This is a genomic window from Spirosoma horti, assembly GCF_054776595.1.
Genome location: NZ_BAAHBQ010000001.1, coordinates 228,982 through 459,667, shown reverse-complemented (window position 1 = coordinate 459,667; position 230,686 = coordinate 228,982). Strand labels below are relative to the sequence as shown.

The 230,686-nt window shown below is 51.6% G+C and carries 178 protein-coding genes (1 of these 178 cut by a window edge); 93 read left to right on the top strand and 85 right to left on the bottom strand.

Going from position 1 to position 230,686, the window contains the following annotated elements; genetic code table 11:
• Positions 1-60 precede the first annotated feature (60 nt).
• The 5 genes from ACYVAM_RS01950 to ACYVAM_RS01930 all read right to left on the bottom strand — a co-directional run bounded on the left by ACYVAM_RS01950 (position 61) and on the right by ACYVAM_RS01930 (position 4,690).
• A complete protein-coding gene (locus ACYVAM_RS01950; protein WP_461063369.1) occupies positions 61-1,761 on the bottom strand; it encodes a tetratricopeptide repeat protein in 1,701 nt (566 codons plus the stop codon).
• 92 nt (positions 1,762-1,853) lie between these two features.
• The gene (locus ACYVAM_RS01945; RefSeq protein ID WP_461064207.1) at positions 1,854-2,582 is read right to left on the bottom strand and encodes a carboxypeptidase-like regulatory domain-containing protein; all 729 of its coding nucleotides are present in this window, start codon (positions 2,580-2,582) and stop codon (positions 1,854-1,856) included.
• A 111-nt stretch (positions 2,583-2,693) separates the two neighbouring features.
• Positions 2,694-3,527, bottom strand: coding sequence for a phosphatidate cytidylyltransferase (locus tag ACYVAM_RS01940; protein ID WP_460939418.1), 834 nt, complete (start codon positions 3,525-3,527; stop codon positions 2,694-2,696).
• Positions 3,508-3,726: a putative signal transducing protein gene (locus ACYVAM_RS01935; protein ID WP_460939417.1), complete on the bottom strand. Its 219-nt coding sequence runs from the start codon at positions 3,724-3,726 to the stop codon at positions 3,508-3,510. The genes ACYVAM_RS01940 and ACYVAM_RS01935 overlap by 20 nt, the downstream gene beginning before the upstream one ends.
• A 64-nt stretch (positions 3,727-3,790) precedes the next feature.
• The gene (locus tag ACYVAM_RS01930; RefSeq protein WP_461064205.1) at positions 3,791-4,690 is read right to left on the bottom strand and encodes a lysostaphin resistance A-like protein; all 900 of its coding nucleotides are present in this window, start codon (positions 4,688-4,690) and stop codon (positions 3,791-3,793) included.
• Between the two features lie 245 nt (positions 4,691-4,935).
• Here ACYVAM_RS01930 and dusB point away from each other — a divergent pair, with 245 nt between their 5' ends.
• The 6 genes from dusB to frr all read left to right on the top strand — a co-directional run bounded on the left by dusB (position 4,936) and on the right by frr (position 9,849).
• Positions 4,936-5,925: a tRNA dihydrouridine synthase DusB gene (gene dusB, locus ACYVAM_RS01925; protein WP_461063367.1), complete on the top strand. Its 990-nt coding sequence runs from the start codon at positions 4,936-4,938 to the stop codon at positions 5,923-5,925.
• A gap of 42 nt (positions 5,926-5,967) precedes the next feature.
• Positions 5,968-6,876 (top strand): DMT family transporter, encoded by a 909-nt coding sequence (locus tag ACYVAM_RS01920; RefSeq protein ID WP_461063365.1) that lies wholly within the window; start codon positions 5,968-5,970, stop codon positions 6,874-6,876.
• A 59-nt stretch (positions 6,877-6,935) separates the two neighbouring features.
• Positions 6,936-7,433: an acyl-CoA carboxylase biotin carboxyl carrier protein subunit gene (locus ACYVAM_RS01915; protein ID WP_461063364.1), complete on the top strand. Its 498-nt coding sequence runs from the start codon at positions 6,936-6,938 to the stop codon at positions 7,431-7,433.
• A gap of 16 nt (positions 7,434-7,449) precedes the next feature.
• Positions 7,450-8,403, top strand: a complete 954-nt coding sequence (locus ACYVAM_RS01910) for a sugar phosphate isomerase/epimerase family protein (RefSeq protein WP_461063362.1) — start codon at positions 7,450-7,452, stop codon at positions 8,401-8,403.
• A 60-nt stretch (positions 8,404-8,463) separates the two neighbouring features.
• On the top strand, positions 8,464-9,198 hold the full coding sequence (pyrH, locus tag ACYVAM_RS01905; protein WP_461063360.1) for a UMP kinase: 735 nt from the start codon (positions 8,464-8,466) through the stop codon (positions 9,196-9,198).
• 90 nt (positions 9,199-9,288) lie between these two features.
• Positions 9,289-9,849: a ribosome recycling factor gene (frr, locus tag ACYVAM_RS01900; RefSeq protein WP_461063358.1), complete on the top strand. Its 561-nt coding sequence runs from the start codon at positions 9,289-9,291 to the stop codon at positions 9,847-9,849.
• Between the two features lie 81 nt (positions 9,850-9,930).
• Here frr and ACYVAM_RS01895 read toward each other — a convergent pair whose 3' ends face one another.
• Entirely contained in the window at positions 9,931-10,185 is a 255-nt protein-coding gene (locus ACYVAM_RS01895) for a hypothetical protein (RefSeq protein ID WP_461063356.1), read from the bottom strand.
• Between the two features lie 110 nt (positions 10,186-10,295).
• Between ACYVAM_RS01895 and ACYVAM_RS01890 the strand changes: the two genes are divergently transcribed.
• From ACYVAM_RS01890 to ACYVAM_RS01870, 5 genes are all read left to right on the top strand, one after another.
• Positions 10,296-11,489 carry a glycosyltransferase family 2 protein gene (locus ACYVAM_RS01890; RefSeq protein ID WP_461063354.1) on the top strand — a complete coding sequence of 398 codons (1,194 nt, stop codon included), beginning with the start codon at positions 10,296-10,298 and terminating at the stop codon, positions 11,487-11,489.
• Between the two features lie 200 nt (positions 11,490-11,689).
• Positions 11,690-12,511 carry a TolC family protein gene (locus ACYVAM_RS01885; protein WP_461063352.1) on the top strand — a complete coding sequence of 274 codons (822 nt, stop codon included), beginning with the start codon at positions 11,690-11,692 and terminating at the stop codon, positions 12,509-12,511.
• 9 nt (positions 12,512-12,520) lie between these two features.
• A complete protein-coding gene (locus ACYVAM_RS01880) occupies positions 12,521-14,710 on the top strand; it encodes a GumC family protein (RefSeq protein ID WP_461063350.1) in 2,190 nt (729 codons plus the stop codon).
• Between the two features lie 111 nt (positions 14,711-14,821).
• Positions 14,822-21,607, top strand: a complete 6,786-nt coding sequence (locus ACYVAM_RS01875; protein ID WP_461063348.1) for an amino acid adenylation domain-containing protein — start codon at positions 14,822-14,824, stop codon at positions 21,605-21,607.
• 6 nt (positions 21,608-21,613) lie between these two features.
• Positions 21,614-25,687: a non-ribosomal peptide synthetase gene (locus tag ACYVAM_RS01870; RefSeq protein WP_461063347.1), complete on the top strand. Its 4,074-nt coding sequence runs from the start codon at positions 21,614-21,616 to the stop codon at positions 25,685-25,687.
• A 339-nt stretch (positions 25,688-26,026) separates the two neighbouring features.
• Here ACYVAM_RS01870 and ACYVAM_RS01865 read toward each other — a convergent pair whose 3' ends face one another.
• From ACYVAM_RS01865 to ACYVAM_RS01855, 3 genes are all read right to left on the bottom strand, one after another.
• On the bottom strand, positions 26,027-27,466 hold the full coding sequence (locus tag ACYVAM_RS01865; protein ID WP_461063345.1) for an MOP flippase family protein: 1,440 nt from the start codon (positions 27,464-27,466) through the stop codon (positions 26,027-26,029).
• Positions 27,467-27,520: 54 nt separating this feature from the next.
• Positions 27,521-29,845, bottom strand: a complete 2,325-nt coding sequence (locus ACYVAM_RS01860; RefSeq protein WP_461063344.1) for a T9SS type A sorting domain-containing protein — start codon at positions 29,843-29,845, stop codon at positions 27,521-27,523.
• A 68-nt stretch (positions 29,846-29,913) separates the two neighbouring features.
• Positions 29,914-30,915, bottom strand: a complete 1,002-nt coding sequence (locus ACYVAM_RS01855; protein ID WP_461063343.1) for a T9SS type B sorting domain-containing protein — start codon at positions 30,913-30,915, stop codon at positions 29,914-29,916.
• Positions 30,916-31,049: 134 nt separating this feature from the next.
• Between ACYVAM_RS01855 and ACYVAM_RS01850 the strand changes: the two genes are divergently transcribed.
• The 3 genes from ACYVAM_RS01850 to ACYVAM_RS01840 all read left to right on the top strand — a co-directional run bounded on the left by ACYVAM_RS01850 (position 31,050) and on the right by ACYVAM_RS01840 (position 33,476).
• A complete protein-coding gene (locus tag ACYVAM_RS01850; RefSeq protein ID WP_461063341.1) occupies positions 31,050-31,802 on the top strand; it encodes a 4'-phosphopantetheinyl transferase family protein in 753 nt (250 codons plus the stop codon).
• Between the two features lie 77 nt (positions 31,803-31,879).
• On the top strand, positions 31,880-32,839 hold the full coding sequence (locus tag ACYVAM_RS01845) for a hypothetical protein (RefSeq protein WP_461063339.1): 960 nt from the start codon (positions 31,880-31,882) through the stop codon (positions 32,837-32,839).
• Positions 32,829-33,476, top strand: a complete 648-nt coding sequence (locus ACYVAM_RS01840) for an acyltransferase (RefSeq protein ID WP_461063338.1) — start codon at positions 32,829-32,831, stop codon at positions 33,474-33,476. The genes ACYVAM_RS01845 and ACYVAM_RS01840 overlap by 11 nt, the downstream gene beginning before the upstream one ends.
• Here ACYVAM_RS01840 and ACYVAM_RS01835 read toward each other — a convergent pair.
• The 8 genes from ACYVAM_RS01835 to ACYVAM_RS01800 all read right to left on the bottom strand — a co-directional run bounded on the left by ACYVAM_RS01835 (position 33,473) and on the right by ACYVAM_RS01800 (position 41,379).
• Complete coding sequence (locus ACYVAM_RS01835) at positions 33,473-34,651, bottom strand: glycosyltransferase (RefSeq protein ID WP_461063336.1); 1,179 nt, start codon at positions 34,649-34,651, stop codon at positions 33,473-33,475. The genes ACYVAM_RS01840 and ACYVAM_RS01835 overlap by 4 nt on opposite strands.
• 41 nt (positions 34,652-34,692) lie before the next feature.
• On the bottom strand, positions 34,693-35,844 hold the full coding sequence (locus tag ACYVAM_RS01830) for a glycosyltransferase family 4 protein (protein ID WP_461063334.1): 1,152 nt from the start codon (positions 35,842-35,844) through the stop codon (positions 34,693-34,695).
• On the bottom strand, positions 35,828-37,294 hold the full coding sequence (locus tag ACYVAM_RS01825; protein WP_461063332.1) for an O-antigen ligase family protein: 1,467 nt from the start codon (positions 37,292-37,294) through the stop codon (positions 35,828-35,830). Before ACYVAM_RS01825 ends, ACYVAM_RS01830 begins: the two co-directional genes overlap by 17 nt.
• A 30-nt stretch (positions 37,295-37,324) precedes the next feature.
• Positions 37,325-38,554, bottom strand: coding sequence for a glycosyltransferase family 2 protein (locus ACYVAM_RS01820; RefSeq protein WP_461063330.1), 1,230 nt, complete (start codon positions 38,552-38,554; stop codon positions 37,325-37,327).
• Positions 38,555-38,568: 14 nt separating this feature from the next.
• On the bottom strand, positions 38,569-39,498 hold the full coding sequence (locus ACYVAM_RS01815) for a glycosyltransferase family 2 protein (RefSeq protein WP_461063328.1): 930 nt from the start codon (positions 39,496-39,498) through the stop codon (positions 38,569-38,571).
• On the bottom strand, positions 39,477-40,649 hold the full coding sequence (locus tag ACYVAM_RS01810; RefSeq protein WP_461063326.1) for a sugar transferase: 1,173 nt from the start codon (positions 40,647-40,649) through the stop codon (positions 39,477-39,479). The genes ACYVAM_RS01815 and ACYVAM_RS01810 overlap by 22 nt, the downstream gene beginning before the upstream one ends.
• Positions 40,650-40,659: 10 nt before the next feature.
• Positions 40,660-40,812 (bottom strand): hypothetical protein, encoded by a 153-nt coding sequence (locus ACYVAM_RS01805; protein WP_461063324.1) that lies wholly within the window; start codon positions 40,810-40,812, stop codon positions 40,660-40,662.
• Positions 40,813-40,881: 69 nt separating this feature from the next.
• Positions 40,882-41,379 carry a response regulator gene (locus ACYVAM_RS01800; protein WP_461063322.1) on the bottom strand — a complete coding sequence of 166 codons (498 nt, stop codon included), beginning with the start codon at positions 41,377-41,379 and terminating at the stop codon, positions 40,882-40,884.
• 623 nt (positions 41,380-42,002) lie between these two features.
• Between ACYVAM_RS01800 and ACYVAM_RS01795 the strand changes: the two genes are divergently transcribed.
• Positions 42,003-44,612 carry a hypothetical protein gene (locus tag ACYVAM_RS01795; protein ID WP_461063320.1) on the top strand — a complete coding sequence of 870 codons (2,610 nt, stop codon included), beginning with the start codon at positions 42,003-42,005 and terminating at the stop codon, positions 44,610-44,612.
• Between the two features lie 404 nt (positions 44,613-45,016).
• A complete protein-coding gene (locus ACYVAM_RS01790) occupies positions 45,017-47,485 on the top strand; it encodes an ABC transporter permease (RefSeq protein WP_461063318.1) in 2,469 nt (822 codons plus the stop codon).
• Positions 47,486-47,670: 185 nt separating this feature from the next.
• Here ACYVAM_RS01790 and ACYVAM_RS01785 read toward each other — a convergent pair whose 3' ends face one another.
• A complete protein-coding gene (locus ACYVAM_RS01785) occupies positions 47,671-47,850 on the bottom strand; it encodes a hypothetical protein (protein WP_461063317.1) in 180 nt (59 codons plus the stop codon).
• Positions 47,851-47,888: 38 nt separating this feature from the next.
• Here ACYVAM_RS01785 and ACYVAM_RS01780 point away from each other — a divergent pair, with 38 nt between their 5' ends.
• The gene (locus ACYVAM_RS01780) at positions 47,889-48,977 is read left to right on the top strand and encodes a serine hydrolase domain-containing protein (protein WP_461063315.1); all 1,089 of its coding nucleotides are present in this window, start codon (positions 47,889-47,891) and stop codon (positions 48,975-48,977) included.
• A gap of 261 nt (positions 48,978-49,238) precedes the next feature.
• Here the strand turns inward: ACYVAM_RS01780 and ACYVAM_RS01775 are convergent, their stop codons facing one another.
• The 3 genes from ACYVAM_RS01775 to ACYVAM_RS01765 all read right to left on the bottom strand — a co-directional run bounded on the left by ACYVAM_RS01775 (position 49,239) and on the right by ACYVAM_RS01765 (position 51,503).
• Positions 49,239-50,108: an oxidoreductase gene (locus ACYVAM_RS01775; RefSeq protein ID WP_461063313.1), complete on the bottom strand. Its 870-nt coding sequence runs from the start codon at positions 50,106-50,108 to the stop codon at positions 49,239-49,241.
• Positions 50,109-50,189: 81 nt separating this feature from the next.
• Complete coding sequence (locus tag ACYVAM_RS01770; protein ID WP_461063311.1) at positions 50,190-51,092, bottom strand: helix-turn-helix domain-containing protein; 903 nt, start codon at positions 51,090-51,092, stop codon at positions 50,190-50,192.
• An 81-nt stretch (positions 51,093-51,173) separates the two neighbouring features.
• Positions 51,174-51,503 carry an ArsR/SmtB family transcription factor gene (locus ACYVAM_RS01765; RefSeq protein ID WP_461063309.1) on the bottom strand — a complete coding sequence of 110 codons (330 nt, stop codon included), beginning with the start codon at positions 51,501-51,503 and terminating at the stop codon, positions 51,174-51,176.
• Positions 51,504-51,711: 208 nt separating this feature from the next.
• On the opposite strand from ACYVAM_RS01765, the gene ACYVAM_RS01760 reads away from it, so the two are divergent.
• The 4 genes from ACYVAM_RS01760 (at position 51,712) to ACYVAM_RS01745 (ending at position 58,325) form a co-directional block, all read left to right on the top strand.
• Entirely contained in the window at positions 51,712-52,803 is a 1,092-nt protein-coding gene (locus ACYVAM_RS01760; RefSeq protein ID WP_461063307.1) for an efflux RND transporter periplasmic adaptor subunit, read from the top strand.
• 49 nt (positions 52,804-52,852) lie between these two features.
• Positions 52,853-55,921 carry an efflux RND transporter permease subunit gene (locus tag ACYVAM_RS01755; RefSeq protein ID WP_461063305.1) on the top strand — a complete coding sequence of 1,023 codons (3,069 nt, stop codon included), beginning with the start codon at positions 52,853-52,855 and terminating at the stop codon, positions 55,919-55,921.
• A 67-nt stretch (positions 55,922-55,988) separates the two neighbouring features.
• Positions 55,989-57,332 carry a TolC family protein gene (locus ACYVAM_RS01750; protein ID WP_461063303.1) on the top strand — a complete coding sequence of 448 codons (1,344 nt, stop codon included), beginning with the start codon at positions 55,989-55,991 and terminating at the stop codon, positions 57,330-57,332.
• Positions 57,333-57,476: 144 nt separating this feature from the next.
• The gene (locus tag ACYVAM_RS01745) at positions 57,477-58,325 is read left to right on the top strand and encodes an SMP-30/gluconolactonase/LRE family protein (RefSeq protein WP_461063301.1); all 849 of its coding nucleotides are present in this window, start codon (positions 57,477-57,479) and stop codon (positions 58,323-58,325) included.
• Between the two features lie 125 nt (positions 58,326-58,450).
• On the opposite strand, the gene ACYVAM_RS01740 is transcribed toward ACYVAM_RS01745, so the two are convergent.
• Positions 58,451-59,674 carry a PQQ-dependent sugar dehydrogenase gene (locus ACYVAM_RS01740; protein WP_461063299.1) on the bottom strand — a complete coding sequence of 408 codons (1,224 nt, stop codon included), beginning with the start codon at positions 59,672-59,674 and terminating at the stop codon, positions 58,451-58,453.
• A gap of 432 nt (positions 59,675-60,106) precedes the next feature.
• Between ACYVAM_RS01740 and ACYVAM_RS01735 the strand changes: the two genes are divergently transcribed.
• From ACYVAM_RS01735 to ACYVAM_RS01700, 8 genes are all read left to right on the top strand, one after another.
• A complete protein-coding gene (locus ACYVAM_RS01735) occupies positions 60,107-61,120 on the top strand; it encodes an AraC family transcriptional regulator (protein ID WP_461063297.1) in 1,014 nt (337 codons plus the stop codon).
• Between the two features lie 225 nt (positions 61,121-61,345).
• Positions 61,346-61,996 carry a hypothetical protein gene (locus ACYVAM_RS01730; protein ID WP_461063295.1) on the top strand — a complete coding sequence of 217 codons (651 nt, stop codon included), beginning with the start codon at positions 61,346-61,348 and terminating at the stop codon, positions 61,994-61,996.
• Between the two features lie 396 nt (positions 61,997-62,392).
• Positions 62,393-63,085 carry an aspartate/glutamate racemase family protein gene (locus tag ACYVAM_RS01725; protein WP_461063294.1) on the top strand — a complete coding sequence of 231 codons (693 nt, stop codon included), beginning with the start codon at positions 62,393-62,395 and terminating at the stop codon, positions 63,083-63,085.
• A gap of 45 nt (positions 63,086-63,130) precedes the next feature.
• Positions 63,131-64,258, top strand: coding sequence for an adenylate/guanylate cyclase domain-containing protein (locus ACYVAM_RS01720; RefSeq protein ID WP_461063292.1), 1,128 nt, complete (start codon positions 63,131-63,133; stop codon positions 64,256-64,258).
• A 147-nt stretch (positions 64,259-64,405) separates the two neighbouring features.
• Positions 64,406-65,005 carry a Crp/Fnr family transcriptional regulator gene (locus ACYVAM_RS01715; RefSeq protein ID WP_461063290.1) on the top strand — a complete coding sequence of 200 codons (600 nt, stop codon included), beginning with the start codon at positions 64,406-64,408 and terminating at the stop codon, positions 65,003-65,005.
• A 188-nt stretch (positions 65,006-65,193) separates the two neighbouring features.
• A complete protein-coding gene (locus ACYVAM_RS01710) occupies positions 65,194-66,261 on the top strand; it encodes a medium chain dehydrogenase/reductase family protein (protein ID WP_461063288.1) in 1,068 nt (355 codons plus the stop codon).
• A 13-nt stretch (positions 66,262-66,274) separates the two neighbouring features.
• Positions 66,275-67,198, top strand: coding sequence for a TIGR01777 family oxidoreductase (locus ACYVAM_RS01705; RefSeq protein WP_461063286.1), 924 nt, complete (start codon positions 66,275-66,277; stop codon positions 67,196-67,198).
• A 472-nt stretch (positions 67,199-67,670) separates the two neighbouring features.
• Positions 67,671-69,494 (top strand): glycoside hydrolase family 2 protein, encoded by a 1,824-nt coding sequence (locus tag ACYVAM_RS01700; protein ID WP_461063284.1) that lies wholly within the window; start codon positions 67,671-67,673, stop codon positions 69,492-69,494.
• A 94-nt stretch (positions 69,495-69,588) separates the two neighbouring features.
• On the opposite strand, the gene ACYVAM_RS01695 is transcribed toward ACYVAM_RS01700, so the two are convergent.
• Together ACYVAM_RS01695 and ACYVAM_RS01690 are read right to left on the bottom strand one after the other, a co-directional pair.
• Entirely contained in the window at positions 69,589-69,942 is a 354-nt protein-coding gene (locus ACYVAM_RS01695) for a hypothetical protein (protein ID WP_461063282.1), read from the bottom strand.
• A gap of 85 nt (positions 69,943-70,027) precedes the next feature.
• On the bottom strand, positions 70,028-70,291 hold the full coding sequence (locus ACYVAM_RS01690; protein ID WP_461063280.1) for a hypothetical protein: 264 nt from the start codon (positions 70,289-70,291) through the stop codon (positions 70,028-70,030).
• 308 nt (positions 70,292-70,599) lie between these two features.
• On the opposite strand from ACYVAM_RS01690, the gene ACYVAM_RS01685 reads away from it, so the two are divergent.
• From ACYVAM_RS01685 to ACYVAM_RS01675, 3 genes are read left to right on the top strand one after another with little or no spacing between them, the layout of a single operon-like run.
• Positions 70,600-70,971, top strand: a complete 372-nt coding sequence (locus tag ACYVAM_RS01685; protein WP_461063278.1) for a VOC family protein — start codon at positions 70,600-70,602, stop codon at positions 70,969-70,971.
• On the top strand, positions 70,968-71,402 hold the full coding sequence (locus tag ACYVAM_RS01680; RefSeq protein WP_461063276.1) for an EVE domain-containing protein: 435 nt from the start codon (positions 70,968-70,970) through the stop codon (positions 71,400-71,402). Before ACYVAM_RS01685 ends, ACYVAM_RS01680 begins: the two co-directional genes overlap by 4 nt.
• Complete coding sequence (locus tag ACYVAM_RS01675; RefSeq protein ID WP_461063274.1) at positions 71,395-71,850, top strand: MarR family winged helix-turn-helix transcriptional regulator; 456 nt, start codon at positions 71,395-71,397, stop codon at positions 71,848-71,850. Before ACYVAM_RS01680 ends, ACYVAM_RS01675 begins: the two co-directional genes overlap by 8 nt.
• Positions 71,851-71,878: 28 nt before the next feature.
• On the opposite strand, the gene ACYVAM_RS01670 is transcribed toward ACYVAM_RS01675, so the two are convergent.
• The 3 genes from ACYVAM_RS01670 to ACYVAM_RS01660 are packed head-to-tail and all read right to left on the bottom strand — an operon-like array spanning position 71,879 to position 75,411.
• On the bottom strand, positions 71,879-73,789 hold the full coding sequence (locus ACYVAM_RS01670; protein WP_461063272.1) for a histidine kinase dimerization/phosphoacceptor domain -containing protein: 1,911 nt from the start codon (positions 73,787-73,789) through the stop codon (positions 71,879-71,881).
• Complete coding sequence (locus tag ACYVAM_RS01665; protein ID WP_461063270.1) at positions 73,789-74,586, bottom strand: LytR/AlgR family response regulator transcription factor; 798 nt, start codon at positions 74,584-74,586, stop codon at positions 73,789-73,791. Before ACYVAM_RS01665 ends, ACYVAM_RS01670 begins: the two co-directional genes overlap by 1 nt.
• Positions 74,587-74,589: 3 nt before the next feature.
• Complete coding sequence (locus ACYVAM_RS01660; protein ID WP_461063268.1) at positions 74,590-75,411, bottom strand: hypothetical protein; 822 nt, start codon at positions 75,409-75,411, stop codon at positions 74,590-74,592.
• A gap of 377 nt (positions 75,412-75,788) precedes the next feature.
• Here ACYVAM_RS01660 and ACYVAM_RS01655 point away from each other — a divergent pair, with 377 nt between their 5' ends.
• Positions 75,789-76,859 carry an acyltransferase family protein gene (locus ACYVAM_RS01655; protein WP_461063266.1) on the top strand — a complete coding sequence of 357 codons (1,071 nt, stop codon included), beginning with the start codon at positions 75,789-75,791 and terminating at the stop codon, positions 76,857-76,859.
• Positions 76,860-76,903: 44 nt separating this feature from the next.
• Here the strand turns inward: ACYVAM_RS01655 and ACYVAM_RS01650 are convergent, their stop codons facing one another.
• A complete protein-coding gene (locus ACYVAM_RS01650; RefSeq protein ID WP_461063264.1) occupies positions 76,904-77,581 on the bottom strand; it encodes a hypothetical protein in 678 nt (225 codons plus the stop codon).
• Between the two features lie 435 nt (positions 77,582-78,016).
• Here ACYVAM_RS01650 and ACYVAM_RS01645 point away from each other — a divergent pair, with 435 nt between their 5' ends.
• Entirely contained in the window at positions 78,017-79,006 is a 990-nt protein-coding gene (locus ACYVAM_RS01645; protein WP_461063262.1) for an amidohydrolase family protein, read from the top strand.
• A gap of 92 nt (positions 79,007-79,098) precedes the next feature.
• Here ACYVAM_RS01645 and ACYVAM_RS01640 read toward each other — a convergent pair whose 3' ends face one another.
• Positions 79,099-79,332: a DsbA family protein gene (locus ACYVAM_RS01640; RefSeq protein ID WP_461063260.1), complete on the bottom strand. Its 234-nt coding sequence runs from the start codon at positions 79,330-79,332 to the stop codon at positions 79,099-79,101.
• On the opposite strand from ACYVAM_RS01640, the gene ACYVAM_RS01635 reads away from it, so the two are divergent.
• The gene (locus ACYVAM_RS01635; protein ID WP_461063258.1) at positions 79,307-79,885 is read left to right on the top strand and encodes a TolC family protein; all 579 of its coding nucleotides are present in this window, start codon (positions 79,307-79,309) and stop codon (positions 79,883-79,885) included. The genes ACYVAM_RS01640 and ACYVAM_RS01635 overlap by 26 nt on opposite strands.
• A gap of 148 nt (positions 79,886-80,033) precedes the next feature.
• Positions 80,034-80,957: a ring-cleaving dioxygenase gene (locus ACYVAM_RS01630; protein WP_461064203.1), complete on the top strand. Its 924-nt coding sequence runs from the start codon at positions 80,034-80,036 to the stop codon at positions 80,955-80,957.
• A gap of 122 nt (positions 80,958-81,079) precedes the next feature.
• Here ACYVAM_RS01630 and ACYVAM_RS01625 read toward each other — a convergent pair whose 3' ends face one another.
• From ACYVAM_RS01625 to ACYVAM_RS01595, 7 genes are all read right to left on the bottom strand, one after another.
• Entirely contained in the window at positions 81,080-82,411 is a 1,332-nt protein-coding gene (locus ACYVAM_RS01625) for a DUF2254 domain-containing protein (RefSeq protein WP_461063256.1), read from the bottom strand.
• Positions 82,412-82,472: 61 nt separating this feature from the next.
• Positions 82,473-83,039, bottom strand: coding sequence for a fasciclin domain-containing protein (locus ACYVAM_RS01620; protein ID WP_461063255.1), 567 nt, complete (start codon positions 83,037-83,039; stop codon positions 82,473-82,475).
• A gap of 281 nt (positions 83,040-83,320) precedes the next feature.
• Positions 83,321-85,015 carry a tetratricopeptide repeat protein gene (locus tag ACYVAM_RS01615; protein ID WP_461063253.1) on the bottom strand — a complete coding sequence of 565 codons (1,695 nt, stop codon included), beginning with the start codon at positions 85,013-85,015 and terminating at the stop codon, positions 83,321-83,323.
• Positions 85,016-85,251: 236 nt separating this feature from the next.
• Complete coding sequence (locus tag ACYVAM_RS01610) at positions 85,252-85,470, bottom strand: copper chaperone (protein ID WP_461064202.1); 219 nt, start codon at positions 85,468-85,470, stop codon at positions 85,252-85,254.
• A gap of 193 nt (positions 85,471-85,663) precedes the next feature.
• Entirely contained in the window at positions 85,664-87,172 is a 1,509-nt protein-coding gene (locus ACYVAM_RS01605) for a TolC family protein (protein ID WP_461063251.1), read from the bottom strand.
• Positions 87,150-90,371 carry an efflux RND transporter permease subunit gene (locus ACYVAM_RS01600; protein ID WP_461063249.1) on the bottom strand — a complete coding sequence of 1,074 codons (3,222 nt, stop codon included), beginning with the start codon at positions 90,369-90,371 and terminating at the stop codon, positions 87,150-87,152. The genes ACYVAM_RS01605 and ACYVAM_RS01600 overlap by 23 nt, the downstream gene beginning before the upstream one ends.
• A 63-nt stretch (positions 90,372-90,434) precedes the next feature.
• Complete coding sequence (locus tag ACYVAM_RS01595) at positions 90,435-91,568, bottom strand: efflux RND transporter periplasmic adaptor subunit (RefSeq protein ID WP_461063247.1); 1,134 nt, start codon at positions 91,566-91,568, stop codon at positions 90,435-90,437.
• A 379-nt stretch (positions 91,569-91,947) separates the two neighbouring features.
• Between ACYVAM_RS01595 and ACYVAM_RS01590 the strand changes: the two genes are divergently transcribed.
• Both ACYVAM_RS01590 and nhaD read left to right on the top strand, forming a co-directional pair.
• Positions 91,948-93,342, top strand: a complete 1,395-nt coding sequence (locus ACYVAM_RS01590) for a DUF389 domain-containing protein (protein WP_461063245.1) — start codon at positions 91,948-91,950, stop codon at positions 93,340-93,342.
• Positions 93,343-93,878: 536 nt separating this feature from the next.
• A complete protein-coding gene (nhaD, locus tag ACYVAM_RS01585; protein WP_461063243.1) occupies positions 93,879-95,165 on the top strand; it encodes a sodium:proton antiporter NhaD in 1,287 nt (428 codons plus the stop codon).
• Between the two features lie 266 nt (positions 95,166-95,431).
• On the opposite strand, the gene ACYVAM_RS01580 is transcribed toward nhaD, so the two are convergent.
• From ACYVAM_RS01580 to ACYVAM_RS01555, 6 genes are all read right to left on the bottom strand, one after another.
• Positions 95,432-96,634 (bottom strand): alpha/beta fold hydrolase, encoded by a 1,203-nt coding sequence (locus ACYVAM_RS01580; protein ID WP_461063241.1) that lies wholly within the window; start codon positions 96,632-96,634, stop codon positions 95,432-95,434.
• Between the two features lie 137 nt (positions 96,635-96,771).
• Positions 96,772-97,083 carry an AtuA-related protein gene (locus ACYVAM_RS01575; RefSeq protein WP_461063239.1) on the bottom strand — a complete coding sequence of 104 codons (312 nt, stop codon included), beginning with the start codon at positions 97,081-97,083 and terminating at the stop codon, positions 96,772-96,774.
• The gene (locus ACYVAM_RS01570; protein ID WP_461063237.1) at positions 97,080-98,402 is read right to left on the bottom strand and encodes an acyclic terpene utilization AtuA family protein; all 1,323 of its coding nucleotides are present in this window, start codon (positions 98,400-98,402) and stop codon (positions 97,080-97,082) included. Before ACYVAM_RS01570 ends, ACYVAM_RS01575 begins: the two co-directional genes overlap by 4 nt.
• Positions 98,399-99,694 carry a CitMHS family transporter gene (locus ACYVAM_RS01565; protein WP_461063235.1) on the bottom strand — a complete coding sequence of 432 codons (1,296 nt, stop codon included), beginning with the start codon at positions 99,692-99,694 and terminating at the stop codon, positions 98,399-98,401. The genes ACYVAM_RS01570 and ACYVAM_RS01565 overlap by 4 nt, the downstream gene beginning before the upstream one ends.
• A gap of 75 nt (positions 99,695-99,769) precedes the next feature.
• Positions 99,770-101,395: a carboxylesterase/lipase family protein gene (locus tag ACYVAM_RS01560; protein WP_461063233.1), complete on the bottom strand. Its 1,626-nt coding sequence runs from the start codon at positions 101,393-101,395 to the stop codon at positions 99,770-99,772.
• A gap of 47 nt (positions 101,396-101,442) precedes the next feature.
• Positions 101,443-102,330 carry an alpha/beta hydrolase gene (locus ACYVAM_RS01555; RefSeq protein ID WP_461063231.1) on the bottom strand — a complete coding sequence of 296 codons (888 nt, stop codon included), beginning with the start codon at positions 102,328-102,330 and terminating at the stop codon, positions 101,443-101,445.
• Between the two features lie 250 nt (positions 102,331-102,580).
• Here ACYVAM_RS01555 and ACYVAM_RS01550 point away from each other — a divergent pair, with 250 nt between their 5' ends.
• The 10 genes from ACYVAM_RS01550 to ACYVAM_RS01505 all read left to right on the top strand — a co-directional run bounded on the left by ACYVAM_RS01550 (position 102,581) and on the right by ACYVAM_RS01505 (position 118,597).
• Positions 102,581-103,837 (top strand): hypothetical protein, encoded by a 1,257-nt coding sequence (locus tag ACYVAM_RS01550; protein WP_461063229.1) that lies wholly within the window; start codon positions 102,581-102,583, stop codon positions 103,835-103,837.
• A gap of 113 nt (positions 103,838-103,950) precedes the next feature.
• On the top strand, positions 103,951-104,550 hold the full coding sequence (locus ACYVAM_RS01545; RefSeq protein ID WP_461063227.1) for an RNA polymerase sigma factor: 600 nt from the start codon (positions 103,951-103,953) through the stop codon (positions 104,548-104,550).
• A gap of 109 nt (positions 104,551-104,659) precedes the next feature.
• The gene (locus ACYVAM_RS01540) at positions 104,660-105,775 is read left to right on the top strand and encodes a FecR family protein (RefSeq protein ID WP_461063225.1); all 1,116 of its coding nucleotides are present in this window, start codon (positions 104,660-104,662) and stop codon (positions 105,773-105,775) included.
• 184 nt (positions 105,776-105,959) lie between these two features.
• Positions 105,960-109,415, top strand: coding sequence for a TonB-dependent receptor (locus tag ACYVAM_RS01535; RefSeq protein WP_461063223.1), 3,456 nt, complete (start codon positions 105,960-105,962; stop codon positions 109,413-109,415).
• Between the two features lie 42 nt (positions 109,416-109,457).
• Positions 109,458-111,188 carry a RagB/SusD family nutrient uptake outer membrane protein gene (locus ACYVAM_RS01530; RefSeq protein ID WP_461063221.1) on the top strand — a complete coding sequence of 577 codons (1,731 nt, stop codon included), beginning with the start codon at positions 109,458-109,460 and terminating at the stop codon, positions 111,186-111,188.
• 96 nt (positions 111,189-111,284) lie between these two features.
• The gene (locus ACYVAM_RS01525) at positions 111,285-112,271 is read left to right on the top strand and encodes a hypothetical protein (RefSeq protein ID WP_461063219.1); all 987 of its coding nucleotides are present in this window, start codon (positions 111,285-111,287) and stop codon (positions 112,269-112,271) included.
• A gap of 53 nt (positions 112,272-112,324) precedes the next feature.
• Entirely contained in the window at positions 112,325-114,511 is a 2,187-nt protein-coding gene (locus tag ACYVAM_RS01520; protein ID WP_461063217.1) for an outer membrane protein assembly factor BamB family protein, read from the top strand.
• 109 nt (positions 114,512-114,620) lie between these two features.
• A complete protein-coding gene (locus ACYVAM_RS01515) occupies positions 114,621-116,000 on the top strand; it encodes an enolase C-terminal domain-like protein (protein WP_461063215.1) in 1,380 nt (459 codons plus the stop codon).
• A 124-nt stretch (positions 116,001-116,124) separates the two neighbouring features.
• The gene (locus ACYVAM_RS01510) at positions 116,125-118,029 is read left to right on the top strand and encodes a hypothetical protein (protein WP_461063213.1); all 1,905 of its coding nucleotides are present in this window, start codon (positions 116,125-116,127) and stop codon (positions 118,027-118,029) included.
• A gap of 259 nt (positions 118,030-118,288) precedes the next feature.
• Entirely contained in the window at positions 118,289-118,597 is a 309-nt protein-coding gene (locus ACYVAM_RS01505) for a hypothetical protein (protein ID WP_461063211.1), read from the top strand.
• A 216-nt stretch (positions 118,598-118,813) separates the two neighbouring features.
• On the opposite strand, the gene ACYVAM_RS01500 is transcribed toward ACYVAM_RS01505, so the two are convergent.
• On the bottom strand, positions 118,814-123,193 hold the full coding sequence (locus ACYVAM_RS01500; protein WP_461063209.1) for an Ig-like domain-containing protein: 4,380 nt from the start codon (positions 123,191-123,193) through the stop codon (positions 118,814-118,816).
• A gap of 258 nt (positions 123,194-123,451) precedes the next feature.
• Between ACYVAM_RS01500 and ACYVAM_RS01495 the strand changes: the two genes are divergently transcribed.
• The 9 genes from ACYVAM_RS01495 (at position 123,452) to ACYVAM_RS01455 (ending at position 135,371) form a co-directional block, all read left to right on the top strand.
• A complete protein-coding gene (locus ACYVAM_RS01495; RefSeq protein WP_461063207.1) occupies positions 123,452-124,303 on the top strand; it encodes a UbiA prenyltransferase family protein in 852 nt (283 codons plus the stop codon).
• Positions 124,304-124,435: 132 nt separating this feature from the next.
• The gene (locus ACYVAM_RS01490; RefSeq protein ID WP_461063205.1) at positions 124,436-125,116 is read left to right on the top strand and encodes a sigma-70 family RNA polymerase sigma factor; all 681 of its coding nucleotides are present in this window, start codon (positions 124,436-124,438) and stop codon (positions 125,114-125,116) included.
• A gap of 24 nt (positions 125,117-125,140) precedes the next feature.
• Positions 125,141-126,160: a FecR family protein gene (locus tag ACYVAM_RS01485; RefSeq protein ID WP_461063203.1), complete on the top strand. Its 1,020-nt coding sequence runs from the start codon at positions 125,141-125,143 to the stop codon at positions 126,158-126,160.
• Complete coding sequence (locus ACYVAM_RS01480; RefSeq protein WP_461063201.1) at positions 126,157-129,642, top strand: SusC/RagA family TonB-linked outer membrane protein; 3,486 nt, start codon at positions 126,157-126,159, stop codon at positions 129,640-129,642. Before ACYVAM_RS01485 ends, ACYVAM_RS01480 begins: the two co-directional genes overlap by 4 nt.
• Before the next feature lie 51 nt (positions 129,643-129,693).
• Positions 129,694-131,124, top strand: coding sequence for a RagB/SusD family nutrient uptake outer membrane protein (locus ACYVAM_RS01475; protein ID WP_461063199.1), 1,431 nt, complete (start codon positions 129,694-129,696; stop codon positions 131,122-131,124).
• A gap of 24 nt (positions 131,125-131,148) precedes the next feature.
• The gene (locus ACYVAM_RS01470) at positions 131,149-133,155 is read left to right on the top strand and encodes an FAD-dependent oxidoreductase (protein ID WP_461063197.1); all 2,007 of its coding nucleotides are present in this window, start codon (positions 131,149-131,151) and stop codon (positions 133,153-133,155) included.
• 330 nt (positions 133,156-133,485) lie between these two features.
• The gene (locus ACYVAM_RS01465) at positions 133,486-133,917 is read left to right on the top strand and encodes a MarR family winged helix-turn-helix transcriptional regulator (protein ID WP_461063195.1); all 432 of its coding nucleotides are present in this window, start codon (positions 133,486-133,488) and stop codon (positions 133,915-133,917) included.
• Positions 133,918-133,932: 15 nt separating this feature from the next.
• Positions 133,933-134,370: an organic hydroperoxide resistance protein gene (locus tag ACYVAM_RS01460; protein WP_461063193.1), complete on the top strand. Its 438-nt coding sequence runs from the start codon at positions 133,933-133,935 to the stop codon at positions 134,368-134,370.
• Positions 134,371-134,372: 2 nt separating this feature from the next.
• Positions 134,373-135,371: an NADP-dependent oxidoreductase gene (locus tag ACYVAM_RS01455; RefSeq protein WP_461063191.1), complete on the top strand. Its 999-nt coding sequence runs from the start codon at positions 134,373-134,375 to the stop codon at positions 135,369-135,371.
• A gap of 79 nt (positions 135,372-135,450) precedes the next feature.
• On the opposite strand, the gene ACYVAM_RS01450 is transcribed toward ACYVAM_RS01455, so the two are convergent.
• From ACYVAM_RS01450 to dprA, 3 genes are all read right to left on the bottom strand, one after another.
• Complete coding sequence (locus tag ACYVAM_RS01450; RefSeq protein WP_461064200.1) at positions 135,451-135,573, bottom strand: 30S ribosomal protein THX; 123 nt, start codon at positions 135,571-135,573, stop codon at positions 135,451-135,453.
• A gap of 85 nt (positions 135,574-135,658) precedes the next feature.
• Complete coding sequence (locus ACYVAM_RS01445) at positions 135,659-136,654, bottom strand: glycoside hydrolase family 43 protein (protein WP_461063189.1); 996 nt, start codon at positions 136,652-136,654, stop codon at positions 135,659-135,661.
• Positions 136,655-136,769: 115 nt separating this feature from the next.
• Positions 136,770-137,882: a DNA-processing protein DprA gene (gene dprA, locus ACYVAM_RS01440; RefSeq protein WP_461063187.1), complete on the bottom strand. Its 1,113-nt coding sequence runs from the start codon at positions 137,880-137,882 to the stop codon at positions 136,770-136,772.
• Between the two features lie 246 nt (positions 137,883-138,128).
• Here dprA and ACYVAM_RS01435 point away from each other — a divergent pair, with 246 nt between their 5' ends.
• Positions 138,129-139,607 carry a PhoX family protein gene (locus ACYVAM_RS01435; protein ID WP_461063185.1) on the top strand — a complete coding sequence of 493 codons (1,479 nt, stop codon included), beginning with the start codon at positions 138,129-138,131 and terminating at the stop codon, positions 139,605-139,607.
• 106 nt (positions 139,608-139,713) lie between these two features.
• Positions 139,714-141,540, top strand: coding sequence for a cytochrome c peroxidase (locus tag ACYVAM_RS01430; RefSeq protein WP_461063183.1), 1,827 nt, complete (start codon positions 139,714-139,716; stop codon positions 141,538-141,540).
• Here ACYVAM_RS01430 and ACYVAM_RS01425 read toward each other — a convergent pair.
• Entirely contained in the window at positions 141,524-141,922 is a 399-nt protein-coding gene (locus ACYVAM_RS01425) for a MerR family transcriptional regulator (protein WP_461063181.1), read from the bottom strand. The genes ACYVAM_RS01430 and ACYVAM_RS01425 overlap by 17 nt on opposite strands.
• Positions 141,923-142,071: 149 nt before the next feature.
• On the opposite strand from ACYVAM_RS01425, the gene alaS reads away from it, so the two are divergent.
• Together alaS and murI are read left to right on the top strand one after the other, a co-directional pair.
• The gene (alaS, locus tag ACYVAM_RS01420) at positions 142,072-144,729 is read left to right on the top strand and encodes an alanine--tRNA ligase (protein ID WP_461063179.1); all 2,658 of its coding nucleotides are present in this window, start codon (positions 142,072-142,074) and stop codon (positions 144,727-144,729) included.
• A gap of 192 nt (positions 144,730-144,921) precedes the next feature.
• Positions 144,922-145,749: a glutamate racemase gene (gene murI / locus ACYVAM_RS01415; protein WP_461063177.1), complete on the top strand. Its 828-nt coding sequence runs from the start codon at positions 144,922-144,924 to the stop codon at positions 145,747-145,749.
• Positions 145,750-145,753: 4 nt separating this feature from the next.
• On the opposite strand, the gene ACYVAM_RS01410 is transcribed toward murI, so the two are convergent.
• Positions 145,754-148,159, bottom strand: a complete 2,406-nt coding sequence (locus ACYVAM_RS01410) for a carboxypeptidase regulatory-like domain-containing protein (RefSeq protein ID WP_461063175.1) — start codon at positions 148,157-148,159, stop codon at positions 145,754-145,756.
• Positions 148,160-148,343: 184 nt separating this feature from the next.
• On the opposite strand from ACYVAM_RS01410, the gene ACYVAM_RS01405 reads away from it, so the two are divergent.
• The 4 genes from ACYVAM_RS01405 to ACYVAM_RS01390 all read left to right on the top strand — a co-directional run bounded on the left by ACYVAM_RS01405 (position 148,344) and on the right by ACYVAM_RS01390 (position 152,794).
• Positions 148,344-148,985 (top strand): RNA polymerase sigma-70 factor, encoded by a 642-nt coding sequence (locus tag ACYVAM_RS01405; protein WP_461063173.1) that lies wholly within the window; start codon positions 148,344-148,346, stop codon positions 148,983-148,985.
• Entirely contained in the window at positions 148,964-150,019 is a 1,056-nt protein-coding gene (locus ACYVAM_RS01400) for a FecR family protein (protein WP_461063171.1), read from the top strand. The genes ACYVAM_RS01405 and ACYVAM_RS01400 overlap by 22 nt, the downstream gene beginning before the upstream one ends.
• Positions 150,020-150,069: 50 nt before the next feature.
• On the top strand, positions 150,070-151,929 hold the full coding sequence (locus ACYVAM_RS01395) for an STN and carboxypeptidase regulatory-like domain-containing protein (protein ID WP_461063169.1): 1,860 nt from the start codon (positions 150,070-150,072) through the stop codon (positions 151,927-151,929).
• Positions 151,930-152,074: 145 nt separating this feature from the next.
• A complete protein-coding gene (locus ACYVAM_RS01390; protein WP_461063167.1) occupies positions 152,075-152,794 on the top strand; it encodes a head GIN domain-containing protein in 720 nt (239 codons plus the stop codon).
• A gap of 84 nt (positions 152,795-152,878) precedes the next feature.
• Here ACYVAM_RS01390 and ACYVAM_RS01385 read toward each other — a convergent pair whose 3' ends face one another.
• The 3 genes from ACYVAM_RS01385 to ACYVAM_RS01375 all read right to left on the bottom strand — a co-directional run bounded on the left by ACYVAM_RS01385 (position 152,879) and on the right by ACYVAM_RS01375 (position 155,680).
• A complete protein-coding gene (locus ACYVAM_RS01385; protein ID WP_461063165.1) occupies positions 152,879-153,916 on the bottom strand; it encodes an MlaD family protein in 1,038 nt (345 codons plus the stop codon).
• 124 nt (positions 153,917-154,040) lie between these two features.
• A complete protein-coding gene (locus tag ACYVAM_RS01380; RefSeq protein ID WP_461063163.1) occupies positions 154,041-154,796 on the bottom strand; it encodes an ABC transporter ATP-binding protein in 756 nt (251 codons plus the stop codon).
• A gap of 80 nt (positions 154,797-154,876) precedes the next feature.
• Positions 154,877-155,680, bottom strand: coding sequence for an MlaE family ABC transporter permease (locus ACYVAM_RS01375; RefSeq protein ID WP_461063161.1), 804 nt, complete (start codon positions 155,678-155,680; stop codon positions 154,877-154,879).
• 293 nt (positions 155,681-155,973) lie between these two features.
• On the opposite strand from ACYVAM_RS01375, the gene ACYVAM_RS01370 reads away from it, so the two are divergent.
• Entirely contained in the window at positions 155,974-156,825 is an 852-nt protein-coding gene (locus ACYVAM_RS01370; RefSeq protein ID WP_461063159.1) for a CvfB family protein, read from the top strand.
• Positions 156,826-156,895: 70 nt separating this feature from the next.
• Here ACYVAM_RS01370 and ACYVAM_RS01365 read toward each other — a convergent pair whose 3' ends face one another.
• Positions 156,896-157,726 carry a lytic transglycosylase domain-containing protein gene (locus ACYVAM_RS01365; protein WP_461063157.1) on the bottom strand — a complete coding sequence of 277 codons (831 nt, stop codon included), beginning with the start codon at positions 157,724-157,726 and terminating at the stop codon, positions 156,896-156,898.
• Between the two features lie 326 nt (positions 157,727-158,052).
• On the opposite strand from ACYVAM_RS01365, the gene ACYVAM_RS01360 reads away from it, so the two are divergent.
• Together ACYVAM_RS01360 and ACYVAM_RS01355 are read left to right on the top strand one after the other, a co-directional pair.
• Entirely contained in the window at positions 158,053-159,759 is a 1,707-nt protein-coding gene (locus tag ACYVAM_RS01360; RefSeq protein ID WP_461063155.1) for an IlvD/Edd family dehydratase, read from the top strand.
• Positions 159,760-159,761: 2 nt separating this feature from the next.
• On the top strand, positions 159,762-160,526 hold the full coding sequence (locus tag ACYVAM_RS01355; RefSeq protein ID WP_461063153.1) for an SDR family NAD(P)-dependent oxidoreductase: 765 nt from the start codon (positions 159,762-159,764) through the stop codon (positions 160,524-160,526).
• 82 nt (positions 160,527-160,608) lie between these two features.
• Here the strand turns inward: ACYVAM_RS01355 and ACYVAM_RS01350 are convergent, their stop codons facing one another.
• From ACYVAM_RS01350 to ACYVAM_RS01310, 9 genes are all read right to left on the bottom strand, one after another.
• On the bottom strand, positions 160,609-161,529 hold the full coding sequence (locus tag ACYVAM_RS01350; RefSeq protein ID WP_461063151.1) for an EamA family transporter: 921 nt from the start codon (positions 161,527-161,529) through the stop codon (positions 160,609-160,611).
• A 119-nt stretch (positions 161,530-161,648) separates the two neighbouring features.
• A complete protein-coding gene (locus ACYVAM_RS01345) occupies positions 161,649-163,061 on the bottom strand; it encodes a leucine-rich repeat domain-containing protein (protein WP_461063149.1) in 1,413 nt (470 codons plus the stop codon).
• A gap of 171 nt (positions 163,062-163,232) precedes the next feature.
• Positions 163,233-166,040: a M16 family metallopeptidase gene (locus tag ACYVAM_RS01340; protein WP_461063147.1), complete on the bottom strand. Its 2,808-nt coding sequence runs from the start codon at positions 166,038-166,040 to the stop codon at positions 163,233-163,235.
• A gap of 120 nt (positions 166,041-166,160) precedes the next feature.
• Positions 166,161-166,949 carry a LytR/AlgR family response regulator transcription factor gene (locus tag ACYVAM_RS01335; protein ID WP_461063145.1) on the bottom strand — a complete coding sequence of 263 codons (789 nt, stop codon included), beginning with the start codon at positions 166,947-166,949 and terminating at the stop codon, positions 166,161-166,163.
• Positions 166,950-167,177: 228 nt separating this feature from the next.
• The gene (locus ACYVAM_RS01330) at positions 167,178-168,203 is read right to left on the bottom strand and encodes a sensor histidine kinase (RefSeq protein WP_461063143.1); all 1,026 of its coding nucleotides are present in this window, start codon (positions 168,201-168,203) and stop codon (positions 167,178-167,180) included.
• Entirely contained in the window at positions 168,187-168,876 is a 690-nt protein-coding gene (locus tag ACYVAM_RS01325; protein ID WP_461063142.1) for an ABC transporter ATP-binding protein, read from the bottom strand. The genes ACYVAM_RS01330 and ACYVAM_RS01325 overlap by 17 nt, the downstream gene beginning before the upstream one ends.
• A gap of 100 nt (positions 168,877-168,976) precedes the next feature.
• Positions 168,977-170,227 (bottom strand): ABC transporter permease, encoded by a 1,251-nt coding sequence (locus ACYVAM_RS01320; protein ID WP_461063140.1) that lies wholly within the window; start codon positions 170,225-170,227, stop codon positions 168,977-168,979.
• A 53-nt stretch (positions 170,228-170,280) separates the two neighbouring features.
• Positions 170,281-171,378, bottom strand: coding sequence for an efflux RND transporter periplasmic adaptor subunit (locus ACYVAM_RS01315; protein WP_461063138.1), 1,098 nt, complete (start codon positions 171,376-171,378; stop codon positions 170,281-170,283).
• Between the two features lie 105 nt (positions 171,379-171,483).
• Positions 171,484-172,800: a TolC family protein gene (locus ACYVAM_RS01310; RefSeq protein WP_461063136.1), complete on the bottom strand. Its 1,317-nt coding sequence runs from the start codon at positions 172,798-172,800 to the stop codon at positions 171,484-171,486.
• Positions 172,801-173,033: 233 nt separating this feature from the next.
• Between ACYVAM_RS01310 and ACYVAM_RS01305 the strand changes: the two genes are divergently transcribed.
• Positions 173,034-173,897: a sugar phosphate isomerase/epimerase family protein gene (locus ACYVAM_RS01305; protein WP_461063134.1), complete on the top strand. Its 864-nt coding sequence runs from the start codon at positions 173,034-173,036 to the stop codon at positions 173,895-173,897.
• A gap of 30 nt (positions 173,898-173,927) precedes the next feature.
• On the top strand, positions 173,928-175,271 hold the full coding sequence (locus ACYVAM_RS01300) for a Gfo/Idh/MocA family protein (RefSeq protein ID WP_461063132.1): 1,344 nt from the start codon (positions 173,928-173,930) through the stop codon (positions 175,269-175,271).
• 104 nt (positions 175,272-175,375) lie between these two features.
• On the opposite strand, the gene ACYVAM_RS01295 is transcribed toward ACYVAM_RS01300, so the two are convergent.
• From ACYVAM_RS01295 to ACYVAM_RS01285, 3 genes are all read right to left on the bottom strand, one after another.
• Entirely contained in the window at positions 175,376-175,561 is a 186-nt protein-coding gene (locus ACYVAM_RS01295) for a CsbD family protein (protein WP_461063130.1), read from the bottom strand.
• A 57-nt stretch (positions 175,562-175,618) separates the two neighbouring features.
• Positions 175,619-176,755: a flavin-containing monooxygenase gene (locus ACYVAM_RS01290; protein WP_461063128.1), complete on the bottom strand. Its 1,137-nt coding sequence runs from the start codon at positions 176,753-176,755 to the stop codon at positions 175,619-175,621.
• 149 nt (positions 176,756-176,904) lie between these two features.
• On the bottom strand, positions 176,905-177,354 hold the full coding sequence (locus ACYVAM_RS01285; RefSeq protein WP_461063126.1) for a DUF2147 domain-containing protein: 450 nt from the start codon (positions 177,352-177,354) through the stop codon (positions 176,905-176,907).
• Positions 177,355-177,610: 256 nt separating this feature from the next.
• Between ACYVAM_RS01285 and ACYVAM_RS01280 the strand changes: the two genes are divergently transcribed.
• On the top strand, positions 177,611-178,138 hold the full coding sequence (locus ACYVAM_RS01280; RefSeq protein ID WP_461063124.1) for an acyl-CoA thioesterase: 528 nt from the start codon (positions 177,611-177,613) through the stop codon (positions 178,136-178,138).
• A 77-nt stretch (positions 178,139-178,215) separates the two neighbouring features.
• Positions 178,216-179,487 carry a dicarboxylate/amino acid:cation symporter gene (locus ACYVAM_RS01275; protein ID WP_461063123.1) on the top strand — a complete coding sequence of 424 codons (1,272 nt, stop codon included), beginning with the start codon at positions 178,216-178,218 and terminating at the stop codon, positions 179,485-179,487.
• A 2-nt stretch (positions 179,488-179,489) separates the two neighbouring features.
• Here ACYVAM_RS01275 and ACYVAM_RS01270 read toward each other — a convergent pair whose 3' ends face one another.
• Positions 179,490-180,410 (bottom strand): bestrophin family protein, encoded by a 921-nt coding sequence (locus tag ACYVAM_RS01270; RefSeq protein WP_461063121.1) that lies wholly within the window; start codon positions 180,408-180,410, stop codon positions 179,490-179,492.
• A 194-nt stretch (positions 180,411-180,604) separates the two neighbouring features.
• Here ACYVAM_RS01270 and ACYVAM_RS01265 point away from each other — a divergent pair, with 194 nt between their 5' ends.
• Positions 180,605-181,105, top strand: a complete 501-nt coding sequence (locus tag ACYVAM_RS01265; protein WP_461063119.1) for a hypothetical protein — start codon at positions 180,605-180,607, stop codon at positions 181,103-181,105.
• Positions 181,106-181,295: 190 nt separating this feature from the next.
• Positions 181,296-183,392, top strand: a complete 2,097-nt coding sequence (locus ACYVAM_RS01260) for a M3 family metallopeptidase (protein ID WP_461064198.1) — start codon at positions 181,296-181,298, stop codon at positions 183,390-183,392.
• 69 nt (positions 183,393-183,461) lie between these two features.
• On the opposite strand, the gene ACYVAM_RS01255 is transcribed toward ACYVAM_RS01260, so the two are convergent.
• From ACYVAM_RS01255 to ACYVAM_RS01245, 3 genes are all read right to left on the bottom strand, one after another.
• Positions 183,462-184,382 carry a helix-turn-helix domain-containing protein gene (locus ACYVAM_RS01255; protein ID WP_461063117.1) on the bottom strand — a complete coding sequence of 307 codons (921 nt, stop codon included), beginning with the start codon at positions 184,380-184,382 and terminating at the stop codon, positions 183,462-183,464.
• Between the two features lie 56 nt (positions 184,383-184,438).
• Positions 184,439-185,455: an aldo/keto reductase gene (locus ACYVAM_RS01250; protein ID WP_461063115.1), complete on the bottom strand. Its 1,017-nt coding sequence runs from the start codon at positions 185,453-185,455 to the stop codon at positions 184,439-184,441.
• A 161-nt stretch (positions 185,456-185,616) separates the two neighbouring features.
• Entirely contained in the window at positions 185,617-188,295 is a 2,679-nt protein-coding gene (locus ACYVAM_RS01245) for an MGH1-like glycoside hydrolase domain-containing protein (RefSeq protein WP_461063113.1), read from the bottom strand.
• A gap of 357 nt (positions 188,296-188,652) precedes the next feature.
• Here ACYVAM_RS01245 and ACYVAM_RS01240 point away from each other — a divergent pair, with 357 nt between their 5' ends.
• Complete coding sequence (locus tag ACYVAM_RS01240) at positions 188,653-188,868, top strand: VF530 family protein (protein ID WP_461063111.1); 216 nt, start codon at positions 188,653-188,655, stop codon at positions 188,866-188,868.
• A gap of 183 nt (positions 188,869-189,051) precedes the next feature.
• Here ACYVAM_RS01240 and ACYVAM_RS01235 read toward each other — a convergent pair whose 3' ends face one another.
• The 8 genes from ACYVAM_RS01235 to ACYVAM_RS01200 all read right to left on the bottom strand — a co-directional run bounded on the left by ACYVAM_RS01235 (position 189,052) and on the right by ACYVAM_RS01200 (position 197,396).
• Complete coding sequence (locus ACYVAM_RS01235) at positions 189,052-190,284, bottom strand: TlpA family protein disulfide reductase (protein WP_461063109.1); 1,233 nt, start codon at positions 190,282-190,284, stop codon at positions 189,052-189,054.
• Positions 190,285-190,357: 73 nt separating this feature from the next.
• Positions 190,358-191,536 carry a serine hydrolase domain-containing protein gene (locus ACYVAM_RS01230; protein ID WP_461063107.1) on the bottom strand — a complete coding sequence of 393 codons (1,179 nt, stop codon included), beginning with the start codon at positions 191,534-191,536 and terminating at the stop codon, positions 190,358-190,360.
• A gap of 235 nt (positions 191,537-191,771) precedes the next feature.
• The gene (locus ACYVAM_RS01225) at positions 191,772-192,578 is read right to left on the bottom strand and encodes a helix-turn-helix domain-containing protein (RefSeq protein ID WP_461063105.1); all 807 of its coding nucleotides are present in this window, start codon (positions 192,576-192,578) and stop codon (positions 191,772-191,774) included.
• Positions 192,579-192,652: 74 nt separating this feature from the next.
• On the bottom strand, positions 192,653-193,495 hold the full coding sequence (locus ACYVAM_RS01220; protein WP_461063103.1) for an SDR family oxidoreductase: 843 nt from the start codon (positions 193,493-193,495) through the stop codon (positions 192,653-192,655).
• Between the two features lie 21 nt (positions 193,496-193,516).
• A complete protein-coding gene (locus tag ACYVAM_RS01215) occupies positions 193,517-194,395 on the bottom strand; it encodes an oxidoreductase (RefSeq protein WP_461063101.1) in 879 nt (292 codons plus the stop codon).
• A 121-nt stretch (positions 194,396-194,516) separates the two neighbouring features.
• Positions 194,517-194,993 (bottom strand): VOC family protein, encoded by a 477-nt coding sequence (locus ACYVAM_RS01210; RefSeq protein WP_461063099.1) that lies wholly within the window; start codon positions 194,991-194,993, stop codon positions 194,517-194,519.
• Between the two features lie 146 nt (positions 194,994-195,139).
• Positions 195,140-196,669 carry a hypothetical protein gene (locus ACYVAM_RS01205; RefSeq protein WP_461063097.1) on the bottom strand — a complete coding sequence of 510 codons (1,530 nt, stop codon included), beginning with the start codon at positions 196,667-196,669 and terminating at the stop codon, positions 195,140-195,142.
• A gap of 292 nt (positions 196,670-196,961) precedes the next feature.
• On the bottom strand, positions 196,962-197,396 hold the full coding sequence (locus ACYVAM_RS01200; protein ID WP_461063095.1) for a response regulator: 435 nt from the start codon (positions 197,394-197,396) through the stop codon (positions 196,962-196,964).
• Between the two features lie 331 nt (positions 197,397-197,727).
• On the opposite strand from ACYVAM_RS01200, the gene ACYVAM_RS01195 reads away from it, so the two are divergent.
• From ACYVAM_RS01195 to ACYVAM_RS01185, 3 genes are all read left to right on the top strand, one after another.
• Positions 197,728-198,432, top strand: a complete 705-nt coding sequence (locus ACYVAM_RS01195; protein ID WP_461063093.1) for a DUF421 domain-containing protein — start codon at positions 197,728-197,730, stop codon at positions 198,430-198,432.
• A gap of 212 nt (positions 198,433-198,644) precedes the next feature.
• The gene (locus tag ACYVAM_RS01190; RefSeq protein WP_461063091.1) at positions 198,645-200,447 is read left to right on the top strand and encodes a thiamine pyrophosphate-dependent enzyme; all 1,803 of its coding nucleotides are present in this window, start codon (positions 198,645-198,647) and stop codon (positions 200,445-200,447) included.
• A 112-nt stretch (positions 200,448-200,559) separates the two neighbouring features.
• On the top strand, positions 200,560-201,492 hold the full coding sequence (locus ACYVAM_RS01185) for a sterol desaturase family protein (RefSeq protein ID WP_461063089.1): 933 nt from the start codon (positions 200,560-200,562) through the stop codon (positions 201,490-201,492).
• Between the two features lie 106 nt (positions 201,493-201,598).
• Here the strand turns inward: ACYVAM_RS01185 and treS are convergent, their stop codons facing one another.
• The gene (gene treS, locus ACYVAM_RS01180) at positions 201,599-204,919 is read right to left on the bottom strand and encodes a maltose alpha-D-glucosyltransferase (RefSeq protein ID WP_461063087.1); all 3,321 of its coding nucleotides are present in this window, start codon (positions 204,917-204,919) and stop codon (positions 201,599-201,601) included.
• Between the two features lie 322 nt (positions 204,920-205,241).
• Here treS and ACYVAM_RS01175 point away from each other — a divergent pair, with 322 nt between their 5' ends.
• The 5 genes from ACYVAM_RS01175 to ACYVAM_RS01155 all read left to right on the top strand — a co-directional run bounded on the left by ACYVAM_RS01175 (position 205,242) and on the right by ACYVAM_RS01155 (position 211,158).
• Positions 205,242-207,446, top strand: coding sequence for a bifunctional alpha,alpha-trehalose-phosphate synthase (UDP-forming)/trehalose-phosphatase (locus ACYVAM_RS01175; RefSeq protein WP_461063085.1), 2,205 nt, complete (start codon positions 205,242-205,244; stop codon positions 207,444-207,446).
• A 49-nt stretch (positions 207,447-207,495) separates the two neighbouring features.
• Complete coding sequence (locus ACYVAM_RS01170; protein ID WP_461063083.1) at positions 207,496-208,173, top strand: response regulator transcription factor; 678 nt, start codon at positions 207,496-207,498, stop codon at positions 208,171-208,173.
• On the top strand, positions 208,170-209,552 hold the full coding sequence (locus ACYVAM_RS01165) for a sensor histidine kinase (RefSeq protein ID WP_461063081.1): 1,383 nt from the start codon (positions 208,170-208,172) through the stop codon (positions 209,550-209,552). Before ACYVAM_RS01170 ends, ACYVAM_RS01165 begins: the two co-directional genes overlap by 4 nt.
• 90 nt (positions 209,553-209,642) lie before the next feature.
• Positions 209,643-209,846, top strand: coding sequence for a hypothetical protein (locus ACYVAM_RS01160; RefSeq protein ID WP_461063080.1), 204 nt, complete (start codon positions 209,643-209,645; stop codon positions 209,844-209,846).
• 40 nt (positions 209,847-209,886) lie between these two features.
• Positions 209,887-211,158: a cation:proton antiporter gene (locus tag ACYVAM_RS01155; protein ID WP_461063078.1), complete on the top strand. Its 1,272-nt coding sequence runs from the start codon at positions 209,887-209,889 to the stop codon at positions 211,156-211,158.
• 149 nt (positions 211,159-211,307) lie between these two features.
• Here ACYVAM_RS01155 and ACYVAM_RS01150 read toward each other — a convergent pair whose 3' ends face one another.
• Positions 211,308-212,333 carry a rod shape-determining protein gene (locus tag ACYVAM_RS01150; RefSeq protein WP_461063076.1) on the bottom strand — a complete coding sequence of 342 codons (1,026 nt, stop codon included), beginning with the start codon at positions 212,331-212,333 and terminating at the stop codon, positions 211,308-211,310.
• Positions 212,334-212,646: 313 nt separating this feature from the next.
• On the opposite strand from ACYVAM_RS01150, the gene ACYVAM_RS01145 reads away from it, so the two are divergent.
• Positions 212,647-213,009, top strand: a complete 363-nt coding sequence (locus ACYVAM_RS01145; RefSeq protein ID WP_461063074.1) for a hypothetical protein — start codon at positions 212,647-212,649, stop codon at positions 213,007-213,009.
• Positions 213,010-213,314: 305 nt separating this feature from the next.
• Here ACYVAM_RS01145 and ACYVAM_RS01140 read toward each other — a convergent pair whose 3' ends face one another.
• The 7 genes from ACYVAM_RS01140 to ACYVAM_RS01110 all read right to left on the bottom strand — a co-directional run bounded on the left by ACYVAM_RS01140 (position 213,315) and on the right by ACYVAM_RS01110 (position 222,722).
• Complete coding sequence (locus ACYVAM_RS01140) at positions 213,315-214,703, bottom strand: chloride channel protein (protein ID WP_461063072.1); 1,389 nt, start codon at positions 214,701-214,703, stop codon at positions 213,315-213,317.
• Between the two features lie 96 nt (positions 214,704-214,799).
• Positions 214,800-217,013: a B12-binding domain-containing radical SAM protein gene (locus ACYVAM_RS01135; protein WP_461063070.1), complete on the bottom strand. Its 2,214-nt coding sequence runs from the start codon at positions 217,011-217,013 to the stop codon at positions 214,800-214,802.
• A 108-nt stretch (positions 217,014-217,121) separates the two neighbouring features.
• Positions 217,122-217,724, bottom strand: a complete 603-nt coding sequence (locus ACYVAM_RS01130; protein ID WP_461063068.1) for a hypothetical protein — start codon at positions 217,722-217,724, stop codon at positions 217,122-217,124.
• Positions 217,725-217,840: 116 nt separating this feature from the next.
• Complete coding sequence (locus ACYVAM_RS01125; protein WP_461063066.1) at positions 217,841-218,911, bottom strand: peptidoglycan DD-metalloendopeptidase family protein; 1,071 nt, start codon at positions 218,909-218,911, stop codon at positions 217,841-217,843.
• A 104-nt stretch (positions 218,912-219,015) separates the two neighbouring features.
• Entirely contained in the window at positions 219,016-219,987 is a 972-nt protein-coding gene (gene trxB / locus ACYVAM_RS01120; protein ID WP_461063064.1) for a thioredoxin-disulfide reductase, read from the bottom strand.
• Between the two features lie 207 nt (positions 219,988-220,194).
• Entirely contained in the window at positions 220,195-222,183 is a 1,989-nt protein-coding gene (locus ACYVAM_RS01115) for an OmpA family protein (protein ID WP_461063062.1), read from the bottom strand.
• Positions 222,138-222,722 carry a 7-carboxy-7-deazaguanine synthase QueE gene (locus tag ACYVAM_RS01110; protein WP_461064196.1) on the bottom strand — a complete coding sequence of 195 codons (585 nt, stop codon included), beginning with the start codon at positions 222,720-222,722 and terminating at the stop codon, positions 222,138-222,140. Before ACYVAM_RS01110 ends, ACYVAM_RS01115 begins: the two co-directional genes overlap by 46 nt.
• Positions 222,723-223,695: 973 nt before the next feature.
• On the opposite strand from ACYVAM_RS01110, the gene hisG reads away from it, so the two are divergent.
• The 9 genes from hisG to ACYVAM_RS01065 form a co-directional block, all read left to right on the top strand.
• Positions 223,696-224,556: an ATP phosphoribosyltransferase gene (hisG, locus tag ACYVAM_RS01105; protein ID WP_461063060.1), complete on the top strand. Its 861-nt coding sequence runs from the start codon at positions 223,696-223,698 to the stop codon at positions 224,554-224,556.
• A gap of 82 nt (positions 224,557-224,638) precedes the next feature.
• Positions 224,639-225,928 (top strand): histidinol dehydrogenase, encoded by a 1,290-nt coding sequence (gene hisD / locus ACYVAM_RS01100; RefSeq protein ID WP_461063058.1) that lies wholly within the window; start codon positions 224,639-224,641, stop codon positions 225,926-225,928.
• Positions 225,929-225,964: 36 nt separating this feature from the next.
• Positions 225,965-226,204 (top strand): hypothetical protein, encoded by a 240-nt coding sequence (locus tag ACYVAM_RS01095; protein ID WP_461063056.1) that lies wholly within the window; start codon positions 225,965-225,967, stop codon positions 226,202-226,204.
• 50 nt (positions 226,205-226,254) lie between these two features.
• Complete coding sequence (locus ACYVAM_RS01090; RefSeq protein WP_461063054.1) at positions 226,255-226,575, top strand: type II toxin-antitoxin system VapC family toxin; 321 nt, start codon at positions 226,255-226,257, stop codon at positions 226,573-226,575.
• A gap of 17 nt (positions 226,576-226,592) precedes the next feature.
• A complete protein-coding gene (locus ACYVAM_RS01085; protein WP_461063052.1) occupies positions 226,593-227,777 on the top strand; it encodes an aminotransferase class V-fold PLP-dependent enzyme in 1,185 nt (394 codons plus the stop codon).
• Positions 227,778-227,914: 137 nt separating this feature from the next.
• Positions 227,915-228,541 (top strand): LolA-like protein, encoded by a 627-nt coding sequence (locus ACYVAM_RS01080; protein WP_461063050.1) that lies wholly within the window; start codon positions 227,915-227,917, stop codon positions 228,539-228,541.
• Positions 228,542-228,581: 40 nt separating this feature from the next.
• A complete protein-coding gene (locus ACYVAM_RS01075; protein ID WP_461063048.1) occupies positions 228,582-229,088 on the top strand; it encodes a peptide deformylase in 507 nt (168 codons plus the stop codon).
• A 178-nt stretch (positions 229,089-229,266) separates the two neighbouring features.
• Positions 229,267-230,397: a histidinol-phosphate transaminase gene (gene hisC, locus ACYVAM_RS01070; RefSeq protein ID WP_461063046.1), complete on the top strand. Its 1,131-nt coding sequence runs from the start codon at positions 229,267-229,269 to the stop codon at positions 230,395-230,397.
• 67 nt (positions 230,398-230,464) lie between these two features.
• On the top strand, positions 230,465-230,686 hold the 5' portion of the coding sequence (locus tag ACYVAM_RS01065; protein ID WP_461063044.1) for a hypothetical protein. Its footprint extends 309 nt past the window's final position; the window shows 222 of its 531 coding nt (coding positions 1-222); the start codon lies at positions 230,465-230,467; its stop codon lies off the right edge, out of view.

Genomic DNA, 230,686 nt, shown 5'->3' with positions numbered 1-230,686 from the left:
CATATACGGGCGCAGTCTTGCCCCGACCTCGTGTTATCCGGTAGGGAGGGGACGGCTCAACTAAGCGGGGCTATTTTCGGGAGCGGGCAGACGCTGAACCGAAACGCTGTGAATGTAGGCCGAGAGCGATTCACCTTCGGGTAAGCCAATTTTTTTACGCAAGCGGTAGCGGGATACCCGAAGGCTATCGGACGATATGCCTAGCAAAGTGGCCACGTCGGCCGAATTGATATTCATTTTGAGGAGCGCAATCAGGCGCAGGTCGGTAGGCGTCAAATCGGGAAATTGATGGGCTAGCTGCTCAAAGAAATGCGGGTGGATCTGGTCGAAAATACGACGGAAATCATCCCAGTATTTATCCCGGTCAAAGCGCTGGCCAATCTTCTCGAGCAGTTGGCGAAGTTGCTTTTTCTGATCCCGTTTATCATCTTTCAGAATAGCGGCCAGATCGTCTTTAATCGCTTCAAGTACCTGATTTTTCTGGATAATTTGCAGCGTGTGCGAGGTTAACTCGTTACTTTTCAGCTCCAGCTGGCCTTTTAGATTTTCCTCTTTCAGCTGTTTATTTTTCAGTTCGGCCCGCATCAACTCGTTTTGCGTGCTGAAAATTTGCTGGTTTTGCTGATTCAGCGCCTGTTCGTTTTGAATTTTCAACCGCTGTCGGCTAATGATAACGAAGGCCAGAATCCCAATTAATAACAACACGACGCAGGTAGCTATAATGATAATCAGATCGGCCTGCTTCCGGGCATTCAACTGGGCTATTTCGCTGTCCTTGCGTTCGACGTCGAATAAGGTTTGAAGCAGCGTAATCTGACGATTATTTTCGATTGCATAGATCTCATCCGTTAGGTCCCGACTCAGTTCGATGTACTTATAGGCGCTGTCGGCCTGGTTCATGAGTCGAAACGTTTTGGCAATGTCGCGGAGGGCCGCGCTCAATTGATAGCGTTCGCCCGTTTGCTGCGAGAGATCCAATGCTTGTCGTGATAACGCCATGCCCTGTTTGTAGCGCCCCGTTTTTCGGAAAACATCCCCCAGATTATTGATGATTTCAATCTGGCCGATCTCATCGTGGGTTTGTTGGGCCAGCGCCAGCGCCTGCTGGTAGTACCTATGAGCCGAATCAAAGCGGGCTTCGTCTTCGAAAATACTGCCCAGATTCTCGAAGATTTTCGTCAGGCTAGCCGTATCGTTGGCCATCCGGCTGTGAACCAGCGCCTGTTTCTGATATCGATAGGCCTTTTTAGCGTCCCGCCGTTTCTCGTAAATATGACCAATGTTGGCGTAGGTCTGGGCCAGCCCTTTCGCATTCCCACTTCGCTGATAATAAGCCAGTGCGTCTGTAAATTGGGTCAGCGCTCGTTCTGGCTGTTCATTATAATAATAAACGGTGCCTAGTTCGTTGCGATTGTCGGCCAGCCGCTGCTCATTGTTGCTGTTGCGAAATATTTTCTGGGCCTGAAGCAGGTAGTCGATGGCCTGTACGTAGCTGCCCTGATGGTACAGGAGAGAACCGATTTCCTGAAGATAATCGCCCTGGGCCAACTCGTTATGCTGACTAATCGCTTTATCCAGTTTAGCTTTTATGAGCCGATAAGCCGAATCCGGGTAGTGGGGAGCTAGCTGCTCCCCACCAATCAGTGCCTGCGCCTGACCAATGATCAGGTGGCTGAAGGTAAAAAAAAGTAAGAGATAAAGTAGCTTTTGTCTTCGGTCGAAAAGCCGTATTGACGCAAGTTTCGGCCAATAAGTAGACACGTGACACATTCTTTAAGGATTAGATCAATCCATAAAGATAGGCGTATTGGAAAGGGAGCGCTGTGAAGTTTGTGTTACCAAATGAGGAAAACTCAATTTCCGTCCTGTAGAACATCTTTTCGGGTTAAGTTTTCCCGGGGTGCTTTGTTGAGTTCGCTGCGCCATTCCTTCGTTTTCAGGTCACCCCGTTTGACGGACCGGATAAAGTTGGCCCAGGCAAATGGGTTCGTGAAGGCAAACGTGGGGGTGGCACTTCGACCAATGAGCGATTCGCGCCCAAAAAACTGCTGATTCACAAAGTTCTGGTGGTTGGCGAGCGCACCCATGGGCATGGTCGCTGCCTGTCGCATAATGGCTTCCGGACTGGTATTGCGGGCCAGATTTTCGCGTTCTTTTTCGTCGGGAAGTTTCAGGTTCACGAAGGCTTCCTTAAACAACTCTTCGGTAGCATAGGGGTAAACCTTCACTTCGGCCAGCGTTTTAACATCTTCCTGCAACGCTACGACGGCCGAGTACGTAAGGTCAGTTAACCGACGCGGAATAATGTGGTATTGGGTCCTGAAGCCTACATAACTGAAAATAATACTGTCGCCCGGAAAAACCGGCAACGCAAAATAGCCGTTTGGTGCCGACAGAACGCCTTTTCCAGCTTTTGGAATATAGATGTAAGCACCCGGTAAGGCATCGTTCGATTTACCGCCGGTGATAAAGCCCGTGAACGTGATCTGCTGTTGCTGACCCTGCGCATGGGCGGTCGCAAAGAGGCCCGCAAACGCAGACAATGCCAGAATAAAAACAAATATCGTCAGTGACTTCTTCATAGACAAAGTTACCATACTACAAAGTAAACGAGTAAAAGGCAGGTAATGATTTGTATTACCCGAATTTTAAGAAAGTTTAGGCTTTATGGCCCTATTTTAATGTCGGCCTCTTTAGGCGAACAGCTTCAAAAACGTAATGATAAACGGAGCGGCCAGCAACAAGCCATCGAATCGGTCCAGAAAACCACCGTGCCCGGGAATGCTGCTACCGGAGTCTTTAATGGCAATGCTTCGCTTGAATAATGATTCGACCAGGTCACCATAAGTGCCGGTCACGACAATGATGCCGCCCACGCAATACCACTGCCAGGGGCGTAGTTCAGGTGCCCAGAACGTAAGGCCCAGCGCCACGATGGCTGCCGCTGCCGCTCCACCAATGCTCCCTTCCCACGATTTTTTTGGGGAAACCCGTTCAAAAAGCTTCCGGCGGCCAAATTTGGTACCGGCAAAGTAAGCGCCAATGTCACTCGCCCAAAGCAGAAGCAGGCATCCCGTAATGATCATGGGGTGGAATGTGCCCCCCTGAAGTGCTAAGATGATCAACAGCGCAAATGGCATGGCTACGTAGATAATTCCCAGAAATGTAAACCCGATGTTGGTGAAGGGTTTCATGTCCCGCTTCTTGTAGAGCTTGATCAGGAATATCATGGACGAGGCCGGACAAATGAGGAAGTAATTCCCGGTACCAATCTGATCGGTTTCAACAAAATAGGCCAGCACGCAAATCATGGTGCCTACTACCGTTCCATAGGCGGTCAGGGGTTCAAAGCCATCCAGGCCGAGCAGCCGGTAGAATTCGCGCTGGGTAAGGGCGCTGACGAGGCAGAACAGCAACGCAAATGTCCAGGCGTCGTACCAGATCATGAACAGAATAAACGGAACCCCGGCCACAGCGGCAATGACTCGCTGCTGGAGGTTCGAAAGTTTAGCTAAACGTTGCTTCATTCTCAAGAATTACTTTAGCTAAGATTGCGTCCTGGGCCAATACATGAACCTCGCTTTTTCCTGAGCCAATGGTTGGATAACTGCTACTTTGTTTATTGATAACTACTGCCGATATATCATGTTCGAGCAATAATGCTTTAGCTAGTTCGGCCCTGTGGGGTAGTGGTGTTGAGTAGATTACTTCCCAGGTTTCTGTCATGGTATTTATAAGGCTAAGAGGTAGGGCATGAAAAGCACGAAGGTAACCGGATCGTGTCAGTTCGTCAGCGTTCGCCATGCGTGAGCGCTCGTTCCTGATTACGTTTCTGAAAATAGATTAACAAACCCAGTGTGATGACTCCTGAAACCAATACGCCAGCCAGCGGAATGGCCTCGGGAGTCTCGATGTCGACGGAAACAAGCTTCTTCTGGTGCAGGTAGACCATGAATACAGTAAATCCATTATTGACAAAATGCGCCAGTATAGGCACCCATAAATTGCCCGACCACAGGTACAGATACCCAAACAGGGCCCCGAGCAACATGCGGGGGAAAAAGCCCAGGAACTGGATGTGAATAGCACTGAACAGAGCAGCCGCCAGCCAGATACCGACGTGCGGGTTTTTGGTCCAGATAATCAGATTGCGCTGTAGAATACCCCGAAAAAGGGTTTCCTCGCCAATGGCCGGAATGACGGCAATCACGAGGATCGCCATTAGCAACTGGCCAGTTGTATCGAAGGTCGTCAAGTATTTGGTAATGCCTTCAAGTCCCTTTTCCTTATCCCGAATCCATTGCTCAAGGGGGGCCAGGGTTTCGGGCAGGTGCAGGTTTCGGTTCCAGTCAATAATGAAACTATCGAAGGGCATAAAAGCGATGACAATCAGACCGATCAGGCTGAAGCCTGCTACCATCGAAGCGGGACGTTCGCTGAACTGCTCCCAGGTCCGGCGCTCGATAAAGTACCAGTAGGCAAGGGCAGGTAGCAAAAACGTGCCGAGGTGATTGACTGCCTGGAGCGTCATCAGCTCGTACCAACTACCGGGGGCTGCCGATGGATTGGTCGCTAACCGGGTCAGGTAGTTCTGGGCTTCGGTAAAGCCTATCCCTTTGCTGACTGCCATAATTCCGAAAAGCAGCAGCGTACTAACAACACCGCCGATCAGCACGAAACCGACCAGCATGGTCAGTCCGCCGATGGTGGGTGGCCTTGAAGAAGCGCCTTGGGGCGTATAACTTGGTTGCATAATTTCCTGTAAATTTACAGACTAGTTCGCATAATTCGTGCAAGGGAACCAATTCGGCCTTTGGATTGTGCTAAAACCTATATAAATAGCCTGAGGAACAAGACTGACTCAGGGCGGTGTTCCTGAAAAGATAACCATCTATTACGTCATTAATTTCGGGTTTGAGGCCCCGATACTACCGAATGGTCAATATTGGTACTATACAGCTCCCAGATTTTCCGTTACTGCTCGCTCCAATGGAGGATGTCAGTGACCCACCCTTTCGTGCGGTTTGCAAAGCGAATGGTGCCGATTTAATGTACACTGAATTTATTTCGTCAGAAGGGCTCATTCGCGACGCGGCCAAAAGCGTTCAAAAGCTGGATATCTTCGAGTACGAGCGGCCCATTGGCATTCAGCTATTTGGCTCGGATGTTGACACAATGGGCGAGTGTGCGCGCATTGCGTCGCGGGCCAATCCCGATCTGATCGACATCAACTATGGTTGCCCGGTAAAACAGGTGGCGTGCCGGGGGGCAGGAGCGGCCTTGTTGCAGGATATTCCCAAAATGGTTCGCATGACCGAAGCCGTCGTCAACGCGACACATTTGCCGGTAACCGTAAAAACACGGCTTGGCTGGGACGAAAGCACCAAAAATGTGGGTGACGTAGCCGAGCGCCTGCAGGATATTGGTATTAAGGCGCTGACCATCCATGGCCGCACGCGCGTACAGATGTACAAGGGAGAAGCTGACTGGACACTGATTGGGCGGATCAAAGACAACCCGCGTATCCAGATTCCTATTTTCGGCAATGGTGATATCGATTCCCCCGAAAAAGCGCTGGAGTATAAGAACCGATATGGCGTGGATGGGGTCATGATTGGCCGGGCCAGCATCGGGCATCCCTGGATATTTAACGAAATCAAGCACTTTGTCAAAACGGGTCAGCATTTGCCTCCGCCAACCGTTGCCGACCGGGTGGCTGTCTGTCGGCAGCATCTTGATTTCTCAATCCGCTGGAAGGGTGAAATTGTCGGGCTGTTTGAGATGCGTCGTCACTACGCCAATTATTTCAAAGGATTACCTGATTTCAAACCCTACCGGATGCGCCTAGTCACGATGGATTCGTACAGTGGGGTAAGCGCCATTCTGGACGAAATACAGGAAACCTACCTGGCCGAATTGGTTTGATCCGTACGTATTTACGGGTAGCGTGTCAATCCATTCCTACTTATGACTGTTGACGAACCTGTTGTTTTGCCACAAAAACGCCCGTTGCTGGCTTGGGTGTTGCTATGTGCGCTGGCATTAGTCTGGGGAAGTTCGTTCATCCTCATCAAGCGCAGCCTGGGCGTTTTTCCGCCGGAGCAGGTAGGAGCGGGGCGCCTGGTGTTTGCACTCCTGTTCTTTACGCCATTTTTGGCCCGGCAAAGTCAGCAGGCTGACGTTCGGCTAACCATCCGACACCGATGGGTTGCCCTGCTAGCGTCGGCAATCATCGGCTTTGTGGTTCCGGCCTTCCTTTTTGCCGAAGCGGGTGCCCACCTGAACAGCTCGCTGGCCGGTGCGCTCAATTCCCTCAGCCCTTTGTTTACGCTGATTCTGGGCGCGGTATTTTTTGGGCAAACGCTAAAAATCAAACAGGTAGCCGGAATTTTGCTCGGCTTGGGCGGGTCATTATTGCTGGTATTTTTCAGTGCAACGGGTTCATTTCAGATAAATGGCTACGCCCTTCTGGTCGTGATCGCTACCGTTTGTTATGGCCTGAATACCAACCTGATCGGTCGTTACCTGAGCCACTTGCCAGCGCTGGTTTCTACTGCCTGGCTCTTTGCCTTTGCCGGCCCCATTGCGTTGCTTACCCTGGCACCAACAGACTTTTTTGCCCGTGTTGTCGACGCCCACGCGAACTGGTCACTATGGGCGCTAATCACACTAGGTGTATTTGGATCGGGCCTGATGTCTATTTTCTTCAATCGGGTCATGCAGCTTTCATCGCCTTTGTTTGCTGCCTCCGTTACCTATCTTATCCCAATTGTCGCGCTGATGTGGGGCGTGCTGGATGGCGAAACAATTTATGCGGTGCAGTTTGCTGGTATGGGCGTATGTTTACTGGGCATTTGGCTCGTGAATAAATCGTAGGTTTTTCATAGTATATTGGCCTGCGCCAGACGCTAATCCGGCAAACAATCAAAACGACTATGTACCAGACAACCCTGAACGACCAGCCTCTCACCGTTGATTTTACGGCCGATGGCCCACTTTTTAATAACGAACCGTTTGCGTGGGATCTGGTAAAAATCAGCGACCGTACGTTTCATATACTCCATCAGGATCGGTCGTACACGGCCGAAGTGCTGGAGGTGAACGCAACTGAAAAACGAGTGAGTTTGAAAATAAACGGCCACATTCACCATGTCCAGTTGAAAGACCGCTTTGACCTGTTGCTCGAGAAAATGGGTATGAGCACGACTGCGGGCACCAAAGTCAACGAATTGAAGGCACCTATGCCGGGCCTGATCGTGGGTATCAGCGTTCAGCCAGGCGATGTGATCCATAAAGGCGATAGCCTCCTGATTCTGGAAGCCATGAAAATGGAAAACAACCTGAAAGCACCCGGCGACGGAACCGTGAAAACGATACGGATTGCTAAGGGTGATCGGGTCGAGAAAGGACAGGTATTGGTAGAATTCGTGTGAATACTCTTTTAGGTGTATGGATCAATCGTACTCCCGACGCCGTTTTCTGAAACATACAGCTCTGGCTGCTGGCGCTCTGCCTGTGTTAGCCACTACTGCTCCGGCTCTAGCCAATGGCGGGGAAGCACCGTTACCCGACATTCATATTTTTTCCAAGCATTTGCAGTTTCTGAATTATGCCGATATGGCCGATGCTGCGGCTGAGATGGGCTTCAATGGCGTCGATTTAACCGTTCGCCCAGATGGGCATGTCCGCCCGGAACGCGTTGAGGACGAGTTGCCTAAAGCCGTCGACGCGCTCAGAAAGGTTGGGCTAACGCCCAAGCTGATGACAACCACCGTCGGGAATGCAACCAATGCGACTGATATTCGGGTGCTTAGGGCCGCATCGAAAGCCGGTTTTCAAGTGTACCGGATGAAGTGGTACCCCTACGACGAGAAAAAGTCAATGCCCGATTCGATTCAACTTTATCAGCAGCAACTGCGGGCGTTGGGCGAGGTAAACAAGACGCTTAAGCTGACCGGTTGTTACCAGAACCATGCGGGTTTGCTTGTCGGTTCGTCAGTTTGGGAACTCTGGGAGATTCTGAAACTGGCTGATCCAGCTCATACCGGCGTTCAATACGATATTCGCCATGCAACAGTAGAAGGAGGCCAATCGTGGCCCAATGGGCTTCGTTTGCTTCAGTCGCAGATAAAATCCATTGCCCTTAAAGATTTTCGGTGGACGACTAAAAATGGGGTAGCAACCGTTGAGGATGTTCCGTTCGGCGAGGGTATGGTCGATTTCAAGCGGTACTTTATGCTGCTGAAACAGTATGGTATTCAGGTACCTGTGTCCCTTCATATTGAATACCCATCGGGTGGGGCAGAACACGGTGCCACAAAATTAACGATTCCGTCGAAGGAGCTATTTACCGCCATGAAACGGGATTTAAACCGGCTTCAGGAACGTTGGAAATTGGCCTGATCCTATTTTTCGCACGTCTCTTTGCACCTTTTTCTTATCTTTGCCCGCAAATTTTCCCTCATGACATCGCAAACAAAGTATAAACGCATCCTGCTCAAGCTGAGTGGGGAGGCTCTTGCTGGGCCGAACGGTTACAATATTGACCCGGCTGTACTGGAACAATACAGTCAGGAAATTAAACAAGTAGTAGATTTAGGTGTAGAGGTGGCTATTGTCATTGGCGGAGGCAACATCTTCCGGGGTGTGTCTGGTGAGCGTTCCGGCATCGACCGTGTACAGGGCGATTACATGGGCATGCTGGCCACCGTGATCAATGCGATGGCGCTCCAGAGTTCATTTGAGAAACATGGTATGTACACCCGCGTGATGTCGGCCATTAAAATGGAGCAGGTTTGCGAACCCTACGTACGTCGGCGGGCGGTGCGTCACCTCGAAAAAGGCCGTGTCGTTATTTTTGCCGCCGGTACCGGAAGTCCTTACTTCACGACCGACACAACAGCCAGCTTGCGGGCTATCGAAATTGAAGCCGATGTGGTCCTGAAGGGTACTAAAGTTGATGGTGTTTACACCGCCGACCCGATGAAGGACAAAACCGCCACCCGGTATACCACCATTACCTTCGATGACGTTTACGAAAAGAAACTGAGTGTTATGGACTTAACGGCCTTTACGCTCTGCCAGGAAAACAACCTGCCGATCATTGTTTTTAACATGAACACCAAGGGTAGCCTGCTCCGGTTGGTACAGGGTGATGATGATCAGGGAACGCTCATTACAATGAAATTACCGGAATAAACCAGTTGATGTGCGATTTGCGATTGGCAACGTACGACAAATGCGTCGCCTGAATCGGACTTTGTACATCGTAAATCGTACATTATACTCATGGAAGAAATCGAGTTATTTCTCGACGATGCAAAAGATACGATGGAAAAGGCACTCAAGCACCTGGCCATCGAATTGACCAAAATCCGGGCCGGTAAGGCAAATGTCGGTATGCTCGATGGTATTCAGGTCGAATACTACGGAATGCTGTCTCCCCTGCATACGGTTGCCTCCATCAACACGCCCGACGCCCGTACCATTGTTATCAAGCCATTTGAAAAAAAACTCATTGGTGAAGTCGAAAAGGCCATTCGTAACTCCAACCTTGGTCTTAACCCGAACAACGACGGCGAACAGATACGGCTGAGCATCCCTCCCCTGACCGAAGAACGTCGGCGGGACCTTGTAAAAAAGGTAAAGCAGGAAGTAGAAACGGCCAAAGTCAACGTGCGTAACATCCGGAAAGAAACGAACGACGATATTCGTAAGCTCACCAAAGAAGGTGTATCGGAGGATGCCGTTAAAGTAGGTGAAGAGCGCGTTCAGAAGTTAACCGATGCGTTTATCGCCCGAATCGATGAAACCTTTGTCGCCAAGGAAAAAGATATAATGGTGGTGTAAGAACTTGTTTGCCATTTCTCAACAGCAAGAAAGCCTGCCCTACGTACGTAGGGCAGGCTTTCTTGCTGTTGAGTGTACTACTTAGTTTAAATGCCGAATAGCCGATTTGATATAGTTCTGAGCGGTACGGCTTATGATATCATCATCAACGTTTACAATACGTTCTCCCCGATGTTCGTATGGACATACGTCCCCGGTGAGCAGGTCAAATGTGCCGTAGGGTAGCAGTTCATACTCCTCGTAACCCCAAAATAAGAAATCAGTAGCATCCGCAAGGTTTTCGAACCCCACAGCATACCCGATTTCCTGCTGAGCGAAAACAACGATGTAGCGCATACTACTCTATACGCAGGAATGATGAGTTGGGTTGCGTCGCTTTTGTGACCGGATATAAAATTGGTGGTCAAAAATAGAAAGAAAATACCCGCCCACATCCAGGGTTTATTATGATCATCGTCTATTCTGCCTACCTGATATTGCTGGGAATTGTTGCCCTAAATGTTCTTTACTGGCTTGTCTTCTCTATCGCTGGCCGACTCGGTCGGGCTGACGATGTGACTGTCGATCCGGCAACGTCCGTTTTCAGGAAAATAGGCGTCTTGATTCCAGCGTATAAAGAAGACGCTGTCATTGTCGAATCCGTTACCGAAAATCTCAGGCAAACGTATCCTGCCGATCGCTATGAACTGATCGTCATCGCTGACTCGTTTCAGGCCCAGACGCTGGCCAAACTTGCCACATTACCCATCAAGGTGCTTCAGGTCTCTTTTGAGGTCTCTACGGTAGCCAAAGCCATCAACTCCGCCCTGTCCCGATTACCACTGGAGCAATACGATATTCTGGTGGTATCGGATGCGGACAACCACATGGCACCTGATTTCCTAAGTCGCATAAATCAGGCATTTGCCCAGGGATGGAGAGCCGTTCAGGGCCATCGGGTAGCTAAAAATAGCAACACGAGCGTCGCCATTCTGGATGCCATCAGCGAGGAAATAAACAACCATATTTTCCGAAAAGCGAGTCGCGTACTGGGGCTCTCGTCGGCAACCATTGGCTCGGGGATGGCCTTCGAACCGGGCCTGATGAAAGCCGCCATGGCTACACAACACACCATGGGTGGTTACGATAAAGAGCTGGAAACGAACATCGTACTGAGCGGCCATAAGATCGGTTACCTCGAAGACGCCTTCATATATGACGAAAAGGTAGCCAACCGGGCTGTATTCGAGAACCAGCGTACCCGCTGGATTGCCGCTCAATGGCAGTTCCTTAAATGCTATTTCTGGCAGGGAATCACTGAAATCCTGCGTGGCCGGATTGCCAGTGGGTTTAAAGTATTACAAGCTGTTTTCCTGCCTAAAATCCTTCTTCTGGGTGTATTGGTCGCCAGCCTTCTGGGTGGCTTATTGAGTGGCGATTCGAGCTTATGGAAAGCTCCGCTTACTTTGCTGATTATTCTATGCGGCAGTTTGATTATTTCCGTACCGGCTCACTTATGGAAGCGAATCACGTTCCGTGAGCTGCTGCTTGTTCCGTTGTTATTATTGAGTTTCGTGCGTGCCGTTCTCAACATGCGCAAAGCGTTTAAGCGATTTATGCACACACCACATACGAGTACAACGGGCACGTCCGTGCCTTAGTTGTTTTCATTTTGTGACAATCTGAATATAAAACAGTCAAAATAGTTAAGATACTTAGGTAAATAGGTTAGTAAAGCCGTTAGTCGATCAACTCTATTTAAGGCACCATTTAATAAACAATTGCCTATTTACTGTCTAGTCTCCCTACTTTGTATAACCGCCATCGCCGTGAGATGTATAGACACGTGGCACTGTAAATTATGTTCAGGATAAAGTTTAGTTTTTTCACCGTAACCAGTAAGGCCAGCCTATTTTTACTTGTCGGTCTGTTCACGTTTTCAGTATGTTCCGGCCAGAGCCGGGGAGGTCGTGGACTGGTATCGTTTGGTCCGTCATCAGGTTTAGCCGATGATACATTGTACCTGGATATCAATCAGGATATTGCCGTTCAACTAATGCCCTTTGATGATATCATGAAAGTGGCAGTGTCTCATTCACCACTCATCAAGTACCAGAATGAGGTGTCAAACTCGCTGAGTTCATCGTATGAGGTAGCCAAACGACAGATTTTACAGAATGTCGCTGGTTTTGTGAACTACTCAACAGGTGACCAGTCTATTGTATCCTCCGGCTCAGCCTCCATACCGGGGCGGGATGCGCTCGGGCAGATCTCGAATGGATATCGGGTGGGCGTTGATGTCAGACTACCCTTATATGACCTCTTTGGCCGCAAGCATCAGGTAAAGCAGGCCTATTCAAATTATAAAGCATCGGTTATCCAGCGGGATGTTGTCGAGCTGCAATTAAAGCAAAGCCTGATTGGCATTTATCAGGACATGATCACGACCCAGCAGCTGTTAAAAATCAATCTGATCGATGAACAGGCTTCGTTGACGGCGTTGCGGGTAGCTGAAGTTGAGATTCAGAAAGGGCGCACAACTGCCGATGCGCTGGCTCTGATCACAAGCCGGTACGTGCAGGCGAAAACGGCCTCGGAACAGGTAAAGGGGAGCTTTCTGAAAAATGTTCACTACTTTGAAGCGTTGGTAGGTCTGCCTATTCAGCGGTTAAAACGTAATTAAACGAATAGTATGTCGATCGACGTCTTTTTGCGCTTATTAAAACAGCACATCATTTGGTTTGTCCTTATCCCGTGCATAACGGCAGGTGTCGCGTTTTTTGTCACGCGTGACGAACCCAAAGTGTATAAGTCGCAGGCAACCCTGTATACTGGTTTGGTGTCGCGTTATTCGCTGCTATCGGATAAGCAGAATTCGTTTACGGATCGGTCGGCCAGTGCGTTCGACAATATCCTGACGACGCTCAATTCGCGCGAGACCCTGCTCCAGATCGGAATTGGCCTGCTGAGCGATCACCTGCGACTCCGCCAACCGGATAGCCTTGTGTTGGGCAATGCGGGTTTTCAGAAATTGCATCAGGCTCTGACCCCCGATTGGCAAAACCTGTATTTCATCGCGGGCGATTCAATTTTACTGCATCACACCATCGACAGTCTGGCTAAATCAACGAGCGACAACCCGATAAAAACGTTGTTGCTGAAGTCAGATTCCTATTATTCCATTAACCGGTTAGGCGAAAATATCAAAGCAACGGCCCGGAAGAGTACCAACGACGTGATGTTGATGGAATACGAGTCGGATGATCCGGCTGTATCCCAGCGCACGCTTACCTATGCCATCACTATTCTGAATAGCCGGTATTCGACGCTTAAAACCTCCGAAACGAATTCAGTAGTTGGGTATTACGAGGACAAACTGCAAAAAGCCAAAGAAAAACTTTCGCAGGCGGAGGCCAATCTCCGCGCGTTCAGCGCCAGACACCAGGTGCTGGATTATGATGAGGAAGCCCGTAACGTGGCGTCGTCCCGCGAGGCACTCAATAACGAGTACAATCAGGAGTTGATGCGAAAAAATGCCGCGAAAGCGTCTTTGGAGGCGCTTAACCGGCGCATGGGACAACAGGGCAACATCCGGTCGGCGAACAATGACCTGGCTGAAAAGCAGAAGAAGCTGACCGATGTCGAAAATAAACTGGCCAACGCCCGCGCTTACGGACAGCCCAAAAATGTAATCAATCAGTTGCAGGCAAGCCTTGCTCAGGCGCAGGAGGACCTGAAAATCAGCGCTCAGAAATACGACGCAGCGGCTAATTCGTCGGATGCCATTCCCACACAGACGATGGCCAATGATCGGCTGGCAAAATCACTGGAATATGAAGAGTCATCTGCCCGTCTGGAATTGTATCAAAAGCGGATGTCGGAGTTTCAGGCCAAAACCAATGAATATGGCCCACTCGGTTCGCAACTGCGCGAGTTGAACCGGGATTTAGCCGTTTCGGAAAAAGCCTATCTTGACCTGCTCCAAAACGTCGATCAGTCAAAAACAAAACGGCAGGACGTGTCTATTGGTGGAACGCTCGAAATTATCGATGCTCCGGATTTCCCACTCCAGCCATTGTCGTCCAAGCGGTCGCAACTGATCATGGTTGGGTTGGGCGTTGGTATCTTCATCGCTCTTCTGCTGACGGCGCTGCGTTTTTGGCTGGATAAACGAATTCAGTCGCCCGAGCAAGCCGAAGCTATGGTCGGCATGCCCGTTACTGCCCTGTTTCCAACGGTGAAAAAACCACTCGTTTATTCAAGAACAACCCGGGCGTCGCGAAGCATGTTCGAGCAGCTGTTCAACGCCATTAACATTGAGGTATCTCAAAATACTGCCAAGTCCTATCCTCCCATTATTACCCTGTTCAGCATTCGCTCGAAACAGGGGAAAAGCTGGATTGCCAACGGGTTGACTCAGCTATACGACGTTGCCGATCAAAAAGTAGCGTATTGCTACCCACGGGCCAACGCCAAAGAACAGCGGGAACAACAGAAGAACATTACGTTTTTTCCCTATACCGTTCGCCCTGACTTTATGAATGTGACGGGCATCGACTACCTGATCGATTATAGTGACGGTTTCGATATTACTCAGTACGACCGCATTATTCTTGAAGTGCCCGCTTTAATCAACAACCAGATTCCGTCTTATCTGCTGAAAGGAAGTGCCTTGTCCCTGCTGGTCATCGATGCGAACAGCCCCTGGGCGAGAGCCGAAAAACAATTGCTCAGCATGTACGTACGCGTAACCAATCAACCCATTTTAACGGTATTGAACCGGGTTGAAGGGAACTATGTCGATGTACCACGCCAGGCGGATGCCATGCAAATGCCAATGAGCACAGAGCGTTTTGTACAAACCCAGCGTACGTTTCTATAAGTTGGGTAATACCAATCGGGTAATGGTTAGTGAATAGCGCATCCTACTCGTCTGCCAATCGGTAAGCGAGTAGGATGATCGAATACTACTCAGTCTTAATTCGTTAACGGTATGCGTGTCTTCGTTGATAAAAATGTGAGCCTGGATAGTCTCAGTCCGCAGTTTGTTCATCAGCTTGTCGATCAGGTTGCGCTTGAGAATCCCGACCACCTTGCCGTGGTGTATGGTGATCAGTCTCTGACATACGATCAACTGAATAGCCGGGCGGATAATCTTTGCCAGGCTATTCTGCAGGTGGATGCGGGGGCTAAGCTCATTGGGGTAAGTACGTCACGCAATCTGGACATGGTGATTGGCGTGCTGGCCATATTGAAAGCTGGTAAAGCCTATTTGCCCCTCGATCCGGCTTACCCTGAGCAACGTTTACAGAAAATTGTTGCCGACTCAGGCCTGCGCACAAGTGTGACTACCGTTCAGGATAAAGATTTGTTTGGGCAACTGGGCCTAACGACCATCGCATCCGATACCGAACATTCGTACTCTCCTCAACCCGTTCCTTATCAGGGCAGTCTGGCCTACGTGCTCTATACATCCGGGTCGACTGGAAATCCGAAAGGCGTATGCATGGGGCATGGCCCGCTCATGAATCTGTTGCAGTGGCAGGAAAAGAACTCCGTCGCTGGCCTGGGTATGAAGACGTTGCAACTGGCTCCACTTAGTTTTGACGTTTCGTTTCAGGAAATTTTTGCGACCCTAACAACCGGCGGAACGCTGATGCTGGTAGATGAGACATTGCGGCTCGATCTAAATGCGCTCCTTCAATTTGTTGATAAACAGCAAATTAATAGACTGTTTCTACCCTTCGTCGCGTTGCAGTATCTGGCCGAAGCGGGGGTGAGCCTTCGTCAGTTTCCGAAAAGCCTCCGTGAGGTGATGACGGCTGGTGAACAGTTAAAAATTACTCCGCAGATCGCCCGTTTTTTTTCGGAGTTACCCACCTGCGTACTCTACAACCAATACGGTCCCACAGAATGCCATGTCGTTACGCAGCTTAAGCTGGAAGGCAACCCCGCAAACTGGCCCCATTTGCCGACAATCGGGCGTGTCATTGACAACGTAAGCTTGTATATTGTGGATGAGCAATTGGCTCTTCTGCCCGATGGCGACGTTGGCGAGTTGTGCTTTAGCGGGGCCTGTCTGGCCGAAGGATATTTGAACCAGCCGGCCCTGACGGACGAAAAATTCATCTCATTATCCGCAGCAACACCACCGGAACGGGTTTATCGCACCGGTGATCTGGGTCGTTTCCTGCCCGATGGTACGATCGAGTTCCTGGGCCGTCGGGATGATCAGGTGAAAATCCGGGGGCACCGGGTCGAACTGGGCGAGATTGAAGTCATTCTGAACCATACCACGGGAATCAAGCAGGCCGTCGTGATGGCACGGGAACTGGGCGATGCCCAGAAGCAACTGGTTGCGTATTTGATCGCCAGCCCAGGCCATACGGATACAGCCATTATTCGTTGGGAACTTGAGCAGCGATTACCCGAATACATGATGCCGTCTGCTTTTGTCTGGATGGAGGAGTTTCCGAAAACCAGCAGCGGTAAAGTCGATAAAAAACAACTGCCCGAACCCAGCCGGGACAGGCCCGAACAGACAGCGGCCTACCGAAAGCCTAAAACAAAGCTGGAGCAGGTCGTTGCCGATATATGGAGCAATCTGCTGCGAATCGACAAAATCGGTCTGGATGATAATTTCTTCGAGCTAGGCGGCAATTCGCTGCTGGCCCAGAAAACCGTGGCCGCCCTGAACCAGGCGCACTATAGTCTGCCCGTCACGAAACTGTACCAATACCCAACCATAGCGGGTATTGCGCTCTATTTACAACCCAAGTCGTCAGACCAGGCAAAGCGGCTATTGGGCGATGATGCCTTGTCCAGCCATACCGAGAAAAACCAGTCGTCGGATATCGCGGTCATTGGCATGGCTGGTCGCTTTCCCGGTGCCAATACCATTGATGAACTGTGGAATGTGTTGACGTCGGGTAAAGAAACAACCCGTTTCTTTACCGAAGCCGAACTTGATTCATCGGTGCCGCCCGCGCTTCGGACTGATCCATTGTACGTTAAAGCGCGCGGGGTTATTGACGGAGCCGAACAGTTCGATGCGCAGTTTTTCGGCTTAACGCCCATCACGGCCCAACTGATGGACCCGCAGCAGCGTGTTTTTCTGGAAATAGCCTGGGAAGCCCTCGAACAAACCGGCTATCTGCCTCAGCAATATGCGGGTCGGGTTGGCGTATTTGCCGGAAGCGGGAATAATACCTACTACCTGAACAATATTCTGGGCCATAAAGAACTAATCGAGCAGGTGGGTGCCTTTCAGGTAATGACCCTGAACGAAAAAGATTATATAGCCTCGCGCACGGCTTATCAGCTCAATTTGAAAGGGCCGGCTGTGAGTGTTTACTCGGCCTGTTCGACCTCTTTATTGGCCATCACACAGGCCGTTCAAAGTATTCGTACTGGCCAGTGCGACGTAGCGCTGGCCGGGGGCGCCAGCATTACAACACCGATCAATAGTGGTCATCTATACCAGGAAGGCGTGATGCTGAGCCGGGATGGGCATTGCCGGTCATTCGATGCGGACGCTCAGGGAACCGTTTTTAGCGATGGGGCCGGGGTTGTGCTGTTGAAAAGTCTGGAGGCTGCCCGTCGGGATGGCGATACGATTTATTCGGTTATCAAAGGGGTTGGCGTAAACAACGATGGTGGGGGCAAAGGCAGTTTTTCGGCGCCCAACGCCGATGGGCAGGCAGGAGCCATCGCCATGGCGATTACCGATGCGGCCATTGATCCAGCCACGATTACGTATGTTGAAGCGCACGGAACGGCAACGCCATTGGGCGATCCCATTGAAATAGAGGGGCTTATCCAGGCATTTGGTGAACTGGACCAGAAGCAGTACTGCGCTATTGGCTCCATCAAGAGCAACATGGGTCACCTGACGCAGGCTGCCGGGGTGGCTGGTTTCATCAAAACCACGCTGGCCTTGTACCATCGTCAGATCCCCGCATCGTTAAATTTCGCGAAACCAAATCCGGTTATTGATTTTGCCAATAGCCCGTTTTTCGTCAACACAACCCTTCGTGACTGGACATTGACGGAAAATGAATCGTCGGAAGATGAAGCAAGGCCAGACGGGTCGCATCCACGACGGGCCGGGGTGAGTTCGTTTGGTGTGGGCGGTACGAACGTACACGTTGTACTGGAGGAATTCGAACAGGAAATTTCCGTTTCTGCCGATGGGCAACCCGAGAATGCCGTTGGCCAAATTGCGAACGAGATAACTCCACGGGCGGCACAGCTAATTACGTGGTCGTCGAAGACCGCGGTCAGCCAGAAAGCGTATGCGCATCAACTCGCCGAAAAGCTACAACAGGATGCGTCAATCGAGTTGGCGGATGTCGCGTTTACGCTTCAGACTACCCGCCCTAACTTCAGCCACCGCTCCTTTGTGGTAGCCACATCGAAAGATGAATTAATTGAGAAGTTACGGGCTGAACCTGTCATACAAAAAGCAGATGGAAGCCCTGAAGAGATTGTTTTCTTATTTCCGGGTCAGGGGTCGCAGTACCTCAATATGGGCCGGATGCTCTACGAGCAGGAAATCGTGTTCAGAGAGGCCGTCGATCAGTGCGCCGACCTGTTAGCAGATCAGCTGGAACTGGACATTCGGGAGGTCATGTACCCGGAGACGGCCAATTCGGAAGCCGAACAGCGGCTGAAAAACACGCGATACACCCAGCCTGCTCTGTTCGTTACTGAATACGCCCTCGCGAAACTGTGGATGAGTTGGGGCGTCGAGCCATCCATCTTTTGCGGGCACAGTGTCGGTGAATTTGTGGCGGCCCACCTGGCGGGTGTTTTCTCCCTGCCGGATGCGCTGACACTTATTGCCGCTCGCGGAAAAATGGTGAGCCAGTTGCCGCGTGGCGGGATGCTTTCTGTCCGGAAGGAAGCCGCCCAGGTGGAGGCCATGCTACCCGATACACTATCTATGGCGGCCATCAATAGCTATACGCTTTGTGTGGTAGCCGGGCCTGACGAGCATATCGCTGACTTCTCCCGATTGCTGGAAGACCGCGAGATACCGAATCAGCCGCTGGCAACGAGTCATGCCTTTCATTCCATGATGATGGACCCCATTGTCGATGCGTTTGCGGAGGTCGTGGCGGGTGTTCGGTTGCATCATCCTAAAATGCCAATCGTATCCACCTGCACAGGGAACTGGCTGACCGATGCTGAAGCTATCGACCCACGCTACTGGGCAACGCACCTGCGCTCGACAGTCCGTTTTTCGGAAGCACTCGACACGATTTTTACGGTTGAGAAACCGCTCCTGCTGGAAGTAGGCCCCGGACATGTTACGGCAACACTCGCCCGCCAGCAGGCCGGTAAAAAGCCAATTGCCGTCCTGGCTGGAATACCTAATCAACCTGATTGGGAAAAAGCTAGTCAGTCCATTGTGACGACGCTGGGGCAATTCTTTCTAAATGGTATGGAGCCCAACTGGAAGGCATTTTACGCCGGGCAGACACGTAAGAAAGTAAGCTTGCCAACGTATGCGTTTGCTAAAAAACGGTTTTGGCTCGATCCCGTACCGGTCGAACCAAAACCTGTTGCGGTTCCTCATCAACCAGTACCGACTCCTGAACGGGCGGTTGTTGCCGACGTGAATCCATTGCCATACCCTGCGATTGACCATAAACACACCATTATGAGAAAAGACGCCTTACTCCTGAAAGTAAATCAACTGTTAGAAGATGCTTCCGGTATCGACATGGTCGGCGTGGCACCGACAACCAGTTTTCTGGAAATCGGTTTCGACTCCCTCTTATTGACGCAAGTGGCGCTGAACCTGAAGAAAGAGTTCAGCCTGCCGATCACCTTCCGCCAGCTAACATCGACCTATACAACACCGGAGCAATTAGCTGACTATCTGGATCAAATGATGCCCGCCCAGGTGCAGCAAGCGATTCCGCAACCAGCACCAATACCGGTATCTGCTCCGGCGCCGGCTCCCGTTGGTTTTAATGACATAAATGGCCAGCCTGCTGTTGCCTTTGCGCAAAATGACACGGCCCTAGGATTAATTGCCCAGCAGTTGCAGCTCATGGCGAAGCAGGTGGCACTACTTCAGGGCGGGGCCCCACAGGCATTGACCGTTGCTCAGGTAACCGCGCCGGTTCAGGCACCAGTTCACACGCCAATACCAGCGGTGAACGTAGCGAAAGACCCTGTAGCTGCGGATAGTACCCTGACGCCTGAAGAAAAAGTTGAATTGAAAAAACCGTTCGGAGCGACCGCCCGAATTGAGCGCCAAGCGTCTGCCTTAACGCAGAAGCAACAGGATTTCCTGGCTCAGCTTACGCAACGATACAATCAGAAAACGAAGGCCAGCAAAGCCTATGCCCAGCAGCATCGCAGTTACATGGCCGATCCCCGGGTCGTGTCGGGGTTCCGTCCGCTCACCAAAGAAATCGTTTATCCGCTGGTGGTGAATCGCTCTAAAGGCAGCCATTTGTGGGATATCGACGGGAATGAGTACATCGACGCCCTGAATGGGTTTGGCTCCAACCTGTTTGGTTATCAACCCGATTTCATCAAGGAGGTCTTACACGAACAAATTGAAAGCGGATACGAAGTAGGGCCGCAACATAACCTGGCGGGTGAAGTCAGTCAGCTTATTGCTGAGTTGACCGGCGCGGACCGCGCAGCGCTTTGCAACACGGGTTCCGAAGCCGTTTTGGGCGCTATGCGTATTGCGCGTACGGTAACCGGCCGCTCCCTGATTGTAGCTTTCTCCGGTTCTTACCACGGCATTGTCGATGAGGTATTGGTTCGAGGAACAAAAAAGTTAAAGTCCTTTCCGGCGGCTCCCGGAATCATGCCCGAATCGGTGCAAAACATGCTGATTCTGGATTATGGCACCGAAGAGAGCCTCAGAATCATTCGCGAACGGGCCCACGAACTGGCGGCCGTACTGGTTGAACCTGTACAGAGCCGACGGCCGGAATTTGTACCGATCGAGTTTTTAAAAGAAGTGCGAACCATTACGGCTCAGTCAGGAACCGTCCTGATTTTCGATGAAGTCATAACGGGTTTTCGCACCCATCCGGGCGGTACGCAGGCGTTATTTGGCATCAAGGCCGACCTGGCGTCGTACGGGAAAGTCGTGAGCGCGGGCCTGCCCATCGGTGTCATTGCGGGTAAGCGGGAGTACATGGATGCCCTTGACGGTGGTTTCTGGCAATACGGGGACGCGTCCGTTCCTGAAGTGGGCGTAACCTATTTTGCAGGTACGTTTGTTCGCCATCCGTTGGCCTTGGCTGCGGCAAAAGCGGCTCTGTTGTACATGAAAAAAGCGGGCCCACAGCTACAGGCGGGTCTAACCAGAAAAACCGACCGGCTGGCCAGAGCTATGAATGACGTAATTGCCCAGTGGCAACTTCCAATTTTTGTCGCCAGTTTCGGTTCGTTGTGGAAGATAAAGTTTAAAGATGAATCGGCGTATTCCGAACTGCTGTTCACCCTCATGCGGGAAAAGGGCATTCATATCTGGGATGGCTTCCCCTGTTTCTTAACCGAAGCCCATACCGATGCAGAAATAGACACACTGATCCACCACTTTGCCGAAAGTCTGCGAAGCCTGTTATCGGCTGGGTTTTTTGGCGGTGGTAAAGCGGTTATAGAGCCAAATGACTCAACGTTTGCGGGTAATACGCCACCTGCCCTTGGTGCTCGGCTAGGTCGGGACAGAGATGGAAATCCGGCCTGGTTTGTACCCAATCCAGAGCAACCAGGTAAATTTTTGCAGGTTGAACTAAATTGAGTACGGATGACCGAGAGCACTACAGCCACACAACTTATTGACGTTGACTTCGATCCGTTCGCTGGGCCAAGCATTGGGCGGATTGCCCCCGCCACAGCGCCCCAGATGGAAATATGGGCTGCCTGTCAGTTCGGTGGCAACGACGCCAGCCGGGGTTTCAACGAATCGGTATCACTTCGATTTACGGGTTCAGTCGATACACGTGCTTTTGAAAAAGCCTGGCAGCAACTGATCGCCCGCCATGAATCTCTGCATGCCGGGTTTAGCGCCGACGGAAAGCAGATGTGCGTGTTCGATGATTACGCTGTTGATCTGGTTTTTCTGGATTATTCGAACAGGACCAATGCCGACCAGGAGCGGGCTATGGCTGCCTATGCCGATCAGGATGCGCTGCATGTGTTCGATCTGATCAATGGGCCGTTAATAAAAGCAGGCTTACTCAAGTTATCCGCCACCGCGTATCACTTCACCCTAACCGCGCATCACATTGTTTGCGACGGCTGGTCGCTGGGGATCTTGTTACAGGAGTTGGGTGCGCTTTATTCGGGCTATGCGCAAAATGGATTTCCCACGCTGGCCGACGCTCCCCAGTACAGCCAATACGCTTTCGAACAGCTCCAGTTTTTGGCAAGTGCGGAGCATCGGGCCATTGAAGCATTCTGGCTCGATCAGTACAGGGGGAGTGTGCCTGTAGTTGACTTGCCAACGGATTTTCCCCGGCCTTCCTTGCGCCAGTATGAAAGTGCCCGTCGGGATTACCCGCTGGAGGCTTCCCTGGCACGTGCGGTGAAGCAACTGGGGCAGAAAGAGGGCGCTAGTTTCGTGACGACGCTGATTACTGCCTTTGAGGTTTTCCTGCATCGCCTGACGGGGCAGAATGATCTGGTGGTGGGATTGCCTACGGCCGGGCAGTCGGTGTCGGGTCAGACTGGCCTGATTGGTCATTGCGTAAATCTGTTGCCCCTGCGGAGTTTTCCGCAGGCGAATCAGCGCTTCCGGGATTTTTTACACGTTCGGAAAGAAGAGATTCTCGACGCCTATGAACACCAGCAACTGACATTCAGCAGCCTGCTCAAAAAATTGCCGATCACCCGTGACCCATCTCGGGTGCCAATGGTTCCCGTTATTTTTAACGTCGACATGGGGCTGGACGATGGCGTTAACTTTTCCGGACTTACTTATCAGTTGATCAGCAATCCGCGGAAATATGCAGCCGTGGATTTGTTTTTAAATATCAGTGGCTCGTCTTCCGCACGGGATGCTTCGTTAATTTTTGAATGGGCGTATAACACCCACTTATTCAAAGAAGAAAGTATCGATCGGATGATGGCCGGGTTTGAGCACCTGTTGAACGAGGTCGTTGCCAACCCGTTAGTTCGGCTGGGCGATATCCAGGTAACGAGTTTACCGGGGCCGAGTAAACAGCTTGCCCAGTGGAATGACACGAAAGCTCCTTACCCCAGGCAGGCATCGGTACACCAGTTACTGGCGCAAACCGCAGCAAAATACCCAAACAAAGTTGCTCTGATTTCGAATGGACGCTCCCTTTCCTTTCGTGAGCTGGATGAATCGGCCAATCAGGTAGCGCATGCCATCCAGCAAACCGGTGTTGGTTCGAAGGATGTCATTGGCGTGGTGCTGGACCGGTCACCGGAGCTGATCATCACGTTGCTGGCGATCTTGAAAGCCGGGGCCGCTTATGTGCCCATCGATCCAGCCTATCCGCACGACCGGATTGCCTTCATGCTGACCGACTCATCGGCGAACCTGCTCATTACGTCGAAGAAGTACCTGGGGGCCGGGTCAACGTATCAACTGGATGGCCAACCGACTGTTCAGACCGAGGTGCTGGCTATTGAAACCGTACTGGCTGAACTGGATAAGTATTCGAAAGAAGCACCCACAACGGCTGTAACGGGCGATGATCTGGCCTATATTCTGTACACATCCGGCTCAACGGGGCAACCCAAAGGGGTGCTGATTGAACACCACAACCTGGTCAATCTGCTGTACAGCATGATTACCCTGCCTGGCATCACCAGGGATGATGCGTTACTGGCCGTAACCACCATTTCCTTTGATATCGCCGGGCTCGAATTGTTTCTGCCCCAGTTAGTTGGGGCCACGCTGGTGCTTGCCGATACCGAAACGACAAGGGACGGATGGGCTTTACTGAACGCTATTTCTGAGCATAATATAACGATTATCCAGGCAACCCCGGCAACGTATAAAATGATGTTGCTGGCCGGATGGGAGCAGCGATTCAACCTCAAAATCCTCTGTTGCGGTGAGCCCATGTCGAAAGACCTGGCTCAAAAGCTAACCGCTCGTTGTGCCTCCCTCTGGAACATGTATGGCCCAACCGAAACGACTATTTATTCCACGGGCAAACAGATTCTAGCCAGCGATGAGATCATTACCATTGGTCGTCCGATCCAGAACACCCAGGTCTATATTCTGGATGAACAACGGAAACAGGTGCCGGTAGGCGCTATCGGAGAAATTTATCTGGCTGGCGACGGCGTAGCCCGAGGGTATTTGAAACGGCCGGAACTGACGCAGGAGAAATTCGTAGCAGACCCGTTTGCGGCATCCCCCAACCGGATGATGTACCGCACCGGCGACCTCGGCAAGTTTATGCCCGATGGCGAAATCCATTGTTTGGGTCGCATCGATCACCAGGTGAAAATCAGGGGATACCGGATCGAGCTTGGTGAGATCGAATACGCGTTAATGAGCCATAGCGCCATTAAAGATGCCGTGGTGATGGCTCGGGAAGATCGGCCGGGTGATCAGCGACTAGTGGCCTATGTGGTCACCAAAAAAACTTTGGTGAATGGTGCGTTTCTGGAACAGATACCCGCCTGGCGAACGATGCTTCGGGAGGTGTTACCCGACTACATGATTCCCAGCGATTTCGTTGGTCTGGCTAAGTTACCCATTACGCCCAACGGGAAAATTGACCGGAAAGCCCTGCCCCGACCCGAAGCGGGGCAGGTTGCTCATGAAGTTGTTACGGAGCCAGTTTCTGCCACGGAGAAGCTAATCCACGCCATATGGACGGATGTGCTGGGCGTGGACAAAATCAGCGTCGATCATGATTTCTTCGAGTTGGGGGGACATTCCATGATTGCCGTTCAGATGATGATGCGGCTCGAGAAAGAAACGGGTCGACGGTTGCCCCTGTCCACGTTGCTCGTTTATCCGACAGTCCGGAAACTGGCGAAGTTGTTTCAGACCGATGATCGGCCAATGACCTGGAAGTCGTTGGTGCCCATTAAGCCAGAGGGTAGCAAAACGCCCATTTATATTATTCATGGCATTGGTCTTAACCTGCTGAACTTCAGTGGTCTGGTTAGCTATATGGATGCCGAACAGCCTATTTATGGCTTGCAGGCATTGGGCCTGGATGGTCTTGATGAGCCGCTGGATAATATGGAAGCGATTGCCGCCCATTACCTGACGGAAGTGATGGATCAAAACCCGACGGGGCCTTATGCGATTGCTGGCTATTCATTTGGAGGCTATGTCGCCCTTGAAATGGCTCGCCAGCTCAAGGCGATGGGCAAAGAGGTGAAGTTAGTGGCCATGTTCGACACCAATGCGCAGGAGCCCGATTCGTCCCAAACGGGGCTTCCCCGGCTAATGCGTAAACTATATCGGCAGATGCCTAAGTTAGTGTGGTTCACGAACTCATTGGTTCAGCATCCACTCATGGCGCTTCAGTACCAGCAGCAACACGTGAAGCGAAATGTCAATCGGTTTCTGCAAATGGCTGGTTTTCAGAAGCCTGCTCCAGCGCAAGCCGAGACTCAGCTCGACCATTTAGCGCTGATCATGGAGAAACACGAGATCGCGTTTCATGCCTATACCATGAAACCCTATGATGGCGTGATTGACCTGTTTAAAGCGAAATTCAGAATCTACTTTGTCGATGACAGTAAGTATTTAGGCTGGAAGAAATACGCGCTGAAAGGCGTTCGGGTGCATAATGTGCCGGGCGATCACGAAAAGATGCTGTTGCCGCCCAACGATAGGGTGTTTGCCCAGACCTTACAGCGCGCCCTGGATAATAGTTAAGGGAAGCCCTACGAGGAGTCTGAGGAGTCTGTTTGCACTATAGCTGTCAGATGAAGCTCACGTGGTATCAGCCGGGTCGGTGACCCGGCTGATACCACGATAAATCGCGTAGCGATTGGATGTTTGTAGAAAATAGAAGCGGTGGTTGGTCAAGCGTGCCGTAGGTACGCTTGACCAACCACCGCTTCTATTTTCTACAAACATGTCGTGCCTACGGCACTTAATCCAATAAATAAGTCTAGCTTATATTTGTTACTTACGGTAAGCGGCAAAAAGCCCATATCTACGGTTGTGTAGATATGGGCTTTTCTGCTGATAATCAATCGCTTGAGGTTCAGTCTAAAGTAGCGCCTGTCGGTAGGCTTTGATCTCCGTGAACGAAAGCTTGTAGGCCAGGGTCAGTAAGCCATACGTAGCGCCGCCAAGGCCGACTTCGATGAGCGTATTTACCAGACCCGAATCACCGATGAATAGCTTATACGTATAAATGACGCCAATCATGATGAGGCAGAAAATGACGGGTTTGGCCACATCACGCATAAAATCACCCACGAAATCGCCGATAATGGAATGGGCAATGGCAAAATTAGCGATCATGTTCATGGCCGTCGTCAGTAAAAAAGCAAACGCAATACCCGTCACACCCCAATAATTTCCCATGACATAAACCAGGGGTATCTTAACGATTAATGTGCCCAGGTTGAGGTAGAACAGAAGGTTTGGTTTCCCCTTTGTAAAGACCAGCGTATAGAGCGGATGACTCAGACAGGTGAAGATGCCCACGAAAACGAAAATATGGATCAGGTCGATGGTTTTCTCCCAGCCTGGGCCATAAATCAGGGGGACGACACTGTCGGCCGTAATGAACAACCCGGCCAGGAGCGGTAAGTTGCAATAACTGATGAAGTCCAGAATTTTCAGGTAAGACTTCTTCAGATCGGCCATGTTGTCCTTCATCTTGGCCAGAATCGGATAAGCGACCTGCAAAATGATCGGGTTGAGTTTGGCAATTGGAAAAATCGCGAGCTGGTAGGCAATGGTGTAGTAACCAAGCATCTTAACGCCCAGCATACCCCCAATAAAGATGTTATCGGAATTGAATTGGATAAAGCCCAGAAAGCCATCGCCCATGTTGTACAGGCCAAACCGAAGGTGATCTTTAACTTCTTTTATATTGAACGACCAGGTAGGGCGGAAGAGCGAGAGACCAAACGTAATTTGTAAGGCAGATTTAACGGTCTGCATCACCAGAGAACCAATAATAAGAGACAGTTCGCGATACCCGCTATAGGCCAGCGTCACCGTCACCGCCGAGCCGATTACCGTTCCGGCAATATCGAGCATCGCTACCGATTTGAACCGGAGTTCTTTCTCCAGTAAAAACATGTAAAGCTGCCCGAAATAAGCAATCATGAAGTAGTACGAGGAAAGGTTCAGAACCTTATCCAGCTTCGGCTCGTGGTAGAACGAGATGATGAACGGGGAGGTAAGGTGAATGACAACAAAGATGAAAAAGCCAACCAGCAGATTCAGAAAGTACAGGGTCGATAAAACGTTGCGGTCGCTTTCCTGCTTGTAAATGATGGAATTCGAAAAGCCCAGATTCGAGAAAATCTGAAAGAAGGCAATAATCAGATTGCTAACGCTAACCAGGCCAAAATCGGAAGGATCGAGCAGACGGGCCAGAACGGCTACCTGCAGGAACTGAAACAGTGTAGAAATGGCCGTAGAAACGGTAATCCATTTCCCCCCGTTCATGGCCTTTTGTGTATTACTCATTTACGTATGCGATGGGCTAGTATGGGTATGAAGGGTCGCCATAGGGTTCGTCCCTTACTGATTCAGGATAATCTTTTTGATCAACTTCGCCGGGCCCTGGCGCACTTCCACCAGATACAATCCATGGGCCAGCGTACTCAAATCAAGTTGTTCGCTAAGCACACGACCTGGTTTGGAAAGACTTATTTGTTTACATTTTCGACCCGAATTATCGTAAATGGTCACGTCAATGGGCCGGACATCCCCGTTCTCAAGCGTTAGTTTAACATAATCGGTGGCTGGATTTGGATAGAGCTGTAAGCTACTCAGGCTATTTTTAGCGTCTGGAGTAGCAGCCCGTGTCGGCATCACAAAGACTGGCGTTTCACTGACGTTTACTGAGATTGTACCCGTCTGGCTAATCTGTACGCTTCGATTCATGTCATCACGGCCAATGGCGGGTGTGCAAATCTGGACGGTATCGCCTTGTGCTATTGGTAAATTGTAGGTGCCTGTTCTCCCTTTTTCGTCCGGAATCAGCAGGACATAGGCCGACTGGCCGTCCAGTTCATACCGGTCTACCAGCGGGTCCTTGCTGATGGTTTCTTTATAGTGATAGTCGCCGAGCAGGTTTTTCGCCTGGTAGAGAAAATCAGCGGCTGGTTTACGGGTTTTGCCGATTTCATTCAACAAGCCCATGGAGGCAAACTGAGTCGGATTTTGAATATCGAAGTCGTAGGCCTGGAAATAAAACACCCGGTCGATGCCTACCCGGCTATACAACAAAGATGTTCGAAGGATCCAGTCGGCCTGCGTTTCCAGGACGCTTTTTCGGCCAATGGGAATAGCCCGAAACGGACTGTCCTGGTTGATGTCGTACCCAGCTTCTGTAATCCAGACGGGCATTCCCTGCGCATACTGGCGGGCCAGTTTCACAAAAGTAGCGGCCTGATCGCCCACACCTGCCAGTTCAGGAGCAACGCCCCGGGTAGCCCCGCCGTTCTGCGCCGACATGACATCGTTGGCGTACAAATGCTGGTTGATAACGTCCCAGCAGAGATTGACGGAGCCGTCGGGGCGGTATCCACGAAACTCTTTACACCAGTCGATCATCGCCCGTAAATAATCGGTGGTGGGGGTCGACATACCACCCATCACGACCACAACGGATGGATCGGCGTTCTTCACGCCAACGCCCGGCCCCATAGTGTTTTTATGGCCATCGTAAAACGCCGACAAATTCGCAGCATATTCGCGGGCCGACTGGTAGCCATTCCGGCCTTTCCAGGTTTTATCGGGCTCGTTGTTGCACTCGATGTAGCGAATCAGGCCCAGTCCGATTTTGACCGTGTTGACGCCCGCCCAGGTAACTTCCGGGCTGACGCTAACCAGTGCCGGATTGATCTTTTTGTTGAAGCCATACCGCGCCATATACTGAAATGCGACCCGGGCGTGCTCGATGTACGATGTTGGCAGCGAGCGGTCGCTGCCGTAGCGTGCGGGCGAGTTACTGTAATCGCGGCCATCTTCCGGGTAGGTGTTTTCCATCCACTTCGGCAGGGTTTGCAGGCAGGCCAGCATCTCGACTCCTTCGGCCCCTAGGCGTTCATACATGCCATCGTAGGTCCAGCTTCCGCTAAATGTTGGATTGAAGGTGTAGCTGCCTTGCTGGGCTTCCAGCTTATCCCAGTCGATGTAGTGACGCATCGACGAAAAACTTTTGAGGGCGTTGATGCGGGTCGTTTCAACCTCCCGCAGGGCCGCGCCGGTGGTTGGATCTTCGGCGTCCCACTCGAAGCCGTTGATACCCAGCGTGTGCCGGAACGGATACGAGGCCAGTGGCAAAAGTGCAGGCTCTTTCCCTAGCTGGTAGGTTCCATATAGCTCCAGTTCGGTTGGGTAGAATCCTGACGAATTCAGAACCAGATACCGGGCATTGGTCGTCGCTGTTTTGAGGGCCAGATCAGCAGGATGCTCCGGATCAGGCCCGACCCAGGCCTGGTATTTGTCGCCTGTAAAACGGGCAATGGGAATGCGTTCCCACTTGTCGGTAATAATCGAGAGTGTCATCGGGGTGTCGGTGTTTGTACCGGCCCCGTCATACATCCGAATGCTATCGATCGAAATGCGTTCGCCCGGCAGGAGCGGATAATACGCATCGAAATTGGTCAATATCTTACCCCAGCCGGTATTGACTGTTTCGCCGATATCGCCATCAAACAAGGCATCAAGCCCATTCGTCGTGTTATTTACCTGATACCAGCGTTTATTATCCAGTACTATTTTCGTGGTAGTCTGGTTGGACAGGCCAGTTGCTTTGAGCGCCCGGGCCTGTTGAGGCTGATCCGCAACGGCGAACGTTACCGAAGCAATGGTTAAGATGAGTAGGACTTTGATCATTGGACGGGGAGTAGCAGAGTCTGTCAAGCGGGTGGTGGGTATGTGTTGTATGGCGTGAATCAAGAACCTCAGCGAACGAGTAAAACGTGACCTGTTTGCACATGCTCGCTTTGTTCCTGCGTTGTGGATGCCGTTCGGTAGGCAATTACCCAGGTGTAATCGCCCGAAGCGCAGGGGCTGCCGGCATAGGTACCATCCCACGTCTGGTTTACACTGGTGCTGGCAAAAATGACACTGCCCCAGCGGTCAAATACCTTCAAATTGTAGGAGGAAACTTTGGGTAGAAAAAATGCCAGGTTGTCGTTCAGGCCATCATTATTCGGCGTAAATACATCCGGCACGTAAACCTGATTTGATACACACTCTTCACACTGCCTGACCTGAATATCGTCGATCACCATATCGTTTCCACAGCCATAGTCGCCCTTCGTGTTCACCAGTTTTAGAATGACCGCTTCGGTTGTTTTGGGAGCCTCAAATAACGCCGTGTGCTGACGCCAGACGGGTTGATCGGCCAGGTCTATTGAACCGAGAGGCACGGAGGTGAGTAGGTTGCCGCTTTTTGTTTCGAGGGTAAGCAATAGATTTGGAATGAGTGGGGTGGGGCATATGCCCGTTTTTAGCAGATTAAGCGCCCATAAAGAGAGTTCATACGTTGTTCCGGGACATAGCCCGGATACGGTTTGCTGATAAAAAGCACCGGCCGTATTGGCCCCGTTGACAATCATCATATTGCCGTCAACATCGTCGGGCGTATGATCCGCAGGAACGGCGTACCAGGTATAACTAAAACAGCCTACGTCAATCGTCTCGGTAACGGTATATTGTCCGTCGGCAGGGCAGGTTGGGGGTACATATTGGTAAGGCGTCAACCCAGCCATGGATATGGGCTGGCTAGCGGTACCAAACGTTTGATTAATGAGCAACTGACTCGATGGATTGGCGCAAAGTTGAGCGAAAACAGGTTGGCCGCATGCGTATACAAAGTAGATGATCAAGCCAATCCCGCCGTGTAATGCCTTGAGCCACAGATGGCTAGTTCTATTTAATGTATGGGAATCAAGCAGCATGGTTAGTAATTTAGACCTTAACCACTTAATTTGGTCACCATTTGTATAAACGAATTGCCTTATTGTCAACTGATTACAGATAATGGCTGGAGCCAGCCCTCCAATCAGAACTGGGTAGCTAAATGTGTGTCTTTATGGCTTTCTGTCAAGTTTCCTGCACCGATTCACTGGCTGTTTCCTGGCTTCAATGGCCAGGATTTCCAGGAGCTGATGATGCGGTAGCTGTCTTTCGGTTTCAACTGCCCGAACGAGCCATCATTTCGCCAGCGTGGTTGTCGTTGCTTCAACCAGACGAAATTAGCCGGGCCGAGCGGTACCACCGTACGGAGGACCGGCAGCGATTTATCTATGCCAGAGGCTGGTTGCGCGTATTGACTGGCCGTTACACTGGTCAGGTGCCGAAACAGGTCCGCTTTACGAAAGATGCAAATAATAAACCTGCTTTACTGGGCAATACGGACTGGCACGTGAATGTATCGCACTCCGGTAACTGGATTCTACTGGCGGTTGGGAAGGTGAGTCTTGGGGTCGATGTGGAGCAGATACAGACCAGTTTTTCATTCAACGATATTCTGCCCGCTAGTTTTAGTCAGGCTGAACAGGCGTATGTTAAGGCGGACACCGACAGCCGCCGGCGTTTTTATCAGGTATGGACCCGGAAAGAAGCACTGATCAAGGCAACGGGCAAAGGGATGGATGATGATTTTTCGCAGGTTCCCGCTCTGGATGGGCTGCATCGGACAGAGAGCCGGATTATTGGTGGAACCGGAGACTGGCAAGTTGCTGGTTTTGTCGTTTCGGCCGATTATATGGGGGCCGTTGCGTATCAGGCAACGGTAGAAACACCTAAATTTTACACCCTCGAAAGTGGCTTATTCACTGATTGAGAGTCATAACCTAAGATAGGTAAACGGATTTGTTTACCAGATCGCCCCGTATCGATCAAATCAATGCTTGTGCCTCTATGCAGCGATTAATGCTGAAATTTCTGTACGTAGTAGCCGCGCTGAAATACGCTGGAATCCGACCGGATCTGCGGTACTTCATTCGCGATAATTACTTTGCCCGCTTAAACCAGATTCGGTTCGTTGCCCGGGATTACCTGGCGAAGAAGAAGTACAAAGTCGTTGATTTTCACGGTGAATTCGATCAGGAGTTGCGCTATGTATTGCCCTTTGCGTACTGGCACCACTTGAACGGCACCCTGCTGCAAACCATTTCCAGCAGCAATACCAAGCCGTTCTATTTTTTCAGCGAAAACCATAACGAGAAGTACGAAAAGCGGGTATGGCAGGCTGGCTACGACTATTACGAAGTACCCAACATGACCCACAGCCCGTCGTTCAGCTTCACCAAATGGGCGCGGGTTCCGTTGAAAAGCCATTACAAAAATGAGCAGTTCGTTTATGACAAACCGCTGCTGATCATTGCCAACAAATACAATATCGAATGGGATAAACCGCCCATCAACTTCCTGGATATACCGGCTCTGGATCGAATCGTATCCAAATACAAAGCGCATTATCAGATCGTCTATAATCGCCCGCTTTCCTCCCAGATCGTTGTCGATAACAGTGAGATTATGGATTTGAACGAGCATGCCTGGCTGCGGGAAAATCATCCGGAGGTGCTGTTGATGAACGACCTGCATGAGCGGCACCGCGATCAGGTGGCTAACTTCAATCACCTCCAGTTACTCGTTTATGCTAACTGCGACCGGTTCATTTCGATGCACGGCGGTACGGCTGCACTCGCCAGTTATTTTGAAGGTATCAACATTATTTTGTCTCATCCGGGAGGAGGGATGGAGCATCACTTTAACGAATACGATACCATTTTTCCGGCACTGTCGGGCGCTAAAATCCTGCACGCGAAAAATACGGGCGAAGTGTTTCAGTATTTAGATCAGTATTATGTCGTTTAAGAGCTATATCGATGAGCGGCCAGCGCTCAAGCAGTTTGTTCACTGGCTGCTAATTCCCCATAATCAGGCCAGACCCCGTCGCTGGGTAAGCTGGTTCGTCAATCCGTTTATCCACAAGCAGCATCGCACGTCTATTATTCGGTCCAGCGTCCGGATGGATGTCTTACCCTTCAATACCTTTTTCCTCGGAGCGCATAGCATCATCGACGATTTTGGGGTCATAAACAATGGCGTCGGCCCGGTACAAATTGGCGAGAATACCCTCATCGGTATTGGGGCCGTTGTCATTGGTCCGGTACACATTGGATCGAAGGTGATTATGGCTCAGCACGTTGTGCTTTCGGGTCTGAATCACTCCTACGAGAATGTTCAATTGCCGATTCGGGACCAGCGTGTAACGATGCGGCCTATCGTGATCGAGGATGAATGCTGGATTGGGGCGAATGTGACCATCACGGCGGGCGTCACCGTCGGGCGCCATTCCGTTGTGGCGGGGGGGAGCGTTGTCACACGCGATGTACCGGCTTATACGGTTGTGGGCGGAAACCCGGCTCGGGTTCTCAAGCATTATGATCAGGAAACCGATCAGTGGTTAAAAGGAGCCAGAATAACGCCCACCCTGGTTCCTGCGGCTTAAAGCTGCTCAATAACGGCCTCAAATTCTTCGGCCCGTCTCTTCCACGAGTTAGCTCTGGCCATGCCCACCCGTTCGTTAATACGAGGGGCACTATCGTCGGCCAGGGCCCGCCGGAGCGCCTGTTCAAAGGCTACCGGGCTCCCGGCCATTTCGACAACCCCATCAAAATCGTCGAGAATAGAAAACGGAGTCGACACAACGGGTAAGCCAGCCGCCAGGTATTCATTAATCTTTAGGGGGTAGATTGTGTAGGTGTGTTCATTGCACACGAACGGAATCATCGCGGCTTGCATCTTAGCCAGCAAAGCAGGTAGTTCTGCCGGTTGGTGGGGGGGGATAAACTCAACGTTCGGATACGACGAAAGCCGTTGCTTTATGCTGGCTTCGTTGACCTCGCCTATGAACTGGAACAGCACATCCGGCATGGTCCGAACGCAATGCTCGACCAGCGTGAGATCAATTCGGTTGTCGGCGGTACCCAGGTAGCCGACGATTGGTTTCTGGGGCGGGCGTTCTTCTGCCAATTGACGGGCCTGGTTGAATAAATCGAAGTTAACCCCGTTTTTGACGCAGTACGCGTTGGGCTGCTGCACGGATTTGGATTGGCGCAGGGCTTCGGATGTGGTAATGATCGCGTCGACCTGCTCCAGGTACATGGACTCGTACCGATTCCCGTGGCGGCTGATCCAGGTGGCCGCCGTTATTTCATCAAAGCAATAATAAATCGTGGCCCATTCGTTCAACTGATGCAACATGGGGAGGCCAAAAACAGGATTGAACGCATTGATTACCAGAGGTTTCTTCATGTTCAACTCACCCATGACACGCCGAAGCCCTTTGACCATGCGGCCAACATTCTGCTTGATCAGCACATCGTATGGTTTGTCGGATAACCAGTTGATAGGAAGCATCAAGGGGGGCGTCCAGATAAAGACGTCGCTGCCATTGTCAACGGTTTTTTTTACCAATGGGTTTTTCAGGCGCATCAGTTCCTGAACCGGAACATCCTGACGGCCAATAACGCCCATGGCGAAATCTTTAACCGTGTACTGATAATCGACATAAAGAATTCGATGCCGTACCGATAACTCAGTCATCAATTGAACGACTGCTTTCTGAAAGTCACCTTTCCAGGGAGTCTGTCCAACACAAATGATGCTGTCAAAATTTTCCATTTATTGATCGAAGTGGGTAAGGAGCAAGCTAACGAAAGAATTTAATAAGCCACGGGTACAGCATGCATATTTATGGTCTCTTCGTATACACCAAGTAACTTATTTGCGGCAGCCTGCCAGGAGAACAACGCGGCTCTCGCCAGTCCTTTCGTTCGAAGATCAGCGCGGAGGCCGGGTTGTTGAATGAGGTAACTAAGGTTAAGGGCCATTGCCTCGACCGATGTAGGATCAACCAGTAAAGCGGCATTTCCGGCCACTTCGGGCATGGACGACGTTGACGAGGTCAGAACAGGCGTGCCGCAGGCCATAGCTTCCAGAATGGGTAGGCCGAAACTTTCCCGAAGCGATGGGCACAGGAAAATCGTAGCCGCATTATAGACCAACGGCAGAATGGTATTGGGTATATAGCCGCACAGAATGATATTCTCGGTGAGCACTTGGCCGTCAATTTCTGTCAGGATAGCGTTTAGCGAAGCCGCCGTAAGATTCGATATAACAACCGGCAGCGTAAGCTGGCCCTGTTTCTTCAAGAGTAGCAAGGATTTCAATACACCGTGTACGTTTTTCTTGGGGTCGGTGTTGCCCAGAAAAAAGATAAATTCTTTCGGCAGGTTATACTCGACCCGAACGGCCGCGAGCTGATCGCGGTCATTGATGAGCCGAAACTTGTCGCTTACGCCATTCCAGATGGTGACGACCTGATTTGGGTCCAGCTTCAAATGGTCAATAATTCGTTGCCGTTCAAAATCAGATACGGTGATAATCCGATCACATTTATTAACGATCTGGGGTACGTTCCACCGGCGGTATTGATTCCCGAATCGCTGGTACCAGCTCCCGCGCAGCAACGGCTGGTTTTCCAGGAAAATAATGTCGTGAAGCGTCAATACCAGCGGTACTGGCGCATGAAGAGGGGCTGTATTAGCTGTACAGTGCAGTAAATCAAGGCCATACTGTTTGGCCGCTTTGGGTAATGCATATTGTTCCCAGATAGGGTAGGGCCCTCCGTCTAATTCCACCAACTCGACATTGGGTGAGTCAGGTAGCCCCGTCCGGTCGGTATCGGGTTTCACAAAAATGACGAACTCGTTTTGGTCCGAGGCTGACAGCGCCCGGATTGTTTCCAAAGCTACGATGTCCATACCGTGCTTGTGTGGCCTTAGGAGCCGTTGTGCTTCAATTCCGATCCGCATAGTGTGGTAAGGGCTTAGGGGTATCCCAACGGGTACAGGTGGTGAATAAGACTGAGTTGATGAAAATGATCGTGCTGGTTGGGAATTGGCCCAGAATGGGGTTGGTGTAGCTCACAACGGCTATACCGATAAACTCGGCCAGCAAGGCAATCATCAGGGTACTAAGCGTACGGTCATTCAACTGCCAGATTTTATAAATACCGAGCAGGATAATGCCCGCCAGCATGATCAGATAGAGCGTAAGGCCGACAACGCCCGTCTCGATCCAAAGCTGAACATACCAGCTATCGGTTGGGATCTGGGCTGCAAAATGGTTGGGAGAAAATCGGTTACCAGCCCCCGATGACGTACCAATGCCGGCTCCGAAGGGTCTGCTTTTTAGAAAATTGCGCAGTTTCTGCTGATTTTCCAGCCGAACCAAAAAAGACGCATCTTCGGTTGGGCGAAGGGCCGTACGAATACGAAAGATCTGATAGTTTGAGTCACCGATCGAGGTAAACATCAGGATACCCAGTATGGGTGCCGCAATCATAAACCCCCGAATAATATTCAATGGATTTCGGCTCAGGAAAAGATAGGCCGGAAAGCCTGCCAGCAAAACGAACAGAGCGCCCCGGGTACCTGAAACGGCAAATCCCCAGAACAGAATGAAGGCCAGGACCAGGTACACGATTCGAAGTAGCCAGGATTTTCCTTCGAAGAAGAGAATCAGGCAGACCAGCGTTACGCCCGCCATCTCGGACCCAAACTGACCGGCGTCGGAATAAAAAGAGAAACTCCGGAGTTGGCCCCATAAAATGTGGGTCCGGGCACCACCTTCGGCCAGCCACCGGAGCTCGGCACCTGCCAGACCGATGTACTGCTGTTTAAAGCCCCACAAGGCGGCAAATAGGGACCAGGCTAACCAGGTGATTATGAAAATACGAATGTCTTTCCGGCTAATTGGATTGACCATCACGACAATGGCAATGAAGAACCAGCTAAGGGAAAACGAGCGAACGTTGTAGAACCAGGCCGGCCGGTAGGGCGCTTCCGGGTTGAAATACTCCAGGATGGTGTAGGTGAGCCAAACAATGAGCATCCATAAAAACGGCTGTTTCAACTGTTTCCAGTCCATTCGTTTGCCGTTCAGGAAGGTGCCTAACAGGCTGAGGACCAATAGGCCATCCAGCGCGGTGCCGAGTGGAATGGCGGGTGGGAGAAAACGGGTGAAACCGATCAGGAAGCTGACATGAACGTATAGGAACAAGCCAATTTTAGGCTCAATCAGAACGCCCAGTAATAAGGCTATACCAACGGGTAAACCCACGAACATGGCACCGCCGAGCATGCCATAGGTGCCAACCAGCCAACCGGCCAGCAAAGCCGACAATATGCCAAGCACGTAGATAAGCCAGGGGCTTTCGCGCCATTGCTCAGTTATTGAAAGAGGACGGTTCGTGAGATCCATCAGTATATAAATAGTTGTCTTTACTGAAAATTAGCTAGCTCGCCTTGACTTTTCCCAAACGCCGGACAGGTTGCCATGACAAAAGCGGGCAAATCCGGCCAGCACACACCAGTTCATGAACACAAAATAGAAAGGTACAAACGTCAGCTTGAAACGAGTCTGGCGATTCTCCAGTCCGTAACCAACCGTTGCAATCAGGTAAAAGACCACCTGACAACCGAATAAAAACAACCAGAACGATCGCGTAAACAGGCCTTTGTCCGGCCCGTCAGGCTGCGTGAGCAAAATTCCGTTGAGTAGCAAAAGCAGGGGGAGGCAGAAAGGCGTGACGGCCCACCGCAATACCCGATGCGATACGTACTGAAAACTTAGCCAGCCGTACTTGAAAATATTAAGAAGCTCCACCAGTCGCTTGATTGCCTGAAAGCCACCCGTCGCAATCCGGACCTTCCGCTTCATTTCTTCGGCGACCGAATGCGATGGCCGTTCGAGGGCGTAGGCGTCCGGCACATAATCGACCCGGTAGCCACGCCCGGCAATACGCAGCGAAATGATAAAATCATCCAGCAGCGTATCGGCTTCTACGGGCTCATAAAGTCTTGTCCGAATGGCAAACAATTCACCGGCGGCCCCCACGATCGTATGCAACTGGGCATCGAGCTTTTTCAGGAACGACTCATACCGCCAATAGAGGCCTTCGCCACTCCCGGCTGCGGCTTCTTCACCCTGAAGACTGATTCGTTTTTCGCCGGTTACGGCACCTACCGTCTCGTTGTCGAAGCGTTTGGTCAACCGGCTCACCGCTTCCGGATTCAGTTCTGTATTGGCATCGGTAAAAATTGTGATCGGTGTGTTTACCAGGCGCATCGCCTTGTTCATAGCGGCAATCTTACCCAGACGTTGTGCGCCTGAAAGGATGGTCAGGTTGGGTACGTCGAGCATCCGTTTCTCCAGATATTCGACCGATCCATCCGTGGAGCCTTCCACGACAAACAGAAAATGCAGCTGTTGTGCCGGGTAATCCTGACGTAAACAGTTCTGTAGTTTCTGCGGTAGGTAATCCAACTCATTATAAGCCGGAACGACCATCGTCACGTCGGGCCACTGAGCAGTTGCGACAACCTCTTCCACTGGCTTCGACTGGCCTGCCCCTAGTTTAACCAATACCCAGGCAACCAGGCCGTAGCCCAGATAGGTATAGAAAACCAGGAAGGTGAGCAGACAGAATGTCCAGCCAATCAAATAGTGAAAGAGTGTCATACAAATTTCATACGCTAAACGGGTGATACGCTGGTCGAGCTGAAGTTCCAGAACGTACCCCTCAAAAATGCTTTGGCATGCGTTAACTGGCCGTTAAGTAAGTACGATGCCATGTGCTTGGGCAAAATACAAAAGCCAAAAAACGCGTAAAAAACTACCCGCTGGAAAACAGAGCAATGGCGTCGCATAAACAAAATCCGGTTACGCGTCAGGTAGTAGGTTTTGAGGGGGCTGTGCTGCCCAACAGACATTGACTCTTTATGTAGAATCGACGCAGCAGGTTGATAATAAATAAGATAGCCCGCGTTTCGAATCCGTTGCGACCAGTCCAGCTCTTCGTAGTATAAGAAGAACCGTTCGGCAAAGCGACCAACCTGCTCAACAACCGTTCGACTGATCATCATGGCGCAGCCGTGGGCGAAGTTGGTGGCATGAGGCTCGTCGAACTGGCCAGTATCGACCTGATTAGAGCCAATGGCGGTTGCCGTGCCGGTATACATATTGATGGGGCTGTAGCCCGCATATTGTAGCAGTTGAGGAGATTCGTAGAACCTGATCTTTGGACAAACGACGCCTATTTCAGGATGCCCGGCAAAGGGTTTGAGCAGCTCGTCAAGAATGGTCGGGGATAGTTCGGTATCGTTGTTGACAATGAAGAAGTAATCGCCCTTCGCTTCCTGCATGCCCAGGTTATTACCACCCGTGAAGCCTAAATTGACCTCAGATCGAATGTACCGCAGATGTGGGTACTGGTTAACGTCCACTGTATTGGCAAACGGCTCTACCGATCCATTGTCAACAACAATAATTTCGTAGGTTGGGTAAGTCAGCTCCTTCGCTGAATCCAGAAACTGACGGGTTACTTCAGCCTGGTTGTAGTTGATGGTGATGATCGAGACGAGAGCCGACTCGTCGGTGTCGACTACACGTTCTCTTTTTGCCATAAACTGAATAGTGTCTGCCAGATGATCAATGCATCTGTTTTAAACGAAAATGTAGAAGAATATTCAATGTCGAGTAACGTCCGTTCCTTATCGGACATGGGTCCCTGGCCTTTGCCACGCTTTTTCACCTGCCAAAGACCCGTCAGACCGGCGGGCCCTGCAAATCGCCTGGCAAACTCGTCGGAGGTAAGTTTTTCGGCCTCATACAGAGGGAGAGGGCGATTACCGACTAACGACATATCGCCCACCAGAATATTGAACAATTGGGGAAGTTCATCGATGCTGCTGTTGCGCAGAAAGGTGCCAATGCGTGTAATGCGGGGATCATTGCGGAACTTCATGAATTTCGCCTTGCCCTGGGTTTCCTGCAAATAATGCTTTTCGCAAATGTGGCGATCATGATCAAATAACAATTTCTGGCAGGGAACGCCATCGGCCTCGCACACACTGCACGACAACGATCCATTGCTTGATGAATCTGTTTTGTGGTCTGCTTTGTCGTAGATATTGTTTGAGGCAAGTTGCCCCAGCAGTTGATCCGCTTCTACTTTCATGGTTCGGAACTTATACATGTTGAACACATGAAAATTGGCGCCGGCCCGTTTTGATCGATAAATGACCGGCCCTTTTGAGTCGAGAACAATAACGACCGCAACGACCAGCAGGATGGGCGACAACAGGAACAGAACGGTGAACGAAACGCTAATGTCGAGGAAGCGTTTCCACCAGGGCAGTCTGAACTGAGCCGGAATAGCCATCGGACTGGCGTTATCGAATGTCCGGATCTGATCGCTGAGGGAGAGGTAGTAGCTGATTTTGGTCTGAATTCGGTAATTATCTTCATTGATAGCCAGCAGGTCAGTAACCCCTGCGGCCAGCGTAGCTTGTTCTAAAGGACTTTCGCCCAAACGGGAAACGAGAAGAAAAGGGACTAATCGATAATCTTGTTTGCTTCGAACTAAACTCACCATCGCATCCCCGTTCGTTCTATCCGTAATGATCAGGTCGACCTGTTGATTATCTGTCAGCCATCTTTCCGATTCGATTATCTCCTTAAAGCGCACTATTGAATGACCTGAGCCAACCAGACTGGCAATCCGGTTAGCGATCAGATCGTCATCTATTACCAATAAGACATAGACTATAGACATTTTTTTGTTTTTATACGCAGGTGTTCAGGCCTGCAAAGGGATTGGCCAGATACGCTGGCATTGAGAATAACGGAGAGTAGAAAGTAGGAATAAAGAATTGAGTAGAAAGAGTGAAGTAGTCGAAAAGTCGCTGCTTATCCTGAATCTGGATCGGTTTCTGCATGCTCAATGGCATCGCGTTTGTCGATTCAACGGACTAACGGTCGGAAGCAGTCCTTGCCGTATGGTGAATTTACGATACCGCCAAGTCCCCCAGTAGCATGGAGACGATGCGTGAGCGGTGTGGCCAGGAGGTTTTGTTCTCCGACTTAAGTTGAAGAGACTGGTTATTCTGAGCTTCCTGATTCGATAAATCAGCACGCCGGAGGAGGGCATGCAGTTTGGCTTTTACTTCTAACGGATTGAATGGCTTGGAGAGGAATGCATCGACACCTTGTTCCAGACAATCAATTCGGGTCGTACTGTCCGAAACACTGGATAGGATCATAACCGGCGTTTGTGCCGTCAAGTGGCTCATACGAATCAGTTTTGTTAATTCCAATCCACTAAAGAAAGGCAGATCCAGCTCGGTAAGCACCGTATCGAAACGGTTGCCCTGGATCAATAACCGGGCTGCTTCCTGTCCTGTAGTTGCTACTGTAATCTTAAAATCTTTCGACAGAGTTTGTACAAGTATATCAACAACGTACTGATTTTCGTCTGCGATGAGGATATGGCGTTTCGTCTTCATTTAAAGTATTGATAGGAGTAGAATCTATGGGTTAGATTTGAATTTTTAGACTACGAGACCAGGAAGACGGTTACTTTACGGGCTACAAAAAAAAAGCACCCCAGGGGGTGCTATCTGCCAAATGAATATGAGCGGGTAACTATTTTATTGATCCGTTGGTAGTAAGTGTAATGGATAATCCCTTGAAATATAGTTAGTTATTTGCTTGTCTGGGCTACCGAAAACCAGGCTTGACAGCTTCTCGGAATCGGTTAATTTAGTATACTACGATGATCAAAAATTGATTAAACGGTATGTATATTTTTTGTCAAATAGGTGCTTTAATGTGATTTCAAGGGCCATTTTATAGTTTAGTCTTCGCGGGTTTCTTGTTTATTTTATATATCAAATAATATTAAATTAAATTAAAAAAGTCAAAAATGGCCAAATTGGTAACATGAGGGGCTATGAGTGGGTCTAGCCAAAATAGATGCTTTTTAAAATAATACTAACCCACAGACTTATTTGTAAAGGGCTATCAATAATAATGCCACAGTTAGCGGAGACCTTCGTTCAACAATCAGTCCTGCTAGTTATCCGTTTTGGTACAAAGCCGTATCTTTGGGCTACGTATCCGTTGATTTATGAACCAACCAACCTTTTCTCAACCGCCCCGGCGGTCCGGCTTGCGCCCTCATCTGATCGCCGTGCTGGGTCTGCTAGTGCTGGCCGTTATTTATTTCTCCCCAGTTATGTCGGGCAAAACCCTGTCGATGCATGACGTGCAGGAGGCCTCTGCATCTGCCCGGGAAATCCGGGAGATTGCCAAGGAAACGGGCATAAAGCCGCTCTGGACCGACGCCGTCTTTAGTGGCATGCCTGGCTACATGATTGACTTCAATTATCCTTATATCCTGGTCTATAAGGGAGTCATGGCCGTTGTTAATGTATTGCCCAATACCGCCAGTATTGTCTTTGTGGTCATGTTGAGTATGTACATTCTGCTCATCGTGTTAGGCTGTAACTCCTGGCTCTCGGCGCTTGGAGCGGCTGCCTATGGGCTAGGAACCTTCGGTATCGTTAGTCTCGAAGCAGGACACGTTTCCAAGTTGTTTGCCATGGCGTATGGGGCCGGTATGCTGGCCGGAATCATCCTCGCCCTACGGGGTCGCTATTGGGTTGGAGCGGCTCTGACGGGCTTTTTTATGTGTATGGAACTGGGGGCTAACCACATCCAGATTACCTATTACCTGTTCATGGCTGCCGCTCTGTATGTCGTTATTGAAGGGGTTTCGCTTATCCGTTCAGGCAAAACACGGCAATTACTACTTGGGTTAGCCACCCTGGCCGTCGTGAGTGCCGTGGCTGCCGGTAGTTTCGGAAAGCGGCTGCTCGTACTCAACCAATATACCAAAGAAACGATTCGGGGTAAATCGGAGCTAACGGCTAAAACAACCAACCCTGACGGAAAATCGCCCAGCAGTGAATCCAAAGGAGGGCTGGATAAAGATTACGCCTTTACGTATAGTTATGGCAAAGCGGAGACGCTCACCCTGCTCATTCCAAATGCTTTTGGGGGTGCATCGGGCGGAGGGCTAACCACCGGGTCCGAGTTTTACAAAGCCATGACGAGCCGGGGAGTCGATCCGGCAGCTGCGAAGCAAATGGCTGAACTTGGAGCGCCCACCTATTGGGGTGATCAGCCGATGGTGGGAGGGCCCGCCTATGCTGGGGCTGCTTTGTTGTTCCTGTTCGTGCTGGGCATGTTTGTTGTCCGCGGGTCAATTAAATGGTGGCTGTTGAGCGCAACAGCCCTGATGATCATGCTGGCCTGGGGAAAAAACCTGCTCTTCTTTAATGAATTTCTGTTCGATAACCTGCCTTACCTGAACAAGTTCAGGGCCATGACGATGGCCTTTTGTCTGGCCCAGTTGTTCATCGCGGCCGGGGCAGCGTTGGGAATTCAGCGCATTGTCAGCCAGAAACTCACGCTGGCAGAGTTGAAACAACCGCTGCTGATCAGTTTGGGTCTGACGGCTGGTTTGGCGGCCGTGCTGGCACTGATAAATGGTACGTTTTTCAGTTTCCAGGCGCCCAATGATATTCCATTCTTATCCCGCTATTTTGGTGAAGCAGCCCGGGAGTTCCAGACGGCCCTGATCAGCGACAGACAGAGTATGTTTCGGGCCGATGCCATACGGTCCGTCATTGTGATTTTGCTGGCTGCCGGGTCTATCTGGCTGTTTTTGACCAACAAAATTAAAGGTGGACTTTTCTACCCACTGATACTGGCCATTGTCGTTATTGATTTGTTTGCTGTGGACAAGCGTTTTCTGAACAGCGATGATTTTGTATCGAAAACCCAGGCCAGCGTTCTGTTTGAACCCACCTCGGCCGATCAGCAGATTTTGCAGGACAAATCCCTGGGGTATCGGGTTTTCGACCAGACGGGCTCCTTTATGGAAACCAACCGGACGTCCTATTTCCACCGCTCGATTGGGGGCTACAACACAACGCGGTTACGGCGGTATAACGAACTGATCAATTTCGCTTTTCAGAACAACACACTCAATATTCTGAACATGCTGAATGCGAAATACGTCATTCAGAATGGGCCATCCAACCCGAATGATCCACAGCAGGCACCGGCCGGTCCAATTGCGCTGCCGAATCCTGAAGTAATGGGCGCTGCCTGGTTTGTGGGTACTATTCAGCAGGTTACGAATGCCGACGAAGAAATGGCGGCCATGAAAACGCTGAATCCACGCGATTCAGCGGTTGTCGATAAACGGTTTGCGGCACAACTGGGGAATTTGCCTGCTACACTGGATCATACGGGTAGTACCATTCAACTGACGAGTTACCGTCCGGATAAGTTAATCTATGAAGCGAATGCCGCTCGTGATGGGCTGGCCATTTTCTCGGAAATCTATTACCGGGGTGAGTCCGACTGGCAGGCATTTATCGATGGCAAACCAGCGCCCCATTTGCGGGCTGACTATGTTTTACGGGCCTTACGTATCCCCGCCGGAAAGCATACGGTTGAATTTCGATTTGATCCTCCGCTAGCCCATACGGGCGATACTATCGACCTGATTTGCAATGTATTATTGATTGCGCTCATCGGGTTCGTTATCTTTCATGAAGGGCGCAGCCGAAACCGACAACCAGTGAATGAACCGGAACCTGTATTGCCCGTTGCCCCTGATGAACCCAAGCCAGTCAGCAAACCAACGAAAGCGAAAACCCGCTAATAAGCAATAAACAGCATGCGGCTGATTCCAGCGGGTAACCGCTAAAGCACGGCCGCAACAACTACGTCAATAGTAGTTGTTGCGGCTGTTTCTTTTGGCCAGCGCTCGTGATACACCACTCATCGCCAGGGCACGGTCCTGGATTGTCCAGTTGGGCTGACCCGGCACTTGGGTTTGCAACAACGCGGGTGTATGAATGGTAACGACCCATCCAAAAAATAGTAACCCCCGGCGTTATAGGCTTGAAAATCGCGCTCAAATGCGGACGTTGCCTGTCCATATTTGTCCGAAATCGTACATAGGCTACGGTGCCAATTACCCAAAGAAGCGCGTATGCAGGGATTGAAAGGCATGGTATGAAAATTGAGCCATGCTTATCGGTAAATGGTTAAACGGACCCCTGTATGTTACGAAACTATCTGAAAATAGCTATTCGGAATCTGTCTCGAAGCAAGTCGTTCTCGGCTATCAATACACTAGGCCTCTCCGTAGGCATGACCTGCTGCATGCTGTTGCTACTGTACATTCGCAGCGAGCTTTCCTTTGATAATTATCACGAACATGCTGATAATCTGTACTTGCTGGGGTCAAAGTCGACCATTGGTCAGAATGCAGGCCGGGAGGGAGCGCATGTTTCGGCACCGTATGGACCGGCGCTTAAAGCAGCGTATCCCGAAATCGTCCAGATGGCCCGGTTGTTCGAATCCGATGAAAAATCGCTGTTGCAGGTTCGTGAACCTGGTAAGCCGCTGCTGGCTTTTTACGAGACAAAAGGCTATCAGGTAGACTCTACTTTCTTCGATTTATTTACCTACCAATTTACGGAGGGTAGCCCTAAAACGGCCCTTCGGGATGTGCATTCCGTTGTGCTCTCCGAAGAAGTTGCCCACAAATTATTTGGTAATGCAAGCGCTCTGGATAAGCTTGTTCGCATTGGTGGCGATGCGGGAATGGGAGAGGAGTTTAAAGTAACCGGTGTTTACCGGGATCCGAGTGCCCACTCGCACATCGACGCTCGGTTTTTTATCCCCATTTATGCGGGCGACATGGGGAGTTTTCTGCGGAGTGGCCGACTCGATTTCGCCAACAACAATATGTTCTACACCTACGTGCGGCTTCAGTCAGCGGGTAGCGATGGAGATAAAGCAGGTGATGCCCGGCAACTGGAGAAAAAATTTCCAGCTTTCATCGAAAAATACGCCCGTGCCGATCTGAAACTGGTTGGTTTTGACAGGAGCCTTTTTCTGGTCGCCGTTCCCGACCTGCACCTGTACAGTAATTTTGAATCCGTTGTGACGCCAACCAACAGCATTCTATACCTGTATATCCTAGGTTCCATTGCTCTTTTTACCCTGCTCATTGCCTGCATCAATTTCATGAATCTGTCAACGGCACAGTCGGCCAGACGAGCGGCTGAAGTGGGCGTTCGTAAGGTGATGGGGGCTGAACAAAACGCACTGGTCAGGCAGTTTCTGGGCGAGTCGATGGTACTCACGTTGATGGCGCTGGTCATTGCGCTGGGCCTGGCCGCTGCTTTTCTTTCGTTGTTTAATCAACTCACGGGCAAGGCCTTGTCTTATCGGGAGTTGTTCCAGCCAACAAGTTTACTCGCCTTCGTCGGACTGGCCCTGGTAACGGGCTTGCTGGCCGGGAGCTACCCGGCATTCTACCTGTCGTGGTTCAACCCCGTACAGGTATTGAAAGGACGATTTGCCAACTCACTATCGGCAATAACACTGCGCCGAAGTCTGGTCGTTTTTCAATTTGTCGTGTCGGTTGGACTCGTGCTGGCGTCATTTGTCATTCAGGAACAGATGCGCTTCCTGCGCGACAAACCGCTGGGCTTTACGCAGGATCAGCAGATTGCCATACCGTTTCGCAGTAGTGAATCCCGAGCGGCCTACACGGCTTTTCGCAACGAAATTTTGTCTAACAATCAGGTTGTTGCGGCTGCTGGGACCCAGTTTTATCCCGGTATCGCTAACCTTAGCGATATGGTATTTCACCGCCCTGACCAATCCACGGAGCAGGGCCACGATATCCGAACAAACCGGGTTGATTTCGAGTACCTGCAAACGATGGGCTTCCGGCTGAAGCAGGGCCGACTATTCTCGCGGCAGTTTCCGGGCGATACGGCTAACCGGATTATTGTGAATGAAGCAACGTTACGGCAGTTTCAGATCGCTCCCAACAAAGCCATCGGTCAGCGTCTGAACTTCGACTGGCAGGGTGAAAGCACACCGTTCGAAATTGTCGGTGTGGTCAACGATTTTCATTTTGAGGATCTGCACAAAACCATTGAACCGTATGCATTTATGCTTAGCCCACGGCCCAGCTTCAACTACCTCATTGTGCATGTCAATGCGAGTGAGATGAGCCATGTGCTGAGCTTTATCGAGCAGAAATGGAAACGCATGCGCCCCGACGAGCCCTTTGAGTACACTTTCCTGAACGAGGATTTTCAGAAAAACTACCAGGCCGAAGCCCGAACGGCACGGATTGTCCGAACGTTTACGATCATCTCCATTCTGATCTCCTGTTTAGGCTTATTTGGTCTGGCCACATTTGCTGCTCAGCAACGGACTAAGGAAATAGGCGTCCGCAAAGTACTCGGAGCGTCGGTAGGGGGTATCGTTTTGCTGCTATCGAAAGATTTCCTGAAGCTAGTTCTGATTGCCATCGTCATTGCCTCGCCCCTGGCCTGGTTCGCCATGAATCGTTGGTTACAGGATTTTCAGTATAAAATTGATATTCCGTGGTGGGTTTTTATCGTGGCTGCGGTTCTGGCCGTGGTGATTGCCTTTCTCACCATCTCTTTTCAGAGTATCAAAGCCGCCCTCATGAATCCAGTGAAGTCTTTACGAGCAGAATAAGCGCTACTTCATAGACGGAAATGGTCAATCCATCTATGAAGTAGCATAATTAGTCGATTAATCGATTAAGCAGAACGGAATGGCTTTACATTTGTCGCTATAAGATTAGGTTGGTTAAAGAAGCTTGACTTTGTTGGGCTTCTTTTTTGTACAGTCAACTACGCTTTAAAAAGCACCAGAGGGCCTTACCCACCCAATAGTTTGCTGCCGGACTGCGTTACTCGTTTCATCAGCGCAGCAAACCTGCCAACTGCCTGCCCATGCGTTTGGCCAGAAAGGGATTTACCCGTGAAACCGTCTCCGCAACCCTTTCCAATCGTGAACTCGTCTCCTTTGCGCAAACCATAAAGCCCCGAAAAATACATTTACCGGCCAGGTTTATCGACCACCCAATTGAGTAGCTATGGAAATTGTTAAAAAGGTGTTCCTGACTTTTACTTTTTTTTATCAATTTTCTTATGCGCAATCCATTGCTCCCAAGCTACCCTTACTCGATAGCCTGACGCACAAAATCGAGACGAAAAGCTACCCGAATATTCATGCGGTACTCATCAGCCAAAATGGGGTCACTGTTTACCAAAAGTACGCCAATGGTTATAGCCCGGATAGTTTACACGATTCTCGATCTTCGTTCAAATCAATTGCCAGCTTGCTGACAGGTATTGCCATTGATAAAGGGTTTATTAAGAACACCGCTCAGAAAGTCTACCCTTTTTTTCCTGAATACGCCAGCTTTCAACACTGGGACAGCCAAAAAGCCCAGATGACACTCGACAATTTGCTCTCGATGAAAACCGGCTTCGATTGTGAGGAATTCAACGGGACCAATGATTGCGAAGAAGCCATGACTCAAAGCAAAGACTGGGTTAAGTTTTCGTTGGATCTGCCGCTGACTAAACATCCGGGAACATATTGGTCTTATACGTCTTCTGCACCTATGATTTTAAGCGGTGTTATCGCCAATGCGTCGAAGATGTCTATTGTAGCGTTTGCCGATAAATACCTTTTTAAGCCGCTGGGTATCAATAAGTATCGGTGGACAATGGATTCTGCTCAACATGGTATGACGGCCGGTTCATTTTTTATTCGCCCCGCTGATATGTTGAAAATAGGGCAGCTAGTGGCTAATCAGGGCAAATGGCAGGGCAAACAGATTGTGTCAAAGGAGTGGCTCGATAAGTCTACAAGAGCTGATACGGCCATCCCTAACTTTTCTTTTGTCGGCTCGTCTCGAACCAAACGGGCTCAACCACAACCAACGTACTACGGCTATTACTGGTATCGGGAACGACTGGTCACGGATTCTTTCAGGCACGAGGTCTTGTTTGCTTCAGGGAACGGAGGTCAGTATATAATGCTGATCAATGATTTACACTTAGTCGTAGTCTTTACGGGAGGAAACTATAATTCATGGAAGGCAAAACTTCCGTTTAACGCGTTGACAACATATATCATTCCTAGCTTTGCTACGAGTTCACAGCCCTCCCGATAAGGGGCCGCGTCTGGTTACCTGTCGAACAGACTTAGCCTGTTTTCCACGATGAATCGGCCTTCGGTCTTTTAATGAGCCAAGGAAACAATAACAATCGTATGAACAAATTGAGAGTAAAGAATTAAGTAGTGTCCTTCTCCAGACAATGGCCCGGAGGCTGTCTGAAAAGGCCACTACTTAAATGAATACCCTGTGCTTTATAATCCTGTTCGCGATCAATCCAGGTTTCGCTCAGGGCTAAACTTTTTGCGTAAAATCGGCTTAATGAGCGCTGCCCGTAGTTACTGACTCGGCGAAACCAGTTGCTATAGTCAGGGCTTTCCATTGCGTCATATCAGCCTGCAACGACTTGATCTTCTGAGTGGTCATATCGAAAGCATCCTGACCCAGCAATAAGTGCAGGGGTGGGTTTGGCTCACCGGCTATCTGGATTATGGCCGCTGCGGCCTTCACGGGATCACCCGGCTGGTTTCCTCTGATTTGCTCCTGGTGAACAGCTTCGGATTGCCGGACCAGCCCATAGGCTTCCAGTTGACCGGCGGGAACCAGCAATGAACCGGATGATAAAAACTCCGTTCGGAAATAACCCGGCTCTACGATAGTTACCTTTATCCCAAACGGCGCTACTTCTGCGGCCAGTGATTCTGATAGGCCTTCAACCGCGAATTTGGTGGCGCAGTAAATCCCCCAACCAGGGAAATTGCCTGTTATACCGGCAACTGAGGAGAGGTTGAAAATATGGCCGGACTGTTGGTGGCGTAACTGAGGCATAACCTGCCGGATCACATTCAGTGTTCCAAAGACATTAACCTCGAAATTTGCCCGTGCTTCCCGGTCGGTGAGTTCTTCCAGACTTCCCAGTTGACCATACCCCGCGTTATTGACTACTACGTCGATTCGCCCGAACTGGCGAAGGGTGGCCTGGATAGCCTCACCAACGCTGGTTTCATCTGTCAGATCGACGGCAAGCGGCAGAAAATCGTTGGAATCGTTGCCGACAACACGGCGTAACTCGGCAACCTGACGGGACGTTGCTGCGACCCGATGGCCCTGCCGTACTAATTGACTTACTAATTCAAGTCCCAGGCCTTTGGAGGCACCGGTGATAAACCACACTGATTGATTGTCCATAATTTTGCTCGTTTTACAAGCACAAAGGTAGACTAACCAGTAGGGGCGAGGTAGCCAAATTCAAGCCGGTACTTACCAAATTCAAACACGCCGGAAAGCTGAAGGGGTCAAGCCGGTATGCTTTCTGAAGAAGTAGTTGAAGTGGGCTGGTTCGTCGAAACCCAAGCAATAGCCAACCTCGGCAATGTTCCAGTCGCTATGCCTGAGCAGTGCTCTGGCTTCGCCGGCCAGTCGGTCAGCGATGTGGTCAGTCGTGGTTTTGCCGGTTGTATCGCGCACGCAACGGTTCAGGTGATTGACGTGTACGGCGAGTTGGTGGGCAAAGTCACTCGCCGAGCGAAGGGTAAACCGCCGGGCTGGTGACTCGATGGGAAATTGTCGTTCGAGCAGTTCGAGGAATACCGCCGTCAGACGAGACCGGGCATCGGGGTGTTGGTGCACGACGTCGGAGGGGCGCCGTTTGAGGGCATAATGAATCAGTTCGGATACGTAATTTCGAAGCAGGTCATATTTAAGCACATAGTCTGAATTAATCTCAGCCAGCATTTTTTCGAACAATGCACTCACTTGGTTATCTTCAGCGGCATTCAGCGTAAAGGCTGGTTTACCCCCGGGCTGGAACAAAGGCAGACTCGTGAGGCCAGCGTCGAACTGCCCCCTAAAGAATGCTTCGCGGAAAATGCAGAAGAAACCGGTTGTGTCACCCGATACGGCTTGCCATGTGTAGGGTACTGCAGGGTTGAAAAACACCAGCGTCGGTCCATCGATTTCAATGCTTTTGTCAGCGTAATGGTACCGGTTTTGCCCCCGAATGAGCGTAATTTTATAAAAATCACGCCGGCTGTATTGAATCGGCGCTACAGTGGGTGCCAGGCAATCCTCCAGGCGAAAGACATTTACCTGGCCAATATTGGCCGGTGGCGTATCTGGCAGGCTATTAAATTTATGCCGGTAAAACTCTTCAAGGCTTTCGGTCTGTTGCATCGGGCAAAGTTACCAAATTCAATCAAACTCGTCGTTGTCTATATTGGTTACCCTGGTACTGTTTGATCGGACTCCTATTCCTCATGCCTGTTCAACAGCATCTGTGCTTTTTACGGCTTGCAACACGGATTGTAGAACGCCCGGAAATTTTTTCTCCAACTCATCAGACCGTAGCGAAATCAGGCTTTGCGTACCATAGGGCCGTAGATGAATGAGCCCGGCTTCGCGCAATACCCGGATGTGGTGCGACATAGTCGACTTGGCCACCGGAGTCGGGATGGCGCCACAGGACTGTTCACAGGCAGACTGGGCCAGACATTGCACATAATTCAACCGGACGGGGTCACTGAGCGCGTGGAGCACGCCTGTCAGGGTTATCTGGTCAGCAGTGGGATGTTGGAACTGTTTCATAAGGTAAATCGTCTGATTGCGCCTTCATCACGGCAACCCGTTAATGAAGTAGCTACAGTAGTTGCTAACACAACAATGTGGCCGATGGAAATAATTCACTAGTTTTTTAGAATTGAGAAACCATCTGCGAAGTCATCTTGTTCGACAACCATAAAACAATCATAGTTCGATGATTGTAGAACAATAAAACAATACAACTGCGCATAAAATGAAAACGCTAAACTTTCGAACACAGTCTCTGATTGCAGGCCTGATCGTATTGACAATTGCTTTATTTTTAGTCACCCCCAACTTATTTTCCAACAAGCCAACGGCATCCACAAGCGGTAAGGCGTCTTCGCCAGCCCCGCTGGCCGAAAATAAGGTAGCCAGCGATGCGTTTATCGTAAAACGCGAAATCATCACCGATGAATTACAAACGACGGGAACCATCCAGGCAAATCAGGAGGTCGATCTGGTCAGTGAAGTAGCCCGTAAGCTGGTCCGGGTCTATGCCCGGGAGGGTAGTTCCGTGAGCCAGGGTACGTTGCTCTATAAGCTGGACGATGCCGATCTGCTCGCGAAAAAACGCAGACTGGCGCTGCAGGAAAAATTGGCCCGGCTGGATGAAAAACGGTTCCGCGAACTGCTGGCGACAGAAGCCATCAATCAGCAGGAATATGACAAAGTACTGACTAACCTGAACGTATTGCAGGCTGAAATGGCCATGATTGACGTCGACTTGGTTAAAACGGAAATCCGCGCTCCGTTTGCGGGTAAACTCGGTCTGAAGCGCGTCGACGTTGGCGCTTATGTAACCCCAGCAACGGTATTGAGCTCGATCGATGACATTAGCCGGGTAGAAGTGGCCTTCACGATCCCCGAAAAATACGCATCGGAGGTTCGGCCGGGGCAATCCATTCAATTTACGACCGAAAACAGCAATCGCCCGTTTCTGGCAACGGTTACGGCTACTGAGCCAAAACTGGAAGCCAACACCCGGAGCTTACTGGTCAAGGCCATTAGCGAAAACAAAGGCGGCAAACTGGTGCCCGGCTCGTCGGCCAAGATTGCGTTTGCCCTGCACGTGGCTCAGGATGGTATCCTGGTGCCCACGCAGGCATTGATTCCTACCGTCAAAGGCTATTCCCTATTCAGAATCAAAAACGGCAAAGCCGAGCGCCGGGAGGTGAAAACCGGCAGCCGGACCAAAGGAACCGTGCAGATTCTGGAAGGCTTGTCGATTGGCGATACGGTGTTGACTACCAATTTGCTGCGCCTGGACACGGGTGTACCGGTAACGGCCTCTACTATTGAATAGCTATTCACCTACGTTGTTCTCCTTCTCTTTGTTTTAAAAATACCTCATCATGAGTTTATCGGGAATTAGTATTCAGCGGCCAGTGCTGGCCGGGGTACTCTCTGTATTGATTATACTTTTTGGATTCGTCGGGCTGACCTACCTCGGCATTCGCGAATATCCGGTTACGGATTCGCCAATCGTTACGGTTACCACAACCTATCCGGGTGCCAGCCCCGATGTAATCGCCTATCAGATTACCAAGCCGCTGGAAGAGTCCATTGGCGAAGCCAACGGCATCCGAACTATCTCATCTGTCTCGCGGGAAGCGGCCAGTGTGATCACGGTTGAATTCAATCTCGATGCTGATCTGGAAGCGGCCGCCAACGACGTGCGGGATAAAGTAACCAAAGCCCGGCGTCTGCTGCCCGGTGACGTTGATCCGCCCATAGTAGAAAAAGCAAACAGTGGCGATATTGTCATTTTCATGGCCGTGGAAAGCAAAACCCGCAGCATTCTGGAAGTAAGCAACATAGCCTCTACGGTTATCAAAGAGCGTATGCAGACCATTCCGGGCGTAAAACGGGTCGGTATTGCCGGTGAAAAAAAGTACGCCATGCGGCTACGGATCGACCCGGCAAAACTGGCGGCCTATCAATTGACACCTTCCGACATTGAGCAGGCCCTACGAAAAGAAAACGTAGACCTGCCTTCCGGCCGGATTGAAGGCGATCGAAACGAACTGACGGTCCGGACGCTGGGTCGACTGACCAAAGAGGCCGATTTCAACAACATGATCGTTAAGCAGGCCGGAAGCAGCATCATCCGTTTTCGGGATATTGGCTATGCTGAGTTAGGGGCCGAGAACGAACGGACAGCTATTCTGAATAGCCTCAAGGGGAATTCAGCTACCATCGGTGTTTTTGTGGAACCCCAGCGGGGAGCCAACGCCGTTGCCATCGCCGATGAGTTTTACGAGCGACTTAAAGACCTGCGCAAAGAAATACCGGCCGACTACGAGCTGACCATCGGGAAAGACTTTACCGAGCCGATCCGTGATTCCATTTCTGAAGTGGAAGAAACCCTGTTCGTGGCGTTTGGGCTGGTCATTCTGATCCTGTTTCTTTTTCTGCGTGACTGGCGGTCGACGATCATCCCGGTCGTTGCCATTCCGGTGTCCATCGTGTCGGCTTTCTTTATCATGTACATCGCGGGTTACTCGATCAATATCCTGACACTGTTGGCGCTGGTGCTGGCGATCGGTCTGGTGGTGGATGATGCCATTGTTGTTCTGGAGAATATTTACGCCAAAGTGGAAGAAGGCATGTCGCCCCTGCAGGCTGCCATTAAAGGCTCGTCGGAAATCTACTTCGCCGTTATCTCGACGACCATTACGCTGGCGGCCGTTTTTCTGCCCATTCTGTTCCTGCCGGGCATCACGGGGAAGCTTTTCCAGGAGTTCGCCGTGGTTGTGGCGGGGTCGGTGCTGGTGTCGGCGTTTGTGGCCCTGACATTGTCGCCGATGATGAGCGCGTACCTGCTAAAACGGCACGACAAACCCAACTGGTTGTACCGGAAAACGGAGCCTTACTTCGTAGCCCTGAACCGGGGCTATGAACGGTCGCTGGCCTGGTTCATGCACTACCGATGGGTTGCCTTTCCCGTCCTGATCGTTACGTTCGGCCTCATTTATGTGATTGGGAAGCAACTCCCGTCGGAGCTGGCTCCGCTGGAAGACCGCTCGCAAATCAGTTTGGCCGTCATTGCACCGGAAGGATCATCGTACGAGTACACGGAGAAGTACATGAATGAGATCGCCCGGTTCTCGGTTGACTCGACGCCCGGCTTATTTCAGACGTATTCCATTCTAGCCCTGACGTTTGGGCCACCGGCGCCGGTGAATGTTGCTATCCAGAACACATTCCTTAAAAAAGCCGACCAACGCACCACGACGCAGGCCGACGTCTTTGCGACTTACGCCCGAAATGCCGGAAATTTTCGGGGCGTAACGGTCTTCCCGGTGCAGCCACCAACCATTGGTAGCCGGTTCGGACAGGCTCAGCCCGTTCAGTATGTGTTGCAGGGCACTAACCTGGCGGCTATTACGGACGTGTTGCCGACGTTTATGGACGAAGCGCGGAAAAGCCCCATTCTGCGGTTCGCTGATTCGGATCTGAAGGTAAATAAACCAGAGCTGGTCCTTCAGATAAACCGCGACAAGGCGGCTGAGTTAGGGATCTCCGTTGCCGAGATCGCCCGGGGCCTGCAACTGGCGCTGAGTGGTCAGCGGTACGGCTACTTTATCTACAATGACCGTCAATACGAGGTGATTGGTCAGTTGCAAAAACAGGACCGCGATACGCCGTATGATTTGAAAGCGATGTTTGTGCGGACCCGAACAGGGGATGTCGTTTCGCTCGACAATCTGGTCTCGTTCAGGGAAAGCATTAGTCCGGCGGCCATTTACCGGTACGATCAATCTATTTCGGCGACCGTTTCGGCGGGGTTGGCCCCTGGTTTTACAATCAGTGACGGCGTAGCGGAAATGAACCGCATTGCCGGGAAAGTCCTGCCGCCGACTATCAAAACAGCGCTGGCAGGTGAATCCCGTGATTTCTCCGAGAGCTCATCAAGTTTACTATTTGCGTTTGTGTTCGCGCTGGTGCTGATCTATCTGGTGCTGGCAGCCCAGTTTGAAAGCCTGGTCGATCCGTTCATTATTTTGCTGACCGTCCCGATGGCGATGACCGGTGCCCTGCTGAGTTTGTGGCTGTTTGGCCAGACGCTGAATATTTTCAGTCAGATCGGGATCATTACCCTCATCGGTCTGATCACCAAAAACGGTATCCTGATCGTTGAGTTTGCCAACCAGCAGAAAGAAGCCGGGTTGAGCCCGCTCGAAGCGGCTAAAGTGGCGGCTGCTTCCCGGTTTCGACCCATTCTGATGACCAGCCTCGCGATGATCTTTGGGACGGTTCCAATCGCGCTTACCGTAAATAGTAGAAGCTCACTCGGAACGGTCATCGTCGGCGGCTTATTGTTCGCGGGTCTGCTCACCCTCTACATCATCCCGGCCGTGTATTCTTACTTCTCGCGGGTTCCCCGAAAAAAAGCCGAAGAGCTTGAACTCGTAGCTTAATCCATATAGAACCGCCCTGACAGCGGCCGTTGTCAGGGCGGTTCTTCTTCGATCAACTTTCATTTTTATGAGACACACCAAGTATATTATCACGTCCTTCCTGGCATTTGCTTTTCTGAGTCCAGAATCAGTCAAAGCCCAGGTTCGCCAACTAACGATGGAACATGCCGTTACACTGGCAATCGACAAAAATCGCGATTTGCAGGTAGCCACGCTGGAAACGGCAAAAGCTACTCAAAAAGTGCAGGAAGCACGTGGGTATGCGTTGCCCACGGTAGCCGCTTCGGCGCAGTACCTGTACTATTTCAATAAGCAAGTTTCGTTCCTGCCCGGTAGCTTTGTTGGGTTAGGCGACGATCAGCTAGCCACATTTCGGGTTGGGGGTTCGAACGCGTTCCTGGGTGGCGTGGCCGTATCCCAGCCTTTGTTTCAGACCAGCGTTCGCTCGGGTATTAGAGTGGCCCAGATCGATGGGTTGGCCACGGACCAGGCACTGGCCGATGTTCGGGCCACCGTCGTTACCGACGTCAGAAAAGCGTATCTGGATGTACTGATCACCCAGGAACAACTCCGGTTGCAGCAGCAGAGTATCGCCCGGAATGAGCAGGCGTTGAAAGACGCCCGTTCGCTGCTGGCCCAAGGTCGGGCCTCGCGGGTCGACACGTTACGCGCTTATGTAACACTTGAAAACCTGCGTCCGACGCTCATTCAATTGACAAACCGAATCGGTATCACGAAAACGGTGCTCAAACGTACTGTGGGGTTAGACGAACGGGAAGAGGTTGAACTCCAGGATTCACTGCGTTACGATGACGCCTTATTCGTCTCGCCGAGTACCGACGCCTTTCTCGACGTGGTGCAGGCCCGGCCCGAAGTGCGTCGGTTGGAATTGGTCGAGCAGCTAAACCGGGAACAAATTGTGCTGCAGGCGGCTGAAAAGCAACCGAAATTAGCCGCGATCGGCCTGGTACAGGCCCAGTCACAAGCCAATAATCTTCGGCTGGGTGATTACCGATGGCCCGTAAGCTCCTACGTGGGCTTGCAGCTCAGTGTGCCCATTTTTACTGGTTTTCGAACAAATTCCCGTATTCAGCAGGCGCAGATAACCCGTAGGCAAAGCGAAACGCAGTTAGCCAATCTGAAGGAGATTGTGCGGGCGCAGGTGAAGATAAGTCAGGCGAACGTGCAGGAGGCCCGGCTACGCATCCAAACCCAGCAACAGACGATTTCCGTTGCCGAGTTGGGCTACCGGATCACCCGCGACCGTTGGAAACAGGGCATTGCGTCCCGACTGGACCTGACCGATGCGGAACTTTCGCTTACCCAGGCTAAGTCGAATTACCTCCAGGCCGTGTACGATTATCTCGTTGCCGTAGTCGGGCTAGACAAGGTATTGGGTCGAATCAAGTAAGATAGACCCGGCTAGGATCGGGGCTGCTAATCCGTAGAAAAGGGTCGTTTGCAAACAGCATTAATTGACGGAAAAGAGGTAGATTGCCTGCGTATTTAAGCCTGGTATAGCGCTATTTTTTCATCCCTCAAACCTTGAACACTCATGGCAAGATCATCCCTTATTTTACTGTCTGGTTTATTGGCCAGTCTGACTTTTTCTGTTCAGGCCCAGTCAGTTGACCTAAAACCGATATGGGAAACCGATACGACACTCCGCACCCCCGAAAGTGTTTTAGTTGATCCGGGGAAAAAACTTCTCTACGTAGCCTGCATCAATGGAGGTCCGTCCCTGGAAAACAAAAGTAGCTACATTGCTAAAGTAGGATTCGATGGTAAGGTAATTCAGATGAAATTTACCGATAACCTCAATTCGACCAAAGGAATGGGTATTCTGGGCGATAAACTGTACGTGACGGAAATGACACAGGTCGCCGAAATTGCCCTGACTACGGGTAAAATCCTGAATCGATACCCGATTCAAGACGCTAAATTTCTCAATGATATTGCCATTGATACCCAAAAAGGGATCGTATATATTACCGACTCAAACGACAGTAAAGTATGGGCCCTGACGAATGGGAAAATCAGCCTTGTTTTAGCCGGTGATCCACTCAAAGGGACCAATGGACTCCTGTTTGAAAACAATCAATTACTGATCGGCAACGGTGACGGCACTCTGTTGAGTCTAAATCCCGCAACGAAAAAACTCAGCACGATTGCCAAGGTTTCGGGTGGTATTGATGGGATTGCGGCCCTGGGAAACAAGACCTATATGGTCACCGAGTGGGCCGGCAAAGTTTGGTACATTCATGCCGATGGCAAAACCGAGTTAAAAATGGATACGTCCACGCAGAAAATAAACTCGGCTGACATTGGCTATAATCCAGCGACAAAAATGTTGTTCGTTCCTACCTTTTTCCACAACACGGTCAAGGCGTACTCACTCAAATAAGTTGCTTCTATCAAAAAACATCCGCCTGGCAAATGGGGCCGCTATGAAGCAGAAACCCCCATTTGGCCAGGCGGATGTTTTTTGGGTTGAGCGCCGATTTAAGGACGATCGGTGAGTGATAGACCTTATTTTTTATCGATGCGGTACAACCTCCCCTGGTCAGTAACCGCGTATAAAGCGCCGTCCTTGCCCTGGGTTATGTCCCGAAACCGCTGATATTGATCTGCCAGCAGCCGTTCTTCACCAACTACTTTACCATTTTCGATAATCAACCTCAGAACGTGCATTCCACTTAAGGAGCCAATAAAGAGGTTATTCTTCCATTCGGGGACACGATCACCCGTATAGAACGTCATGCCACTGGGCGAAACGACAGGATCCCAATAATAAACCGGTTGTTCAAGGCCTTCTTTTTGCTGAATGGCGTCGCCTACTTTTTCACCACTATATTCGATCCCATACGTAATGGTTGGCCAACCGTAGTTCTTGCCGGGTTGAATATGGTTTAGTTCATCACCTCCTCGGGGGCCAAATTCAGCTTCCCATAAATCGCCCGTTACCGGATCAAGCGCAAGGCTTTGTACATTCCGATGCCCATAAGAGTACAATTCAGGTCGGGCACCGGTCTGGCCAGCGAATGGATTACCCGCAGCGGGTTTGCCGTCTTTCGTAATCCGAATAACTTTCCCCAAGCCTGAATTGAGCGACTGGGCTTGTGGCCGGGTCACCAGATCCGAACGCTCTCCGGTGCTGATCAGCAGATTGCCGTCCGGGGCAATGAGTATACGTCCGCCATAATGCAGATTCCCTTTGTAAGCAGGTGTGGCCCGATAGATGACCGTTGCACCCTCTATCTTTTTCTCGTCGGCCGACAGTTTGCCTTTGGCAACCGCCGTCAGATTTCCATTGGGGCTTGGTTCCGAAAACACCCAGTATACCATTCGATTCGTGTCGAAAGCAGGATCAACGCGAATGCCTAATAGCCCGCCCTGACCGGACGGATTAACTTTTGGAAGCCCCGTAATGGCATCTCCTACCTTACCCGCCGGGGTGACGATGCGCATCGTCCCTTCCCGCTCGGTAATGAGAAACCGGCCATCGGGTAGGCTCGTGATACCCCAGGGAAATTTTAGGGTTTCGGTCAGGATTTTGCCTTCGTAGCTGGTGGCTGACTTCACCCCCGCAATTCGGGTTTGGCCCGCAAAAGCAGGTTTGTAGCTTGAATTGGGCTCTTTAGTTTCAACGGGGCTCGTCTGACTGGAAGCCGTTGTGTTTTCACTCGTAGTTTGACCACAGGATGGCAATGCCAGCGAGGTACCCGCTATGAATAGCAGAATTTTGGTTTTCATGATCGATTTAGATAACTATTGAAGGCAACTGTTGGATTCGTTTACCAGACAAAAGAGCCTCGTGTACAAAAATACTACTTAGCACCATTACATACCAGGGCTAGCTTTGGCGGAAGAAGCTAGCGACCTCAAACAGCGGTGTTTTATCCTGGAGTCACCCGCTGGTGCAGGCACTATTGACTACCAAGAACAACTTGACATAAGCAGCTTGGGCTATTTTCCTATCTTGTCAGCGATTCAGCCATAAGCTGTTCAATAGTACGGATACCAGGTAGTCCTTCCTGAAATCTGAGCTACAAGTACGTGCTTTACTGACACGCACCCGGGGGAGGCAGGCAATCCAATTAAACCTAACGCTGAAGTAGCTGTTGCCTGATAAACAACGAACTAGTTACCATCTTCTGGTAGCCTTAGATAAATTCATTATTACGAATGCTTCCCGACGCTTCAATTTCTTCCGCTTCAGTAAAAGGGTTACTATACGCCGTCACTAAAAGCGGGGCCAATGCTGAGGCTTTGATCCAGGCAACTGCGTTGGATAGTAGCCAGTTGGAAGATCCTGACGGCCGGGTGCCCATGGCGACCATGCAGCGCCTGTGGGCGCTGGCGATCCAGGTTACCGCCGACCCGCACCTTGACCTGCACATGGCCGAGTACGTACACCACAGCAGCTACGGCGTGCTGGCCTACGTACTCATGCACAGCCCCACACTGGGCGTGGCCATTCACAAGTTGTGCCGCTATGGGGACATCGTTTGCAACGGCACGCGCATCAGCCTGCGCCACCTGGGAGACAGTGTGGAACTGGTCATCGACATAACCAGTCCCGCTATTGTGCACCCTCACTTTGTGATCAACTCCGAGCTATCCATTTACCTGCACATGCTGCGGCTGCTGAGTGGCCAGTCCTTTGCTCCCCAGGCGGTATACCTGGCCTATCCCGCTCCAGCCGACACCCGCGAGCACATGCGTGTTTTCGCGCCTGCCCAGGTGCAGTTTGGCACCCCGTATTCGGCCCTGCGCCTGTCAGCTGCCGTCTTAGCGCTACCCATCCCCTCCGCCGACCCGCAACTACTGGCGCTGCTCGAGCCGCATGCCGCTGCCCTGTTGGCTCGCCTTAACGAGTTACGCGCCCTTCCGGACCGCGTACGCCACGAATTGTTGCGCCTGTTGGTCCAATCCGAACCCACCCTGGACGCTGTGGCCGAAGCGCTGAGCCTCAGCCCCCGCATCCTCCAACGGCAATTGCGTCAGGATGGCCACAGCTACCAGCAACTACTCGACGGGGTACGCCGTGAGCTGGCTGAACGCCACCTGCGCGACCATATCCTGAGTATCAAAGACATCTCTTTTCTATTAGGTTTCGCCGAGCCGAGTGTGTTTGTTCGGGCGTTTCGTCGCTGGACTGGCCAGACACCCGGCACGTTTCGCCGGACGGGGTATTAGCTGTGTTAAGCGTCTGGGTGGTATTGTTGATAAAAGGTACGCGAGGTATGGTGGCTGATTGCAGCGTGGCCATGTGTTTGGCCATCTAGCGACCGAATGAGGTGCATTTTCACGTATTTTTAACGCTTTGCGCGAAAAGTCAATTCAGGTTTCGGAATCGGTCAACAAGTCAGCCACTGGCATTCAATAGATTTGGCATGTACTAACGCCCACTGGGTAAATACTATGTTTTTAGGCCATTTTGGGGTTGGTCTGGCGACCAAGCCCCTACAACCGAGAGTGTCGCTGGGCACCTTGTTTCTGGCGACACAGCTGGCAGATTTACTTTGGCCCACCCTGTTGCTGCTGGGCGTAGAGCGCGTTCAAATCCGTCCCGGTCTGCTGGCTGCTTCGCCCCTTGACTTCGTATATTATCCCTTCTCACACAGTCTGCTGGCGGAAGTGGTATTAGGGGTAGCCCTGGGACTGGCGTACGGCCTGTTCCGGCGTAACTGGCGCGCAGCCCTGCTGGTGGGCCTGCTGGTGCCCAGTCACTGGCTGCTCGACCTGATCATGCACCGGCCCGATCTGCCCCTTTACTTTGGTCAATCCCCGAAAGCAGGACTGGGTTTGTGGGGAAATCTGCCCGCGACGCTGGTATTCGAACTGGGCTCGCTGGCGGTCGGTCTATGGGTGTACCTGCGCCATACCCGGGCGCGTAACCGCACCGGTCGCTTCGCACTCTGGGGCCTGATCGCCTTTTTAGTGCTCGTTTATCTGGGTGGTGCCCTCGGTCCGGCCCCGGCCAGTGTAGCAGCCTTAGCCTGGAGCGCTCAGGTGTTATGGCTGGTGGTAGCCCTTGGCTACTGGGTCGATGCGAATCGGGAGTCGGTATAAGAAAATGCAGGCGGAGCTTGTCCGGTCGTACTTCGGTGAGGACAGTCGCCAGGCGCCAACATCCTGTACGCGACAGATTTCGCTTGAGATTTATTGACGCTAAAAATCGGGTGATTACAGCAGTTGGCTTTTTAGCGAGTTAAAGTCACTATCGATAACGACGTTCGAGGCTTTTTACAATTGGGTATTGGCCAACTGTCGGACCGTAACTGAATCTAAATTTATAACTAACAGCTAACGTTTAGTACTACATTACGGCGGAATTAGGTCCGCGACTATGAAGTTGAGCTATGCACTGCCGATGATTGCTTCTCCGTTATGCGCCAAGTGCACAAAGCCTCGAACGTTGGCTGTTACTTAAAAAAAACTAGGGTTCGATAAACGAATAACTTATTTATGAAGACATTAGGGCTAATTGGCGGGGTTAGCTGGTATGCTACATCCGTTTACTATAAGACGCTTAATCAACTCACCAATCAACGGCTTGGCAGCGCTCATTCGTCGAAACTCCTTCTCTTTTCGGTGGATTTTGAAGAATTCAGTGTACTACAAAGTGTAGGCGACTGGGATGCCGTTGAACAGATGTTATCAGGCATTGCGATACAACTTGAGCATGCGGGAGCAGACTGCATAGTAATGTGCGCCAACACTGTTCACCTGGTTGCTGACACGATTCGGCAAAAAATAAACATTCCGTTGCTGCATAGTGCAGAGGAAACAGCCAGGAAAATCGCTAGCCAAAAAATCAATAAGGTTGCGCTTCTTGGAACAAAATTTACAATGGAACATCCGTTCTTCAAAGATCGTCTTTCTCAGTTGGGCATTGAGACGATTATTCCCGACGAAGCGGATAAGGAATTCATTCATGCATCTATTTTTAACGAGTTGACAAAAGGAGTTTTTAAAGACGAAACAAAAAATAAATACATTGGAATTATTGACAAATTAAAAAGTTACGGAGCAGAGGGAGTGGTATTTGGCAGCGCTGAATTTTCTCTATTGCTTACTCAAATGGATTGTCCTATTCCAATTTTTGACACGATCGCCATTCATTCCGAGGCAGCGGTTGACTTTGCCTTATCCAAATGAGGATAGGGCAACAGCCGTCATGACAAGTCCACCATACCTACCGCTATGCTGTCACTAAAAACCCGAAGAAATGTTGCCCGTGTCATTCCTTTCGGCGCATTGTGGTTCATTTTTAGCCTGATTTATTGCATGCTGGAGAAAGGTATTCTTGGCGATATGGACCGTTATCCATCTACAGGAAATCAGTATAAATTTGCCACAAGCATTTTTGTCATCCCCGCTGCGGGCCTGATGATGGGTCTACTCACCGGAATTCTGGAGATCGGTTATTTCAGTAAGTGGTTTATAAAAAAGAGTTTCACCAGAAAGATTGTATTTAAATCCCTTCTTTACCTGATCATTACTGTCATTTTTCTGTTTGTCTTGGTGCTGAGCAATGCACTTTATACGCATAGTGAGTACTCTTTTAAAAACCTGTTATCACCAGCCTGGGCCTTTTTCAACGACTACGCGGTGGTCGGTCTTATGCTGTACCTTGCGTCAATCATTGTGATTGCCCAATTCTATACTGAATTTAGCCAGAGTATTGGCCCAGGAGCATTAAGTAATTTTTTTTTGGGGAAATACCATCATCCTGTAGAAGAAGAACGGATATTTATGTTCTTGGATATGAAGTCCTCGACGACAATCGCAGAAAATCTCGGCCATATCAAGTACTTCGACCTGTTAAAAGACTATTTCTTCGATCTCTCCGTAGCTGTAATTGATTATGGGGGCACCATCTATCAATATGCTGGGGATGAGATGATCATCTGCTGGAAACTGAAAGAGGGGTTAAAGAAAAATAACAGTATTGAGTGCTTCTTCGCGATGAAACGCGCTCTGGAGAGGCAGGCGGACAAATACAGTAGCAAATTCGGCATTTTGCCGCGGTTCAAAGCCGGGCTGCATTTTGGCAGGGTAACGGCCGGAGAAATCGGATCGCTGAAAAAAGAAATCATCTTCACCGGCGATGTCCTGAATACCTCGGCGAGGATCCAGGGACTTTGCAACCAGTTCGATGCTGAGTTGCTGGTGTCAGAAGACCTGGCTAAAATCCTTCAGCTCCCGGCCACCTACGCCATAAAATCGGTTGGGGAGAGCCTGCTGAAAGGCCGAAGTAAACCCATGGAGCTATTTGCCATTTCAACCTCAACTCTGTCAACCAAATCCGGGAAACCATCGTCGTTGTAGCCGTTGGAAGGCCAACAGGCAGGCTACTGATTAACTAAGTGATGGCCAACCCATTAAGAAAGCAACATGCGTAGACTACCGAGCTTCTTCTCGTTGATCAACTCGATGAACCACCCATGTTAGGATTTTTCTGAACCAACCTAACCTATGAACGATTCCCTCAACCAGGCAGCCCGGCAACTGCGGCAGCATATTCACCAGTTTGTTGCTTTGTCGGAGGAGGAATGGCGTGGCCTGGAGCCACACCTGTCGATCGTCCACCTGAAAAAACACCAATTCATGGCCAAGCAGGGGGTCGTGGCCAATCAGGTTGGCTTTGTCCTGGAAGGCGTATTCCGGCAGTTTTACACCAAAGACGGCGAAGAACGCACCACCTATTTCTTCTCTGACCAGCAGTTGATAGCGGCTTACATTAGCTGCATCACCGCCCGGCCATCGCCGGTCAATATCGAAGCCCTCAGTGACGCTACGTGTCTGGTCTTTCCTTACCCCGTCCTCAAAGCCCTGTTCAGTCAGTATGCGGGCTGGCAGGAATTTGGCCGATTGTTTGCCGAATATGTGATGGTGGCGTTGGAAGAGCGGATGGCGGGCCTGTTGATGCTCAGCCCCGAAGAACGCTATCTGGCCCTGCTGGAAGGCGATCAGCGGCACCTTCTTCAGCGCGTTCCCCAACACTACATTGCCACCTACCTGGGCATCACTCCCGTTAGCATGAGTCGGATTCGTAACCGAATCGTTTCTAAATAAAGGATAGCTGAACCGGTTGCCGGATGATCCGACTACGGGTGAGGCAAGACCCGACCGAACGCGGCCCGACCGAACGCGGCCCGACCGAACGCGGCCCGACCGAACGCGGCCCGACCCGTTCTTATCTTTTGTTATCGTTTTGGCCCGGGGTGGTCCGGTAGCTTTGTTGTACACAAACAGACAAGGCGATGCAACCACTAAAAGAAGCCAATTCGATTCCATTCATTAGCCAGGAGGTCGTGCTACCGGCCCCGGTAGAACCCAGTGGATTCGTCATTCACAACAACGAACTCAGCCAGCCAGCGACGGGCCAGGTGGTCGTCCGGGTAGAAGCCAGTGGCATCTCCTTTGCCGAGCAGGCCATGCGCCGTGACCGCTATCCGGGCCAGCCAGCGTTCCCCTTTGTGCCGGGTTACGATCTGGTCGGCACGGTCGTGGCCATTGGTCCCGACGTGGATGCCTCATGGATGGGCAAACGGGTGGCCGCCCTGACCAAAACCGGGGGCTGGGCCAGCTATTCCCTGCGTGCTGCCAACGAGTTGTTGCTTGTTCCAACTGGGATTGATCCGGCCGAAGCCGAAGCCCTGGTCGTCAATGGGCTCACGGCCTGGCAAATGTTGCATCGGAAAGCCCACATTCGCGCGGGCCAAACCATTGTCGTGCATGGCGCCAACGGGGGTGTCGGCACAACCCTGGTACAACTGGCCCGGCACGCTGGCGTACGGGTCATTGGACTGGCTTCGCGTCGGCACCACGCCACTCTGAAAGAACAGGGCGTTGAGCCCATCGATTATAACGACTCAGACTGGGCCGGGCAGATTCGGCAACTGGCGCCGGATGGGGTCGATGCCGTTTTCGATAATGTGGGTGGTGCCGGTATTACGCAGTCTTTTCGCTTACTCAAACGGGGTGGGACCCTGGTCAGCTACGCCATTGCCTCGGCCATGCTGGGTAAAAAATCGATGCTACTTAACTTCATCGACCTGATCGCCCACCTAACCTGGTGGAACCTGCTGCCCAATGGTCGCAAGGCCTTGTTCTATGACGTCATGGCGGGTCGGGGTAGCCAGGCGTTTCAAACCCGCTCACAGGACGATTTTGCCCAGATCATGAGCCTGCTGGCCAGCGGTGTGCTTACCCCCCGCATTGCCGCCCGTTTTCCCCTCGACCAGATTCGGCAGGCCATGGAACTGGCCGAATCCCGAACGGCCTATGGCAAGGTAATCCTCATTCCCACCCATTCCTCAAATGCCTGAACCAGCTGACGCCATGAAAAACACAACCCAACAAAAACATCATATCCTAATTACCGGTGGCAATGGCCTGATTGGTAAGTCGTTAACACAGGCCTTGCTCAAGGAGGGGCACCGGGTCAGCCACCTGAGTCGTACGCCATCCATCATTGCTGACGTCACGACCTACGGCTGGAACGTTGTGGATCAGCAGATCGATGCGCGTTGCCTGGACGGGGTCGATACGATCATCCATCTGGCGGGTGCGGACATTGCCGGAGAAGCCTGGACACCCGCCCGCAAGCAGGAAATCAGCCGTAGCCGTACCGAATCGATCCGGCTCCTCTACCGATTGATGAGCCAGCGGCCTCATGCCGTCAAGTCGGTCATCTCGGCCTCGGGTATTGCTTTCTACGGGGACCGAGCCGATGAGATCATGACGGAGCAAAGCCCGCCATCTCCCGGTTTTCTGGGCACGGTCTGTCAGGAATGGGAAGATGCCGTGGGCGAAGGGAAAAGCCTGGGACTGCGCGTGGTTACCTTTCGCACGGGGGTCGTACTTACCAACGGGGGCGGAGCATTGGCTTCGTTAGCGCCAATGATCCAGTCGGGCTTTGGCGCGGCTCTGGGTAGCGGTCGCCAGTGGGTTCCCTGGATACACCTGCAGGATGTGGTGGGATTGTATTGTCTGGCCGTTCGGGACAGCTCGCTTACGGGCGTATTCAACCAGACCGCGCCGGGTTTGCTCACCAATCGACACTTTGTAGAATCCCTGGCCGGGCAGTTTCGCAAATCGCTGTGGATGCCGTCCATTCCGGCTTTCATGCTTAAGTTGATGATGGGAGAGCAAAGTGCGTTTGTGCTCAATAGCGCCAGGGCCGTGCCACCCGAACGGCTTCTGCAAGCCTATCGTTATCAGTATCCTACCCTTGATCAAGCCCTAAGCGCCATTTATGGATAACTCGGGGAGGGCTCAGGGGGTACAAGGCCAGAAGAAACGGGACACCGGAACTCGTTGGCCATCTCCCTCGTAAAAACCACGTTTGCCGATTATTTTCCCTTGTATGATTCGATTGCCCTCGTTCGTATTCGTCTTTTTGTTGACCCGTTTTAATCAGTAATGGCGCAGCCGTTGCCAACCGACCGCCATATGGAGCAAGCACTGGCTAGTAGCATCAGTGAATCCACTTCATAATAGAGTAATTAGTAGCAAAATACTATTTTTAAGATACGCAATCTAGAGAATAGTGGTCTTTTTGAGAACGCCAACATCCTACTTTCAGGTCTGTCTTACTAGGTGTTGATGACAGACGAAAAGAAGTTGGGTGAACAGTATCACTGAAATGATTAGATTTCTTTCTTTTCTGTTTTTCGGCGTTGGCTGTCTACTTTTGGTGAACAATAGACCCGCATTCCCCTTGGGCTAGCCTCCTATGCTAAAACACCTTCTCTTCCTTTCTGTCTCACTGACCAGCCTTTTTGTTCCTACTCAAGGCGTTTATGCTCAGATCGCCGACTTGCCAACCCGATGGACAAAAGCTGCCCTAGAAGCCCCACTTCCCCTGGGTGAATACCCGCGCCCCCAGTTGCAGCGTAGCCAGTGGCTCTGCCTCAACGGCACCTGGAATTACCAGGGTGGAAAAGCAGTCTCGTCAGCTAATAATCCCACCAGCGTACTCCCTTTCCCGACCACAACGGAAAAAATACGGGTGCCCTATTGTCCTGAATCGGTGCTGTCGGGCATTAAGCGAAAGCAGGAGATTAACATGTGGTATCAGCGGACCTTTACCCTGCCCGCGGCCTGGTCGGGTAAACACATCTTGCTGCACTTTGAGGCCGTCGATCACCAGGCCACCGTTTTTGTCAATGGCCAGAAAGCGGGCAGCCACGCGGGCGGTTATGATGCCTTCTCGTTCGATATCACCGCTTTACTGACAAAAGGGGCAAACAGCCTGGTGGTAGCCGCTTATGATGCCAACGACGGACGTACGCCTTCGGGAAAAAACGGCCCCCGGGGTGATTATACCTTCTCGTCGGGTATCTGGCAAACGGTCTGGCTGGAACCAGTCAACCCTGACTACATCAAAACCCTACGGCTGCTACCGGACCTAGCAGGCCAGCGGGTGAAACTTGACGTCAAGGCCAGTGGGGCGGCCCGTATTACGGCAGTCGTGCTGGAGGGCAAAAAGGAAGTAGCCCGGGCCGAGGGAACGGCCGGGACCGCTTTCTACATACCCCTTGCCAACCCCAAACCCTGGTCGCCGGACTCTCCTTTTCTGTATGATGTCAAACTGACCCTGACGGCGGCCAACGGGCGCGTATCGGATGAGGTGATGAGCTATGTAGGCATGCGGGACGTTCAATTGGGTAAGGTCAATGGCGTGGTTCGTCCCTTTCTGAATGGGCAGTTTGTCATGCAGCTGGGCCTGCTCGACCAGGGCTACTGGCCCGATGGCATTTTAACGGCGCCCACGGAAGAGGCCCTTAAATTCGACGTGGAGTACACCAAAAAAGCGGGCTATAACCTCATCCGCAAGCACATGAAAACCGAGCCTCAGCGGTTCTATTACTGGGCCGATAAGCTGGGCTTGCTGGTGTGGCAGGATATGCCCGCCATCTGGTATCCGAACGAAGACACCCTGACCACCCGGACCACCTTTCGGAACGAGCTGAAAGCCATCCTGGATGACCACTACAATTCCCCGTCCATTATAGCCTGGGTGCCCTTTAATGAAAATTGGGGCGCTTTCGATGTGGCGAGTATTACGGACTGGGTTAAGCGCTATGATCCGTCCCGGCTGGTCAATGGCAACTCGGGTTTCAATAACAATCCATCTTATCAATCAGCGTACGGCGATCCTAAAAACGGTGATTTTGTGGATACGCACATCTACGTGGGCCCTACCAAGGCCTCGGAGCCTGACGAAAAGCGGGCGGCTTCACTGGGCGAATTTGGAGGGGTGGGTTTGTTTGTACGGGGGCATATGTGGCCGGTCGAGAATAATGCCTATGCCTATGAGCCGACAAAAGCCGCCCTGACCGACCGCTACATTTTCCTGCTTGATCAGGTTGAGCAATTGATGCGCTACCGAGGGTTGAGCGTAGCGATCTACACCCAAACGACGGATGTTGAACACGAAGTCAATGGCCTGCTGACGTATGATCGAGCGGTCGAAAAAATGGAGACGGATCGCATTCGGGCCGTCAATCAGGCGGTCCTACAAGAGGGTTACCTATTGGCTACAAAAAAAGACTAGTTTGTTCGAGGCTTCGTCTACGTTTAGCGCTAAAAACGGGCCTAGTAGACATTAGTCATTCTCATCGTAGAGCTCCGTAAAATTTGTATTATTCTCAGCCAAGTGGTGTAGGAAAGTATTGAGGAATTATTTTGGGGGTTGGTTTAATTCGTTGTAGCATCATCTGAATGTTGGCTAAAACAACCAGCCCACCGAAGAAGATACTGTATACTCGTAGTCCTTGACGATACGCCGAAAATAAATTGGTCCAGGCAATGCTCCCGCACCGGCGGACCGGCTCTACAACCCACCGCTTGGCAACAGAAACGAAGCCTTGAGCTGATTCAGGTCGCGAACCACGCACGAAATTAATGCCCCAACCAGCCAGAGCCTTTCTAAAAACACCCCCAATAAACCCATCACCAAAGCCGGTTTCGAGCCGGTCGCCATACAACAAAATAGCACCCACTAAAACTAGGGGAGCAGGGCCATCGGCCTCGTTGGCCGCGTGTACATGGGCCGCTTATTTCGTGCTTTTCAAGTAGTTGCAACAATCAACCTATGCTCCGTTTTTGCATGTGTTTATTGATGGCCTTGCGCTTCTTGTTGTAGTCGTTCAAAGCAGGGATCATGGCCCAACTGGTGACGGCAACCAAATACGAGTCGAGTATAAAGGCCATGCCAACAATCAGCACCAGTAATAGCAGCATAAAGCGGCCCACCTGTCTGTTTTTGGCTTGTTTGGCTACTAATTGGTTAGCCGATAACCCCTCTAAGGTAAGTTGATCGTAAGGGCAAGAAGTAAGTAAAGTTGTCATCGCTCTCTTGATTTGAGCTCAAATCTATTCATCTTAAAAGCGCACTAAAGCCCAAAATGATAAAAGGACTACAGGGTAGTTAATTGGTGAGAGGCAGTCAATACGGCTTATACTGTCGTAAGACACCACCTACTTCCTCAATAAAAGTAAAAAGGACGGAGCGGATATAAGTACCGCTACCTGTTAGCCCTAATTAGCCGAATTCAGGACGTTTCTTTACTGGGTCATCTCTATAATAACTTCCTGATTTGAACGAAAATGAAAGACACACCGTTAAATTAGTAGTCGTGACTACTAATTTAACGATTATGCACTATCCAACTCAGCTTGGCTTTGTTTCGCTCCAGGTGAGCGACCTGGAGGTCTCTCGTCAGTTCTATACCGACGTGATGCAGTTTCAACCCGCTCCTCAGTCGCCACCCGATGCTTGTGTCTTTGCTACCCAGATCGGAGCCATCTTTACGATTCGTAAATCCCTGGTCGACCTGACTGCAACTCCGAAACTGGGATGGGGCGTAAACCTTTGGTTTGCAATCCCTGAACTGGACGCTTTCCTGGACCGCATTGAGAAAAAAGCTACCCTGATTCGAGGTGTCCAGCCAACGCCTTTTGGGAATACCGCCATTATTGCTGACCCCGATGGCTATTGGCTAACGCTGCAGGAAACCAAACCTTTATGAGCCAAACCAACTATTGGATCGTGGTGGCTAGCCGCGATCACGCCCTGAACGGAGTTGAGCAAGGCATCGTGCAGGCTAATCATGGAAAGCCCGGTCCCCTGCGTCGGATGCAACCCGGCGATGGCGTGGTCATATACGCGCCTAAGCGCATGTATGGACAAGCCGAGCCTTACCAGCGATTTGTCGCCTTGGGCGAGGTGAGTCAGGGCCCGGTGTTCCAGGCGGATGTTAGTCCTGACTTTCGACTCTTTCGGCGGCAGGTAAATTACCAGCCTGTTGCCGAAATACCCATTCAACCCTTACTGGATAACCTTTCCTTTGTGGAGCATAAAGCCCATTGGGGGGCCAAGTTCCGGTGGGGCTGCTTCCAGATTCCAGCCGATGATTTTGCCCTGATTCGATCAGCTATGACTCGCAACCCCCATGAATGAGGACTCCATTTTTAACTATACTCAACCTGAGGAAAATAATGGTTACCTGCTTTGGCAGGTGAGCATGCGCTGGCAATTGCTCATGAATCAGCGACTGCGTGGTGTGGGCCTTACGCTAACCCAATTCTCGTTGCTGGCCGGTCTGTACTGGCTCACTCGACAGGGCGAGCAGGTCACCCAGCAGCGACTGGCCGACTATGCACATACGGATAAGATGATGACGTCCAAAGTGGTGCAGACCCTGGCTACTAAGGGGTTACTACAACGGCTTGATAATCCGCAGGATGGCCGGGCCAAGTACCTACGAATGACGCCCATCGGCGAAACCGTATTAGCTCAGGCCAATTCGTTAGTCGAGCAGGTCGACGCTGTCTTTTTCGGCTCTATTGAGTCGGACGCCACGGTTTTTAATCAGCTTATGCAACGCCTGGCCGGCCTGCCTCGCTGACGGCTGGTAAGTTGACCGTTGTAAAGACTTAAAGCTGAGCTGGAATCCAAAGTTGGAAATAGGTACCCTGCCGGTTGGTCAGCGTCATTTCACCGCCCAATTGGCCGGTCAGCTCCCGGATCAGCCGTTGTCCAAAGGACAGGCTCCGACCCGTCGAAGGCTGGAGCGTTAGGCCGGGGCCATTATCCTGCACTTCGACCAGCAATCCACCGGCCGCTGCGGGCTGGAGCCTGACCAGCAGTGACGGGCGACGTGGAGTACGGGTAGCCCGGCCTTTCCTGGGTGGGCCTGGCGTGGACAGGGTGGACCGTTCCGGACTGACAGCGGCCATGTCGGTATAGGCGTACTTGAAAGCGTTGGTCAGCACTTCGTTCAGTAGCAAGCCCAAGGGCACTGCTACTTCCACATCCAATAGCAGGTCGGCCACGTCAATCTGACAATCGAACGTCTCGGGATCGAAGCCGTAGCCCAGCAGCAACCCTTCGGTCAGTTCGGTCACGTAGGCTTTGATGGCTACCTCCGCCAGGTTTTCGGTCTGGTAAAACTGCTGGTGAATCAAGGAGATCGCTTCCACCCGCCGTTGGCCGTCCTGTACCGCCTGCACAGCCCGGGGATCATCCAGTCGCTTGGACTGCATCCGAAGCAGGCTGGAGACGATGGCAAGATTGTTCTTCACCCGGTGGTGCAACTCCCGCATCAGCATGGCTAGCCGCTCGGCCTGCTGGCTAATCTGGTCGTTGTTTTCCGTGATGGTCTGGTTGGTACTTTGCAGCCTGGCATTCACCCGGCGGATCTGCCGGTACTGCCACCCGGCCAACCCAAGCAGGGCCAGCAGAGCGACCAGGCCCGCCGTCTGCCAGCTAATCTGATCTAGTTGGCGCCGATTATTCTGGTCGAGCCGGTCGATGCGTGCCTGTTTCTGAGCAATTTGGAAGCGCGATTCAACTTCGGCTACCTGGCGGTTTTTGTCGGCGCTTTGTACCTGGCCCTCGTATCGATTGCGCAGCCGTTCGTAAGCCAGCGCCTGGCGGTACTGACCCTGGGCTTCGGCAATCCGTGTGAGCAGATCATACACCTCTATACGATGCTGATCCTGTCGCTCGGGATCCCGTTCGATGCGGCTCAGAGCCATTTTAGCGTATCGCTGGGCCTCGTTCAGGCGGCCCATATGGAGCAGTGGTTCGGGCAGGTGCATGTACTCGTACAGTTCCCTGCGGTGGTCGCCCTGCCGGTGGGCATAAGTCAGACACCGGAGAAAGGTTTGCTCAGCCTCCCGGTAGCGACCCGCCTGCCCCAGCGTGACGCCGTAGCCATCCAGAAACGAATAATAGTTCACCCACTTCCGGCCGGCCCGCAACACGGTTAGCGACTTCCGCCGATAAATCACGGCCGAATCCAGATCTCCCTCCTCGATAGCTTTTTCAGCTTTTTCACTAAAGGTCATATAGAGCATGGATGTCTGTTTGTGCGTTCGGGCCATCTGGTTTCCCTGCTGCCGGTATTCCTGACTCTTGGGAATGTTTCGCAGCGTATAATATTCTCCGCTAATTGCATAATAGGTTAGTTGCATCTGGTCGTAGACATGACTTGCCTGGAAAATGCGGAGTGCCTGCAGATAGTAGTCAATAGCCAGGGTATTGTTGCCGGTGATTGATTCCAGTTGGCCTAGCCGCGAACATAACGTGCCGATCCAGCTATCTATACGGGCCTGCCGCGCCATAGCCAGAGCTTCCTGTAGCAGGGGCCGGGCTTCATCGAACCGGGATCGTTCGACCAGATCACCCGTAAATCGGGCTATGGGAGCGAAGCGCTGGATGGGAGTCAGAGCCGCCATACGCTGACGGAATCTGATCACCTCATCACCGGATTGGGTGGGTTGAGCCGGGCAAAAAAAGCCCGGAAGCAACAACAACAGCAGTAATCCGGCGCGCATACTCATCAGCGAATGGCGAAGTGGCGCAAAAAATCAGGCTTGTACAGCCGCCCCAGGGGCAGATTCAGTCCCGACAGGCATACCTCCCGATCATTGAAGGTACTCACCCGGCCCAGATTCACCGCATAAGACCGATGAATCCGCACTAACCGGGGAAAGTTAAGCCGCGTCAACACGTGGCCTAGGGTTAGCCGAAGGGCGTATCGATGCGTGGCGGTCACCAGGGTCGTATAGGTGCCATCCGCTTCCAGGTAGTCAATGGCATCGAGCGGGACCTTGACAAACTGATATTTGTGCTTGATGAATACCGCATCGTCGATTTGCAGAATCGGCTCCGATCCCGAGGGCGTCTCACCGGGCGGGATCGTCAGGGGCGGGGTAACCGGCTGGTCAGCCGGTGGTAACGACGGCTGGACTTGAACCGGCTGGGCGAAGTTACGCAGCGCCAGTTCAACGGCCGCCCGCAACCCCGGCACTGTCACGGGTTTGATCAGATAAGCCGCCGGTCGGGTGTTCATAGCCCGTTCCTGAGTCGCTTTGTCGGTCAGCGCGGTGAGGAAAATGATCGGAATGGGCCGATGGGCCAGTAGGTGCTCCACGGTTTGAATGCCATCCCAATCGCCTTTGATACTGATGTCGCACAAAGCCAGATCGATCCGAAGCTGCTCATGCAGCCGCAGGGCCCGCAGACCGTTGTTGGCCGTACCAACCACTGTATAGCCTTCTTCCTCAAGCAGATCGGTCAGGTCCATGGCCAGGACAGCTTCATCCTCGACAATCAAAATAGTAATAGCAGCCGACATACGCTAGGGGCAATTTATATAGTCAATGAGCACAGTATCCCGAATGGCCGTGAGCGCATCGGTGGCGAACTGGCCGCTTATTTGGCCTATTTTATTCCGCTGCCAGCCAATCGACGTGTCTGCACGTTTAATCAACTCGGTAGAGGGGTCTGGGCCAGTATACCGATACGTCTCAATTCGCCGGGCCATGTAGGGGCTGAAGGGGAAGTGCTCGCCCCAGTTCAGCCAGGGGTAACGGTTGAGATCGTACGGAACACTCCCCATCAACCCGTTCAGATGACCGGTTGCGGGCACAAAATCGCTCTGTTTCACCCGGTAGTAAAGCACACCCCGCTCGTCTTTTACATCGAGTTGCACATACCGTCCCTGCTCGTCGAGTCGGTAGCGGGTGGTGCAGACCAGCAGGCCGCTGTCGTTCAGGGGCTCCCCCCGCAAGCCCACAATCTGACCCTGTTTATTGGTGGTGACGAGGTAGCGATATACCGGCTCTCCTTCCTGAAAGAAGTTGATGGACGACAGTCGCCCGTTGCGGTACTGGTAACGACTCGAATCTTCCTCGCCGTGTACCCATTTTAGTAAGCCCTGTTTGGTATAGGTCAATTGTTGAGCTAAGGCATAGGTTCCGTGACTACTGGTTTGCTCGTAGGCGGTGCACTGACTCAGCCGATGGCTGGCATCGAACCGATAGTCATACCGATTGGTATTGTAGTCCCGCCAGATAACCTGACGACATGGCCTGATGGGGTTTGACCCGTTCTGAACCCTCACCCGATCTGCCGTTTTAACTGGTTGGGATTGACGGTCGGTAGCGGTACAGGCTAACATGAGTAGAAGAAAAATGTGGGGTAGATGGCCAAACACTTTTTTAGTCACTGGACTTACCTGGCATAGCGGTTTCAATTCTAGTCAAAGTAAGTCAATTTTTTTAGACGAACACACGACTGAATACCAATCAGTCAATCGGATATCGATCCAATTTTCAAAAGATAGTAATTTGTTGGAGGCTGTTTCCATGAATGGTAGTCAACGACCGATATGTGTGCACAAACAACCGAATTATAGCAGCGGATGGTAACATCCGGCAGGATGCGTTCAGGTCTTCGAAATAAACGTTCAGTTAGGCAAGGTTGTTGATTTGGCCCTGCCGACTCAGGAAATATGACGAGATTTACGCCTATGATTCTACATGAAAATACAACCGAATGGGAGAAATAAATTCGGCTACCATAAACCCAAAGCCCCACTTTGTCATTCTGGATGGATTGCGTGGGGTGGCAGCCCTGGCCATCGTACTCTTTCATTTTATGGAGTGGGTATATCCCGATGCCAGCCACAACTTCATCGCTCATGGTTTTTTAGCCGTCGATTTTTTCTTTTGCTTATCGGGCTTTGTTATTGGCTACGCCTATGACAACCGAATTCGTCGATTGGGGGTCGCAGCGTTTTTTAGCGTACGACTCATCCGATTGCACCCCCTGGTAATCTTGGGATCAGTATTGGGTTTGCTAGGGTTTCTCTTCGATCCCTTCGCGGTTCAGCCTGGTCCACCTGATCGGGCAAACCTGTTGCTGACCTTTGTTTGCTCGGTATGCCTCATTCCGCTTCCCATCATGAAAGAGCGGGCGTTCAACCTGTTCAGTTTTAATGCACCAGCGTGGTCGTTATTTTGGGAATATGTGGCCAATATCCTCTACGCCCTTGCCCTATACCGGATTCGCCGTCGCTCTTTGTCCCTGTTAATCGTATTGGCGGCAGTAGTCCTCTGTCTGGTTAGCTACCGGGCCGGTAATCTGTTGGGCGGTTGGGCCGGGTCTAACTTCTGGGATGGTGGTGCCCGAATAGCGTACTCATTCCTGGCCGGGTTGTTCATTTACCGGGCCAACTGGATCATAACGAATAGCCTCGGCTTTATGGGTATGGCGGTGCTGCTTATACTGGCATTTCTCCTGCCTTTTACGCCCTGGAACTGGTTGACCGAGCTGCTCATTGTGCTGCTCTATTTTCCAACCCTGATTGCAGCTGGAGCGGGGGCTGCGCTATCGCCGGGACTTGAAAAAGTGTGTGTGTTCCTGGGCAAACTTTCCTATCCGCTTTATATGACCCACTACGGAGCTATGTGGATCTTCGGCAGCTATCTGGCCAGTCATAAACCGGATACCGTGCAGCTGTCACAGATTGTAGTTACCGGCATGATTTTCCTGAGTGCGTTCGCCTATCTGGTACTGCTCGTATACGATGAGCCTGTTCGACGCTATTTAACCCGCCGTTGGTAGCCGTACGCTGTAGCTAGGATTCGATTGTCAATTACAAAACGAGTCTACCTGCTTTTTTCCAGGGGTATGATGATCCGCTCCTGCGATTTTTTGATAAATGAGTACGTGAAAAACAGCGCGACCAAGCCGATTGAAAAAAAGAATATCTCGATTATGGCATGCTGCGAAAGTGATTTATGGACCGAGTCTTTACCGAAAATGGTTACCATGTTTCCATAAATAGCCTCTTTTTTTATGAGCAGGGCTAAAATAAGTGTAATCAATTGAGTTCCTAAAAAAAGAATGTAGCCCTGGCTGCGGTGGTCCTTATGTAGTTTGGTATCGCTTTCCGGACTATGAATGTAACACTCCCAGTACATTAAGCCCCATTCTGAATTAACGACGTCTTCTTCCCGGCACCTGATATAATGGCCAATTTGAAAAATTCGCGTGTTGTTAAATGCCCAGGAGTAAGATGTTAAAAATGCGACAATGGGATACAGCAACAGAATGTCTACCTGGTGAGTTGAATTAGCCACGCTACTATCAAGTGCTTTGCTGCCGATTGCCGCCCAGGCAGCAATGACAAAGCCAGTTATATTGGTCAAATTGCTGATACGCTGCATAATTTCGGTACGCAGCGTTTTATACTCTTCAATAAATAAATCTTTATCGAGTTTTGGGTTGGCGTTAAACGTATGTCTGATGGCGTTCTTCGCCCCTTGCTGCAGTAGAATGTCCATATAGGTCAAAAAATTGCGTGAATGAGCAATAAACTTGTCGGTGGGTTATGGTATGGTCTTCAGGCTAGCATCACTTAAGTACATCACTGACAAAGACTTTCTGTCGACTGGTTGCCTGTATAAATATAGCTCTATCAACAATCGCGAACCATGGGATTTTTCCCGTTTTTCCATAAGGGTTTTATCGGAATAGGCCCAGGACGTTGGGTAGATCTACGCGCGGTACATCACGATTCCAGGTAAAGATGGTGGCTATAGCCAAGTGTATGCACTTGGCATTATACAGGAGTGCCGATAGTTTATAGTTGATTGTGAATAACCATCTTATCTATCCTGAACGTAGCGCAATGATTTGTAAAGACAGTTCGTCAAAGTAGATATCGATCTTGCTGTATTTTTAAGGTATTGCCAGATATTATTGCTAACTGATTACCAATGAAAAACACGATAGTGCTTTTGGCCGTTTTAAGCGGTCTGATGACCAGCATACGGGCACAAACTACGCCCCCCAGGCGACCACTTCCCATCATCGATGTGCATGTACATGCCATGAAGGTGAATCCCAGCTTTGCCGTCGAAATGTGTCCCTGGTTTCTTCGGGATATGCCGGGAGGGGACCCCAACCAACAAATGCGCGCCTTTTTGAATACCGAGTGTGCCGAACCCCTTCAACCGGCCAAATCCGATCAGGAAATGCAAACGGCGGTGCTGGGAACCATGGAGCGGCTGAACATGACGATCGTTGCCTTTGGTGATCCGGTGATTCTTCGAAAGTGGAAAAAAGCCGCTCCAGGCCGGGTTATTGCCGGCATTGGCGTTAGCTCACCCAAGGAGATGAGTGTTCAGGCCTTTACCGATTCCCTTTCGTCGGGGTTTTATCAGGTGATGGGCGAGGTAGCTCCTCAGTATCAGGGCCTTTCGCCCAGCGATATGAGCCTGGATGGCTACTTTGCCGCTGCCGAAAAGCTAAATATACCCGTCGGTATTCACATGGGAACGGGTGGTAATGGGATGGCCAACCTGACACAGGCAACCTACCGGGCTTCGTTGGGAAGGCCCTTTTTGCTGGAAGACATGTTGGCCCGCCATCCCAAGTTAAAGCTGTGGGTGATGCATGCGGGCTACCCTATGATCGATGAGATGATCGCCTTGATGGGGGCCAACGCGTATGTCTATGTTGATCTGGCGGGGTTTATCTGGAGCTATCCACAGGCTGAAATCCATGCCTATTTAAAGCGGCTGGTTCAGGCGGGGTTTGGCAAGCGGATTCTGTATGGCACGGATTTGCTGGTATGGCCCAAATTGATTGAAACCTCTCTGAGTGTGATTGAAAACGCAGATTACCTGTCCTTCGATCAGAAGCGGGACATCTTATTTAACAACGCGGTTCGCTTCTTTCGGCTCGATGCCAGCAAGTTCAGATAGTCAATATTGGATGGGCTAGCCGGGCAGGATCGACTAGCCCATCCAACAAGGTATACAAGGGATTGGTCCAGGCCGATGGATTGATGATTCTCCTATCCCCATTCTCCTTTGCCCCAGTAAATGGTACCGCTGGCTGCGTCGACTTTACTCAAAATAGGCCGTTTACTATGGCTCAGATGAGAGCCAATAATCGAAAGCAAACGCGATTGGGTCAGCTTTCCGTGAAACTGCTGCCCGCCCACAAAGAGAGTCGGCGTCTTCGTTACGCCAAGCCGATGACCTTCCTGCTGATCTGCTTCGATGCGTAGTCGTAAGGGTTCACCCATTAACGCACAGCCTTTACCCTTGCCGGATATTCCGGTTGATCTACCCGCGCAGGTGTTACGGAGCCGACCCGATGTTGCCGCGGCTGAGCGTCGCGCACTGGTAGCGGGAGCGGAGGCCGGAGCCGCCCAGGCAGCTATCTTACCCAGGCTGATGGTGACAGGGTCCGTCGGCTTTTTGTCGCAGCATGCCGACAAGCTCATCAGGGGCAATAGCACGACCTGGCTGATTGGTCCAGCGTTATCCATTCCCGTGTTTAACGGCGGCAGGAACCGGGCAACCGTAGCAACTGCCAACGCTTATTACGAGCAGCTACTGGCCGCTTATCGGAGTCAGGTACTGACCGCTTTGCGCGAAGTGGAAGATGGCATGAACAATCTGCGCCACTTAGCGACTCAGTCGGCGCAGCAGTACCGGTCGCTGGTGGCGTACCGGCGAACGGCGGCTCTGGTCCACGAGCAGTACAATAGCGGTTTGGTGACGTATCTACAGGTGGTAAGTGCGGACCGCGACGTGCTGACGGCCGAACGTGATGCGCTGCAACTTCTTGGTTAGCGCCTGATGAAGACCATCTACCTCGTTAAGGCAACCGGCGGTGGCTGGCAGCCTTAATGGCTCCTGAAAACCAATGCCAACGGCAGAAAAAGTCAATACCAGCCACAGAATTTAAAAACCACGATACCATGCTACTTACGGAAAACATATTTTAGGTCTCCATCACATCACAGCCATCGCTAACAATGCCCAACGCAATTTTGACTTCTATACTCATGTGATGGGCTTGCGGCTGGTCAAAAAGACTGTCAATTTTGATGATCCCAGTACCTACCACCTTTATTACGGCAATGAGGAAGGTACACCTGGAACCATCCTTACCTTCTTCCCCTGGGAAGGGATTGGGCCGGGTAAAAATGGCGTCGGCATGGCCACGGAAATTGGGTACTCCGTTCCCAGAGATAGCCTGGATAACTGGGCCGGGAGATTTCGCGAGTTAGGCGTGTCGGTTGGTGAACAGGCCGATCGATTCGGTGAAAACTACCTGCCATTTGCCGACCCGGATGGTTTACGTCTCTCCCTGATAATTCCCAATTCCACGGATAATAGACCCGTCTGGGAAACGGTGGATATAAAGCAGGATATGGCGACGCGGGGTTTTCATAGTGTAACACTCAGCCTGCAAACGATAGAACGAACAGCCGAGGTATTAACCGATATTTTTGGTTACCGATTACTGGCCCAGGAAGACAATCGCTATCGGTTCATTACCGATGCCGTATCGAACGCGGCTATTATCGACCTGCTCGAAGAGCCGAAGGGGCAGCCCGGCCGGAGTACCGCTGGCACGAATCACCATGTTGCCTTTCGGGTAGCCAACGAGGCCATCCAGATGGAATACCGCGAAATGATTTTACGTAAAGGCTTTCAGATTACGCCAAAAATAAACCGGGACTACTTCTTCTCCCTGTATTTCCGTGAACCGGGTGGTGTGTTGTTTGAGATTGCCACCGACAACCCAGGCTTTACCGTCGATGAACCATTGGAAACATTGGGCGAGAGCCTCATGCTTCCCCGCCAGCACGAAGCCCTGCGAACAACCGTAGAGAATAAGTTGCCCGCCCTGAACTAAGTTACCGTAATGGGTTGGCTCAGTCTGGTCAACTATATTGGTTTGCCGGTTGAATCTGGATGAAAAGACGCTGTTTGTTGCCGTGCGTCGTTGCTAGATTATTCCATTGACCAGATTGCCGGTTACGACCACGTCTTCTTTAACCGGGCATACAAGTCATTTACCTGCTGTTTTTCATAATCGCTACTAAGCGTTTGCTCGGCGTAACTTATCAAAAGAGAGGCTTGTTCGCTTAAAATAGGTCTTCGGTCGGGCGAGCAGGCGGCATCATTCACCAGGGCCAGTGCCCGAAGCAACCGCCGTAGAACCGCATGGTTTCCTTTCGCATTGATGCGGGGGAGGTCAAATGCCAGGCGAACGTAATCCTCGAAACTCGAACTGCGCAGCAGCACCCGCAGGTGCTTCCCATCGGAGCGCAGGCGGGATGGAAACTCGCGCCGGGCCAGTCGTTCGCCTACGGCCCCCAGGTAATCGACCGCCATAATAGCGGTGGTGGTATCGTTAATGCCCGGTGAGAGCGCTTTCAGCGCTATATCTACCAGTTGCTGAATACCAAAGGCAACATCCTGCTCCACATTGCGGTGTCGGCCAATGCTCACAAACGTCATCAGGTCATCGGGCCAGTCAGCTTCCGAAGGATCGGGCCGTTCCATACCGCTCCGAACGCTGAAGAGCACGGTTCCTTCACCCACAAAAGCACCCATTTCTTTCTCGATTCGTAGCACAACATGATTCTGGATGGCCCATTTGAGGAGGCCATTGGTGTTGATGCGTTGCAGATAGCCCGATTGACTGGTCTGAACGGGATGCCAGCCCGTTTGCTCATCGGCATAATGCAGGGCCGCTTCCGCTTTTTTGGGGTCGTCGATGGGTTCGCCAAAGCGATCGGGGAACAGGTTCTCGATCGCTTTGCTGGTTTCATGAAAAATATGCTGAACGATGGTGCCGGTCTGAAGTGATTCGGCGATATGATGAATAAAAAAGATCAGGGCTGCCACGCCACCCAAAGCCAGCATCAACCCCACCAGCACAGCTGTAGCCGGAACAAATTTTATCTCGTCGGTTCCGCGGATGGTGCCCAGCACGATGAGGCAGTACGCAAAAACGCTCACAAAATAGCCCATTACTACCTGATTGATACGATCGCGCATGAAGTTGCGTAATACGCGGGGCGAGTATTGGCTGCTCACCTGCGTGATGGTGGCCAGCGTCAGGGAAAAGGCCAGGGCGGCTACCGTCAGCATGGAGCTGGAAATAGCCGATAGCATACCCCTGGCTCCGTCTGCACCGGTGCCAAACAGGAGCGGAAGTCGTTTTTGGCCCTGCCAGCTGGTATGCACATCGAACTCCACCAGCCCATAGGCCAGCCCGAATGAAGAAAGCACCATCATGCCGGGAACAAACCAGAGTGATTCCTTAAGTTGTTGCCAGTACTGCTGAAGTCGGGTAGTCATTAGACAGGGGAGCGTGACGTGAGTATTGTTGTCTGGCTGGCAGGAACTAATGAGAAAGCGCTCAACGAACAATAGGACCCTTTGCCGAAACCCGTTGCAGCACTTTGTTGATAGAATACACAACGCCGTTGGTTGCTCGGATGTCCGCCTGAATGACATCGGCAACCGTGCCTCGTCCGTCTTCAACTGTAATGTCGTTGCCCTGTTTATGAACCACTAGATTCTGCCCGGTCAGGTTGGTCAACGTCTGGCCGTCTCTGAGCTGATCAGACGTCAGGCGGCCTTTAACCACGTGGTAGGCCAGTAACTGGATAAGTCGTTGTTTGCTCGATGGTAATAGTAACTCACTGATTGAGGGCTCCGAAAGCGCAGAGAAAGCGCCGTTGTTGGGGGCAAAAACCGTGTATTGTCCAGTACCAACTGCTTTTTCGCTTAATCCAGAAGCCTTCAGGAGTTGAAGCAGCGTGGTGTGATCGGGCGACTGAGCGGCCAAAAGGCCCAGGGACGTTCCCGTTTTAATCCCGCTTGCTTTCAACGGACCCGACGTTGCCTGAGCCAGGACATTGGATGGCTGACAAAGCAAGGCGATGCCGGCAAGACAAAAAAGAAAAACATGGTTCGGTTTCATAACGCGCTGAGTATCGTTCGTTGACTGGTTGGTAATAAATGAATGAGCTACGGTTCTAACAGGGCCTGCCGTTGATTGTTTTGACTGGACCTGCCGGTTGTCTTTTTCTGAGGGCCCATTCTCCAGAACGGGTCCTCTCAAGTTAACGGTTGATTCGTTACTGGCTTCTCCATTTGCCTGATGACAGGCCTATCCGCCCCGTTAGGGAACACAAAACCGCTACCAGGGAACAGCGCCCCGGTAGCGGTAAACCTAATACACATAATCAACGATGAAAAGCTTTATTGATTAACTACGTCTGCTTCAGGAGCGGCAATTTTAGCCAGGTCTTTGTTCTCCGGGAACAAGGCTAGCCCTTTCTGGAGCCACTCGTTTCGGGCAGTCGCGTCTTTGGTGACCAGTTCGTGATAAGAAATCAAGTATTTAAAGGCCAGCACGAGGTCTTTCTTGTAGCGGTTACGTTCCTCTTCTTTGTCGGCGACCATCGAAATAAATTGCTCGAAATAGGGCCTGGCTTTTCCATTGCGAACGGCTTCTTCGGGCGTATAAGCATAATAGTTGGCTTTGCCCCGATACAGCACCGTTGGGGCATAGTCAGGCGATCCTTTCTGGGCCAGCGCCAGGGCTGAATCGGCCAGGGCAAACCGTACCGTGTCGCGCTGGAGCTTGCCGGAACTATCCCGCTGGAAGCCAAGGGTGTAATTGCTCATGCCATACCGGAACAAATCCTGAACATCCGCTTTAAAACCATGTTTGTCTGCGGAGTCCAGCATCGCAACCGCTTCCGGGTGCTTTTTTGCCCGGTAGTAGTACTTGGCCAGATCACTGTACAGATTATCGGTTGTGTCAAAGGGGGCCGCTTTGGACAGAAAAACGGCGCCCAGTGAATCATCACTTGTGCTATCGGTAGCCATGTAGGCCCGCCCCAAGTATTTGTAATCATCGGGCATGGCTTTGTCGGGGGCTTTCTCCAGAAACGTGTTGATGTTCTCGATGGCTTTCTGTGGTTCTTTCAGGGATGAATACGCCCAGCCTTTAATTCGATAAACGATGGGATTCTGGCCCAGCGCCGTCTGGTTGCTGTCGATCAGGTTGACGGCCTGCCGGTAATCCTTGGCCAGAAAATGAAATTGTGCCTGGCGGAGCAGGGTGGGTTGCCGAACATCGTGCGATACCCGAACATACTGATCCATGTACGAAGCGGCTTCTTTATAGCGATTGACCAGAAAGTATAATTCGGCCAGCTGGTTGTAGGCCGGGGCGTAACTGGTATTGGCCTCAATGGCTTTTTTGTAGTTTTCAACGGCCAGATTCAGATTCCGTCCCTGCCAGTAAATGTCGCCAATACGCTGATAGACACGCGATGGATTCATGCCCAGTTCAAGCGCACTTTCGTAGCGGGTCACGGCTGTGCCGGCATCTTTGTTGAGGTAATGGGCATCGCCAAGGGCCAACTGAATGGCTGCGTTTTTCTTGTCGCGTTCAGTCGCCCGATTTAGGTAGTCAATGGCTTTGGCTGCGTTGATCACTTTAGGATAAACGGGTTTGATCGACCCATCACCGGGTGTTAGATAACCCGTATAAGCCTCGCCAATTCGGTAGAGTATATCTGCGTTTTTCCCTTTACTTCGGTCAACAACATGTGCCAGTTTGGGGTCTGCATTGGCCAGGTCATTTTTAACGAGGTAAGTAATAGCTACCCCGGTTTCATTGAGCGGTACCCGTTTCTCATCCATTGGAATCCCCTTTTCGAACCAGATCCGGGCTGAATCGGGCTGACCAGCCCGGAGGTAACCGTACCCGGCATCGAAATTGGTTTGCATGGACGGACTCTGCTGGGCGTTGCGGATCAGAAGCTGCTTGGCATCGTCGAAACGGCCAAGGTTCATCAGCGTATTGGCATCGGGTGCTGGCGTCTGGGCTAAGGCAGCGCCAGCGAAACCCGTAAGAAGTAAACTTGTCAGTTGAGCTTTCATGTTGCGTAGGGTTTTAGCCAATCAGCAAACGATGTCGTTTAGAGAGGCTTACGCAAAGTGCACACTGAAACTAAAAATGAGCTTAACAAATGCTTAGAATTAGCTTAGAAATGGTATTTTCCCTTTGATGCGATCAATAATCAACGGCAGAGATAATGCCTTGCGCTGGTCCGATCATCGAGTGGCCGGCGGCCATAAAGGCATCAAAGGCCAGGCCGAAAGGGAACGGGAGTCGTTCACTCGTTTACCCATTCAGCTTTAAATCCGGCCTGCTCAACGGCACTGACGACTACGTTAGCAATTCGGTTATCGGTGGTTTGCACGGTCAATAACTTATCAGGCGATTCGGTGTCTATATTCCATCCGTCTACCTGTTCAATGTCATTGAGTGGTAGCGTTACGGCTGCTACATGCTCATGGTTCGTGATGTTGGTCTTAAAGTTGAGCGTTTCCATCATGTTGAATTAGCGTTTGTTAATTGATATACTGGTTGGTTTCGTTGACTCATCTTCTGATGAAACGAACCTGATGACCTGGCTTGACAATTGGCTTAAAGAGGACTCCGGATTGTCTTCCGGACTGGCAGTGACAGCAGGCTAACCGGCAGATGAACTTAATCCCTTTTTCTTGCCTGCAGGCATGGACTACCTATTCCCAGCCACCCCCCAAAGCCCGGTATAAATCTGTCAGGGCCAGGAACTGAGACCGCTTTGTCGATATGAGAGCCAATTCAGCTTCCAGTACGCTACGCTGGGCCGTGATGACTTCCAGATAGGATGCATACCCACTTCGAAACAAATCGTTTGAGGTCAGGACAGCCTGCTCCAAGACGGCTACTTCCTGCCCCTGGAGGTCGGCCACCGTTCGGTAATTTTCGACGCCCCGTAAACTGGTGGTCACCTCGCTAAAACCGGTCAGGATGAGTTGCTGGTACCGATAGACCGCTTCCCGGCTCTGTGCTACCGACTGCTGGTAGTTGGCTTTCACAAAACGTCGGTTCAGGATTGGCGCCGACAGGCTACCCAGCAAACCCGTAGCGATGGACGCCGGGTTAAACAGTACCCCCGTACGGAAGGCGTTCAGCCCCAGGTAAGCCGTGAGGTTCAGGCTTGGTAGAAATTCGGCCCGGGCTATGTCGATGTCGATGTTGGCGGCCTGAAGATCAAGTTCGGCCTGCCGGATATCGGGGCGACGAACGAGCATCTGGGCCGGAATACCGGTGACAACCTTGCCGGGAAGCTCGCGGTCCTGGAGCGATTTTCCCCGGATAATCGGTTGGGGATACCGACCCAGCAACCGGTTCAACTGATTCTCATTTTCCACAATCTGCTGCTGCACCTGGCCCTGCCGACTGCGGGTGTTCAGCAACTGGGCCGAAAATTGTTGAACGGCCAACTCGGTTACCCGGCCCGCTTCTTTCTGTATACGAACCAGATCGAGCGCACTCTGCTGATAATCAATATTTTTTTGAAGGATTTCAAGCTCGCCATCTAAGGCAAGCAACCCATAATAATATCGGGAAATTTCGGCCACCAACGCTGTTATAACGGCATGCCGACCCTTTTCTGACGCGATTAAGCGCAGATAAGCCGCTTTCTTTCGATTGTGCAGCTTACCCCAGATGTCGATTTCCCAGGTACTGCGAGCCCCCAGAAAATAGTCGGGTGTAGGGGTGGGGGTAAGCTGATTTCCCCGAATGTTATCCGATAAGTTCGTGTCATAATTCCCAACGCCATTCATCGTGTACTGGCCGTAACGGTCTACCCCCGCCGAAGCCACCGCATTAACCTGTGGGGCCAGATAACCCTGGCTGTAATTGAAGGAAGCCCGGGCCATCTCGATCCGTTGCGTAGCGATACGCAAATCCAGATTACCCGCCAGTGCCGTATCGATCAATTGAGTCAACAGGGGGTCCGCAAAAAATGACCGCCAGTTCTGGCTGGCAATGCCCACCGAGTCCGAATGACCCGCAAAGGAGACAGGCATGGGCCGGGAAGATGAACGAACCACTGTATTCGGCAACTGACAGCTACCCATTAAAAGTAGGCAGCCAAGACCCGACAGGGCCAAACCCCGGTTCAGAAATTTGAGCAATGAAGTAGTGTGTCGGGGTTGCGCCAACGGAATTGTTAATTTATTGAGAAATGGATTTTCCATTGATGTGCGGTTGTGTGGGTATACTACTGATGATGTCGACTTCGCTCGGTTGTGTGCTGTGTTCCATTGGTTCGTCGTCGGTTGGGTGTTTGGACTGAAATCGTTCGGCGAGTTTGGCGAAGAACACGTATAGGCCAGGCACGATGACCAGCCCGAACAGGGTACCTGTCAACATACCGCCCGCAGCCGCTGTCCCAATGGATCGATTGCCTAGCGCTCCTGCGCCCGTTGCCATACAGAGCGGAATCAGGCCGGCGATAAACGCGAAGGAGGTCATTAGAATGGGTCGTAAACGGGAGACGGCTCCTTCAACGGCGGCTTTCAGAATGGGCAAGCCCTCTTTCTGGCGCTGGCTCGCAAATTCGACGATCAGAATGGCGTTTTTGCCCAGTAGCCCAATGAGCATGACCAGCGCTACCTGCGCATAAATGTTGTTCTGCAACCCCAGAATTTGCAGGAAGAAAAACGAGCCAAATACACCGGTAGGTAACGATAACAGGACAGAAAGCGGCAAAAACACGCTCTCATATTGGGCCATGAGCAGAATGTACACAAACACTAAACAGATGGCGAAAATGTATATCGCCTGGTTGCCCGACTCCACTTCCTCCCGCGACATCCCCGACCATTCGTAGGCATAGCCTTTTGGCAGTACCTGAGCCGCTACTTCCTGAACGGCCCGGATCGCATCTCCACTGCTGTAGCCCGGAGCGGCATCTCCATTGATCATCGCCGAGGTGTACATGTTATATCGGGTAAGCTGTTCGGGGCCGTACACGCGTTCCAGCCTGACAAAGTTGGCGTAGGGCACCATTTCGCCCTGATCGTTCTTGACGCGCATGTTCAGCACGTCTTCGGGTTTAGTCCGGTAACTGGGGGCAGCCTGGACCATCACCTTATACATTTGGCCAAAACGAATAAAGTTGGAGGCATAATAACTGCCCATCATCGTTTGCAGGGTGCTCATGGCATTATCGATCGAGACGCCTTTCTGAGAGGCTTTTTCCTGATCGACGTGCAGCAGATACTGGGGAAAATTAGGGTCGAAGCTGGTAAAGGCATCGCTGATTTCGGGACGCTCTTTCAGCGCCGAAATGAATGTTTGCGCTACTTTGGCGGTTTGGTTCAGGTCACCACTACGGCCCCGATCCAGCATACGCAACTCAAATCCACTTGAATTACCGAAACCCGGTACGGTAGGGGGCGGAAAAAATTGAATGGTCGCATCCGTGATACCTTTTGTCTTTTCTTCCAGAGCTGTAATTACCTCCTGCATCGACATCGTACGCTCTTCCCAGGGCTTCAGGTTGATCATACCCATCCCGTAGGACGCACCCGCGCCATCGGTTAGCAGACTGTAGCCCGCCAGCGTCGATACGTTTTCAACCGACTCCTCCTGAGACGCCACCGCTTCGATAGCATCCATGACTTTCTCGGTTCGGTCTACGGTGGCTCCGGCGGGGGTCGTTACGTTCACATAAATCATACCCTGATCTTCGGTGGGTATAAAACCGCCGGGCAGGATGGTGCTGATGCCCCAGGTAGCCACAATGAACAGCAGTAAAATACCCCACGTAACAATGCCGCGATTGGCCACCCGATTCAATAATCCCTGATACCGGCCCGCCAGCGATTCGTATCCCCGGTTGAATTTGGCAAAGAAGCGCCCCAGAAATCCTTTCTGTTCGCCATGAATGGGTCTTAGCAGAATCGCACAGAGTGCCGGCGTAAGTGTCAACGCATTGACACCAGAAATAACGATGGCAATGGCCAGTGTGAGCGAGAATTGCCGGTAGAAAATGCCCACCGGTCCCGACATAAAAGCTACCGGAATAAATACCGCCGACATCACCAGCGTAATGGCCACGATGGCCCCGGCAATTTCATGCATAGCCGCAAACGTAGCGGCTCGTGGCGTCAGATGAAGTTCCTCCATCTTGGCATGAACAGCCTCAACGACCACGATGGCGTTATCGACTACAATCCCAATCGCCAGCACCAGTGCAAAGAGGGTGAGCAGATTGATGGAGAAGCCAATCATACTCATAAACGCGAATGTACCAATCAACGCCACCGGCACGGCCAGGGCACAAATCAGTGTGGAACGCCAATCCTGCAAAAACAGGAAGACAATGATAAACACCAGCACGAAGGCTTCGATCAGGGTGCGGACCACTTCGTGAATGGATGCGTCCAGAAAACGCGATACGTCGTAGGCATAGTTATAGGTCATGCCCGATGGAAACGAGCTTTCCTTCAGTTCGGCCATGCGCGTCTTCACGTTGGCGATTACATCGCTGGCGTTGGAGCCGGGCCGTTGTTTGAGCATGATAGCTGCTGAAGGCCGTCCGTCATTTTTGGAGAGAACGCCATAATCCAGCGAACCGAATTCAACATCGGCCACATCTTTCAGACGTAGGGGAGACCCATCATCATTGGTGCGCAGGATGAGGTTTTCGTACTGGGCCGGTTCAAAAAATTTACCGGTGTAGCGCAGTACATACTGAAGCGTTTGGGGATCCCGGTCGGCACTTTCACCCGCTTTGCCGGGAGCCGCTTCTACATTCTGCTTGCGTATACCGGCAATGACTTCGTCGGGCGAAATGTCGTAGGCCGTCATGCGATCCGGTTTGAGCCATACCCGCATAGAGTAATCACGACTGCCCATAATGGCAGCAAAGCCAACGCCGTCGATTCGCTTTAATTCGGCCAGTACATTGATGTCGGCGAAATTGTAGATGAACTTTTCATCCACTTTAGGATCATCACTTACAATATTGAGGTACAACAGCATGCTGTTTACCTCTTTTTCGGTAACAACACCGGCCTTGATCACTTCTTCGGGTAGTTCGTCCATGACGGTTGTTACGCGGTTCTGCACGTTAACAGCGGCCAGGTCAGGGTCCGTACCGACTTTAAAGAAAACGGTAATGAGGGTGGTTCCATCGTTGCCCGAAATCGAGGTCATATAGGTCATGTTGGGAACCCCGTTGATGGCTCGTTCGAGCGGGGTTGCCACGGCCTTAACGCAGACATCGGCGCTGGCTCCTGTGTATCGGGTCGTTACGGTGACGGACGGAGGCACAATATCAGGGAACTGCGTAACGGGGAGATCCGTCAAGGCCAACACGCCCATCAGCACAATGAGCACCGAGATCGCTGTCGAGAGTAAAGGTCTTTTAACGAATATATTGAACATGATTGGGCAGTCTAAGGGGAACAGAAACAGGGTGAGATTCGACCGGCAAGAGGAACCGCTACCTTATCGAGCGGAGGTATACATGGCCTGTAAGCGTTTGACTGGCAGTGCCTTTGGTGTGATGCGCATGCCATCTTTCAGGCTTTGGATTCCCTCAAAGACGATACGATCGCCAGGCTTGAGACCCGATTGAACAATGTAGAATTGGTCGACTCGGCTGCTCGGAACAAAACTTCGGGATTGAACTTTATTGGTAGCGTCAACGACATACACGAAATTTTTATCCTGTACCTCGAAAACAGCTCGTTGAGGCACTAAAACGGCGTCGTCGACATCGGTCGTCAGCCGAATTTTGCCGGTAGCCCCGTGCCGGAGCAGGCGTTTGGGGTTGGGGAACGTAGCCCGGAACGCAATTGTGCCGGAATTGTCTTCAAACTCAGTTTCGGTCGTTTCAATTTTGCCTTTATAGGGATAAGGCGAATCGTCGGCCAGCAGCAGGTCGACTTCCCGGATAGTCGTTTTTTCCGGGTCGCGCCGTTTTTTGATAAATGACAGATATTCTTTTTCCGACACATTGAAGTAGGCATACATCTCGCGGAGGTCGGAAATGGACGTAAGCAACGCTCCCTCTTCGATCAGGCTGCCTTGTTTAAATGGTATCCGATTAAGGACCCCATCGAAGGGAGCCCGGATGCTGGTCAGCGAGACATGAAACCGGGCTTTATTTAATGCCGCCCTGGCCCCGCTGACAGCGGCTCTGGCCGTTTCCTTTTTGGCTTTGGCAAGCTTGAGTTCCGAGGGTGATATGACATTCTTATCGACCAATAACTTGACCCGGCCCATTTCTACCTCAACCGACTGTTCTTCAGCGATGGCACTTTCCAGACTTGACTGGGCCCGATCTACTTCGACCTGATATTCAGTTGGATTGAGCTGAAAGAGCAACTGCCCTTTGCGAACGGGCTGGCCTTCATCGACAGCTATTTTGTCCAGATAGCCCGCTACCCGGGCGCGGACCTCAACATTCTGGACGGCTTCCAGATTACTGGCGTAGTCGTGGTCGAGGGTTGCATCCTGGCGAGTTAGTTGAATAACCGGAAGTGCTGGCACCGACTCTTGCTTCTTCTCGTTCCGAACTGTGCAGGATGCCAGTACCGTCGTGATGAAAAGGACGAGTGTGCCTGAATAAGATTGCATAAGGATATGAAGTCTGAACTATGAGTAAGTAGCTGTGCTCTCCTGACAAGCAGATTGCTCCGTTCGCTACCTTGGCAAATACGACACAGGAAGTAAGGACCGGATTAGAAAATAATTAGAATTTGCTTAGAAACTGGGTAATTGACCACGAAAGGCCGATGTTCCCTTTTTCGCGCTTTTTCTCAGCACAGGTATACACGAAGCCAAGTGCAATTCGTACCGCTAAGCCACCTGCTGGCAATAGTATAGTTTGGCCGGTGCAAGCAAGGGCTGGCTGCCCTGTTTTCCGAATCAGCGTAAACCAGTCGGGGTGAATGGTGTTTAAATAAAAAAAACGCCTGGAGTATCATCAGGCTCCTAATTTCCTTACTTAGCTGGTATGATCGCAAACGACCCCAATCTGCCTCGCACCAAACGCCCCGATGTGCTGGCGCGCGTCGGTGGATTTCTACGGGAGCGGTTTAGTCTGGAAGAAGACAAAGAAGATGAAGCCGAAATAATCCAGTCGATACGCCGGGGTATTGAATTCCGGGGTATTAATTTGTGGACGCTCATTTTTGCCATTTTCATCGCGTCCATTGGCCTGAATGTCAATTCAACAGCCGTTATCATTGGTGCCATGTTGATTTCGCCACTGATGGGCCCGATTATGGGAATCGGTTTGGGCATTGGTATCAACGATCTGATCATGATTCAGCAGGCGCTGAAAAATTTAAGCATCGCTGTTTTTATCAGTCTTCTCACCTCTACCATTTATTTTATCGTAAGTCCGCTTCATATTGCCCAGTCTGAACTACTGGCACGAACGTCACCGACGGTCTGGGATGCGTTTATCGCCTTTTTTGGGGGACTGGCAGGCATTGTAGCTGGTTCGGGGCGGGGCAAAATTACCAATGTCGTTCCGGGTGTTGCCATCGCTACGGCGCTCATGCCGCCTATCTGTACGGCTGGTTATGGGCTGGCATCGGGCAACCTGTATTATTTCGCCGGGGCATTTTACTTGTTTCTCATCAATACCGTCTGTATTAGTCTGGCAACCTTTCTCATCGTTCGTTTTCTGGGTTACAACCAGAAGGAATATCCCACGCCTGAAGTTGAACGACGGGTGCGGACCACGATCTGGGCCGCGGTCCTGATTGTGGTAGTACCGAGTAGCTACCTTGGCTATCAGATTGTTCGCAAAACCATTTTCGAGCAGAATGCCAAGCGGTTCGTTAGCAACGAATGTAATTTTGATTACCGACAGCTTATCAATTATACGGCTCGCTATAATCGACGCCAAAGTACATTGGAACTTACCCTGGTGGGCGAGCCTTTTCCAAAAGATTCTATCATTGCATTACGGGCCAAAATGCCGTCTTACGGCCTAACCGATGCGCAACTCGTGGTTAAACAGGGTAATTTCAAGGATACGGAAATTGATGTGGACGCGCTCAAAAATACCGTAACCGACCAGGTGATCAAATACAGCCAGTCGTCTATTGCCCGCAAAGACCACATCATTGACTCCCTGCGCCGGTATATCGATTTAACGCAATCCTCGCATCTGTCGGTAACGGATCTGCGCAACGAACTCAAAACACTTATGCCCGACGTACAGACTTTTACGGCGGCCCGGTCGCTGGTAATGAGCCGAAACAGTAACCGGCCCGATACGGTCATGCTGGTTTATGCCAAGTTCTCCCGAAGGCATACAAATGCCGAAAAGCAGCGTATTGAAAAGTGGCTCCAGAGCCGAACGAAGAGCAAGCGTATCAAGCTACTTGTTGAATAACTCGTGTGCTATGCGTAACCACGCCGAAGTGCAATCAACTAGTAACGAAAGAGGCTAGGTATTTCCACCAGCCAGGCGATGCGTACTGTTAGAAGAGAATACTTACCCCAACTAACAGCCAGTCCGGTTGAAAAATCAAAGGTGACCTCAACGACTTAAAATTGATTGATAAATTCCTTCTGCGTCGAAAAGAAGGCTTATCTGGGTAGCTCAACAGCCACTAGTGTTGCAGGTCCCTTCTGAAATAGAACATGGAGCGTGAGATGAGCGATTTTGTAGAACGAGTTATCATAAGCCTTCTGTTGACTGCTGCAAGGTACTATGAACCAAAGGACACGAGCCCAGTTTAGAATAGCCTTGGGCAGCTATTAGAAATTCCTTAGAAAGGTACCTTTAGATCGGATAATCGATTCCTGTCAAGTACTTTTGACGCCGTGAACCTGGCCTTAAAGAGTGGCTATTGATCAAGCTATGACTCGGGTAACCAAAGACTTATAGGGTTATCGCCATGTTCGCTTCGCTTTCTTTACGAGACTATGACGTCGATTATCCTGGTTTTCATTGTCGGGTATATCTTAATCACCCTTGAGCACCCTATTCATTTCAGTAAAACAGCTACCGCTCTGATTACCGGCGTTCTTTGCTGGGCCATCTATATTCTTTCTGTTCCGCAGCCAGAACCCGTTCTGGATCAGCTAGGCCATCATCTTAGTGAAATTGCTCAAATTCTATTTTTCTTGTTGGGGGCCATGACTATTGTCGAGCTGATCGACATTCATGACGGTTTTACTATTATTACTGATCGTATTGCGACGCGGAACCCCAAGGTGTTGTTATGGCTGATTGGGGGGCTGACTTTTATTTTATCCGCTTTATTGGACAATCTGGCCTGCGCAATTGTCATGGTGTCTGTCACGCGGAAATTAATACGAAATTCGGAACAGCGCCGGTTGATGGCGGGAATGATCATCATCGCGGCCAATTCAGGTGGGGCCTGGTCACCCATTGGCGATGTGACCACCACTATGCTCTGGATTGGGGGAAGAATTACAACGGAGAGCATTATTGGACAGTTATTTCTCCCCAGTCTGGTCTCGTTACTCGTTCCCCTGATCGGGTTAACGTTCTTGATTCAACCGCCCGCCGAGGACCTATCCGGTAACCGGGGGGTTAGTCGTCCTTTTGTAACGCCCCAGCATCGTCGTGACCGGCGAATTATGTTTGCCGCTGGCCTAAGTGCTATACTGATGGTTCCTGTCATCAAAACGATTACCCATTTACCACCCTATATGGCCATGATGCTGGCTTTGGGCGCAGTATGGGGAATATCAGAAATCATCCATGCCGATAAAGATGAGCAGGATCGAAAGCGCTACACGGCGGCCTACGCCCTGAGCAAAGTAGATATTCCCAGTATCTTATTTTTCATGGGCATTCTGCTCGCCGTAAGTGCTCTGGAAGCAACAGAAACGTTAAAGACGGTAGCCGTCTGGCTCAATCAAACCGTTGGTAACCTTGATGTAATTGTGCTGATAATTGGTGTAGCCTCTGCCATTGTCGATAATGTGCCCATTGTAGCCGCTGTCATGGGCATGTATGATCTGGGCATACACCCTCCCGACGCCAAGTTATGGGAGTTTTTAGCCTATTGCGCAGGAACCGGCGGCAGTCTGCTGGTCATTGGCTCAGCGGCTGGTGTCGCCGTTATGGGTATGGAACGATTGGAATTTGGCTGGTATCTCCGACGAATGAGTGGCCTGACCCTATTGGGCTACATCGCTGGTGCACTAACCTACTTAGCCTTGTATTCGCTGACACATTAAATAACGTGACTAATGGATTAAGGGCTTGCCTAATCCCGCTAGGGATGGCCTGTCAATAGTTGGCTAGCTTATACCTACGGCGCTTTATACAAAAATTCACCCTCACTTTTCTAGTAACAGGTCGCCCTAACAGGGCTTTTCTGTAAGAAAAAAGACGTGTATGTACCCTAAGGTTAAGGACTCTATCCCACAAACTCATTATTCACATTAATTACTATTTCAGGACAGAGCACCGGCGAGAAGAGTGGCAAAAAACTGGCGGCTTCTTAGTTTTTTAAATGAAGGTTGGCGAATTTCACAAAATTACGCCAATCGTAAGCCGTCATATTGTGTTCACCTTCCCGGATATGATAGCCCAGTGGCGAGTTAACGATGGGCTGATTTACGGCAGGTGGATTGGCTGGCAACGTGGATTTAACGCCATACAACGCATACACTTTTTCGGCCTGTTTTAACGACAAGAAGGTTCCTCTTGGGTCGGCCCAGCGATCTTCTGTCGCATTGGTCGCATACAATGGCCTAGGGGCAATGGTGGCCAGGAGCATATGCTGATCCAGCGGTAATGCGTCTTCATGGTTATTGAATTTTTTATAGTTTGTGGCAAACCAGTGCGGAAAGGTCGTATTGATTCGACTGATCGTTTCGCCATACCGCCTGTGCGATAGAGCCGCTCCGGTGTTACCCGAACAATTCGTCACGCACATAGCAAATCGCGGATCTTCGGCAGCCGCCCAGAGCGATGCTTTTCCTCCCCGGGAATGGCCCACAACGACTACTTTCCTGGCGTCGATTGCAGCATCTTTTTCAAAGTAATCCAGCACACGGCTTGCTCCCCATGCCCATGCCCCAATGGCTCGCATACCGTCATTGGCCGTCAATTGTTCCGGATAAAGCTGAAGTACACCCGTTGCGTAGGTAGCCGTATCGTCAGGAGCCAGATCGCTCACGTGAAAAGCCGCAATGGCATATCCGCTATCGATCACCAGCTCAGCTGGCCAGAAATCACTTTTATGGACTCGGGTAGGGTCTGTATTGTCTTTACCCCGGTTGTTAATCAGCAGAAAAACAGGTACGGGGCCTTTCTGTTTCTTCGGTATGAAAAGAACCAGGTTTATTTTCAGGGGCTTACTGTTGCGAACCACCTCAATAACCACCTCTTTCAACGTGGCTTTACCCGCCATAGCGCTGGCGTTTTCGTTTTTTATCGAGTACGTGAGCCGGTCATATGCTTTTGGCAGTTGTCCGTACACATTTTCCTCAAACAGCTTAATAATTTCCGGCCGTCGCACTTTTTCCCAGGTCGCCCTGTCCCGAACGTCCCGGTTTGTAGTCGTTTTTAACACGTCGGGCAACGTATAAGGTGGGACGTTTGATTCGTCATAGTTTGCCTGAAAACCAGATTGGGCGTGCCCCTTGATCAGTATAAGTAAGAAGAGGAAAGAGAACGCAAAACGGTTTAAGTGCTGCATAACATTGAGTTAAGAGTTAAACGAGCCCCTGGCGGCCTGAGCGACGGCAAGTTACGTCGTTTATTTAGGCAGGTTTTCGGTATGCGTCTCTACGTAGGCACAACAAATGCGATTTAAAGGTATCAAAAGAACCGTATCTAGCCTACGATCGACATTTCCAACAGGGCGTAACTCAGACTTTTGCCATGCGTGTCCATTGTAAGTGAGGTCGTCACGCCACCGGTCAGCGCCTGCTGGCAAACGAACTGAAGCGCAGGTAGATTCGGTAATTCGTACCGGATAACCTCACCCGCCACAATACCGGCCAGGTGCTGCTTGACGGCTTCGGCCGTAACCTGGGCGCAGAGCAGCGGATAATCCTCGGCCTTGTATGGTATGAGCGAAAGCGTTAGCGTATTGCCTTTGTCGCCCGCCCGGCTGTGGGCAATGTCGTATAGCTTGATGGTCATGATTGAAACAGAGTTACCTGTGGCGTTAGTTGGTTTCGGTCGATGAGCGTTGAGACGATGCCCACTAGTTCATGACTATACTTGCGAGCACCACCGCCCCCGGCCGGGCCGTTGGTGTAAAGAGCTTCGACTTCTTCACCAACCAACGCGGCCTGTTGTGCCGAAGTGGCTCTTCCGGCCACCCGGAGCCGGATTTCGTAGGGGTCCGGGTAATGATCGAAGTTAGTTCGGTGCACCGATGTACTGCCAATGTAGTCGATCCGGAGATCGGCAAACCGGTCCTGTAGTCGTTCCTGAAGGGTGGTTCCGGCCAGTTTGGCGCGGCTCAGGGCGTTTGAACCGGCGTATGAAATTTCGCCTTCGCCTATAAAACCGGCTTCGTAGCCCACGCTGACTTTCAGCGTATCGGGTCGGGTTTGGCCCCGCCCGCCCAACGCCCGGACCTGATTTGTCCCAACTTCGGTCAGCCGTACCTGCGTGAAATCAGCGATCACGTCGGGGGTGATGTAGCAGCTGGGGTCCATTACTTCGTAGAGTAATTGCTCTTTCGCGGTTGCTAGACTCAGCAGCCCCCCTGTACCAGCTACTTTACTGAAAACAGCCGTACCATCCGCCGACACATCGGCAAAGGGGTGACCCAGATGCGCCATGTCGGGGACGTCTTTGCGGCCGGGATCCGCAAAGTAGCCACCGGTAAGTTGCCCGGCGCATTCCAGCAAATGCCCAATTACGGTGCCTTGCCCCAACCGGTTATAATCGTCCGGCGACCAGCTGAATTCATGAACCAGTGGCGATAAGAACAGCGAAGGGTCGGCCACGCGGCCGGTAATGATGATATCGGCATTCGTTGCCAGCGCGGGTAAAATGGCGTCGATGCCCAAGTAGGCATTGGCCGAAACCAGCGGACCTGAATCGGAAAGAGGCTTGCCCGTTTCCAGTACCATTTCGTTGCCCGTAAGCAGGCTGAATACATCGTCGCCGGTGACCGCTGCCACCGTTACGGAGAGCGACAAGCGATGGGCGATGTCGATGATTTTTTGAGCAGCCGCCAACGGGTTAGTCGCGCCCATGTTCGTGATCAGACGGACCTTCTTTTCCAGTAAATGCGGTAACAGACTTTCGATACGCCGTTCCAGCAAGGGGTCGTAGCCCAGCGTGGTATCCTGCCGTTTTCGTTTCTGCGCCAGCGCGATGGTACGTTCGGCCAGGCATTCCAGCACCAGATAATCTAATTCGCCTTGCTGAACCAGTACGAGCGCTGGTTCGAGCCGATCGCCGGAGAAGCCAGCCCCGCACCCAATCCGAACGGAAGTTTTCATAAATGAATCGAGCCCGTTAAGAGGGCCGCCAGCGTCATGACGACGGTTGTGCCGAAGGCCCATTTGAGAATAAACTTCTGATGATCGCCTAAATCCACCTCGGCCAGGCCCACCAGCAGGAAGGTCGAGGCCGTGAGCGGACTAACCGGAAAACCGACCGTCATCTGCCCCAGCAACGCGGCCCGGCCGATCTCCAGCGGATCGATGCCGAACTGCGTGGCCGTCTGGCTCAGGATGGGAACAACGCCGAAGTAATAGGCATCGGGTGTGAAGAGCAGGCTGGCGGGCATGCTGGTGATGGCCGTCAGCGTGGGTAGCCAGGCCGCGTGTTGCTGCGGGATCAGCGAAACGACGGACGTTGCCATCGCGTCGATCATTTTGGAACCGGTCAGGATACCCGAAAAAACGCCGGCCGCAAAGATCATACTCGAGACCATAAAGATGTTGTTGCCGTGGCTTCGGAGCACTTTCTGCTGGTCGGGCAAGCGCGGATAATTGATCAATAACGCGACAATAGCGGCCGAAATGAACAGTGCCGGTGCCGGTACCCAACCTTTCATAAGCGTCGTGATCAGGGCGATGGTCAGCACGGCATTGACCCAGAACAAACGGGGCCGACGAAACTGCCGCTGCTCGTCGGTCAGGCTTTCCTGATGTACATAATTCAGATCGCTGATGCCCAATCGTTTGCGCTCTTTCAGCCCAAACCAGTAGGCCACGAAAAGTACCCAGCCTATTCCGACTAAAATGGCCGGAATATTGGGGTTAAATAACTGCGTAGCGTCGGTTTTTAAGGTCGAAATAGCCCGTGCCGAAGTGCCGGACCAGGGAACCAGGTGCATCGGCCCTACGCTCAGCGCGACGATACCCGTCAAGATCAGCCGGTTGATGCCCAACTGCTTGTAAATCGGCAAAAAGGCCGACATAACGATCATGAACGTAGCCGTTCCATCACCGTCGAGGTGGACAATCATGGTCAGAACGGCCGTTCCCAGAATAACCTTCAGGGGGTCGCCTTTCACGAACCGGATAATGGCCGCAATGACGGGGTCGAACAGGCCAACATCGAGCATCGTCCCGAAATACAGCACGGCAAACATGAGCAGAATACCCGTCGGCGCAACCTGCTTGATACCCGCCAAAATCATCTCTCCCAATTCTTTTGGGTCAAATCCGGCGAGAAACCCCATAATGATCGGCACCAGCACCAGCGCCGTTATGACCGACAGCCGCTTGGTGATAATCAGAACCAGGAAAATGGCAATCGTGGCAAAGCCAAGTAGAGAAAGCATGGTGGGGGTGGGTAAGTTTATTTTTTGACCGGGTTAATCGCCGAATTATGGGCGATTAACCCGGTCAAAACTTGTCTACAGCGACTTTCCCGCAGCGATCTGCAACAGGTCTTTATCGGGATGGTTTTTCACCTGATTTGTGTTGTCGAGAATCATGGTCGCCCCGTTTTCAGGCGTATAGGCAGGCCAGGTTGGTAAGCCTTTATGGTTCGGATTGCCCGTTCTGGCAAAGGAAATCCAGGCCCGACTCATTTTGTCGGCCAGTGTATGGGCGGCTTTGCCACCGCCCGTCATTTCTTCACAGAGATCAATATTGTCGAACACAAAAGGGAGTTCCATACAGTGCATGGATTTGTAGATACCATCCATTACCGGCGATTGCCAGGTGAACAGATACATGTACACTGGAGCAGCTCCCGGAATGGCTTTCGCATTGGCCTGCTGAACAGTCAGCGGACGAAAATTGACGTCGATATCTGTGTAATCAGACGGTTTGACCGTTTCCGGGTATGCCTTCTTCACCGCTGCCATATACGCGTCTGCTTTGTCGCCGTACTTTTTCTGCAGGTTGGCTTTGGCTCCGTCCATTGTTAGATCGCGGGTGGCCGGATTGAAGGGCGTAAACTCATTTTTGGTCGAACCAACGAGCAGCGGAATCGTTTTCGACAGGGCTATCGCGGCTGGTTCCGTGGGTTGATCTGGCAGAAAATTTCCATCATGAACGGGTCCCCAGCCCAGTCCGGCCGCTGATTTGCCGTCGGCTTTCAACGTCTCGGCAACGGTGCGAATGGCTTTTTTACTGGCCGCGTTCAGCCGTTCATACGGTATTTTTTGCAGGGAATCGATCTGATTCGGTTTAAGGTTCAATTCATTGAGCAGGGCCGCACTTACTTTTCGGGCCAGATCGCTTTCGGTGAAGCTGGTAATGTAACTGCCACTCTGAACAATGGCTTTGTGAAACAGGCCTTTCGCGGAAGGCGCATTCATGAGGCTGGTTACTTTGCCGCCCCCGCCCGACTGGCCGAAGATGGTCACGTTGCCGGGATCACCTCCAAACTGGGCGATGTTTTGCTGCACCCACTGCAAGGCCGATACCAAATCCATCAGGCCCGCATTGGCCGAGTTTTTGTATTTCTCTCCATAGGCTGACAGATCCAGATAACCCAGCACGTTTAAGCGGTGATTAACCGTGACGACAACTACATCCCCTTTTTTGGTCAGGTTTTCGCCATCATACGACGGCAGCTCCACCGACGAACCGGCCGTAAATCCGCCCCCGTGTAACCAAACCATAACCGGGCGCTTTTTGGCTTTGTTGATCTCAGGTGTCCAGACGTTCAGACTCAGACAGTTTTCATTGGTGTAGCCCCAGTTGTGATGAAACGGAAATTCAATTTCATCGTAGGTGGTCGTGGTTACGTCCATCGGGCAAACGGGTCCGTAGGTCATCGACGAGCGAACCCCTGTCCACGAATCGGGTTTGGTGGGCGCCATGAAACGCTCTGCCTTGGCGTAAGGAATACCCTTGAATGTGAACGTGCCGTTGTGGATATAACCCCGAACCGAACCGGATGCCGTGGGTACGGTAGCGATGCCTTTTCCGGCCACAATGGGGTCTTTCGTTTCGGTGTTGGACTGTCCTACAGCCAGCAGTGGTAACACGATCACCAGCAGGGACGCAAGGGTTGTTTTGATTTTCATGAATGTTAGGGATTGATAAAAGAAAATTTTGAAAAGGGATTAAGGATCTAGTTTCCGTTCAGCACTTTGCTGAAAAACAGCACCTGATAGGGGAGAGCGTTCTGCCAGAATTCCCAGCTGTGGCCACCGGGCCGTTCGCTGTAATCGTGGGGTGTCTGGTTAAAAACCAGCCGACGATGTAACTCCCGGTTGGGCTCGATCAGAAAGTCATCCACGCCACAGTCGATGACCAGTTTCAAGCCGTTTGTTTTCATTTTGTCGGCCATACCCACCACCGAATAGGCGGCCCACCCGTCGGGCGACTGGCTGAATGGCCCCAGGATTTTTTCAAATTCGGCTCTGATATTTTTAAAGGCATCGGGCGGGAGTTTCCAGGTATTCATGTCCAGATTCAGCGCTCCGCTCATGCTGCCAGCCGCGCAATAGAGGTCGGGGTGGCGCGTAGCCAGGTATAACGCCCCGTAGCCACCCATCGACAGACCCGTAATGACCCGGCCTTTTGGCGTACGAATGGTGCGGTATGTTTTGTCAATTTTATCGATCACCTCTTTGGTCAGGTAAGTTTCAAACTGGCTGTCCTTCACGACGGGGCTATCCAGGTAGTAGCTGAACACTTCGCCTTCTGGCATCACAATGATGAGATTATACTGGTCGGCGAGCCGCTGAATAAGCGTCTTGTCGGGCGTTTTGGTGATCCAGTCATTGAAGTGGCCATAGCCGCCATGGAGCAGATAGAGCACCGGATAGGCCGTTTTATTTTTACCTGAAGTATAAGAGTCAGGCAAAACGACCACCGCCCGCAGCTTCTTGTTCATGACCGTGCTAGGCACATCCAGCGAATCGACTTTGGCCGCATAGAGCGGACTTGCCAGCAAAAAAATGAAAACGAAAAGAAGCTGCCTAAGGGCGATTTTCGGGTGTTTTAAACGATGCATGTTTGCCTGGTGATTGTAGGATATAGATGTCCATTTGATATCGTTGTCGGACAGCGTATACTAGTGCGCTTTATCTATTATTCTTTTGTACAAAACGAAGAGAAGATCAAATATAGGGGCGCGTTCAGTGGAATCACTCTATTTCGAGTATAGATGTGCTGTTATCAGGCTTACTAAATGAAATCGTATCTTTAGGAAATTTTATTACGGTTACGGAAATTACATAAACGGCTAGAAACGAACAGATTAAATGAAAGTAAAGACAGGTAAGGAAGAGATCGGGTACTTACTTGAGAAAGTCATAGAAACCTACGAACGCACGACGGGCCAGCGCATTATACGGAATACAAACCCGAAAAACTACGAGGATATCGCAAGGTTGCTCAGTTCGATCAGCAATGAATTGCCAAACACGGATCAGCAACTGGGCCACGATGCCTATCCGCCCGACCCAAATCCGAAACAGGTCGACTACCCACACCGGAAGTACGACATAACGGGCGTTCAGGTAAAGGATGCCTACAACCAACTCGTGGCCAATCCACGGTCGTTTCTGATCGATGCCTGTTACATTTATCTGTACGGCGTTGGGCGGAAGGGATTTAGTCAAAACCCGCAGGATGCCAATCTCATTGAAGGCGTCGATGCGGCCGTTGCACTACGGCTGGACGAGCAGGAAGCACTCCGGCAGCAGCTGGTCGCCTGCCAGCAGGAAAAAGAAGCGGCAACTACCCAATTGAGGACTTCTTTTCGGAAAAAGACACGGGCCTGGTTGGTTGGTTTACTCGTTTGTCTGACTTTGCTGGGGCTGGTCACCGCTCGCTGGATCGCCGACCGAAACGAATGGGCCACCATCCGCCGTGACCTGAATATCATGCCTTACCAGCCCACGCAGGCCGAAATCGACAGTCTTTCCGGCATTTGGCTGTATTATACGGGGGCGCCCCAGGCGCGGGCCAACGACCCTAACCGGTTTCACCAGGTGGCCAACAACCTCGTAGAAATTAGTTACAAAAACGGGTATTTCATCTTTAACCGGCACGGGGCAAACATCGATCATATCGGCTACATGCAGTTTGAATCACCAGCGCTGGTATCGATTTACTCGCGGGTGAAGAACAAGAGCGGGAACGTCGAGTCGCCCATCCATGCCCTGTTACGCCTGGATAAAGGCAAGAGTTACCTCACCAGCATTGCCACCACCTGGAGCTTCGACATGGGTGATGGTAACGATATGATCGGTATCCGGAATGTGTTCATCAAACAGGGAAAAGGCGGCTCGCTGGAAGAAATTACCAATACGCCCGAGAACGCCAATTGCCATTGTAAGATCATGAAATGGGTACAGCCGAACAAGCGCATCAAAACGTTCCAGTTAAAATACCGCTTGCTGGATACCCTGGCCAATGAATCCTTAAAAGCGCTGATCAACGAGAAAAGTATTCTTCTGCGGGAACCGCGTGAGGGCGTTATTCTCACCCCTGCATTGACGAAGCAAAAATTATAAGCCGCGTAGGAAGAGACTTCATTCAGCAACTTCACAAAAGAAATCTGTTTATAAACCAATATAATAGGACCGTCAATGTCTTTGGTTTGCACAGGCATTCTTGAGAACGTTTTATGTCAGCTGATTTCAAGCCACTGGCTCATCAGGAGCTATGGCACCGCTTTAAAGCAGGCGATGAATGGGCTTTGGGTGAGTTAGCCCGGGAACATTATCCTGGCCTGTATAACTACGGCCTACGGTTGACAACCGATTCCGAACTGGTTTGGGATACCATTCAGGATTTATTTCTGGAGCTCTGGGACCACCGGGAATCGGTAGGGAATGCAGTTTTCGTAAGAACGTATTTGCTGAAAGCTCTGCGCTATAAATTGTTGAAAACCAGAGGCCATCAGCAACCCGTGCATCTGGATGATTTTGAATCCAGCAAGTTGCCGTTTACCGGGTCGATCGAAGAAGAAATAATCGATCATGAAATGCATACAGGGCAAGAGCGTCTGCTGCATCAGTTGATGGCTACGCTGACCAAGCGCCAGCAGGAAGTACTCTACCTGCGGTTCTACCAGAATCTGGACAACCATGAAATTGCACAGATACTGGGAATGGAGCGACAAAGCGTTGCGAACCTACTGTACCGCACGTTCAAAGAACTCCGCAGCCAGTGGTCGCCCGACTTGCTGACAGGCTTACTGTTATTTTTCCTGTCCAATCGCTAAAGCACGAAAATTGCACTCTAGGCGAAAATATTTTTACAATTTTTTGAGTATTGATCGGCGAAGATTAGCACTATAGGACTACAAGCTGTCCAGCGCTCGTTGCTCCGCCATGAACTACACGACATACAACCCCGAAGATTTTCTGTTCGACGAGTCCTTTCGTCAGTGGACAGACGGAACGTCTCCTGAGGCAACGGCTTTCTGGGAGCACTGGGTAAAGCAAAATCCAGACCGGGCGTATGTCGTCAAACAGGCGCAGGACCTCGTCCGCGCGCTGAACGATCATTACCGCGACGACGCCACCGACGCCCGGCTGACCCGCGAGCTGAACCGCCTGATGGAGGTAGCCGCCGAACACCGGGATGCCGAACTGGAAGCGCCGGTCATACCGCTGCAAACGTCATCCTGGTGGCGCTGGGTTGCAGCTGCGGTCGTTCTGCTTACGGTAGGCGCTGCTATCTGGTTCTATAACCAGGTCGGTTCGGGGCAACGGCCTGATTCGTATGCACACCTGACGAAAACGGCCCCCATGCCACTTCAGGAGAAAGTCAATACCAGCAATCATACGATCAATGTGCTGCTCAATGACGGTAGCCTCGTCACGCTGCGGCCAAAGAGCCGCCTGAGTTACCCAAAGCAATTCGACAGGACTAACCGGACGGTTTATCTCAACGGAGAAGCCTTCTTCGAAGTCGTGAAAAATCCGGCTAAACCGTTTCTGATTTATGCCAACCAGACGGTTACTAAAGTGCTGGGAACCAGCTTTCTGGTGCGCGCTTTCGAAGAGGAAAAGGCCGTTGTGGTCACCGTGCAAACGGGCCGGGTATCGGTATATGCCCAGAGAGATTTCGAGAAAGCACAGGCATCGGGCGTGCGCCGTATTCAGGGCGTCATTTTGACGCCGAACCAGGAAATGACCTACAATCTGGATGACAATCGCCTTCAGAAAGCGCTGGTCGAGAAACCCAAAGCGGTAATTCCCGAAGCCGCGAGTCATGAACAGGTATTTGAAGACACTCCCGTGGCTAAAGTCTTTTCAACCCTGGAGAAAACCTACGGCGTCCGGCTCATTTATAACGAGGATGACCTGTCGGCCTGCCTGATCAATTTCACCTTTTCGAATGAGAGCATGCTGGAGCGACTCGATGTCATTTGCCAGACCATCGGGGCGTCGTATGAAGTGCTGGACGGGCAGATTGTCATTACCAGTAAAGGCTGTAAATAATCGTAAAATCCAACGCTACAATCGCCTGCCTATGAAGTAATCACGCCCATTTTCACAAAAAAGCCAGTGATGATTCCGGCATCACTGGCTTCACGTTCACCCTTGTTCGAGACCCTCATCCAGGATGAGGCAGGGGGTTCTTTGTCCATTTATAAAGTCAAATAGCCAAAAAACAAGTAAAAGTATGAAAGAACTTCGACAACCGCTTAGCCTGTTGCGCAGCCTTATGAAATTTACTGTCTATCAGTTACTACTAGCGGCTATGATAGCCGGTCTGGCTGCTGCCCGACCGGTTGAAGCACAGCGAGTTATGGATCAGCATGTTACGCTCCGCGTGAATAACCTGAGTCTGAAAACTGTACTGAATCAACTGGGTCGTCAGGCCGATGTACGCTTTGCCTATCGGTCTGCCCTTGTTCAATTGAATGACCGCGTATCCCTGAATGCTGCGAATCAGCCCCTGGGCGATGTGCTGAATACATTACTGACGGCACACCAACTGATGTATCAGGTAAAGGGGCGGCAGATTATTCTGAATCAGGAGCCTGCGCCCGCAATCATCGAAATGCCGTATGTTAAAGATGCAGCCGCTGCCGATCGGAATCTGTCCGGAACGGTTACGGATGAAGGTGGTAATAAACTCCCCGGCGTAAGCATCGTGGTCAAAGGGACCAACCGCGGAACCACCACTGACGCCAATGGCCAGTTCCGGATGACGTTACTGACCGGCGACGACATCCTGGTCTTTAGCTTTGTCGGTTACCTGTCGCAGGAGGTGACGGTCGGCAATCAGACGGCGTTGAATATCCTGCTGGCGACGGATACCAAGAATCTTAACGAAGTCGTCGTTGTCGGATACGGTACCCAGAAACGGTCGGATCTGACCGGATCCATCTCCTCGGTGAAAGCGGAAGAGGTCAGGAGCCTGCCCGTCCGGAGCGTCAACGAAGCCTTACAGGGCCGGGCTGCGGGGGTTCAGGTAACACGCAACGATGGTGCCCCAGGCAGCAGTTCGGACATTGTCATTCGGGGCGTTGGTTCGATCGGGGGCATGTCTCCGCTGTATATCGTCGATGGGATACGAATGGGAACGGGCAACAATTTCAACCTTCAGGACGTCGAATCCATCGAAATTCTGAAAGATGCCAGCGCTGCTGCTATTTACGGCGCTCAGGCGGCCGGTGGCGTAGTGCTGGTGACGACCAAGCGCGGAACCAGCATGGACAAGATGAAAATCAATTTCAACGCTTACTACGGTGTCCGGAAACCGCTGAATCTCTATAAGATGCTGAATACGGCGGATTACATTACCGCCAAGAAAGCCTTCGGCGTCAGTACCGGCGGCTGGGGCGACCCAAACACCTTGCCCGATAACGACTGGGCAAAGGATCTGTACACCAATGGATCGGATCAAAGCTACTCGCTGTCTTTATCGGGCGCTACGGCTAAAACCAACTATTATATATCCGCCAATTACCAGCGGGAAGGGGGTACAATGATCGACAACTGGTTCGACCGCTATGGCCTGCGGTCGAATGCAGACTTCAAAATCAATAAAAAACTGAAGGTTGGCGAAACGTTATATGCCTGGAAAACGGGTAACAACCCAACGGTAACGACTACATTCCCCTTTCGTTCGGCCCCGGTCGTTCCCATCTACGATCCCACGAATTCGTATGGCGGCTGGGCTAAAACCGGTACGTTTTTCACCGGCCCCAATCTTGTCGGGCAGGAATACCAGAATCACCAGTCGAATGAAACATACGCGCTGGAGGGGAACCTGTATGCCGACTGGGAAATTATCCCCGGCCTTAATCTGCGCTCTACATTTGGGGCCTCGGTCATCAACGTAAAAAATTACAAGTTTACCGAAGCTTATGATTACGGCACTGTAGCAAACCACAATGCCTATTTATATCGTGAAACAAATAATCAGCGCAATCTGACGGCTAACTTTGTACTGACCTATGCTAAAACGGTTGGTCTGCACGAATTCAAAGCCCTGGCTGGCTATGAAGCGTATCAATCTGATTTGAGTTCGTTGAACGCATCCGCCCAGAGTTTTCCATACGTTACGTATAACCTGGCCCTGACCAGCAACCCCAGCAGTTACGTGGCCAGTGGAGGTGAGTTTCCACAAACCCGGTTGCTGTCGCAGTTCGGGCGGATCAACTATACCTACAACAACAAATACCTGCTGACGGCCACGGTTCGCCGGGATGGGTCGGACCGGTTTGGACCGGCCAATAAATTCGGTGTTTTCCCATCGGCGTCGGTGGGCTGGAAGCTGAATGAAGAAGCGTTCATTCGGGATAATCTCACCTCCATTACAAACCTGAAACTACGGGCCAGTTACGGTAAATTGGGTAGTACCAGCAACATTCCCCAGTATACCTATCAGGCGTCGTACGCGGGTAATGGAGGCACCAATAGCATGGGGCTGCCCGATGGCTCCCGGGCAAAAGGCTACGCGTTGACCGCTCAGCTGGCCAACCAGGATATCAAATGGGAGTCGGTCAATCAGACGGATATCGGGTTGGATGTTGGCCTGATGAACAACCGCCTGAACATCACCGTAGACTGGTATAGCCGCCAGACGAACGGGATGATCTATCAGGTTCCTGTGGCCCTCTCGGCTGGTTTCAGCACGACGTCGCCAACCGTCGTTTACACCAACATCGGTCAGATGAGCAACAAAGGGCTCGAACTGGCGGTCGATTACCGGAACAAGAAAGGCGCCTTCACCTACGGCATTACGGCCAATGCGTCGTTCAACACCAACCTGGTTAAAAAGCTGGATGGAGTGAACAACAACCCGATCAATGACGGTACGGCGGGCGATTACCTGGAAAGTACCGTCTCCCGCACCCAGGTGGGCCAGCCGCTGGGCCAGTTTTACGGCTACAAAACGGCCGGTATTTTCCAGAGTGATGCCGAAGTGGCGGCCCTGAACCAGAAAGCTCAGGAAGCCGCTGCGGCCACGGGTGGCACGACGACGGGCGTTTATTATCAGGCGGCTGCCACCGGGGCCGGTGATCTGAAATTCGTGGATATGAATGGAGATGGACGAATTACATCGGCCGATAAAACGTTCATCGGCAATCCCTGGCCCAAAATGACGTATGGCGTTACGTTGAATCTGGCCTGGAAAGGACTCGACTTTTCGGCGCTGTTTCAGGGTATTACCGGTGTCGATGTGTTTAACGGAAACAGATACTATACGCCCATCTTTGTGGGTGATTACAACACCACCCGCGACATTTTCAACACGTCGTATTTCAACGGAAATGGGCTCACCAGTATGCCGCGCGTAGGTTACACGGACGGTTCCGGCAATTATGTTCGTGACCCGAATGCCAACTACACCCGAATTTCGGATTATGCCGTTGAAAGCGGAGCGTTCCTCAAACTGCGCACTGTTCAGCTCGGGTATACCCTGCCCGCTTCGCTCATGAAACAGTGGAAAATGTCAGGCCTCCGGGTGTATGTGCAAGGTCAGAATCTGCTGACGTTCACGAAGTATTCCGGACTCGACCCTGAAGTGCTGGGTCGCAATGGCACGACGGCCCGGGGCGTCGATACTATTTACTCGTATCCCCGCACCTCACTTGTTTCGGCGGGCATTGACGTGACTTTCTAAAAATTATTCACTGCATAACGTGGCATCAAACGACATTTTCTCATGAAAATACTACTCAAACTCGCCCTCTTTGTCTTCGTGCTGGGCATGCTGTCCTGCAAAGAGAGTTTTGTCAATGTGGACAATCCGACGGCTATTTCGACGTCCAGTTACCCTGCTACGGTGGCGGATCTGGAACAGCTGCTGCTGGGTGTTTATGCAACACAGCACGCGCCAAGCTTATACGGGCACAACATGCTGGCCAAGAATACCTATCTGTGGGATCATACGACGGATCTGAGCTGGCAGGGAACGACTACCTGGATTCAACTGGCCCAAAACAATTCACAGCCCAACGATAGCTTTTTGCAGGGAACCTGGCAGGATCTGTGGCGGGGTGTTCAGCGGTGCAATACGCTGCTCGCCAGTATCGAAACGTTCAACACGAAAGCCAATGCGGCCGACGTAGCTTCCGCTAATCTGATCAAAGGGCAAACGCTCTATCTGCGGGCCTGGTATTATTTTTACCTCACCACATTATGGGGTGAAAGTTTCCTTGTAGACGGTCAGGGTGGGGATAAAATGGGCGTACCGCTGCTCACGAAAACAGCGACCAGCCTGCCCGAAACCCAGGTGGCACGGGCAACGGTCAAGCAGTGCTGGGATTTTATCGTTACCGATCTGAAAGCCGCCGAGACCCTGCTGAAGGGGAAAAGCTTTACGGGCGCTACCGACAAATATAAAATAGGCGAATGGGGCGTTAAGGCATTCCTGGGCAAAGTGTACGTGTATACGCAGGACTGGGCGAGTGCAAAAACCTACCTGGGCGATGTCGTCACGAACAGCGGTAAGTCGCTGGTGCCCTTCGATACCTATAAAACCATGTTCAATGGCCAGAATGAGTTCAACTCCGAATCCCTGATCGAGCTCAATCTGAACGTCGATATGACCTATCGCGGTACGGACGACCGCTCGATGGGGTCCAGCATCGGCATGGTCATTGCCCCCACATTTGTTGGACCAAACGGCGCTCAGTCAGCTTCGGCCTGGTCCAACGTGTTTCCGCATGCGAAGAACATCGCCCGGTTTGGCTTCAACCTGGGCCATTATTTTCCGGCAGGAACCGCTACGGCCAATGTGGCCAATGTCGATAAATCATACATCACGCGGTCGGTTGCCGCCCGGGCCAACAAAACGGTGGATCCCCGGCTGTGGGTGGCCTGCCTGCAACCCTACGTGGATTCGATGATCGTGAGTGGGGCCAAAAAGCCGATTTCACACTACCTGGACATTTCCGAAATCGACATGGAAGCCTGGAGCTTCCGGAAATACATCTACCTGAACGGGGCCGAAGGCGAAGTCAATATGGCGAACGGCGACAATATTCTCTGGCTCCGGCTGGCGGATGTCTACCTGCTTTACGCCGAAACCCTGACCCACTCCGGCGACAATGCAACGGCGCTGGAGTATATCAACAAAGTCCGACGACGAGCCTATGGGTATCCCGTCAATACGGCTTCGGCGGTCGATTACAAAAGCCTGACGGATCAGACCAGCGCGCCGGATAATGTGCTGAAAAACGATCCGCTCAAATATGAACGATGGGCCGAACTGTTTGGCGAAGGGCACTGGTGGTTCGACGTCTGCCGCTGGAAGATCGGGGATAAGGAAGCGGCTTATTACCAGCGGGTACGTGGGGGGGCCATCCAGTGGGATGCCACGGATTACGCACAGCCGATTCCGATCAATGAAATCACCTCCAACACCAGTATTAAACAGAATCCGGGTTATTAATGTGGGAGTGGGTGGTGTCGGGTTCTCAAACCCGACACCACTCATTGCCAACCTGATCCTATAATGCTTAATTCGAGTTCATTATCTTCTTAGTTTATGAAGCAGGTATGTCGAGTTTTGGTTTTACTGCTGGGCATGACCAGCGCCGTAGTATTGCCGCCGGTTCCGCAAACGGACCTGTCCAATGGTGTACTTCAGGCGAAACTATACCTGCCCGATCCGGCTCAGGGCTATTATCAGGGCGCTCGCTTCGACTGGTCGGGCGTATTTGCCAGTCTCGACTACAAAGGGCACAGTTATTTTGGGCAGTGGTTCGACAAATACGACCCGAAGCTCCACGATGCCATCAGTGGTCCCGTTGAAGAGTTCACACCGATTGGGTATGACGAAGCTAAGCCGGGTGAGGAGTTTCTGAAAATAGGTGTGGGGTCACTTCGAAAGGCAGCAGATGCGCCATACCGGTTTGCTACGCCCTACGAACCGGTCAATCCGGGTAAGTGGATGGTAGCGAAAGAAAACGATGCGGTCGTGTTTACCCACGAGCTGACCGATGCGGCCGGATATTCCTATCGGTACCGAAAAACGGTAAAACTACTACCCGGCAAGCCGACGCTGGTGCTGGAACATTCGCTGACGAATACGGGCCGTAAACCCATTGAAACGACCGTCTACGACCATAACTTTTTTGTGATCGACAACCAGCCGACGGGCCCTGATTTCTCCGTGACGTTTCCTTTTTCCCTGCAGATCAAAGGCACACCCAGAGGACTGGGAACGATGTTCGAAACACGTACCAACCAGCTGACTTACCTTCGGGAACTCAGCAAAGGTGAAAGCACACATTGCTACCTGACCGGCTTCGGCGATACATCGAAAGATTACGACATCCGGATCGAAAACCGCAAAACGGGCGCGGGTGTACACATTACCGGCGATCAGCCGATTGTGCAACTGGCGTTCTGGTCTATGCCGGTTACCGTGTGCCCTGAACCTTATATCCATATCAAGGCCGATCCCGGTAAGGTGTTTACCTGGAAAATTACGTACGACTATTACGTACAGCCACAGGCTGCGGCCAGGTAAATCACTACCCGCTACCTGCTTTTTTAGTAACCAAGCATGTTTAACCAGACTCTATGAAGTACATCATGCAGCTCGGATCGATTGGGGCGCTTGGCTTGATGCTGGCCGCTATGCATCCAGATCGTGCCGTAGTAACCGCCGATCCGCCGGGTAATACGGACTGGATCAACTACGGCGGCAATAAAGCGGGTAACCGCTATTCGACCCTGACGCAGATCAATACCGGAAACGTAAAAAAACTTGCCGTAGCCTGGACCTACAATGCGGCAGAAGCCGATGGGAAAACGGGTCGTCAGCCAGAGATACAGTGCCAGCCCATCGTGGTCAATGGCATACTCTACGGCACCACACCCAGACTGAAACTCTTTGCGATACAGGCGAATACGGGCAAAGAAATCTGGACGTTCGACCCATTCAAAGACAAACCCGCTCGGTACAATCCGAATCGGGGTGTCATGTACTGGGAAGATGGTGCGGACAAACGGATTCTCTATTCAGCGGGACCAATGCTCTACGCCATCCATGCGCAGACGGGTGAGCCGGTGGCGCAGTTTGGCAAAAATGGCGAAGTCGATTTGCGGGAAGGGCTGATCGATAATCCGAATCAGGATATCACCAAGCTATCGGTTACGGCCACCAGTCCGGGCGTGGTTTACAATGATTTGCTGGTCATGGGCTGCACGGTTTCTGAATATGGAGATGCCGCCCCCGGCCACATCCGTGCGTTCGATATCCGTACGGGAAGGATTCGCTGGACATTCCATACCGTTCCGCAACCAGGCGACGCAGGCTACGAAACCTGGCCGAAAGATGCCTACAAAAAAATAGGAGGTGCCAACAACTGGGCTGGGATGGTTCTCGATGAAAAACGGGGGATGGTCTACCTCGGAACGGGTTCGCCCGCGGTCGATTTCTACGGCGGGAGCCGGGCGGGCCAAAATCTGTATGCCGATTGTATCCTGGCGCTGAACGCCCAAACGGGTAAACTGAAATGGTATTACCAGACCGTCCAGCATGATCTGTGGGACCGTGACATTCCGTGTCAGCCCAATCTGATGACCGTAAAACACAACGGGCGGATGGTCGATGTGGTAGCTCAGTCCACGAAAGACGGCCTGGTCTACGTGCTCGACCGCGATACGGGGGCTTCCTTGTTTCCGGTCGAGGAGCGGGCGGTGCCAACCACGGGGTTGCCTGGTGAGCAGCCCTGGCCCAAACAGAAAGTTCCGCTGAAACCCGCGCCGTTCGCCCGTCAGGTATTCACGGAAACGGACATCACCGACCGTACGCCCGAAGCGCATGCGTTCGTAAAGGCACGGTTCGACAAAACACGTTCCGGTAATAAATTCATGCCCCCAAGTCTGGAAGGAACCCTGTTTTTCGGCATTGGGGGCGGGGCCGAATGGGGCGGCAATGCGGCCGATCCGCAGGGTATCCTGTACCAGAATTCCAACGAAATGGTCTGGGATCTGAAAATGATGGATATGGCAGCCCGAACCGCTGAAATCGCTTCGAAAGGAAGGTCGCTTTATCAGACCAATTGTGCCGCCTGCCACGGTGCCGACCGGAAAGGGAGCGGTGATGCCTATCCGAGTCTGGTCGATGTTGGCAAGCGGTTATCTCCGCCCGAGATACAGGCGATTCTGAAAACGGGGCGGGGGCGGATGCCTTCGTTTGAGCATATTTCCGAGCAGGACCGGAGTACGCTGGTTCGGTTTTTGCTCAATACGGAAGCCAAACCCAGCGAAACGGGCGATCAGCACAGCGCTGCCGCACCGACGGCTGTTGCTGAAAAATCGGAGTTTCCGTATATCCCGCCGTACATCAACAATGGCTGGACCCGCTTCGTCGACCCGGATGGCTATCCAGCGGTAAAACCACCCTGGGGCACGCTCAACGCCATCGACCTGAATACCGGCGAATACCTGTGGAAGGTTCCGTTGGGCGAATTTCCGGAGCTGACGAAAAAAGGAATGCCCATAACCGGCACCGAAAACTACGGCGGGCCGATCGTTACGGAGGGCGGGCTGGTGTTCATAGCCGCTACGTATGACGAGCGCATCCGTGCCTTCGACCGCAGAACGGGCAAAATCGTTTGGGAATACCAATTGCCAGCGGGCGGTTTCGCAACGCCTATTACCTACCAGGTCAATGGCAAACAGTACGTCGTCATTGCGGCTGGTGGGGTAAAAAACGGCCACAAGCCGGGCGGTTCCTACATCGCCTTTGCGCTGCCGTAGCTGTGTTTTTCACGTGAACATTGACAAGGCGTTGCGCTTTGTCAATGTTCACGTTTTATCCACGGTTAACATCATATATAAACTCATTAACCTTTCAAGCGCTAATTCCATGAATACAAACCGTGAATCTTACGAGTCTCAACCTGATCAAAGTCGCCGTGACACGTTAAAAATGCTGGGCTTCGGCTCCACGGCCGGTGTACTGAGCCTCTTTGGGGGCATCTCCACCGCCCAAGCCCGCGAACAGCAAACCAAACCTGCCTACGCCATCGGCGCTCCACCCGTCAAAATTAAATCCGTCAAAGCCATCGCCACCGCCCCACAGGGATCCAACCTCATCGTCGTCAAAGTCGAAACCACCGAACCCGGACTCTACGGCCTGGGTTGCGCCACCTTTACCCAGCGGGCCGCCACCGTCGTGGTCGCCATCAACACTTACCTCAACGAGTTCTGCGTGGGTAAAGACGTCGATAACATCGAGGATATGTGGCAGTCGGCCTACGTGAGTTCCTACTGGCGCAATGGGCCCGTGCTCAACAACGCCCTCTCCGGCCTGGATCAGGCCCTGTGGGACATCAAAGGTAAAAGAGCCAAGATGCCCGTCTACCAACTCCTGGGCGGCAAAGTCCGCTTCGCCATTCCCTGCTACACCCATGCCGGGGGCAACACCCCCGAAGCCACCGCCGACAGCGTCAAGAAGTTCATGGAACAGGGCTTTAAGTACATCCGCATCCAGCAGGGGGGCTACGGTGGGGTGGGCAGCAACGTGGACAAACCCGACTTCAAAGCGGCTGGTTTCGGCTACGAAGGTGACGCCTACATGAACGTGATGGGGTATCTGAAGTCGGTGCCCAAGATGTTCGAGGTTGTGCGCAAGCAGTGCGGAGAAGAGATCGAGCTGTTGCACGATGTTCACGAGCGGGTGCAGCCCATCGAGGCCATCAACATGATCAAGCAGGTGGAAGACTACCGACCTTTCTTCATCGAAGACCCCTTCTCGCCCGAGAACATGAAGTGGTTTGCCCAGCTTCGGCAGACCACCACGGTGCCCATTGCGATGGGGGAGCTGTTCAACAACATCAATGAGTTCAAGGAACCGATGGTTAACCAGTGGTTCGATTACATCCGGATACACGTCTCTCAGATAGGGGGCATCACCCCGGCCATGAAGGTAGCCCGGCTGGGCGAGTGGTTCAACGTGCGCACGGCCTGGCACGGCCCGGGGGACGTTTCGCCGGTGGGTCATGCGGCTCATGCGCACATCGATCTGGCGGTGTGGAACTTCGGCATTCAGGAAGCGGTGGCTTTTTCGGAGAAGACGCAGGCGGTTTTCAGCGGGTGTCCGACGATGGACAAGGGTTATATGTCGGTCAACGAGGTACCGGGTTTAGGCGTGGACATCAACGAGAAGGAAGCGGCCAAGTACCCCATCAGCACCAAGTCCAACTGGCAGGTGCGCCGGATGGACGGTACCATTATACGGCCGTAATACGCAATAAGTATTGAGTAATTCGTCACGTAAAGCCGCTTTCGGATACGTTTCAACATCGAAAGCGGCTTTAGGGATATGTGGATAATAATAAGCGGTTAGCTAAACGATAGAACTGGTGTTCATGAAAAAACGGATATGGCTCTACAAAGGCATCGCCCTATTGTCGCCTTTGCTGATACTGGCACTTCTGGAGGGTCTGTTGCGTCTGTTTGGCTATGGCCATGACCTACGGTTGTTCGTCGAAGATACGCAGCACCAGGACTACTGGGTCATGAATCCCTATGCATCGGAGCGCTATTTTTCCGAAACAGAAAACGCAACGATCGGCAATTTTGAACCGTTTACGAAGCACAAAGCCAAGGGAACGTTACGCCTTTTCGTCCTGGGCGAATCAACTACAATTGGCTATCCGTATATGCACAACGGGTCGTTTCACCGCTGGCTTCAGTATCGGTTGCTGCACACGTTCCCCGACAAGGATGTTGAGGTTATCAACCTGGCACTGACGGCGGTCAATACCTATACCGTTTATGGCTTTGCCAGCGAATTAGCCGATTACGAACCGGATGCCGTACTGGTTTATACGGGTCATAACGAATACTACGGCGCATCAGGCGTTGGTTCTACCAGCACGCTCGCCCACACTCCTGCGGTGATGCGGCTGGTTCTTAAGCTGCGGGAGTTTCGATTGGTCCAGCTCATCAATCAGTGTATAAATGGAATTCGGAAGGCTATTTCTGGACGAGATATTGATTTACGGGAAAACCTGATGAAGCGCATGGCGGCCAACCAGCAAATCCCCTACGGATCCGCTATTTATCAGGCCGGTCTTGATCAGTTTAAAACAAACCTTACGGACCTCTGCTGGCTCCTGAGTGACCAACGGATTCCGGTTTTTATCAGTAATCTGGTCAGTAACGAAAAGGACCTGAAGCCATTCATCAGCCTGCCTGGCCAGGGAGCGGCCTCTGCGCAAGTTCATTATGAACGCGCTAATCAGGCCTACGCAAATGGTGATTTCGCTGGGGCAAGAAAAGAATACATACAGGCTAAAGAACTGGATTTACTGCGGTTTCGGGCTCCGGAGGCCATGAACCAAATCATCCAGGACGTAGCCGGAAAATATCCGGGGGTTACGTTAGTAGACACGAAACGATATTTTGAGGAACACTCACCGCATAGCATTCTGGGGCAGGAGACTCTACTGGAGCACGTTCACCCAAACCTCTATGGATATGCCCTGCTTTCCGAAGCATTTTACGACGCGCTGAGAAAGCGTCAGCTCATTGCGGACGGTGGTAAAAACGAAATGTCGTTGACCAGGTTGCGGCAGCAAATGCCCCTCACGGCAGTGGATTCGCTCAAAGGGGCCTATGAGATCATGATTTTGAAAGAAGGCTGGCCCTTCAACATACCGATGCCACCGGAAGAAAAACGGCCGAAAACCCTCGAAGAGCAACTGGCTGGCGCGCTGGTTGTGAAGCAAATTACCTGGCAGGAGGCCATGAATCAGTTGGTGAACAACTACCTCATGCAACACAAACTGGCACTGGCCCGGCAAGCAACCGAAGCCCTGTCGCTGGAATATCCCTATGACGCGGCTTTATATACGAAGGCCGGAAAATTGTGTTTGAGCCTGAATGAAAATGAGCCCGCGATCGTCTACTTGAAAAAAGCCTTCAGACTGGAGAATTCGTTCGATACAGCCCAGCAGTTATTCATCGCCCTGTTAAAGCTGGATCGCCCCGAAGAAGCATTACCTTACCTTCGCTATGCAGCGACCAACAATCAGACACAGTTTAGCCTTCATGAACTCCAATCGTTTGTTCAACAATTAATTGGAATTAAGCACCAGTTTGCGAAGGATACGACCGATGTGCTATTGAGCAATCAACTGGCGGCTGGTTATCTCAAATTTGCCAATACCGCTGCGGCTTCTAAATATGTAGAAAACACATTGCGAGTTGATGGTCACAATGCCATGGCTCTGCGGTTGAAGCAGCAAATTCACAGTCTGAAAAAATAATTTTGACTGCGTTTGGTAAATCTTACCGAAATAGCAGACTGTAAAACAACTGGCAGAAGCTTCCGGTATAGCCAGCAGCCGGATGAATTTTTGACCAGCAAAAGGGCTAACCCCAAAATAGGGGAGCTGGAACGGACGATAATCGGCACTCTTGGATCTTGCAGAAAGCGCTTACTGAGGCATTGGCCAGATCTAACAATGAGTTCGTACCTGTTGTTAACAGAGATGGGCCGCGATGAATCCGCCCCCAGCTTTACTCATGGAAAACGAGCAGATTAAGAAGAAGATAGTGGCTGATTACAGCACGTTATTGGGCCTCAAGTATGATAGCCCCGATTTAATCAAGGAAAAAATCAGGATTATAGGCGAGCGCATTGACCAGCTTGACCGCTCCAGATCGGAAGAAAAGGCTGTATTCGATCAGGCCGCTAACCTGATCAACGCAGCCCTCACAACGGAGTACATCACCTTTATTGAAGCCTTGACCGAGGAGGATAAAGAAGAGGCACTTGCGCAGGTGAAGCATAAAGTTGCTGAAGCTTGCCAGCTCTTACAAATTCACGCTTGATGAACGGTTTCCCAACGGCCCTGGGGATGTATGTTTTTTTGATCTGAATAGGCAGGAATTAGCGTAAACTGAATAAAAATATAGTTGGCAGGGCTTGGTGAAAGCGACGTCGTTATTGAATACGTACCATACAATAAGGCCTGGCTAACGTTAGCCAGGCCTTATTGTATGGTACGCTATGATGAAGTCAGGATGTTTGTTCAACACCGGACCAGCTTATAGCGAATTAAGAATGCGTATGTAGATGTTGTTGGCCGGATTGGAATCATAGCTGTTGGTCACATCATCATTGACGTTGACCGTCAGGTTGGCCGTGCCCGCACTGGCAACACTAGTCCGGGTCAGAATCAACCCAATCACCGATACACCCCGGGCCGCAATGCCCTGCCCTGCTTTACTAACCAGCGTCAGTTGGCGGGAATTGCCGCCCCGCACCTCCCAGGTCGCATTGTTGACCGCCACCGGGTTCGTGGTGCCGCCCGTCACGTTGATGCTGGTCAGTGTCGGGTCAAAGCCAAAGGTATAGCCAAGGGGGGGCGTTAATGTTAGCACGATGGTTCCGGCAGTGGGTTTGCCCACCTGCTCGGCGATCGTCATGGTCAGGTTGTGGACCGACTCGGGTCCCGAGGCCGCAAAGTTGGACTGGGGTAAGCTCAGGGTAGGCGTCAGGTCGGCCCCACCGGCGATCACAGGCTGGAAGATAAACGTATTCATGGTGGAGTTCGCGCTGATAACCTGTCCGCTGAGTTGGGCCGTGGCATAAAGGCTGTGCAGTCCCTGGGTAAGCGCGATAGGCTGGGTCAGGCTGAAGCTTCCCCCATTGGCGATGGTGGTGCCGATGGGTGTATTGTCCACATACAGCGTCACGGTGCTTCCCGCCGGGGCAGTACCGGTATAAGTTGGCTGGGCGGAGTTGATGGTTGTTCCGTTAGGCGGAGTGAGTAGAACCGGCGTGGCTGTGATGCTTAGCGTAGTGAACGTTTGTACGGTTCCGTAGCTGGTGCCGACGCTATTGATCGCGTAGGCTCTGACCGAGTAGGTATTACCGGGCGTCAGGTTGGTTACGGTGGCCGAGAAAGAGCCGGTATTGGAACCGATGCTGAGTTTGGTATTGGCCGTAGTAGGCGTGCCGTTTCCGGTCAGGTAGACGATTCCTCTTTCCGAAACGGTGGCTCCACCGTCGCTGGTGACGTTGCCGCCCAGGATGGCCGTAGTGGCTGAGAGGCTGGTGGGGGCGTCGGTGGTTACGGTGGCCAGTACCACAGGTCTGGGCGTGATCGTAACATTGATCGATGCCCGGTCACTTTCACAGCCATTCGGGTCTATCTGGCTCACATAGTAGGTAAATGAACCAACTACCGTCGTTGGTGGCGTTGGCGCAATTGTCGAGGCCGTTCCACCTGTAGCATTGGCGCCGTACCAACTGAGTGAATAGTTCGCCGATGCGGTGGCACTTAAGGGAACGGCAGCGGCAAACTGTTCATAGACAACGGGCGTAGTAACCGTTGGTGCTACTGGTTTCGGAATGACCACGACAGTTAGTGTTGCTTTGGGTCCTTCACAACCATCTACGGTCTGGCTAACCGAATACGAGGTTGGCCCAATCACATTGGTCGACGGCGTTATCGACGAAGAGACTTGGCCATTAGGGCTATACCATGTCAACGTTCCCGTCGCGACGGCCGTCAGCGGGGTAGGTACCGAACTCTGGCACAGATTCTGGGGATTAGTTGTTACAGTTGGCGCAACGGGCAACGCTCTAACTATTATGGCAATCGTGCTTCTGACGCTCTCGCACCCTTCGGCATTCGTCTGGCTCACATAATAGGTGGTTGTGCCCACTGTTGAGGTTGGGGGCGTTGGGGGCGTAGACGATCCAATACCACCCGTTGGAGCGGTGTACCACGTCAAATTAGTGCCCGACGTCACCGCCGACGCCAGCGAAACTGGGGTCGAATTCTGACAATAAGACACCGACGAAACGACCGTTGGTGCGGTCGGTGCAGGATTCACGGTTACGGCAATAGACGCCCGACTGCTGCTCTCGCACCCATTGCCATCCGTCTGGCTGACGTAATACTGGGTGTTGCCGGGTGTAGCCGTCCCCGGAACCGTAGCGACTGACGTAGCCGTTCCGCCCGTGGCACTGTTTCCATACCAGCTAAGGGTGTTGCCCGTTATGGGCGTCGCCGATAAGGGGGCCGCCGTCGCAAACTGGCAATAGGTGATAGGCGCCCCACTCACTGTTGGAACTGCGGGTCTCGATACCGTCGTCACCGTGACGCTGGCCCGGGGGCTTTCGCAACCATTTCCATCTGTCTGGCTCACATAATAGGTAATAGGACCCGCCAGTGCCGTAGACGGCGTTACCGGATTGCTTAATGGGCTACCGCCCATGGCAGCCAAGTACCACTTCAGATTTTGGCCATTCGCCGTTAAAGGCTGGGCCGGGGCATTCTGGCAGTAGGTGAGCGTTGCCGGTGTGGGTACCGGAGCCACCGGGAGCGGATTCACTGTGAAGCTAATCGCCGAACGGTCACTTTCGCAGCCGCTGCCGTTGGTCTGGCTGACATAGTACGTACTGGATCCGGTAGCCGTGGTCGACAGCGTAGGGGCAACCGTCGAGCCGGTGCCGCCCGTTGAGGCTGTGTACCATTTTAGTGTACCGGTCGCCGTGACGGATTGCGTCAGGGGAGCGGGCACGCTGTTGAGACAGGCGCTGGCGGCCACTACCGTCGGAGCTGCGGGCTTGGGATTGATCGTCACATTGATTTGGGCCCGTGGGCTCTCACAACCGATGGGGTCTTTCTGACTGACATAGTAGGTGAAGGCTCCATCCGTAGTGGTGGACGGTGTTGGCGCAATTGACGAGGCCGTTCCGCCCTGGTCATTGGTGCCGTACCAACTGAGGGTATTGTTGGCGGTCGATGCGGTGGCACTTAAAGGAGCGGCCACGGTGAATTGACAATAAGTAAGGGGCGTGGTAACGGCCGGACGGGCAGGCAGCGCATTGATGACAACGGGAATGGTGGCCCGTGGCCCTTCACAACCGTTGAGCGTTTGGCTAACGTAATAGTTATTACTCTGATCCGTTGCCGGCGTCAGCGTCGAGAAAGGGGTGCCACCCGAGGCAACGGTATAATAGGTAAGGGTGGCACTGGCCACACCCGTAGCCGTTAACGGCACCGCGGTCGAATTTTGGCAATAGGTTAACAGGCCCGGACTCACCGAAGGAGCCGCTGGATACGCATTCACCGTGTAGGTAATCACCGCCCGATCACTCTCGCAGCCATTGGCATCGGTTTGACTGACGTAATAAGTCGTTGAGCCCGTGCTGCCCGTCGAGGGCGTTGGTGCTACGGTCGAACCTGTTCCACCATTGGCAGCGGTGTACCAGCGCAGATTCGTCCCGGAGGTGACGCCCGTGGCCAGGGAAACTGGTGTTGTTCCTTGGCAAACGCCTACGGGTGTGGTGATCGGAACGACGGGTTTGGGATTGATCATCACGCTGATAGTGGCGACCGGACCGGTGCAGCCACTTACCGTTTGGCTAACCGAATAGAAGGTAGTGCCGGGGGCGCTGGTAGGGGGTGTTGGGGCCGTGCTGCCCAGCGAATTATTGGCGGGACCAAACCAGTTCAGGCTACCACCCGAAACAGGCGTCGCCGATAAGGGGGCCGCTGGTTGGCCCTGGCAATAGATAGCGGGCGAGGTTACGGTTGGGGCCGCCGGACTGGGTTTGATGGTGACTGTAATCGCCGAACGGTCACTTTCGCAGCCACTGCCATTAGTCTGACTTACATAGTAGGTCGTTGACCCTATGCTTCCGGTTGAGGGCGTTGTCGCTACGGTCGAGCCTGTCCCTCCTGTGGCCGTGGCGTACCATTTCAGGTTCGACCCCGAAGTCACCGATGACGCTAAGGAGGGCGCCGTTGAATTCTGGCAATACGACACCGACGAAACGACCGTGGGTTGGGCAGGTTTTGGATTGATGGTCACCGCCAGGGTGGCCCTGGGTCCTTCGCAGCCAGCCGCGCTGGTCTGGCTCACATAATAATTAGTTGTACCGGTAGTAGAGGTGGGGGGCGTGGGAGCCGTGGTGCTGCCGGTACCCCCCGTACTGACGGTATACCATTTTAAATTCTGACCGATTGCCGTTAAGGGAGGCACTCCTGTCGCTCCTACGCAGTAGGCCAGATTCGACACGCCGGGTGCTGAAGGTACTGCATTGATCGTAAATCCGCTACTTCGGGGACTTTCATAGTTGGGACCAGAGACAGGCGTTCTTGTAATGCCTACCGTATAGGTTCCCGTAGGCAGATTGGCAGGAATTGTTGCCGTCTGGGAATAGGAGCCCGGCACCCAGTTGTAGTTTGTCGGCCCTGATAACAGTACAGGCGAGTTGCCGCCGTACAAATATAAAGTGAAGGCTCCAAGCCCGGTGAACGAATGTGCGTAAGAAACCGTGATGGCTGCACCGGCACAGACGGGAGTAGGGGTGACAGAAGTAACGGTAACTTGTTGTGCTTGTGCCGCCTGCCAACATAGCATTGACAAGAATAAAGCACCGATAAATCTACATAAAGGTAACGTCATAAAATGTTGAGTTAAATTTTTGTTGTAAATGTGTATACCATGTACCTCATTCTACAGGTATGTGCATAGTTATCTTTGTAGGTGTAAATAACCTAGTAGTTTCAAACAGTCGGTAGAGATAGTTCAACGGGGAGATCAACCGGGCAATCTGATGAACAAATTAGTTTCCTGCTACTTATACGTATCTATACTACCTTCGACGCGGAAATGCAGGAGGGGCAGAATGGGTTTCAACGTTCTGTGATCATCAATAAAAAAATGCCCGAGCAAGCACGTAAACTGGCTATCGCCCTTCTTCAGGTTGTCCTGTTTAGTAATAGCTATATCGCCCTATGTGCCGTGGTGATGTGCTGGACGACAACTCGTTTGTTCCACCTAAAACTTCCTAGTTCTTTCCTTCTCTTTATTTTTCTGGGGACTTTAAGCAGTTATGCTCTGCATTGGTATCTGACGCCCATGGCCTCAGACCAGCGGGAGCGGTACCAATGGAACGGGCAACATAAAGCTCTCCTGCTGGGGATATTCCTTGGATCCGCCGTGCTGATGCTGGCTTTACTGACCCAATTAGTGCCTTATGTACGCTATTTTATGCCCGTTGTCGCAGCTACCTTTCTGTATACGGCGCCGAAAATCGATTACCGGCCGTTTCGCTATCTGCGCCGGATTGCTATTCTCAAAACGGCTTATCTGGCTTTTGTCTGGACCTTCGTTACGGCCGTGCTACCGCTATTACTGATGACCACTGCCTGGACTACAATGATGAGCCTGTGGGCGTTAAACAGATTTATCTTTATTTATTGTCTATGCTTTTGGTTCGATTACCGGGATCGGGATGACGACGGGCGGTCGAGATGGCTGACCCTGGTATCGATGATGACGCAGCAGCGGGCTCTTTATGTGTTTTATGGGCTGGCCGCTTGCTTCACAATCTCACTGGCAATTCTGTATCGACAGGGAATGGCATGGCGATCTATAGCAGAAGTCGGCGCGCCCATGTTCCTGTTAGCAGGAACCGCTCATTCTATTCCGGACTGGGTCTCTGATTATTGGTATTATGTATACCTGGACAGCCTATTGATGCTAACGGGGCTATTGCTGTATCTGCTGTAGCCTGGCCCTGCTTCCATTACCCGGATAATTACCCATAAATAGCTTTATTTGCATTTTTTGGTTAAAAAATAAAAATCCATTGGGGGATTTTTGGCGTGAGCTTGTCTTCTGTTTATAAGACCCTTCGATGCAATGTCAGCTAACGCCTTTCCATTCCGGCATTTATTGGACCCGGCGCCGTCTGCGTCATCGCCTTTGCTGCCCGGCCCTACCGAAGTCGTACCCTCTTTGGTTACTGACAACGAGTTGTTCATTCGCAAGGCGTTTGCCGATGATGCGAAGCTAGGCTGTGAACTTCTCTTTCGACAGTATTTTGCGCCCCTTTGCAGTCATGCCATTCGCTTTATGTATGATCGCCAGGCCGCCGAAGATGTCGTGGCCGACCTGTTCTATACCTTCTACCAAAAAGAGCTGTATAAGCAGATTCGGGGATCGTACCGGGCATATCTCTATCAGGCTGTACGGCATCGGGCCTACAATTATCTGCGCTGGGAATTGAACCGGCAGGAAACATTGCCGGATGACATGGACCCGGCCGACCTCGATGCGGCCCAACCCGACCACCTGCTGCAACAGGATGAACTGTACCGGGCGCTGGAGCAGGCCGTTCAGCAGCTGTCGCCCCAACGGCAGCGCGTATTTCTGCTGAGCCGATTCGAAGGGAAATCCTACAAAGCGATTGCTGCCGAGATGGACCTGTCGCCCAAAACGGTTGAAAATCACTTGCTACGGGCTGTCTCTACTGTCCGGCAACTTCTGCGGCAACAAAAACTGATTAGCTGGGGGCTGCTGCTGCTGACGATTTTACCCTAACGCTCAACGATAGACGACCTCATCATGAAACCAACTAAAGAACTGTTGTTTACCTATTTTGCCGGGCAGGCTACGTCCGTCCAGCAGAAAGTTATTGGTGAATGGCTGGCCGATGCCGGGAGCCGGGAAACGTATTTTCAATGGCTCGACGAATGGGAGCGCAGCTTCCCGCAGTATGTACCCGACATGCCGATCCATCTTGACCAGTTCCGCCAGCGACTCGATACACCCGTCAATGAGCAGACGCCCCGGCTACGGCAACTGCCTGCTGAACCACGCGCGCTCTGGCAGCAGGGGGGCTGGCTGGTGGCCGCTTCGGTTTCCCTGTTGTTGCTGGCTGGCGGCTGGTTCGCTAAAGAATCCATTCTGTATACCAGCATCACAACGGGGGCGCGTCAGCTCCATTCGGTGAGTCTGCCCGACGGTTCAACGGTTGCCCTTAACAGCAACTCATCGCTGCGGGTGCCGCGAATTGGCTACGGCTGGCTCTCCCGCAACGTCGTGCTAACCGGCGATGCCGTCTTCGACATCCGGCATCTGGACAACAACCGGCCCTTTGTCGTGCAGGCAGCTAACGGGCTGGCGGTAGAAGTACTCGGAACCGAGTTCTCCGTGCGCAGCCGGGCTGCCCAGGCTGAGGTTGTGCTAAAACGGGGCAAGGTCAACCTGCACTATACCACGGCCAATCAGCCGCCCCGGAATTTGCTCATGAAGCCCGGAGACCGGGTAACGCTCGATGGCAAAGGAGCACTGAAGCTACAGGCTCTGGCCGACACCACCCGGTTTGCCCACTGGCGGTACCGCCTGTTTAGTTTCAACGATACCTCGTTGCGGGAGGTGGCTTCTCAAATTCAGACCGTATTTGGCGTAACGGTGCGGCTTTCCGATCCCACACTTGCCCGCCGAACTCTGACAGGTACCATCCGCGCCGGTTCATCGGATGAACTGGCCGATGCCCTGGCCGAATTGCTTAACCTGCGGGTTAGCCATCACGATCAGTATATCATTTTTTCAACTCCTTCTGAAACCCAGATCAATCAATGAGAAAATCGTTACCGTTATTGCTGACAACCAGTTGGTTGATCAGCGTAGGTTATGACCACACTATAGCCCAAACCCTGGCATTTGCCCGCCCTCCACTGCATACCGATAGCAAACAACCCGGCAAGGGTACGGCTGTGATCGGGGTCAATCAGCCGCTTAAACAAACGCTGCTGCAACTGAAAGAGCATTATGGCGTCGATATTCTGTTTGAAGAATCGGTCATTTCGCGGCACCTGAGTCCACTCGAACCGCTCAACCTGAGTGCCCGGCTCGAAACAAACCTCGATCTGCTTCTGAAACCGTATGGCCTGCGGTTCAAGAAACTGCGGTCGGGGGCGTATCTTATTCTGTCGCCAAAAAACAGCAGTCGCGCGGTGATCAGTTCACCCGCACCCATACCCATGACGACCGCTGGAACAGGCCCTGTTTCCCTGGCCGGTTTAACGAATCTGGCCACGGTACAGCCGATGGAAATGTCGCAGACCGACGTTCGGATAACGGGGCGGGTAACGGGCGAAACGGGTGAGGAACTGCCGGGCGTGAGTGTCGTAGTGAAGGGATCATCGCGCGGCACAACGACCGATGCCCAGGGACACTATCAACTGAGTGTGCCAACCGATGTATCGGCTGTTACGCTGGTGTTCAGTTTTGTCGGCTACGTCAGCCAGGAGCGGGCTGTCCGGAACCAGTCGGTTATTGATGTTCAGATGGTGCCGGATACCAAAGCGCTCAACGAAGTGGTGGTCGTGGGCTATGGCCAGGTGAAGAAAAGCGACCTGACGGGTGCCGTCTCGACCGTACCCGTCGAGGAAATAAGGAAGGTAGCCGTCACGTCCTTGGATCAGGCGTTGCAGGGACGGGCCGCCGGGGTGCAGATCACCCAGAACTCGGGTGCGCCGGGTGGAACAACGAGCATCCGGATTCGGGGCGGCAACTCCATCCAGGGCGATAATGAGCCGTTGTACGTCATCGATGGCATTCCATTCAAGAACGACGGAGCCAGCAGCGGGTCGAATTTCAACGTGCTGAGTACGCTCAACCCCAGCGACATCGAGTCGATTTCGGTTCTGAAAGATGCCTCGTCGACGGCCATCTACGGCTCGCGGGGCTCGAATGGCGTGGTGATCATCACCACCAAACGGGGGAAGGCCGGTAAATCGACCATCAACCTGGATACGTATTACGGTATTCAGAGCGTTCGCCGGAAGTACCCCGTACTGAACGGCCGGGAGTATGCCCAACTGGTCAACGACGCCAACACCAACGAAGGTCGTCCGGCGGTGTATACCCAGGAGCAGGTCAACGCGTTTGGCGAAGGAACCGACTGGCAGGACGAGATTTTCCGGCAGGCCCCCATTGCCAACTACCAGCTGTCGATGAGTGGTGGCGACGAGAAAACGCAGTACGCCATTGCCGGTGGGTATTTCAAACAGGGCGGTATCATCGTCAACTCCGACTTTGACCGATATTCATTCCGCATCAATCTGGATCGTAAGCTAACCAACAAAATAAAGATTGGTAACAGCCTGACAATCAATCGAACGGTGGCCAATCAGGCGCGTACGGATGGAGACTTGGGCAGCGCGGGTCTGGTGACCATTGCAGCCCTGCAATTTCCGCCCATTCTGCCCGTCACCAATTCCGATGGCTCCTACCTGTTGACCAGCCCGGCGCTGGCCTTCACCGCCGATAACCCTGTGGCGCTGGCCCGCGATAACAAAAACCGAACGACCGCCTACCGTATCTTTGGCAATGTATTTGGCGACTACCAGATTCTCGATGGCCTCAGCCTGCGCGTGCTGCTGGGCATCGACGGGGTTTTGCAGAAGCAGGATTCGTACCTGCCCCGTTCGGTATCCAGCGGACTGGCGCAGGGAGGTGCCGCATCGATCTTCAACGGACAGTCGGTAACCTGGCTCAACGAAAACCTGCTGACGTACACGCGTACGTTCAATACCGTGCATAACGTAACGGCCTTGCTCGGCTACACCCAACAGGCCAACCGCACGGAAAACAGCCAGGCCCAGGCTCGTAACTTCGTCAATGATAATCTGGGTTCGAGCAACCTGGGTTCCGGTTCGGTGCCACTGACGCCCTCGTCCAGCATTGGTACCTGGGGACTACAGTCCTATCTGGCCCGGATCAATTATGGCTACAAAGACAAATACCTGCTTACAGCCTCGTTCCGGAGTGATGGCTCGTCGCGCTTCGGGGCCAATAAACGATTCGGTTATTTCCCCTCGGCGGCTTTGGCGTGGCGGGTCTCGGAAGAAGCGTTTCTAAAGAATAATCCCGTGATCAACGACCTCAAATTCCGGCTGACCTATGGCGCAACGGGTAACCAGGATGGGGTGGGGAACTACCCGGCCTACTCGCTGCTGGGCACCCAGAACTACGTTTTCGGGAATACGGTATCGACGGGCTTAGGCCCCAATCTGATTGCGAACCCCGATCTATCGTGGGAAACGACGACCCAGGCCGATATGGGCGTTGACGTCGGTTTTCTTAATAACCGCATCACCCTGACGGCCGACCTGTACCTGAAACGCACCAAAGACCTGCTGCTGAACGTAACCGTACCCAGCACATCCGGTTTTTCCAGCGCCTTCAAAAACCTCGGCAAAGTGGAGAATAAAGGGGTCGAACTCAGCATCTCCTCCCGCAACATTGATGGCGCTTTCAAGTGGAGCACTGACCTGAACTTTGCGCTCAACCGGAACAAAGTGCTCGACATTGGCGGGGCCCCGCAGATATTCGCCGGTAGCGTAGCCAACATCGGGCAGGGGCTGAATTCGGGAATCATTCGGGTAGGGGAGCCGCTGGGGTCATTCTTTGGCTATGTTACGAATGGCCTCTACCAAACCACCGATGAGCTGGCCGCCCTGACCGACCCGCAGGCCCGCAAACCCGGCGACCGACGGTACCTTGATCTTAATGGCGATAAGAAAATTGATGATAACGACCGAACGATTATCGGTCGGGCACAACCCAAATTCCTGGGTGGCCTGAGCAACACCTTTTCGTACAAAGGCGTTGAACTGACGGCTTTCCTGCAGGGCGTTTACGGTAATAACATTCTGAACGCCAATCGGTATGAGCTCGAATACCTTAATGCCACCACTAATCAGGACCGGGATATGCTGAATCGCTGGACACCCACCAACACCAATACCGACATCCCGCGGGCCTCGACCACCCGCCCGGCCAACCGCGTATCGACCCGGCAGATAGAAGATGGCTCGTATCTACGGCTGAAAAATATTCAACTGGCTTACAACCTGCCTGCATCGACGCTCAAAACGCTGAAAATTCAGTCGTTGCGCGTGTATGTGACGGCACAGAACTACCTGACCTGGACGAGTTATTCGGGCTACGATCCGGAGGTAAACCGGTTCGGGCAGGACAGCCGCAGCCAGGGCTTCGATTATGCCAGCTATCCATCGGCCAAAACCATCCTGTTCGGCCTAAATGTCGGATTCTGATTTTATGTATGATGTAGGCTATAGCCTACGTCATTTAACAATCTCTGAGCCATGAAAAAAAATATATTCCTTCTTTGCCTGATTGGGGTGTTGACGTCCTGCGATGTGCTGGACCAGAAGCCCGAATCGAGTTTTACCCCGGCTAACTTTTATAAAAATGCCGACGATGCCAAAGCGGCCGTCAGTGCTGTGTACGATCCGTTGAATAATTCCAACCTGTATGCGCAGGTGATGTGGATTTTGCAGGATCAGGCAACGGACGATGCCGAGTGGGGCAATGGCCGCTCAACCGCCAACCAGCCTAAGAACGACCTCGACAAATACACGTTCACCCCCGCTACCAACACTTTTCAGGCCATCTGGTCGACGGTCTATTCGGCAATCAACCGGGCTAACGCCGTGATTACCCGTGTGCCCGGCATCACGATGGATAATGACCTGAAAGCCCGCTACATTGCCGAGGCTAAATTCATGCGGGGATTTTATTACTTTACCCTCGTCCGTTTGTTCGGCGGTGTGCCGATCATTACTGTTGAAACGACATCGCTCGATAACCTGGCTGTTGCGCGGGCATCGGCGGACGATGTGTATAAGCTCGTCATTCAGGACTTCACCGAAGCCGAAGCTGTGTTGCCGTCAACCTACTCAACCGCCGACAAGGGCCGGGCCACCAAAGGCGCTGCCAAAGCGTTTCTGGCGAAGGTATATCTGACACGGCAGGATTGGCCAAACGCATCGGCAAAAGCCAAAGAAGTCATTGACCTGGGCGTCTATGACCTGTGGACCAACTTCGCCGATGCCTTCCTGATTGTCAACAAAAACGGAAAAGAAGCCGTTTTTGAGATGCAGGCGCTGAGTGGTGGTTTTGGCGAGGGAAGCTGGATGCAGGGGTACATGCGCCCCAACTTCGACCGCGTGAATGGTATTGCCGGTTTTGGCGATGACCCCGCCACCGAAAACCTGTACCGCGCCTACCGCGCCGACGACAAGCGTCGGAACGTGACGCTGCGGCTCTACAGCGCCACCAGCAGCCCGGCGGCTCCGGCCAGCGTTTTATTCCCCTGCTACGTCTATAAATACCTGGACCCAACGGCCACCAGCAACAGCGATGGCGGAAATAATTACCCCATTGTGCGCTATGCCGACGTGCTGCTCATGTACGCCGAAGCGCTCAACGAGCAGAGCGCCAACAATGCGGAGGCCTATGCAACGGTGAACCGGATTCGTAATCGGGCGGGGCTACCCAACCTGACCGCCAACCTGAGTCAGGCGCAGTTTCGGGATAGTGTGCTACTGGAACGGCGGCTGGAGCTGGCCTTCGAGGGGCACCGCTGGTATGACCTGGTGCGTACCAAACGACTGGTGAGCGCCCTGAAGGCGCAAAATCCGACCATTCCCGTTGCTGAGTACCATTATATATTCCCGATTCCACAGACCGAGCGCGACGTAAACCCCAAGCTGGACCAGAATCCGGGATATTAACAAGCCACAACCTGCTACTTAATTATGCGTAAATTCATTCGCTTGCTTTTTCTGATCTGTTTTCTAACGGGTAAGCTACTCGCTCAGACCGCGCCCGTTACAGTTGACATATGCGTGTATGGTGGCTCATCGGCGGGCGTTATCGCGGCTTATACGGCTCGTCAACAGGGGAAATCCGTGATCCTGATCGAGCCGGGGCGTCACCTCGGCGGCCTCACGACCGGCGGGCTGGGCTACACCGACATTGGCAATAAGTACGCAATCTCGGGCATGGCCCGCGATTACTACCGCCAGATCGGGAAGCATTACGGGAAGTTCGAACAATGGATTTTTGAACCCCACGTAGCCGAAGACCTCTTTAAGGAATACATCAAACGGGGCAATGTCAACGTCCTGTACGCGTATCGGCTCCGGTCGGTGAAGAAACAGGGGATTACTATTCAGAGTATTACTCTGGAGACACCGTCGGCGGGGAGCGCTACCCGAACTATTAATGCCAAAGTCTTTCTCGACTGTACTTACGAAGGCGATTTGCTGGCCAAAGCGGGCGTGAGCTACACCGTGGGACGCGAAGACAACAAGACCTACGGCGAAACCTACAATGGTTTTCAACTGCTGGACAAGCACCAGTTTGCCGATGGCGTCGACCCGTACAAAATACCCGGTAAGCCGGAAAGCGGTATGTTATGGGGAATCAGTACGGCGAAGGTGCTGCCAACGGGTACGGGCAATAAAGACGTGCAGGCATATAACTTTCGCATTTGCCTGAGCAGCGAGCCGGCCAACAGCATTCCCATTACCCGACCGGAAGGCTACGATTCGACCCGCTATGAACTGCTGCTGCGGGCCATTGACAAGAATCCCAAACTGGCGTTCAACACCATCCTTAAACCCGACCGGATGCCGAATCAGAAGACGGATATCAATAACAACGGCCCGTTTTCGACGGATATGATCGGTATGAACTACGACTTCCCCGAAGCCAGCTACAAGCGCCGGGCGGCCATTCAGCGTGAGCACGAATTGTATAATAAAGGGCTGCTGTACTTCATCGGGCATGATCCCCGGATGCGCAAAGACATCCAGGCCGAAATGCTCAAATTTGGCTATCCCAAAGACGAATACACTGACTCGGGCAACTGGTCGACGCAGATGTACGTTCGCGAAGCCCGGCGTATGGTGGGCGCTCACGTGATGACACAGGCCAACTGCCAGGGGCGCGAAGTAGTACCCGATGGCGTGGGTATGGCTGCGTACACCATGGACTCGCACAATTGCCAGCGGCTGGTAGTGGAGAAAAATGGTGTAAAAATGGTCAAGAACGAAGGCGACGTACAAGTGGGTGGTTTTCCGCCTTACCCGATTTCGTACCGTTGTCTGACGCCAAAAGCCAGCGAGTGCACGAACCTGCTGGTGCCCGTTTGTTTGTCGGCGAGCCACATTGCCTACGGGTCTATTCGTATGGAGCCCGTCTTTATGGTGCTGGCCCAATCGTCGGCGGTGGCCGCGAGCATGGCTATCGATGGGAAAACATCGGTGCAGGGTATTGATGTTAAGAAATTACAGAGCCAGCTAAAAGCCAACCCGTTAGCCGATGGCAGTACGCCCGAAATTCTGGTAGACAACGACGATCCTGCACAGGTAACCCGCACCGGCGACTGGACGCGGGATAACAACTCGAAAGGTGCGTATGGCCCCAGTTATTTCACTACATCATCTACGGGTTCGGAGGTGAAAACCGTGCGGTTCAGCCCGGCGGTGACCAAGGCGGGTACTTACCATGTCTATATGTACGTCCCTAAACTGACGGGTGCTTCCGGCAGAACGAATCTGGTGGTATCGGATGGGCATCAGACTAAACCCATCACCATTCGGGAATCCGACATCCGGGTTGAGGGGCAAACGGCCGGCGAGTGGGTATCGCTCGGATCATACAATCTATCGCCGGATAAGAAAAGCTTCGTTGAGGTATCGACAAAAGACGCCGATGGACTCGTCGTAGCTGATGCCGTTCTGTTCGTGCCGAATTAAACGGCATCTTTCCTAAAACGACAATGCGTTTTTGAGGATAGGCGACGGGGTATATGTGACAGGCTATAGCTGTGGTTTTGATAAGGTTTAGGAGACATGAACTTATCAACACCACAGCTATACCTGTTATTAACTGGGCTGGTAGGGTAGTTTGTCATTCGGTTCTGGGAGGGCTGTTACAAATTTCTTAGCACTAAGCGCTCAAGTTTTTTGTGGCTCCAGTAGCTATATGTGCAGGATTTTGCCAATATGTAGTATAAAATAGGGGACTAGCTAAACTTTATTGCCACCATACCAGTTTTTGTATTGTGCACAATATAATTTTGAGCAATGAATAAGCTTCTGTTGGATAGTCAGCTTTGTTTTCCGTTGTATGCGCTTTCACGACAGGTAACCGCACAGTATCGGCCTTTACTTGAAAAGCTCGAACTGACGTATCCCCAGTATTTAGTGCTGCTTTTACTTTGGGAGTCAGACAACCGAACCGTTGGTGAACTTGGCGAACGCCTGCTCCTGGATTCAGGAACGCTTACGCCCTTACTGAAGCGTATGGCGCAGAAAGGATTACTGACCCGGCAGCGTAACCAGGTCGACGAACGTCAGGTTACGATTCAGCTTACGGAAAGTGGACGGGGCCTGCAGGCACAGGCAATGGACATTCCAACCCAATTGCAGGAAAGCCTGAATATGGACGATCAGCAAATCGTCAACCTGCGAAATCAGTTACAAGCCATTTTAAAACAACTTACCAAAACAGTATAATTAACTAAAAAAATCATGCTTCAATCCTTGTATACAGCCCATGCTACGGCAACCGGCGGCCGTGATGGCCATGTAACTTCATCCGATCAGGTTCTGGATCTCGACGTTCGAACACCCCGGGAGTTGGGTGGGTCGGGCGGGGCCTACACCAATCCCGAACAGCTGTTTGCTGCCGGCTATGCAGCCTGTTTCGACAGCGCCCTCAATCTGGTGGCCCGAATGGGAAAAGTGAAAACGGGTACAACGACAGTAACGGCTGATGTAAGTATCGGTAAACTGGATACGGGTGGTTTTGGCTTAGCCGTAACGCTGGATGTCAATGTGCCGGGCGTTGAGCAGGCAGTGGCTGAAGAGTTGGTGGAAAAAGCGCACCAGGTGTGTCCCTATTCAAATGCTACGCGTGGCAACATTCCCGTAACCCTTACGGTTACGAACAACGAAACAGTAAACTAAGCATGAGTGATCAACAGATTGTTCTCGCATCCCGCCCCAAGGGAATGCCGGACGTGGATACATTTCAGTTTGAATCGCTATCCTTACCCAAACTTAAAGAGGGTGAAGTTGTCGTTAAAGGCACTTATTTCTCCGTCGATCCCTACATGCGGGGCCGTATGAATGAGGCTAAGTCATATATACCACCGTTTGCGGTTGGTCAGCCGATCACGGGTGGAGCCGTTGCGGAAGTGATTGACAGCAAAGCCGCTGGGTTTACTCCGGGCGATACCGTTACCGGCAACCTCCCCTGGGCCACTCGCTCGGTAGTGCCCGCCAGTAGCCTGAAAAAAATAGATACGACGCTGGCCCCGGCCAGTTATTACCTAGGTATAATGGGAATGCCCGGCTTGACAGCCTATTTTGGTCTATTGGATATTGGCCAGCCTAAAGCCGGGGAAACCGTCGTCGTATCGGGGGCGGCCGGTGCCGTGGGATTGATCGTTGGTCAAATCGCTAAAATCAGCGGGTGTCGGGTCGTGGGTATTGCTGGTTCTGACGAGAAAGTAACCCAACTGACCGAGCAGTTTGGCTACGATGCCGTTGTCAATTACAAAACGGCTCCTGATCTGACAAAAGCCATTGCCGATGCCTGCCCGAATGGTGTCGACGTTTATTTCGATAATGTGGGCGGAACGGTGTCGGATGCGGTAATCAGTAACCTTAATTTTCACGCTCGCATACCGCTATGCGGTCAGATCGCCCTGTATAACACGACCGACGTACCAATGGGCCCCCGAATTCAACCCATGTTGCTGACCCGAAGTGTCCTGATGAAAGGCTTTATTGTTGGTTCTTATCAGGCTCGTTTCGAAGAGGGTATTCAACAACTGGCTGCCTGGCTCAACGAAGGAAAGCTTCACTATACCGAAACGACATTGGCAGGTTTCGATAAGTTGCCGGAAGCCCTGCTGGGCTTGTTTTCAGGCCGGAACACTGGCAAAATGATCGTTGAAGTCTAGGTTAAATCAGACTAGGTTCAATAAACAGCCTAAAAAAGCGCCGTTATCAATTCAGATAACGGCGCTTTTTTTAGGCTGTTTACTCCTGAGGTTTGTCAACGGGCTTGAGAATCGCTGTTTTTTGTACTTTTCCAGGGCGGGATTTGCCGTATGAACCTTGTGAGATTTTTCCTCTTTTCGACTTTTTATCACCTCTTCCCATAATTGTCATTAGTTTAGTACTGCCCTGATGACAATGAAACAACCTATAATGTTTAGGAAGCTAGCTAATTAGGCCTTTCCCTGACTTACTTCAACGAACGGGCTTCCACACCCTCAACGGTAATTTTGACCGGTTTGATGGCGCCGTCGGCATCGAAATACATATGGTCGATACAGGTTTCGCGATGATTGCCATCGGTTTCAGTTAATGGCCGCCGGTGATAAACAATGTACCAGTCATCCGTTCCCGGCACCTGAATAACCGAGTGGTGACCAGCTCCCCTAGCCACGGCAGGGTCCTGTTGCAAAATCTTACCCACCCGCTCGAAGGGGCCAAACGGCGATTTCGCAACGGCATACGCCACGGAGTAGTTAGGGCCCGTCCAACCGCCCTCCGACCACATGAAGTAATATTTTCCCTGCCTAACGAACATCGTCGGACCTTCAACATACCCTTTCGGTGTTATCTCCCGAAAAGTAGTGCCGTCGGGAAATGGAAGAAAACCCGTAAAGTCGTCTTTCAGCCGGGCAATGTTGCAATGCCCCCAGCCGCCGTATATCAGGTAATACTGACCGTCCTGATCTTTAAAAACATATTGATCAATGGGTTGGGCTCCGTTATGAATTTCTCCGACCAATGGTTTTCCTAAATAATCGCGGAAGGGTCCCGCAGGATTGTCGGCAACGGCTACGCCAATGCCACCTACTTCCTTTTTCGAATCATGAATGTCATTGGCGCCAAAAAAGAGAAAGTATTTTCCCCCTTTTTCAACGATTGATGGGGCCCACATGGCCTTTTTTGCCCATTTAACAGCTGATGAGTCAATAATTCGACTGTGCTTTGTCCAGGTTACCAGATCCGGCGAGGAAAATGCATCCAGAAAAACCTGCTGTTCATACGGAGCCGAGTAGGTCGGGTAGACCCAGTATTGCTTCCCGAACAGAACCCCTTCCGGGTCGGCGTACCAACCGGGAAAAATGGGATTGCCACTTTTAGCTGGCTTGGGACTGGTCTGACCGAAACAGAATAGGGCGAAGAGAGTAAATGAAAAACTAAGAATTGATCGACGGAGATCAGGCATAGGAATAGGTAGTGAATGAGAGTTGAGTTAGTTTTAAAAATCAAAAATAAGCATTAATAGGCGTTTACGGGTGCGTAAGTGGTTTGTGGGGGCACAAACCACTAAGATGGCCCGATCAAACGTAAACGACGGCGTATTTCTTTCCCGGTAAAGAGCGGACAAATCCTTGAAATTCAAGGGTGAGCAGCAAAGAGGCCAGCCGCCCCATCGGAATCTGACTCTTCCAGCTCAATTCATCGACATGAAGATCGGCCGACTGGCGAAGTAAGGCCAGAATCTGGCTTTCTTCTTCCGTTATATTGACGGGTAACGCGGGCGGTATATTCTTTGATGAAACCGGCTCATTCGCTCTGTCCCAGTTTAAGGCTTCAATGATGTCTTTGGGGCTGGTGTAAATCTGAGCTTTGTTCTCCCGAATCAGTTTATTGCAGCCCGCCGAGAAGGTCTGATTCAACTGTCCCGGAACGGCGAATACCTCCCGGTGGTAATTATTCGCATATTCAGCCGTGATGAGTGCACCGCCCTTGGCTGCAGCTTCTACTACGACGACCACATCACTTAAACCGGCAATGATTCGATTGCGTGCCGGAAACAGGTGTGCATCAGGTTTGGTACCGGGTTTGCTTTCGGTAAGCAGACCGCCCTGCACAAGCATTTCGGTAGCGGTTTTCTGGTGCACATTGGGGTAAATGATGTCCAGGCCGCTCGCCATCACCCCAATGGTTGGTAACCCATTGGCCAGGCTGGAGCGGTGCGCGGCAATATCAATGCCATAAGCCAGCCCACTGATCACACTGGCGCCATAAGGCACGACCGCTTCGATTATTTCATGAGTAATCCGCCGACCATAGTCGGTCGCCTGGCGGGTGCCCACCAGCCCAACCGTACGGGGGACATTCAGGTTACCTGTTCCCTGAAAATAGAGTAGGGCGGGGGCGTCGTAAAGGCTTTTAAGCCGGGCTGGGTACGCTTTATCGGTATAAAACAGGGCCGATGCGCCTATCTTTTCCAGGCGTATCATAACCTGTTCGGCTTCCGACAGGACACCGGCTTTCAGAACGGCCCGAGCTGTTACTTCGCCAATACCAGGCACTTTGAGTAACCGAGCCAACGGTGACCGGAATACCTCGGTCGCTGAACCGCAATAACTGATTAGTTGCCGGATAAGAATACTCCCGACACCCGGAACGAGCGTAAGGGCAATTTGATGCTGGGTATCAGTAGGCACGAAACGGACAGGGAAATTTGTAAACAAATATAAAATCAATGTCGACTCCTGCAAGCTTACTACTTTCTGTCGGAAAAAACCAGTTTCCCGAAGATTGGTGCCGTAGGCGAGGGATAGGTAAGTGATAAAACGAAAGCGTTATTAATCGATTTTTAATGGTATCAATCTGGTAACAATGTCTTCATACTGAGGTAAAGCGTGCGCGGTTTCTTTGCAAAAACAAAATTTGCCAATAACCAACTACTCATGTTTACCCAAAAACGTCTACTATCGTCAACAGTTTTACTCAGCTTATTTGCCCTGGCTGGCTGCAGCGATCATCGCCTGACCGACAGCCCTGCCATTGTGGTTCAAAACCGATCGGTGACACCGGTATTGGCCAAGTTACTGCCGGGTGCATCGGGCGGACGTATTGGTGCTGAGACCGTTAAGCTGTATTCGCTGCTCAGCAGTGATGATCAGTTGGAGCAGTCTCCCAACTATGTTTTTGGTGGATCTGCCGATGGTGCCGGGATCTTTCAAAATCCAGATGGCAACTACAGTATCCTGGTCAATAATGAAGATAACTTCGCCGTGTCGCGGATTACCCTCGATAAATCGTTCAAGCCGGTCAAAGGGGAGTACATACTAAACTCCGATGGTGGAACGTGGCGGCTCTGTTCAGCCACGCTGGCGACACCCCTGGAGCATGGTTTTGGTCCCGTCTTTCTCACCTGCGGAGAGAGCGGTCAGGAATCCCGCACCCATGCGCTTCGGGTTGATGCCGATGCGCAGCAGGCGGGCATCTCCCGTGAAGTGGCCGGGCTTGGCCGCTGGAGTGCCGAAAATGCCCTGCCCTTGCCGAAAACGGCTTATCCCGGTAAAACGATCATCGTGATTGGCGATGACGATTCGGATGTGAACGGCGGGCAACTGGCTATGTACATGGCTAACACCGTGGGCGATCTGGAAAACGGTTCCCTGTATATGTTGCGTCGGCCCGACGGCAATCAGCGGGAAATGGATATGAATCCGGGGACAGTGTACGACGTTGAATTTACCAAAATAGAGAATCAGAAAACCCTGACCGGCGCGCAGATCAATGCCAAAGTGAACGAGTTGAAGGGTATTAAGTTTGGTCGCGTTGAAGACGTAGATTATCGGAAAGGGGGCGGGGCCAACGGGCGTGAAGTGTTCTTCGCCGTGACGGGTCAGAACAACACGGGCGTCAATGCTGATTATTCGCGGTCGAAATACGGTCGTATTTATCGACTCACCATGGATGCCAATGACCCAACAAAGGGGAAACTGGAAGTGATCCTGAACGGCGATGATCGGAATGGGATTGCCAAAACATTTCAGGACCCGGACAACGTTTGCGTGACGACCAACTACGTCTACATCATGGAAGATCCAAACGAATATGGCGATGAAAAACACGATGCCTATGTGTATCAGTACAACCTGAACACCAAACAACTGACCTCGATCATTGAACTGGATCACCGCCGGACAGAAGCCGACGCAGCCAAATACAATGTAGGCGGGACCTCGAAATTTGGTTCCTGGGAGAGTAGCGGCATGATCGATGTCTCGGATGTGACGGGACGCCCCAACACGTTTATGCTCGGTATTCAGGGCCATACCTGGCGGGCTGACAAGTACAAAGGGGTCGATGGCGGATCGAAACGCAAAGACGAAAACCAGGCCAGCCAACTCATTCTGATTGAGGGATTACCCCGATAAGCATTCCACCATACACGCGCCTGACCGGGATTCTGTTCCGGTCAGGCATTTTGCTACACGCTGTTTACTGGTAAAAACGCCAATGCGCCCAAAACAATCTTCCCTTATGACCAGTCCAAACGCCACCCGATTCAGCCTTTGGGGGCTCATTGTACTGATTGCGGGCCTGCTGTTGGTATGCGCCGTTTACGGGTTCGTGATTGGGCCGAAACCAATGCCCGCTCAGTCGGTGAAGCAGGCCTTTATGAAGGATGTCAACGACCTCGATAGTGCCGTTAGCCAGTTGCAGCAGGTGATCCGGGGCAACCGATCAGACCGGATCACTCAAGCGGCCTTTCGGCGGGCGCGTCTGGCGTATAAACGGACTGAATTCCTGACAGCCTATTACAATCCGGAGACAACCCGCTCGCTTAACGGGCCGAACATTCCCGATGTCGATGACGACCTTCGGGTCAATGCCCCCGAAGGATTTCAGGTATTGGAAGAACTGTTGTTTCCGACGCTCGATTTGGCGAATCATACCGAAGCGATTCAGCAGGCGGCTGTTATTCGATCGAATGTCAATCGGCTACGCAAAATTTCTGAGAACAATGAGTTAACAGACAGTCATGTGTTCGATGCCATGCGGCTTGAGGTGTTCCGAATTATCTCACTCGGTATTACCGGTTTCGACTCGCCCATTGCCGTTTACTCGCTCCCTGAAGCCGCCAGCGCGCTCGAACGGATGCAGCAGCAACTAGCCAACTACAAACTGGTTAACCGGGATGCTGTGCTTTCTGCGCAACTCGATCAGGCGTTTGTCAGTGCTATAAAGTCCTTGCAATCAGCTGGTTCCTTCAATACGTTTGACCGGCTTGGCTTCATCAGCCAGCAGGCCAACGTATTGAGTAGTTTGTTGCTGGATGCTCAACAAGCCCTTGCGATTCCGGTTTTTACAGAAAACAGACTTATTTCCACAACGGCCCGAACATTGACGGACACGGGCGTATTCAATCCTAACTATTTCGTTAACCTCGACGAACAACGCCCAACCCCGGATCGTGTTGCGCTGGGGAAGAAGTTGTTCGTCAACCCGATTCTATCGGGTAACGGAAACCGAACCTGTGCCAGTTGCCATCAATCCGACAAAGCGTTTACCGATGGTGAACCCAAAAGCCTTGCGATTAGCAGCAATAACCGTCAACCTACTGTCCATCGGACCCTTCGCAATGCGCCCACGCTGGTCAATGCGGCTTTTCAGGCAGTTCAATTTGCGGATTCGCGGGTGGTTTTTCTGGAAGATCAGGCGAGTGATGTGATTCAGAATGAGCAGGAAATGCACGGTTCACTGCTCAAAACGGTTGCGTCTTTGCGCCGGAATGCGGAGTACCGGACTTTATTTGCCAAATCGTATAAAGAGGGCATAACGGAGCAAACGCTTAAAAATGCCATTGCCAGCTACATTCGTTCACTGACCAGTCTGGACTCCCGGTTGGATCAGTATTTTCGTGGTCAGACAACCGCCCTGACCGCCGAGGAAAGATACGGCTTCAACCTGTTCATGGGGAAAGCGAAGTGCGCTACCTGCCATTTCTTTCCCCTGTTCAACGGCACGGTGCCGCCAACCTATCAGGAAACGGAAAGCGAAGTATTGGGCACACCAGCTACCCTGGCCGGTAGAGAGGTCGATGCCGATGCTGGCAAATTCGTTCTGACAAACCGCGAACCGCATCGCTACGCCTTCAAAACGCCCACTGTTCGTCAGGTGGCTAAAACGGCACCGTATATGCACAATGGCGTTTTCCGTACCCTCGATGAAGTGGTCGATTTTTACGACAAAGGGGGAGGCAACGGGTTAGGGTTCAATTTGCCTAATCAAACCTTGCCGTTCGATAAACTGAATCTTACCCAATCAGAAAAAAAAGCACTGGTTGCGTTTATGAAGGTGTTGTAGGCGATTGCTCAGCGTCTGCTTCATCCTCTTCGGGTTCTGTTTGGGGTTTGGCTGGTTTATCCAGGCTCGCCCGCATCTTTTCCAGACCCGCCTTTATTCGCTTCAGTTTGTTGATGTAAACAGCATGTTCGCGCCGGTTGGCATCGCGGGTTTTGAGGTATTCGCGGGCACCGGGCAGCGTATAGCCTTTGTCGTTGGTTAAGACAAGAATTTCTTTCAGGTGGTCGATGTCGGCCTGGGTGTATACCCGGTCGCCGGAGCGGTTTTTCTTGGGCTGGAGGGTCGGGAATTCTTTTTCATAATACCGTAGTTTGGAAGCATTGATTGCAAACATCTCCGCCACTTCTTTTATACCGTAGTACAGCTTCCCCTCGTTTTCCATACTGCAAACTTGGAAAGCTGGCTGAATAAACGCAAGTTTTGCCGTAAATTTGACCCCAATTACGCATAAGTCTAAGCGTTTTACCGGCCTACCCGTTTTGGTTCCGGATGTGCTTATGGCGTATGATCCGTTTGCTTTACGACTTTACTATGACTTCCCACGAAATACGTCGGCATTTTCTCGACTTCTTCCAGTCCAAACAACACCTGATTGTGGCTTCGGCACCGCTCGTCGCGAAAAACGACCCGACGCTGATGTTCAACAACTCAGGGATGGCGCAGTTCAAAGACTTTTTCCTGGGCAACGGCACGCCCCCGTCCAAACGGGTGGCCGATACCCAAAAGTGCCTGCGCGTGTCGGGGAAACACAATGATCTGGAAGATGTTGGCTTCGACACCTATCACCACACCATGTTCGAGATGCTCGGCAACTGGTCGTTTGGCGATTACTTCAAGAAAGAAGCCATCACCTGGGCATGGGAGCTGCTGACGGACGTGTATAAATTGCCCAAAGACCGTTTGTATGTGTCTGTCTTTCAGGGCGATGAAAAAGATGGTGTTCCCTTCGATCAGGAAGCCTTTGACCTCTGGAAACCCATCGTCGGCGAAGACCGGATCATTTACGGCAACAAAAAAGACAACTTCTGGGAAATGGGCGACACGGGTCCATGCGGTCCCTGCTCCGAAATTCACGTCGATTTGCGGTCGCCCGAAGAGATTGCCCAACAACCGGGTAAGGAACTTGTCAACGCCGACCATCCGCAGGTTGTCGAAATCTGGAACCTCGTGTTCATGCAATTTAACCGCAAAGCCGACGGCTCATTGGAGCCGCTGCCTGCCCGCCATGTCGATACGGGCATGGGCTTTGAGCGGTTGTGCATGGCCATTCAGGGGAAACGATCGAATTATGACACGGATGTATTTTCGGGTACGATCAATGTCATCGAAGAGTTGTCGGGTAAGTCTTACGGCGGTACGATGGACAAAGCGGATGTGGCGATGCGCGTCATTGCCGACCACATCCGGGCGGTTTCGTTCGCCATCGCCGATGGACTAGTGCCGTCCAACGCCAAAGCGGGCTACGTCATCCGGCGGATTTTACGTCGGGCCATTCGGTACGGCTATTCGTACCTTAACCTGACCGAGCCGTTCATGACCAAACTCGTGCCTACGCTGGCGGCTCAGTTCGCCAATGTTTTCCCCGAGCTGAATGCCCAGCGGGATTTTGTGGCCACGGTAATTCGCGAAGAGGAAATCTCGTTCCTGCGGACGCTGGGTACGGGTCTGGGCCGACTGGATCAGATCATCAGTGATCTGAATGGAAAAGGCACGAAAGAAATCCCCGGCGAAACTGTATTCGAGCTAAACGACACGTTCGGCTTCCCGGCCGATTTGACGGCGCTGATTGCCCGCGAAAAGGGATTGACGATCGATGAAGCCGGTTTTCAGAAAGCCCTTCTGGAACAGAAAACCCGTTCCCGGAAAGACGCTACCTCATCGGCCGGAGACTGGATTGATGTAAACGAAACGGATCGTATTGAGTTTGTCGGCTACGACCAGCCTGAAGCCTACGCCCACATTGTGAAGTATCGCAAGATTCAGAACAAGCAGGGGACGCAGGTGCAGGTTGTGCTTGACAAAACGCCATTTTATGCCGAATCGGGTGGTCAGATCGGGGATACGGGCGTCCTTGAGCTGTTTGCCGGTTCTGATCAGATTGGTACGCTCACGGTACTGGACACGAAAAAAGAGAATGACCTCACCATTCACATCGTTCAGGACGTAACCGGCATCGACGAACTACTGACCGAAGCCGATTCTGTCTATGCTGTGATCAACACTACCCGTCGTGGCCTGACCAGCAGCAACCACTCGGCCACGCACCTGCTTCATGCGGCCCTGCGCGATGTGCTGGGTACGCACGTGGTCCAGAAGGGTTCGTATGTGGGCCCCGATGCCCTGCGTTTCGACTTCTCGCACTTTAGCAAAGTGACAGACGAACAACTGGCCGAAGTGGAACGGATTGTGAACGAGAAGATTCGGGAGGATATTAAGCTCGATGAGAAGCGGAACGTCCCGATCGCAGAAGCCAAAGACCTGGGCGCAACGGCCTTGTTTGGCGAGAAGTATGGTGATTTCGTTCGGGTGATCACCTTTGATCCGGGCTACTCGGTTGAACTTTGTGGCGGAACCCACGTGCCGGCAACGGGTCATATCGGACTGTTTAAGTTCACGGGTGAGGGCTCGGTATCGACGGGTATTCGGCGGGTAGAGGCCAAAACCTCGGTGGGAGCTGAGACGCTGGTGAATGAGCAAATGGCCGTTGTCTCTGAATTGAAAGAGTTGCTGAAAGCGCCCAAAGATGTGGTCAAAGCCGTTCAAACGTTGCTGGACGAGCGGACGGCCCTGCAAAAACAGGTTGAAGCGTTGCAAAACGAGAAGGTTCAGCAATTGAAAAATCAGCTTTTAGAGAAAATAGAAGCCGTCAACGGCCATTCCCGTCTGGTAGAGCGTGTAGAGGTTCCCAATGCCGATGCCCTTAAACAACTGGCGTATGACCTGAAAGCCAAAGTGGACAACCTGGCCGTCGTGCTGGGTGCCGACATCAATGGCAAACCACAACTGGCCGTCATGCTACCTGATTCGCTCATTCAGGAAAAGAAATTGAATGCCGGTCAGGTGGTGAAAGAACTAGCCAAAAACATCAAAGGTGGTGGTGGTGGTCAGCCATTTTTTGCCACCGCGGGTGGCACCGATTTATCGGGTCTGGACGCGGCTCTGGCACAAGGAAAAGAATTACTGGGTTAACCTGATTCGGGCTACTGGGTGTAAACTTGGTAGTACACTGAACCTGGAAAAGAAGCAGTAATAAGTTAACGAAGCGGTCTGTGGGGATACAGACCGTGGAGACAGAGAACAGAGAGAGCCACGGAGGGATGTCTCTCTCTATTCTCTATGCGTTTCTATTTTCTGTGTATAAGGTTTTATTGACTTTCTGGAATGCCTACACCCTCTCAACCGATTGGCGTATTTGACTCCGGCTACGGTGGCCTGACCATTCTGCGCGACATCGTCCAGACGCTGCCCCAATACGACTACATATACCTCGGCGATAACGCCCGAACACCCTACGGTACCCGTTCTTTCGAGACGGTCTACCACTATACCCTCGAATGCGTTCAGCACCTGTTCGACCGGGGGTGTCGGCTGGTCGTGCTGGCGTGCAACACCGCGTCGGCCAAAGCGTTACGGAACATTCAGCAGCTTGATTTACCCAAAATTGCACCAGATCGGCGCGTGCTGGGCGTGATACGGCCGACGACAGAAGTCATTGGGAACTACTCCAAAACCGGCAAAGTTGGGGTGCTGGCCACGCGCGGAACCGTCACGTCCGAATCGTATCTGGTCGAAATCGAAAAATTCTTTCCCAACGTAGCTGTTTTTCAGGAGGCCTGCCCCATGTGGGTACCGCTGGTCGAAAATGGCGAGTATGCCAGCCCCGGCGCCGATTACTTTGTTCAGCAGCATATCGATCGGTTGCTCAAGCAGTCGCCCGATATTGACACCATCCTGCTGGCCTGTACACATTACCCGTTGTTGCTCCGTAAAATTCAGCAGTTCGCTCCGCCAAACACCACGATTCTGAGCCAGGGGAGCATTGTTTCCAAAAGCCTGGTCGATTACCTGATTAGACATCCGGAAATAGATGCCCAGTGCAGCAAAAACGGCCAGCGGACCTTCCTGACCACCGATTCTACCGAGGATTTCGACCGGCAGGCGACTGTATTTTATGGTCAGCCGGTGCACTCGGAACATCTGGCGTTATAACCGTTCAAAATACCACCCGATAATTTAATACAGGAATCAGACCGTTTCCATAATTGGTTTTGACCGTACCGCTGGTTGGATCGAAATAATGGCTATAGCTATTCTGGCGGTTTGTCGCGTTCTGCAAATCGAGGGAGAGGATACGGGTTGAACGAGGGCGGTTTTTCTTCCAGCTAATTCGAATGTCGGGCCGGAAATAATCGGATAGCTGTTCAGTGAACGATTGACTGTCTACATACACGGTTTCTCCCAATCGTTTTGACTCGGCTATGTCAACAGGCGTATCGCGATAGCCGCCATAATAGCTCATTTTCAGGTTGAGGCCAAACACATTGGTGCCCGACACCCACTCGCTCCCAACGAGCAAACTCTGGGCATACCGACCATTCCACCGGGTATTCCGCCACATCCCGTCAGAGCCCTGATATTCCGAGTTGTAGAGCGAGGAGGACAGGAGAAAGTAAACGTTATTGCCCGATGCCGACTGTTTCAGAAACTGTTCCAGGGTTAACTCAAGCCCGTAATTTCGACCAATACCGGCGTTGGTAAGGGTTCGGTCAGTGGACCCATCAAGTTGGTTGATGATCGAAAACGCATCGCGCTGATTGGCACTAACGGCAATATTGAACAGATGCTGGTAATAGGTTTCGAGTTTCAGCCGTAAGGGTGGACCATCGCTCCGGCTGTTAAGCCGCTGGTCATACGCCAGCACATAATGGTGTGAGCGATTGAAGCCAAGGTTCCGGTTGGTCGGGGTTTCCGATGACCCGACGGGCAATACAAAATAGGTGGCTGGATTCTGCAATTGGCTATGCAGGCCATAGCCCAGACTGATCGACTTGTTGGGCGAGAAAGCCCATCGAACAGAACCACGGGGCTCTACCGCTGATGTGCCATTCAGGGTTAAGTGAAGGTAATGTAAGCCGGCGTTGAGCGTCAACTGCTCGGAAACCCGGTAGTTCCACTGCCCAAACGCCTGTAGTGTACTGGTCTGATCGCTCACCCGAACCCGTGTCAGCAACTGTTGCTGTTCGGCTTCCCAGGATTTCTGGGTCAGGTCGTAAAGCAGTTGGGTACCGATCAGGCCGGCCCGAAACGTGTGTTGGGGACTAAGTTTATAGGTCAGGGTAGTCGATAAAATGCGTTTTTGGGTGAGGTACGATTCATCGGCTCGCGCGGAAGGCAAATAGTTTTTCTCCGGTTCCAGGCGTTCATTTCGGTACCGGTTTTGATACGCGGAAGCCAATAGCACCGTCTTCAGCAACGCTTTCCGACCAATGGGCAGCGAATGGGTTATGCCCACTGCACCCGTATTTGACCGAAAGTCGTCATTGTATGCATCATAACCCGATGCCCACTTGCTCGAATCGGCTTCAGCTTTAACGTTGCTGTTGCTGAGTCCACCAAAGCCAAATAGTGTGAATGAACCGGCTTTTCGGGCAGGCAGGTACACATTGAACGACAAATCCTGAAACACGTTCACGCCCGGACCAAGGTCCAAACCTGCTGCCGAAAGCAGGCCAAGTGTTGAGTATCGGTAATTGACAAGAAATGAACCACCATACCCTTTGGCAATGGGCCCTTCGGCAGCAACATCCAGCCCCAGTACCCCCGCCTGTACGGTATACTCGCGTTTGTTGTTGTTTCCCCGACGAAGTTTCAGGTCAAACACCCCCGACAACGCATTGCCGTACTCCGCCGGGAAAGCCCCGGTCAGAAAATCGGAGTTCGCCAGCAGCTGCGCACTCAGAATGGAAATGCCTCCGCCTGCCGCGCCCAGATTCGAAAAGTGATTTGGATTTGGAATCTCCACGCCTTCCATGCGCCACAGGAGTCCATTTGGCGCGTTGCCACGGATCACAATGTAGTTTCCGCCGTCATCGCCCCCAACGACCCCGGCATAAGCGGTGGCCATGCGGGCCGGGTCGTTGATGGCAGCCGCAAATTTCTGCGTTTCTTCGACCGAAAACGTTCGCGCCGAAACTGCAGCCATTTCATTAATGGGTTTATCTTTTTCCAGGGTTGGCTTCACCGTTATTTCGGAGAGCTGGCTAACCGCTTCTTCCAACGCAACAGTGATAACAAGCTCTTTTCCCGCATCGACGGTACTATTCTGAAGGGTTGCCGTTTTATACCCAACGGCACTTATTTGCAGCGTTTGGCGGCCAACCGGAACCTGAGTCAGCCGAAACTGGCCGCTGCCATCCGTGCTGGTTCCTTTGAGCGGTGTGCTGGTGAGCAGCGTAACGGTAGCACCGGGCAGGGGCGTTTGCAGGCTCTGGTCCACGACCGTACCCCGGATTGTCTGGGTGAAAGACTGGGCCGGAAGAACAGCGGGAATGAATAATAGAATGAATAATAGAAGGAGTGAAAAGTGGCGCCAGCGGAAGCCTGACAGAAGGATGGTCATGGTTGATGGATTGAGTTGATTTGCCTTCCAGACAGCCCATAGCCCGATGCCCCCTATGTCCCGATTGGCTTTTTTCGTGTAGTACAGACGGCCGATACCGCCCGAAAAATTTATTTTAAATCCCCGTAGGGGTATACCGTCTGCTAACTGTCATAGAGCAGACCAACCGTGTGTTCAGCGAAAAATGATAGCTTTGCAGGTTCCTATCATCCACAAACATGTAGCTGTGCCCCCGAACGAGCAGGATATACTTTCGGCCATCCGTGACGGCAATGAGCGAGCGTTCGAGTCTGTTTTTCGACAGTACTACGCGCCCTTGTGCCGCTATGCCCGGCAACTGGTACCCGACTCCGATGAGGCCGAAGAAGAAGTACAGGCCATGTTCCTGACCGTTTGGGAAAAAAGAGAAAATTTAACCATTACGGTGTCGCTGAAGGCCTATTTATACCGGGCGGTACATAACCGGTGCCTGAATCGACTTAAGCACGTTTCCGTGCGGAATGAACACCAGGCGCATACGCGCTATCTGGGCGAAATGCTGGTTGAATCGCCCATGCAGACGCTCCTGGGTAACGAACTGTCGGACCGCCTGCAACGGGCCATTCAGAAACTCCCCGAACAATGTCGCCTGGCGTTTACGCTGAGTCGGTATGAGGAGTTGACCTATGGAGAAATTGCCGGTCAACTGGGCATTTCCATTAAAACCGTTGAAAATCAGATCGGTAAAGCCCTGCGCATTTTACGTGTCGAACTGAGTGAGTATTTACCCGTTTTAATCCTGTGGCTGTTAAGTCACCCTGAGCAATGGCCGATCAACAACCCATAGACGACGCCCTGCTGGGCAAGTTTCTGGCGGGCGAAACCGATCCAGCCGAATCGGCGCGGGTGCGGCAGTGGCTTGCTTCCCGTGAGCCCGGAACGGCTGAGCCCAGTCCGGATGATTTCGACCGATTTGAGCAGATCTGGGGTGCCGCAAAGCCGGATTCACCCGAGGTAGACACAGAGGCTGCCTGGCGTTCTGTTCAGAAAAAGATGCGCGTATCGGACCGTGCTGCCATTAAACGACAGGAACCGGTTAGCCAACCGTTGCCCGTTCTACGGCCGGAACGGCGCGTTTTCGGCACGGCACCCCTATGGCGCATTGCCGCCTTGTTGACGCTGGTTGCGGGGATGGGCTGGCTCATATATACACTCAAGTTCTTTGGGCATCACCATCCGGCGGCAGAAATGGTTGTGCTGACGGCCAATCAGCAGCCAATCCGTAAAACACTGCCCGATGGCACCCATATTGTCCTGAACCGGCACTCGACCCTGCATTACCCAACGGCTTTTGCGGAGGAACGCCGGGACGTTACCCTGACCGGTGAGGCTTTCTTCGACGTGACGCCCGATACTACACGTCCATTTCACATTGACGCTCGAAACAGTGTCATACAGGTTCTGGGTACGTCCTTTACCATTCGGGCGTACGACGCCAATGTCAGCGTGGCCGTTCGGACGGGGAAAGTGCGGTTCTCGCAGGGTAGAAAAGCGGTGCTGCTGACAAAAAATCAGCAGGCAACGTTCGACGCGTCGGGCGATACGATCCGGAGGTTACAGGCTTCACCCAACGCGTTTGCGTATAAAACCGGCGTGCTGGTATTCGACAAAGAACCGCTGCGGGACGTTGTTAAGGCCATCAATCAATATTACAATACCGATGTTCAACTGGCTAACGCCAGGCTGGGTAACTGCCTGCTGACCACTCGTTTCGATAAAACACCCTTGGAAGCGGTGCTGAGCATAACCGCCGAAACCCTTGGTTTACAGGTGCGCTACGTGGGCAAACAGGTAATTCTGGATGGAAACGGTTGCCAGTGAATAGGGGTAAGCAGGTGTATAGCTGTCATGAGGTAAAAACTGACCTTCTGATGAATTCTCGTCAATCTTGTTTCCTTCTACTTTGTTTGCTTGCTCAAATGCAGGTATTCGCTCAGGACATACCGCCACTCGAACGCCTGATTACCGTCGATATTCGTAACGCGACCACTGAAAGCGCCCTTCGCGAGATAAGTCGGGTGGGCCACTTTGAGTTTTCCTACAATCCCGCCCGAATAGACGGGAAGGCCGTAGTAACCGTTCGGCTGACGAATACGCCCGTTCGGGAGGTGCTAAACCGTGTTTTTCAGAACCAGGTGACCTACAAATCACACCGGAATCATGTTATTTTAGTCCGCCGAGAGGTTCCTGAAACAGGCCCGAAAAACTTTTTGCTGGATGGCTATATCCTGGACGAGCAAACCGGCGAGCGAATTGCCCAGGCCAGTATTTTTGAAAAAACGACCCTGGCTTCTACCGTCAGTAATCCGTTTGGCTATTACCAGCTTCGATTACCGTCCGGCCTCCCCGCCGTTCGGCTGGACGTGCGTAAGCAGGCATACGTGGGCGAAACGGTGCTTATCCGTTCCCGCCTTTCGCACTCGGTAAGTATCCGAATGACACCCGTTCCTCCCCGTTTATCGCTGGAAACCTTGCCTATCCGGATCACGGAAGACACGACCCGATCGATGGGTACGCTGGCAACGCTGGCGGTTGACGTGACCCGTCCGGCACTGGACACCACAACGCAACAAAGGCCCAAATCTGTCCTGGAGCAGGGTCGTGAGCGCATCACCCGGTTTTTCGTGTCCGCCCAGCAATCCATCCACGATGTAAACCTGAGCCGGGATACCCTCTACCGCGATTGGCAGGTGTCGTTTCTGCCTTTTATCGGCACGAACCACCGGTTGAGCGGACGCATCAGCAACCGCATCTCGGTCAACGCCCTGGTCGGGTATTCCTTTGGCGTGCGGGCGTTTGAAGTTGGTGGTTTATTTAACCTTGTTCGGGCTGATGTAACGGGCTTTCAGGCCGCTGGGCTCGGAAACCTCGTTGGTGGCCATGTTAAGGGCGTGCAACTGGCCGGTTTATATAACCTCAACGGTGGAGCGGTGCAAGGCGTACAGGCTGGTGGCTTATTCAACATCAACCGGAGGCAGGCGCAGGGTGTTCAACTGGCCGGCCTGTTCAATACGACCATCGGTGAACTGACCAACAGCGTTCAGGTGAGTGGCTTGTTTAACGTGGCGGGTAAATCAGTCAAAGGTGTTCAACTGGCCGGATTGGCTAACCTGGCGATGGGCGATGTACAGGGCTGGCAGGTAAGTGGCCTCGTAAACCGGGCCAGGACGGTTAATGGCGGGCATCAGATTGGGCTCATTAACCTGGCGGATTCGTCGGGCAATGTGCCGATCGGTTTGTTCAGTCACGTCCAAAAGGGTGGGTTCCGGCGAATTGAAGTGGCGGCCAATGAGGTCAACCTGCTCAATCTGACCTACCGAACGGGGGTTAGACGATTTTACAATATTCTATCCGCAGGCTATAGTTTTGAGCGGGCGGGGAGTCCGGACCTGAGTGCGGGTTATGGATTGGGTACGGGCTTTGTGCTGTCGAGATCAACTCTGCTCACCCTGGAAGGAACCCACCATCACCTCTTTTATTTTAGCCAACCTGACAACGGCGGCTGGAACAACCAGATTCGACTGAGTACCCTGTTTGAAACAAAGGTCAGCAAGCATCTATCGCTGGCCTACGGGCCCTCCCTGAATTGGTATTTCAGCAATGACGATACGACCCGGCCAACGCTTCAGCCATCTGTCCCCCTTTTCTCGGAGCGGACCGATGCCTTTGGCAATACCCAGCATTGGGGTTGGATTGGCTTCCAGGTTGGGCTTCGGTTCGGTAACTCCTGACGATTGGCTCGGTAAGGTTAAAAAAATCAGAACAGCCATAGGGGTAGTTGCTGGCACGACTGTCATGCAGATGAAAGCGGTGCAGTATGACGGCGTTCGCACCGTAGCTGTGCTCATCTACCACAAACCAACATGACCCGTTGCTATGAAGACCATGTACACTCAATTGCTCAACCTGTGTTTACTTGCTTTTTTACTTGGCTTAACCAGCTGTTCATTAACCAGAGAAGATGTTGGCCCCTATCAGGGCGACACCCGAACGTACGCTTTCACCGGCTTTGATCAGGTCGACATGGGAAGTGCTTTTCACATTACTGTTCAACAGGGAGCGGCCTTTGGCGTAACCGTAGAGGGCGACCGCCGAAATCTGGATGATCTGGACGTGTATGTGCGTAACGGCACTTTGTACGCGCAATACCGCATCTCGCGTCGCCGGGAGTACTCGTCGTCGTTTACAATCACCATGCCGACGGTAAGGCGTGTTAATTTCTCAGGAGCAAGCCAGTCGACAGTATCCGGTTTTTCGAACCTGAATGAGCTCGATGTCACCCTTTCGGGAGCGTCCGAGAGTCAGATTACGACCCAGGCAAGTCGGGTAAATCTTGTTCTGTCGGGAGCTTCCGTACTGCGGCTGACGGGGCAGGGAAGTGCCCTGACGAGTGATTTATCGGGGGCATCGCTGCTCCAGGCTTTCGGGTACCCTGTCGATCAGGCGGGTGTGGAGGCCTCCGGAGCGAGTAAGGCTACGATCAATGTACGTGCTTCACTAGTCGTAAAGGCCAGTGGGGCCAGCGCCATTCGTTATCAGGGCACACCAACCGTAAAGCAGCAACTGAGTGGGGCCAGCTCGGTACAAAAAGAGTAGTTGTAACCAACGGTCAGGTGAATCAAAAACGGATGGCCCGTTAGTCGATTTGACTAACGGGCCATCCGTTTTTGATTATTTGTATTATTTATTCGGTTCAGGCTGGGCAACTGAGGTGCTGTCGGCCTTTTTCTTGGCGGCTTCTTTCGCCTGTTTTTTGAAAAAGCCCCGAAGGAGGAAGTTGCTTTGAGCGGCTTTCAAATCCTGGTTGAGCAAGACAGTTCCCTGGCTCAGGTTGCGTAGCGTGGTTCGCAGGTTTGTTGCCGTTTCCTGATCGGTGAGTAATACGCCCAGAGGACTGTTGGTATTATTCAGTTTTTCAGAAGCCCGGTTGAGGTTCGTCGAGGTTTGGCTGAGTGTAGCCACCGTTTGGTTAGCGGAACCAGCCGCCTTTTCCAACTGGCCGGCTGAGCGACTCAACCGCCGAAACACGGTCGTATCCGTCACTAATTCGTTGGCAAGGGTGCCTTTCGTATTTAGTTTAGCGGCAAAACTCGAAACGGAACCCGTTATTTTTACGGTGTTGTCAGACGCCCGTTCCAGATTTTTCATGGCCCGTTTGAAATTGTCGGCTACAACGGAATCGGTCAGTACGGCCCCTACGGTGCCTTTTCCACGTCTCAAATTCCCGACCAGTTCCTTAAAGTCATTGGTAACTTTGAGCAGGTTGTTGTTATTTTCCTGCAGGGTCGCCATGATCTGATCGGAACTGAGCGCTGCCGAAGTTTTGATCCGGTCTCCATCTTCCACTTCAGGATGTTTGGTTGTTCCGCCCGTGATCACAACGATTTTGTTGCCAATGAGCCCGTCGGAACTAATGGTGGCATCCGCATCTTTGCGAATATACTGCTGGGAGCTTTGCTCGATACTCATGTCGACTTCGACCTGCGCGTTTCCGTAGAAACTGATTCGTTTGACCGTTCCGATTTTGACCCCCGAAAACCAGACGTTGTTGCCGACTTTCAGGCCGCCTACATCTTTAAAAACGGCCATAAGCTTAAAGCTTTTTGTGAAACGTTTCTGTTGTCCGCCCAGTACAAACACCCCGGCAACGAATATGGCAATGCCCACCAGGACAAAAATGCCGACAACAACGGAGCGCTTGTTCGATTCAGTACTCATAGTAATGGTTTATAGTTCTTGGTTTTCGGTAGCTAACATAGGTTGCGTTTACGGTCAGGCGTATGCCTGTTGTATCAAGTATACCGTAAACTATATACTGAAAACCGTAAACGAGTTATACTGTTTAATCCACAAATTTGTAATTATAAAACTGTTGAATCCGCTCATCAGGATCGGCAAATACTTCATCAAAAGGGCCTACCCGTTCAAATTTCCCATCCAGCAGCATTGCCACGCGGTCGCCGGTGGTTTTGGCGCAAGTCAAGTCGTGCGTGATGATGATGGAGGTTGCTTTGAACCGTTCGCGTACCTCATTGATCAGGTTATTGATTTCGATACTGGTAATGGGATCGAGCCCCGATGTCGGTTCATCATATAACATAATCTCGGGCTGGAGAATCAGGGTCCGGGCAATACCGATGCGTTTTCGCTGCCCTCCGGAGAGTTCGGAGGGCATCTGGTTGATCGTCTGGGACAGCCCCACATCGTCGAGCGCTTTTTCTACGGCTTTGTCAATATCTGCCCGGCTCAGGTTGCGGACGTTGCGAACGAGCGGAAATTCCAGATTTTCCCGGATACTCATGCTATCGTAAAGGGCGCTGCTCTGAAACGAAAATCCCACTTTTTGCCGAAACTCGTCCAACTCCCGGCCCCGTAGGGTTTCAACATCCTGACCCAGTACGATGACGCTCCCGGCATCGGGTTTCAGCATTCCGATAATCAGTTTAATCAACACGGATTTACCCGTACCGGACCTGCCGAGTACAGCAACGTTTTCGCCCCGGCTTACTTCCAGATCAACGCCCCTCAGGACATGCAAATCACCAAAGGATTTACGCAGCCCTTTGATCTGAATAACTGGTTCTGTAGATGGTGTCATAATGTAAAAAGCAAAAGAGCGACCGGTGAAAAAGCGCTGTGCGTATTCGCGTAGACTTAGTCAGGTGCAGGCTCTCTATGTCAACTTCCCCGCAGAGCACCTATGATTTGTAGCGACAGGAGCTCTTCAATGAATACTAAAAACATGGCTGTAACAACGGACGAGTTGGCCGCTTTGCCAACACCTTCGGTGCCTTTTGATGAATGATAGCCTTTGTAGCAGCCAACCATCCCGATGGTGAACCCAAAAACCGTCGATTTCAGAATGGATGCGAAAATGTCGAGGTAGGTAATGGCGCCAAACACTTCCTGCATGAACGACGTAAAACTGGTCTGTTCATTCTGATTGACGTTGATGTACGCGCCCAGTAACCCAACCATAATGGTGTACATCGTCAGCAACGGAATCGTGAACGACGTTGCCAGCACCCGACTGACCACCAGGAATTTAAACGGGTCGGTGCCCGAAACTTCCATGGCATCAATCTGTTCCGTGACATTCATCGAGCCCAACTCAGCGCCGATACTCGATCCAACCTTACCCGCGGCAATCAGAGCCGTTACAAGTGGTCCCAATGCCCGCACGATGGCAATTGCGATGAGCGAGGGGAGCCAGGATGTAGCGCCAAACTCGGATAGAGAAGGACGCGACTGGTTAGTGAAAACGATCCCTGTAATAAAGCCGGTCGTTGAAATCAGCAGCAGCGAACGAAACCCAACCTCGTAACACTGCCGGATAATCTCTTTGAATTCGTACGGTGGCATGACCGCTTCCCGAAAGAAACGACCAATAAACGAGGCCACATCGGCCAGATTCAGAAAGAAAGAATCGAGCCGCCGGGTTATAACGGGCCGATCAGTAGACTTAGGAGTATCAGACTGCATTCAAACACTGGAGGAAAGGCCAACCGGATACGCCCGGTCGGATATACGTTAATAACTGATTTTGGCGATCAGGGTTTATTTTGAATGCGAGATTGTGAATTTACTTCTCATTTTCGAGACCGACGATCGACTAAAAGTAGAAAAAATAGCCGAATAGTAACCCGACACGCCCTAAAGAGTTGGTTGCTTGCCGAATCTGTCGGTAGAAAGGAGCGGAAGGTCGGTATAAAAAAACGACCTTTGTCCCGTAACAACCCGGCTGCATCGTTTTTGCGCGGGTAGGCTACCTGATTATGATCGACATTGGACGAATAAATACCCTGACTGCCCTGCGCCAAACCAGCGTTGGCTTCTTTTTGGGCGACCTGACGGACCGGAAATCGCAGGATTTTAGTAATGATATATTGCTGCCGAACAAATACGTACCCGAGACGCTGGCCGTCGACGACGATATTGACGTGTTTGTATACACCGATTCGGAAGATCGCCCCATTGCCACGACCTTAACGCCTGCTATCCAGCGGAATGAGTTTGCCGCCCTGCAAGTGGTATCAGTTACCTCGGCCGGGGCTTTTCTGGATTGGGGTCTGGAGAAAGACCTGCTGGTGCCTCACCGCGAACAGGCCTGGCCCATGGAGGTAGGGAATTGGTATGTGGTCTTTATGTACCTCGATGAAACGACCAATCGGCTGGTGGCATCCAGCAAAGTCAACCGCTTTCTGGACCCCGATGTGCGTGATTTAGTGGTGGGCGAAGAAGTACAACTGCTGGCCTATGAGCTAACGGACCTTGGTGTCAATGTCATAATCAATAACCGATATCGGGGCTTGGTGTACGCAAACGAGATTTTCCGGACGGTCCGCCCCGGTGATCCACTGATCGGGTATATCAAAAATATTCGCGACGACGATCGGGTGGACGTAAGTTTGCAACGGGCCGGTTTCGAAAACGTGGAGCCCAACGCCCGACGAATTCTTGCTACCCTTAAAGCCGAAAATGGCTTTTTGCCCTTAACCGACAATACTTCACCCGAAGTCATTTATGCCGCGCTGGAAATGAGCAAAAAGACATTTAAGAAAGCGATCGGCACCTTATACCGGGAGCGAAAAATTATGATTGAAGACAAGGGCATTCGCCTGATTTAACCGGTTAAAAAAAGGATTAGCCACATCGGCAGTCCGATGTGGCTAATCCTTTTTAAGGTTTGGTTGGCTATCAGCCAAACCGCTCCGAATTAAACCGCGGGAATGGGTAGTAGGCAGTCTGTTCAACAGGAGACAGAAACGACGAATAATCGTCGGGACGCGACATCACTTCTTTGTAGAGCAGAACCCGGTACAGATAATAGCGGGTTTCGCGCGGTAGTTTCATCTGGTAATAGTCCCGACGGTCGTCCCGCTTAAGTTGGTTTTTCATGTAACCCGGCCCCGCATTATAGGCAGCCGCTACCAACGACCAGGAACCCAATTGCGTGTACAACGTGCGGAGGTACTTGCAGGCTGCTTCGGTCGCTTTGAGCACATTGAATCGCTCATCGATGCGCCCCCCCACTTTGAGGCCCAGGGCTCGGGCCGTGCCGGGCATCAGTTGCCAGTATCCGGCGGCTCCGGCCCGCGAAACGGCTCGGGGCTGCAACGCACTTTCGGCCAGTGGGATGTAGCGGAAATCATCGGGGATATCGTACTTTTCCAGAATCGGATCAATGATCGGGAAGAACGTATCGGCCCGCTGCCGCAAGTTACCCAGGTCGCTGGCGTGGGTACGGAAGAGTGTAAAAACGTGTTTCCAGCGATCAACAACGTCGGTTTGATCGAGCGGCAGACACTCGCCACAGAAATCAACATCAAGCAGAGGTAGTTCGGGCGAAGTCGCCGAAATAGGTTGAATAATGGCCGATACATCCGATCGGCGGTCTAACAAAGCAGTCGCATCAGACTGGGTTACTGCACCGGTTCTTGAGGGGTGGAGATTTGGAATCGCCGATGAGCCAAGGCTCGGGGCAATTAATTTGGCAGCAACCGTGACGGCCGGGCGAATAAAGGCCATCAAAAAAGGAAATCCAACTCGTTTCAACAAAACTCAATTCAGGATGGTACTTGGTTTATAACGACAGGATAGCTGGTTCAGTGCCTTGATAATCAATAAATTATAAAGTTTTCCTACATATGAAGAAGCTGGTCTGAAAGGGCTTTGCCTGGAATAAACTGACCCTCAGAACATTAGTCAGCGAAAACGCCTATACGTTTTTGCGTAAAGATAAATGCTCTTTATTTATCCGTCAGAAATAGATTTATCTGATGATACTGACCGTTTTTAACAGTAAAAAAAGACTACTCGTACACTTTACCACAAATAGTTAATAGTCCAATAAAATGCCATTACGCTCCCGAGATTGGTTTGGCCGCACCGGAAAAGACGGCTTTATTTATCGTGCCTGGATGAAAAATCAGGGCTTTCCCCACCATGAATTTGAGGGGAAGCCCGTAATCGGTATTTGTAATACATGGTCGGAGCTGACGCCCTGTAATGCCCACTTTCGCGAACTGGCCGAAGCCATCAAACGGGGTGTCTGGGAAGCAGGCGGGTTTCCACTGGAGTTTCCGGTGATGTCGCTTGGCGAGTGCCAGATCAAACCGACCGCCATGCTCTTTCGCAACCTGGCCAGCATGGACGTCGAAGAAAGCATTCGGGGCAACTCCATCGATGGAGTCATTCTCATGTGCGGCTGCGATAAAACAACGCCTTCGCTGGTGATGGGAGCGTGCAGTGTGGACATTCCAACGATGGTCGTGTCGGGCGGGCCGATGCTGGCGGGGCGCTTTCAGGGACGCAAAATCGGTACCAGTGACCTCTGGCGCTTTGCTGAATCGTTCAAAATGGGCGAGATGAGCCAAGCCGAATTCGTAGCCGCCGAAGCCAGCATGGCTCGTAGTCAGGGCCACTGTGCCGTTATGGGTACGGCCAGTACCATGGCCGCCATGGTAGAGTCGTTGGGGCTGTCGCTTCCCGACAATGCCACGATTCCGGCCGCCGATTCGCGACGGAAAGTGCTGGCCCACATGACGGGCGTTCGCATGGTGGAGTTAGTAAAAGAGGGCACAAAGCCGTCTCAAATTCTGACCCGGCAAGCGTTTGAAAATGCCATTATGGTCAATGCGGCCCTCGGTGGGTCCACCAACTTTATCCTGCACCTCACGGCGATTGCCGGACGGGTAGGTGTCGATTTGTCGCTGGATGATTTCGATACCTTATCCGCTAAAATCCCCTTGCTGGCTAATTTGCAGCCTTCCGGGGAACATTTCGTAGAGGATTTATTCTATGCCGGTGGACTGCCCGCTGTTATTCGCGAATTGCGGGATGTGCTTAATAACGATGCACTAACGGTCAATGGCCATTCGATTGGCGACAATTGTGCCGATGCGCAGTGCTACGACCCGGCCGTCATTGCTTCTGTCGATCAACCATTCAAGCCCGAGTCGGGAGTTGCAGTCTTGCGGGGAAATCTCTGCCCGAACGGAGCCGTCTTGAAGCCATCGGCCGCATCGCCCCACCTGATGCAGCATACGGGTCGGGCAGTCGTATTTGAAAACATCGATGATTACAAAGCCCGAATCGACGATCCCGATCTGGATGTTGATCCTACCTGCGTACTAGTCCTCAAAAACGTCGGACCCAAAGGGTATCCGGGTATGCCTGAAGTGGGGAACATGCAGCTACCGGCCAAAATTCTGGAACAGGGTGTGCATGACATGGTCCGCATTTCGGATGGACGCATGAGCGGCACGGGTTTTGGCACCGTTGTGCTGCACGTATCGCCCGAATCGGCTGTGGGTGGCAATCTGGCGCTGGTGCAAAACGGCGACCTGATCACGCTCGACGTTGAGAATCGGAGCCTCCATTTACACGTATCGGATCAGGAACTGGCCGGACGGCTTGTGCATTTCAAACCGCTCGATTTAGGCTACAGCCGAGGGTATGTAAACCTCTACATTCGGCACGTAACCCAGGCGCACGAAGGGGCCGATTTTGATTTTCTGCGGGGCGGTTCCGGCAGCGAAGTGAAACGGGACAGCCACTGAGTATGCCAGCTACATTCGCGAATCAGACCGTACTCATTACGGGTGCCGGAATCGGCATTGGCTTTGCTATCGCCAAAGCGTTAGCCCAACAGGGCGCCAGGGTGTTGCTTAATGATTTCGACGAAAGTCTGGCCCAACGGGCCGCCGACGAAATCAAACAGGCGGGTGGTATCTGTCACGCGCTTCCGGGCGATGCATCGGACGTGACCTTTATTCAGGAAATGGTCGATACGGCCGTTCGTCTGTTCGGCTCATTGGATATTGCCATTGCAAACGCGGGAATAACTATTTTCGGCGATATTTTCACGACAACGCCCGACTCGTTCGAGAAAATCGTGAATCTAAATTTAAGGGGCAGCTTTTTTCTGGCCCAGGCGGCTTCGCTCCAAATGCGCAGGCAGGGGAAGGGAGGAAGCGTCCTGTTTATGTCGTCGGTGGTGGGGCATCAGGCGCATCCCGGCTTGCCGGTATACAGCATGACCAAAGCAGGGCTGGAGATGCTGGCCAAACAGTTGGTTATTGACTTCTCGCCCCTGGGCATCACGGTAAATGCGATTGCGCCCGGCGCTACCCTGACCGAACGGACCCTGGATGACCCAACGTATATCCCAATCTGGTCGCGCATTACGCCAATGGGACGTCCCGCCACCGTTGAGGATATCGCCAATGCCGCTTTATTTCTGGTTTCGCCCGCATCCCGGCACATTACCGGGCAGAGCCTGGTTGTCGATGGGGGCTGGACGAGTATCAGCCCCCCGCCGGAATAAGTAAGGAGCGCAAGCGATTAAATGGCCAATGAATGAGTGAACGCGTCAGCCCACTCATTCATTGGCCATTTAAATTTCTTTTTTATTTCCGCCCAAGTGTGATCAACACGACGCCGATGATGGCAACGGCGGCTCCGAGAAACGATTGACTTGAAAAAATCTCTCCGGCAAAGGTCGTGCCTAATAACATAGCCACAACCGGATTGACGAATGCGTAAGTAGACAGCAGTTGTGGGGAAGCATTACGGGCCAGCCAGGAATAGGACGAAAAGCCGATGATGCTACCGAAAATGACCAGGTAAATCATGGAGCCGATCGCTTTCTGAGGGGCATCGAAGATGCTTAACAGGCCAACGGGCTCTACGGCCAAACTAACCGGCATCAGAACTAGTCCCCCGATAATCATCTGAATACCACTCGAAATCGTGCCTGATGGCAGGGAAAGACGGGGAGTCAGCAGCGTACCAATGGCCCAGGCGAAGTTACCGGCCGCCACCAGACCAACGCCGATCAACTTGGCATCAACCCCGCCCGTACCCTGAAGTTTATCGGGTTTCACAAGCAGATAAATACCAAGAAGGCCGATGGCTAGACCAGCGATTGCCAGGTTACTGGGCCGTTTTTTGCCAAATGAAATCCAGTTGAGCGAGAGAAGGTAAACCGGCAACAAACCTCCCATCAATGCAGCCATACCACTCGGAATGTATTGAATGCCTAAAGACAGGCACCCATTCGAAACGGCCAGCAATAAGATCCCAATAATGCCCGACGATTTCCATTCGGCCAGGGTTGGATTCGGCGTACCGGTAAAGCGGGCGTAGCTGTACAGAATAACGCCCGCTATCAGGTACCGCACCGAAACCATGTATAAAGGAGGCATCCGTTCGGTCATGAAATGAATGAACAGATAGGTTGACCCCCAAAGAATGTAGACAGAAATTAAATTTGCCCAGAGCGTAACACGGTTTGGTTGGGTTGAAAGGGGGGAGGAAACGGCTTGCATACAACAGACTGACGGACGCTGAGGTAACACCGAAAGATTGTATTTTTCTCCGTTGGTGTAACGTTTTTTTGTACTTTCTGGAATTGATTATAAAAATTCTGATCAGGATTTTAATTGCTTTAGTACAAAACCTGTGTATTGTTGGCTTCCAGCGCTTTAATCTGGGGCGCGTAAGGGCTTCCCATTGCCTCCCGACCAAAAAGAGGATTGCTGCTCAGGTAAACTTTCTTCAGGGTTTTCAAGCTGGTAAGCATACTTGGAAACTCGCGTAATTCATTGTTATTCAACGATAATTCTTCCAGCGTCGAAAATGATTTCAGGACGGCAGGGGCTACCGAAATGGAGTTATAACCCAGGTCGAGCACGTGCAGCGTACGCAATCGCTGGAGCTTATCGGGAAGTTGACTAATCCGGTTGTGGTGCGCGAACAAGACAGTCAGTCGGCGTAATTTGCCCAGTGATGGCGGCAGGGTCTGTACTTTATTGTGTGCAATGGCCAACTGCTCTAACCGCTTCATCCGACCAATCTGCCTGGGCAGTGTGCTTAGGTTGTTGTAATACAGATCCAGCACCTTGACGTGTTTAAGTCGTCCGATGGTTTTTGGTAACTGAGTCAATCCTACATTGTAAAGATTCAGATCATTAAGCTTGCGCAATCGGCTAATGGCTTTGATGTTGAGTTCTTTAAGATCATTGTTCCCTAACCATAAGCTTTCGAGGTGACGATTCTCTTGAACAGCCGCCGGTATTTGGGTTAGATTGTTCTTTTGCAGATTAATGGCTCTGACAACCGTGTTACGCGTAAAAAAAACGCTGTCCTCACGTAATCGGTTTGACATTAGATCAAGCCTTGTCAATTTAGGAAGTGCGGTAAGTTGAGCAGGTAGCGAAGTCAGGTAATTATTGCCTAGACTGATTTCTTCCACGTTGCCGAAGCGGTAAATGACTTCAGGAACCTTTTCCAGTTCCAGATTAGCAAAAAGAACTTTTTTGACGGTGTCGGGGCGTGTCGTTTGGACTGCGGAGGCCAGGTCGCCTATAACGCCAGGTCCCTTTGGCGCTTTCCGGGCCGAGGGTGCCATAACAAGCATCTGGCTACCGATGCGAAACGTGGTCCAGACGAGCGACGTTGAAACCGGTAGAGGCCGTTGCGTAAGGTAAGTGGACAGCAAGGCCAGTAAGGTTTGCTCTGTCTTGAGCGAAGGCCGCACGTTGGTGATTGCGTATTGATAATGAAGCCGATCCGCGAATCCGTCGGCCCGAAAATATAATTCTGTGTTTAGGATAAAAGAGCTATCCGCCCGGAAGTTATTCTTTTTAAGAAAACGCCTGAAGTCGAGCCAGTAATCTTCTATGAGTTTCTGAAACGTTAAGTCACGCACCGTTGCCCGTTCGCTTGCACTAACCGCTAGTGGGTAACTTCGATACAGGGCTTTCGTATCTGCCACACTGTTCATGGGGACAATAACGACCTGCGCCCTGGCTTGTAGCGCCAGAAACCCAAAAAATAAGAACAGAATTACATTCTTCATATCGAAACGTATTTTTTAGGTAAATAACGATAAATATAGTTATTCGGTTGAAAAAAAACCGGAATTCGTCTGTTTTTCGACTGAGATGATTTTAATGGAGACTTTCCATAAAATTGACCTCATGTTGATCAAAAAATCGGACGAACTCCGGTTTGGCTGTATCGCCTTATACTAGTTCTTACCGCCACTCACTGACGACGCCGGTTGTTTTTCGGATGCTTTCTTGGCCGCTTTGGCAAAATCACCGGCTTTGATGATCGAAATTTTCGACGGGTCGATGTGTTTCTTCATCGCGGCATTGACCTGTTCGGGCGTGAGGCTTTCCATTTTCTTTTCGAAATCGGCGTCCCAGTTCATTGTCCGGTTCAGGTACAGGTAGTTATTCAGGGTTCCCACCAGCGATGGGTCCTGCGCCCGCGATACCATCCGGGATTGCAGTAAACCTGACCGAGCGGCTTTGATTTCATCCGCCGTAAAGCCTTCTTTCACGACTTTTTCCATCTCCTCGCGGAAGGCTTTTTCCAGTCGTTCGGCATTCTCCGGATTGTAAATGGCGTAGGTCATGAACATACCCGTTTTGTCGAGCGGATTGGCCGATAACTGCGAGCCAACGCCATAACTGATGCCTTCTTTCTGACGAATACGAACGGCCAGCCGCGAGTTGAGGAAGCCGCCCCCCAGCATGTAGTTGCCAAGAACAAGGGCCGGATAATCAGGATCATCATCGCGCAGGGGAATGTTGACACCGGCTACCATGAACGCATTGGCTTTATCGGGCGCTTCCAGCGATTGAGGAGTCGGCTTGATATCGTTGTAGGTCGACACCAGGCGGCTAAACGGCTTCTTGGCTTTCCAGGTACCCAACTCATCCGTCACTACCTTCCGAACGGGCGTCTCGTCGAAGTCACCGACAACGGCCAGCGTTGCGTTTTGGGCACCGTAGAAATCCTTGTGAAACTGTTTCAGATCGTCCAGTTTAAGCGCCTTCACATCGGCCACATCTTCGTCAGGCGTGGAGGTGTAGCGGACATCTTCTTTCGGGTATGGGTTCATTTGCCGCTGAAACGCGGTAAAGGCCAGCGACTGGGGTTCTGAACGTTGTGATTCGATTTGTGCGAGTTGCTCCTGCTTTAGTTTTTCAAACTCATTGGGGTCGAAGGCCGGGTGCTTCAGCATGTCGCTCACGATCCGGATAACGGCGGGCAGGTTCTCTTTGGTCGTTTTGATGGTCACATTCACCTGATTGCCACCGCCAAATACGCCAACCTGTGCTTTCAGCTTGTCGAGTTCATCTTTAAGCTGCTGACGGCTGCGGGTCGTCGTGCCTTTGTCGAGCATCGAGGCTGTGAATACCGAGATCGCGCTCTTGTTCATCAGGCTTTTCTGGTCGCCATACCGCAGGGTCATGCGGGCGTTCACTTCGTTGCCCCGCGTCGATTTAGGCAGGAGGGCGAGTTCGATGGTGTTGGGCTGTTCGGAACGGCGGGTACGGCCGTCGATGTTGGCGGGCGATGGGTCGAACGCTTCGCCCTGGGCAACTAGTGCCCGGCCTTTGTAATCTTTCACCAGGGCCGCAATGTCAGGGGCATTCGGTACGTCAACCCGGTCGGGGGCTTGCTCGGGAATGAACACGCCAACGGTACGGTTGGAAGGCTTGAAGTAATAATCGGCTACGCGCTTTACATCGGCGGGGGCTACTTTTTCGAGAGCGTCCCGATACAGGAAGCCCAGCCGCCAGTCGCCCGTTGCGATGTATTCACTCATGGCCAGGCCCACGCGCTCGGCGTTTTTAAAGCTCAGTTCAACATCTTTCAACAGTTTAGCCTTGGCGCGGTCTATTTCTTCTTTCGAGGGCGTCTTGATCGCCACGGAATCCAGCGTCGAGAGCAACGCGGTTTTGGCATCGTCCAGTGATTTGTCTTTCAACAGTTCAGCTGCGAAATACACATAGCCCGGATCTTTGGTTGTGAATGAATAGCCGTATTGCTGCGATGCTTTCTTGGTCTCAACCAGGGCTTTGTACAAGCGGCCGGATGGCTCGTTGGTCAACAATTCAATCACCACATCCATGGTTGGATAGTCGGGGTGAGAGCCGGGCATAATGTGGTAAAGCGCCGACACGACTTTTGTGTCGCCCACGCGTCGGAGGGTCACCATCCGTTCGCCATCCTGTGTCGGCTCCTGGCTATACGTCGGCTGCAATACCCGTGCTGGGCGCGGAATAGCCCCGAAATACTGGTTGATCATGGCCAGTGTTTTAGGCTCGTCGATTTTACCGGCTACGACCAGAACGGCGTTGTCGGGCTGATAAAATTTCTTGTAAAACGCCTGGAGATTATCGATGGGTACTTTCTCGATATCCGTCCGGTTGCCGATGGTCGAGTTGCCGTAGTTGTGCCAAAGGTAAGCCGACGAGACAACGCGCTCATTCAGGACGTTCTGGGGAGAGTTTTCGCCCATTTCAAACTCGTTCCGAACCACAGAAAACTCGGTAGCCAGGTCTTCTTTTTTAATGAACGAGTTCACCATCCGGTCGGATTCGAGATCGAGCGCCCATTTCAGGTTCTCGTCGGTAGCCGAAAAGGTTTCGAAGTAATTGGTGCGGTCGAGCCAGGTCGTACCATTCGGACGGGCGCCGTGGGAGGTAAGTTCCTGCGGGATGTTGGTGTGTTTGGTCGAGCCTTTGAAGACCATGTGCTCCAGCAAGTGAGCCATGCCTGTTTCGCCCAGGCCCTCGTGACGCGAACCAACGAGGTAGGTAATATTGACCGTAATCGTGGGTTTGGATGGGTCCGGAAAGAGCAGGACTTTCAGGCCATTTTTCAGGTTATACTCCGTAATGCCTTCAACAGATGCGCCCCTGGTAATGCCTTCGGGAAGGGCTGCGGCTGCTTTGTTGTCCTGCGCCGAAGAGAATGTCAGGCTACTGGCAAACCAGGCAGCGGCCAACAAACCTCTTTTGGTAAGGTTGTTCTTCATAAAAATGCAGTTAGTTGGGTTGTCAATAAACTAACCGTATAGTTACGCAGAAAGGAGATGTTTAACAACGGGTATTATAACGTGTTAACAAAAATTAGGATGAACGGTAGGGCAATGTAGTTACCCTTCGATCCAGTGCCGAAAGGCAGCGGCTTTCTCTTTGCTAACCAGCAACTCGAGCGCTTCATTGGGGGACTTCAATGCGACCTGAAGTTTACTGTTGTCGAGCGGCCGATAGCCCGCAACCGCATCGAGATGAACCAGACACTGGCGATTGGCCCGGAAAAAGCAGGCTGGGTTGAGGAGTTCTTCCAGTTCATCGAGCGTTTTGTAATCCGTAATTAATTTCCGCCCGTCAATCGTGTACAGGTAGATCAGTTCATTGCGGAGAAAAAAAGCGGTTTGCTCCTGCGAAACCGACATGATTTGTCGGAGATAGTGCCCAGTGAATCGTCGTTTGTATTGTGGAGTAGTGGGCTTCTCCAGTATCTGGTTTAGAAACTGCTGGAATTGCTCACCGAAGCCGGTCATGCCGTTTGCTGCCCAACGGTGATACTTAGCCAGCGCGGTCTTCAGATCGTCGGGGTCGATTGGTTTGAGCAGGTAATCAATGCTGTTCAGTTTGAAGGCCCGGATGGCGTACTCGTCGAAGGCGGTGATAAAAATGACCGGTACGTCGAGACCAACCTGCTGAAAAGCCTCGAAACTTACCCCATCCGAAAGCTGAATGTCGGCAATGACGAGATCTGGGGCAGGGCGGGCTGTAGCGCGGTTCGTACGAAAATAATCACAAATCCTCTGGACACTCGCCAGCGGCCCGTCAATCGTAGCGCCCGGCTCCAACTGCCGAACCAGCTTCTGCAGTTGCCGGGCAATGAGCGGTTCGTCTTCAATCAACAGAATAGTCATGGGTGTTTGGTTTACGGTAGTCTGTATACGGGCGGCTGGTTGTTGTGCTGTCGGTTTCTCAAAACGGACACGAAAGGTTTCTTAAAACCAATTGAATCCGATGGCAATTTAATGAGGTTTTGACTGGGCTGGCGATCCAGAAACCCCGTATATCCGTTTTAAGAATCGGACAGTACGATAAAAGCTATTCAGGTGCCTTAGCGTCTGACATAAACGAATTCCAGAAACCTAATTAACGCCCAGCAACGGCAATCGAACGCAAAAAAACGTCTCCGTATCGTCGATGTCGACCGGGCGATCACTAAGGTAGGTATACAATAGTTTCAGGTTTTCAAGCCCTTGTTTATTAGCCGTTTCGACTTGCCGCTTTCGTTGAATCGGATTTGTTACAGACACGTAGCCGTCGCCAGCACTGATGGTGACCGTGAGCGGCTGAGCCTCGCTGATGACATTGTGCTTGATGGCGTTTTCAATTAAAATCTGGAGCGTGACGGGTACAATCTGCTGGTCCAGCGCACGGTCGTCGATCCGGCATTGAATAATGAAAGCGCCATCGAAGCGGGTATGCAGCAGCGAAATATAGTTTTTGATAAACTCCAGTTCCGTTTCGAGGGGCACCAGCGCCTTCTCTTTATGGTGCAGAACGTACCGAAATACTTTCGATAATTGGTGGAGAAACTGCCGGGCCAGTACCGGGTTGTCATCAATCAGGCTATCGAGCGAAGAGAGGCTGTTAAATAAAAAATGCGGACTGATCTGGTTTTTCAGACTGTCGAGTTGCACCTGCACTTTCTCTTTTTCCAGTTGAGCCGTACGAATGGCATTTTCCTGCCATCGTCTTAACAGATGACTGGCGATGAAGCCCAGGCAAATGACCGTGTTTACCAGGAAAACCATTACCCCAACAATGATAAAGGTAAACTTATTGATCATAGATAAGACAGGCGGCAAAAACTCTGTCACGACGTAATACCCACAGGTTACGTAAACGGTCTTGACAATCGACCAGCCACCCAGGACCTGAACAATTACGCGCCAGCGTACATTTTTCTCGAACGGTAACCGCTGATTCAGCCACTCATTAAAGACATAATGGAAGATCCAGACCAGGTTTAACATCACAAACGACAGCACGAACAGCAGCGCCTGTAACTGCCAGGTGATGCTGGGAATGAGCCACTGGCGGGCAATCATGCCCCCCAACGCAATCCAGAGCAAACCAATTTCAACGTATTTATTAAACTTTATTTTCATGGCTGGCTATGATCATCCCGTCCGACATTTCGATGACGCGATCCGTTCCGGCGGCAAAATCGGGGTCGTGGGTAACGGCTATAATTGTTTGGCCTTTTTGGGCAAGATCCCGAAAGATGTCGAAGACATTTTCCGTATTGGCCCGGTCCAGGTTGCCCGTTGGTTCATCGCCCATAATGATGGTTGGGTCGTTGATGAGGGCTCTGGCAATGGCCACCCGCTGCTGCTGCCCCCCGGATAATTTGCTGGCGGGCTTATGGGCGTAGTCGGCCATACCGATCAGGCGCAGTTTGTCCATCGCGCGCTCTTCAATCTCTTTATTGGCGTACTTTCCCAGCTTCAGGCCCGGCAACATAACGTTTTGTAAGACCGAAAATTCGGGTAGCAGGAAATGAAACTGAAAAACGAAGCCGAGGTGTTCATTGCGAAAGTGAGCGAGGAAATCCTGACCTTGGCCCGTTACTTTCGTACCCGCCATCTCGATTTGACCGTCATAGTCGGTATCCATCGTCGAGAGGAGGTACAGCAGGGTCGATTTGCCACAGCCCGACTTTCCTACAATGGCCAGAAATTCGCCTGCTTGCACATCGAATGTTACGTCTTTCAACACCTGGAATTTATCCGGGTCATAAAAGTATTTATTGAGCTGCCGGGCAGAGAGAACAGTGGCCATGGGTGTGAAAAATTATAAATTATGTATGAAGAATTTTGTCTGATTGATTCGTCTGACAGGCGTATTCTTCATGCATACTTCTTCATGTATATTAAAATGCCTAGCCTCTCAGGATGGATACCGGGTCGACCTGGGCGGCTTTTCGGGATGGGAAATAGCCTGCCAGAATGGTGGTAATCACGCCGAACAGAAGACCCATGCCGTAGTATTTAGCCGCGAAAATGACCGGAAAGGTTTTAATGCTCAGGAAATCGCCCGCGTCAAACGGGGTGATCGAGAGCAGGTAGCTCAGTCCGAAACCAATCGCCAGACCCAGCAGGCCGCCCGATAAGCCGATGAAAGCCGCCTGTAGCAGAAAGATAGCGATGATATCCCGGCCCTCGAAGCCCGTTGCTTTCAGGATGGCAATGTCCTTGATTTTGTTGATCACCGTCATGTTCATGATGTTGTAAATGCCAAACCCGGCCACAACAAGCAACGTAATGGAAACGACATACGTGAGCATGTTGCGGATCTTCTCGCCCGCCAGAATCGCGGTGTTGGCCGTCGCCCAGTCTTCCGTATAGTAGCCGTAAATGGCTCGTAGCCGTTTGCCGAAGGGAAGGGCCTGCAAGGGGTCCACCATCTTAATGTGAATGTCGGTGATGTAGCTCGGGTCTTTCTGGAGCATTTCCTGCACCGTCGACAGATTGGCGTAGCTTTTGGTGTTATCGACGGTGCCCACCCCAAAGCCAAACGTGCCTACCACGCGCAAAACACGAATGCCTCCTTTGGGCGTTGTCACCGTCACTTTATCGCCCACGACAACATTGAGTTTTCGGGCCAGTACGGAGCCCATGATCAGGCCGTCGGGGTTTGTCTTCAGGGCGTTCAGGGTACCGGTTTTGAGCCGCGTGGTCAACTTATACAGCCGGTTTTCCCGGTCAATGTCTACGCCCGAAATGGTCCCGGAAAGCTGAATGGGACCATTGTTGTAAAACGCCTGCGTGGCTACCTGGGGCGACGATCCCAGCACGCCCGGCTCCCGCTCGATCCGTTCGGCAATGGCCATTCCATTTTTTATCCGGGCCTGTTCGTCTTTTGGTTTTTGATGATAGATGACGTTAAAATTACCCGGATTAAGCTCATCGATCAGGCCCGGTCGCTGCGTGTTCACTTCGTTATACATCCGAATGTGTGGACTGGCATCCAAAGCCGAATCTTCCAGAAACTGATTGACGCCCTGCATAAACGAAATCATCGTAATGAACATCGCAATACCAAAGGTTACGCCCAGCATGGCCACGAGCGTCTGGCGCTTTTTGGCCAGCAGGTGTGTCTGGGCAATTTGGGAAGTGATGTGTATATCCATCTTTAGTTAATGATGAATGAAGAATGATGAGTACAGAAGCTAAGCCGCTAGACTTATTCATCATTCATTAGTAGTTTACTCGATTCCGTTAGGCCACCCTTCACCTGTACCAGATCGAAGTTTTCGGCACCTTTCTGGAAACGCACTTTTTGCTTTTTGCCATCTTGTTCTACCATAACGCTGTCATTACCGATCACGTAAGTTTTCGGAATGGTAAGCACGTGTGGATTCTCGCTGATGATAATGTTGGCTTCTACGGTTAACCCATAATACGAATCGGGCTTTGCGCCGATGAATTCGGCATCCACCCGAAAGGATTGATCGGTGCGGTTTAGTTTTGGATATACCTTGCTGACGCGCGCTCTGAAGACGTTGTCTTTATACACGTCCGCTTTAAGGATGACGGTCTGACCCACCCGGATTCGTCCGAAATCACTTTCATCGACGGCCAGTTGAGCATACAATTTAGTGCCGCTGCCCACCAATGCCAATTGATCACCCACGCGAACGACCTCGCCGGGGTCTTTGTAAACTTCATACACTTTTCCATCCACAAAACTACGAACGCGGGTATTGCGACCCGCCACTTCGCTGGTTATCAGCTGACTGCGGTTGTTGGCTACGTCGAGCTGAATCTGGTCCCGGTTGCGCTGGAACGTGTTCAACTGCGCACGGAGGTTGTTGCGAGACAAGGTGTAATTCAACTCGGCCCGTTCCAGTTCAGCCCGCGATGTGGCATTCTGACTGTATAACTCCTTGAACCGGTTGTAGTTGATGGAGTCGTTGCTGAGTCGGGTTCGGGCGTTTCGTACCTGCGCTTCGAGTTCAGCCAGCACGGGCGAATTGGCCCCCAAGTTGGCCCGCGCCTGCCGGTAGGCATTTGCCGCAGCCTGTTGACGGGCATCTTCTGAAGCGCTTTCCAGCACGAACAACAGCTGATTCCGATGAATCGAATCTCCTTCATTAATCAGTCGCTGTTGCAGCAGGCCGGTGGCATCGGCCGTAACGGTATACTCGTTACGGGGATATACGTTGCCCGAGGCATAGACGGCTTCCGTCAACGACCGATAGGTGGGCGTTGTGCCCTCATGGCTGGATGTACAGGCTGCACTCAGAAGGTAAATCAGGAATAGGTAAGTGGGCGTTTTCATGCGATGTGAATAACTTAAATCAGGCTCTTCGTCTTGGTTCAGGCGTCTACGTGGAAGATAAGGCCGAGAAGCTGACGAAACTTTTCAGCGCTTAACCCACTGATTTTACTGGCCGTTTCTGATTTGTAAGATGGTCTGATTGATAAAGGCGTTGGACAGGTTGTTCAAATAGCGGTTTTGGGCGGTTAAGGCCTCGTTGAATACGTTGAGGTACTGATCGTAGGCGAACAGACCCGATCGGTATTTGATCAGGGCGATCTGCACATTCTGGTTGCTGAGGTCGTAATTCTGTCGATTCAGGTCCAGCGACCGAATGGCCTGGTTGTATGTATTTCGAATATCTTCCGTCTCCGTCTGTTGTCGATTGCGTTCATACAGCAATTGCGATTCTGCCAGTTTCAGTTGTAAGCGAGCCCGTAATTGATTACTGGTGCGGAGTCCACCCGTATAAAGTGGCCAGTTGAACTGCAAACCGGCTACGCCAATCTGATACCAGGGTTCCTTGGCTTTCAAAAAGTCGATCCGATTCCGTTGCGCCTGTTCCGTGAATCGACCGTATGCCGACAAGGTTGGCCAACGTTGTAATCGTTCGCGATTGAGTTGTAAGCGGGCTAGTTCGATGCGTGCCTGCTGAAGCGTTATTTGCGGGCGTTCAACTGGGTTCATCTCAGTAGTGGAGTGAGTTGTGCCGAGTGAGCGGGTTGACAGGTTTTCCGTAAGTACCAGGCTATCGGCCAGCGTCAGGCCCAGTAACAGCTTAAGCTGATTGAGATTCCGTCGGTAAGCCAGTTCATTCTGGTAAAGCACGTCTGCGGTTGTCAACTGCACGGAGCGAATCCGGTTGTATTCCAGGGGTTCGATCAGTCCCTTTGTGAGCCTTTCGCTGGCAATTTGTGTCAGCGTATCGGCGGCTGATAAATTACGCTGGGTAATGGCAATGGCTGAACGGGTCAGGAGGGTTGCATGATACACGCGAGCCGTTTGGGTAGAAATATCATCCTGTAAAACCAGCGTCTGGTCGTCCGTAATACGCAGGTTCTGGTCAACAATACCCAGGTCAGCGCGGGCGGGCCGGTTAATTACGGGAACCGTTACTTCAACTCCGGCGGCCAGCACATAAGGAAGCCCGAATTGAAGCGTTCGAAATTCACCCGGCTTGCCCCCTAAAAATTCAGCTGGCACCAGGGATACCGGCAGCGCGTAATTGTAATCGAAATTGGTAAACAGGCGGGCCTGTGGTAAAAGAGCGGCTCGGCTGGCTGTGCGTTGCTGCGCCTGTACGAGCTGGTTTTGACGGGCATTGACCAGGTCCGGATTATGGCGCCTGACAGCTGTTAGAGCCTCCTGAACGGTGGTTATAACGGTTTGGGCAGGGGCCGTTAGTGAACATAGGAAGAAGCCAGCAAGGGCAAACCGATTCATCTTTTTTTCGAATGGACACCCAAAGGAAAGAAGTATTGAAAAGACAAGGCCGCTTGTTTTTGTGAAACGGAGAAAAACAGGCGTAAAGCTGGATCGAACTCCAATAAGGCGCTCCTCAGTCGTTGACTGGCGGCTTCAACCATTCGGGGGCGTGCCAAAATCTGGTCCTGTCAGTAGAAAAAAGCCCATGCCGTTTTTTATGGGTAATTAGTTAGCGTTTCCAATTAGTCAGCATGACCACAAGACGATCATTTTTACGAAATACCAGTAGCGGTGTGGCCCTGGCTAGTATGAGTCCGGCTCTTACGTTTGCCAGTGCACCGGAGACGCGCAGCGCTGCCAGCGATGATTTGTTCAAGCTGGGAATGGCCGGGTTCAGTTTTGTTAATTTCAAACTTGAGCCAGCGCTTGAGATGATGAAAAAAACGGATGTTCACTACCTGTGCATCAAAGATTTTCACCTTCCCTATGCCAGCACAACTGAAGAAATTGCCGCCTTTCATGAAAAACTGAAGCAATCGGGGGTGACGGGGTATGCCGTGGGGCCGATTTATATGAAAACGAAGCAGGAAATCGACAATGGGTTCGACTATGCGAAGCGGGTGGGTGTCAACCTGATCATTGGGATTCCTAATCCGGAAGATTTGCCCTATATCGATAAGAAGGTAAAGGAATTTAACATGCGCTATGCGATTCACAACCACGGGCCCGACATCAAGCTGTTTCCCAATGCCACATCGGTGTATACGGCGGTGAAGGATCTGGATCCGCGAATCGGGCTTTGCTTCGACATGGGACACGATAAGCGCTACGGCGACGATCCGGTTGCGGATCTGGAGAAATACGCCAAACGGATTTTTGATATTCACCTGAAAAACGTCACCGCAGCCTCCAAAGAGGGCACTACCTGCGAACTTGGTCGAGGGGTTATCGATATACCGGCTTTTGTGGCGATGCTCCGTAAAATTAAGTACGACGGCTGTTGCAGCCTGGAATATGAAAAAGATATGAAAGATCCACTGGCGGGCATCGCCGAATCCGTTGGGTATTTCAAGGGTGTTTGTGACGCTACAAAACAAGGCAAACGAAAGGCCTGATCGGCGAACTAGATTATTAACCTGATTACAATGGAAAGCTCAAGAAGAGAATTTATTAAAACGGCGGCTTTAGGCACCGCTGGCCTGACGGTTGGTGGGCTGGCAAACGGGATGTCAGCTAAAAGCTACGCTAAAATCATTGGGGCAAATGAACGGCTCAACGTGGCCATTGCCGGGCTTGGTCGGCGCTTACCGGCTTATTATGAGCCTATTTCCAAAAAAGAAAGCAATGTCGAGTTGGTGTACCTGTGCGATGTGATGAAAAAACAGCGCGAGGCAGCGGTGCAGAAATTCTCAAAGCACATCACCTACACGCCCAAGTTGGAAAATGATATCCGGAAGGTGATTGCCGACAAGAACGTGGATGTACTGATCAACGCGACCCCCGACCACTGGCATGCGCCGGGAACCTGGATGGCCGTAATGGCAGGTAAACACGTATATGTTGAAAAGCCCTGTAGCCACAATCCCCGCGAAGGTGAAATTCTGGTTGAGTTCCAGAAAAAATACGGCAAAATTATCCAGATGGGTAATCAGCAACGTTCGGCACCGGAATCCATTGATATCATTGGCCAGATCCATAATGGCGTCATCGGAAAGGCTTATAAAGCGGTCGCTTTTTATGCCAATGCGCGTGGCGAAGTTCCTGCTCCTAAAAAGGCACCGGCTCCTGATGGACTCGACTGGGATTTGTTTCAGGGGCCTGCCCCGCGCGTACCCTATACGCACGACACCTGGGACTACAACTGGCACTGGTATGGCTGGACATATGGCACTGCCGAAGCAGGTAACAATGCAACGCACGAACTAGACGTAGCGCGCTGGGCACTGCAGGTTGAGTTTCCAGAGTACGTGACGGTGGAGGCTGCCAAACGGTCATTCCCGGAAGATGGCTGGGCCGTTTACGATACGATGGACGCCACGTTCCGGTTTCCGGGCGATAAAATCATCAAATGGGACGGCAAGAGCCGGAACGGACACAAGACCTACGGCAGTGACCGGGGCACCATCATTTATGGCAGCAATGGCACCGTTTATGTGGATCGGGATGGGTATACGCTCTTTGCCCGCGATGGCAAAGTGATCAAAACAAGTAAGGCCAAAGGATCGGAGTCGGGCACGGCGCTGGGGGGCGGTGGCGATATGACAACGCTCCACATGATGAATTTCTTCGACGCCGTTCGGGGTAAAGCCAAACAGAACTCAACTATTGAAGAAGGAGCCAGAAGTACGCTCCTTTGCCATTTGGCCAATATTGCTTACCGGACCAACAAATCGTTCGCGGTTGATTCTAAAAATGGCCACATTCGCGATGCCGATGCCATGAAGCTATGGACTCGCCAGTACGAAAAAGGCTGGGAACCTGGTGTTTAACGAATTTATGTCCCAAACAGCCAGAAGCTGTTTGGGACTTACCTGAATAAGAAAAAAGCCGGAACCATAGGGTTCCGGCTTTTTTCTTATTCAGGTGTCGTTGCTTATAAATCAGCAACAGCTTTATGAATTTCGTCTTTCGTCTTTCCTGTTTTCTGCTGGACCTTGCCCCACATTTCATCTTCCTGACCTTCTGCGTAGGTTAGGTCGTCGTCGGTCAAATCGCCATAAGCTTGTTTGATTTTACCTTTCAATTCGTTCCAGCCGCCTTTGATGGTTGTCTCGTTCATGATTGTAGTGTTTATAACGTTGAATGATATGTAATCGACCTGATTACCTAAATAGAACTATGGCGAGACAAAATTGTTTTCAGAAATGTGATTGGCAATCTGATCTGAGTCTTTACTCAGGTTGTACAGTACGCCGGTGGCGGGCGTTGTAAAGCCAAGGAAATATAGCCCCTGCAGGTTGGGTTGATCAAACCATAGGCCTTTCGGAAACCCTCGGTCATTCAGAATGGTAGTGGCCAGGTCCGGGCCAAGAACTGCCGCCAGTCCTGGTCGATAGCCCGTGGCCAGAATAATAGCATCGAACGGAAGCTCCCGCCCGTCGGTAAAGGTGACTGTTTTCGCATGAATACGCTCAACTCCCGGAAGAACCGTAATCTTTCCGGCCTTGATCTGGTCGAGGGTGCCAATGTCGATAACTGGGGTCTTCCCTCGTCGACTGTCGTAGGAGGGTGGATGCGTGGGTTTACCCAGGCCATAAGTTGACACATCGCCCACCGTTAGTCGCTGCGATAGTCTGACCATAGCGTCACAAAACCAGTTCGGAAATTTGTTCAGAAAAATAGCCGTAACCTGGATCGGTCGACCAAATGTTTCCCGCCTAACAATGTTAACCGGCCCCCTGATTGAAATAAAAGGGGTTGCCCCATTCTCCAGTAAGTCGAGGGCCAGCTCGGCACCGGTGTTGCCCATGCCAACAATCAGGGTATTTTCATTGCGGAAGGGCGCGCCATTTCGGTATTCATGGCTGTGCCAGATGATACCCCGAAAGTCCCGCTGGCCGGGTAGTTCAGGTATATTGGGGACACGGTTATAGCCCGTGGCAACCACAACATGATCAGTGGTGAAGAGGTCCGTTTCGGTCTGTACCAGCCACTCTTTCCCATTGGGGTTGCGCCGAATACCAATTACTTTTTGGTTGAAAATGGGCTTAATCGCAAAGTGTTCGGCGTAGCATTCCAGGTAATCAACGACTTGCAGACGGGGTACATAAGTTGGGTAGTTGGCTGGAAAAGGGAAATGGGGCAGCCCTGAATACGCTTTCACGGTGTGCAGATGGAGCCGGTCGTAATGGTTTCGCCAGGACAGGCCAATGTGATCACTGGCTTCCAGGACCGTAAAGGGCAGCTTGCGTTGCGCTAACTGACCCGCCATTGCCAGTCCCGCCGGTCCCGCACCGATGATGAGCGTCTGCATAGGGTGTACGGTTTACAGTTTGTGGTGTGCGGTTTATGGTTTGTGGTTTGTCGTCTGTGTCCTGACGAGCCACTTCTCTGAAAAGAAGCGATGGCTGACGCGAAAGTGGTCTGTGTCCCCACAGACCACAAACCACAAATTAATCAACCCTATTTAATCCGCGTCCAGGTCTGGGTTTTGCCAAATAGCGAGATGCCCACATAGCCACGAACCTCCAGCGTATTTGGGTCTTTCAGCGTCATTTTACAGTTATATTCTTTGCCATCTTCGGGATTGTATATTTTGCCATCGCTCCATAAATTGCCCCCGTCGTACTTAAAGTTATACATTAAGAGCATGTTCATCAGCGGGCGTGACCGCTTCGATACATCGGCGTTTTTCTCGTCGGTTCGGGGCTTTCCGGTAGCCGGATCGGTGGGCTGACCCAGCCAGACAAGCTTTCCGAAATAGGTACCTCCCTGTTTATATATTTGTACGTGCCCCTTTTTGGTACCGTTTAGCCATGTCCCAACAACGGCTTCAGAGTCATCGGCGGGAGCAAAAGCAGTCAACGTGATAAAAAGCGAGAATACGGGCAGCAAAAAACGCATACGTTTCATAAGGCAGTGATTGTAAGTAAACAGTGATTTTTTTGTACTAACGTAAATATGGCTGAAAATTGTCTGAACCGCCCGGCGGCCCGGCAGGATTTACCCGATTGAAATGATTTAAAGGATTTTTGTTTAACATTGATTCATAATCGTCTGCGTTAGCCGCCTGCAGTAGCCGAATCCAGCCAATGTAAGAGGACGGCAACAGATAGGTGTTTCGAAAATCAGATCAATCACTAAAATCAGACTAATCCCGGTTCAGAAAATGTTCAAACGTGACCCCAATCGCAGTTACCCGACCGAAACCGAATCGCGGGTAATTATTCGCTTTCAGGACTGCGACCCCCTGCAGCACCTCAACAACGCCAAGTACTTCGATTATTATTTCAACGCCCGGGAAGATCAGGTAGCTAAGCTATATGACTTTAATCCGGGCCAGTTGTTTCAGGAGTTAAAAACAAGCTGGGTCGTGTACCAGCATCAAATTGCCTACGTCCGGCCTGCGCGGGTGAGTGAGTGGGTACGAATTTTGTCGAGGCTCATTTATGTGAACGAAGACACAACCGTGACGGAGTACATTATGACCGACGATGGTAAAACCCATCTCAAAAATGTGCTCTGGGTTACGTCTAAATACATCAGCGTTGCCACGGGCAAACGTATTCCGCACGATGAACCGGTGAAGCAACTACTCGACGCAATCCTTGTTCCCAATATTGATTTTCTAAGCCTGAACTTTAACGATCGCATTCATGACGTAAAACAGCAGGTGTTAAAATTGCATATGGTGTGAGCCGGCGGCAGAATGTATACTGGAAATGATGGCCCAGTCCCGTATACATTCTCTATTTTCAACGTATCTTTCACCCAATGAAACTCCTCAATAACCTCACCGTACGCGTTCTGATAGCCATAACGCTGGGTATTTTGACTGGCTACTTCTTTCCCGAAACAGCCGCAAAGCTCAAACCCCTTGGCGATATCTTCATCAATTTGATCAAGATGGTTATCGCACCCATTATTTTTCTGACCATTGTTCTGGGAATCAGTAATATGGGTGATCTCAAGAAAGTGGGCCGGGTAGGAGGAAAAGCGTTGCTTTATTTCGAGATCGTCACAACGGGTGCACTGGCCATTGGGCTGGTGTTGGCGAACCTGATTCGCCCAGGCGACGGGGTAGAAACGGCGGCTGTAAAAGGGGGCGATATCAGTAAATATACCGAACAGGGGGCGGGTATGGACTGGACTGAGTTCTTCATTCATATTGTGCCCAGTAACGCCATCAAGGCGTTTGCCGAAGGCGAAATATTGCAGGTACTCGTCTTCTCGGTCCTCTTTGGTGTCGGACTTACCCGCATGGGCGAAACCGGTAAACCGCTGATTCTTACCTTCGAGCGGTTGTCCAAGGTGTTTTTCAATATTCTGAGTGTGGTTATGGTGCTGGCCCCCATCGGTGCGTTTGGCGGCATGGCCTTTACCATTGGCAAATATGGCTTAAGCACCTTGTTGCCGCTGGCTAAACTCATGGGCACAGTGTATGCCTCCATGTTCCTGTTCGTATTTGTCATTCTGAATTTGATTCTTCGGTACTATAAAATCAGCTTGTGGACCGTACTGAAATTCATCAAAGAAGAGTTGTTGATTGTACTTGGTACCTCGTCGTCGGAGTCAGCCCTGCCGCAGATTATGGACAAGCTGGAAACGATGGGCTGTTCCCGATCGGTGGTGGGGTTAGTGGTGCCGGCCGGATACTCCTTCAATCTCGATGGTACAACCATTTATCTGGTCATGGCAACGGTCTTTCTGGCGCAGGTTTTTGGCGTCGATCTCAGCCTTGGGCAGGAACTGACTATCATCGGCATCCTGATGGTTACATCGAAAGGGGCTGCGGGAGTAACAGGCAGTGGTTTCATCGTGCTGGCCAGTACGTTGACCGCCATCAAAGTCATTCCCGTTGAGGGGCTGGCATTACTGCTGGGCGTCGACCGGTTTATGTCCGAAGCCCGCTCCATCACCAACATCATTGGCAATACCGTCGCGACCATCTTCATTGCAAACAACGAAGGCGAATTCGATCGGGCGAAGTATGAACAAATCGTCAGGCAGGAAGAGCAGGCCCCGTTGACGGACTACAAGTATTAAACTCAGTTCACTTTCTGATACTCGACCTGCGCTGGCGGCATCGCTAACACCTCACCCGTCAGCGTTTCATGCATGTTCCGGCGGATTGTTTGCGCCATCTGATTGAGGGGTAGGTCATTGCAATCAATTCCAAACGGTTCTTCTATTTCATCGCCAATCATTTCAACACCCAGCAGCGCATACCCCGCGAACGTGATCGCCACAATGGTGAAATACTGATAGGTTTCAACCAGAACAAGCGGCATGAGCAGCAAATACAGGGTGATGAACAACTTGATAAAGAAGCTGTAAGAAAAGGGAATCGGGGTATTTTTGATCCGTTCGCAGGAACCCGTAATGTCGAGCAGCGCCTGGTGATACGACCGCATGGTAATCATATCGCCCTCGCTGATAACGTGTTCGCGTTTCAACGCCTGCAAACGACGCATCAACAGGGCGGCCGTCCGGCTCGGCACATGTTTGGCCTGCAGCAGCGCTTCCCGTTCACCTGCTTCCGTTTCTTCCAGGTCATCAATCATGATGCCGGTTCGTAAGTGGCCTTTCAGGATGAGGGCGAAGTTAGAAAGCGTACGGGCGAAGAAAAGTCGATTGGCGCGATCGTCGTCCGGAAGAAGCGAATCCAGCAGCACCGCCATGTTGCGGCTGTAGTTGACCAACATGCCCCATTGTCGGCGTCCTTCCCAAAATCGGTCGTAAGCGGTATTCGTTCTGAAAACAAGCAACAAACTCAGCAGAATACCCAGCAGCGAAAAAAAAGTCCCGTCAATCGGCACCTCAATGTCGATCCAGTTCTGATCAATCAGCGTAATCAGAGAACCATAGGCCGCAACGAACGCTACTCGTCGCAGCAGCACCTGAATGACATAGCTCGTTTGAAAATGGCGAAGGGCACCAAGCCAATCTTTAGCGTTGTAGATAATCACAGGAAAAAAGTTAAACGGATGAATCGTTGGCTACTGGATCAGTAACCAAGGTACAAATCACCACTTTAAGTTTTTTAATAAAGCCCGAAAATTCCTTTTTTGATTCGTTGTATAGATTTATTTGAAGAATAAATTAAACCATTTGGTGGTGTGCTGTTCAAACCGACAAATACAACCTGAAACAGTACACGACCATGAAAAAAGTATTGCTGACTGCCGCCACCCTCATTACCCTACTTTCGACTGGTGCCATGGCGCAACGGTACGGGTATCCGTCTCCCAACAATAATTACCCCTCGCAGCCGGGCTATAGCCAACAGCCAGGCTATGGCCAGCCGACTTACAACTATGATTATGACGATTACCAATTCGACCGGCACCTCGATTGGTGGGATCGTGAACTGAACCTGTCCCGTCGGCAGGAGCGTGAGATTCGCCGGATTCGGGAGCGCTTTACCCAGCAGACGCAGAACGTAAACATCCGCGATCCTCGTCAGCGTGACTTCTTCCGGCAGGCGCGGCAACGGCAGTTTCTTGATATGATGGCCGTCCTGAACGGCCAACAACGCGACCGGGTTATCGAACACATGCGGCCATACGAACGGATGGCCGGGCGCGGGCGGGGTAACGGCGGCTATGGCAATGGCGGCTATGGAGACAGCCGCCGATCTGATAATAGACCCTATGGCTATTGATTGAAGAAGGGAGAGTTGGAAACGGTTGGCCAGATTGGCCGACCGTTTTTTGTGTTTTTCCACTCACCCATTGATACAACCGTTTGAGCAACATCACGTTGCGAAATCTGTAGTTGTTTCTTATTTTAGGCGGAAACTCATTTCGTAAACCAGTATGTTAAATCATCAACGAATCAAGCAAACCGGCGTGATGCTGGCTATAGCCGCTACATCAGCTTTAGCCCAGCCTTCGCCCCAACAACCTAAAATGACCCAGAATCCATTCCTATCGTCGTACACGACACCGCACCAAACGGCGCCGTTCGACAAAATTAAAAATGCAGATTACCTGCCCGCCCTGAAAGATGGTCTGGCCCAGGGCCGCAAAGATGTTAATGCCATTGTAGCCAATACGGCTGCCCCAACCTTCGAAAATACCATCGTTGCGCTCGAACGCTCGGGCGATTTGCTGAGTAAAGTAACTTCCGTCCTGTTCAATTTGAACAGTGCCGAAACGACACCCGATCTTCAGAAAATAGTAAAGGAAGCGTCGCCGTTGTTGAGTGAGTACGGCAATGATATTACATTGAATGAGAAGTTGTTTGCCCGGGTGAAAGTCGTGTATGACCAACGCGCCAGCCTGAAATTAGACCCCGAAAGTGCGATGCTGCTCGAAAAATCGTACAAACGGTTTGCCCGGAATGGCGCTAATCTGGATGAAAAAGGGAAGGAACGGCTGCGGGCTATCGACAAGGAAATGTCGCAGTTATCGCTTCAATTTGGCGAAAATGTCCTGAACGAAACCAACGAATACACAATGGTCGTGACGGATGAAAAAGACCTCGCTGGTTTACCCGATTTTGCCCGTGATGCAGCCAAAGCAACGGCTAAACAAAAAGGGAAAGATGGCTGGGTATTTACCTTGCAGGCACCAAGTTACGGGCCATTTATGCAGTATGCCGACAATCGTGAACTGCGTAAAAAACTGTTCATGGCCTATAATGGTCGCGGTTTCCACGGCGACAAAAATGACAACTCCGCCATCATTAACAAGATCGTTAACCTGCGCTACGCGCGGGCTAACCTGCTGGGTTATAAAACCCACGCTGATTTTGTGCTTGAGGAGAGCATGGCTGGTTCCAGAAATAAAGTGCAGAGTTTTCTCGATGAACTGGTGACGTATGCCCGCCCGGCGGCCGAACGCCAACTGGCCGAACTGACGACCTATGCAAAAGCCCACGGCTTCGCGGATGATAAACTCCAGACCTGGGATAACAGCTATTATGCCGAGAAATTAAAAAACGAGAAATACGATCTTGACGACGAAACGCTGAAGCCCTATTTTAAACTCGAAAACGTGTTGAATGGCGCCTTCACCGTCGCTAATAAATTGTATGGAGTCACCTTCAAGGAGCGCACCGATATTCCGGTATATAACCCAGAAGTGAAAACCTTCGATGTATTCGACAAGGATGGCAAGTTTCTGGCTGTTTTTTATGGCGATTATTTTCCCCGGGCCGGTAAGCGGGGTGGTGCCTGGATGAATGACATTCAGGGTCAGAAAATTGAGAACGGCGAGAATATCCGGCCGCACATCATCAACGTCTGTAACTTCACCCGCCCGACCGATACCAAGCCTTCGTTATTGACTTTTTATGAAGTCACGACGCTTTTCCACGAGTTCGGGCACGGGCTGCACGGCATGCTGGCCAACGGGAAGTACGAGAGCCTGAGCGGCACGAGTGTTCCCCGTGATTTTGTGGAGCTGCCTTCGCAGGTGATGGAAAACTGGTGCTATGATCCGGAAGCGTTGAAACTCTTCGCCAAGCATTACCAAACGGGTGAAGTGATTCCTAACGAACTGATCGAGAAAATTCGCGCCAGTCAGAACTTCATGGCGGGCATGGCCAATCTGCGTCAGTTGCGCCTGGGGCTGGTCGACATGTATTACCACGGCCAGAAACCGACCGGTGAAACCGTTTCCCAGGTCGAGAGCCGGGTCGATTCCGTAGCTAACCTGTTCCCGCATGTCGATGGAATCGCTGTTAGTCCAGCCTTCTCGCACATTTTTGCGGGTGGCTATTCGGCGGGTTATTATAGCTATAAATGGAGTGAAGTGCTGGACGCCGATGCCTTTGAGTTCTTCAAAGAAAAAGGTGGTCTGGAAAATAAAGCAGCTGCCGACAGCTTCCGTAAGAACGTGCTGGAAAAAGGCGGTAGCGAAAAGCCGATGGAACTCTATAAGAAATTCCGGGGCCGTGAGCCGTCACCCAAAGCGATGCTACGCCGGAGCGGATTAATTCTGTAGTCAGTAGGTGTCAATAAAAACGGGAAGTCTGATCACCAGGCTTCCCGTTTTTGTTACCGGCTGGAGCTTTCAGTTAAAGGATTGCCGGAATTCAAGTGGCGATACGTTCGTTTTGCTCTTGAATAGCTTGTTAAACGATTGCGGGTACTCAAAACCGAGTTGATAGGCGATTTCGCTGACCGACAAGGAAGTCGTGGTTAGGATCTCTTTTGCCTTGTCAATGAGTTTGTTATGAATATGCTGTTGCGCACTTTGTCCCGTTAGCTTTCGCAGCAGATCACTCAGGTAAGTGGGTGACACATTCAACTTTTCTGCCAGATAATGAACCGTCGGGAGGCCCATTTCCTGCACTTGTTTATGGTCGAAGTAATCGGACAAGATGTCTTCCAGCTTGGTCAGCAAGTCATGGCTGGCGTTTTTTCTGGTTATGAATTGCCGGTTATAAAATCGGTTAGCATAATTGAGTAGCAGCTCAATCTGCGATACGATCACATCCTGACTGTAGCTATCGATTGTCGATCGGTATTCCTGTTCAATCTGACCAATAAGCATCGTCATCATGGCTTCTTCTTTGTCGGAAAGATGCAATGCTTCGTTAACGGCGTAGGTGAAATAACCGTACTCTTTAATGTTTTTGGCTAACGCATACGATTGAATAAAATCGGAATGAATAACCAGCCACCATCCGTTCATGGCCATATCCTCGGGCGTAACCGTTGAGATGACCTGTCCGGGCGAAAAAAAAGTCATTACGCCTTCGTCAAAGTCATAATAGTTCTGCCCGTATTTTAATTTCCCGGTGAAGTTCTTCTTGATGCAAACGGAATAAAAATTGTAGATAACACTCTTGATCTGTTCATCGAAATGGCATTTTATATCACTCATATCGATAACGCTCACGAGCGGATGCTCCGGTTTAGGTAAGGCCAACAGACGATGCAATTCGGAAACTGAATTGATAATGTATGGCTGAATCGGTTCTTTTTTCATCGCATGAGCGGTTCGTATCTGTAACGTGGACCACCGGTCCACGTTACAGAACCCGTTTATTGATCGATTGATTGCATATTCGCTTCATCATAGCGTTCGCCCGTCGATGTACCCAGCGGAACAATGGCTTCCAGCTGATCCATTTCTTCAGACGTTAAGCTGACATTGGCTGCCGCGATATTCTGTTCTACATAGTTAACCCGTTTTGTGCCGGGAATCGGCAGAAAACCTTTGGCAATTACCCAGGCAATGGCAAGCTGGGATGTAGTCACGCCTTTCTCGTTGGCTAACCGGGTTAGCTCATCAACTAATTCAATGTTCCTGTAAAAAAACTCGCCCTGAAAGCGGGGAATGTTTCGCCGGAAATCGTCCGCCGGGAAATCGTCCGGACGTTTAATTCTATTGTCGCCCGAAATAAAGCCTCTTCCCAAGGGTGAGTACGCCACAAAACCGATGCCCAGTTCCTGAAGCGTATCCAGAATACCTGCCTCTTCAACGCTTCGCTCAAACAGGGAATACTCCGTTTGAATAGCCGATAATGGATGAACCTGGTGCGCTTTCCGGATGGTTGCCGAGGAAACTTCGGAAAGTCCGATGTACCCCACTTTTCCTTCTTTTACCAGGTCGGCCATGGCCCCAACGGTGTCCTCGATGGGCGTGTTCGGATCCAGTCGGTGCAGGTAATATAGGTCGATGTAATCGGTACCCAGGTTTTTGAGCGAGCGATCAACGGCTTTTTTTACATAGTCAGGTTTGCCGTTGAACTGCCAGGTGAGCTGTTCGTTGTCGTCAATCTCGAAACCAAACTTGGTAGCGATAATGTATTTGTCCCGGTTTCCTTTGATGGCTTTGGCGAGTAGCCGTTCGTTTTGCAGTGGGCCATATAAATCGGCGGTATCCAGGAAGTTACCGCCTAATTCCAGCGATCGGTGAATAGTAGCGATGGCTTCCGATTCATCGGCTTTGCCGTATACGTCACTACCGGCGATCTGCGTCATGCCCATGCACCCTAACCCAATGGCGGGCACCACGAGTCCCTGAGATCCTAAATTCGTTTTTTGAAGCGTGTTCATACCTTGTCTTTCTGTTTTTATTTTCTGGAACAAAGGTCAGGGAGTCCAGAAGCGAAACAGTAGCCAAACCACGTATTGTTGTATCCAGATTTAGGTCGTCTGGGGTATGAGCTGAAGACCCTAGTAAACAGAAAGCCGGACTCGACGTCCGGCTTTCTGCGTTATTTATCGGCCACCACGGCCAGCTCATGCGGTTGAGTCTGGTATTTGTAGAGGTACTCGATCAGGTCGGCCACCAGCCCTGTCCAGCCGGTTTGGTGGTTGGCGCCTAATCCCATACCATTGTCGCCGTTGAAGTACTCGTAGAAGAGATACAGGCCCTGAAAGTTCGGGTCGTCCTGCATCTTTTTATCGGCACCGAAGGCCGCTACCCGACCTGACTCGTCGCGTCGGAAGATGTTGAGAAGCCGCTCGATGACCAGCAGTGTCGCCTGCTTCACACTCATTATGTGGCCCGAATTCGTGGGGTACTCGATCTCGAAATCATCCCCATAATACTGGTAAAACTTCAGCAGTGAGTCAATGAGCAGGAAATTGACCGGGAACCAGATCGGGCCACGCCAGTTCGAATTGCCACCAAACATGCTCATCTCCGACTCGGCCGCCACATAACGCACCTGGAAAATTTCGCTGTTCAACTCAAACTGGTACGGCATTTTTTCGTGGTATTTCGATAACGCCCGGATGCCGTAATCAGACAGGAACTCGGTTTCGTCGAACATCCGTTTCAGGATCATCTTCATCCGGTGTCCCCGCAGCAGGCTCAGGAGGTGGGTTTCGCCCTTGCCCGGCTCATGCCAGCGCGACACCAGCGAGGCCAGGTCAGGTCGGTTGGTAAGCACCCATTCGACCCGGCGTTTGAAGTCAGGCAATTGCGACAGCAGCGATTCATCCAGAATTTCGACCGCGAACAGAGGAATAAGACCCACCATCGACCGAATTTTCAGCAAACGCGCATTATGATCAGGCATGTGCAGCACGTCATAATAGAACTGATCCACTTCGTCCCACAGGCTTATGTTCTGTTTGCCCAGGTTGTTCATGGCCGAGGCAATGTGCAAGAAGTGCTCGAAAAACTTACTGGCCATGTCCTGGTAGGAGGGGCGGGTAAGGGAAATTTCGCAGGCAATCCGCAGCATATTCAGGGTGTACATGGCCATCCAGCCCGTACCATCGGCCTGTTCAATGCGCCCGCCCATGGGCAGAGGCTGGCTCCGGTCAAATACCCCAATGTTATCCAGCCCCAGGAAGCCACCACCAAAGATATTGTTGCCGGATACGTCTTTCCGGTTGACCCACCAGGTGAAGTTCAGCAGCAGCTTGTGGAAAACCCGCTCCAGAAAGTTTACGTCGCCAACGCCGTTCTGCTCCTTATCAATTTCGTATACTTTCCAGGTTGCCCAGGCGTGAACGGGTGGGTTCACATCGCTGAAATTCCATTCGTAAGCCGGAATCTGGCCATTCGGGTGCATGTAGTATTCGCGCAGAATAACCGCCAGCTGCCGCTTGGCAAAATGGGGATCAAGCCGGGCAAGCGTCAGGGTATGGAAGGCCAGATCCCAGGCCGCAAACCAGGGATACTCCCATTTATCGGGCATAGACAGAATATTGGCCGTGTACATATGCCGCCAGTTTTCATTCCGCGCATAAACACGTCCCTGAAACGGAACGGGCATTTTTGGGTCGCCCTTCAGCCATTCATTTACGTTGTAGTAATAAAACTGCTTGCTCCAGAGCATGCCCGCATAGGCCTGCCGCTGAATAGCCAGCAACTCAGAATCGGCAACGTTTTTCTGTAAATCGGCATAAAAGGCATCCGCTTCATCGAGCCGTTTGTTCCAGATGTCGTTGAAATCAGCGAAGGGCTGCGTGAGGGTCGTTTGATCGCTGAACCGCAACCGGATACTGACGCTTTCGCCGGCGGGCACGTTGCGGGTGTATTGAGCCGATGCTTTGGTGCCAATCTGATTGGGATTGATAAATGATTTTTTGCCACCCGATACAACATAGTTGTTGATGCCGTCCTTGGTGTATTTCGACACGTTGGGGCGGCCATATAACCGTTCTGAATTTGTATCGTTGTCGCAGAAAAGTAACGCGTCGGCCTCTTCGCAGTAGAGTTTATATTTCCCCAACTGCTTGTGGTTCACCTCGATCTGGTTGTTGGCAATGCCATGCAGCATGGGCCGGGCGTTGTATTGCTCGTAGCCCCAAGACCAGGTATTGCGAAACCAGATGGTGGGCAGCAAGGTGAGTGGGGCATCTACGGCTGAGCGGTTATGCGCCGTAATTTTCACCAGCCAGTCGTTCTGCGTGTCTTTGGCGTATTCGATGAATATGTCAAAATACTCATCCTGGTCAAAAATGCCGGTATCGGTTAGTTCAAACTCGGGTTCCTGCCGCCCTCTCCGTGTCGATTCAATGACCAGACGGTTGTAGGGAAACTCCTGCTGTGGGTACTTGTACAGCATTTTCATGTACGAATGTGTCGGCGTGCTATCTAAATAATAGTACAGTTCCTTCACATCTTCGCCATGATTTCCTTCGGGGCCATTGAGCCCAAAGAGCCGCTCTTTAAGGATATTATCTTTATGGTTCCAGAGCGCCAGCGCAAAGCAGATGTGTCCTTTGTTGTCAGAAATACCGCCAATGCCTTCTTCGCCCCAGCGGTAGGCGCGGGAGCGAGCCATATCGTGGCTGACGAAGTTCCAGGCATCCCCATACGGGCTGTAATCCTCACGGACGGTTCCCCAGGCACGTTCGGAAAGATAAGGCCCCCATTTTTTCCAGCCTTTATTATCGGCTCGTTCGTAGATACGTTCGCGTTCAGCAGTAGGCATATTATGTAGTAAATATCAATTTTTACGGTGAGTGTTGACGTTAATGGCGTGCTCAAGGCTATCAAAGATAGTATGCACGCTGAGTATTCTGGAAAAAATCTTTTGCATTTAGTCTTTTCTGTAGGACAATTCTTTTGCCAAATAATACTTCAACAACTGAAAACTTCGGCCAATGTTACGACAATGTCGCACAAGGTGCGAACAGGAAATGAGAAGTGCCTGTCTGATCATGTGGAATCGCTCATTGCCAGAATATTACTTAGCGGGAATAAAGGCTTTTCCGAGTCTGATCCGTTATTTTAGCGGGGTATGTAAATCGAGAATACAGGTAATCCGTTTAATGCCGTTTTTTGTATCATGAATGCACAGCCCAATAATCCGCTGCATGGCAAAACACTTGAACGGATACTGACCGAATTGGTTGCTCATTATGGTTGGGCAACCTTGGGCCAGAAGATCAGAATCAATTGTTTTACGAGTAATCCCAGCATTAAATCGAGCCTGACGTTCCTGCGCAAAACCGACTGGGCTCGCAAACAGGTGGAGGAACTCTATCTACAGCTGAATTCGTAGGTAAATAAGTACAAAAATATTTAAGCACGGAGGCACTGAGAAAACGGAGCTTAGACAACCAAAATTAGTGATTCAATTTTCTGTGTTCTCAGTGCCTCCGTGCTTAAAATCTGGTTCTTCTTAATAAGCAACCTATCTAAAAGGGTCAGTCTCCCTGGTGAGGGCTTTGTCTTTACTGTTCCATTATTCGGCAACCAATTTAAGGATGTCTGCCAAAATGGCATCGGTCTGGCTGGGTCGTTTCGCATTGGCATCGATGACCTGGCCATTTTTATTGATCAGGATGTAGCGTGGTATACTTTGTATCCCAAAATACTGCACCGTGCGCGACTTCCAGCCGCCTTTCGACAAACCCTGTTCGCCCGCTAGCTGTAGGCTGACCAGGGCCTTTTTCCACACCTCTTCCGTGTCGTCGATGGACAGGTAGAGAAACACCGTTTGCTCTTTCTGCTTTTTGGTCAGGCGCTCCTGAAGCTGCTTTGAAAACGGAAACTCGGCCCGACAGGGGCCGCACCAACTGGCCCACACGTCGAGGTAAACGACTTTTCCTTTAAACTCATCGAGTGTCACCAATTCCCCTTTTTCATTTGCAAATGAAAACGCACTAGGGTCTATGGCTTTCTTTTTGGTTGCCGCTACAACAGGCTCGTCTTTACGGGCCATCACCTCATCGCAACGAGCTTTCACAGCGGCAACATAGCCCGTAGCGTTCGGCGTTTTGCTGAGCCAATCGAATGCCGTACGAACGGACGAAGGGGTTACTCTCTCACAGTTTTCCACCAACAGCCGCGCCAGCGCATACTGGTAGACGTTCCCCGTCAGGTGCTGGCGGGCAAACGTAGCTTTGTCGGTCAGGCTCGTCTGAATATCAGCCGGGGTATATTTGGCGAAATTGCGGGCTTTCGAATTGAAATACGTGACGTAGAAAAACAGAAAGTTCTGATACGGTTCGGCCGGAAGTGCCGTTTCATCGTTTACGGAGAAACTGGCTAAATCGTCGACCATGACCGATGGCAGCGACATCACATTCGACTGGGCAGTTTGGCTATCTCCCCGAAGAATGGGATACGCCAGCAACAAATGCCAGTAGTTCCAGCGGATACAGGCGTCAACGTACTGCCGGAAGGCTTTTGAAAACTGATCGGCCTGGGGATAGCTTTTATAGAACGTAGATTGAGCTTTTCGAGCGTCGAAAAGACTCATTTCCCAGGCATCTAACCCGGCGGTTTTGAGTTTGGCATACTGACTGGCTGCGTCAAAATCAGCGTTGAACTTCGTGTTGAAGGCTGCCAGAAAGGCTTTTTCGGGCGCTGCTGTAAACAAGGCTTCAGGTTTGGTGCCCTGGTAAATGGATTGGGAAAAGCCCGGCCAAAAGCTTATCAGCCAAAGGAGCAGGGTAAGGCGGTACACGTTCATAATCATGCAGTAAAGAGTGAGACGGTAGGGTAATCTTCACCCCATATAGGGCAAACATCATTCCAATTCTGCATCACTTTTTTACGGCTGCCAGTACCCGCTTGATCAGCTCATTGGGGCTGCCGTTATGCCAGCGCCAGACAATCACGATATCATGTTCCGGATCGACCCAAATCGTATTCGAGCCTGCGCCGATAGCTGCGTAACTGCTCGTTGGCCCATCGGGCCAGGCTTTCTTACCGGTAGAACTGGTGCCGGTATTCAGCCACCACAGGTAGCCGTAGTCGGGGCCAACCGGGCTGGGCGTTGTGGCTTGCTTCACCCAATCGGCGGAGACAATCTGGTGGTTTTGCCAGCGCCCCTGCCGCAGAAAAAGATACCCGAAACGGGCTTCGTCGCGGGCGCTGATGCGCAGACCACCGCCCCAGCGGGTTCCGCCACTCACCGACGGCATCGACTTGCCGTCAATATCGGCCACCGCATTGGGGTAGGGAATGTACTGCCAGCTATCCGATGCGCCAATTGGGTTCATGATCTCATCGCGCACCACCTCGGGCAGCGGCTTTTTCCACAACCGAAGCAGCGACAAAGCCATCCGATTGATACGGACATCATTGTACTCGTAATACGCACCGGGCTTTTGAAGCGAGCGGGGTTTGCGTTCACCTTTTCCGAATGCTTCTTTCCCAACGAAATCGCTGTTTTTGCCCCAAAGCGATCCTTCCCACTCGCTGGTTTGCTGGAGGTGATTCTCCCAGGTAATGCCTTTATTTTGAGCCGACTCGTAGCCGCCGTCGTGAATTAAATTGGCTACCGGGTCGTGAACGTTGGGAATCATGCCCCGTTCAATGGTAATCCCTGTCACTGTCGACAAGACACTTTTGGCGACGCTGTAGGTTGGGTCCGGGCGTTGAGTGTCGCCCCATTCGGCCACGATGTACCCATGCCGCAACACGATGCCATTCGTAGCCGCCCGGCTGGTTGGCATTGGGCCGAGGAGCTTACCGAAGATCTCTTCCTGAGTCGAGAAGTCGGGTGCCATTTGGGTTGTTTCCTGCGTTTTGGCAAAGGCGACCGCTTCATCGAGTAAGGCCTTATCCATGCCCGCTTTTTCGGGGGGCAGGTGAACCCAGTTGTCGCCTTTGGGTGGGTAATAGGGGGTGGAGGTGGCCAGTTGCCGGTGGCAGGCTATCATCGTCGATAGCGCCAGCAAGGGTACCAATATCCAGGTAGGTAACGCGTTGTGTTTCATTGGGTAGAGATCGTCAGGTTGTGAAAACTGGCTGACTCTCCATACACACCGTAGACGAACCAGTTATCGACCGACGAAGGTAATTCGCAGATTTCGCTTTTTGATCCATTCCAACAGCTTTTATTCCCACGAACGTTGGCAAGCAAAAATGTCCTTACCGGTGTTTGGGTTGACAGAAAAGCGCATAACTAATCCGCTTCACCGCCATACAAGATTAGGGTTACCGCAAACCAATCTAAATTTTCGAGGGGGCAAGGCCGTAGGTTTTTTTAAAAGCGAAGGAGAAATGGGAGAGGTCTTCAAAGCCAAGCTCCAGATACACATCGGAGGGTGCCTTGCCTTTCTCTTTGATAAGGTAATGGGCTTCCTGAAGCCTGCGCTGCTGGAGCCATCGGCTGGGAGTCGTATGAAAAATCTTTTCAAAATCCCGCTTGAACGTGGCCAGGCTTCGGCCGGTCAAATAAGCGAATCGCTTCAGCTCCACGTTGAAGTGAAAGTTTTTATTCATGAAACCCTCCAGATCCAGTTTGCCGGGTTCCGAAAAATCGAACAGAATATCTTTTAAATCCGGATTTGCCTGAAGCAGAATCAGGATCACTTCGTTCAATTTTAAGGTCTGAAGGTTTTCATTGATAGACTGCCCGGCCTGTAAGTAAGGCAACAGGGAGTCCATGTAGCTTTTATACAGCGCATTGGGTTTTAGCTCCAGAATTGAATTGTCAACCTGATGCGGCCCGGCTTCATAACCATATTCCAGACTGAACTTCCGTAACGTTTCCTGGTCCAGGTAAATGGACAGCGTCTTGAACTCGCCATTTGCGGGTGGTTGCTTGACGAATTTAATCAGATGGTTTCGCCGGCTGAATCGAAAATCTCCTTCGTTGAACGTGTACTCCTGATGGCCATCGTTTATGGCAAGCGTACCGGAAATCTGGTAACTAAAGACGTGTTCGGGTACAAACTGTTCGCCCTCCCGCGTTCTGGTGAAATAGCAGGAATAAACTATTTTGGGTAGCCGGTTAATTTCCTTTAGGTCAGTCATGATCAGCGAGCTAGGTTACTGGGTAAACAGCAGGGTTGCCCGGATTCGTTACAACCCTGCTGTTTTCGCGTCAATTAATTCTGAGACATAAACTGCGTAAAGCCCTCCCGGATAACGTTAATGTAGGTCTGGTCAGGCAATTCAGCTCTGGCCGTCAGCCGTTTATGGAAGTCGTCATTACCTACGGCATACCGAAGCGTGTCGGTATCATCGGTGGCAGCCGAATAAATGGTGTTGGCAACATCATCGGCGGTTACTAGTCTGGTAGCCACCATACCCGCAAACATCTTACCCGCAGCCTCCGTGAAGGGTGTGTAGTCGGCCAGAGTGGGGTCGTGTGCGAATTGCTCCCGCGTAACGTTGCTGAAGTTCGTTTCGGTACCGCCCGGTTCAACAATCTTCACGATAATGTTAAGCGTGGATAGCTCAAAGGAAAGCGCTTCCGAAAACCCTTCCAGCGCAAACTTCGAGGCCGCATATAGCGAAATCAGCGGTAAGGTATAGCGCCCGGCACCTGAACTTATGTTGAGAATCAAGCCCGACTTTTGCTGACGAAAATGCGGCAGCAGGGCCCGGATCACGTTCATAACCCCGAATACGTTCACGTCGAACTGTTGCTGAATCTGTTCCGGGCTGATGGCCTCAAATACGCCGTTCTGGCCATAGCCGGCGTTATTGACGACGGCGTCGATTTTGCCAAACCGGTCAAGTCCCTGCTGAATGGCACTGTCAATACTGGCCGGGTCCTGAACGTCCAGCCTGGTAACCAGCACATTCGGGAGTTGCGTGAGTTCCTGTTCCTGCTCCGGATTTCGCATCGTAGCAATAACGTTCCAGCCTTCGGCTGCGAATTTTTTAGCGGCTGCTTTGCCTATGCCGGAGGAAGCTCCGGTCAGGATAATGGTTTTGTTCATCATTGTAGTTTGTCTGTGGGCACCTTACCGTTTAAACATCGACTGACCTTGTTCCGTATCCAGAAAGTTGATAGCCTCCTGATGGTCGGTCGAAAGGCTCACGGACTCCCATGTCTCCAGCTCCGCTTTTCTGGCGGCATCGGCCTGTTTCAGGATGGCGACTGCTTCACTGCCCAGGATCAGATGCACGGGCGGCTCAGGATGCCCGATTAGGTTGATCATGGCAATAGCCGCCTTGTCGGGGTCGCCCATGGGTACAAACGAGCCACTTTTAAAGTAATTAACCCGTTGATCTACCGTATCTTCATAACCTTCTACGGGCTCAGCGTACGTCATGGAGTCGCCAGCCCAGTCGGTCCGGAAGCCACCCGGCTCTACAGCGGTTACGTGAATGCCAAGGGGTGCCACTTCTTTGGCAAGTGCTTCGGTGAAACCGCCTAACCCAAATTTGGCGGCCTGGTACAGGGTCAGGCCCGCGTTGCCAACCCGACCGCCTACCGAACTGATTTGCAGGATATGGCCGGAGCGTTGCTTCCGCATGATCGGTAGAACAGCGCGGGTTATGTCGATGGGCGCATAGAGATTCGTTTCCAGCTGACTACGAACCTGTTCGTCGGTGAAGGCTTCAGCGGCCCCAATAATGCCAAATCCAGCGTTGTTTACCAAGACATCGATTCGGCCGAAATGAGCTACCGTCTGCTCAATGGCCGCATGAATTTGCGCTTTGTTGGTCACATCCAGTTGGATGGGTAACAGCTGATTCGGGTATTGTTCGGCAAGGGCCGCCAATTGATCCGGGTTGCGGGCCGTTGCGGCCACGTTGTCGCCTTTCGCAAGTACGGCTTCGGTCAAGCTGCGGCCCAGGCCGCGGGAACTTCCGGTAATAAACCAAACATTTGTCATGTTGCTGTGCTTTTTATTTTGACAAAGGTCGGTGCTGCTTATCCGGGCTGCTTTGTTGAAACGCTCAAAGTTGCTTTGTTGAAACGTTCACAAAACGGGTGGTATCGGTCCAGTAGTTGGCTCAGATCGGGTCCCTATGGGCTTCTTCCAGCGCGTGGATGTCAATCTTATTCATTTGCAGCATGGCCTGCATGACCCGTTGCGCTTTCTGAGGGTCTTTGTCGCCCATGAGCTGGCCTAAGGCAGCGGGAATGATTTGCCAGGAGACACCGAATTTATCCTTCAACCAGCCGCATCGCCCTTTCTCGCCACCGTCAGACAGCGCTTCCCAATATTTATCCACTTCGGCTTGATCCTCGCAATGAACGAATAAGGAGGTGCCGTCGGAAAAGGTAAAATGCGGGCCACCATTCAGGGCAATAAACTCCTGCCCGGCAAGCTGAAAGGATACCGATAGGGCTGTTCCGGCCGGAAAAGGGGCGCCTTCTCCATAGCGGCTGATTTTGGTGATTGACGAGTTTTTGAAAAGTGAGGTGTATAGCGTTGCGGCTTCCTCGGCCTGGCTATTGAACGTAAGGAACGTGGTAATTTTTTGCATCTTGTTTGGCGTTAGCAGAGCGGTAAAGATAGAATGAGCCTGCGCCAAAGGCAGTGGGTGAAAAGGACAAAAAAGGAGTCAGTTGCGACATAAGTCAGTGCCCGCTTACTGGCTCCGCACCGCCTGGTCTTATTCACTAGGTGGCTTCAGGATAGGTAGTCAGCAAAGGCTGAGAACAAGGGGTAAACCGTGTCGCCATTGACCAATCCACCCGGCCCGTGCGTCTGGTAATACGTAACCGAGGCAGCACCGGCTTTCGTCAGGGCGCTCAGGCTCCGACGCGTCCATTCGGCACCAAAATCCGTGGTTTGGCGCCGATCAGCGGGGGCGTTCAGGCGTTCAATAGCCGCTCCGGCTAGAGTCGTGTAGCGCGGAAGCAGCGTAACGGGCGAAATATGAATCGACTTATCTCCACTGAATAACCGGGCCGAAAACACCGTCTCTGGCTGTCCGGCTATGTTTTCGGTCATCGTCAGGTCATCATACGCATGAACCTGCGGATTAATTGAATAAAACACAAAATCGACCAGACTAAAATCAAGGCGATGCCGGTTCAGTTCGGCGAAATTATCGTCGGTTCCACCACCTATCAACATGTTAGGCCCCTCTGCCCGCAATACCGGAACCACCGTTTGTAGAAGTTGATCGGACGTCGTTAACGTAGCTTCGTCGACGATCAGTATGGTGCGAACAGATACGGCGCGCCTTTTCAGGAAACCCAAGAGTTGATTAAGCTCCGTCGATGGGTCGTTGCCAAAAAAAACGGCCAGCTCAAGCGGAACGGTAAGTTGCTGTGCATCGGCTACGGCATTCGTCAGGCGTGTCTGCCAGTCGGGAAGGCTAAAGAACACATCGGCCCGCAGGTGCGATAGCGGTAAACGCCGAAGTAGAGCTGCTTCGGCAGGTGTCAAGGGCGGGCCACCCGCCCATTGCCCCAGGCCAATACGCATCTGATTTGAATGTGGTGCCGCAATAGACTGATCTGGATTGGCTGTGATTAAAGCGCTCGGCTGGGCCAATAAAGCCTGCGCTGAGGGCCTGAAAACCACGTGCTGATGAACCTCGTCTCCGGTCTGAACCGTTACCGGAAACGGTTGAGTAAGTGGAGTCGAGTAGGTTTTGAAGGAGGCATCCGTCCAGTTTCGCTGGTCCTCCGTTTCAAATACATCGCCCGAAAAATCAAGTTGCCAGACAACACCGGAAGCGGGTTGCCAGCGCATCGTTCGAAGGTTCAGAAACGGCTGGTGCGGACTGATTGTCGTTGGGAAATGAGCATTGGTTACGGTTCCGTCGGGAGCGGTCAGCTCAGCGGGCTGGCCTAAAACGCCCTCAATGGGATGCAACACACAGAGACCAATCCGGTTTCGCTGAAAAGAAGTAAGGGCTTTTCCATAAAAACTGACCCTGATTACCCCCTGATTATCACCCCGCATGTCGACATGCCCCGCCATCCGGATAGTCGGGTCGTTCGTTTGCCAATCATACTGAATGCGAAAGGCGTCGATCTGCTTCTCAATCACTTCATTCGTAATGGTCAGCGTGGCTGTGAGCCAGTTATGATCCCGAATGGCAAAATAGATCATACGGATAATTTCTGCATCGCCCTGATTCAGGTAGCGTAAAAATCCGTTTTCGTACTGAGCGCTGACAGGGCCTGCTTGTAGTAATTGGGGCATAAGTACGTATAAGCGTTTTATAGTTTATAGGCTACGATGGATGAAAAACTAGAACAACGAGCCATCCTAACCGCAACTAAAACAATTTTCGACGCAAAAACTCCTCATGCTTACCGGATTGGTACTTATATAGAGACTCGCCTGGGTGCCGCAACCTGAGAACGCGCAAAACTCAACCAACTGGTCCTTTCGACAACCAGAAGGCACCAGCACCCAGCCCCGCCCATGGCTACGGCAGGATTGGATGCGCTGGTGCTCGGCAAGGATGCAAAGAACTACCCTCGTTTACGGGTTAATCTTCGTTCGTAAAACGGTTGGGATGCAGGCATTTTGACCAATAATCAATGATCGCCTGAAGTTGCGTGCGTATTTCGCTGATGCTTTCCCTTTTTTCAAAAAAACCCTGAATCGTCAGGTCATACGCTTCTTCAACCATATGCTTATAAACAGGATGGGTAAAGAAGATGAACGGAATGGCTCGTTTCCTCAACTGCGCATCTTTTTCAATCTGTCGGCGTAATTCTAACCCATCCATCTGTGCTAGATTAACTTCGGAGATAATCAGAAAAGGCCGCTGTTCGGTTGTTTTCAGATAATCGACTGCCAGCTGGCCACTGGTAAAAAACAAAATAGGACTTAAAGGGGCAATTTCTTCTAAAATAGGCTTGAGAATAAGCTGGTCGTCTTCATCATCATCGATAAAGATGATCGGGCCATTTACTTCCATGGGATTAAGATTGGTGGTTGTATGAGTTTGTATACGAACACAACCAAAATTGATATTGAACAAGTTATTTAAGTTTATCCAACGGCCTGAATTTAGCGGCATAGCGTATTTGCCTACACACTGTTGACTCCGTTTCGGCGGCAAATTCCGTCTTAGTCATACCCGAAGTCTATTGACTGCGAAGTTTCGTGGGTCCATTTCACGGACAAAAATGCTATAAACTATTCCTTTATCAACAGGTTAGTTTAGGAAAGAAGCCACTCGGCGAGGTATACATATATGGAAACCCTACCGACGATTGGTTAACCAATTCTTACTCCCGGATCGGTCCATGAGCCCTTATAAACTTTCAGATTGGCAACGAATTCTGTTCGGAGAATTGCCCCCTCTGTTTTTGCTGGAAGTTTTAGGCCGATCAGTGGTTATGTTTTGCGTTATTTTTCTGGCGTTGCGGGCTACCGGGAAGCGTACGGTTCGGCAACTGTCAGTTATTGAATTAGTCCTGATCATTGGTCTTGGATCGGCTGCCGGCGACCCCATGTTCTATGATGATGTTGGTTTGTTGCCTGCATTGGCCGTTTTTCTGATGATTATTATAAGCTATCGGCTTTTAGCGAAGCTGGCATCCAAGTCGGTCAAGCTATCCGATTGGGTGGAGGGCAAAGCGGTCCTGATTATTGATGAAGGCGTATTTGCCATTGCTGAGTTTGCCAAAGAAGATTTGGGACAGGACGAGTTTTTTATGGAGCTTCGTTCGGCCGGGGTGGAGCATTTGGGGCAACTGCGAAGGGCGTACGCAGAAAGTAGCGGAAACATCAGCCTCTATTATTACGAAGATGCCGATGTTAAGGCGGGCTTGCCTATTCTGCCTGAGTTATTCGCCAAACGATCCGCACAAATTGAGCAGGCAGGGGAGTATAGTTGTAGCTTTTGCGGTCATGTCCAGCACTTGCCTTCTTCTGCGTTGACCCATGTTTGCCCACGTTGCCAACGGAAGGAATGGGTTAGGGCGTTGCACACCCGGCGAGTAACCTGATTAGATTGCCGGGTGTGCAACGCCCTTGGCTCACTTGTCGATTTTGAGCGCTGGGTACTGGTGATCAGCCAGTTAGGGACCTTGTTCAGGCGCATACACTCATAATTCCCAATAAACTATTGCCCCGGAACCAACAATATGGCTCAGCTGGAGATTATACCCTGTAGCAGGTCGTTTACGTACTGAACCAGATAGAAACGCCTGTTTGACTTATGGCAAAAACAGGAGGAGATCTTTTAATTGAACGGTTGATCGAATGGGGCGTCGACACCATTTTTGGGTTGCCCGGTGATGGGATAAACGGTCTTTTCGAGTCGTTGCGAACCCATCAGGATCAGATTCGCTTTGTACAGGTTCGCCACGAAGAAGCGGCTGCGTTCATGGCAGCGGGATATGCAAAATTTACGGGTAAACTGGGGGTTTGCATGGCCACCTCCGGCTGTGGCGGGCTCCACTTGTTGAATGGACTCTACGATGCTAAATACGATGGACAGCCGGTACTGGCTATTACGGGCCATACGTACCACGACATTAGCGGCTCCATGTACCAACAGGATGCCGATCTGACAAAAGTATTTCTGGACCTGGCGCCTTATAATGAACGTATTATGGGCCCCGACCACGTCGTCAACGCGGTCGATCAGGCGATCCGTACGGCCCTTGGCCAGCGTACGGTATCGCATATATCCTTTCCAAAAGATTTCCAGGATTGGACCGTTGGCGACGACACGCGGACGATGCCCAATGTGAAGGGTCATACGGATGTATTACGCGTAAGTACCGATATTTCGCCCGCAATCGATCAGCTAAAACGGGCTGCCGATCTGATCAATGCCGGTAGTAAAGTTGTCGTTTTTGCGGGCCGTGGTGCCCTTCATGCCCGCGAGGAGGTCATTCAACTGGCAGAGGCCGTGGGCGGTCCCATTATCAAAGCGCTGTTAGGCAAAGCGGTGGTTCCCGACGATAATCCGTACACGACCGGAGGACTGGGCCTATTGGGCACTGCCCCCTCGCAGGATGCCATGGAGGAGTGTGATACGCTTCTGATGATCGGCACCCACTTTCCATACCTGGAATATTACCCGAAACCCGGACAGGCAAAAACCATACAAATCGACCTCGATCCCACGCATATTGGGTTACGGACACCGGTCGACGTAGGCTTGATCGGCGACACGAGAACCGTTCTTCAGGCGCTTTTGCCCCTCATTAACCGCAAGGAAGATCGTAGTTTTCTGGAGAAAGCTCAGGAGCGAATGACCTTCTGGCGCGAACTCATGACGGAGCGGGGGACGCAGACAAACATACCCATGAAACCACAGGTGGTGCCCCATATCATCAGTCCGCTGCTGAACGATGATGCTATCATCACCTGCGACTGCGGCAATAATACGACCTGGGCCGCCCGACACATTCAAATGCGGGGCACCATGCAGTTTTCGACGTCGGGCTTACTGGCCACAATGGGATCGGGTTTGCCCTATGCCATCGCGGCTTCCGTAGCGTATCCGGGTCGGCAGGTGGTTGCGCTCGTAGGCGATGGCGGCTTCACGATGCTGATGGGCGAAATGGCGACGGCGGTCAAGTATAAGCTGCCCATCAAAGTGTTTATCTTTCATAATAATTCGTACGGACAGATAAAGTGGGAGCAGATCGTGCTGGAAGGGAATCCTGAGTTTGGAGTTGATATTCAGTCCATTGACTTCGCTGCCTATGCGCAGGCTTGCGGGGCCACCGGATTTACCCTCGATGATCCCAAAAATGCGGACGACGTCATTCGCCGGGCATTGGCGCATGACGGCCCTGTCATTGTGGATGCGATTGTGGATCAGAATGAACCACCCATGCCCGGAAAAATCTCAACCGCTCAGGCCATCGAGTTGACAAAGGCACTGGTTCGGGGCGAACGCGATAGTGGCGACATTATCAAAAACATCATTGGTAATCAGGTTCGCGAGGCTGTGGCGACTGGTGGCCGGAGTTTGCTAACTGTTTTACCGGGTTTTGGTAAATAAAAAATTAGCATCTTTAACAAGCTCTAATAACTTTCTAAGGTTTAGTTAAGCTTTTTATAAGCTGGAAATTGGTCTTTTGGTTTACTCAATGACCAACTACATGTTCACGACCATGCTCGATTCTTTATTCGGCGCCCCCACTATTCCGATTGATCAAATCTGGACGGTTGAACAGGGGGCCCCCAATTTAATCCTGTGGGCAGTTCCTGCCATGATTGTGCTTACCGCAGTCGAAATGATCATTACCTACATTCAGGAAAAACCTTACTACGACAAATGGGAAACCGTTGGCTCTGTACTGGTTGGGTTGGGGTCGCTGGTCGTTGGAGCGGGCGTAAAGCTGGGCTTGCTCTACGGGGTGGTGTGGGTCTATAATCTGTTGCCCTGGCGAATGGAGCTACAGTGGTGGACGCTGATTCCGTGTTACCTGATCTTCGATTTTTTCAGCTATTGGGCGCACCGGGTGTCACACGGGCAGCGGTTCTGGTGGGCAACGCATGTGGTTCATCACTCCGGAGAGCATTATAATCTAAGTGTTTCCTTTCGGCTAAGCTGGATCCAGAATCTGAAGATCATCTTTTTTGTACCCGTTGCGTTGATGGGTTTTCACCCCATCGTGTTCTTTACGGTTAGTCAGCTTGCAGTACTTTTTCAATTTTGGGTGCATACCGAGTACATCAAAAAAATGCCTCGCTGGGTTGAATTTATTTTTGCGACGCCCTCCAATCACCGCGTCCATCATGGTTCGCAGGAGAAGTACATCGATAAAAACTTCGGGGCAACATTCATTTTTTGGGATCGGCTTTTCGATACGTACCAGCCTGAAGAAGAACGCCCCATTTATGGAATCACGACCAATATTGACCAGAAGGCGAATCCATTTCACATCAATTTTCACGAGCTGTCCGACATTGTTCGCGATGTAAGGCAGGCCAAAGGATTACGGCGTAAATGGTTTTATGCCTTCGGTAGCCCAATAAAAGTAGCCCAGCAAAAGCAACGAATGGCTGAGCTCCGTGTCGAAGAGACAGAATCCGTTTCCTGATCGGTGACGAAAATGGCGTAATAAAAGCGTGGTTTTGTCATTCCGACGTTAGTCGGAATGACAAAACCACGCTTCATTTTATCTTCTCAATTATCCGTAATTCTCTTTACTTATTGATAATCGACTTGATCGCTTCCAGAGGGACAAGTGCCCAGTTGGGCCGGTGAGTCAACTCATGCGATAAACTGGAAATGGCCTTTTCGAGCAGGTATGTCTCGATCATCATTCGTTGTTCGGCGGGATCGGCCGGAACAAAAGAACTTCCCTGAACCGTCTCCAGATAGGCTTTAATGAAGAATCCCCGCATGTAGTGTACCCAAAAAGTAGCGTAGGGCAGCAGCTTCATGGTTGTGTCGCCCTCCGGCACCTGGTTGTTGTTCAGAAAACCTTCATACGTCACGTAATAAAAGGAATGGATCATGCTGGCTACATCCCGCAGGGGCGACCGTTTCAGCCGTCGTTCGCTATAACTGCGGGCTGGATCGCCACCGAAATCCTGAATGGCGATGTCCTTACCGGTAACCATGATCTTTTCCAGTTTCAGATCACCGTGAATGCGAATTTTAGCCGTATCCAGCTTTTTGGTGTAAATCCGCCGGAGCGTCGACAACAATTTTTCCTTTTGTCCCAGCAACTGCTCCACCTCCAGTCTGACCTCGTCGGGAAGGGACTTAGCCGTACTTTTCTGGACTTGAAAGCTTTCCCGAACCAGCGCCTGCATGCCCGAGAACAAAGACCGCTGGTAGTGTAGTGAAAAGTCTTCCGGGGCAAAATCTTTTATCGATTTGCTGGATGCCAGCGCCTGGTGCATCTGCCCAATCCGAATACCCAGCAGCCTGGCCTGTTCAGCAGCCCGTTGCCCCAGGAGTTCCCGCGTTTCAAACGGAAGGTCGTCGAAGGCGATGGGTTGCGTTAAGGTGCCACGGGGTGCACTCAGGGCAATATCCAGCTGCTCTTTGTCCCGCGCCAGAATCCGCTCGATGAAATTGTTGATCCGCTCCAGCACATACCCTTTTCCGTCGCCATGGTTATCGGCCATTTCCTGCATGGTTCCAAGCATGATGGCGTTGTCGGTCGTGGCGATTTCAACAGAGCCGGAGAAGGCGGGCACAAACTTGAACTGGGCCGTTTCCGACAGAAAACGAATCATTTCGGTATCGGGGTTGACCAGGACGTCCAGCTTGCGGTATAGCTTCAGGACAAACCTGTAATCGTAGCTGATCGACGCATAGCCGGGACCATTCGGAACCAGTTTTGATTTGATTTCGGGGTGTTCCTCTACATAGCTGGTCAGCGCCGGTGTGCTCTGAAACTGAAGCCCGGCGCCTTTGCCCGAACGTTGCTGAATCATGTGCTGAAGGAAAGCCTGCTGTACCTCCGTCATGTAAAGTCCGTCGCATAAAAGGCCCGTCTCATCACCGACTTCCAGATTCGCCATAACGGACTCCGGGCAGCCTTCGCTGAGTTTGGTTGCGGCCGTATCTTTGGCGAACCCAACGACCAACTGGTATAATTCGGGTAAACCCCGCTCGTAGGTGACCTCAATCAGCAACACGTGTGCAGACCCGTCAGGTAAGGCGAGTGGCGCATGGTCGGTGATCGAAATCTCATGAAGCATCTGGCTTTTGCCGTTGAACCAGTCTGTTTTGGGTAAATAATCCGGCAGAACGACCGTTTCCAGCTGTTGCCGGGTGCGGCTGTTCAGCAACTCATCCCAGCTTTTGGCCCGGACCGAAGGCAGCGTGGCCGAGTCAATGGCGTCGACCCGTTGTTTCTCCAGGGCAAACCATTGGTAATCGTGGGGAGCCAGGGTGAAAAAATAGGACTCGGTTTCGGCAACGGGCGGGAACGCATTTTTACTGAATACTTCAATCGGCACATACCCTTTAAATCCTTTGAGTTCTATTTCGGCAGGTTGTGCGTACTTGGATAAGTTGATGACGATCAGCAGCGTTTCGTCTTCATACGAACGGGTGAAGGCCAGCACCTTCGGGTTCTCAACGGTCAAAAAGACCAGATCGCCCCGCCCGAACGCCTTATACATTTTTCGCAGGTTAATCATCCGCTTCATGAACCAGAACAGCGAAGACGTATTGCGTCGCTGGGTTTCTACATTCACGGATTCATAATGGTACTCCGGGTCAAGAACGGTTGGCAGATAGAGCTTTTGTGGATTGGTGCTCGAAAACCCCGCATTCCGATCCGGTGACCATTGCATGGGGGTTCGTACGCCGTCCCGGTCGCCCAGGTACACGTTGTCGCCCATTCCGATTTCATCGCCATAATAAATGACGGGTGTGCCGGGCAGCGAAAACAGCAGGCTATTGAGCAGTTCTACTTTCTTGCGATTGTTGCCCATGAGCGGAGCCAGACGGTGCCGAATACCGAGGTTGATCTTCGCTTTGGGATCTTTCGCATAGGTTTTATACATGTAATCCCGTTCCTCGTCGGTTACCATTTCGAGGGTTAGCTCATCGTGGTTTCTGAGGAAAATAGCCCACTGGCAGTTGTCTGGAATAGCGGGCGTCTGGTCAAAAATATCGGTTATCGGGTAGCGGTCTTCCATCTGGAGGGCCATGAACATCCGGGGCATTACCGGAAAATGGTAGTTCATGTGGCACTCGTCGCCGTCGCCAAAGTAGGAAGCCGAATCTTCGGGCCACATATTGGCTTCGGCCAGAAAGACGACCCCCGGAAAATGATCGTCGATGTGCTTACGCAGTTTTTTCAGGAAGGCATGCGTTTCGGGGAGGTTTTCGCCGTTGGTGCCTTCGCGTTCGAACAGATACGGAACGGCATCCAGCCGAAACCCATCCACGCCCAGTTCGCACCAGTAGTCGATCATCTTGAACACTTCGCTTTGCACCAGCGGGCTGTCGTAGTTCAGGTCGGGCTGGTGATAAAAGAAACGGTGCCAGTAATACTGCTGGGCCTCGGGATCCCAGGTCCAGTTGGAGGCTTCAAAATCCTGGAAGATAATCCGGACATCTTTGAACTGGGTCGGATCATCGGTCCAGACGTAATAATCCCGTTCGGGTGATCCCTTGGGGGCTCGTCGGGCGCGTTGAAACCAGGGGTGCTGATCGGAGGAGTGGTTAATGACCAGCTCGGTAATGACTTTCAGGTTGCGCTGGTGAGCCTCTTCCAGAAAAAGCTTAAACTGCTCAATTGTCCCATACGATGGGTTGATGGTATAATAATCGGCAATGTCATACCCATCGTCGCGCAGGGGCGAGGGGTAGAAAGGCAACAGCCAGATCGCCGTAACGCCTAATTCCTGTAAGTAATCCAGCTTTCCGAGCAGGCCCTGAAAATCACCGATTCCATCACTATTGCCATCGCTGAAAGCTTTAATGTGTAATTCATAAATGATGGCGTCTTTGTACCAACGGAGATTTTCATCTAATGCTGCGTTATTTTTTTCCATACGTGTTGAGAATTAAGTAACAGGTTGAGTAAAGTGACAATACCAGCGTAAGCCCAGCCTGTTTAGGTGAAACATTACGCAATACGGAAGGTTTAGATAAAATGTAGAGTAACTCTGGTGATGGACAGGAGTTGGCAACTGGCAGGCTTCGACTAAAGGCCACCCTAAAAAATGGCTGATGTAGTCAATCGACCTACGATCAGGATCATTCTTACTCCGTGGTACGTATTCTAAGCAGTTTCTAATATCTGCTTAAGCCAGCTCTAATTTCATATCACTTCATTTGTTGTCTTATACTGGGCGCTCAGTAAGCGCAAACCGCATGAACACATTTAACCGATTGCTTATCGTTTCGTACCGATTACCCTTCACCTTTCAACAGACAGATGACGAGGTTGTATTGGTCCAGAATTCGGGTGGGCTGGTGTCGGCCGTGCTGTCGATGGCTGAGCGAATGGGCCAGAAACAGGATGGTATTGCCACAAAAATCCATTGGGTTGGTCATGCCGATGCATCTCTTCAGCACATCGAGTCGTCGGCATTTGAAAATGAAACCTTCGTGGCGCACCCCGTTTTTATGGATGAAGCCGTTCACAAAGGTTTTTATGAGGGGTTCAGTAATGATCTGATCTGGCCATTATTTCATTATTTCACGTCGTTTGCTTCATTCCGGGAGACGGATTTCGATAGCTATCAGCAGGCCAATACCCGTTTTCTGGAAGAACTGACGGCCCTCATCGAACCCGGTGATCTGGTCTGGATCCATGATTTTCAGTTGATGCTCTTACCCGATATGGTTCGGAAAGCGATACCAACGGCCACCATCGGTTATTTCTTTCATATTCCCTTTCCGACCTACGAAATCATTAAACTGCTGCCCCGCACCTGGCGGCATGCCTTATTGAATGGCATTCTGGGTGCCGACGTCATCGGTTTTCATACGGCCGATTATGTCCAGCATTTTATGCAGAGTGTATCCGATGTGCTGTCGTTGCCCATCATCGGCCCCCGCATCGTGTTGCCCGACCACTCGGTGGTGGTGAAAGACTTTCCCATTAGTGTCGACTTTACCAAGTTCAACAGCAGCGGGCAGGATGCGGCCGTGATCGCAATGAAAGCCCAATACCAGGATTTACTACAGCAGGACAAGATCATTTTTTCCGTCGATCGGCTCGATTATACGAAGGGAATCACCTATCGACTGCAAGGATATGAGCGGTTTCTGAACCAGAATCCCGATTGGCACGATAAGGTTACGTTTGTGATGACCGTTGTTCCGTCGAGAGACCAGATCGGGCATTATCAGGAGATCAAGCGGGAGATTGAAGAAACCGTTGGGCGTATCAATGGCCTCTTCGGTACCATCGGCTGGCGGCCCATCGTATACTCCTACGCATCGCTCTCGTTTACCGAGTTAATGGCTTTATACACCGCCTGCGATATCGCCCTGATTACGCCCATTCGGGATGGCATGAACCTGGTTTGCAAGGAGTTCGTGGCTAGTCGGCAGGATCAGCGGGGTGTCTTGATTCTGAGTGAACTGGCGGGCGCTGCCCAGGAACTGCCTGACGCGCTGATCATTAATCCGACCGATACGCAGGAAGTGGCCGATGCCATCAAACAGGGGCTGGAAATGTCGCCCGAGGAGCAGGAGCAGCGCATGGTCCGGATGCGGATGCATTTGCAAAACCACAATGTTTTCCGGTGGAGCAATGATTTTCTGCGGGCGTTCGACAACGTGTTGGGCAATCAAACGGATCTGGAAACCGACTTGCCCATTCAGCCGTTTATTTCCGCCTTTGGTGAGGCTCGCCAACGACTGCTGTTGTTCGATTTTGACGGAACGCTGGCACCACTCGTCAATGACCCGGCGGATGCCCGCCCGTCGGATGCGCTGAAAGAGGCTTTTCTGACCATTGCCGAAAGCAGTGACCTGGTCGTTATCAGTGGGCGTAACCGGGCCTTTCTGGAGAAGACCTTTGCCGGTATCCCGCTGTATCTGGTGGCCGAGCACGGGGCTTTTTTGAAAAGACCGAATCAGGACTGGGAACGGCTCGATTTGTCGGACAGCGACTGGGTCGATTCCGTTCGGGCCCTGATGAACGAAGCCGTCGAGCGATTCCCCGGCTCGTTTGTCGAAGAAAAAGAAACCGCAATCGCCTGGCATTACCGGATGGCCGACGCCGACGATGTGGAAGGGCAGGCGGTTGAACTGGCTACACAGCTTCGCGGGACCGCTTTTTCCATTCCCCTGACCGTTATCCAGGGCAGTAAAGTCGTCGAGGTGAAACCAGCGCAACACAGCAAAGGAACCGTAGCGCTCAAAATTGTTGAGCAGGCTTCTTACGATTTCATCGTCAGCGTTGGCGACGACACCACCGATGAGGACATGTTCCGGCAATTACCCAACTGGGCCTATACCGTAAAAGTGGGTTCGGGCATGTCGTTTGCCCGGTACCGGCTAGCCCGTCAGCAGGACGTCGAAACACTCCTGCAACGCATGAATGATGTGCTGGTGAACGCCTGATGGCACCTACTATTCTCTGCTACTTTAGGGTTATTTAATTTGGTGAGCTATGAAACTTTTAGTCGTTGAAGACGAGCCGAAAACGCTTCAGGCGATCCAGCAGGGGCTGGAGGAAAGCCAGTTCGAGGTCGATATTGCGTATGATGGGCTACTGGCTAAACGGCTGGCCTTGAAGAATAACTATGCGGGGATCATTACCGACCTTATATTGCCGGGCCTCAATGGCTACGAACTTTGTCGGCAGCTTCGGGCCGAGGGCATTTCGACGCCGATTCTGATGCTGACGGCACTGGGCGAGACGGAGGATAAAATTTCGGGATTCGACGCGGGCGCCGACCAATACCTCACCAAACCCTTTCACTTTGCTGAGCTCCTGGCGCGGGTGCGCGCGTTGACCAAGCGGGGCACGCAGGTGACCATGACGGCCCAGTATTTACGGTATGGAGGCATCGAGATGAATCTGGATGCGAAAATGGTTACCCGCGATGGGCAACCCATCGACCTGACTGCCCGTGAGTTTGCTCTGCTCGAGTTCCTGATGCGCAATCAGGGACGCGTCCTGTCGAAACCCGCTATTGCCGAGCAGGTGTGGGATCTGAACTTCGATACGGGGACCAACGTCGTCGAGGTTTATATCAATTACCTGCGCAAAAAAATCGATAAAAATTTTGCAAAGAAACTGATTCATACCCACTTTGGTATGGGTTATATGTTACAGGAAGAATGACCATTCGCAACCGCCTGGCGTTACGGTTTACGGGGCTGGTGTCCAGCATTCTGCTGCTGGCGTTTGTGAGTATCTATGCGTTCTGCTGGTATTTTATTTCGTCGGACTTTTACCGGCGGCTCAACCGGAAAGCCCACACAACGGGCGAAATGCTGATTCATCATCGGCTGGATGCCCAACTGCTCAAACAACTCATCCGAATCCGGAAAGATCAGCTCCCGAATCAAAAGATCATGGTCTTCGATAGTCGGGATTCGGTTATTTTTTCCACCACCGAGCGCGGCTCGCTGCCCATTTCCAAATCCGTTCTAGCGGCTATCCGCCAAAACCAGCGAAAAGATTTTCCGCAGGCTGAAAACTATGTATCGGGGGCGCAGTTCAGGGCGGCCAGCGGCCAGTTTATTGTTATTGCCAGTGCCGAGAACGTATATGGAGATGAGTTTTTAAAGCGACTCATTTGGGCCTTCACGGCGCTCTTCTGCCTGATCGTTGGCATTACAGCGTTTTCAGGCTGGTTTTTCGCCGGTGATGCCCTGCGACCGATGCAGCAGATCGATCAGATTGTCAGCGATATATTTCCCAATAACCGGGATGAACGACTGATCGTGAAAAAGGACGATGATGAGATCAGCCGATTATCGGCGACGATCAACCGGTTGCTGGACCGGGTTGGGGATTCATTCAGGTCTCAGCGACTGTTTGTCGCCAATGTGTCGCACGAATTGAAGAATCCGCTTACCCAGATAAGTTCGCAGCTGGAAGTCAGCCTGTTAAACCAGCGAGAGCCCGAAGCGTATCAGCAAACGATTCGATCTGTGCTCGATGATGTGCGGAATCTGGCGGCATTAACCCACGAGTTGTTGCAACTGTCTCAAGTGAATCAGGAAGATTCAGGCGGATTACTGAATGAGGTTGTGCGGATGGACGAAGTCGTCTGGGACGTTCGGGATGAGGTGACGGCTATGAATCCACGCTACCAGGTAACAATTGCCTTTGGTGATTTACCCGAAGATCCGGAGCAACTGGCCGTGCAGGGTAGCAAAATGTTGTTGACGACAGCGCTCAAAAACCTGATCGAAAACGCCTGTAAATTCTCCGATAACGGACATGCTTTAGTTCAGGTCAGCTTTGGGGACAGTACCCTGACAATCCATGTTCAGAATACGGGTCCAGCCATTCCGGCAAATGAGCTACCTTTTCTGTTTGAGCCCTTTTTTCGCAGCCGAAAAACCGCCGATCTGAGAGGGTACGGCATTGGTCTGTCGCTCGTTGAGCGAATCATTCGCCTGCACGCCGGACAGATAACAGTATCTTCTCAGGAAGGTAAACCAACGATATTCAGCCTGATATTACCCCTTCAGATCCAGACTTCTAAGTAAATTCTAAGGAGTTTATCAGCGGTTACTAAGCAGCCTATTGCAATTTTGAGTTTGTCTTTTTTTGCTCTTTTTTAGCACTGAAGTTGTCTTATGACCCATAACAAAATACTTTTCGCGCGGCCTGTTTCCCATATACCAAATCCAGTTGGGCAGGGCAACGACCGCAAACGATCCGGAAAGGCACCCGGCGACCCCTCCCGCAAGCCGGATTGGTTGTTAATTGTTATGGGTGTAATTTTCCTGCTTACATTCTTAATTGCCTGGCTGGTAAACGTTCCTAATTTATGGCGGTAAACGTGATGCGAAGATTGCCTCAGCCAGAATCAACATGCCTATGGATTTATTTACCCTGATTACGTTGCTCATCGTTGCTGCAGCATTATTTGCCTATATAAACACCAAACTGCTTAAGCTCCCTGATGCCATTGGGGTTATGGTCGTATCGTTAAGCTTCTCGCTGTTGCTGATCGGTGTGAATGCCATTAACCCGGATCTGTTTGTGCTGGTTCGTCAGACAGTTGCCGGAATCGATTTTGGGAAAGCGCTCTTTGACGTGATGCTTAGTTTCCTGCTGTTTGCCGGCGCTTTCCATACGGATGCCGCCAAATTACGGGTTGAGCGCCGATCCGTGATGCTGTTCGCCTTTGTGGGCGTGCTGCTGAGTACGCTGTTCGTTGGAACGGGCCTGTATTTCGCCACCCGCAGTTTAAACCTGGCTTTATCGTATCCGCTCTGCCTCCTGTTTGGTTCGCTGATCTCGCCCACGGATCCGATTGCCGTACTGGGCATCCTGACAAAGTTCAAACTTCCTGAAAGTGTGAAAATCAACATCGTTGGTGAGTCGCTGTTCAATGATGGGGTCGGTGTGGTCGTATTTGCCTCTATTTATGAAATTGTTCTGAATGGCTCCGAAAACGTGAGTGCCGGGCAAATTGTCTGGCTATTTGTTGAGGAAGCAGGCGGAGGAGTACTTTTTGGTATTGCCCTCGGATACATCATGTACTGGCTGCTCCGCTCCATTAACCATTACCAAACCGAAGTGATCATTACGGTAGCGGGCGTGATGGGCGGGTATTTACTGGCGCAGAAACTGCACATTTCAGGACCACTGGCCATGGTCGTAGCCGGTCTTCTGGTTGGGGATCATGATTCCCGACAGGATGCCATGAGCCATATGACAAAAGAATATGTCGATAAATTCTGGGAAGTTATCGACGCTATTTTAAATGCTTTGCTCTTTGTATTGATTGGTCTTGAACTGTTGATTATCGACCTTCAGATCAGGCAGTGGACTATTTATCTACTGGTGATCCTGATCGTGTTATTGTCGCGGTATCTGGCCATCCTTATTCCGTTCAAGCTGGCTCGTCGCTGGCTCGACCTCGACAAAAAAGCGCCCCTCATGTTGACCTGGGGCGGGTTGCGGGGAGGGCTTTCCATTGCCATGGCACTCTCGATCGACAATTCATTACCGCAGAAAGACTTCATCGTGACCATAACGTATGCTGTGGTGCTATTCTCGGTAGTCGGGCAGGGCTTAACCATGGAGCGGCTCATCCGCCGATTGTATCCGCCCAGTGAGCAGAGTGTTGACCCGAAACCGTAAGGAATAATCGTTCTGGCGGGGTGTAGGCATTTGAGTTGTTTAGATAAGTTTGTCGGTTCATTTTACCCCTAAAGGGGATTTAGGGGTAAAATGAACCGACAAACAAACACAGTTATGAATTAAAGGTGAGTACTGAACAGACCGTAAGATTAACTAATCAGGACGGACTGATACATTTCCATATTCTTGATGACCTCGCCTGTGCCTTTCACAACCGCCTTCAGTGGATCTTCGGCGACATGAACCGGTAGTTTGGTTTTTGACGATAGCCGCCGGTCGAGTCCATGTAACAAGGCGCCACCACCGGTCAGGTGAATGCCGTTGGTATAAATATCGGCCGACAACTCGGGGGGCGCCATTTCCAGCGCCTTCATCGTTGCCTCTTCGATTTTCGATACTGATTTTTCCAGCGCGTACGCAATTTCACTGTAGGTTACCTTGATTTCTTTCGGAATACCCGTCATCAGGTCGCGTCCACGAACTTCGTAGTCGGGTGGTGGATTTTCCAGCTCCGAAAGTGCCGAGCCAACCTCCATTTTGATCTGTTCGGCCGAGCGTTCGCCAATAAACAGATTGTGCTCCCGGCGGATGTAATCGACAATGTCGCGGGTAAAAACGTCCCCGGCCGTTCGAATGGATTGTTCGCAAACAATGCCGGACAGCGCAATGACCGCAATTTCGGTAGTTCCGCCCCCGATGTCCACGATCATTGTTCCATTGGGCTGGGTGATGTCGATCCCAATGCCAATAGCGGCCGCAATGGGTTCAAAAACCATGTATACCTGTTTGGCGCCCGCATGTTCGCAGGAGTCTTTGACGGCCCGCTTTTCAACTTCGGTAATGCCCGATGGAATCGAAACGACCATTCGGTGGGAGGGCGAAAATAGTTTTCCACTACTTTCCAGCAGTTTAATCAGGCCACGAATCATTAACTCGGCGGCTGTGAAATCGGCGATAACGCCATCTTTAAGGGGACGAATCGTTTTAATATTTTCGTTCGTCTTTTCGTGCATTTGCATAGCCTTATGGCCGATAGCCAGCACTTTGCCACTTAATCTATCCATGGCAATAATAGAAGGCTCATCCACCACAATCCGATCCTTATGAATAATTAAGGTATTCGCTGTGCCTAAATCTATTGCAATGTCACTTGTCAGGAAATTGAAGAAAGTCATAATCTGGTAACGCTTAAGATATTGTTACCGATACAGTTTTAAATTTCTTTTAGAGTGAACGGGAAGAATAACTGCTACTAGGTAGAGATGCCGAAAAACTAGTCACATGCCTAAGAGCCTCATTAACTGATCAAATTTTTTGGGAAAAGATGAACCCTAAGAATTTTTATAATACAAGTAAAATATAAAAGTGAGCGGATAAAACAGTACTCCCTGCCATTCAGGCAACTTTTCTTACGTTTTTATTACAAAAAGTGAAAACAAACCAGAGGTAATGGAGTTTATAATATAAATAAAACATAAACTCAACGACATGAAAATTGCAGTAGAAAAGGGACAGGATAAAACGTTGCTGGCCGACGGGCGGCAGACAGTAACGATTACTCACATTGACGAAGGGTCGAGTGAATACAAAGGCGTTCCATTTTTTGCGGTCCGGTTCGAAAATGAAGACGGATATGTCTCGCACCGGTTCTATCAGTCATCGGCGGGAATGCCTGCTATTGTCAGTCTGTTTGAGATGGCTGGCATTCCGGTACAGGAAGGTAAAGACCTTGACACAAAACAACTGATCGGTAAGGAAATAACCATCGAGGTAGGCGAACGCTCCTACACCGACCCCGAAAACCATAACGAGCGAACATTGAAGCAGGCTGTCAATTTCCTGGCTAGCTAAGCAAGCTCATAAAACGTAATGCATACATTCAAAAAGCCCTGGCAATCGTCGGGGCTTTTCCATGATAATTGACGGGGTGTTGTTTCGCAGCCTGGCTGTTGTACCTTTGCCAGCGGTGGGCTCGACTGGTAATCTTGTCCGCGCGTCCCCTACGTAGTGGTTCTCCGACCTAACGCGTAGGGGTTTTTGTTTGTAATCAACTTGTTACATAGTGAGAAAAGAAGCGGTCCGGCCGAATCAATCCACTAATGCGATTGTCGCTTCTGTTCAGACGGGAGGGCAATCGTCAGGGATTTCAAGAAGAGCTATATTTTGGGAACAGGTTTATTGAGAACGGGTTGTGCCATCGCTTCCCGAACGAACCCTTCTTTCAGATGCTCGTAGAACGATACCGGATCAATGAGCGATGCGGCTCCCTGCGCCATGAGCCCGCCCAGCAGCAACTGGAAAATAGCCGAGTGCCGGTCAGTCATTTCCAGAACCAGAATCGCGGCTGTGAACGGTGACCGGACAACACCCGTCAGGAAGCTGACCATGCTGACGAGAATGACCAGGTTGGTATCGCTGGGCGTAACCTTTGCCAGTCTAGCAAGGGCATCACCCAGGATGGCCCCCGCGCTCAGCGACGTGGCAAAAATACCTCCCGCAGCCCCGCTGCTGTAGCTTAGCGCCATCCCTAAAAAGCGTACTATAAAAAGATACCAGGGTGTCTGGTGATCGTTTTGAAACAATAGCCGATTGATGATTAGCTTGCCGGTACCGACGGCATCCGTACCTACCCAAAAAGCAAGAGCCGCCAAAACGAGTCCGCATCCGCCAACCCAGGCGGCCTGCGTAAGGGGTGTGCCAAACCGTCGGCGATAGGCATTGATCCAGAGCAATGCTTTGGCAAAAATAGCTCCCGCCAGTCCGCAAAGCATGGCCGCAAAAACAACAATGCCCAGAAACCAGCCCGTTGATGCGGTCACTTTCGGAAATCCAAGGTACAGGTAAGGGCCCTGGATGGCCTGAGCCGTCATACCGGCAATGATCACCGCCGTAAAAACGGCCGTCCGGAAGCGGGTAATGTGGGTTTGGGTAAGCTCTTCAACCACGAAGACAATACCGCCCAGGGGCGTGTTGAAGGCGGCTGCCAGCCCGGCGGCTCCACCCGTAACGAGGGCAATTTGTCGGGAAAGTTGCGGCCAGCCTGCCGGTTGCAGCCGATTGATGGCGCGAAAGATAGCGGCTGACACCTGAATCGTTGGTCCCTCGCGGCCAATGACTCCACCCCCCAGCAGCAGAACCACACTGCTTAGAATCTTCACAATGGCTACGCGCAGACTCAATAAATAGCCGGTGCGTCCATATAGGGTCGGGCTGGACAGTTCGATACCCGCCATCACTTGCGGAATACCACTGCCTCGTGCGGCAGGGGCAAGCTTCGCCACCAATAACCAGGCAAGAACGAAAGCAACCGGTGTGAGGATGAATACCAGGTAGGGCTGTTTCTCGATCCAGGTAAAACAGGTTTGTTCGGCCCAGACGAACAATTCTTCGTAACCAACCGCAACCAGGCCCGTTAATAGCGACGCCACCCAAAAGGGCAGACTCTGTAAAATAACCCGGCGGACACGCTCTGTGTATAGCCGTTTAATGACATGTTGATCAAGCCAGGCCAGCACCTGGGCGTATCGGGAAGGTCTATCCGCCATTTATCCTAGAAACACGGTTAGGTAGTAAACGCCTAAAACGTATTTGTGATTAACAGTCCATCAAATTCTAAGCGAATTCTAAGGAATAGTGGGTTGTTACACAATCAATAAACCGTGCTCCCGAAGTTTTTGCCAAACCGTTGATTGGGTAAACGTATCGAAGTTGCCAAGCCCGACACTGTCAAAGCTGGCTTTCAACTCCGCCAGTGAACACGGTTCATGCGGGCCGATGAGTAACTTAGGCAGCGAATCCATTAACCATTGACCTACGGGGACTGGCGCTTCGAGCAGCCACTGGCCCTGTTTGCTGTAAAACTCCAGTTCCGCCATCTCCACTATGTTCCGACCCTGCTGAAGTTCGAAGATTTCCAGGCTGGGCAGGTGGCCCGGCCAGATGACAAAGGCGTTTGGGCGCGGGTTTTTATCTGGATTCTGGCTAATGGCTTTCTCGATGTAGCGGGGTGGGATGGAGGTGACAGGCACCTTGAACGCGAACCATTTCTGAAGCGGTAAATCGAAGCCTACATCGTGCATGTAATTGAACAGCGATTTTCGTAATCCCTCCGCAAATAAGTCGTGGTCGGCGCCCATTGGGTCACTGTGTTCCAGATCGTTATCCGCGAAAACGTCGAAACGGTCCGTCGCAACGGCTGGACTCAGGCGCATGACATCGAAAGCCGCTGGGTCGACGCCAACCGGACTGTGGGCCGTCATGGCAAAGCGATGCCAGAAGCCCGACTGGACAATACCATTCATAAACAACTGACGGACCATTTCCAGCGAGTCGATGGTTTCCTGCATCGTCTGCGTCGGAAATCCGTACATTAGATACGCATGCACCATAATGCCCGCCTGCGTGAACGCATCGGTAACGCGGGCCACCTGGGCCACGGTTACCCCTTTTTTCATACGCTCCAGCAATCGGTCGGAGGCAACTTCCAACCCACCCGACACCGCAATACAGCCCGAAGCTTTTAATAAAATACATAAATCCGGGCTGAAGCTGGACTCGAACCGGATGTTTGTCCACCAGGTTACGGTTAGTTTTCGGCGGACGATTTCCAGTGCCAAATCCCGCATGAGGGCCGGTGGGGCGGCTTCGTCGACAAAGTGAAAACCATTTTGACCCGTCTGCTCGATGATTTCTTCAATCCGGTCGCATAGGAGCGAAGCCGTAACGGGTTCGTAGCGTTTGATATAATCCAACGTCACATCACAAAACGAGCACTTGCCCCAGTAACAGCCATGAGCCAGCGTAAGTTTGTTCCATCGTCCGTCGCTCCAGAGCCGGTGCATGGGGTTGACGACTTCAATGACAGACAGGTAATCGAGCAACGGTAAGTCGCGGTAATTGGGTGTGCCCGTTTCGCGTTGAGGAATATCTTTTTCGCGGGCACCATTGTAATACGTAACTACGCCATTGGTTCGGGCGTAGACGCGCTTCAATTGCCCCAGTTCCCGCTGACCCGACAGGTGTTCCAGCAGAGATAACAGGGGCGCTTCACCATCATCCAGGCAGATAAAATCGACATAATCGAAGACGCGGGGTTCCTTTAATGAACGTAGTTCGGTATTGGCATAACCTCCGCCCATAACGACCTTGATGGCCGGGTGATGTTGCTTTAGGTATTTTCCGCAGATGAGGGCACCATACAAATTACCCGGAAACGGTACGGTCAGACAAACAACGTCGGGCTGCCACTGCTGAATTTTCTGTTCCAGCAAGCCAACTAAACTGGCCGATATTCGGGTGTCCGGTGCCTGTAAGGCTTCGTGTAGTTCATCGAAATGCGTGGCTGAGCGTCCCAGGCGTTCGGCATACCGGCTGAATCCGAAATGTGGATCGACTGCCTCCAGAATTAGGTCGCTCAGATCTTCCAGATAAAGGGTAGCCAGGTGCCGGGCTTTATCGTGAATACCCATTGTCCCAAATGCCCAGTCCAGTTCTTCCAACTGGGCAAACCGCGAAGCCTCGGGCAGATAGGTACGATCGCAGATGCTATGAGCAAGCGTCGGATTTTTGTTCTGCAAAAAGCGAATGACCGGGTCGATGGTGCTGATGTAGTCGTTTTGCAGGCGGCAAATTCGGTAGCTATTATCGGTCAGTTCGGCGTCGGCGGCTTCCAGTTCGGCAAACATCGACGCCAATCCCTTTGCTGAGAACAGATCCAGGATGACTTCGATTCCTAAATCTGCCTGATACGACCTGATCCCTTTGGTTTGCAGAAACCCTTTCAGGTAAGCCGTGGCCGGGTAGGGCGTGTTCAGTTGCGTAAAGGGCGGAGTAAGTAATAAAAGCGTCTGATCCACAGCGGTATAATTTCTCGGAAAAGGTCATGGTCTATCCTGAAGATGGATAACCTTGTGGTTTCGGCATTGGTTCGTCGGGCCTGGCAACAAGTCTGCGCTCTGGATAACTCAATGATTCCAGCTTAGGCCGCGCGTCGTGAACTCGATGTGTCGTTTGCCCTGGCCATCGAACTCGACATCCACAACCATTTTACCCGCTGCTTTTATCTGGCTAATCAATTTCTCCGGAGAATCAAAAAAAACGATGTTAGCCCGGCCATTTTCGGCTGCGGAGAGTGAGTACCGAACGGGCGCTTTACCATCGAACCGAATGCTGGCGTTTCCGCCCTGAAAGCTTCGGTTAAACTGCCCTTTAGATACTTCCAGATAAACATACGCAAGACTATTCTTGTGGCGAAGGGTCAAGGTAGCGGTCGATCCGCCCGTATAGGGAAAATCGAAGTTCAGCACAGTCGGCGACGCCAGGACTGCTTTATAAACGGTATTCCCGTCCTTACCTGCTTTCTTTTCATACGTCCAGGTTGCCGTGCCTACAGCCGGGCTGTTTTTTGACTCAGACTTCGGTGATGAAGGCTCATTTGAGCGGCTGCTGGCTGAATTTCCGGATTTCTGTGTAGCAGCGGTGCTGGGTTTTTCCTGATCTGTCGATTTTTCTTTATCTGTACAACTCAGAACAGACAGCAGGCCAAGCGCACAAATAAATCGTTTCATGCCGAATTCGTAGGAGGGGAGCTTAGGGCAGGTAAAAACGAGGGCTCATTGACTGATGTTCCATACCTCATACTTCGGACATATGCTGTATGGAACACCGTTCAATGAGCCCTCGCTTAATGTACCCGTATCTTCTGCCCGGGCCGAAGCCGCGAGCCTGAAATATGGTTCTTGCGTTTTAACGTCGACACCGACATGCCATACCGATCGGCGATGGAACTGAGGGTTTCGCCCGACCGAACGCGGTGCAATACGGTCCGTTTAAAGCGCGGTCTCGAACTGCTCTCCGACGACGATGACGACCGTCCCCCGCGGAGGTAATCCCAAACGGAACCCGTCAGCAGAAAATGATCGGAGTTGATCGTATTTTCCGGAAAGGAGTAGATGTTCAGGGGGCTGAACGGATTACCCTCGTAGCGCGTCTCGAAGTGAAGGTGTGGCCCGGAACTCCGGCCTGTGCTGCCGCCCAAACCAAGCTGGTCACCCGCTTTGATGAGCTGACCTGGTTCAACGGTTTGCTTGGACATGTGTCCGTAGAGCGTTTCCAGTCCGTTATAATGCCGGACCAGCACGTAACGTCCGTAACCATTGCCATCCCAGCCGACCACGCGCACGATGCCATCGAAAGCTGCGTAAACAGGATCACCGGTATCCAGATCAAGGTCGGTTCCGGTATGCCAGCGGCCCCAACGGTAGCCGAAGTTTGACGTCATTTTGCCTTCGTTCAAGGGCGCTGACCAGAACCGGTTGGCTGGCGGATCATAGAGCTTGATATCGACGGCTTCATCGAACTCCAGTGGATTAATGTTGTAGGGATCGATGGTGTGAGAGTCCCAAACGGCGTAGTAGTCGGCAATTTTAACCCATTCCGTACCAACCAGGACTGAGTCAATGACTTCAACAACACTGGTTTCACCCTGATCGATCCGGCTGGTATCTTCGCTGACAACCGGGTTTAATTCTTTTTTCGGCTCAAACTGGTTATTGAAGCGCAGTTGAGTTGTTTCCTGTTCAAATTGGTCGTCCGCTTTTTGCGGCTGTTCGACGACCGGAAAATTTGGGTTTTTTCCCGTTTTGGGAGTAATACGCAGGTTGTTTTTAAATCGCCCGCGTTCCTGGGCCTGTGCCGTTACGGTCAAACACAAGCACCCAATGGCCAGCAGCCATCGTGTAACGGTTTCTCTCATCGTATATAGAGGGGTTTGTGGTTTATGGTTTGTGGTTGGCTGACGCCTGCTTGCCTTTGCGTCAGCCAACCGTAAACCACAAACCACAAACCCCTTAAATTTTATTATTGAACAATTTCTTCTCCCTGCATTTCCAGCGTAACCAGATACCGTTCAGCGTCGAGGGCAGCCATACAGCCGGTCCCGGCAGCCGTGATTGCCTGACGATAGATGTTATCTTGAGCATCTCCGCAGGCAAATACACCGGGTACACTGGTACGGGTACTTCCTTTTTCGGTCAGGATGTACCCACTGTCATCGAGGTCAAGGTATTCTTTAAAAATGTCGGTATTTGGTTTGTGGCCGATTGCGACAAAGAAGCCGGTCACGTCCAAAATACGCTCTTCGCCCGTGGCACTGTTCTTCACCCGAACACCCGTTACATCATCGTCGCCAAGAACTTCCTCGGTCGATGTGTTGTACAGAATTTCGATGTTGTGAGCGGTCTGAACCCGTTTCTGCATGAAATGAGAAGCCCGCATTTCATCCCGACGAACCAGCATATATACTTTCCGGCAAAGATTGGCCAAATAGCTGGCTTCTTCGGCCGCTGTGTCGCCGGCACCAACGATGGCAACGTCCTGTCCGCGGAAAAAGAACCCATCACAAACTGCACAGGCCGATACGCCCCGGCCGTTTAGCCGCATCTCGGAAGGGAGACCAAGCCATTTGGCCGATGCACCCGTCGAAATGATGACCGCGTCGGCCGTAATCTCATGTTTATCGTCAACGATAGCGCGGTGGGGCGTTCCTAAACCTGGCTGATCCGAGAAAATGACTTTGGTCACCAGGCCGTATCGAATGTCTGTTCCGAACCGACGGGCCTGATTTTCAAGGTCCTGCATCATCTGAGGGCCTTGTACGCCATCTGGATAACCCGGAAAGTTATCGACTTCGTTGGTGATGGTCAGTTGGCCGCCGGGCTGACCACCCTGGTATAAAACAGGTTGCATATTGGCCCGTGAAGCATAAATGGCGGCTGTATAACCGGCAGGGCCGGAACCTATTATCAAGCACTTTACGTGTTCGGATGTCATTACAATGGGAGCGAAGTCGTCTGGAAATAAGAAAAATAACCCCTTAAAACTGGAGGGTATTCTGACAACATACACAAAATTGAAAAAAATCCCGCGGAAAGCAAAGAGAAGTAAGATATAGGATGTGTGGTGAATGATGAATGATAGATGATGAATAAGGCTAAAGGGCTGTCAAATCATTTATCACCTATCATTCATCATTCATTACTACAAGGTTCTCCAATCGATCCGGCGGTTCAAGCGTCTGTTTTCGTCGGATGTATTTGGCACAAAGGGTTTGGTTTTCCCATAACCAACGGCTTTGATACGGCCCGGCTGAATACCCGCCTTAGTCAGGTAAGCTACCACCGCCTGCGCCCGCTTTTGCGAAAGGATCAGGTTAGCGGCTGCATCGCCCTTATCGTCGGTATGTCCTGAAATTTCAATGTTGACGGCCGGATTTGTTTGCATAAACACCACCAGCCGGTTGAGCTCTGTCAGGGATTTGTCGGCCAGATCATAACGGCCATAGTCGAAGAATAAATTATTCAACGTCTCATTCGCCGACGATCCACTGATAACCGGTTCCAGGGGCACGCTTAAGGACAATCCTTCGCCCTTGGTTTTCTGAGTAAAATCGAACGACAGACTCTTGAAGAGATAACCGGGGACGCTTACATAAAGGGCATATTCACCTCCACTTGGCAGCACGGCCGTATATTGCCCTGTTTGCGCGTCGGCGTCGACCCGCGACACAACCTGGTTTGTTTTCAAGTCGATTAGCTCAACCGTGGCTGCCAGAGGCTTCTTTGTTTTGGCATCGGCTACCGTGCCTTTCAGAAAGCTTACCGAGCGTATCCGATCCCGTAATGATTCGGGAAGGTCAAAGGTGTATAGCCGGGATTTTTGCGACACCCCGTCTTTTTGTTCTTCAAAGGAGTAATAGGCTCGTGTGCCATTGGCGGCTACGAATAAGGACGCCTGGTCTTCGGCCGTATTGATCGGATACCCTAAATTGCTGGGGGCCGACCAGCCCGATGCACCGCGATCTGTCACAAACAGGTCATAGCCACCCAAACCTACATGGCCTTCCGAGGCAAAAAATAGGCTTTGCCCATTGGCGTGCAGGAAAGGAGAGGCCTCGTTGGCCGGGGTGTTGATCGGTTCGCCAAGGTTTACCGGTTCGGCCCAGTTTCCATCAGTACCAAGGTCACTGCGCCAGATGTCCCGACGCCCTTTGCCGCCCGGCCGGTCCGAAATAAAGTAAAGCTGGCGACCGTCGGCCGATAGGGCAGGCTGTGATTCGTAGAAATGGGTGTTGATGGCGGGTCCCAGATTTTCCGGGTTAGACCAGTCGTTACCCGTTTTATGACTCACGTATAGATCACAACTGCCGTAGCCTTTTCGTCCCTGGCAAGCCGTAAACACCAGCGTACGACCATCGGCCGAAAGGCTGGCCGTGCCCTCATTTTCAGGTGTATTGATGTTCGACGCCAGCGATACCGGGGGCGTCCATGTTTCGCCATTGAAGGTAGCGGTCATCAAATCTTCATCACCTTCGGGTTTCAGGGCTGTAAACACCAATGTCTGTTCATCGGCCGTCAGGACCGGAAAATACTGGGAAGGCGTCGTTTGCAGTACAGCCGACAGTGGTTTTGGGTCAACGGCCTGAGGGTGTTGGGTAGCGTCCAGCCCAAAGCGGGCAGTCTCAAGTTGCCGGGCAACGCGTTTTCCCTGAGCCGATTGAGGGGCAAACTGAGTTTGGTATTTTTCCAGATAAGGAATGACTTCACTGTAGCGCCCCAACCGAAGCAACGTATTGCTCAGGGCCTGATAGGCCGCGCCGGAAGCCGGGCTATCCGGTTGAATCCGAACGGCTGCCCGGTAGGCATTCAGGGCTGGGTCGAACTGTCTGGTGAACTCATACAACTGGCCCAGCTTAATGTAGGCGTCAGAATATGTGGGGTCCTGCTTGATAGCCTGTTCCATAAACGGAATAGCCTCATTCGCTTTCCGTTCCCCAAACAGTTTAATGGACTGGGCATAAAGCTCCTTCGCCTTGGGGTTCTGGGAAAAGGAGGAGAAGGCGGAAAGAAGAAGTAACAAGAGGCCAGAAAGGCGAGTGCACAAACGAACGCCATCGATTCCGTTCCTCTTTCCGACTATTTTCCTTATGGAATATCCAGATACTTGTGTGTCTGCAACGAGATTTGCCATTGCGGGTGATCTTTTACGTACTCAACGATGCGAGGTAGCATTTCATTGGAACGACTCCATTCGGATTGCAAAAAGAGTTTGCATTCAGGGCGAAGATGCGGTACGAACGACTCGGCAAACGCGAAATCCGACTGATTATAAATGATCACTTTCAACTCGTCGGCTCTGGCATAAATAGCCGGATTGGGCTTTTTGAATTTCTTGGGCGAGAAACAAATCCAGTCCCACGAACCCGTAACCGCCTGGCACACGCCCGACGTTTCTATATTTGTCCGAAAGCCAGCCATTTGCAGCGAAGCCGTGAGGTCGGTCAGGTCGTGCATGAGCGGCTCACCCCCCGTAATGACCGCCATTCGGCCGGGGTACTGCAACGCACCCGCGACAAGGCTATCGATGGTCAGTTTCGGATGGATACTGGCATCCCAGGATTCTTTTACGTCGCACCAGTGGCAGCCTACATCACAGCCACCAAGCCGGATAAAATAAGCGGCTCGCCCCGTATGAGCGCCCTCACCCTGAATGGTGTAAAACGCTTCCATGACGGGCAGAGCCGAGTCCACGGCGGCCGAATCCACGGCGGCCGAGTCAACGGCGGTCTTATGGAGGGAGTCCGTGGCAACTGTATTCATTGGTATCGTTTGTTGTTTTTGTTCCAGAAGCATAGGACAAAGATACGGAGTTCCGCTTTAACCGATAAGATTTCAGCCGCCTTATTGGGTAGTTTGCCAATCAGGCTGAAATCATTATTATTGCTCCCTGATTTAAATGCAATGAGATCGACTAAACTTATTCTGTTACTTGCACTTCTTGTACTTAATTCATGTCAGCCTAAAGATCCGCAAGCCAATCTGTTGTTAGGCGTCTGGGAGCTCGTTGGCTCAAAATCAGTTTCTGAAAAAGACTGGCATCGTACCGATTCAAGTCCAGCGACAAACGTCATTTTTTGGGACCATGGACTATTTTCTACTGGAGAAAGCATACTCTTCTAGGGTGGTTGGTGTAATAAGCCCGAACGGTATACCGCCAAAGAAGGGAAGATTACGTTTGTGTTCGGAGAGCCAAAATGTATTCCCATCACAGCCCCTCAAATACCCGCAAATGCTAAAATAGTTGATATCACTCAGCAGCTATTGATACTTGATTGGGGAAGCCTGTTGCTGAAATTTGAGCGCCCCAACGCCTAGGTAAATCGGCAATCTTTGCACAATATGCTGTGATTTTATTCGCTGTCGTTTACCTTTGTGCCATGATTTCCCAGCAGGCCACTCATTCTCCCTTCCGACATCGTCGCTATCATCACGGCTGCTAAGCCCGCGCGTCGACACTGGCCCGTTGAAACGCTGAACAGCGGAATCATCAAACCAATTGACTGTCCTCTTTTTCACGTACTTTTGCCCCCTGATTGACTAAAGTATAGTTGGACTATGCGGAACGGCTGCTGGTTTTACGCTAAAATCAATCAATTACGGGGTGTATGAACTGCATCGTACATCCACTATCATACCTTTCTGAATGTCATCTGTATTACGCATTGCGCTGCAAAAATCCGGTCGGTTGAGCGAAGATTCGTATCAACTTTTTAAAGAATGTGGCATCCGTTTCGACTACGGTACGGGCAAACTCAAGTCTGTTTCCTCGAATTTTCCGGCTGAGTTTTTATTCCTCCGCGACGATGATATTCCCGGCTATGTGGAAGATGGTGTCGCTGACTTAGGTATTGTTGGGGAAAACGTAGCTGTTGAAACAGGGCGACCCGTAATAACGGTTCATAAACTGGGCTTCTCGAAATGCCGCCTGTCCATCGCTATTCCCCGCGGTACCGACTGGACGGGAATTCAGGATTTGCACGGTAAAAATATTGCCACGTCGTACCCAAATTTGCTGGGTCATTATTTGGCAGGACAGGGCGTTCAAGCCGAGATACACGAAATTAGCGGATCCGTTGAAATTGCGCCCAGCATCGGGCTGGCCGAAGCCGTTTGTGATATTGTCAGTTCGGGTAGTACGCTGTTAAGCAATGGCTTAAAAGAAGTTGAAACGATTTTTCGGTCCGAAGCGATTCTCATTGCCCGACCTGAACTCGACGCTGACAAACAAGCTCTGGTCGATAAACTGCTGTTTCGGATCAAGTCGGTACAGGCGGCTAAAAATAACAAATACATTGTACTGAACGCACCCAACCATGCGCTGGACCAGATCACGTCGCTGCTGCCCGGTATGAAAAGCCCGACCGTAACGCCACTGGCCACCGAAGGCTGGAGTTCTGTACATTCTGTACTGAATGAAAACGAATTCTGGGAAAATATCGAAGCCATTCGGGCCGCTGGTGCCGAAGGAATTCTGGTTATCCCAATTGAAAAAATGATCTACTAAAAAATGATAAATGATGAATGATAAGTGATGAATAAGAGCCGTTGGGAAATCATTCATCATTCATCATTTACGAACCGCATTCATGAACATCATCCCATTTCCCGACCGTGCCGAATGGCCCGCGCTCCTGGCTCGGCCGGTGCAGTCAACGCAGCAGATTGAAGCGGCCGTAGCACCAATTTTAGCCCAGGTTCGTGCCGGGGGCGACGCGGCTTTGATCGAGTTGGCCCAGAAGTTTGATAAAGTTGATTTGTCGGAGGGTGGGCTTGAAGTGCCTCAGGCCGAACTCGACGCGGCCGAAAGCCAACTGAGTGACGAGTTGAAAGTCGCCATTGGTCAGGCATACCAGAATATCCGGCTTTTTCACGAGCGGCAAAAACAGCCGATCGAGAAAGTTGAAACCATGCCGGGCGTGGTGTGCTGGCGCAAAAGCGTCGGCATTGAAAAAGTGGGTTTGTACATACCCGGCGGTACGGCTCCGCTTTTCAGTACCGTTTTGATGCTGGGGATTCCGGCCCAACTGGCTGGCTGCCGGGAAGTTGTCTTGTGTACGCCCAGCAATCACCCGGCCATTTATTTTGCGGCCAAACTCGTAGGCATCACGAAGGTTTTTCGCATTGGCGGGGCGCAGGCCATTGCGGCCATGGCTTACGGAACGGCATCTGTACCCCAGGTTTACAAGATCTTCGGTCCAGGTAACCAGTATGTTACGTCGGCAAAAATGCTGGTAGCCAAAGAGGGGATGGCCATCGACATGCCCGCCGGGCCCAGTGAAGTGGCTGTCTACGCGGATGATTCAGCCATACCGGCTTTTGTGGCTTCCGATCTGCTTTCGCAGGCCGAACACGGTGCCGACAGCCAGGTGTTGCTGGTGTCGACCAGTAAAAAGCTCGTATCGATGGTCAACCTGGCCCTGCCAACCCAGTTGAGTAAACTGCCGCGCCGGGAGCTGGCTGAAAAAGCGCTGGAAAACAGCAAGGCTATTCTGGTCGATACGGAGGCCGATGCTATTGACTTATTGAATGCCTATGCCGCTGAACACCTGATTCTTAGCGTTGAAAATGCCGAAGCCGTCGCGGAGAAGATCATCAATGCGGGGTCAATTTTCCTGGGCAACTACACCCCTGAATCGGCGGGTGATTATGCGTCTGGAACGAACCATACGTTACCGACCAACGGATTTGCCCGCGCCTACAGTGGCGTTTCGCTGGATAGCTTCGTCAAGAAAATTACCATCCAGCACATCAGCCCGGAAGGTCTACAAGCACTGGGTCCGGTCGTTGAAGCAATGGCCGAAGCCGAATCGCTCGATGCCCACAAACGGGCGGTGAGCCTGCGATTAGCGAGCCTGACGGAAGTAAATCCCGTTTGAGTTTGTTATCTTGCTGACTAAACGGTCAAAGAAATCATGAGCCAGTTAGTGATCGAAGTAGATACGCCCGAAGATGAAGCTTTGCTGATGCAGTTGTTGCCTCGATTGAATGGGCGATTGGTGGAGAAGAAGTCAACACCACCTAAGTTAACTTTAGCGGAGGTGTTGGAAAAAATTATTCAATCGGGTGGGGCAGGCGAATCATTTGGCGATCCATCTGAATGGCAACGAGAGATTCGCAGTTGGGATCGCGTACTGGATGGTCGTGAAGAATGATTCTAGACAGTAATATTATTATTTACTCGGCTCAACCTGAATACGTATCGTTGGCTAGATATCTCCAGACGAATCAGAACAGTGTTCGTGTTTCGCTTATTTCTACGCTTGAGGTATTGGGTTTTAGTCGCCTTACACTAAAAGATAAGCTAACATTTGAAGCCTATTTAGCTAGTGTTGAGATTGTACCAATCACTGACAGTATAGTTACTGAAGCCATTCGACTGCGTCAGCAACGCAAACGCTCACTCGGCGATTCGATCATTGCCGCTACCGGCCTGCTTTACAAGCTACCAATCCTGACTAATAATACGGCTGATTTTGATGATATTTCTGGCCTGGAAGTCATTTCGCTGGCGTCGGTTCTCTAGTTTCTTTTGCGCTACCTATGCTTGATCTCACTACGTTACGCGCCGACACGCCCGGCGTTCAGCACGTCATACATTTTAATAACGCTGGAGCATCGTTGATGCCCCAGCCAGTGATCGATGCCATTACGGCTCACATTACGCTCGAGGCCCAAATTGGTGGGTATGAAGCCGCAGAACTTCGGAAAACAGCCATTCAGGATTTTTACCAGTCCACGGCTGATCTGCTCAATACCACCGCCGACCATATTGCTGCTGCTGCCAATGCCACCGATGCCTACGCCCGTGCGCTATCGTCTATCCCGTTTCAGCGGGACGACGTAATCCTGACGACGACCAACGACTACGTTTCCAACCAGATCGCGTTTCTATCGTTGCAGAAGCGGTTTGGCGTGAAGGTCGTTCGGGCGGCCAACGACCCGGCTACGGGCGTTTCAGTGGATGACATGGCCGAAAAAATCAAGTCGTTACGGCCCCGGCTGGTAGCCGTTACCCACGTGCCAACCAACTCGGGGCTGGTTCAGCCGGTCGAAGCAATTGGCCAGTTCTGCCGCGAATATGATGTGCTTTATCTGGTAGATGCCTGTCAATCGGTGGGGCAGTTGCCGGTAGATGTACAGGCGATTCAGTGCGATTTTTTGACTGCTACCTGCCGGAAGTTTCTGCGAGGGCCACGCGGGATGGGTTTTCTGTTCGTTTCCAGCAAAGTTCTGGCGGCTAACATGGCACCCCTGTTTATTGATCTTCATGGGGCTTCGTGGGAGTCGGCGTATACATATCGGCTGGAACCAACGGCCAAACGGTTCGAGGATTGGGAGTTTCCCCATGCGCTGGTGCTGGGCGCTGCCGAAGCCTATCGCTACGCGATAAAAGTGGGCATTGCAGAAATTGCTGAGCGAAACGCTGCCCTTTGCGCAACACTCCGTTCGGCATTAGCTCAATTGCCGGGCGTTCGTCTGCTGGACGAAGGCGACCGATTAGCCAGCCTCATTACGCTGATCAGTGATCGAAAATCGGCCACTGAACTGAAAACTGCCTTGGCAGAAAAGCGGATCAATACGTCCATTAGCACACACGGGGCGGCCATTCTGGATTATGATCGAAAAGGCATGAAAACCGAAGCACTCCGGATTTCACCCCACTATTTCAATACAGATGAGGAGGTTAGAATAATAGTGGAAACGCTGGAAACTATCTTTAGGTGAACGCAGAACGGTATATACACATGAGTAACCAGAGAAAATCTCTAGTTGTACGTTGGAGGATAGCCGCCTGCCTGGTTCTCCTGACCATCTGCCCGGTAAAAAGCCAACCTACCTCAGCAAAGAAGATCTTCGATCAAATGCTCCATGTTTATGCCAATGCGAATACGTATCAGGATAAGGGCCGTGTTCAAACATTCTTTTATGACCTTAATCAGAAAACACCTACGTTTTTAACGGTTCGGAATTTTACGACAGCCTACAACCGACAAATAGATGCGTTTAGGTTTTGGTACAAAACAGAAAAAGCAACAGCTGCCAATGTACATGAGGAAATGGTGATATGGAGCCGAAAAAACGATGGCCATTTATGGTGGACAATAAATAAGTCGGGCGATCAAAGAATGCCATTAATCGAGGCCCTGGGGGTGGCTACCGGAGTATCGGGGACGGCATCACGAAAAATTCCGGGACTATTATTGTCTCAGTCGATTGGGGCTGGCTGGAGTATTGATTCGCTCAAAAATGTTAAGCTGATTGGTAAGGATGTCCAGGGCAATAGGCCGTGCTATCGCCTTACCGGGATTTTCTGGAAAAACAGGGTGGCTTTTCTTTGGGTTGATCAACAGACGTTTTTACTGCTACGGGTTGATGAAGGACATTCGATGTCTAAATCAAAATGGAAAACGAGTATTACCTACCAGGCAGTAGTCAATAAACCCATACCTGAAAACGCGCTAGCGTTTGATCCTCCCCGTTCTCAGTGATTAATTCTGTTCATACCCAATCTCCAAAACAGACGCTCACATGAAGCACCTCGCCGACCTACTGCTACTGGGTGACCCTCGCTTATACGAATCCTGCGCGCCCGTTCTGGAATCGGAATTGCCGCTGGTGCCGGGCTGGGTAGCCGACCTGCACAATGTCATGGAAGAGATCCGGGTGAAATACCAGTTTGGCCGGGGAATCGCGGCTCCCCAACTCGGAATCATGAAACGGCTGATCTACCTCAATGTAGATCGTCCTACGGTTATTCTGAACCCCGAATTTGTGTCGGTCAGTACCGAAACCGATGAACTTTGGGACGATTGCATGAGCTTTCCGAATTTGCTGGTGCGAGTTCGACGGCATCGGCAACTGACCATGAACTACCGGGATGAACATTGGCAACCGCAATCCTGGAACGTTACGGACTGGGCTATGTCGGAGTTAATTCAGCATGAATACGACCACCTGAACGGCGTTCTGTGCACCATGCGCGCCCTTGATGAACGATCCTTTCAGTGGCGGCCAACACCCGCTACTAACTCATAACGGTGTCCATAAAGCCAGATTATTCGCGCAAACCGTGCTTGTTTACCCGCGAAACTGGTTAGGTCTGGTGGAAGGCGGTATATTTGTGGTTCAGGGTTTATATGGGTTAATCGCCAACTGGCCGAAGCCGCCTTGCCGTAAACCGTCAACTTAGTCAATTGAACGTACTGTTGTTCCCATGTTTAGTCTTACCAATCTCCTCCGCCCGCACATTCTGAGCCTGACGCCTTACTCCTCAGCTCGTGATGAGTATACGGGTAAAGAAGGTATATTTCTGGATGCCAATGAAAATCCGCTGGGTTCAACGACGACCCAGGGTGATTATAACCGCTATCCCGACCCGCATCAGGGAGCCATTAAACATCGGCTGGCCCCCATAAAAGGCGTTCGGCCGGCGCAGATTTTTCTGGGAAACGGGTCCGACGAACCCATTGACCTGCTGGTTCGGGCAACCTGTACCCCAGGCAGTCAGGACTCTATTTTAATCATGCCGCCTACTTATGGCATGTACGAAGTGTCGGCAGCCGTCAACGATGTCAACATCACCAAAGTCCCGCTAACCCCCGATTTTCAGGTAGATACCCAGGCCGTATTGGCTGCTATAACGAATCACACTAAGCTTATCTGGCTTTGTTCACCCAATAACCCGTCGGGCAATTTGTTGCAGGCTGATGCCATCTGGACAATCCTGAAGGCGGCTGATCAGTCGCTGGTCATTGTCGATGAAGCGTACATTGATTTTGCCAGTACGCCGTCCTGGACGAGTGAACTGGATAACTATCCCAACCTGGTCGTTCTGCAAACCTTTTCGAAAGCCTGGGGGCTGGCGGCTCTCCGGCTCGGCATGTGCTTTGCGTCGGACGAATTGATCGCCGTTTTGAATAAAATAAAGCCGCCCTATAACATCTCTGCCCCAACGCAGGCCCTCGCGCTGGACGCGTTGACGAATGAGGAGGCAAAGAACAGGATGGTTGCTCAAATCATGGCCGAACGGCAGCAATTAGCGGAAAAACTTCGGTCGCTGCCGATAGTACAGGTTATCCACCCGTCCGATGCCAATTTTCTGCTGGTGCAGTTCACCGATGCCAACGCTACATTTGCCTACCTGATCGACCAGCAGGTCATTGTTCGGGATCGGTCGAAGGTGAAATTATGCGACGGTTGCCTGCGAATTTCAGTGGGTACGTCCGAGGAAAATGAAAGCCTGATCGCGGTGCTTCGGCAGATGCCCCAGGCGCCCTTACCGACCGATTTGCCACTCGGAACGGGTGAGGATGCCACCAGGCCGGAACTTGTTTCGAATGCCTGACCTTAGCTATCTCAGTTGGTTACTTCGACAGAACGAGGGCGTCAAAGGTTATTTCCTCCATTTATTTATGAAAAGATCCGTAATGATTACGTCACTGGCCTTGCTGGGCTGGTTAATAACATCGAATGGTGCGCAAGCGCAGTATAACAACTGGTCGGTGGGTTTTCGGCTTGGAGAGCCATCCGGCATAAACGTTCGTAAATATTTTGGCAACAACCGCGCCTTTGACCTCAACATTGGTACCTACGGTGGTCTGTACGGTACCAAACGCAGTTATGGCCCCGGCGAT

What these genes read in the sequence shown, in the direction of transcription:
- ACYVAM_RS01345 (WP_461063149.1), bottom strand. Translation starts at nt 163,061, where the DNA reads ATGAAGAATGTAATTCTGTTCTTATTTTTTGGGTTTCTGGCGCTACAA.
- ACYVAM_RS01475 (WP_461063199.1), top strand. Translation starts at nt 129,694, where the DNA reads ATGAAAAAAAATATATTCCTTCTTTGCCTGATTGGGGTGTTGACGTCC.
- ACYVAM_RS01245 (WP_461063113.1), bottom strand. Translation starts at nt 188,295, where the DNA reads ATGCCTACTGCTGAACGCGAACGTATCTACGAACGAGCCGATAATAAA.
- ACYVAM_RS01595 (WP_461063247.1), bottom strand. Translation starts at nt 91,568, where the DNA reads ATGCAATCTTATTCAGGCACACTCGTCCTTTTCATCACGACGGTACTG.
- ACYVAM_RS01210 (WP_461063099.1), bottom strand. Translation starts at nt 194,993, where the DNA reads ATGCAAAAAATTACCACGTTCCTTACGTTCAATAGCCAGGCCGAGGAA.
- ACYVAM_RS01730 (WP_461063295.1), top strand. Translation starts at nt 61,346, where the DNA reads ATGTTTTTAGGCCATTTTGGGGTTGGTCTGGCGACCAAGCCCCTACAA.
- ACYVAM_RS01355 (WP_461063153.1), top strand. Translation starts at nt 159,762, where the DNA reads ATGCCAGCTACATTCGCGAATCAGACCGTACTCATTACGGGTGCCGGA.
- ACYVAM_RS01285 (WP_461063126.1), bottom strand. Translation starts at nt 177,354, where the DNA reads ATGAAACGTATGCGTTTTTTGCTGCCCGTATTCTCGCTTTTTATCACG.
- ACYVAM_RS01770 (WP_461063311.1), bottom strand. Translation starts at nt 51,092, where the DNA reads ATGCAACAGACCGAAAGCCTTGAAGAGTTTTACCGGCATAAATTTAAT.
- ACYVAM_RS01575 (WP_461063239.1), bottom strand. Translation starts at nt 97,083, where the DNA reads ATGACCATCAAGCTATACGACATTGCCCACAGCCGGGCGGGCGACAAA.
- ACYVAM_RS01140 (WP_461063072.1), bottom strand. Translation starts at nt 214,703, where the DNA reads ATGGCGGATAGACCTTCCCGATACGCCCAGGTGCTGGCCTGGCTTGAT.
- ACYVAM_RS01155 (WP_461063078.1), top strand. Translation starts at nt 209,887, where the DNA reads ATGGATTTATTTACCCTGATTACGTTGCTCATCGTTGCTGCAGCATTA.
- ACYVAM_RS01330 (WP_461063143.1), bottom strand. Translation starts at nt 168,203, where the DNA reads ATGAAAATAAAGTTTAATAAATACGTTGAAATTGGTTTGCTCTGGATT.
- ACYVAM_RS01495 (WP_461063207.1), top strand. Translation starts at nt 123,452, where the DNA reads ATGCCCGAGCAAGCACGTAAACTGGCTATCGCCCTTCTTCAGGTTGTC.
- ACYVAM_RS01780 (WP_461063315.1), top strand. Translation starts at nt 47,889, where the DNA reads ATGGAAATTGTTAAAAAGGTGTTCCTGACTTTTACTTTTTTTTATCAA.
- ACYVAM_RS01380 (WP_461063163.1), bottom strand. Translation starts at nt 154,796, where the DNA reads ATGACACCATCTACAGAACCAGTTATTCAGATCAAAGGGCTGCGTAAA.
- ACYVAM_RS01560 (WP_461063233.1), bottom strand. Translation starts at nt 101,395, where the DNA reads ATGAAAATCAAAACAACCCTTGCGTCCCTGCTGGTGATCGTGTTACCA.
- ACYVAM_RS01555 (WP_461063231.1), bottom strand. Translation starts at nt 102,330, where the DNA reads ATGCATCGTTTAAAACACCCGAAAATCGCCCTTAGGCAGCTTCTTTTC.
- ACYVAM_RS01910 (WP_461063362.1), top strand. Translation starts at nt 7,450, where the DNA reads ATGGATCAATCGTACTCCCGACGCCGTTTTCTGAAACATACAGCTCTG.
- ACYVAM_RS01400 (WP_461063171.1), top strand. Translation starts at nt 148,964, where the DNA reads ATGGCCGATCAACAACCCATAGACGACGCCCTGCTGGGCAAGTTTCTG.
- ACYVAM_RS01660 (WP_461063268.1), bottom strand. Translation starts at nt 75,411, where the DNA reads ATGTTAGCCTGTACCGCTACCGACCGTCAATCCCAACCAGTTAAAACG.
- ACYVAM_RS01640 (WP_461063260.1), bottom strand. Translation starts at nt 79,332, where the DNA reads ATGGGTGAACCCTTACGACTACGCATCGAAGCAGATCAGCAGGAAGGT.
- ACYVAM_RS01850 (WP_461063341.1), top strand. Translation starts at nt 31,050, where the DNA reads ATGGCTTTCTGTCAAGTTTCCTGCACCGATTCACTGGCTGTTTCCTGG.
- ACYVAM_RS01930 (WP_461064205.1), bottom strand. Translation starts at nt 4,690, where the DNA reads ATGCTGGTCGGTTTCGTGCTGATCGGCGGTGTTGTTAGTACGCTGCTG.
- ACYVAM_RS01920 (WP_461063365.1), top strand. Translation starts at nt 5,968, where the DNA reads ATGACTGTTGACGAACCTGTTGTTTTGCCACAAAAACGCCCGTTGCTG.
- ACYVAM_RS01855 (WP_461063343.1), bottom strand. Translation starts at nt 30,915, where the DNA reads ATGCTGCTTGATTCCCATACATTAAATAGAACTAGCCATCTGTGGCTC.
- ACYVAM_RS01760 (WP_461063307.1), top strand. Translation starts at nt 51,712, where the DNA reads ATGAAAACGCTAAACTTTCGAACACAGTCTCTGATTGCAGGCCTGATC.
- ACYVAM_RS01195 (WP_461063093.1), top strand. Translation starts at nt 197,728, where the DNA reads ATGAGCCCTTATAAACTTTCAGATTGGCAACGAATTCTGTTCGGAGAA.
- ACYVAM_RS01375 (WP_461063161.1), bottom strand. Translation starts at nt 155,680, where the DNA reads ATGCAGTCTGATACTCCTAAGTCTACTGATCGGCCCGTTATAACCCGG.
- ACYVAM_RS01165 (WP_461063081.1), top strand. Translation starts at nt 208,170, where the DNA reads ATGACCATTCGCAACCGCCTGGCGTTACGGTTTACGGGGCTGGTGTCC.
- ACYVAM_RS01685 (WP_461063278.1), top strand. Translation starts at nt 70,600, where the DNA reads ATGCACTATCCAACTCAGCTTGGCTTTGTTTCGCTCCAGGTGAGCGAC.
- ACYVAM_RS01675 (WP_461063274.1), top strand. Translation starts at nt 71,395, where the DNA reads ATGAATGAGGACTCCATTTTTAACTATACTCAACCTGAGGAAAATAAT.
- hisD (WP_461063058.1), top strand. Translation starts at nt 224,639, where the DNA reads ATGAACATCATCCCATTTCCCGACCGTGCCGAATGGCCCGCGCTCCTG.
- hisG (WP_461063060.1), top strand. Translation starts at nt 223,696, where the DNA reads ATGTCATCTGTATTACGCATTGCGCTGCAAAAATCCGGTCGGTTGAGC.
- ACYVAM_RS01755 (WP_461063305.1), top strand. Translation starts at nt 52,853, where the DNA reads ATGAGTTTATCGGGAATTAGTATTCAGCGGCCAGTGCTGGCCGGGGTA.
- ACYVAM_RS01515 (WP_461063215.1), top strand. Translation starts at nt 114,621, where the DNA reads ATGAATACAAACCGTGAATCTTACGAGTCTCAACCTGATCAAAGTCGC.
- ACYVAM_RS01175 (WP_461063085.1), top strand. Translation starts at nt 205,242, where the DNA reads ATGAACACATTTAACCGATTGCTTATCGTTTCGTACCGATTACCCTTC.
- ACYVAM_RS01625 (WP_461063256.1), bottom strand. Translation starts at nt 82,411, where the DNA reads ATGACTACCCGACTTCAGCAGTACTGGCAACAACTTAAGGAATCACTC.
- trxB (WP_461063064.1), bottom strand. Translation starts at nt 219,987, where the DNA reads ATGACATCCGAACACGTAAAGTGCTTGATAATAGGTTCCGGCCCTGCC.
- ACYVAM_RS01590 (WP_461063245.1), top strand. Translation starts at nt 91,948, where the DNA reads ATGATCGCAAACGACCCCAATCTGCCTCGCACCAAACGCCCCGATGTG.
- ACYVAM_RS01390 (WP_461063167.1), top strand. Translation starts at nt 152,075, where the DNA reads ATGAAGACCATGTACACTCAATTGCTCAACCTGTGTTTACTTGCTTTT.
- ACYVAM_RS01455 (WP_461063191.1), top strand. Translation starts at nt 134,373, where the DNA reads ATGAGTGATCAACAGATTGTTCTCGCATCCCGCCCCAAGGGAATGCCG.
- ACYVAM_RS01715 (WP_461063290.1), top strand. Translation starts at nt 64,406, where the DNA reads ATGAACGATTCCCTCAACCAGGCAGCCCGGCAACTGCGGCAGCATATT.
- ACYVAM_RS01230 (WP_461063107.1), bottom strand. Translation starts at nt 191,536, where the DNA reads ATGAAACACAACGCGTTACCTACCTGGATATTGGTACCCTTGCTGGCG.
- ACYVAM_RS01530 (WP_461063221.1), top strand. Translation starts at nt 109,458, where the DNA reads ATGAAAATACTACTCAAACTCGCCCTCTTTGTCTTCGTGCTGGGCATG.
- ACYVAM_RS01300 (WP_461063132.1), top strand. Translation starts at nt 173,928, where the DNA reads ATGGAAAGCTCAAGAAGAGAATTTATTAAAACGGCGGCTTTAGGCACC.
- ACYVAM_RS01845 (WP_461063339.1), top strand. Translation starts at nt 31,880, where the DNA reads ATGCAGCGATTAATGCTGAAATTTCTGTACGTAGTAGCCGCGCTGAAA.
- pyrH (WP_461063360.1), top strand. Translation starts at nt 8,464, where the DNA reads ATGACATCGCAAACAAAGTATAAACGCATCCTGCTCAAGCTGAGTGGG.
- ACYVAM_RS01110 (WP_461064196.1), bottom strand. Translation starts at nt 222,722, where the DNA reads ATGGAAGCGTTTTACACCATTCAGGGTGAGGGCGCTCATACGGGGCGA.
- ACYVAM_RS01790 (WP_461063318.1), top strand. Translation starts at nt 45,017, where the DNA reads ATGTTACGAAACTATCTGAAAATAGCTATTCGGAATCTGTCTCGAAGC.
- ACYVAM_RS01305 (WP_461063134.1), top strand. Translation starts at nt 173,034, where the DNA reads ATGACCACAAGACGATCATTTTTACGAAATACCAGTAGCGGTGTGGCC.
- ACYVAM_RS01490 (WP_461063205.1), top strand. Translation starts at nt 124,436, where the DNA reads ATGTCAGCTAACGCCTTTCCATTCCGGCATTTATTGGACCCGGCGCCG.
- ACYVAM_RS01315 (WP_461063138.1), bottom strand. Translation starts at nt 171,378, where the DNA reads ATGAAAACGCCCACTTACCTATTCCTGATTTACCTTCTGAGTGCAGCC.
- ACYVAM_RS01655 (WP_461063266.1), top strand. Translation starts at nt 75,789, where the DNA reads ATGGGAGAAATAAATTCGGCTACCATAAACCCAAAGCCCCACTTTGTC.
- ACYVAM_RS01425 (WP_461063181.1), bottom strand. Translation starts at nt 141,922, where the DNA reads ATGGAAAACGAGGGGAAGCTGTACTACGGTATAAAAGAAGTGGCGGAG.
- ACYVAM_RS01635 (WP_461063258.1), top strand. Translation starts at nt 79,307, where the DNA reads ATGCGTAGTCGTAAGGGTTCACCCATTAACGCACAGCCTTTACCCTTG.
- ACYVAM_RS01895 (WP_461063356.1), bottom strand. Translation starts at nt 10,185, where the DNA reads ATGCGCTACATCGTTGTTTTCGCTCAGCAGGAAATCGGGTATGCTGTG.
- ACYVAM_RS01115 (WP_461063062.1), bottom strand. Translation starts at nt 222,183, where the DNA reads ATGGCAAATCTCGTTGCAGACACACAAGTATCTGGATATTCCATAAGG.
- ACYVAM_RS01335 (WP_461063145.1), bottom strand. Translation starts at nt 166,949, where the DNA reads ATGACTATTCTGTTGATTGAAGACGAACCGCTCATTGCCCGGCAACTG.
- ACYVAM_RS01545 (WP_461063227.1), top strand. Translation starts at nt 103,951, where the DNA reads ATGTCAGCTGATTTCAAGCCACTGGCTCATCAGGAGCTATGGCACCGC.
- ACYVAM_RS01915 (WP_461063364.1), top strand. Translation starts at nt 6,936, where the DNA reads ATGTACCAGACAACCCTGAACGACCAGCCTCTCACCGTTGATTTTACG.
- ACYVAM_RS01160 (WP_461063080.1), top strand. Translation starts at nt 209,643, where the DNA reads ATGACCCATAACAAAATACTTTTCGCGCGGCCTGTTTCCCATATACCA.
- ACYVAM_RS01690 (WP_461063280.1), bottom strand. Translation starts at nt 70,291, where the DNA reads ATGACAACTTTACTTACTTCTTGCCCTTACGATCAACTTACCTTAGAG.
- ACYVAM_RS01405 (WP_461063173.1), top strand. Translation starts at nt 148,344, where the DNA reads ATGATAGCTTTGCAGGTTCCTATCATCCACAAACATGTAGCTGTGCCC.
- ACYVAM_RS01470 (WP_461063197.1), top strand. Translation starts at nt 131,149, where the DNA reads ATGCGTAAATTCATTCGCTTGCTTTTTCTGATCTGTTTTCTAACGGGT.
- ACYVAM_RS01450 (WP_461064200.1), bottom strand. Translation starts at nt 135,573, where the DNA reads ATGGGAAGAGGTGATAAAAAGTCGAAAAGAGGAAAAATCTCACAAGGT.
- ACYVAM_RS01740 (WP_461063299.1), bottom strand. Translation starts at nt 59,674, where the DNA reads ATGAAAACCAAAATTCTGCTATTCATAGCGGGTACCTCGCTGGCATTG.
- ACYVAM_RS01080 (WP_461063050.1), top strand. Translation starts at nt 227,915, where the DNA reads ATGCTCCATGTTTATGCCAATGCGAATACGTATCAGGATAAGGGCCGT.
- ACYVAM_RS01795 (WP_461063320.1), top strand. Translation starts at nt 42,003, where the DNA reads ATGAACCAACCAACCTTTTCTCAACCGCCCCGGCGGTCCGGCTTGCGC.
- ACYVAM_RS01540 (WP_461063225.1), top strand. Translation starts at nt 104,660, where the DNA reads ATGAACTACACGACATACAACCCCGAAGATTTTCTGTTCGACGAGTCC.
- ACYVAM_RS01095 (WP_461063056.1), top strand. Translation starts at nt 225,965, where the DNA reads ATGAGCCAGTTAGTGATCGAAGTAGATACGCCCGAAGATGAAGCTTTG.
- ACYVAM_RS01705 (WP_461063286.1), top strand. Translation starts at nt 66,275, where the DNA reads ATGAAAAACACAACCCAACAAAAACATCATATCCTAATTACCGGTGGC.
- ACYVAM_RS01570 (WP_461063237.1), bottom strand. Translation starts at nt 98,402, where the DNA reads ATGAAAACTTCCGTTCGGATTGGGTGCGGGGCTGGCTTCTCCGGCGAT.
- murI (WP_461063177.1), top strand. Translation starts at nt 144,922, where the DNA reads ATGCCTACACCCTCTCAACCGATTGGCGTATTTGACTCCGGCTACGGT.
- hisC (WP_461063046.1), top strand. Translation starts at nt 229,267, where the DNA reads ATGTTTAGTCTTACCAATCTCCTCCGCCCGCACATTCTGAGCCTGACG.
- ACYVAM_RS01410 (WP_461063175.1), bottom strand. Translation starts at nt 148,159, where the DNA reads ATGACCATCCTTCTGTCAGGCTTCCGCTGGCGCCACTTTTCACTCCTT.
- ACYVAM_RS01820 (WP_461063330.1), bottom strand. Translation starts at nt 38,554, where the DNA reads ATGACACTCTTTCACTATTTGATTGGCTGGACATTCTGTCTGCTCACC.
- treS (WP_461063087.1), bottom strand. Translation starts at nt 204,919, where the DNA reads ATGGAAAAAAATAACGCAGCATTAGATGAAAATCTCCGTTGGTACAAA.
- ACYVAM_RS01460 (WP_461063193.1), top strand. Translation starts at nt 133,933, where the DNA reads ATGCTTCAATCCTTGTATACAGCCCATGCTACGGCAACCGGCGGCCGT.
- ACYVAM_RS01750 (WP_461063303.1), top strand. Translation starts at nt 55,989, where the DNA reads ATGAGACACACCAAGTATATTATCACGTCCTTCCTGGCATTTGCTTTT.
- ACYVAM_RS01510 (WP_461063213.1), top strand. Translation starts at nt 116,125, where the DNA reads ATGAAAAAACGGATATGGCTCTACAAAGGCATCGCCCTATTGTCGCCT.
- ACYVAM_RS01870 (WP_461063347.1), top strand. Translation starts at nt 21,614, where the DNA reads ATGACCGAGAGCACTACAGCCACACAACTTATTGACGTTGACTTCGAT.
- ACYVAM_RS01735 (WP_461063297.1), top strand. Translation starts at nt 60,107, where the DNA reads ATGCTTCCCGACGCTTCAATTTCTTCCGCTTCAGTAAAAGGGTTACTA.
- ACYVAM_RS01445 (WP_461063189.1), bottom strand. Translation starts at nt 136,654, where the DNA reads ATGCCTGATCTCCGTCGATCAATTCTTAGTTTTTCATTTACTCTCTTC.
- ACYVAM_RS01745 (WP_461063301.1), top strand. Translation starts at nt 57,477, where the DNA reads ATGGCAAGATCATCCCTTATTTTACTGTCTGGTTTATTGGCCAGTCTG.
- ACYVAM_RS01250 (WP_461063115.1), bottom strand. Translation starts at nt 185,455, where the DNA reads ATGAACACGCTTCAAAAAACGAATTTAGGATCTCAGGGACTCGTGGTG.
- ACYVAM_RS01075 (WP_461063048.1), top strand. Translation starts at nt 228,582, where the DNA reads ATGAAGCACCTCGCCGACCTACTGCTACTGGGTGACCCTCGCTTATAC.
- ACYVAM_RS01310 (WP_461063136.1), bottom strand. Translation starts at nt 172,800, where the DNA reads ATGAATCGGTTTGCCCTTGCTGGCTTCTTCCTATGTTCACTAACGGCC.
- ACYVAM_RS01535 (WP_461063223.1), top strand. Translation starts at nt 105,960, where the DNA reads ATGAAAGAACTTCGACAACCGCTTAGCCTGTTGCGCAGCCTTATGAAA.
- ACYVAM_RS01825 (WP_461063332.1), bottom strand. Translation starts at nt 37,294, where the DNA reads ATGGATCTCACGAACCGTCCTCTTTCAATAACTGAGCAATGGCGCGAA.
- ACYVAM_RS01085 (WP_461063052.1), top strand. Translation starts at nt 226,593, where the DNA reads ATGCTTGATCTCACTACGTTACGCGCCGACACGCCCGGCGTTCAGCAC.
- ACYVAM_RS01365 (WP_461063157.1), bottom strand. Translation starts at nt 157,726, where the DNA reads ATGGCCTTTATTCGCCCGGCCGTCACGGTTGCTGCCAAATTAATTGCC.
- ACYVAM_RS01265 (WP_461063119.1), top strand. Translation starts at nt 180,605, where the DNA reads ATGAAAAAAGTATTGCTGACTGCCGCCACCCTCATTACCCTACTTTCG.
- ACYVAM_RS01710 (WP_461063288.1), top strand. Translation starts at nt 65,194, where the DNA reads ATGCAACCACTAAAAGAAGCCAATTCGATTCCATTCATTAGCCAGGAG.
- ACYVAM_RS01235 (WP_461063109.1), bottom strand. Translation starts at nt 190,284, where the DNA reads ATGAACGTGTACCGCCTTACCCTGCTCCTTTGGCTGATAAGCTTTTGG.
- ACYVAM_RS01220 (WP_461063103.1), bottom strand. Translation starts at nt 193,495, where the DNA reads ATGATGAACAAAACCATTATCCTGACCGGAGCTTCCTCCGGCATAGGC.
- ACYVAM_RS01810 (WP_461063326.1), bottom strand. Translation starts at nt 40,649, where the DNA reads ATGTCTATAGTCTATGTCTTATTGGTAATAGATGACGATCTGATCGCT.
- ACYVAM_RS01240 (WP_461063111.1), top strand. Translation starts at nt 188,653, where the DNA reads ATGAATGCACAGCCCAATAATCCGCTGCATGGCAAAACACTTGAACGG.
- ACYVAM_RS01785 (WP_461063317.1), bottom strand. Translation starts at nt 47,850, where the DNA reads ATGTATTTTTCGGGGCTTTATGGTTTGCGCAAAGGAGACGAGTTCACG.
- ACYVAM_RS01150 (WP_461063076.1), bottom strand. Translation starts at nt 212,333, where the DNA reads ATGACTTTCTTCAATTTCCTGACAAGTGACATTGCAATAGATTTAGGC.
- ACYVAM_RS01395 (WP_461063169.1), top strand. Translation starts at nt 150,070, where the DNA reads ATGAATTCTCGTCAATCTTGTTTCCTTCTACTTTGTTTGCTTGCTCAA.
- ACYVAM_RS01620 (WP_461063255.1), bottom strand. Translation starts at nt 83,039, where the DNA reads ATGAAACCGAACCATGTTTTTCTTTTTTGTCTTGCCGGCATCGCCTTG.
- ACYVAM_RS01890 (WP_461063354.1), top strand. Translation starts at nt 10,296, where the DNA reads ATGATCATCGTCTATTCTGCCTACCTGATATTGCTGGGAATTGTTGCC.
- ACYVAM_RS01880 (WP_461063350.1), top strand. Translation starts at nt 12,521, where the DNA reads ATGTCGATCGACGTCTTTTTGCGCTTATTAAAACAGCACATCATTTGG.
- alaS (WP_461063179.1), top strand. Translation starts at nt 142,072, where the DNA reads ATGACTTCCCACGAAATACGTCGGCATTTTCTCGACTTCTTCCAGTCC.
- ACYVAM_RS01360 (WP_461063155.1), top strand. Translation starts at nt 158,053, where the DNA reads ATGCCATTACGCTCCCGAGATTGGTTTGGCCGCACCGGAAAAGACGGC.
- ACYVAM_RS01650 (WP_461063264.1), bottom strand. Translation starts at nt 77,581, where the DNA reads ATGGACATTCTACTGCAGCAAGGGGCGAAGAACGCCATCAGACATACG.
- ACYVAM_RS01435 (WP_461063185.1), top strand. Translation starts at nt 138,129, where the DNA reads ATGTTTACCCAAAAACGTCTACTATCGTCAACAGTTTTACTCAGCTTA.
- ACYVAM_RS01500 (WP_461063209.1), bottom strand. Translation starts at nt 123,193, where the DNA reads ATGACGTTACCTTTATGTAGATTTATCGGTGCTTTATTCTTGTCAATG.
- ACYVAM_RS01835 (WP_461063336.1), bottom strand. Translation starts at nt 34,651, where the DNA reads ATGGAAAATTTTGACAGCATCATTTGTGTTGGACAGACTCCCTGGAAA.
- ACYVAM_RS01665 (WP_461063270.1), bottom strand. Translation starts at nt 74,586, where the DNA reads ATGTCGGCTGCTATTACTATTTTGATTGTCGAGGATGAAGCTGTCCTG.
- ACYVAM_RS01185 (WP_461063089.1), top strand. Translation starts at nt 200,560, where the DNA reads ATGCTCGATTCTTTATTCGGCGCCCCCACTATTCCGATTGATCAAATC.
- ACYVAM_RS01550 (WP_461063229.1), top strand. Translation starts at nt 102,581, where the DNA reads ATGAAAGTAAAGACAGGTAAGGAAGAGATCGGGTACTTACTTGAGAAA.
- ACYVAM_RS01680 (WP_461063276.1), top strand. Translation starts at nt 70,968, where the DNA reads ATGAGCCAAACCAACTATTGGATCGTGGTGGCTAGCCGCGATCACGCC.
- ACYVAM_RS01350 (WP_461063151.1), bottom strand. Translation starts at nt 161,529, where the DNA reads ATGCAAGCCGTTTCCTCCCCCCTTTCAACCCAACCAAACCGTGTTACG.
- ACYVAM_RS01190 (WP_461063091.1), top strand. Translation starts at nt 198,645, where the DNA reads ATGGCAAAAACAGGAGGAGATCTTTTAATTGAACGGTTGATCGAATGG.
- ACYVAM_RS01170 (WP_461063083.1), top strand. Translation starts at nt 207,496, where the DNA reads ATGAAACTTTTAGTCGTTGAAGACGAGCCGAAAACGCTTCAGGCGATC.
- ACYVAM_RS01605 (WP_461063251.1), bottom strand. Translation starts at nt 87,172, where the DNA reads ATGGAAAATCCATTTCTCAATAAATTAACAATTCCGTTGGCGCAACCC.
- ACYVAM_RS01370 (WP_461063159.1), top strand. Translation starts at nt 155,974, where the DNA reads ATGATCGACATTGGACGAATAAATACCCTGACTGCCCTGCGCCAAACC.
- ACYVAM_RS01940 (WP_460939418.1), bottom strand. Translation starts at nt 3,527, where the DNA reads ATGAAGCAACGTTTAGCTAAACTTTCGAACCTCCAGCAGCGAGTCATT.
- ACYVAM_RS01385 (WP_461063165.1), bottom strand. Translation starts at nt 153,916, where the DNA reads ATGAGTACTGAATCGAACAAGCGCTCCGTTGTTGTCGGCATTTTTGTC.
- ACYVAM_RS01610 (WP_461064202.1), bottom strand. Translation starts at nt 85,470, where the DNA reads ATGGAAACGCTCAACTTTAAGACCAACATCACGAACCATGAGCATGTA.
- ACYVAM_RS01520 (WP_461063217.1), top strand. Translation starts at nt 112,325, where the DNA reads ATGAAGTACATCATGCAGCTCGGATCGATTGGGGCGCTTGGCTTGATG.
- ACYVAM_RS01600 (WP_461063249.1), bottom strand. Translation starts at nt 90,371, where the DNA reads ATGTTCAATATATTCGTTAAAAGACCTTTACTCTCGACAGCGATCTCG.
- ACYVAM_RS01200 (WP_461063095.1), bottom strand. Translation starts at nt 197,396, where the DNA reads ATGGAAGTAAATGGCCCGATCATCTTTATCGATGATGATGAAGACGAC.
- ACYVAM_RS01580 (WP_461063241.1), bottom strand. Translation starts at nt 96,634, where the DNA reads ATGCAGCACTTAAACCGTTTTGCGTTCTCTTTCCTCTTCTTACTTATA.
- ACYVAM_RS01830 (WP_461063334.1), bottom strand. Translation starts at nt 35,844, where the DNA reads ATGCGGATCGGAATTGAAGCACAACGGCTCCTAAGGCCACACAAGCAC.
- ACYVAM_RS01225 (WP_461063105.1), bottom strand. Translation starts at nt 192,578, where the DNA reads ATGACTGACCTAAAGGAAATTAACCGGCTACCCAAAATAGTTTATTCC.
- frr (WP_461063358.1), top strand. Translation starts at nt 9,289, where the DNA reads ATGGAAGAAATCGAGTTATTTCTCGACGATGCAAAAGATACGATGGAA.
- ACYVAM_RS01800 (WP_461063322.1), bottom strand. Translation starts at nt 41,379, where the DNA reads ATGAAGACGAAACGCCATATCCTCATCGCAGACGAAAATCAGTACGTT.
- ACYVAM_RS01860 (WP_461063344.1), bottom strand. Translation starts at nt 29,845, where the DNA reads ATGATCAAAGTCCTACTCATCTTAACCATTGCTTCGGTAACGTTCGCC.
- ACYVAM_RS01275 (WP_461063123.1), top strand. Translation starts at nt 178,216, where the DNA reads ATGAAACTCCTCAATAACCTCACCGTACGCGTTCTGATAGCCATAACG.
- ACYVAM_RS01320 (WP_461063140.1), bottom strand. Translation starts at nt 170,227, where the DNA reads ATGGATATACACATCACTTCCCAAATTGCCCAGACACACCTGCTGGCC.
- ACYVAM_RS01765 (WP_461063309.1), bottom strand. Translation starts at nt 51,503, where the DNA reads ATGAAACAGTTCCAACATCCCACTGCTGACCAGATAACCCTGACAGGC.
- ACYVAM_RS01885 (WP_461063352.1), top strand. Translation starts at nt 11,690, where the DNA reads ATGTTCAGGATAAAGTTTAGTTTTTTCACCGTAACCAGTAAGGCCAGC.
- ACYVAM_RS01215 (WP_461063101.1), bottom strand. Translation starts at nt 194,395, where the DNA reads ATGACAAATGTTTGGTTTATTACCGGAAGTTCCCGCGGCCTGGGCCGC.
- ACYVAM_RS01725 (WP_461063294.1), top strand. Translation starts at nt 62,393, where the DNA reads ATGAAGACATTAGGGCTAATTGGCGGGGTTAGCTGGTATGCTACATCC.
- ACYVAM_RS01700 (WP_461063284.1), top strand. Translation starts at nt 67,671, where the DNA reads ATGCTAAAACACCTTCTCTTCCTTTCTGTCTCACTGACCAGCCTTTTT.
- ACYVAM_RS01505 (WP_461063211.1), top strand. Translation starts at nt 118,289, where the DNA reads ATGGAAAACGAGCAGATTAAGAAGAAGATAGTGGCTGATTACAGCACG.
- ACYVAM_RS01805 (WP_461063324.1), bottom strand. Translation starts at nt 40,812, where the DNA reads ATGCAGAAACCGATCCAGATTCAGGATAAGCAGCGACTTTTCGACTAC.
- ACYVAM_RS01815 (WP_461063328.1), bottom strand. Translation starts at nt 39,498, where the DNA reads ATGGCAAAAAGAGAACGTGTAGTCGACACCGACGAGTCGGCTCTCGTC.
- ACYVAM_RS01325 (WP_461063142.1), bottom strand. Translation starts at nt 168,876, where the DNA reads ATGGCCACTGTTCTCTCTGCCCGGCAGCTCAATAAATACTTTTATGAC.
- ACYVAM_RS01480 (WP_461063201.1), top strand. Translation starts at nt 126,157, where the DNA reads ATGAGAAAATCGTTACCGTTATTGCTGACAACCAGTTGGTTGATCAGC.
- dusB (WP_461063367.1), top strand. Translation starts at nt 4,936, where the DNA reads ATGGTCAATATTGGTACTATACAGCTCCCAGATTTTCCGTTACTGCTC.
- ACYVAM_RS01875 (WP_461063348.1), top strand. Translation starts at nt 14,822, where the DNA reads ATGCGTGTCTTCGTTGATAAAAATGTGAGCCTGGATAGTCTCAGTCCG.
- ACYVAM_RS01485 (WP_461063203.1), top strand. Translation starts at nt 125,141, where the DNA reads ATGAAACCAACTAAAGAACTGTTGTTTACCTATTTTGCCGGGCAGGCT.
- ACYVAM_RS01775 (WP_461063313.1), bottom strand. Translation starts at nt 50,108, where the DNA reads ATGGACAATCAATCAGTGTGGTTTATCACCGGTGCCTCCAAAGGCCTG.
- ACYVAM_RS01130 (WP_461063068.1), bottom strand. Translation starts at nt 217,724, where the DNA reads ATGAAACGATTTATTTGTGCGCTTGGCCTGCTGTCTGTTCTGAGTTGT.
- ACYVAM_RS01720 (WP_461063292.1), top strand. Translation starts at nt 63,131, where the DNA reads ATGCTGTCACTAAAAACCCGAAGAAATGTTGCCCGTGTCATTCCTTTC.
- ACYVAM_RS01340 (WP_461063147.1), bottom strand. Translation starts at nt 166,040, where the DNA reads ATGAAGAACAACCTTACCAAAAGAGGTTTGTTGGCCGCTGCCTGGTTT.
- ACYVAM_RS01280 (WP_461063124.1), top strand. Translation starts at nt 177,611, where the DNA reads ATGTTCAAACGTGACCCCAATCGCAGTTACCCGACCGAAACCGAATCG.
- ACYVAM_RS01290 (WP_461063128.1), bottom strand. Translation starts at nt 176,755, where the DNA reads ATGCAGACGCTCATCATCGGTGCGGGACCGGCGGGACTGGCAATGGCG.
- ACYVAM_RS01935 (WP_460939417.1), bottom strand. Translation starts at nt 3,726, where the DNA reads ATGACAGAAACCTGGGAAGTAATCTACTCAACACCACTACCCCACAGG.
- ACYVAM_RS01565 (WP_461063235.1), bottom strand. Translation starts at nt 99,694, where the DNA reads ATGCTTTCTCTACTTGGCTTTGCCACGATTGCCATTTTCCTGGTTCTG.
- ACYVAM_RS01465 (WP_461063195.1), top strand. Translation starts at nt 133,486, where the DNA reads ATGAATAAGCTTCTGTTGGATAGTCAGCTTTGTTTTCCGTTGTATGCG.
- ACYVAM_RS01865 (WP_461063345.1), bottom strand. Translation starts at nt 27,466, where the DNA reads ATGAGTAATACACAAAAGGCCATGAACGGGGGGAAATGGATTACCGTT.
- ACYVAM_RS01430 (WP_461063183.1), top strand. Translation starts at nt 139,714, where the DNA reads ATGACCAGTCCAAACGCCACCCGATTCAGCCTTTGGGGGCTCATTGTA.
- ACYVAM_RS01645 (WP_461063262.1), top strand. Translation starts at nt 78,017, where the DNA reads ATGAAAAACACGATAGTGCTTTTGGCCGTTTTAAGCGGTCTGATGACC.
- ACYVAM_RS01125 (WP_461063066.1), bottom strand. Translation starts at nt 218,911, where the DNA reads ATGAGAGAAACCGTTACACGATGGCTGCTGGCCATTGGGTGCTTGTGT.
- ACYVAM_RS01615 (WP_461063253.1), bottom strand. Translation starts at nt 85,015, where the DNA reads ATGAAAGCTCAACTGACAAGTTTACTTCTTACGGGTTTCGCTGGCGCT.
- ACYVAM_RS01295 (WP_461063130.1), bottom strand. Translation starts at nt 175,561, where the DNA reads ATGAACGAGACAACCATCAAAGGCGGCTGGAACGAATTGAAAGGTAAA.
- ACYVAM_RS01260 (WP_461064198.1), top strand. Translation starts at nt 181,296, where the DNA reads ATGCTGGCTATAGCCGCTACATCAGCTTTAGCCCAGCCTTCGCCCCAA.
- ACYVAM_RS01255 (WP_461063117.1), bottom strand. Translation starts at nt 184,382, where the DNA reads ATGAAAAAAGAACCGATTCAGCCATACATTATCAATTCAGTTTCCGAA.
- ACYVAM_RS01525 (WP_461063219.1), top strand. Translation starts at nt 111,285, where the DNA reads ATGAAGCAGGTATGTCGAGTTTTGGTTTTACTGCTGGGCATGACCAGC.
- ACYVAM_RS01945 (WP_461064207.1), bottom strand. Translation starts at nt 2,582, where the DNA reads ATGAAGAAGTCACTGACGATATTTGTTTTTATTCTGGCATTGTCTGCG.
- ACYVAM_RS01670 (WP_461063272.1), bottom strand. Translation starts at nt 73,789, where the DNA reads ATGAGTATGCGCGCCGGATTACTGCTGTTGTTGTTGCTTCCGGGCTTT.
- ACYVAM_RS01205 (WP_461063097.1), bottom strand. Translation starts at nt 196,669, where the DNA reads ATGCCCCAATTACTACAAGCAGGCCCTGTCAGCGCTCAGTACGAAAAC.
- ACYVAM_RS01840 (WP_461063338.1), top strand. Translation starts at nt 32,829, where the DNA reads ATGTCGTTTAAGAGCTATATCGATGAGCGGCCAGCGCTCAAGCAGTTT.
- ACYVAM_RS01145 (WP_461063074.1), top strand. Translation starts at nt 212,647, where the DNA reads ATGAAAATTGCAGTAGAAAAGGGACAGGATAAAACGTTGCTGGCCGAC.
- nhaD (WP_461063243.1), top strand. Translation starts at nt 93,879, where the DNA reads ATGACGTCGATTATCCTGGTTTTCATTGTCGGGTATATCTTAATCACC.